General features: G+C 67.0%; 153 protein-coding genes (2 of these 153 only partly in view). 54 read left to right on the top strand and 99 right to left on the bottom strand.

Features of this window, described 5'->3' with window-relative positions:
* A protein-coding gene (locus BJ987_RS01090; RefSeq protein ID WP_209883829.1) for a hypothetical protein crosses the window boundary here: on the bottom strand, window positions 1-212 show its start. It extends 604 nt beyond the left edge of the window; only the first 212 of its 816 coding nucleotides appear in the window; it begins with the start codon at window positions 210-212; its stop codon lies beyond the left edge, outside the window.
* Between the two features lie 619 nt (window positions 213-831).
* On the opposite strand from BJ987_RS01090, the gene BJ987_RS01095 reads away from it, so the two are divergent.
* The 3 genes from BJ987_RS01095 (at window position 832) to BJ987_RS01105 (ending at window position 2,396) form a co-directional block, all read left to right on the top strand.
* Entirely contained in the window at window positions 832-1,125 is a 294-nt protein-coding gene (locus BJ987_RS01095; RefSeq protein ID WP_194817445.1) for a WhiB family transcriptional regulator, read from the top strand.
* A 451-nt stretch (window positions 1,126-1,576) separates the two neighbouring features.
* Window positions 1,577-2,152 carry a sigma-70 family RNA polymerase sigma factor gene (locus BJ987_RS01100; protein WP_209897690.1) on the top strand — a complete coding sequence of 192 codons (576 nt, stop codon included), beginning with the start codon at window positions 1,577-1,579 and terminating at the stop codon, window positions 2,150-2,152.
* A gap of 1 nt (window position 2,153) precedes the next feature.
* Window positions 2,154-2,396 carry an RskA family anti-sigma factor gene (locus tag BJ987_RS01105; protein WP_209883831.1) on the top strand — a complete coding sequence of 81 codons (243 nt, stop codon included), beginning with the start codon at window positions 2,154-2,156 and terminating at the stop codon, window positions 2,394-2,396.
* Between the two features lie 189 nt (window positions 2,397-2,585).
* Here BJ987_RS01105 and groL read toward each other — a convergent pair whose 3' ends face one another.
* Window positions 2,586-4,196 carry a chaperonin GroEL gene (groL, locus tag BJ987_RS01110; RefSeq protein ID WP_209883833.1) on the bottom strand — a complete coding sequence of 537 codons (1,611 nt, stop codon included), beginning with the start codon at window positions 4,194-4,196 and terminating at the stop codon, window positions 2,586-2,588.
* 92 nt (window positions 4,197-4,288) lie between these two features.
* Window positions 4,289-4,588, bottom strand: a complete 300-nt coding sequence (gene groES / locus BJ987_RS01115; protein WP_014981824.1) for a co-chaperone GroES — start codon at window positions 4,586-4,588, stop codon at window positions 4,289-4,291.
* A 584-nt stretch (window positions 4,589-5,172) separates the two neighbouring features.
* Between groES and BJ987_RS01120 the strand changes: the two genes are divergently transcribed.
* Entirely contained in the window at window positions 5,173-6,660 is a 1,488-nt protein-coding gene (locus BJ987_RS01120; protein WP_209883835.1) for a DUF7159 family protein, read from the top strand.
* Here BJ987_RS01120 and BJ987_RS01125 read toward each other — a convergent pair.
* The 9 genes from BJ987_RS01125 to alr all read right to left on the bottom strand — a co-directional run bounded on the left by BJ987_RS01125 (window position 6,657) and on the right by alr (window position 13,554).
* On the bottom strand, window positions 6,657-7,076 hold the full coding sequence (locus BJ987_RS01125; RefSeq protein WP_209883837.1) for a pyridoxamine 5'-phosphate oxidase family protein: 420 nt from the start codon (window positions 7,074-7,076) through the stop codon (window positions 6,657-6,659). The genes BJ987_RS01120 and BJ987_RS01125 overlap by 4 nt on opposite strands.
* 66 nt (window positions 7,077-7,142) lie before the next feature.
* Complete coding sequence (locus tag BJ987_RS01130) at window positions 7,143-8,018, bottom strand: alpha/beta fold hydrolase (RefSeq protein ID WP_307869400.1); 876 nt, start codon at window positions 8,016-8,018, stop codon at window positions 7,143-7,145.
* 72 nt (window positions 8,019-8,090) lie between these two features.
* The gene (gene tsaD / locus BJ987_RS01135) at window positions 8,091-9,134 is read right to left on the bottom strand and encodes a tRNA (adenosine(37)-N6)-threonylcarbamoyltransferase complex transferase subunit TsaD (protein WP_209883841.1); all 1,044 of its coding nucleotides are present in this window, start codon (window positions 9,132-9,134) and stop codon (window positions 8,091-8,093) included.
* Entirely contained in the window at window positions 9,131-9,604 is a 474-nt protein-coding gene (gene rimI, locus BJ987_RS01140; protein ID WP_209897692.1) for a ribosomal protein S18-alanine N-acetyltransferase, read from the bottom strand. Before rimI ends, tsaD begins: the two co-directional genes overlap by 4 nt.
* 46 nt (window positions 9,605-9,650) lie before the next feature.
* Complete coding sequence (gene tsaB / locus BJ987_RS01145; protein WP_209883843.1) at window positions 9,651-10,334, bottom strand: tRNA (adenosine(37)-N6)-threonylcarbamoyltransferase complex dimerization subunit type 1 TsaB; 684 nt, start codon at window positions 10,332-10,334, stop codon at window positions 9,651-9,653.
* 145 nt (window positions 10,335-10,479) lie between these two features.
* Complete coding sequence (gene tsaE / locus BJ987_RS01150; protein WP_209883845.1) at window positions 10,480-10,932, bottom strand: tRNA (adenosine(37)-N6)-threonylcarbamoyltransferase complex ATPase subunit type 1 TsaE; 453 nt, start codon at window positions 10,930-10,932, stop codon at window positions 10,480-10,482.
* 61 nt (window positions 10,933-10,993) lie between these two features.
* On the bottom strand, window positions 10,994-11,188 hold the full coding sequence (locus BJ987_RS01155) for a DUF4236 domain-containing protein (protein WP_209883846.1): 195 nt from the start codon (window positions 11,186-11,188) through the stop codon (window positions 10,994-10,996).
* Between the two features lie 51 nt (window positions 11,189-11,239).
* Window positions 11,240-12,337 (bottom strand): alpha/beta fold hydrolase, encoded by a 1,098-nt coding sequence (locus BJ987_RS01160; RefSeq protein ID WP_209883848.1) that lies wholly within the window; start codon window positions 12,335-12,337, stop codon window positions 11,240-11,242.
* Window positions 12,338-12,411: 74 nt separating this feature from the next.
* Window positions 12,412-13,554: an alanine racemase gene (alr, locus tag BJ987_RS01165; RefSeq protein ID WP_209883850.1), complete on the bottom strand. Its 1,143-nt coding sequence runs from the start codon at window positions 13,552-13,554 to the stop codon at window positions 12,412-12,414.
* A gap of 114 nt (window positions 13,555-13,668) precedes the next feature.
* Here alr and BJ987_RS01170 point away from each other — a divergent pair, with 114 nt between their 5' ends.
* Window positions 13,669-14,088 (top strand): hypothetical protein, encoded by a 420-nt coding sequence (locus BJ987_RS01170; RefSeq protein ID WP_209883852.1) that lies wholly within the window; start codon window positions 13,669-13,671, stop codon window positions 14,086-14,088.
* 4 nt (window positions 14,089-14,092) lie between these two features.
* On the opposite strand, the gene BJ987_RS01175 is transcribed toward BJ987_RS01170, so the two are convergent.
* The gene (locus BJ987_RS01175; RefSeq protein ID WP_209883854.1) at window positions 14,093-15,559 is read right to left on the bottom strand and encodes an NAD(P)H-hydrate dehydratase; all 1,467 of its coding nucleotides are present in this window, start codon (window positions 15,557-15,559) and stop codon (window positions 14,093-14,095) included.
* Window positions 15,560-15,679: 120 nt separating this feature from the next.
* On the opposite strand from BJ987_RS01175, the gene BJ987_RS01180 reads away from it, so the two are divergent.
* The gene (locus BJ987_RS01180) at window positions 15,680-16,093 is read left to right on the top strand and encodes a cupredoxin domain-containing protein (protein WP_209883856.1); all 414 of its coding nucleotides are present in this window, start codon (window positions 15,680-15,682) and stop codon (window positions 16,091-16,093) included.
* 12 nt (window positions 16,094-16,105) lie between these two features.
* Here the strand turns inward: BJ987_RS01180 and glmS are convergent, their stop codons facing one another.
* A complete protein-coding gene (glmS, locus tag BJ987_RS01185) occupies window positions 16,106-17,983 on the bottom strand; it encodes a glutamine--fructose-6-phosphate transaminase (isomerizing) (RefSeq protein WP_209883858.1) in 1,878 nt (625 codons plus the stop codon).
* 36 nt (window positions 17,984-18,019) lie between these two features.
* Here glmS and BJ987_RS01190 point away from each other — a divergent pair, with 36 nt between their 5' ends.
* Window positions 18,020-18,877, top strand: coding sequence for a poly(ethylene terephthalate) hydrolase family protein (locus BJ987_RS01190; protein WP_209883860.1), 858 nt, complete (start codon window positions 18,020-18,022; stop codon window positions 18,875-18,877).
* Between the two features lie 10 nt (window positions 18,878-18,887).
* Here BJ987_RS01190 and BJ987_RS01195 read toward each other — a convergent pair whose 3' ends face one another.
* The 4 genes from BJ987_RS01195 to BJ987_RS01210 form a co-directional block, all read right to left on the bottom strand.
* On the bottom strand, window positions 18,888-19,643 hold the full coding sequence (locus BJ987_RS01195) for a prolyl hydroxylase family protein (protein ID WP_209883862.1): 756 nt from the start codon (window positions 19,641-19,643) through the stop codon (window positions 18,888-18,890).
* 108 nt (window positions 19,644-19,751) lie between these two features.
* The gene (locus BJ987_RS01200) at window positions 19,752-20,141 is read right to left on the bottom strand and encodes a hypothetical protein (protein ID WP_209883864.1); all 390 of its coding nucleotides are present in this window, start codon (window positions 20,139-20,141) and stop codon (window positions 19,752-19,754) included.
* 49 nt (window positions 20,142-20,190) lie between these two features.
* Window positions 20,191-21,852, bottom strand: coding sequence for a hypothetical protein (locus BJ987_RS01205; protein ID WP_209883866.1), 1,662 nt, complete (start codon window positions 21,850-21,852; stop codon window positions 20,191-20,193).
* 55 nt (window positions 21,853-21,907) lie between these two features.
* Window positions 21,908-22,243 (bottom strand): hypothetical protein, encoded by a 336-nt coding sequence (locus BJ987_RS01210; RefSeq protein WP_209883867.1) that lies wholly within the window; start codon window positions 22,241-22,243, stop codon window positions 21,908-21,910.
* A gap of 234 nt (window positions 22,244-22,477) precedes the next feature.
* Between BJ987_RS01210 and BJ987_RS01215 the strand changes: the two genes are divergently transcribed.
* Window positions 22,478-23,404 carry a hypothetical protein gene (locus tag BJ987_RS01215; protein ID WP_209883869.1) on the top strand — a complete coding sequence of 309 codons (927 nt, stop codon included), beginning with the start codon at window positions 22,478-22,480 and terminating at the stop codon, window positions 23,402-23,404.
* 99 nt (window positions 23,405-23,503) lie between these two features.
* Window positions 23,504-24,319: an SDR family NAD(P)-dependent oxidoreductase gene (locus BJ987_RS01220; RefSeq protein WP_245365759.1), complete on the top strand. Its 816-nt coding sequence runs from the start codon at window positions 23,504-23,506 to the stop codon at window positions 24,317-24,319.
* Window positions 24,320-24,368: 49 nt separating this feature from the next.
* Here BJ987_RS01220 and BJ987_RS01225 read toward each other — a convergent pair whose 3' ends face one another.
* Both BJ987_RS01225 and BJ987_RS01230 read right to left on the bottom strand, forming a co-directional pair.
* Window positions 24,369-24,677 (bottom strand): DUF6802 family protein, encoded by a 309-nt coding sequence (locus tag BJ987_RS01225; RefSeq protein WP_209883871.1) that lies wholly within the window; start codon window positions 24,675-24,677, stop codon window positions 24,369-24,371.
* 102 nt (window positions 24,678-24,779) lie between these two features.
* Window positions 24,780-24,971, bottom strand: coding sequence for a PspC domain-containing protein (locus tag BJ987_RS01230; protein ID WP_209883873.1), 192 nt, complete (start codon window positions 24,969-24,971; stop codon window positions 24,780-24,782).
* Between the two features lie 249 nt (window positions 24,972-25,220).
* Here BJ987_RS01230 and BJ987_RS01235 point away from each other — a divergent pair, with 249 nt between their 5' ends.
* Window positions 25,221-26,864 (top strand): ABC-F family ATP-binding cassette domain-containing protein, encoded by a 1,644-nt coding sequence (locus BJ987_RS01235; RefSeq protein ID WP_209883875.1) that lies wholly within the window; start codon window positions 25,221-25,223, stop codon window positions 26,862-26,864.
* 13 nt (window positions 26,865-26,877) lie between these two features.
* Here BJ987_RS01235 and BJ987_RS01240 read toward each other — a convergent pair whose 3' ends face one another.
* From BJ987_RS01240 to BJ987_RS01265, 6 genes are all read right to left on the bottom strand, one after another.
* Complete coding sequence (locus tag BJ987_RS01240) at window positions 26,878-27,564, bottom strand: type IV toxin-antitoxin system AbiEi family antitoxin (RefSeq protein WP_209883877.1); 687 nt, start codon at window positions 27,562-27,564, stop codon at window positions 26,878-26,880.
* A 95-nt stretch (window positions 27,565-27,659) separates the two neighbouring features.
* Complete coding sequence (gene glmM / locus BJ987_RS01245; RefSeq protein WP_209883879.1) at window positions 27,660-29,036, bottom strand: phosphoglucosamine mutase; 1,377 nt, start codon at window positions 29,034-29,036, stop codon at window positions 27,660-27,662.
* Window positions 29,037-29,193: 157 nt separating this feature from the next.
* Entirely contained in the window at window positions 29,194-29,709 is a 516-nt protein-coding gene (rpsI, locus tag BJ987_RS01250) for a 30S ribosomal protein S9 (protein ID WP_372446831.1), read from the bottom strand.
* Complete coding sequence (gene rplM / locus BJ987_RS01255) at window positions 29,706-30,149, bottom strand: 50S ribosomal protein L13 (protein ID WP_209883881.1); 444 nt, start codon at window positions 30,147-30,149, stop codon at window positions 29,706-29,708. Before rplM ends, rpsI begins: the two co-directional genes overlap by 4 nt.
* 181 nt (window positions 30,150-30,330) lie before the next feature.
* Window positions 30,331-31,812, bottom strand: a complete 1,482-nt coding sequence (locus BJ987_RS01260; protein WP_245365760.1) for a hypothetical protein — start codon at window positions 31,810-31,812, stop codon at window positions 30,331-30,333.
* A gap of 64 nt (window positions 31,813-31,876) precedes the next feature.
* The gene (locus tag BJ987_RS01265) at window positions 31,877-34,537 is read right to left on the bottom strand and encodes an FHA domain-containing protein (RefSeq protein ID WP_209883883.1); all 2,661 of its coding nucleotides are present in this window, start codon (window positions 34,535-34,537) and stop codon (window positions 31,877-31,879) included.
* Window positions 34,538-34,705: 168 nt separating this feature from the next.
* Between BJ987_RS01265 and BJ987_RS01270 the strand changes: the two genes are divergently transcribed.
* Window positions 34,706-36,100, top strand: coding sequence for a neutral zinc metallopeptidase (locus BJ987_RS01270; protein ID WP_307869402.1), 1,395 nt, complete (start codon window positions 34,706-34,708; stop codon window positions 36,098-36,100).
* A 19-nt stretch (window positions 36,101-36,119) separates the two neighbouring features.
* On the opposite strand, the gene BJ987_RS01275 is transcribed toward BJ987_RS01270, so the two are convergent.
* Entirely contained in the window at window positions 36,120-37,382 is a 1,263-nt protein-coding gene (locus BJ987_RS01275) for an FHA domain-containing protein (protein WP_209883887.1), read from the bottom strand.
* A gap of 206 nt (window positions 37,383-37,588) precedes the next feature.
* Between BJ987_RS01275 and BJ987_RS01280 the strand changes: the two genes are divergently transcribed.
* From BJ987_RS01280 to BJ987_RS01320, 9 genes are all read left to right on the top strand, one after another.
* Complete coding sequence (locus BJ987_RS01280; protein WP_209883889.1) at window positions 37,589-38,794, top strand: DUF7373 family lipoprotein; 1,206 nt, start codon at window positions 37,589-37,591, stop codon at window positions 38,792-38,794.
* Between the two features lie 95 nt (window positions 38,795-38,889).
* Window positions 38,890-40,116 carry a DUF7373 family lipoprotein gene (locus tag BJ987_RS01285; RefSeq protein ID WP_209883891.1) on the top strand — a complete coding sequence of 409 codons (1,227 nt, stop codon included), beginning with the start codon at window positions 38,890-38,892 and terminating at the stop codon, window positions 40,114-40,116.
* Window positions 40,113-41,282, top strand: coding sequence for a DUF7373 family lipoprotein (locus BJ987_RS01290; protein ID WP_209883893.1), 1,170 nt, complete (start codon window positions 40,113-40,115; stop codon window positions 41,280-41,282). Before BJ987_RS01285 ends, BJ987_RS01290 begins: the two co-directional genes overlap by 4 nt.
* 46 nt (window positions 41,283-41,328) lie before the next feature.
* Window positions 41,329-42,555 carry a DUF7373 family lipoprotein gene (locus BJ987_RS01295; RefSeq protein WP_209883895.1) on the top strand — a complete coding sequence of 409 codons (1,227 nt, stop codon included), beginning with the start codon at window positions 41,329-41,331 and terminating at the stop codon, window positions 42,553-42,555.
* 8 nt (window positions 42,556-42,563) lie between these two features.
* Window positions 42,564-43,754 (top strand): DUF7373 family lipoprotein, encoded by a 1,191-nt coding sequence (locus BJ987_RS01300; RefSeq protein WP_209883898.1) that lies wholly within the window; start codon window positions 42,564-42,566, stop codon window positions 43,752-43,754.
* 9 nt (window positions 43,755-43,763) lie between these two features.
* Window positions 43,764-44,993 (top strand): DUF7373 family lipoprotein, encoded by a 1,230-nt coding sequence (locus BJ987_RS01305; RefSeq protein WP_209883900.1) that lies wholly within the window; start codon window positions 43,764-43,766, stop codon window positions 44,991-44,993.
* Between the two features lie 111 nt (window positions 44,994-45,104).
* On the top strand, window positions 45,105-46,730 hold the full coding sequence (locus BJ987_RS01310) for a serine/threonine-protein kinase (RefSeq protein ID WP_209883902.1): 1,626 nt from the start codon (window positions 45,105-45,107) through the stop codon (window positions 46,728-46,730).
* 419 nt (window positions 46,731-47,149) lie between these two features.
* Window positions 47,150-47,482, top strand: coding sequence for a WXG100 family type VII secretion target (locus tag BJ987_RS01315; protein ID WP_209883904.1), 333 nt, complete (start codon window positions 47,150-47,152; stop codon window positions 47,480-47,482).
* 34 nt (window positions 47,483-47,516) lie between these two features.
* Window positions 47,517-47,804, top strand: coding sequence for a WXG100 family type VII secretion target (locus tag BJ987_RS01320; RefSeq protein ID WP_209883906.1), 288 nt, complete (start codon window positions 47,517-47,519; stop codon window positions 47,802-47,804).
* Window positions 47,805-47,878: 74 nt separating this feature from the next.
* Here BJ987_RS01320 and BJ987_RS01325 read toward each other — a convergent pair whose 3' ends face one another.
* Window positions 47,879-49,369: a type VII secretion-associated protein gene (locus tag BJ987_RS01325; protein ID WP_209883908.1), complete on the bottom strand. Its 1,491-nt coding sequence runs from the start codon at window positions 49,367-49,369 to the stop codon at window positions 47,879-47,881.
* Window positions 49,369-53,421, bottom strand: a complete 4,053-nt coding sequence (gene eccCa / locus BJ987_RS01330) for a type VII secretion protein EccCa (protein ID WP_209883910.1) — start codon at window positions 53,419-53,421, stop codon at window positions 49,369-49,371. The genes BJ987_RS01325 and eccCa (BJ987_RS01330) overlap by 1 nt, the downstream gene beginning before the upstream one ends.
* Window positions 53,422-53,748: 327 nt before the next feature.
* On the opposite strand from eccCa (BJ987_RS01330), the gene eccD (BJ987_RS01335) reads away from it, so the two are divergent.
* From eccD (BJ987_RS01335) to BJ987_RS01345, 3 genes are all read left to right on the top strand, one after another.
* Entirely contained in the window at window positions 53,749-55,215 is a 1,467-nt protein-coding gene (gene eccD, locus BJ987_RS01335; protein ID WP_209883912.1) for a type VII secretion integral membrane protein EccD, read from the top strand.
* A 77-nt stretch (window positions 55,216-55,292) separates the two neighbouring features.
* On the top strand, window positions 55,293-56,639 hold the full coding sequence (mycP, locus tag BJ987_RS01340; protein ID WP_307869874.1) for a type VII secretion-associated serine protease mycosin: 1,347 nt from the start codon (window positions 55,293-55,295) through the stop codon (window positions 56,637-56,639).
* A 198-nt stretch (window positions 56,640-56,837) separates the two neighbouring features.
* Window positions 56,838-57,350 (top strand): hypothetical protein, encoded by a 513-nt coding sequence (locus BJ987_RS01345; protein ID WP_209883914.1) that lies wholly within the window; start codon window positions 56,838-56,840, stop codon window positions 57,348-57,350.
* 19 nt (window positions 57,351-57,369) lie between these two features.
* Here BJ987_RS01345 and BJ987_RS01350 read toward each other — a convergent pair whose 3' ends face one another.
* Window positions 57,370-58,305, bottom strand: a complete 936-nt coding sequence (locus BJ987_RS01350; RefSeq protein WP_209883916.1) for a helix-turn-helix transcriptional regulator — start codon at window positions 58,303-58,305, stop codon at window positions 57,370-57,372.
* 92 nt (window positions 58,306-58,397) lie between these two features.
* Here BJ987_RS01350 and BJ987_RS01355 point away from each other — a divergent pair, with 92 nt between their 5' ends.
* Complete coding sequence (locus tag BJ987_RS01355; protein ID WP_209883918.1) at window positions 58,398-58,763, top strand: VOC family protein; 366 nt, start codon at window positions 58,398-58,400, stop codon at window positions 58,761-58,763.
* A gap of 76 nt (window positions 58,764-58,839) precedes the next feature.
* On the opposite strand, the gene eccB (BJ987_RS01360) is transcribed toward BJ987_RS01355, so the two are convergent.
* Window positions 58,840-60,327 carry a type VII secretion protein EccB gene (eccB, locus tag BJ987_RS01360; RefSeq protein ID WP_209883920.1) on the bottom strand — a complete coding sequence of 496 codons (1,488 nt, stop codon included), beginning with the start codon at window positions 60,325-60,327 and terminating at the stop codon, window positions 58,840-58,842.
* A 112-nt stretch (window positions 60,328-60,439) separates the two neighbouring features.
* Between eccB (BJ987_RS01360) and eccE (BJ987_RS01365) the strand changes: the two genes are divergently transcribed.
* A complete protein-coding gene (gene eccE / locus BJ987_RS01365) occupies window positions 60,440-62,116 on the top strand; it encodes a type VII secretion protein EccE (protein WP_209883922.1) in 1,677 nt (558 codons plus the stop codon).
* A gap of 128 nt (window positions 62,117-62,244) precedes the next feature.
* On the top strand, window positions 62,245-62,535 hold the full coding sequence (locus tag BJ987_RS01370) for a putative quinol monooxygenase (protein ID WP_209883923.1): 291 nt from the start codon (window positions 62,245-62,247) through the stop codon (window positions 62,533-62,535).
* Between the two features lie 5 nt (window positions 62,536-62,540).
* Here BJ987_RS01370 and BJ987_RS01375 read toward each other — a convergent pair whose 3' ends face one another.
* The 3 genes from BJ987_RS01375 to BJ987_RS01385 all read right to left on the bottom strand — a co-directional run bounded on the left by BJ987_RS01375 (window position 62,541) and on the right by BJ987_RS01385 (window position 65,174).
* Window positions 62,541-63,101 (bottom strand): NADPH-dependent FMN reductase, encoded by a 561-nt coding sequence (locus tag BJ987_RS01375; protein ID WP_209883925.1) that lies wholly within the window; start codon window positions 63,099-63,101, stop codon window positions 62,541-62,543.
* An 85-nt stretch (window positions 63,102-63,186) separates the two neighbouring features.
* Window positions 63,187-64,230: an NAD-dependent epimerase/dehydratase family protein gene (locus BJ987_RS01380; RefSeq protein WP_209883927.1), complete on the bottom strand. Its 1,044-nt coding sequence runs from the start codon at window positions 64,228-64,230 to the stop codon at window positions 63,187-63,189.
* A gap of 134 nt (window positions 64,231-64,364) precedes the next feature.
* On the bottom strand, window positions 64,365-65,174 hold the full coding sequence (locus tag BJ987_RS01385) for an S-methyl-5'-thioadenosine phosphorylase (protein ID WP_209883929.1): 810 nt from the start codon (window positions 65,172-65,174) through the stop codon (window positions 64,365-64,367).
* 118 nt (window positions 65,175-65,292) lie between these two features.
* Between BJ987_RS01385 and BJ987_RS01390 the strand changes: the two genes are divergently transcribed.
* Entirely contained in the window at window positions 65,293-66,246 is a 954-nt protein-coding gene (locus BJ987_RS01390; protein WP_209883931.1) for an EamA family transporter, read from the top strand.
* Window positions 66,247-66,352: 106 nt separating this feature from the next.
* A complete protein-coding gene (locus BJ987_RS01395; protein WP_209883933.1) occupies window positions 66,353-66,673 on the top strand; it encodes a metal-sensitive transcriptional regulator in 321 nt (106 codons plus the stop codon).
* 10 nt (window positions 66,674-66,683) lie between these two features.
* Here the strand turns inward: BJ987_RS01395 and BJ987_RS01400 are convergent, their stop codons facing one another.
* From BJ987_RS01400 to infA, 14 genes are all read right to left on the bottom strand, one after another.
* On the bottom strand, window positions 66,684-67,589 hold the full coding sequence (locus tag BJ987_RS01400) for a TAXI family TRAP transporter solute-binding subunit (protein WP_245365762.1): 906 nt from the start codon (window positions 67,587-67,589) through the stop codon (window positions 66,684-66,686).
* 61 nt (window positions 67,590-67,650) lie between these two features.
* The gene (locus BJ987_RS01405) at window positions 67,651-69,288 is read right to left on the bottom strand and encodes a sensor histidine kinase (protein ID WP_209883938.1); all 1,638 of its coding nucleotides are present in this window, start codon (window positions 69,286-69,288) and stop codon (window positions 67,651-67,653) included.
* A 28-nt stretch (window positions 69,289-69,316) separates the two neighbouring features.
* Window positions 69,317-69,976, bottom strand: coding sequence for a response regulator transcription factor (locus tag BJ987_RS01410; RefSeq protein ID WP_209883939.1), 660 nt, complete (start codon window positions 69,974-69,976; stop codon window positions 69,317-69,319).
* Between the two features lie 235 nt (window positions 69,977-70,211).
* Window positions 70,212-71,582, bottom strand: coding sequence for an MFS transporter (locus tag BJ987_RS01415; protein ID WP_209897703.1), 1,371 nt, complete (start codon window positions 71,580-71,582; stop codon window positions 70,212-70,214).
* A 230-nt stretch (window positions 71,583-71,812) separates the two neighbouring features.
* Window positions 71,813-72,640 carry an LLM class F420-dependent oxidoreductase gene (locus tag BJ987_RS01420; protein WP_209883941.1) on the bottom strand — a complete coding sequence of 276 codons (828 nt, stop codon included), beginning with the start codon at window positions 72,638-72,640 and terminating at the stop codon, window positions 71,813-71,815.
* Window positions 72,641-72,720: 80 nt separating this feature from the next.
* Window positions 72,721-73,167, bottom strand: coding sequence for a PaaI family thioesterase (locus BJ987_RS01425; RefSeq protein WP_209883943.1), 447 nt, complete (start codon window positions 73,165-73,167; stop codon window positions 72,721-72,723).
* 25 nt (window positions 73,168-73,192) lie between these two features.
* Window positions 73,193-74,002, bottom strand: coding sequence for a tRNA pseudouridine(38-40) synthase TruA (truA, locus tag BJ987_RS01430; RefSeq protein WP_307869875.1), 810 nt, complete (start codon window positions 74,000-74,002; stop codon window positions 73,193-73,195).
* A gap of 241 nt (window positions 74,003-74,243) precedes the next feature.
* Window positions 74,244-74,759: a 50S ribosomal protein L17 gene (gene rplQ / locus BJ987_RS01435; protein WP_209883945.1), complete on the bottom strand. Its 516-nt coding sequence runs from the start codon at window positions 74,757-74,759 to the stop codon at window positions 74,244-74,246.
* Window positions 74,760-74,811: 52 nt separating this feature from the next.
* Window positions 74,812-75,870 carry a DNA-directed RNA polymerase subunit alpha gene (locus BJ987_RS01440; protein ID WP_067785162.1) on the bottom strand — a complete coding sequence of 353 codons (1,059 nt, stop codon included), beginning with the start codon at window positions 75,868-75,870 and terminating at the stop codon, window positions 74,812-74,814.
* Window positions 75,871-75,969: 99 nt separating this feature from the next.
* Window positions 75,970-76,575, bottom strand: coding sequence for a 30S ribosomal protein S4 (gene rpsD / locus BJ987_RS01445; RefSeq protein ID WP_209883947.1), 606 nt, complete (start codon window positions 76,573-76,575; stop codon window positions 75,970-75,972).
* Between the two features lie 21 nt (window positions 76,576-76,596).
* Window positions 76,597-77,010: a 30S ribosomal protein S11 gene (rpsK, locus tag BJ987_RS01450; RefSeq protein WP_209883949.1), complete on the bottom strand. Its 414-nt coding sequence runs from the start codon at window positions 77,008-77,010 to the stop codon at window positions 76,597-76,599.
* Between the two features lie 9 nt (window positions 77,011-77,019).
* On the bottom strand, window positions 77,020-77,391 hold the full coding sequence (gene rpsM / locus BJ987_RS01455; RefSeq protein WP_209883951.1) for a 30S ribosomal protein S13: 372 nt from the start codon (window positions 77,389-77,391) through the stop codon (window positions 77,020-77,022).
* A 236-nt stretch (window positions 77,392-77,627) separates the two neighbouring features.
* A complete protein-coding gene (rpmJ, locus tag BJ987_RS01460) occupies window positions 77,628-77,741 on the bottom strand; it encodes a 50S ribosomal protein L36 (protein ID WP_011207363.1) in 114 nt (37 codons plus the stop codon).
* 134 nt (window positions 77,742-77,875) lie between these two features.
* Window positions 77,876-78,097, bottom strand: a complete 222-nt coding sequence (gene infA / locus BJ987_RS01465) for a translation initiation factor IF-1 (RefSeq protein WP_003418601.1) — start codon at window positions 78,095-78,097, stop codon at window positions 77,876-77,878.
* A gap of 2,483 nt (window positions 78,098-80,580) precedes the next feature.
* On the opposite strand from infA, the gene BJ987_RS38330 reads away from it, so the two are divergent.
* Window positions 80,581-81,999 (top strand): MinD/ParA family ATP-binding protein, encoded by a 1,419-nt coding sequence (locus BJ987_RS38330; protein ID WP_443677972.1) that lies wholly within the window; start codon window positions 80,581-80,583, stop codon window positions 81,997-81,999.
* 9 nt (window positions 82,000-82,008) lie between these two features.
* Here BJ987_RS38330 and BJ987_RS01475 read toward each other — a convergent pair whose 3' ends face one another.
* Together BJ987_RS01475 and BJ987_RS01480 are read right to left on the bottom strand one after the other, a co-directional pair.
* Window positions 82,009-82,593, bottom strand: coding sequence for a GNAT family N-acetyltransferase (locus BJ987_RS01475; RefSeq protein WP_209883953.1), 585 nt, complete (start codon window positions 82,591-82,593; stop codon window positions 82,009-82,011).
* A 22-nt stretch (window positions 82,594-82,615) separates the two neighbouring features.
* Entirely contained in the window at window positions 82,616-83,425 is an 810-nt protein-coding gene (locus BJ987_RS01480; RefSeq protein WP_209883955.1) for a GntR family transcriptional regulator, read from the bottom strand.
* Between the two features lie 174 nt (window positions 83,426-83,599).
* Between BJ987_RS01480 and BJ987_RS01485 the strand changes: the two genes are divergently transcribed.
* Window positions 83,600-84,100 carry a DUF4254 domain-containing protein gene (locus BJ987_RS01485; protein WP_209883957.1) on the top strand — a complete coding sequence of 167 codons (501 nt, stop codon included), beginning with the start codon at window positions 83,600-83,602 and terminating at the stop codon, window positions 84,098-84,100.
* A gap of 69 nt (window positions 84,101-84,169) precedes the next feature.
* Here the strand turns inward: BJ987_RS01485 and eccCa (BJ987_RS01490) are convergent, their stop codons facing one another.
* Genes eccCa (BJ987_RS01490) through eccD (BJ987_RS01500) form a run of 3 tightly spaced genes read right to left on the bottom strand, consistent with a single transcriptional unit; the run spans window position 84,170 to window position 91,205 of the window.
* Window positions 84,170-88,285, bottom strand: coding sequence for a type VII secretion protein EccCa (gene eccCa, locus BJ987_RS01490; protein ID WP_209883960.1), 4,116 nt, complete (start codon window positions 88,283-88,285; stop codon window positions 84,170-84,172).
* 3 nt (window positions 88,286-88,288) lie between these two features.
* Window positions 88,289-89,719: a type VII secretion-associated serine protease mycosin gene (gene mycP, locus BJ987_RS01495; RefSeq protein ID WP_307869406.1), complete on the bottom strand. Its 1,431-nt coding sequence runs from the start codon at window positions 89,717-89,719 to the stop codon at window positions 88,289-88,291.
* Between the two features lie 7 nt (window positions 89,720-89,726).
* On the bottom strand, window positions 89,727-91,205 hold the full coding sequence (eccD, locus tag BJ987_RS01500) for a type VII secretion integral membrane protein EccD (protein ID WP_209883962.1): 1,479 nt from the start codon (window positions 91,203-91,205) through the stop codon (window positions 89,727-89,729).
* A 180-nt stretch (window positions 91,206-91,385) separates the two neighbouring features.
* On the opposite strand from eccD (BJ987_RS01500), the gene eccA reads away from it, so the two are divergent.
* Complete coding sequence (gene eccA / locus BJ987_RS01505; RefSeq protein ID WP_209883964.1) at window positions 91,386-93,203, top strand: type VII secretion AAA-ATPase EccA; 1,818 nt, start codon at window positions 91,386-91,388, stop codon at window positions 93,201-93,203.
* 55 nt (window positions 93,204-93,258) lie between these two features.
* Here the strand turns inward: eccA and eccB (BJ987_RS01510) are convergent, their stop codons facing one another.
* On the bottom strand, window positions 93,259-94,704 hold the full coding sequence (gene eccB, locus BJ987_RS01510; RefSeq protein WP_209883966.1) for a type VII secretion protein EccB: 1,446 nt from the start codon (window positions 94,702-94,704) through the stop codon (window positions 93,259-93,261).
* 147 nt (window positions 94,705-94,851) lie between these two features.
* Here eccB (BJ987_RS01510) and eccE (BJ987_RS01515) point away from each other — a divergent pair, with 147 nt between their 5' ends.
* Window positions 94,852-96,624, top strand: a complete 1,773-nt coding sequence (gene eccE, locus BJ987_RS01515) for a type VII secretion protein EccE (RefSeq protein WP_209883968.1) — start codon at window positions 94,852-94,854, stop codon at window positions 96,622-96,624.
* 51 nt (window positions 96,625-96,675) lie between these two features.
* Here eccE (BJ987_RS01515) and BJ987_RS01520 read toward each other — a convergent pair whose 3' ends face one another.
* The 16 genes from BJ987_RS01520 to BJ987_RS01595 form a co-directional block, all read right to left on the bottom strand.
* On the bottom strand, window positions 96,676-96,972 hold the full coding sequence (locus BJ987_RS01520; protein ID WP_209883970.1) for a hypothetical protein: 297 nt from the start codon (window positions 96,970-96,972) through the stop codon (window positions 96,676-96,678).
* Between the two features lie 27 nt (window positions 96,973-96,999).
* Entirely contained in the window at window positions 97,000-97,293 is a 294-nt protein-coding gene (locus tag BJ987_RS01525) for a WXG100 family type VII secretion target (protein WP_209883972.1), read from the bottom strand.
* 90 nt (window positions 97,294-97,383) lie between these two features.
* Window positions 97,384-98,172, bottom strand: a complete 789-nt coding sequence (locus BJ987_RS01530) for an ESX secretion-associated protein EspG (protein ID WP_209883974.1) — start codon at window positions 98,170-98,172, stop codon at window positions 97,384-97,386.
* Entirely contained in the window at window positions 98,169-99,155 is a 987-nt protein-coding gene (locus tag BJ987_RS01535) for a PPE domain-containing protein (RefSeq protein WP_209883976.1), read from the bottom strand. Before BJ987_RS01535 ends, BJ987_RS01530 begins: the two co-directional genes overlap by 4 nt.
* A gap of 16 nt (window positions 99,156-99,171) precedes the next feature.
* Window positions 99,172-99,468, bottom strand: coding sequence for a PE family protein (locus BJ987_RS01540; protein WP_209883978.1), 297 nt, complete (start codon window positions 99,466-99,468; stop codon window positions 99,172-99,174).
* Window positions 99,469-99,480: 12 nt separating this feature from the next.
* Window positions 99,481-100,833: a hypothetical protein gene (locus BJ987_RS01545; RefSeq protein ID WP_209883980.1), complete on the bottom strand. Its 1,353-nt coding sequence runs from the start codon at window positions 100,831-100,833 to the stop codon at window positions 99,481-99,483.
* Window positions 100,833-101,156 carry a type VII secretion target gene (locus tag BJ987_RS01550; protein WP_209883982.1) on the bottom strand — a complete coding sequence of 108 codons (324 nt, stop codon included), beginning with the start codon at window positions 101,154-101,156 and terminating at the stop codon, window positions 100,833-100,835. The genes BJ987_RS01545 and BJ987_RS01550 overlap by 1 nt, the downstream gene beginning before the upstream one ends.
* Window positions 101,157-101,298: 142 nt before the next feature.
* The gene (locus BJ987_RS01555; protein ID WP_245365764.1) at window positions 101,299-101,610 is read right to left on the bottom strand and encodes a YbaB/EbfC family nucleoid-associated protein; all 312 of its coding nucleotides are present in this window, start codon (window positions 101,608-101,610) and stop codon (window positions 101,299-101,301) included.
* Window position 101,611: 1 nt separating this feature from the next.
* On the bottom strand, window positions 101,612-101,926 hold the full coding sequence (locus BJ987_RS01560) for a hypothetical protein (protein ID WP_209883983.1): 315 nt from the start codon (window positions 101,924-101,926) through the stop codon (window positions 101,612-101,614).
* 94 nt (window positions 101,927-102,020) lie between these two features.
* Complete coding sequence (locus BJ987_RS01565) at window positions 102,021-102,806, bottom strand: ESX secretion-associated protein EspG (RefSeq protein ID WP_209883985.1); 786 nt, start codon at window positions 102,804-102,806, stop codon at window positions 102,021-102,023.
* A 14-nt stretch (window positions 102,807-102,820) separates the two neighbouring features.
* Entirely contained in the window at window positions 102,821-105,007 is a 2,187-nt protein-coding gene (locus BJ987_RS01570) for a cell envelope integrity protein TolA (protein ID WP_209883987.1), read from the bottom strand.
* Between the two features lie 205 nt (window positions 105,008-105,212).
* Window positions 105,213-105,869, bottom strand: a complete 657-nt coding sequence (locus BJ987_RS01575) for a hypothetical protein (protein WP_209883989.1) — start codon at window positions 105,867-105,869, stop codon at window positions 105,213-105,215.
* Window positions 105,869-157,486 (bottom strand): LuxR C-terminal-related transcriptional regulator, encoded by a 51,618-nt coding sequence (locus tag BJ987_RS01580; RefSeq protein WP_209883991.1) that lies wholly within the window; start codon window positions 157,484-157,486, stop codon window positions 105,869-105,871. The genes BJ987_RS01575 and BJ987_RS01580 overlap by 1 nt, the downstream gene beginning before the upstream one ends.
* A gap of 17 nt (window positions 157,487-157,503) precedes the next feature.
* Complete coding sequence (locus tag BJ987_RS01585; protein WP_209883993.1) at window positions 157,504-158,001, bottom strand: YbaB/EbfC family nucleoid-associated protein; 498 nt, start codon at window positions 157,999-158,001, stop codon at window positions 157,504-157,506.
* Window positions 158,002-158,065: 64 nt separating this feature from the next.
* Complete coding sequence (locus BJ987_RS01590) at window positions 158,066-158,383, bottom strand: hypothetical protein (protein ID WP_209883995.1); 318 nt, start codon at window positions 158,381-158,383, stop codon at window positions 158,066-158,068.
* Between the two features lie 234 nt (window positions 158,384-158,617).
* Complete coding sequence (locus BJ987_RS01595; RefSeq protein WP_307869408.1) at window positions 158,618-160,204, bottom strand: hypothetical protein; 1,587 nt, start codon at window positions 160,202-160,204, stop codon at window positions 158,618-158,620.
* Window positions 160,205-160,608: 404 nt separating this feature from the next.
* Between BJ987_RS01595 and BJ987_RS01600 the strand changes: the two genes are divergently transcribed.
* A complete protein-coding gene (locus BJ987_RS01600; RefSeq protein WP_209883997.1) occupies window positions 160,609-161,295 on the top strand; it encodes a response regulator transcription factor in 687 nt (228 codons plus the stop codon).
* A 1,445-nt stretch (window positions 161,296-162,740) separates the two neighbouring features.
* Window positions 162,741-163,604, top strand: a complete 864-nt coding sequence (locus BJ987_RS01605) for a type IV toxin-antitoxin system AbiEi family antitoxin (RefSeq protein ID WP_209883999.1) — start codon at window positions 162,741-162,743, stop codon at window positions 163,602-163,604.
* Window positions 163,605-163,653: 49 nt separating this feature from the next.
* Here the strand turns inward: BJ987_RS01605 and BJ987_RS01610 are convergent, their stop codons facing one another.
* From BJ987_RS01610 to BJ987_RS01625, 4 genes are read right to left on the bottom strand one after another with little or no spacing between them, the layout of a single operon-like run.
* Complete coding sequence (locus BJ987_RS01610) at window positions 163,654-163,929, bottom strand: hypothetical protein (protein WP_209884001.1); 276 nt, start codon at window positions 163,927-163,929, stop codon at window positions 163,654-163,656.
* 38 nt (window positions 163,930-163,967) lie between these two features.
* Window positions 163,968-187,664 carry a WXG100-like domain-containing protein gene (locus tag BJ987_RS01615; RefSeq protein ID WP_209884003.1) on the bottom strand — a complete coding sequence of 7,899 codons (23,697 nt, stop codon included), beginning with the start codon at window positions 187,662-187,664 and terminating at the stop codon, window positions 163,968-163,970.
* A gap of 14 nt (window positions 187,665-187,678) precedes the next feature.
* Entirely contained in the window at window positions 187,679-188,176 is a 498-nt protein-coding gene (locus BJ987_RS01620) for a YbaB/EbfC family nucleoid-associated protein (protein ID WP_209884005.1), read from the bottom strand.
* The gene (locus tag BJ987_RS01625) at window positions 188,173-188,481 is read right to left on the bottom strand and encodes a hypothetical protein (RefSeq protein WP_209884007.1); all 309 of its coding nucleotides are present in this window, start codon (window positions 188,479-188,481) and stop codon (window positions 188,173-188,175) included. Before BJ987_RS01625 ends, BJ987_RS01620 begins: the two co-directional genes overlap by 4 nt.
* Before the next feature lie 100 nt (window positions 188,482-188,581).
* Between BJ987_RS01625 and BJ987_RS01630 the strand changes: the two genes are divergently transcribed.
* The 4 genes from BJ987_RS01630 to BJ987_RS01645 all read left to right on the top strand — a co-directional run bounded on the left by BJ987_RS01630 (window position 188,582) and on the right by BJ987_RS01645 (window position 191,886).
* Window positions 188,582-189,358 carry a class I SAM-dependent methyltransferase gene (locus BJ987_RS01630; RefSeq protein WP_209884009.1) on the top strand — a complete coding sequence of 259 codons (777 nt, stop codon included), beginning with the start codon at window positions 188,582-188,584 and terminating at the stop codon, window positions 189,356-189,358.
* Window positions 189,359-189,422: 64 nt separating this feature from the next.
* Window positions 189,423-189,854, top strand: a complete 432-nt coding sequence (gene dtd, locus BJ987_RS01635) for a D-aminoacyl-tRNA deacylase (protein WP_209884011.1) — start codon at window positions 189,423-189,425, stop codon at window positions 189,852-189,854.
* A 217-nt stretch (window positions 189,855-190,071) separates the two neighbouring features.
* Window positions 190,072-191,619 carry a hypothetical protein gene (locus BJ987_RS01640; protein WP_209884013.1) on the top strand — a complete coding sequence of 516 codons (1,548 nt, stop codon included), beginning with the start codon at window positions 190,072-190,074 and terminating at the stop codon, window positions 191,617-191,619.
* A 75-nt stretch (window positions 191,620-191,694) separates the two neighbouring features.
* Window positions 191,695-191,886 (top strand): hypothetical protein, encoded by a 192-nt coding sequence (locus BJ987_RS01645; RefSeq protein ID WP_209884015.1) that lies wholly within the window; start codon window positions 191,695-191,697, stop codon window positions 191,884-191,886.
* Between the two features lie 151 nt (window positions 191,887-192,037).
* On the opposite strand, the gene BJ987_RS01650 is transcribed toward BJ987_RS01645, so the two are convergent.
* The 10 genes from BJ987_RS01650 to rpsH all read right to left on the bottom strand — a co-directional run bounded on the left by BJ987_RS01650 (window position 192,038) and on the right by rpsH (window position 198,137).
* Complete coding sequence (locus tag BJ987_RS01650) at window positions 192,038-192,262, bottom strand: hypothetical protein (RefSeq protein ID WP_209884016.1); 225 nt, start codon at window positions 192,260-192,262, stop codon at window positions 192,038-192,040.
* A gap of 366 nt (window positions 192,263-192,628) precedes the next feature.
* Window positions 192,629-193,429 (bottom strand): type I methionyl aminopeptidase, encoded by an 801-nt coding sequence (gene map, locus BJ987_RS01655; protein WP_209884018.1) that lies wholly within the window; start codon window positions 193,427-193,429, stop codon window positions 192,629-192,631.
* A gap of 4 nt (window positions 193,430-193,433) precedes the next feature.
* Entirely contained in the window at window positions 193,434-193,979 is a 546-nt protein-coding gene (locus BJ987_RS01660; RefSeq protein ID WP_209884020.1) for an adenylate kinase, read from the bottom strand.
* The gene (gene secY, locus BJ987_RS01665; RefSeq protein ID WP_209884022.1) at window positions 193,976-195,298 is read right to left on the bottom strand and encodes a preprotein translocase subunit SecY; all 1,323 of its coding nucleotides are present in this window, start codon (window positions 195,296-195,298) and stop codon (window positions 193,976-193,978) included. Before secY ends, BJ987_RS01660 begins: the two co-directional genes overlap by 4 nt.
* Before the next feature lie 156 nt (window positions 195,299-195,454).
* Window positions 195,455-195,898 carry a 50S ribosomal protein L15 gene (gene rplO / locus BJ987_RS01670; protein ID WP_209884024.1) on the bottom strand — a complete coding sequence of 148 codons (444 nt, stop codon included), beginning with the start codon at window positions 195,896-195,898 and terminating at the stop codon, window positions 195,455-195,457.
* Window positions 195,899-195,900: 2 nt separating this feature from the next.
* Window positions 195,901-196,080: a 50S ribosomal protein L30 gene (gene rpmD, locus BJ987_RS01675; protein ID WP_194817334.1), complete on the bottom strand. Its 180-nt coding sequence runs from the start codon at window positions 196,078-196,080 to the stop codon at window positions 195,901-195,903.
* Window positions 196,081-196,743, bottom strand: coding sequence for a 30S ribosomal protein S5 (gene rpsE, locus BJ987_RS01680; RefSeq protein ID WP_209884026.1), 663 nt, complete (start codon window positions 196,741-196,743; stop codon window positions 196,081-196,083).
* Window positions 196,744-196,774: 31 nt separating this feature from the next.
* Complete coding sequence (gene rplR / locus BJ987_RS01685) at window positions 196,775-197,182, bottom strand: 50S ribosomal protein L18 (protein WP_245365765.1); 408 nt, start codon at window positions 197,180-197,182, stop codon at window positions 196,775-196,777.
* A gap of 2 nt (window positions 197,183-197,184) precedes the next feature.
* Complete coding sequence (gene rplF, locus BJ987_RS01690; protein ID WP_209884028.1) at window positions 197,185-197,724, bottom strand: 50S ribosomal protein L6; 540 nt, start codon at window positions 197,722-197,724, stop codon at window positions 197,185-197,187.
* Between the two features lie 14 nt (window positions 197,725-197,738).
* A complete protein-coding gene (gene rpsH, locus BJ987_RS01695; RefSeq protein WP_209884030.1) occupies window positions 197,739-198,137 on the bottom strand; it encodes a 30S ribosomal protein S8 in 399 nt (132 codons plus the stop codon).
* 474 nt (window positions 198,138-198,611) lie between these two features.
* Between rpsH and BJ987_RS01700 the strand changes: the two genes are divergently transcribed.
* Together BJ987_RS01700 and BJ987_RS01705 are read left to right on the top strand one after the other, a co-directional pair.
* Entirely contained in the window at window positions 198,612-199,127 is a 516-nt protein-coding gene (locus BJ987_RS01700; protein ID WP_209884032.1) for a GtrA family protein, read from the top strand.
* Window positions 199,128-199,169: 42 nt separating this feature from the next.
* Window positions 199,170-199,826: a Uma2 family endonuclease gene (locus BJ987_RS01705; protein WP_209884034.1), complete on the top strand. Its 657-nt coding sequence runs from the start codon at window positions 199,170-199,172 to the stop codon at window positions 199,824-199,826.
* 414 nt (window positions 199,827-200,240) lie between these two features.
* Here the strand turns inward: BJ987_RS01705 and BJ987_RS38175 are convergent, their stop codons facing one another.
* The 6 genes from BJ987_RS38175 to BJ987_RS01730 form a co-directional block, all read right to left on the bottom strand.
* Window positions 200,241-200,315 carry a hypothetical protein gene (locus tag BJ987_RS38175; RefSeq protein WP_372446923.1) on the bottom strand — a complete coding sequence of 25 codons (75 nt, stop codon included), beginning with the start codon at window positions 200,313-200,315 and terminating at the stop codon, window positions 200,241-200,243.
* Window positions 200,316-200,495: 180 nt separating this feature from the next.
* Window positions 200,496-200,681, bottom strand: a complete 186-nt coding sequence (locus BJ987_RS01710) for a type Z 30S ribosomal protein S14 (protein ID WP_194817328.1) — start codon at window positions 200,679-200,681, stop codon at window positions 200,496-200,498.
* A gap of 4 nt (window positions 200,682-200,685) precedes the next feature.
* Window positions 200,686-201,252 (bottom strand): 50S ribosomal protein L5, encoded by a 567-nt coding sequence (gene rplE / locus BJ987_RS01715; protein WP_209884036.1) that lies wholly within the window; start codon window positions 201,250-201,252, stop codon window positions 200,686-200,688.
* 1 nt (window position 201,253) lies between these two features.
* On the bottom strand, window positions 201,254-201,571 hold the full coding sequence (gene rplX, locus BJ987_RS01720) for a 50S ribosomal protein L24 (protein WP_209884038.1): 318 nt from the start codon (window positions 201,569-201,571) through the stop codon (window positions 201,254-201,256).
* A gap of 1 nt (window position 201,572) precedes the next feature.
* Window positions 201,573-201,941, bottom strand: a complete 369-nt coding sequence (rplN, locus tag BJ987_RS01725) for a 50S ribosomal protein L14 (RefSeq protein WP_209884040.1) — start codon at window positions 201,939-201,941, stop codon at window positions 201,573-201,575.
* Window positions 201,942-202,181: 240 nt separating this feature from the next.
* Window positions 202,182-204,035 carry an ABC transporter ATP-binding protein/permease gene (locus BJ987_RS01730; protein WP_209884041.1) on the bottom strand — a complete coding sequence of 618 codons (1,854 nt, stop codon included), beginning with the start codon at window positions 204,033-204,035 and terminating at the stop codon, window positions 202,182-202,184.
* Window positions 204,036-204,344: 309 nt separating this feature from the next.
* Between BJ987_RS01730 and BJ987_RS37945 the strand changes: the two genes are divergently transcribed.
* Together BJ987_RS37945 and BJ987_RS01740 are read left to right on the top strand one after the other, a co-directional pair.
* Window positions 204,345-206,114, top strand: a complete 1,770-nt coding sequence (locus BJ987_RS37945; RefSeq protein WP_209884043.1) for an ATP-binding cassette domain-containing protein — start codon at window positions 204,345-204,347, stop codon at window positions 206,112-206,114.
* Window positions 206,115-206,135: 21 nt separating this feature from the next.
* A complete protein-coding gene (locus BJ987_RS01740; RefSeq protein WP_209884045.1) occupies window positions 206,136-207,209 on the top strand; it encodes a DUF6545 domain-containing protein in 1,074 nt (357 codons plus the stop codon).
* On the opposite strand, the gene BJ987_RS01745 is transcribed toward BJ987_RS01740, so the two are convergent.
* Complete coding sequence (locus tag BJ987_RS01745) at window positions 207,097-208,263, bottom strand: MAB_1171c family putative transporter (RefSeq protein WP_209884047.1); 1,167 nt, start codon at window positions 208,261-208,263, stop codon at window positions 207,097-207,099. The two genes, BJ987_RS01740 and BJ987_RS01745, sit on opposite strands and share 113 nt — an antisense overlap.
* Before the next feature lie 58 nt (window positions 208,264-208,321).
* Between BJ987_RS01745 and BJ987_RS01750 the strand changes: the two genes are divergently transcribed.
* Window positions 208,322-209,302: an ABC transporter substrate-binding protein gene (locus BJ987_RS01750; protein ID WP_209884048.1), complete on the top strand. Its 981-nt coding sequence runs from the start codon at window positions 208,322-208,324 to the stop codon at window positions 209,300-209,302.
* A gap of 11 nt (window positions 209,303-209,313) precedes the next feature.
* Window positions 209,314-209,877, top strand: coding sequence for a hypothetical protein (locus BJ987_RS01755; RefSeq protein ID WP_209884050.1), 564 nt, complete (start codon window positions 209,314-209,316; stop codon window positions 209,875-209,877).
* Here BJ987_RS01755 and BJ987_RS01760 read toward each other — a convergent pair.
* Window positions 209,816-210,790, bottom strand: coding sequence for a DUF6545 domain-containing protein (locus BJ987_RS01760; protein ID WP_209884052.1), 975 nt, complete (start codon window positions 210,788-210,790; stop codon window positions 209,816-209,818). The genes BJ987_RS01755 and BJ987_RS01760 overlap by 62 nt on opposite strands.
* Before the next feature lie 97 nt (window positions 210,791-210,887).
* On the opposite strand from BJ987_RS01760, the gene BJ987_RS01765 reads away from it, so the two are divergent.
* A complete protein-coding gene (locus BJ987_RS01765; RefSeq protein ID WP_209884053.1) occupies window positions 210,888-211,601 on the top strand; it encodes a siderophore-interacting protein in 714 nt (237 codons plus the stop codon).
* 54 nt (window positions 211,602-211,655) lie between these two features.
* Here BJ987_RS01765 and BJ987_RS01770 read toward each other — a convergent pair whose 3' ends face one another.
* The gene (locus tag BJ987_RS01770; RefSeq protein WP_209884056.1) at window positions 211,656-213,392 is read right to left on the bottom strand and encodes an ABC transporter ATP-binding protein; all 1,737 of its coding nucleotides are present in this window, start codon (window positions 213,390-213,392) and stop codon (window positions 211,656-211,658) included.
* The gene (locus BJ987_RS01775) at window positions 213,389-215,230 is read right to left on the bottom strand and encodes an ABC transporter ATP-binding protein (RefSeq protein WP_209884057.1); all 1,842 of its coding nucleotides are present in this window, start codon (window positions 215,228-215,230) and stop codon (window positions 213,389-213,391) included. Before BJ987_RS01775 ends, BJ987_RS01770 begins: the two co-directional genes overlap by 4 nt.
* 149 nt (window positions 215,231-215,379) lie before the next feature.
* Between BJ987_RS01775 and BJ987_RS01780 the strand changes: the two genes are divergently transcribed.
* The 6 genes from BJ987_RS01780 (at window position 215,380) to BJ987_RS01805 (ending at window position 222,961) form a co-directional block, all read left to right on the top strand.
* Window positions 215,380-215,817 carry a TIGR03667 family PPOX class F420-dependent oxidoreductase gene (locus tag BJ987_RS01780; RefSeq protein ID WP_209884059.1) on the top strand — a complete coding sequence of 146 codons (438 nt, stop codon included), beginning with the start codon at window positions 215,380-215,382 and terminating at the stop codon, window positions 215,815-215,817.
* 67 nt (window positions 215,818-215,884) lie between these two features.
* Window positions 215,885-218,122 (top strand): putative glycosyltransferase family protein, encoded by a 2,238-nt coding sequence (locus tag BJ987_RS01785; RefSeq protein WP_307869413.1) that lies wholly within the window; start codon window positions 215,885-215,887, stop codon window positions 218,120-218,122.
* A gap of 35 nt (window positions 218,123-218,157) precedes the next feature.
* Entirely contained in the window at window positions 218,158-219,120 is a 963-nt protein-coding gene (locus tag BJ987_RS01790; protein ID WP_209884061.1) for an RluA family pseudouridine synthase, read from the top strand.
* Between the two features lie 86 nt (window positions 219,121-219,206).
* On the top strand, window positions 219,207-219,950 hold the full coding sequence (locus BJ987_RS01795; RefSeq protein ID WP_307869414.1) for a CPBP family intramembrane glutamic endopeptidase: 744 nt from the start codon (window positions 219,207-219,209) through the stop codon (window positions 219,948-219,950).
* A gap of 162 nt (window positions 219,951-220,112) precedes the next feature.
* Window positions 220,113-222,374, top strand: a complete 2,262-nt coding sequence (locus BJ987_RS01800; protein WP_209884063.1) for a hypothetical protein — start codon at window positions 220,113-220,115, stop codon at window positions 222,372-222,374.
* A gap of 89 nt (window positions 222,375-222,463) precedes the next feature.
* Complete coding sequence (locus tag BJ987_RS01805; protein ID WP_209884064.1) at window positions 222,464-222,961, top strand: hypothetical protein; 498 nt, start codon at window positions 222,464-222,466, stop codon at window positions 222,959-222,961.
* 49 nt (window positions 222,962-223,010) lie between these two features.
* Here BJ987_RS01805 and BJ987_RS01810 read toward each other — a convergent pair whose 3' ends face one another.
* Window positions 223,011-225,176, bottom strand: coding sequence for an MMPL family transporter (locus tag BJ987_RS01810; RefSeq protein WP_209884066.1), 2,166 nt, complete (start codon window positions 225,174-225,176; stop codon window positions 223,011-223,013).
* A gap of 26 nt (window positions 225,177-225,202) precedes the next feature.
* A complete protein-coding gene (locus tag BJ987_RS01815) occupies window positions 225,203-225,631 on the bottom strand; it encodes an EXLDI protein (protein ID WP_209884068.1) in 429 nt (142 codons plus the stop codon).
* Between the two features lie 331 nt (window positions 225,632-225,962).
* On the opposite strand from BJ987_RS01815, the gene BJ987_RS01820 reads away from it, so the two are divergent.
* On the top strand, window positions 225,963-226,772 hold the full coding sequence (locus tag BJ987_RS01820; RefSeq protein ID WP_209884070.1) for a phosphatase: 810 nt from the start codon (window positions 225,963-225,965) through the stop codon (window positions 226,770-226,772).
* 193 nt (window positions 226,773-226,965) lie between these two features.
* The gene (locus BJ987_RS01825) at window positions 226,966-228,465 is read left to right on the top strand and encodes an esterase-like activity of phytase family protein (protein WP_307869415.1); all 1,500 of its coding nucleotides are present in this window, start codon (window positions 226,966-226,968) and stop codon (window positions 228,463-228,465) included.
* A 42-nt stretch (window positions 228,466-228,507) separates the two neighbouring features.
* Here BJ987_RS01825 and BJ987_RS01830 read toward each other — a convergent pair whose 3' ends face one another.
* Window positions 228,508-229,068, bottom strand: a complete 561-nt coding sequence (locus tag BJ987_RS01830; protein WP_209884072.1) for a TetR/AcrR family transcriptional regulator — start codon at window positions 229,066-229,068, stop codon at window positions 228,508-228,510.
* A gap of 91 nt (window positions 229,069-229,159) precedes the next feature.
* Here BJ987_RS01830 and BJ987_RS01835 point away from each other — a divergent pair, with 91 nt between their 5' ends.
* Window positions 229,160-229,975 carry an SDR family NAD(P)-dependent oxidoreductase gene (locus BJ987_RS01835; RefSeq protein ID WP_209884074.1) on the top strand — a complete coding sequence of 272 codons (816 nt, stop codon included), beginning with the start codon at window positions 229,160-229,162 and terminating at the stop codon, window positions 229,973-229,975.
* Window positions 229,976-230,093: 118 nt separating this feature from the next.
* Here BJ987_RS01835 and BJ987_RS01840 read toward each other — a convergent pair whose 3' ends face one another.
* A complete protein-coding gene (locus BJ987_RS01840) occupies window positions 230,094-230,534 on the bottom strand; it encodes a type II toxin-antitoxin system VapC family toxin (RefSeq protein WP_209884076.1) in 441 nt (146 codons plus the stop codon).
* Window positions 230,531-230,686, bottom strand: partial view of a ribbon-helix-helix protein, CopG family gene (locus tag BJ987_RS01845; RefSeq protein WP_209884078.1) — the 3' portion only. It continues 69 nt past the right edge of the window; 156 of the gene's 225 nt are visible here — the last part of the coding sequence; the start codon falls outside the window, past its right edge — the gene reads right to left on this strand; the stop codon is at window positions 230,531-230,533. The genes BJ987_RS01840 and BJ987_RS01845 overlap by 4 nt, the downstream gene beginning before the upstream one ends.

Below are 230,686 nucleotides of genomic sequence, written 5' to 3' on the forward strand. Positions count from 1 at the left end.
ACCGGGTCTCCGGTCGCGGTGCGTAGCCGCCGCAATTCGGCGCGGGCCGCGGCGTAATACCCCTGGCCGCCCAGGGCGACCGCCCGGTGCCAGGAATCGCGGCCGCCCGAGGCGATCGGCAACTCGGCAGCGGCATGTCCCGGCGTGGCGCCGAAAGCCGCCGAAGCGAGGACTTCAGATCGAGTATCCAGGGACAAGTCCGGGACGAGCATCGGCAAACCCTATCCCGGCTCGCGCGCGTCGCCCAGAACGCGGCCTCGGGTACCACTCCGGCAACCGCACAGCGTTTCTGGTATTGCGCCGTGTTTCTATCAGGTAAATCTCCACCGACAATGCACGTGCGGCATCGACGCATATTCACATGCGTTTCTCGCAATTAACCTGGCCGCCCCGTTTCGGCCATCTCCACCGTCCCCGCTCGAGGCACCGCAGGTGGCTCGGATCACCGGCGCGGGGGCGCAGCTACCAGTCGAGACAGCATGCGCTAGCCTCGAAAAGCCTTGCCTACCAGGGAAAATAACGATGACCACAGGCCATGCCGGGGCCGAACGCGAACTAGCCAACCGAACAGTATTACCGGCAACGACGAGAGAAGTAAACAGCTGGAAGGTTAAATCTCACCATTGAAGATTTCTCGAACCAGTGCGTCGAACTATTGACGGAATTTCGCGGCTGGACCTAACGTAGCTCATCGCCATGGTCGGCGCCGCGCGAAATTGTGGCGACCGAGAAGGCGAGTCTCGGGACACCGCCGACCCGGCCGTGGTCCGACTACTTTGCAGAACCAACTGCTCGACATAGCTGACGAGCTCGCATCTTGAGGAGTTCACCGTGCCCATGCCGACCCACCTCCCGGGGCCGAATGCCGATGTCTGGGACTGGCAGATGCGAGGATCCTGCCGGGGTCAAGATTCCGCCGTCTTCTTTCACCCCGACGGTGAGCGTGGCCGCGCCCGTACCGCGCGCGAGATGCGCGCGAAGGAGATCTGCCGCGCCTGCCCCGTGCTCATGCAGTGCCGCAGCCATGCGCTGAAAGTCAGCGAGCCCTACGGCATCTGGGGTGGCATGTCGGAAACCGAACGCGAAATGCACGCCCGTCGCAATCGCCGGCGGCTCGCCGTCTAACACACCCCGGCACGGACCGCCAAGTTTGCTCCCATCCATACGGCGCGGCGCGCCGAATGCCTAGCAAACAACCGGCCAATGCAACACCATCGGCAAGATCACCGGCCCACCTCCGGCGGCGCACCCGTCGCGGGTTGGCACCGGTAGGCAGGCACCACGCGGTTACCACCGATACGCCTGCCCTCGAGAGGGTCGATGGTCGCGCACCTGTCGACCTGGCGTTTCGCAGTTGCTATCGGCGTGTCACGGCGTGTTCTTCAAGAAACGCCCGGCGTGTCGAAAGTTACCGCAAAGTCGCTGGGCCACAGCCGGTTTGCTGGCCACCCCACCGGAAGGGAGTCGATAGCAGCCCGCTACGGTGGTGACCGATGACACAGAATGGAGCGTTGTGACGACGCGGCCGCCGGCCGCAGAAGGCGACTCGTACCGGAGAGAAGCCGTTCCACCCAGCGTGGATTCTGCGGTATCGGCACGCGCAGCCGAAAGCATCGAGCTCGCCGCCCTTTTGCATCGTTGCGGCAAGTCCGACCAAGAGGCTTTCGCCGAACTGTACGACCGGACGTGTGCGCGCGTCTTCGGTCTGGTGCTCCGGGTGCTACACGACCCGGGGTACGCGGAGGAGACCACGCAAGAGGTCTATCTCCAGATCTGGCGTACCGCGGCCAGTTTCGACCCCGCCAAAGGATCGGCCGTGACCTGGTTGATGACGCTCGCCCATCGGCGCGCGGTCGACCGAGTCCGTGCCGAGCAGGCCCATACCCAACGCGAAGTCGCGTACGGGATAAGGGTTCTCGGTAACGAATTCGACGAGGTCACCGAAGAGGTAGAACGAAGGCTGGAACAGCAGGCTGTCCGTCAAGGGCTGACGACTCTCACCGAGACCCAACGGGAGGCCATCTCGCTCGCCTACTACGGCGGGCGCACCTATGCAGAGGTGGCGACCCATCTTGGCGTAGGGTTACCGACCGTTAAGTCCCGAATTCGGGATGGACTCACTCGACTGAAGAAAAGTTTGGGGGTGACGTGAGATGAACGAAGGCCAGGTCGATCTCGCGCACGCCGTCGCGCTCGGATCGATCGACGACGAAGACCACAGTTCGGTACAAGAATTGCTCGACAGCGAAGACCCTGCGCTACGCGCCGCGTTCCGCGCCGAAGTACAGCAGACCAGCGACGCTCTGGCAGCGCTCGCCGAGGTGACGGCAACGGCGCCGCCCCCCTCGCTGCGTGCACGGCTGCTCACGAGCATCAGCGCCAGACCCGGGCTGTAGTAGTTCACAGCCCGCCCGAAGCCCGGCCGCGTCGCGACCGAACCCGCCGACGTGCGAACCGGCCCCAGAGGCTCCGCCGAGCCCGCCCCAAGACTTCCGCGCGCATGTGCCGATCTCCGTGCCCGCGGACCACGGAACCACAAAGGCCCCCGGGACAACTCGTCCAAGGGGCCTTCGCTGTATTCAGCCTCAGTGCGCGTGACCGTGGTGACCGTGGTCGTGCGCCTCCTCGGCGGGCTTCTCCACGATGGCGGACTCGGTGGTGAGCACCATCCGCGCCACCGACGCCGCGTTCACGACGGCCGAGCGAGTCACCTTGACCGGGTCGACGACACCGTCGGTGAGCAGATCGCCGTAGGTCAGGGTGGCGGCGTTGAAGCCTTCCTTGCCCTCGGAGACCTTGCTGACCACGACGGCGCCGTCCAGGCCCGCGTTGGCCGCGATCCAGAACAGCGGCGCCTCCAGCGCCTTGCGCACGACCTCGACGCCGACGGCCTGATCACCGGACAGCGAGTCCCGCAGCTCGACCAGCTTCGCGGCCGCGTGCACCAGCGCGGTGCCGCCGCCGGGCACGATGCCCTCCTCGACCGCGGCCTTGGCCGCGCTGACCGCGTCCTCGACCCGGTACTTGCGCTCCTTGAGCGCGGTCTCGGTGGCCGCGCCGACCTTGATCACCGCGACGCCGCCGGACAGCTTGGCCAGGCGCTCCTCGAGCTTCTCCCGATCCCAGTCGGAGTCGGTGGCCTCGATCTCGCGCCGCAGCTGCGTGCTGCGGGCCGCGATGTCCTCGGCGGTACCCGCGCCGTCGACGATGGTGGTCTCGTCCTTGGTGACCACGACACGCCGGGCCTTGCCCAGCACCTCGAGGCCGGCCTCGCGCAGCTGGATGCCCAGATCCGGGTTCACCACGGTGCCCGCGGTGACCACGGCCAGGTCGTCCAGGAACGCCTTGCGCCGATCACCGAAGAACGGCGCCTTCACCGCGACGGCCTTGATGGTCTTGCGGATCGAGTTGACCACCAGGGTGGACAGCGCCTCGCCCTCGACGTCCTCGGCGATGATCAGCACGGCCTTGCCGGATTCGGCGATCTTCTCCAGCAACGGGAGCAGATCCGGCAGCGAACTGATCTTCTCGCGGTTCAACAGGATGAACGCGTCCTCGAGGACGGCCTGCTGAGTGTCGGTGTCGGTGACGAAGTAGGGCGAGAGGTAGCCCTTGTCGAACTGAACGCCCTCGGTGACAACGAGTTCGGTCTGCATCGTCGAGGACTCCTCGACGGTGACCACGCCGTCCTTGCCGACGGTGGCCAGCGCCTTGCCGACCATCGCGCCGATCTCCTCGTCCCGCGAGGAAACGGTGGCGACCTGGGCGATCGCCTCCTCGCCGGAGACCGGGGTGGCCAGCTCCAGCAGGGCGGCCGACACCGCGTCGGCGGCCAGGCCGATGCCCTTGCCGACCGTGATCGGGTTGGCGCCGGCGGCGATGTTCTTCAGGCCGCCGCGAATCAGCGCCTGCGCCAGCACGGTGGCGGTGGTGGTGCCGTCGCCCGCGACATCGTTGGTCTTGGTCGCGACGCTCTTGACCAGCTGCGCGCCCATGTTCTCGAACGGGTCCTCGAGCTCGATCTCACGCGCGATGGTGACACCGTCGTTGGTGACGGTCGGGCCGCCGAAGGCCTTGGCGAGCACGACGTGGCGGCCACGCGGGCCGAGGGTGACCTTGACGGCGTCGGCGAGCTTGTCGACGCCGCGCTCCAGAGCGCGACGAGCCTTCTCGTCGAACTCGATCTGCTTTGGCATAAGTCCTTTTCCTCTGGGTTCGGGAAGCGCCGAAAACGGCACTGCCCCGGCCCCGCTTCAGGCGGAAACCGGGGCAGCACACGCTTACTGGGTCACTTGGTGACGACAGCCAGCACGTCGCGCGCCGACAGGATGAGGTATTCCTCGCCCTGGTACTTGATCTCGGTGCCGCCGTACTTGCTGTAGATGACGGTGTCACCTTCCTTGACGTCGACCGGGATGCGGTCACCCTTGTCGGTGACGCGCCCCTCGCCGACGGCGATGACGGTGCCCTCCTGCGGCTTTTCCTTCGCCGTGTCGGGGATGACCAGGCCGGAGGCCGTCGTCGTCTCGGCCTCGTTGGCCTGGACGAGGATCTTGTCCTCGAGCGGCTTGATGTTCACGCTCGCCACGTTGAGCCCTCCACTTTCAGGGGATTTATGATCCGGGACTGTTGTCCCGGACCATCGGTTCGGTCATGGTTCTGACCCTGCGCATAGCCCCGTCGTCGCGGGTGCCGAGACCCTGCTCAGATGTCAAAAATGGCACACGGCAATCGTGCCGACTAGCACTCTATACAGTTGAGTGCCAGCGCTCAAGGGCGGGGGAGTGCCAACACTCGCCAGGGATAGCTCCCCACGCGATTAAGGGCTTTCTATTACTTCGGGAAAACTGTAACGTTCGGATAACGGATTGTGACAGTATGGACGACGGTCGCTTGTCCGGCCGCCGGTTCGATGTCGAACCGGCGTCGCCCCGAGCACTTTCGCTTTACCAAAGCATCCCAGCGCCACCGCATCACCACTCAGTTCCACAGCGTCACAGCTTCACCAGAGGGCAAGTCCACACGTGAGCCAAGGCCGTTACCCGCGCCCCCACCGGACCGAGGGCCGGCCGGTTCACGAGTCCGGAGCAGCGCGCCGACACGCGCCGGTTCGGCAGTCCATTCGAGATGGTCGGCGACACCGGGACCATCCGCTCGAAGGGAGGTGAACACATGCGAACGTCTCTTGGCATCTCGGCCGGGAACGAGGTCGTCTGCTCAGCGCTGGTCGCGACCGCGCCCAACGGCGCCCAAAGCTTCGACTACCGCGTCGTTTCGGCCGACGCGGCCCATTCCGACCTCGGTGATCTCGTCGCTTCCTCGATCGAGCTGATGACCAACCAGCTGCCGTCCGCCCAGCACGTGTCCTTCGACATCGCCTGGCCCGCAACGCCTGTCGCGGTCGGCTTCACCGGGCAACCCAACCCCGCGGTCGTGGGCCGGCCCACCAATGTCGCTGTGGCCTATCGCAGTAAAGAACAGGCGCAGGTGATCCGCTCGGCCACCGGCAAGCAGCGCGACCTACGGCTGGTCCCGGAAAGCACTGCGGCGCTGACTTTCCTGCGGCACACCGGCCTGCTGGACCGCTACGAGACGGTCGCCATCGTCGACCTCGGCGCGACCGGCCTCAGCGTCACCGTCGCCGATCAGGCCGACGGCACCGTGCTGCGCTCGCAACGGATCACCGCGGTCAGCGGCAATGCCATCGACGAGCTCATCTACCACCATCTGGTGGATCTGCACTACGCCCGGCGCGGCACCCGTCCCAATCGCGGCATGCTGACCAACCGCGGCCGCGCCGCCAAGGAACATCTGTCCGTCTCCCCCGCGGTCACCATCGATCATGTCGCCGGTCGGCCGCTGAAGCTGACCAGAGCCGATTTCGAGGCCCTGATCGCCACTCTGCTCGACGATCTGGCCGAGTTCACCGGCGCGGTGTTCGCGAGCTCGCCCCGGCGTCCCCAGGCCATCGCGGTCATCGGCGGCGGCGCGAACATCCCCGCGGTTCTGACCGCGCTGGCCGACGAGTTCGAGGTGCCGGTGCTCAGCGTCGACGACCCGGAGGCGGTCATCGCCAAAGGCGCGGCGCTGGTGGCCGACGCGGCCCAGCCGTCCATGTTCCCGGTGGCCGCCGCGCTCGGCAACGACGCGCCGGTCGGCACGTTCACCAAGGTGGTCGGCACCCTCGCCGGCGCGATCGTGGTGGTCGGCCTGGTCATCGGCTACGGCGTGAAGACTTTCGCACCCACCTCCGACGAAGAGGTCTCCCCCGCCGGCACCACCAACAGTTCGCAGCTGACCACCCAGCCCGCGCCACCGGTCGGCACCGGCGACGGCACACCGCGCACGAGCGGCGGCAACATCCCGCCGATCACCCAGGATCGGAGCACCGCGCCGACGCGCACCAGCACACCCACCACTCCGACACCGGCGCAGACCAGCCAGCAGCCCACCCTGCGCCCGGATCCGAATCTGCCGCCGATCCCGTTCCCGGAACTGCTCGGGCCGCTGCTCGGCAACCAGGCCGCACCGGGTTCGTCCGCGGATCCGTCGCCCCAGCGCACGGCGACGCCGGGGCCGACCACGGGTCCGGCCCAAACCAGGATTCCGATGCCCTCGCCGCGGAGCGATTCCGGCTCGTCCAGCGGCAGGAACGGCTAGACGCTCGCGACGGCCCAGGTCCGAGTGGGCGTGATGGTGATCAGGATGCGGTCGTCGTCGGTGGGGATCAGGTCCGCGTCGGCCCGGAGATACTTCTCCCGGATGCGCGCGGTCCACCGGCCCTGCCGATCGTCCGTGAGTTCGGCGTCACCGATGATTCGGATCTGACGGTTCGGTCGCTGACCGTCGGCGCGCAGACCGAGTTCGTGATCGACCACCACGCCGACGCGCGAGTTCAGGCGGATACGCCGCACGTGCGGACGATCGGCGAAGCTCGTCAGCCGGAAAGCGCTGCCGTCCCACAGGAACCAGATCGGGGTGACGTGCGGATATCCGGCCGCATCGATGGTGGCCAGATACGCGACAGTGTCGTCGGCGAGCAGCCCGGCGATTTCCGCCTGGCGGAGCTGACGCATGATTCGCACCTCCCCGAGCCCGCGCTATTCGAACCTATGTTCGATTCTAGCTCGAGTCCGGGACGGTCAGCGTTCGGCGGAGGCCTCCGCGATGAAGGCCGCCATCACGGCGGCGCATTCGGCGGCGTGGGTTTCCAGCAGGAAGTGGCCGCCGTCGTAGACATGCATCTCCAGCCGATCCAGCACCCGGGCATAGGCCATGATCTCGGGCAAGTCGTAGAATGGGTCGTGCCGGCCCCACAGCACCAGGCACGGCGGCTGGTGCGTGCGGTGATAGTCGGCCAGCTCGGGGAAGCGAGCAACGTGCGCGCCGTAGGAGGTATAGAGCTGGAATTGGGCCTCGATGCAACCCGGTCGCGACAGCCGTTCCCAGTCCAGCTGCCAGCCCTCGGGCGGCGGCAGGTCACGTACCCGATCGGGCAGACCGCCCAGGTACTGGTATCTAGTGCTCTCGAAGTTCATCCAGTCCGGCAGCGCGGCGCGGTTGGCTTCGGAGGGATCGGCCCAATAGGCGCGGGAACTGTCCCACTGGCTGCCCATGCCCTCGTCGTGGGCATTGCCGTTCTGCACGATGAGGCCGAGGATGCGCTCGGGGTGCCGCGTGGCGAGGTAGTAGCCCACCGGTGCGCCGAAGTCGTGCAGGTAGACGAAGAACTCGTCCACACCGATCAGCTCCAGGAAGCGCTCGATGGTGTCGGCCTGGTGGGCGAAGGTGTACTCGTACTTGTCGACCGGTGGCGCACCGGAGAATCCGGATCCCGGCAGGTCCGGGGCGATCACCCGGCTCACCTCGGCCAGCGGCGTGAGCACGTCCCGGAAGCTGTACGACGAGCTCGGGAACCCGTGCAGCAGCAGCACACACGGCTTGTCCGCGCTGCCGGCCGCTCGGTAGAAGATCTCCAGTCCGTCCACATCGATACTGTGATGGCGTGGCTTGTGCACGCCACTATCCAAACGCGACGCGCCCCGCCGCGCCGAGAAATCGCGCAGATCGATACGGGATCGAAAACCGCGTCAGCTGACGCGGCTCACCGAGACCGGCAGACCGGGGTCGGTGGCGACGGTGAGTGCGGACGGGCCTGCGCCGCCCGCGATGACGTGGGCGCCGAGCGCCGCGATCATCACCCCGTTGTCGGTGCAGAGCCGGGGCTTGGGCACGCGCAGGGTCAAACCGGCCGCGGCGCAGCGCTCTTCGGCCAGCGAGCGGATGCGCGAGTTGGCGGTGGCGCCGCCGCCGAGCACCAGGGTGTCCACGCCGATGTCCTGGGCCGCGCGAACGGCCTTCATGGTCAGGACGTCGGCCACCGACTCCTGGAAGGAGGCCGCGATGTCGGGGATCGGCAGCTGGTCCGGCGTAATGCCTTGGCGCTGGGCCGCTTCCACGTGGCGCGCGACGGCCGTCTTCAGGCCGGAGAAGGAGAAGTCGTAGCGGGGATCGCGCGGGCCGGTCATGCCGCGCGGAAACGCGATGGCTTTCGGATCACCGGTCTGGGCGGCCGCGTCCAGGGCGGGACCGCCGGGATAGCCGAGTCCGAGCAAGCGCGCGACCTTGTCGAAGGCCTCCCCGGCCGCGTCGTCGACGGTGCTGCCGAGTTCGATAATCGGCTCGGCCAGGTCGGCTACGTGCAGCAGATGCGTGTGGCCGCCGGAGACCAGCAACGCGACGCAGGGTGGCATCGGACCGTGTTCGAGGGTGTCCACCGCGACGTGACCACCCAGGTGGTTCAGGGCGTAGAACGGGATATCCCAGGCCGCCGCATAGGCTTTCGCGGCCGCGACGCCGACGAGCAGTGCTCCGGCCAGGCCGGGACCGATGGTGACGGCGAGCGCGTCCGGCTTGGCGATGCCCGCCACGGACAGCGCCCGCCGCATGGCGGGCACGATGGCTTCCAGGTGCGCGCGCGAGGCGATCTCGGGAACTACGCCGCCGAAGCGGGCGTGCTGGTCGACGCTGGAGGCCACCTCGTCGGCGAGCAGCTCACAGGTGCCGTCGTCGTGCCGGCGCACGATGCCGACTCCGGTCTCGTCACACGAGCTTTCGATGCCCATCACGATCACGACAGCACCTCATCCGGGAGCGGCAGCGCCGACAATTCGGGCCGCCGCATGGTGTACGCGTCGGCGCCGCTGGGGTGGTAGTAGTTCTTGCGCAATCCGATGATGTGGAAGCCGTGTTTGGCATACATCGCGATCGCGGGTTCGTTGTCGGTGCGCACCTCGAGGAACACCGGGCCACCGCGCTTGCCGGCCTCCGCCAGCAGCGCCTCCAGCAGCAGGGTGCCGACGCCACCGCGGTGACAGACCGGGTCGACGCCGATGGTGTGCACCTCGGCTTCGGGATGCTCGGCGTCACCGAGCAACGCCACGCCCGCGTAGCCGACCATGCGGTCCTGTTCGTCGCGGGCGGTGATGTAGAGATTGTGCTTGGCCGCGAGTTCGGAGCGGAACGCGACCGCCGGCCACGGATCGTCCTCCGGGAACAACAACTGTTCCAGTTCGACGCAGCGCTCGATGTCCCGGTCGGTCATCGGTTGGATATGGATGTGCCCGGGACGGGTGCCCTGGTTCACCGGTTCATGCTCCCGTCCGGTCGAGCGTACGAAAGCTGTTCTCGACGGCGTCGGGACGGCGCAGGTACAACGGCACCAGCGGCTCGGGCACGGCGCGGTCGAGCACCTCCCGGGCCGCGGCGCCGACCAGCCCGGCGGGTGACGGCGTCTCCACCGGCAGCACGGCCAGATCGAAAAAGTCCACGTGCGAAGCCGATCCGGCAATGGCCGTGGCCTCCCCGGAGTCGAGTTCGCCCGGCTTGATCACCCCCGGGCCGGCCACGCGGACGCCGTCGCGATAGCGCGCCCAATACACTTCCCGGCGGCGCGCGTCGGTGACGACGAGCAGTTCGCGGCCGGGGTTGAGATCCGGCGCGGCGTCGGCGGCGATCGCGTCGAGACTGCAGACGCCGTAGACCGGGATGCCGAGCGCGTCACCGAAGGCGGCGGCGGTGGCCATGCCGACGCGCAGCCCGGTGAACGGGCCCGGCCCGACACCGGCGACGACCGCGGCGATATCGGTTCTGGAACGGCCTGCCTCGGTGAGGCATTCGAGGATCTGCGGAGTCAGCACCTCCGCGTGCGCTCGGGGATCCACCCGAACACGCGAGGCGACCGTGCGCAGCTCCACCGCACCGGCGGTCTGCTCCAGTTCCACCAGTCCCGCCGTAACGGCGGGTGTCGCGGTGTCGACAGCTAGTACAAGCATGATTGGCCCAACGATACCGGGTGGTACCTCGCCGCGGTGCGGTGCTACCTGCTCGGCGGATACCGCGCGGCCCGGTCCCAGGCCGATCACATTGACGCAGGTCACTACTGGTGGTCAGGGTGTGCTGGCACACCCTGGCGCGGGCTCAGGCTTCCGCCGTGCCGGCGATCCATTCCCACACGGCGGTGCGGACATCGGACTCGGGCTCGCGCGAGAGCCGCACGCGCAGGTGCCGATCGGCCAGGTGCTCGACGACGCCGAGACCCCACTCGACCACGACCACCGCGTCCTGCAGATCGGTGTCGAGGTCCAGCGCGTCCAGTTCGTCGAGGTCGCCGCCGAGCCGGTAGGCGTCCACATGCACCAGCGGTACGCCGCGCTCCCCCGCCCGGTGCTGCCGGGCGATGATGAAGGTCGGCGAACTGACCCGCCCCTGCACGCCGAGCCCCGCCGCGATGCCGCGCGTGAGCGCGGTCTTGCCGGCACCGAGCGGCCCGTCGAGGACGACCAGATCACCGGCCTTCAGTTCCTCGGCCAACTCCCGTCCGAGCGCCTCGGTATCGGCGACCGCCGAAAGCATTCGCGTCCGCTGCACCATCGCCGACCTCCGATCTCCGGGTATTCCGTCGATCGGGAGCCTACCGGGGGCGGCGCGTACGTCAGCGCCGACGGCGTCGGGTGCGGCGCCAGCCGAAGGGGCCGGGCAGATCCATCGAGGTGGTCTCCCGGCCGGATGTGCTGGTGGTGTGCCGGGGGCCGCCCCGACCGCCGGTGGTGATCGACAGCGAGCGGCGATTGACGTTCAACCGCACACCCGGGAAGATCTTGAAGCTCTTACGGAAGGTGAAAGGCATTCGAGCCTCCTTTCATGAGTGGCGTATACCCACGAAAGGTCAAGTGAATCTTCAGCTTCCGATCGACTGCGCGGTGCCGGCGCGATCGGGCGTCAGGGCACCGGCGCGGATCAGCAACTGATGCAGGGCCTCGTTGATGACGTCCGGGAATTGCAGGTGCGGCATGTGGGCGGCCTCGCGGAGCAGGATGAGTTCGCTGCCGGGTAGATCACGGTGCAGGGCGCGCGAGTTGCGGAACGGGATGACCAGGTCGTGCAGGCCGGTGATGATCAGGACCGGCAGGTTGGCCAGGGCCGGGAGGGCGGCCGATTCGTCGTGCAGCGCGAAGACTTTCAAGAATTTGACGACGGTTTCGATCGGGGTGCGGTCGATCATCAGGGTGGTGAAGCGAGACAGCGTGGGGCTGACCGGGCCGTGGTAGGAACTCACGTGCAGGATCGGAGCGATCACGTGGCGGACGGTGCTGCGTCCGGCCTGCACCAGCGCCGGCGCGGTGTGCACGGCCAGGCGGAAACCGTCCACGGCGGGGTTGCGCAGCAGCTGGGTGATACCGGCGGCGGTGACCTCGGCGGCGGCCGTGGACAGCAGTCCGACGCCGATCACCCGGGTGGCGAACAGCTGCGGGAACTGCGCGGCCGCGGCGAGCACCGCCATGCCGCCGAGGGAATGACCAACCAGGACAACCGGTCCCGTCGGCGCGGTGGCCGCGACGACGGCGGCCACGTCCCGGCCGAGCTGGGCGACGGTGCAGCTCTCCGTGCTCGGCGCGCCGGAGTGACCGTGGCCACGCAGGTCGAAGAACACCATGCGAACTCCCGCGCCCCAGCGCTTTTCGAGATCGCGACGCTGGAAGTGCCAAGACTCCAGGCTGTTACAGAAGCCGTGCACGAAAATCACGGTGACGGGTGCGTCGTCGGGCCCGCAGGTGCGGGTGGCCAGCAGGATCCCGTCCTCGGTGCGCACGGTGCCCGCGCGGTCGCGCTCGAACAGCGCGAAATCCTCGTCCCGGTACTCGTCGCGCCGCGCGGGCCAGAGCACTCGCGCGCCGATTCGCCGCAGTGCGTGCGCGCCCGCGAGCGCGCCGACGACCCCCGCCGTGGCCATCCCACCCCGCATGACGGTGCTGCGCTTCGAACGTCGCGATCTCATCGGAAACCTCTCAGACCAAGCCTGACTACCGTTTCGAGTCGAACACACGCCGTGGGTGCGGACAATGCCGGGGGTCACAGCCCGATCGATCGACCTCCGACATGGCGCCGGCGGACCCGCGCCCTGGGGGCGCAGACGATCTCGTAGTGAATGGTGTCGAGCAGGTCAGCCCACTCCTGCGGGTGCGGCCCGTCGGGGCCGAAGAGGACCGCGGTGTCGCCCTCGGCCACGCCGGAGGGGTTGTCGCCGAGATCCACGACGAACTGGTCCATGCAGACGCGGCCGACGCTGCGGTGGCGAGCGCCACCGAGGACGACCTCGAAACGTCCGCTCAGCGGGCGGAACACACCGTCGGCGTAACCGGCGGGAATGAGCGCGACGGTGGTGTCGCGCGGGGCGGTCCACGCGTGACCGTAGGAGACGCCCTCGCCCGCGGCGACCGGTTTCACCAGCGCCACTCTGGCTTGCAGCGTCATCGCCGGGCGGAGCCCGAAATCGTGGGAAAACGGACTGAGCCCGTATACCGCGATGCCCGGTCGAACCAGGTCGAAGGCGAGGTCGGGCCGGGTGAGCGTGGCGGCCGAGTTGGCCAGGTGCACCAATTCCGGTTCGAGACCGTGCGATTTCGCCGCGGCGATGGCCTCCAGGAACCGGTCCCGCTGCACATCGATGAAGGGGTGCCCGGGTTCGTCGGCATGCGCGAGGTGGGAGAAGATCGCGCGCAGCCGCACCGTCCGGTCCGCCACCAGGGTGCGCAGGGCCGTGAGCACCTGGGGATATTCGACCGGGGCGATGCCATTGCGATGCAGGCCGGTGTCGACCTTCAGCGTGACGATCGCCTGCCGCCCCAGCGCGCGAGCAGCCTGCTCGACGGCCCGCAGATGCTGCAGCGAAGACACCCCGAGCTCGATGCCGGCGTCGATGGCGGCCGCGAAATCGGCATCGGAATTATTGAGCCAGCACAGGACCGGCGCGGTGATGCCCGCCGTCCGTAATGCCAGCGCCTCACCGACCGTCGCCACCCCCAACTCGGCCGCACCCGCCGCCAGCGCCGCCCGGCCGACCTCGACCGCACCGTGGTTGTAGCCGTCGGCCTTCACCACTGCCATCACCGCCGCGTCTCCCGCGTGCCGACGCAGGATCCGCACGTTGTGGGCAATGGCATCCAGATCGACGACCGTCTCCACTTGCGCATTCACAGGGACCGATCCTGCCATCCCGGCCTCGGCGCTCCCGCAACCCGTCAGCCGAACGGCGCAGGTCAGGTGGCAGCTGTCCGTTTTGTCAGTACTGTGGCTTTCGGGTCGGGTCGATGATTAGGAGTCACACACGTGAGTTTGCGTCTCACCTTCGCCCTGGGCCTCACCGCCCTCGGCCTCACCGCACTCGCACCCAGCGCGGCGGCCACGGAACTGGCCCCCGGTCTCTGGTGTGAGAACTACTCCTGCCGCAACGACACGGACGACATATACCGCGTCGAGGCCGAAGTAACTTGCTGGACTGGAACTTCCACGCAGACGAGGTATGTCGGGCGCCGCACCACCGAGCCACTGACCTACGTGTGCCCCATGAAGCACGAGCCGGACACCTGGGAGCACCAGCCGCCACAACTGCGGGACGGCAAATACGAATACGTGCCGCCGAAATTGGTTCCGGGACAGTTCATCCCGCAGTCACCCCTTCACATCGAGTACCGCAGCGCGGTCGTCGACAACGACACCGCCCCGGCGCCCTCGGGTTCCGGCGGCTGATCGCCTAGGCACTCGCCGTGCCGAGCGCGCGGAGGGTGCCGATCGCGGTCCGGAGCTGAGCTGAAAGGGGACTCGCGGAAATCGGGGCGGGTGCCGAGTTCCCTTCGTGCGCCGCGAGGTTGGCGGCGAGGGCGTGCGCGCGGGCGGCTGCGGCAGCGGCCCAGCGCGCGTCCGCGCCGGCGGCGAGCAGCGCGCCGATGACTCCGGACAGGACGTCGCCGGACCCCGCGGTGGCAGCCCACGAACCGCCCGCCTCGTTCACCAGCACCGGGCGGCCCGGGGTCGCGACGAGGGTGGCTCGCCCCTTGAGAAGCACTGTCAGCCCCCAGGATTCGGCGAGCTCCCGGACGGCCGCGACGCGGTCGGCACCCAATTTCCGTCCGGTCAGACGGGCGAATTCACCCGCGTGCGGGGTGAGGACCGTCGGGGCCGACCGGCCGCGAACCAGGTCGGGATTCGCGGCGAGCATCGTGAGGCCGTCGGCGTCGACCACGACGGGCAGGTCCGTGGCGAGAATTTCGGTGAGCCGTTGGTGCGCGTCGGAATCGGTGCCCGCGCCCGGACCGAACACCCAGGCCTGTACCCGGCCGGTGGATGAGATGGTTTGGCTGGCAATGACTTCCGGTAGGTGAGCGAGTACCTGCGACGCACCGGTCCCGACGTAGCGGACCAGCCCGGAAGTGGCCGCTACGGCCGCGCCGGTGCACAGCACGGCCGCACCGGGGTAGGTCGCGCTGCCCGCGCACACACCGACGACGCCCTGCGTGTACTTGTCATCGGTCGCGTGCGGCACGGGCCAGGCCGCACCGATCGCCGCCGGTGCCAGCGCCACCAGTCCCGGCTCGGGAAGACGTAAACCGATCGGCACCAACTCGATTCGGCCACACCACGCGGCGGCGAGCGCGTGCACCGGTTTGTACGCACCGAACGCGACCGTGACATCGGCGCGGACCGCGGGACCCTCGACCGCACCGGTATCCGGATCGACACCACTGGGCAGATCGGCGGCGATGATCGGAACATCGATCCCCGCAACGATTTTCGCCGCTCCGGTCCGCAACGGCCCCCGACCGGAGATGCCCACGATGCCGTCGATCACCAGGTGCGCGTCGCCGATGTCCGCTCGGACACGACCACCGGTCTGCCGAAACGCGGCCAGTCCGCGCGCATGCGCCCGTTCGGGATTCAACAACACCGCCGACACCGAGACACCTCGCCGACGCAACATCGATCCGGCCCACAGCGCGTCACCCCCGTTGTCCCCGGACCCGACCAGCAAGGTGACCGACCGCCCGGCCACGCCGCCGGTTCGTGCTCGCAGCTCTCCCGCCACCACGGTCGCCAGCCCATAGGCGGCTCGCCGCATCGGCACACCGTCGGGCACGCGCGTGAACAGCTCCGCCTCCGCCGCGCGGATCTCGTCGGCGGTGAAGTATCCCCGCCGGTCAGCCGCGCCGGAATCCTGCGCCATACCTGCTCGCCTCCCACGACTCGATCGGAACGTGACCGGGTTCATCGCCCGGACCGACCCTACCGGCCCCGGCGGAAGCCGAGACGGCATGCGACGACCCGGCGGCTAGGCTTCGGATTCATGCTGTTCGACAGTCGCGTGAAGTCCCTCCGGGTCGCAACCGGGTTCGCTGTGCTGGGAATGCTGCTGACCGGCTGCGGATCCGAGGATTCGGGATCCCCGACGACGACAACGGCGGCGCCCACGAGTTCCGCCGTGCGGCCCACGGACACGAAGCCCACCGCGGTCACCGTCGACGTGGATGACATGAAGTTCTCACCCGATACCGTGACCGTGCGAGTGGGCGACACCGTGACGTGGAAGTTCGCCGACAAGGTGCCGCATTCGGTGCAGGGCATCGGCGACAAGGCGATGGGCATCAACAGCCCCATCTTCGATCAGGGCGAGTGGAGCTACACCTTCACCATGCCGGGGACCTACCGCTACCTGTGCTCGCTGCACCCCGAGATGCGGGGAACAGTCACCGTCAACTGATCCGCGCGGCGCTCACTCGACGGTGACCGACTTGGCCAGGTTTCGCGGCTTGTCCACGTCGTAGCCACGCGCCTGGGCGACCTCGGCCGCGAAGATCTGCAACGGGATGGTCGACAGGAGCGGCTGGAACAGGGTCGGCGCGGACGGGATTTCGATCAGATCGTCGGCGAAGGGACGCACCGTGTCGTCGCCTTCCTCGGCGATGACGATGGTGCGGGCGCCGCGCGCCTGGATCTCACGAATATTGCTGAGCAACTTGGAGTGCAGGACCGCGCGGCCCTTCGGCGACGGCATCACGATGATCACCGGCAAACCGTCCTCGATCAGGGCGATCGGGCCGTGCTTGAGCTCGCCCGCCGCGAAACCCTCCGCGTGCATGTAGGCGAGTTCCTTCAGTTTCAGCGCGCCTTCCAGCGCCACCGGGTAGCCGACGTGACGGCCGAGGAACAGCACCGTCGGGACGTGCGCGAGTTCCCGGGCGATGGCGCGAACCTGCGGAGCGGTGTCCAGGACCCGCTCGACGAGCTTCGGCATCGCTTCCAGTTCGGCGAACTCACGAGCGACCTCGTCGGGGTACTTGGTGCCGCGGGCCTGCGCCAGCGCCAGCCCGACCAGATAATTGGCGGCGACCTGCGCCAGGAAGGCCTTGGTCGAGGCGACGCCGATCTCCGGACCGGTGCGGGTGTAGAACACCGCGTCCGACTCGCGCGGGATCTGCGCGCCGTTGGTGTTGCAGATGGCCAGGACGCGCGCCTTCTGCTCCTTGGCGTGCCGGACGGCCTCGAGCGTGTCCGCGGTCTCGCCGGACTGGGAGATCGCGACCACCAGGGTGGAGCGGTCCAGCACCGGATCGCGGTAACGGAATTCGCTGGCCAACTCCACCTCGACGGGCAGGCGCGTCCAGTGCTCGATCGCGTATTTGGCCAGCAACCCGGCGTGATAGGAACTGCCGCAGGCGACGACGAAGACCTTGTCGAATTCCCGGAGCTCCTGATCGGCGAGGCGCTGTTCGTCGAGAACGATGCGGCCGCCGTGCTCGTCCATGACGAAATGCCCGATCAAGGTGTCCGCGACGGCGGCGGGCTGCTCCTCGATCTCCTTGAGCATGAAGTAGTCGTGACCGCCCTTCTCGGCGGCGGCGAGATCCCAGTCGATGGTGAAGGGACGAGTCTCCACATCGGCGTTGCCGGCGAAATCGGTGACCTGGTAGCTGTCGGCGGTGATCACGACGGCCTGGTCCTGCCCGAGTTCGACCGCCTCGCGGGTGTGCTCGATGAACGCGACGACATCGGACCCGATGAACATCTCGCCCTCGCCGACACCGACGACCAGCGGCGTATTGCGGCGCGCGGCAATGATCTTGTCGGGATGATCGGCGTGCGTGAAGACCAGGGTGAACGCGCCCTCGAGCCGGCGCAGTACCGCCAGCGCGCTCGCTTCGAAGTCGCCCGCGGTCGGGCCCGCCGCGTAGGCGCGGGCCACCAGGTGCACGGCGACCTCGGTGTCGGTGTCGCTGCCGAGTTCGACCCCCGCCTCTTCCAGTTCCTTCCGCAACGGCACGAAGTTCTCGATGATGCCGTTGTGCACCACCGCCAGCTTGCCGGTGGCGTCGCGGTGCGGATGCGCGTTGCGATCGGTCGGCGCGCCATGCGTCGCCCATCGCGTGTGCCCCATACCGGTGCTGCCGGCGAACTTCGCTTCCCCGGCTTCGGCCAGCTCAGCCTCCAGATTCGCGAGCCGCCCCGCCTTCCGTTCCACCGCCAGCGCACCCGCGCCGTCCAGGATCGCCACACCCGCGGAGTCGTAGCCGCGATATTCCATGCGGCGCAACGCGTCAACGACAACACCGAGCGCGTCCCGGTACCCGACGTAGCCAACGATTCCGCACATGGCTCATCAGACTACTTATCGGATAACGTTCATGCCGTGTCGGCGTCTGTGAAATCGCTACTGACCACCCTGACCAGCCGGGGACCGCATCGCGTGCTGCGCGGAAACCTGGCCATCGCGGGTCAACCGGGGGTGGTGTTCACCCCTGAGTCCGGCAAGGACCTGCCCTGCGTCGCCTTCGGTCATGGCTGGTTGACCGGGGTTTCGCACTACCGCGGGACGCTCGAGCACCTGGCGTCCTGGGGTTTCGTGGTCGCCGCGCCCGACACCGAACGCGGGCCGATTCCGTCACATCTCGGTCTGGCGACCGATCTGCTCACCACGGTGGACATCTGCACCGGGGTACGGCTGGGCGACGGCATGGTGAGCGTCCATCCCGAGCGGCTCGCCCTCGCCGGCCACGGCATGGGCGCGGGCGCAGCCGTGATCGCCGCCACTCAACGCTCGGTCGCCGCGCTGTGCGCGATCGCCCCCGCGCCCACCGCGCCGCCCGCCGAATCGCTGGCCCCCGATGTGTCGATCCCCGCCCTGATCCTGTCCAGCGCCTCCGATATCGACACCGTCAGCTGCAACGCGATCCCGTTGACCGCCGCCTGGGGCGGCCCCGCGATCCTGCGCGCGCTCGACGGCGCCGCCAACAACGGAATCGTCGAAGGCCGGCGCGCGCTGGGCGCACTCGGCGTCGGCAAGTACGAGCACAAGACAGCCCGCGCCGTTCGCGGCCTGCTCACCGGCTACCTGCTGCACACACTGCTCGAGGACAAGAAGTACCAGCCGTTCGCCGACCCGGACGCGCAGATTCCGCACACCCAGGTCATCGATCCGAACGCGCCCCGGGACGAGGAGAAGCCGAAGGTCGGGATCGGGACGATCGCGTCCCTGCTGCGAAAATAGCCCCGCCGCGTCAGAACCGGCGTTGCCGCATCCACTTCGTCATGATCCACTTCTCCCCCGCCGTGACGAGTTCGCCGCAGTGCCGGGTGAGCGGATCGAGCTGCCCCGCGCCATTGCAGTAGCGGAAGTAGAGCGCCCCGCCCTTCTTCGGCGCCACCGACAGACCGGCCTCCGGAAACGCCGTCGCACCACCGGCTTCGACGTCATTGAGGTAAACGATCAAGGTCGCCACCCGCTGCCCCGGTATCTCCACGTGCCGCCAGCTACCGGGATCCTCCGGCGGAAAGTAGTCGAAGTGCGGCCGGTATTCCCCACCAGGGCCGTACCGCAGAATTTGCAGCCCTTCGCCCTTCTCCACCGGCCAGTTCATCAACGCCGACGTTCTCCGATCGAGCAGATCGATCAGCGCGTCCTCACCCCGCTGAAACACCGCCCCCTCGCTGGTCCGATTACTGATCACCTCATCGACCCCCGTCTCACCATTGACCGTGGTAGACCGCGCGAGCCTGGTCCGCGACCGCGCGATCATCTGATCGCACTCGTCTTCGGACAACACGTCAGCGAACAGAATCACCTGCGGTTGCCGCACCCGCATAACGACTTTGACGTCACGGTCATACGCGCGAATGACATTGCCGCCGTCAACCGGGCAATCGTCATAAACATAAGCAGTCGGCTCCCGCCCCACAGGCCGCGCACTCTCACCCCCCAGAAACCGCTTCACCGCCTTACCGGCGGCATCCTCGGTAAACCCCGCACCGACCATGGACGCGATAATCGTCTCCGCGGTGCACCCACGATCCACGTTCTCCGCCAGCCAGTTACGCCAGTCACTGTCTAACTTCATAACCATTTTCTTTTGTGTTCCAGGTGCTCAGACGAGCCAGCTCTCTCGGCGGTAGTACTCGGCCTCGGGGTCGTCGTCATCGTCGTCGATGGGGAGTACGACATCTTTCGATTTGCGGGCAGCGATGGAGCGAGCGATGGCCTCACGCTGTTCGCGCGCCTCGGCCATGAGGCGTTCTTTTTCGGCGCGAGCTTCCATCTCGGCTCGTTCCTTCTCCTCGGCCTCGGCCTGTGCCTTCGCGAACTCTTCGGCCTTTTCCTCCCAGAACTGCGCCATCTCGAGGGTCGCTTGTTCAGCGAGCTCCTCGCTCTTCCGCGCGGTGCGACTGCGCACGTCGCCGAGTTCTTCCAGCAGCATGGCCGAGCGCCGTCGGGTCTCCTCCGCGATGCGCTCGATCTCCGCCTCGTAGTTCACCATCTGGCTACTCCTCCATGCATGCCGCTCCGACCAACGTCCAAGCTGTCGATCACAGGGGCCCAGCTTCCGAGAGCTCGGCGCCGGTTTGGACGGGTTCCTGCTTCGGCTCACCGGTCACCGGAGCAGTTTTGGGCGTATGTTCGCCATCCTGCGCCCCCTTCTTCGGCGTACCGGTCGTCGGTAGGCCGGTAGTCGGTGTTCCCGCCGTCGGCTGCTGAGTTTTGTCTTCGGTCTTCTTCTCTTCCTTTTTCTCCTCGTCGGAGATAATGGGGTTGCCGTTCGAGTCCAGCTTCACGCTGTACTCGTGCGTCTTGCCCTCTTTGTCGGTCTCCACCAGCTTCGGCGTGCCATCCTCCCCGACCTCCAGTTTGTAATGTTTACCCGCGAGGTCGAATTCGGTGGATTTAGTCTTTTTCTCGTCGTCCTTTTTCTCGTCGTCCTTCTTACCGTCGTCGTCCTTGTCCTCGTCGGTCAGATCCTCGACAGCTTCGGAGATCGCCGTACCGAGCGCGGTCAGGCCGGTGGTCGCGACCGTGGCGAAGGTGCTGGCCGCCGTAGTCAGAGCCGTCGCCAGGGTGGAGGCCAATCCGCTGAGCGCGGTATTCGTGGATGCCGGGGTCGTGGAAGTCGGCGTCCCAGTGGTCGGCGTTCCAGTGGTCGGCGTCCCCGCCGGAGAAGGCGTCGTCGGGGACGGACTGGCGGGAGATGGAGTGCTGGGTGCGGGACTCGCCGGGGAGGGGGTACTCGGCGCGGGGGCACTCGGAGACGGGGCAGCCGCCTTTTCGGCAGCGGGTGCGGGGTACGGGTCGTCGTCCAGTTCTTTCAGCGCCGCGTTGAGGGTCGTGTATTGAGCTTCGAACAATCTATGCGTTTCGTCGCACTGGCTCACATACAGTTTTTGAAATGCGTCGTATTGAACTTTGAAGATGTCATCGAGCCAATCTTGACATCTGGTCTTGACTTTGTGGTTGTAGGCGGAATCTTCGCCCAGATAACCCGGGGCCGTGAGGTCGCCTTGGAGAAGGGAAACAACGAAATTACCGGCAAGGCCGGCCTGAACGGCGTTCACCGGACTGTTCGAAGGCGATAGATCCGGAAAGATCTCGGTCAACTTACCGAGCAGAGTACCGCCACCGAAAATCTGTGAAGCCAGCGCACCGGACTGCGCCCCAGAAATTATGTTATCGATGTCCTCCGGGGTCTTCCCGTCTACCAGAACCTCGGAATTTCCACCCAGCAAACCGAAAGTGAGGGACGCTTTCGCAATGACCGCATCCCGGAACGGTGTGATGGAAGCCTTTATAGCCTCCATCGCTTTTCGCACCTCTTGGCGATCCGAGGTGGCGCGTTCGAGTTGCTGATTGAGCATCGTAAGACCGGCGTTCGCAGCCGCGCCTTGCCAATAACTCGGCATCTTCTTCGCCAGCGTGTCCTGCTCGGTCCACTGTTCGTCGGCGGCCTTCAGCATCTTCTCCAGGCCGTTCGCCGTCGCCTCCAGCTTGGCGAGATTCATGCCTCGCTGCTCGTCGTACTTGGCGGCCAGCTCTTGGTAGCCGTACCCGTCGATACCTTTGAAAGCCCGGACGTAGCGCGACTCCAGCTGCGCCCAATACTGCAAGCCTGGTGAGCCTTCGTTCAGGATCTCATCGACAGACTTGCCGCTCATCTTGGCCGCGAAATCCGCCGGCTTGTCGATCGTCGTTTTCACCATCGCGCGTTATCCCCCGGAGCTCTCAGCCGGTGCCCGAACATGATCCGCCTGGTCATCAGCCCACCTTGTTGGTTGCCCGGGCGTTGTTCTCGTCGACGTTGGACATCGTCACAGCGGTCTTCCCGACTGCCGCAGCGGTGTCCTCGGTCGCCGTGGTCCAGATCTCGAGCCAGTTTCCCACCGTCTCCAGCGCGGCTTGGACCTGCTTGCCCTGATCGGCATACCGACGGCCGGCCTCACATTCGGCCCCGTTCCGGCCGGCGCCGAACAAATTGTTCGTGACCTCACCGATGTAGTTGCGCACGGTCGCCGCCGACCTCGCCAGATCGTTCGACGCGGTCGCCAGCGCCACCTGATCGACCACGACGCTGCCCGTAATCGTCTGAGCCATGCAACCCCTCCATGTTCACTTCACCCCTGGCCCGCCGCCGCCGAGAGACACCCGTCCGTGTGCTGTCCTACTTCCTTCGACGCACGCGACCCGGAATCGGTTCCATCGGATCCCTGGCCCGCCGCGGGACGTATGTCCGGAATCTACTGGGCGCGGGGAGAAGGTTCAATCGCGGAGGTCGAGGTCGACGCGCTGACGAGATGCCGGGCGTGCGGCGTGGCTACGATCGGCCGCGTGTCCGTGAAGCCCGCGCCCGCTGGGCGCAACCGCTTGCTTATTTGCTCGACCGTGCTTGATCCCGGTCCGTCCTATCGGTTCTGGCTCGATTTTCATCTGCGGCAAGCCGATCTGATCATGATCTTCATGGACGATCCGAGTAAGCGGCCGCTGTTCGAGGAGGCGGTGGCGGATCGGCCGGTGATGCTGGTGGCCGGGGCGGGCGATCGGCGGGACAACGCGCCCTCGGTGGTGATGCGGCGGATTATGGCCAACACCCAGACGGCGGTTTCGTACGCGGTCCAGAAGGGGTACGACTGGGTGGCGGCGGTGGATACCGATGAGCTGCTCTACGACGAGAGCGAGGGGGCCTGGCGGGCGCAGGAGCACGTGGGGCAGGTCACCTTCGCGAACCAGGAAGCGGTACCGGTGGATCACGAGCCGGAGAATTGCTTCGCCGAATGCACGCTGTTCCGGGTGAACGGACGTACCGACTTCATGGCGTACGGGAACGGGAAGAGCGCGGTGCGGGCGTCGCCCGGGGTGCGGGCCGGAATTCACGAGTTCCATGACTATGTGGGTGAGCATCATTACGCGGTGGGGCCGGTGATCTTGCATTATCCCAACCCGTCGTTCGACAGCTGGGTGGCGAAATTCAGTAACCACGGGGTGTTTTCGAATTACTGGTGGGACGACCCGAGTTTGCCGATCGAGTTGCAGTTCATGTTGCGATCACGGGATCTGGTGCATGCGGCGATCCGCAGCGGGGATTGGCGCGAAGCGCGCGCCTACTTCAGATCGTGGATTCCGGATGCGGCGGCGCGGGCGCGGATGTTGGCGGCGGATGAGCTCCGGGTGTACAGCCCGGTCACGGAGTTGCTGAGAGCCGATCCGGACCGGCTGCGCGCAGCGCTGCTCGCGACGTTGGCTCAGCGGGCGGAGTGACGGGGACCGGGCCGTCGCGCCGAGTCCACCTCTGCCCGAGTCGAATCCGCAGCTGCAACGCCCTAAGATCGACCTGCCGCGAATGGGGAGGAGACGGAATTGACGAATGGTGGACGACTACCGGGCGACCGCAGGGTCGCGCTGATCACCGGCGCTGGAGGGCTGCTCGGCAACGCGTTCTGCCAGGCGCTGTACCTCGAGTACGACATCGTCGCGGTGCATCGCGAACGGACGCCGGGGGTGCCGACGCAGTTCGAGTGGTTCGTCGATCCGTTCGATCCGCAAGCCGAGGTGCCCGAGAACAGTTCGCAGGTCTACTTGTTGCGCGCCGACCTGACCGAAAAGGGCGAGGTCGAGCGAGTCGTCGATCTGGCGCTGGCCAGGTTCGGAACTGTCGACCTGCTCGTCAACAATGCCGCGCACATGACATGGCATGCGCAAGGTGTGGTCGACGGGGATGCCGCGCTCGACGATTTCGATAATCACTTCCGTACGAATGTCGAAGTGCCGCTGCGATTGTCGACCCGATTGGCGCAGAAGAGCTGGCTGCATGACCGAGACCAGAACCGGGCACGCAACCGCAATATCGTCAACGTTTCCAGCCTGGCGGGCACGGGGGTCTATCCCGGCGGGCAGGCGCTGTACGGATCATCCAAGGCGGCGCTGAATCATCTGACCCGCCATATGGCCGTCGAATTCAAGGAGTTCGGCGTGCGGGCGAATGCGATCGCGCCCAACAGCTTCCCCACGCTGGTGCCGACCGAGAAGGTGCTGCTGTCGATTCTGGAGTTGGACCGTGGCGGGATGACCGGCGGCGTCTACGCGATCGAAGGGCCGCTCGAAACCGAGGCGACCGGACGGCATGCGGCGACCACTACGCCCGCGCCGCTGGCCACCACTCCCACGCCGAACTGACGCACCCGCGAACCCGGCCGGTCAGCTGGCCAGGTTGCGGGTGGTGGAGCTACTTTCCGAGGGTGCCTTCGTCGGTGCGGACCCATTCCTGAGTGCCGTCCGGATGCTGGTGGAATTCCCAGGCGGCGTAATCCCCGTCCTTTTCCACCACTTTCACGTGGTCGGCGATGCCGTCATGGTCGAAATCGGACCAGACCTGCATGGCTTCGTCACCGGTGGTGGTGATGGTGTCGAGGTAGCCGTCTCCGTTGAGATCCTGGGTGGGGGCGTTGAGTTCGACGGCGCCTAGGCCGTCGAGTGAGGTATGGGCGTCGATGGTGGGTAGATCCAGGCCGGAGAATTCTCCAGGGATGACCATGACTCCTCCTCAACCGGCTTCGGACGTGGCCCGCGGCGTGCGGGCCACCCCATCCTGTCATCCTCGCGCTCGCGGCGCAGCCCCCTTATCGGTTGGGGAGCGTCACTTTTTCGGGAGGACCAACCACAGCACCAGGTAGACCACGAACTGCGGGCCGGGAAGCAGGCAGGACAGAACGAACAGCAGCCGGACTACATTGGGGCTCCAACCGAAGTATTCGGCGAGGCCGCCGCAGACTCCGGCGATCCACTTGTCGTGGGTGGAGCGGGCGAGGCGGCGGGCAGGGGCGGTCATAGTGGTTCCTTTCGTCTTCGTTCAGCGACTTCGCGACATCGGCGCTGATGTCGTTCGGTGCGACATCTCCATTGATGTCGGTCGCTCTGTCATCCACTCTGCTCCGGAAATAGCCACCTGACATCGGTCCTCAGCCCGATCTCGACCCTGATTTCCGGGGACCGGATCCTCAGGGTCTGCCCTGAACCCGGCCCGGCCAGATGCCACGCGGTTGTCGGGCCGACGGCGGCGACCGGCACAATTGCGCTGGTGAGTACCACTTTGCATGCGCGTGGACTGTCCGCCGGCCACGGTGCGCGGACGTTGTTCGAGGATCTCGATCTGACGCTGGCGCCCGGAGACGTGATCGGCCTGGTCGGCGTGAACGGAGCGGGGAAGTCGACGCTGCTGCGGATGTTGGCCGAACGAAACCCGGCGACCGGGAGTATTACGTTGAGTCCGCCGGATGCCACGGTGGGCTATCTGGCGCAGGAGCCGGAGCGGATCGCCGGGGAGACGGTGCTGGAGTTCCTCGGCCGGCGAACCGGCGTGACCGAGGCACAGCGGCAGATGGACGCGGCGGCGGAGCGGCTGGCCGACGGGGGCGAAGACGATTACACCCCGGCGCTGGAGCGGTGGCTGGCGCTGGGTGGGGCCGATCTGGATCAGCGGGCGGCGGAGGTTGCCGCGGATCTCGGACTCACCGATTCGCTGGTGAGCGGGCTGGATTCGCCGATGACCGGGTTGTCCGGCGGGCAGGCGGCGCGGGCCGGGCTGGCGTCGGTGCTGCTGTCGCGCTTCGACATCCTGCTGCTGGACGAGCCGACGAACGATCTCGATCTGGATGGACTGGCGCGGCTGGAGCAGTTCGTCACCGGGGTGCGGGTGCCGTTGATGGTGATCAGCCATGATCGAGAGTTCTTGGCGCGCACGGTGAACCGGATCGTGGAGCTCGATCTGGCGCAGCAGCAGGTTGGTGTCTACGACGGAAGCTACGAGTCGTATCTGGCGGAGCGCGAGATCGCCCGCCAGCACGCGCGCGAGGCGTATGACGAATATGCCGACACCAAGGCGGGTTTGGAATCGCGGGCGCAGATGCAGCGCAACTGGCTCGAGCACGGTGTGCGCAACGCACGGCGCAAGGCGAAAGGCGGGGACTCGGACAAGATGGGCCGCAAGGCGCGCGCCGAATCCACCGAGAAGCAGGCGGCGAAAGCGCGGCAGACGCAGCGGCGGATCGAACGGCTGGACGCGGTCGAGGAGCCGCGCAAGGAATGGGAGCTGCGGATGGAAATCGCCGCGGCGCCGCGCAGCGGGGCGGTCGTGGCGACGCTGGCACAGGCGTCCGTCACCCGCGGGGACTTCACGCTCGGGCCCGTGACGACGCAGGTGGATTGGGCTGACCGAATTGTCTTGACCGGGGCGAACGGGTCGGGGAAGTCGACGCTGCTGGCATTGCTGCTCGGAAAGATCCAGCCGGACAGCGGAACCGCCACGCTGGGCTCCGGCGTCGAGATCGGCGAGGTCGACCAGGCGCGCGGAGTGTTCCGTGGAAGCACCTCCCTGGCAGACACTTTCGGAGCCGAGATGCCGGCGTGGCCAGACGCCGAGGTGCGCACTCTGCTGGCGAAGTTCGGGCTGCGCGGACAACACGCGATCCGCGCCTGCGAAACCCTCTCCCCCGGCGAACGGACCCGGGCGGCGCTGGCCCTCCTGCAAGCACGGGGTGTGAACCTGCTGGTACTCGACGAACCCACCAATCACCTGGACCTCCCGGCCATCGAACAACTCGAGCAAGCGGTCGAATCTTTTACGGGCACGATGATTTTGGTGACCCACGACCGGCGCATGCTGGATTCGGTCAGCGCCACCCGCCGCTGGCATATGAACGCCGGGCAGCTCTCCGAAGCGTGAGGACGGGCCGCCATCAGGCGCGGCCGGAAGATGCCCTCGTTTGTGACCGACTATTCGCTCTTTGGATCGGTGGATACAGCGGCCGCCCGGGGAAGGACCGCAAGTCGATCCGGCGCACACATTCCCGTGAGGGAGGGGTGTGCCCGGCCAGCTCGAGCAGCTCGACGGCTTGGCCCCAGCCGAGCCGGCGCTCGTGCCGCGCGACCTCGGTCCGCAACTCCGCACGGGAGACGCCCTGGCGTAGCGCGGTTTCCAGAGTCGCCAGCGCCGCCGGGCGGTCCACCGTGCGCGCCACATCGATCGCCGTGCGCACCGCACTGGTGGTCACCACCCCCTGAACCAGCTCGAGCTCCGCGGGTTCGATCCGATCGTGATGGACGACCAGACGTGTGGAGCGCGACGCCCGCGCCCCGAGCACATGCGTCGCCTCGTCCTCCCACACCGAAAACCCGTGCAGCTCAGCCGCGGTGCTGTAGGCCGCCGTCACCGACGGCAACCCCAGCAACAACCGCGCCGCCTCCACCCGCAACCGCGGACTCGACGGCGTGCCCGCCTCCCGATAGACCCCACGGAGAACCCGCACCCACTCCCCCCGATCGATCCGCGTCCGCATCTCCCCCCGCGTGTACTCGCACAACGCCTGCCACGAGGTGAACACCCCGAACTGCTTGTCCCGCACTTCATCGAGTCCTGGTCGCATGGGTCCACCATCCCCCACCCCCACCACCGACCGAATGCAACGACCTGGCGAAACACAAAACCTGGGGATAACCGAAATCCTGTGGATAACCGGCCCTAGACCGCGGCGACGCGCTTGGCGAGGTCGTCGGCGAGTTGCTGGGCGCGTTCGGGGTCGGTGGCTTCGACCATGACTCGGACGAGTTGTTCGGTGCCGCTGGGGCGCAGCAGGATTCGGCCGGTGTCGCCGAGGATGGCTTCGGCTTCGGCGACCGCGTCCTGGACTTCGGGGGCGGCGGCGACCAGGGCCTTGTCGGTGACCGGGACGTTGATGAGCACCTGAGGGACGGAGCGTAGGACCGAGGCGAGATCGGCGAGGGGGCGGCGGGTTTGGGCCATGCGGGCCATCAGTTTGAGGCCCGTCAGGATGCCGTCGCCGGTGGTGCCGAAGGCGGGCAGCACGGTGTGGCCGGACTGTTCGCCGCCGAGGGTGTAGTTGCCGCGACGCAGTTCCTCGAGGACGTAGCGGTCGCCGACCGCGGTGGTGCGCACGGTGATTCCCGCTTCGCGCATCGCGATATGCAGGCCGAGGTTGCTCATGACCGTCGCGATGAGGGTGTTGTCGCGGAGGGTGCCGGCTTCCTTCATGGCGATGGCGATGATGGCCATGATGGTGTCGCCGTCGACGACGGCCCCGGTGGTGTCGACGGCGAGGCAGCGATCGGCGTCACCGTCGAAGGCCAGGCCGAGGTCCGCGCCGTGTTCGACAACGGCCTGCTGCAGCTTGCCGAGATGTGTCGATCCGCAGCCGTCGTTGATGTTGAGGCCGTCGGGTTCGGCGTGGATCGCGATGACGGTCGCGCCCGCTTCCCGCAGCGCGGCGGGGCCCACTTCGGAGGCGGCGCCATGGGCACAGTCGACCACCACGGTCAACCCGGACAGGTCGGCGGCCGTCGCTTCGATGAGGTGTTCGACGTAGCGCTCGTGGGTGCCTTCGAGGCTGTACTGGTCCGGGATCGCCTGGCCGTGATCACGCGCGCCGGCGGCGTTGAGTACCCGGCCGATGCCGGCGCCGGTCGGGCGGATGGGGTTGTTCTCGGCGATGAGCGCTTCGATGCGATCCTCGATGGCGTCGTCGAGCTTGTGCCCGCCCGCGGCGAAGATCTTGATGCCGTTGTCCGGCATGGGATTGTGCGAGGCGGAGATCATCACGCCGAGGCACGCGTCGTAGAGACCGGTCAGGTAGGCGACGGCCGGCGTCGGAAGTACGCCCACCGGAAGCACATTGACGCCCGCGGCGGTCAGTCCGGCGACCACGGCCGCTTCGAGCATTTCCCCGGAGGCCCGCGGATCCCGGCCGACCACGGCCAGCGCACGCTTCTTGCCCCTGCCGAGAATTTGCGCTGCCGCGCCCGAAACCTTCAGCGCCAGTTCCGGACTCAGTGATTCATTGGCGAGCCCGCGTACACCGTCGGTGCCGAACAAACGTCCCATAACCTCGTCGCCCCTGTAAGTAGTGCCGTACCGGGAATAGCACGAGAGCAGGCGACCAGCGCGATGCTGGAAGCCTGCTCTCATACAGCTGCCACGCCGACCGGGCCACCCCCGACACCACCAGGGTGACGGAAGCGGGCCGGCAGCGAAGCCAAAATCAGCGCTTCGAGTACTGAGGCGCCTTGCGGGCCTTCTTGAGGCCGTACTTCTTGCGCTCGACGGCACGCGGGTCACGAGTCAGGAAGCCGGCGCGCTTGAGGGCGGGACGGTCGTCCGGGGTGACCTCGATCAGCGCGCGGGCGATGGCCAGACGCAGAGCGCCGGCCTGGCCCGAGGGGCCGCCACCGTGCAGGAGGGCGTGGATGTCGAAGGACTCCGAGCGCTCGACGAGCACCAGCGGGGACTTCACCAGCTGCTGGTGCACCTTGTTCGGGAAGTAATCCTCGATGGTGCGGCCGTTGAGCACGAAGTTGCCCGAGCCGGGAACCAGTCGCACGCGGACGACGGCTTCCTTACGACGGCCGACGGTCTGCACCGGGCGGTCGATCAGCACGGGGGCGTAGGTGGCGGGCTCGGCGTCGTAGCCGTATTCCTCATCCACGACCTCGACGGCGGTGTCGCCGTCGGCGGCCTCCGCGGTGAACTCTTCGGTGTATTCCTCAGGAGCGGTCACTGGGCCACCTGCTTGATCTCGAAGGGAATGGGCTGCTGAGCGGCATGCGGGTGGTTCGGGCCGGCGTAGACCTTGAGCTTGCCCGCGATGGCGTTGCCCAGCTTGTTCTTCGGGATCATGCCCTTGACGGCCTTCTCCACGAGACGGTCCGGACGCGTCTCCAACACCTGACCGACAGTGCGGCTCTTGAGACCGCCCGGGTGGCCACTGTGGTGGTGGATCAGCTTGTCCTGCTTCTTGTTGCCGGAGATCGCAACCTTGTCAGCATTGATGATGATGACGAAATCGCCACCATCGAAGTTCGGCGCGTAGGTCGGCTTGTTCTTGCCACGCAGCAGGCCAGCGGCCTGCACGGCAAGACGGCCGAGCACTACGTCAGTGGCGTCGATGACGTACCACTTGCGGGTAACGTCACCAGCCTTGGGGCTGTACGTAGGCACAGTGCTTCCCTGTCTGTAGTCGGTGTTGCCGGCCAGCGTGTGGTCGAGGTGTTCCCCGGCGGCCGGTGGAGACCCGGGACTCGGTGGTCGACCCACATCGTGCCCTTCGCAGAACACGGCCTGAGACGTCCACACGCCAACGAGCCACGATACCGGACCCGCATCAATTCACCGAATCGGCTCAGATCTGCACCGGAGCTCCCGGGTCGGCGCCGTCCTTCGGGCCCGGAATGAGATAGCGCAGGTGATCGATGTCGGGTTGCTCGCATTCCCGCTCGCCGACCGGTCGTTCGTTGGCGGTGGCGATGCCGGGCGGCTGCTCGTTCAGGATGTAAGGAGTGTGCGCGCAACCGGCGAGCGACGCGTCACCGTCGGCGGGCACTCCACTCACCGCGAGCATCAGCCCGCCGAGCGCGGCTCCGGCCCCGAACAGTTTGCCTTTGGTCTTGCCCCACAGTTTGCTCTTGCGCTGCGGGTGCTCGGTGTCGTCGTCCTCGTCGCTGTGCTGCGGGTCGCCCCAGGGTTCCCGGGCGCCATGACTCGGCGGCGGCGGATACGGTGAACGCGGACCGGCCGGGCTGGGGGTGGCGGGCGGGCGGGTGAATCGACTGCCCACCTCGCTCGCGTCCGGCGGCGCGATCTCCTCCCGGCCGACCCGGGTGGTCGGTCCGTCGGCGGGCGGCGTCGTCGGATAACCGGGGCCGTAGGTCACGACCGGGACACCCGACTGACCCGTGGGCTGAGCCGGGACGTCACGGCGCACCGGAGGCGGCGGCGCGGGTTCCGCGTGCCGGCCCGAGGACACCGGTTCGCCGGACTCGTTATCCGTGACCAACAGATGCGTGGCTCCGAGCACCAGTGCGTGCATCGGATGGTCCGCGACCTGCAGCCGATGGCCCAGATGATTCTGGAAGGCGAGTCGCAGCGCGTCGTTGAAGCAGACATTGCCGCACAGCAGCACCGTCGAGGTGTCCGCGCCGATCGAGCGGGCCGCGGCCATCACCTCGATCACCACGTTGTCGGCCGAGCGGGCATCCCGCATGGCTTCGGCGTCGACCGGGACGTCGACCGATTCGGTCGGCATCTCGTCGTCACCGTGCACCGCGACGACCAGCATGGTGCGGCCGTCGGAGTAGACACCGGTGGCGCCGATACCGCGCGGGTCCCGGTCGTCGGGGCGGCGGACGAGGCCGAGGGCGCGCACGTAACCGGACAGCGCGACGCTCTCCGGCAGCGGTTCCACCGTCACATCGAGCTGTTCGACCAGCGCGGCGTAGACGTCGACCTTCTCGTCGGGCCACGGGTCCGGGTACGGCAGCGCCACCACGTCGGGTTTACCGCGCAGGTGTTTGCCGATCGCCGCCAGCGGGTTGTAGAGCCGGGCCCGGAAGACCAGCTCGGCCGGCCAGGTGGCTCCGGCGACCACGATCTGCGGATGTCCGAGGATGTCGCGGACGTCGGCGATGGCGCGCCCCAGGTCCGGGCGCGCCTGTTCCACCCCCGCGGTGTGCAACCGGCCCTGAGCGTCGGCCAGCAGATACGCCGGTGGGGTATAGGTACCTTCGACCTGCACGGGACGAATGGGAACTCCGCCGCCGCCCGCAGCCACGGACACCACATCCCAGCCGAGATGTATTGCCCCTACACGCACTGTCACAGGCATAAGTGTGCCTGCTGTCCGAACCGAACGCTCGCGATGCCCGCCGAGCCCAGGTCAGCTACCGGATTCACGAGGCGGACTTCTTCAGGCGCAGCCGGCGCCAGGTGAACAACGCCAGGATCAACGCCAGACCCACCAGCGCGCCCATATCGATGGCCCACCACATCGTCTCGTGCTGCCAGAACTTGTCCGGTTTCGCCGAGATGACCAATTCCCGCAGGTCGACGGTCGCCGCGCTGGCGGAGTATCCCCAGCGGGACGGGAACAGCCAGGAGGCCTGCTCCAACCCGGGCCGGTCGGTCACCGGGATGAACGAGCCCATGGTCACCAACTGCACGACCAGCGCCAGGATGAGTCCCGCCATCATCTGCTCGTTGGACTTCACGAACGAGGAGATGAGCAGGCCGAGCACCACGCTGGTGATGGCGAGCAGCAGCAGGTCGGCGAACAACTCCACCGCACCCAGTGGAATCACCACGCCCTCGTCCGGGGCGTTCTTCAGCAGCAGCACGATGCCGATCATGACCGCGATCTGATAGGCCGCCGCGATGCTGAACACCAGGATCTTCGCCCACAGATACGCGAAGGCGGACAAGCCGACCGCGCGTTCACGATGGAAGATCGTCCGCTCACCCACCAGGTCACGCACGCTCAGCGACATACCCATGAAGAACGCGCCGATCACAAGGAACGACAACAGGGTCTGCGCCTCACCACTGTTGGGCACCACGAAATTGCCTGTGACGGGGTCCATTACGAGCCCGGGCTTCTTGAACCCGTTGGAGCCGGGCGCCGCCAGCGTGAGCAGACCGACGATCAACGGCATCAGCAACAGCGACAGCGAGTACACCCGGTCGGCGAACATCAGCCGGATCTGCCGACGCGCGAGCGTCGAGAACTGTTTGCGCGCATTGGTTTTCGGCGGCTTACCGGCCTGGCCGTTGCCCTGGACCGGCGGCGGGGGCGGCACCGGCGCGGACGCCTGACGCGACCGGTACGCCGCGAAGGCCTGATCCGGATTCGCCGCGACGTCACCGAAGATCTTCGCCCAGTCGCTGGTGCCCATCGCGCTGCCGACCCCGGACGGGTGCCCGCAGAACGCGGTCTTGCCGCCGGGCGCGAGCAACAGCACCTGATCGCACATGTCCAGGCAGGCCACCGAGTGCGTCACCACCATGACGACGCGCCCCGCGTCGGCCAGTTCGCGCAGCATGACCATGACCTGACGGTCCAGCGCCGGGTCCAGGCCCGAGGTGGGCTCGTCGAGAATGAGCAGCGACGGACCGGTGAGCAATTCCATCGCCACCGACGCGCGCTTGCGCTGCCCGCCGGAGAGCCGATCGACGCGGGTGTCGGCGTGCTCGGTGAGTGAAAGTTCTTTCAGCACACCGTCGATCACCTTCTGGCGGTCGGCCTTGGTGGTGTCGGGCGGGAGCCGCAGTTCAGCGGCGTAGCCGAGGGCCTGGCGCACAGTGAGTTTGAGATGCAGCACGTCGTCCTGCGGCACCATGCCGATACGGGACCGCAGGGCCTCGTATTCGCCGTGCAGACTGCGGCCTTCGAAGGTGACCACGCCGACCGTCGGGTTGGTGGCGCCGGCGACCAACCGGGCCAGCGTCGACTTGCCCGCGCCCGACGGTCCGATCAGCGCGGTCAGCGAACCCGGTCCGGCCTGCAAGTTCACGTCGACGAGCAGCTGCTTGTTGTTCTCGACGGTGAACCCGACGCCGTGCACGCCCAAGCCCTGTTCAGCGGCCGGTTTCTTGCGGTGGACGAGCGTGCCGTCCTGTACCTCGAAGTCGACGTTGCCGATGGTGACCACGTCGAGCTCGCGCAGCACCGTGCTCTGCTGCCGGTGACCGTTGACGAAGGTGCCATTCGCGGAGTTGAGATCCTCGATGACCAGCTCGCCTTTGCGCGCGACCAGGCGGGCGTGCTTACGGGAGGCCAGCGGATCGTTGACGACGATCTGGTTGTCGGTGGTACGACCGATCCCCAGGCCGCCGGGCGGAATCCGGTCGGCTTTCGCGATGGGTCCGGTGGATGCCTTGCCGGGCTTGGGCGGAACGATGGGGCGGCTCTTGAAGTCCGCCTTCATCGTCATGCTGAAGTTGGGCTGCTCCGGTTCGGCGGACGTGGGCGGCGGCACCGGTGCCTGCGGCGGCACCGGCTGATGGTGCGGCGGAATCGGTTGCTGCGGTGGCTGATACGCCGGACGCGGCGGTTGGTACTGCTGATAGGGCTGCGGCGTCGGCGGCCGTTGCGGCATTTGTGACGGCGGGTAGTTCGGCGGTTGCGCGGGCGGTGGCCGGTGTTGCGGCGCGGGCGGATAGTGCTGCGGCGGCTGCGGTCTGTGCTGCGGCGGCTGGTAGCTCTGCGGCTGCGCGGGCGGCTGCGGCGCCCTGACCTGCGGGCGCGGCCCCGGCGTCAGACTCAGCAGCGGACCTGTGATGGCGTCACCGAGGCGCACCTGGGTGGGACGATCGATCGTCACCGGCTGACTCAACCGGCGCGCGTCCACGAATACACCGTTGGTGCTGCCGTTGTCGGTGAGCACCCAGCCATGTCCCTGCCAGGCGAGCGTCGCGTGCACCCGCGAGACCAGCGGACTGTTGACGTACAAAGTCACCTCGGGCGCCCGGCCCATGGTGATGTGCTGCGCGGAATCGAAGACCCGTTCGGTTCCATCATGGCGCACGGTGATGGTCTGCGCCCCCGGTGAAGACATGCAGCGGATACTATGCCATCACCCGGACATCGGCGGTGCCCCCGACGCGCCTGCAACCGGTTGTTAAGCGAATGACAAGTGAGTGTTGTGGTAGTGAGACCGGCCGACTTAGGGGGAGCCTTGCCGAAACTTCCAGTAACCGCGGTCGTTACGGTTCTGCTCTGCGCGGTGGCCCTGTTGGCGGGCTGCACGCGCTCGGTGGACGGGCGTGCGGTGTCGGTGTACGACGATCCGTTCAAGGTGGCCGGCCTGCCTACTACGCAGGGCCCCAGCGGTCCGCGCCAAGGCGTCGAGGACAGCACGCTGAAAGCGACCAACGGTGACGGCGGCGAGATCGACCAGCTCGCCCTGAACGCCGTGGACGACATCCAGACCTACTGGGCCGCGGAGTACAAGAAGTTCTTCGACGGCGAGTTCTCCCCGGTCGACAAGCTGCTGTCCTGGAGTGCGAAAGCCCCACGCGCGCAGGCCCCGGAGTTTTGTAAGGACACCACCTTCCGGCTGGTGAACGCCGCCTACTGCCGCCTGGACAACTCCATCGGCTGGGACCGCTCGGTGCTGCTGCCCACCATGGTCGAGACCTTCGACAAGATGTCGGTGGTGATGGTGCTGGCGCACGAATACGGGCATGCCATCCAGACCATGTCCAAGATCGTGGGCACCAAGGACCCGGTGATCGTCAAGGAGCAGCAGGCCGACTGCTTCGCGGGCGCGTTCATCCGGCATGTGGCCGAGGGCAAGGCCAAGCACTTCACCATCAATACCTCCGATGGTCTGAACAAGGTGCTGGCCGCGACGGTAGCGATTCGTGATTCCAATCCGGACGATCCGGAGAGCGTGCACGGTTCGGCGTTCGAGCGGGTGACGGCCGTGCAGATCGGGTTCACCGACGGCCCGGCCGCCTGCAAGCGCATCGATGCCGACGAAATCACTTCGCGCCGTGGCAATCTGCCGCAGACGACCGGTGGTCTGTCGACCGAGTACGAGATCGACAAGGCGACCCTGACCGAGCTGAGCAAGGCGCTCGCCGCGATCCTGCCGCTGAAAAAGCCGCCCACCTACGACTATTCCACCTCGAAGGTCGACTGCCGGGACGGGTCGCCCACGCCCCCGGTCACCTACTGCCCGGCCAAGAATGTGATCGCGACGGATGTTCCGGCCCTGGCCAAGCGCGGTGCGGTCAGCAAGGAAGAGGAAGACAGTCCGCTGCCGGTCAAGGTAAGTGGCGACTACAACGGCTACGTCGTTTTCATCTCCCGGTACGCCCTGGCCGTACAGCAGGAGAAGAAGCAGCCACTGACCGGAGCGAAGACCGGTCTGCGGGCGGCGTGCTTGGCCGGGGTGGTCACCGGCAAACTCGCGGATCCGGCGCGCTCCGGTCAGCAGGGCGATATTGCCTTGGCCGCAGGGGATCTCGACGAGGCCGTCTCCGGTCTGCTGACCGACGGCTTGGCGGCGAGCGACGCGCGCGGTCAGACCGTACCGAGTGGTTTCTCCCGAGTCGACGCGTTCCGCGCGGGCGTGCTCTACGGCGAAAACGTCTGCACCGCGCGTTATTCGTAACCGCGCGGGCCGACCGCGCTCATCCGAACGGGGGCGGAGCCGCGGGTTCGTAGCGCAGCACGCGGTTCCCGATCATCACCTCGGTGCCCGGGATCAGGATCATCGGCTTGTTCGGGGTGAGCCGCACCCAATCGCGGTAGCCGGGCATGCGGGTGCGGGTGCCGTTGGTGGAGCCACGATCGACCAGTGTCACATCCCAATTCACCAGATGGATCTCGGCGTGCGCGCGCGACATACCGCCGGAGGAGTCCTCCACCTTCAGCGGGACCAGGCCGCGCCGCACCGCCTCGGAATGCTCCGGGTCACGACCGAGGACGGCGTCGGTGGCCAGCATGTAGGTCATGCCGTCGTCGAGGATCAGCATCCCCAGCGGCGGACGGACCACCTCGCTGACCGCCTGCGTCTGATCCACCGGCATTCCGCAGACCGTGCAGAAGGCCGAGCGCGGATCACTGGGATGCGCTCTGGCGCACTTGAATCCCAGCACCTTCACGACCAGCGAGTTGGCTTTCGCGGTGGCCTCCAGCCGGGCTTGCAGGTCGGGGTCCGGGCGCGGGGCCGGGTTGGTGCCACTGTCTTCGACATCACCCTGCTGGGTGAGCGCCTGGTGCAAATCCTGTTCGTGCACCGAGGTTTCCGCGCGCGCTCGCGGGTCCGGCTCTCGAGGTTCGGGGTCGATGCGAGCGGTGGGTAGCGGATAAGGCTGGGCGACAGGGGGTTCCGCGGAACCCTGATCGGCCGGTGTGCCGTCCGTCCAGACGACGGCTCCCGCACCTTGCGCGATGCCCTCGTCCAACCGGCTGATGCCCCGGTCGGCGGGTAGTTCCGGGGTCCGGCCCGCCGCGTCGTCGGCGAACAGCGCGATGGCGCGCCCCGGACGGGCGGCGACCCGATCGACGGTGAACGCCGCGTCGCTGCCGCGGTAGTGCTCGACGCCTTCGGGTCCCGCCAGCACCGCGGTGACATTGCCGTGCAGGAAGATCGCCACCCCGTCGTTCTCGGCCGCGGACAGAATGCCGAAATCGATGGGCACCCCGGGACTGATCCGCTCGGCGTGCTTCATCAGCCAGCGGGTCGACTGCCGGGCCACCAGCGCACCGGGCCCGGACGGGGACTGCCGGGCCGCCTCACGGACCAGCTCCGCCAACGATTCCAGAGCCCGGACGGCGGTGGATGCCGGATGCGGACGATCCGGTTCGCGGTGCGCGACGACCACCAGCGCACCCGCGATCCGGGCCACCACGTGCTGGCCCGCGACCACCTCGACCTGCTGATCCTGCACCCGAATCAGCCTCGGCCGAGTAGGTGGTTCTGGATCGCGGTCATGTCACACAGGGTAGTGGTCGCCGACAGGGCGAGCAGGGGTTGGTCGATTTCGGCGGCCGGGCGGGCGGCGAAGCGATTGCGTCCGCTGATTACCGCTCGCTCGCGGAGGCGGTCTTCCGGTAACTTCGAAAGGCACATACGGGAGGAACGAGGGGCCCTGTCATGGTTCGGATGTCGCGGATCGCGGTCGGTGCGGCCTGCGTGCTGCTGGCCGGAGTACTGACCGCATGCAGCGGGGTAGCCGGCACTCCCACCGCCGGCGAACTGGATGTTCGCCGGCTGGAAGTCGGGCCGTACCCGGTGGACCGGCACAAATACGACCAGAACTCGAGCGGCAAAGGCGCGCTGCTGGAAGGCATGCGCATGGCCGATGTCGTTCCTCCCGCGGTGAAGGTGGACTCCTCCCTCATCTACGGACGTGGCAACACCGTTTTCACCGATTCGGAAACCGCGATCGACTTCCTGGCGAATGTCTCGAAACCGATTGTGGAAAAGCGAAAGATGATCGCGGGCTATGCCGCGAGCGGCGCCGACCAGCCCGATCCCGAAGGTACGACCCGTCCCGCGGAGGGCACCACCGCCATCACGACGGTAGTGCTGCGTTTCCCCGACGAGTCCACCGCCAAGACCGCCGCCAGAGAACTCGAGGACGCCGATATCGGCGTCTCCCCCGACAATCGCAAACTGCTGTCGACGAAGTATCCGGACGCCTTTCTGCACTGGCGCCCCGGCGTTGCCAATGTCGGGGCATTCCACGCCTACAAGAGCTTCGTGATCTCGCTGTTCGTGGCACGTCCCCGAGCCGACAGCGCCGACCTGATCAGCTGGGTGGACAAGACGCTCGCCGTGCAACTCCCGGTGCTGGACGGTTTCCAACCCACCCCGGCCGACAAACTGGATTCGCTGAAGGTCGATCCCGAGGGGCTGCTGGCGCGCGTCGTCGTGCAGGACCGCAAGGAGCACACCCCCGACGCCCAGAAATTCGCGATCTACGGGCCGAACAACTTCATCCACGATTCCGATGACGAAGGCCGCGCCGCGAAACTCATGGAGGAGACGGGCGTCGACAAGACCGCGCACGTCTCGGCCGGCTCGGTGTTCCGGGCGCGGGACGAGGCCGCCGCCCAGCGGCTGGTCCCCGGCCTGATCGCCGACGCGGGCGACACCTTCGACCCGATCAGCGCACCCGACGATGTGCCGGGCGCGAAGTGCCTGAAGCTCAACAGCAAGGGCGACACCGAGCGGGATTACAAATACCGCTGCTACGTGCCGTACAAGCGATTTGTGGGTCTGGTGACCAGCGACAAGGAGTCCGATGTGCGGCAGAAGGTAGCCGCGCAGTACGCGCTGCTGGCCAACAGTCTGTAGCCGACCGCCGACTGGCAGCTGCCGCTCGGTCGCCTGTAGCATCCCTCGCGGGGTCAGCTCGGTGGAGGGGAAACATCGTATCGGGGAGGAGCGCCGTGCCCAGGGGATCGCGTGCGGCCGTGCGGGTTCGGTGCGCCGCGTTCGTCCTCCTGCTTTCCGGTTGCGCCACGGTGCAGGGGCAGGCACTGCCCGGCATGACACCGGTAGATCTGGCGCGGCTGAACATCGGCGTCTTCGAGGCGAAGCCGGTCGATCGGTTACCCGAAGTCGCGGACCGGAAGTCGGTCTTCCAGATCGAATCCCGGCGGATGCTCGGCTCGCTCGTCGCGCCGTACGAGGTCGATGGAGAGCTCGGCGAACTGATGGGCACCCACCTCCTCGCCGCCGGTGAACCCGGCATGTACCTCGAACTCGGGGCCAACCTGCCGCCGCAGTTCCAGCCGGTGTTCGAACGCAACTACTTCATGTCCGGCGCTATGACGACACGCTCCAACGGCAACCCCCGCACGCTGAAAGGCCTTGCGGTGGGCATACTCCGGTTCCCCTCGGACGCTATGGCGCAGACGGCCGCCACCGAATTGGACGCCGCCACCGGCGAATTCAAGCCCGATCGGCACGGCATAGCGGTCCCGAACCATCCGCAGGCCCGCGCGTCGGGTGCGGAAGCCGATCGAAAAGGCTACGTATACGCCGCCCGCGGCCCGTTCGTGGTGCTGGCCATGGTCACCAGTCCGGTCTCGGACGCCAATGCCCTTGCCGCCCAGTTCAAGCGCGTCCTCGATCTGCAGTTCCCGAAACTCGACAAGCTCGTGCCGACACCGGTCGACGACATCCTCGACCTGCCCACCAACCCCGACGCCATCATGCGGCGCGCCCTCCCCACCACGTCGGCCGCCACCGATCTGGACGTACCGCCGGAAACGATCGGCGTGTTCGACCCGGCCGCCCACCTGCACTACGAACGCGACGGCGCGCTGCTGAAGCAGGTCTTCGCCGACACCGGCGTCGATCTCGTCGCACGCAATGCCGGAATCGTCTACCGGACAACCGATCTCGCGGCCGCGTTCGAACTCCAGAACGCACTGACCGAACTGGGTCCGGGCGACGAGGCGATCGGCGCACCGCCCGGGATCGCCGACGCCGCATGCGTGCAACTGGATCAGACCGCTCCGCCCTCGGGCATCCGGCATCTGTGCGCGGTGGTCTACGGCCGGTACGTCGCCGTCGTCGGATCACGCGGCAAATCCGGCGGCGCGGTGGACCCCACGCTGTATCAGCGTGCCGCCGCCCAGTATTCGATCCTGGCGAAGAGCGAACAATGAATCTCCCTCGACGCGGAACCCGCGCCGCCCTCGCCGGCCTGACGGTTATCGCTCTGCTCGTCACCGCCTGTGGCAGCGGCGGCAATCCCGACAGCGCGCCCGACCTGGCGAAACTCGACGCCGGTAACTATCCGACCAGCCCCCGCGATCTGGAGCGGGAACGCACCGCCGAAACCGGAGCCATCCAGGAAGCCATCCGGCTGGGCGGCTTCGTGCCATTGATATCGGATCTCGACAGCCGCCTGGTCCACGGACGCAGGGGTGTCTCCGGGAAAATCACACCCCAGCACCCACCGTTCACCTGGGTGACCCCGGTCGAGAAGTTCACCGAATTCGTCCCCGGCCTGATCGCCGGCTGGCGGACCGCAGGCTCCCGCCGCGAGCAGAGCCAACTCGGCCTCAACGCCGAACTCGCCCTCCTACGCTTCGCGAACCCGGAACTGGCCGGCAACGCGGCCCGCGTCCTCGCCGAGGAAACCCACAAGAAGTACCCGCCGAAAGGGCCGCTGGACATCGCCGGATACCCCGGCCACACCTTCCTCTCCCAACACGACGCCGTCGAAACCTGGGTCGCACGAGGCGATTTCGTCGTCAAGCTCTACGTCGGCAATCCCCTCGCCACCCCACCCGACCCCACTCCCCTGCTGGATTTCGCAAAAAGGGCGCTAGACAAGCAATTCGAGCTGTTGCAGGGCTACACGCCCACCGCCGTCGACAAACTCGCGGAAATTCCGCTCGACCCCGACGGCGTCCTCGCCCGCACCCTCCCCTCGACCCGCCCCGGCACCTACGACGACCCGACCGGCGTATACCCGGTCGCCGCGGAACTGCATCTACGCAAGCGCCCCGACCTGATGAAGCGGGCCTACGACGACGCGAAAGTCGACCTGATCGCCACCGCGGGCTCCCAGATCTTCCGCACCGGCGACCCAGCCGCCGCCAAACGCCTGCTCGCGGCCCTCACCACCGACCTCACAGCCACCCACCACCCTTACGACAGCCCACCCGGCCTGCCGGAAGCCAAGTGCTACAAAGACAAACGCGGGACCGGCTTGCTGTGCTATCTGCTCTACGCCCACCTGCTGGCCGAAGTAGAAGCAGCCCAGCCGCAAGAGTTGAATCAGAAGATGGCCGCGCAGTACAAACTGCTGGCGCACGGGCGGTAAAGCGGTCACGTAGGATCGCGCCGAGGTCAGCGAAGGAGGGGGCGGAGTGAAGTTCGGGGGCAGGATGCGGGTCCGAAGACGCGTGCTGGCATTGTTCGCGATGGCGTCGGTCGCGGGAGTGGGGTGCTCGTCGGCGACCATCGCCGGTAATCCGCAGCCCGGAATGACGCCGGTTGATCTCGCGGTGCTGAAGACCGGGGCATATTCGCCCGAACCGAGTGCGTATGACGCCGACATCGACAGCCCTGGCGACTTGCGGTCCATCGAGGCCCGCCGGTTGCTCAATTACGTAGTGCATTCGCATGAAATAGATCCAGAGATCGACGAACTCGGCGACGTCGAACTGTTCTACGACGGTGAGTCGATGACCACGTCGGAAACCTTCCCGGAGAAGTACCGGCCCGCCGCTGTCGACAACAAGCTGATAGCGGGCGCCTACGTTTCACGGATCAATGGCAATCTGCGGAGCCGCAAGAAGCTGATCGTCGCCGTACTTCGATTCCCGACCGAAGCAGCGAGTCGGAAGGCGGTCATAGAGTTCGACCAGATCGCCAACGTGGATCCCGGTCGGCACCCGATTCCCGTCGAGGGCCACCCGGAGGCCAAGAGCTCCTCGGCCGACGACATCACCACAATCGCTTTCGCATCGCACGGCCCCTACGTGGTGGTCGTCAATGCCGGTGTCCCGCAGGCGAATCAAAGCGCTCTGTCCAGCCTGGTCGCCCGGACGCTGACCCTGCAAACCGCTCGATTGGATCAGCAGAAGGCCATACCGCTGGATGACATCCTGGACCTCCCGTTCGACCCGGACAGCATCATGCGGCGAGCACTTCCCAAGGCGCCGGACTATCGCGATCCATTCGTCAGCGATCGCGATTTCGGCCCGTACGAGCCCGCTGGGGCGTTGCACTTCGAACGTAACCCCGCCGAGGTCAAGAAGGCTTTCGACGAGGGCGGTGTGGATCTGGTCGGTCGTCGTGGTGGGATCGTCTACCGCGCAAGGGATCTGGCAGGGGCCTTTCGGGTCCAGACTGCGCTGGTCAAAACCTCGCGGGAGGACGAGGAGATCAGCGCGCCCCCAGGTCTGCCCGACGCTCGATGCGTGAAACTCGATGCGACCGACCCGGTCAGAAGTTTCAATGAACTATGCGCGGTGGTTTATGGACGGTATGTCGCGGTCGTCATTTCCGCATCGACCATGACCGGCTTGCGTAGTCCGAACCTGTCACCGCGGGCAGCGGCGCAATACGCGATCCTGGCCAAGAGCGAATGAGACCGGTGATGCGACCCCGATATGCGCTGTGCGCCGCGATCGCCGTCGTTCTCGCTGCGTCGACTTCGTGCGGCAGTGACGATCAGCCGGGCGCACCGGCAGTAGACACAGCGGCACTGGATTCCGGCAACTATCCAGTGGTCCCGCGGGACGTCGAGACAATCCGCACGTCCGAAACCGGAGCGCTGCTCGAGGCAGTGCGTATCGGAGCCGTCACTCCGCTGCCCTTGCAAATCGACGGCAAGTTCTCGTTCCAGACCCTCGTCAGTCCCGAACGACGGCTCAGCGCCGACTCGCCGCCGATCATCACTTCACTGACCGAAGCGGACTTCCGTGAAGTGGCGCAGGGTTTCATCGCCGGTTGGGACACGAATGGCAAACGGCGTAGTCAGCCGAATCTCGGTAGCGCGGTCGAACTGGATATCCTGCGCTTCCACGAGCCGGCACAGGCCTTGGCCGCGGCTCATGCGCTAGCGGAACGACAATCTACGAAATTGCCCGGCCAGCAGATTCAGATTCCCGACTTCCCACTGGCGAAGGCGAAATATTCAGAGAGCAAGAAGTATCTCGACACTTGGCTGACACACAACGCGCTGGTCTTGCACGTGCACATCGAAGATCCCGTCAGCGAGCCGGTGGACGTCACCTCGCTCATCGACTTCACCCGCAGAGCGCTCGCCAAGAAAATCGAGATGCTGAACAGCTACTCGCCGACGCCCGCGGACCAGCTCCAAGCATTGCCGATCGATACGGACGGTCTCCTGAGCCGAACACTTCCCGTCGAACCTGGTCAGCAGCGCAACGGCAAGGACTACTCCGTAGTCATGCCACAACAGGCGGCAATGCATTTCGAAACCGGCCCCGCACAGGTGTGGGCCGCCTTGGCGGATGCCGGCGTCGACCTCGTCGCCTTCTCCAATGCTCGGGTGTACCGGGCACGGGATGCCAAAAGTGCGACCCGTTTGGCGGCGGCCTTGATCGCCAAGGACGCCGACGGCTGGCAAGCGATCGACAGCCCACCGAATCTGCCTACCGCCAAGTGCTTCGACACCAAGGACAAGAAACTCAACTCCGGTCGGTATCCCCCGGCTTGCTTTCTCACCTACGACAGGTACGTGGCCAGAGTAACCGCGAAGAACACCCAGGAACTGCACCAGAAAGCTGCCGCCCAATACAAGCTGCTGGCCTACAGACCATAGGAGTGGCCGATGAAACTCGTCCCTCGATCGGCACCGACGCGCGCCGCGTCAGCGATGCTCGCGGCCGCGGCGCTGACGGCGGCAATCGCCGGCTGCGGCGCGGAAATTTCCGGAACCGCCACCCGCATCCAACCCGACCTCGCGAAGCTCGACGTAGGTAACTACCTGACCAAGCCCCGTCAACTCGGAAATGCCAAGAACGAAAGGCAGGCTCGTTCGCGCGAAGCGCAGCGCCTCGCCGATTTCGTGGCCCTGCCATATGAGGCCGACCCCACTTACGTCGAGGACGCGTGGCCACTCCGATCACATATCGTGCTGAACCGTAAGACCCTCGGAAATTTGGTCATCAACGACACATTCGACGATGTCGCGAAGGATTTGGTGGCCGGCTGGGTGAATGCGTGGTCGACAGGCGGGGCGGATACAGACAAGCGCAGGACCGCGAACATCTCCGTGCTGATGTTCCCGGACGCGAAGACCGCCCAGGAGGTCGGTCCCGTGCTGGAGCACGACGACTTCACCTACAACCCGGACAATCAACCGGTTGCGATCACCAAACATCCCGACACGTACGCACATTGGCGTCCTGGCATTTCGTCCATCGGCTCGTGGACCGTGCACGACAGGTATGTCGTTTTCATCAAGGTCGTCGACGACACCGCCGCGCCTGATCTTCCGGCACTCGTCGGACACGTCGAACGGCTGCTCGACGTGCAGATTCCGCTGCTCAAAGAATTTCAGCCGACACCGGCCGCGGACCTCCTCCGAATTCCACTTGATCCGCTCGGTGTGGTGGGTCGCACACTACCGAGCAACCCGGAGTCACCGAATCGACCCGAACCGGACAGCTATTACTCCGGCCGAGGAGCTATGACGCTGTTCTTGAACGCCGATTCCACGACCTTGCCGAAGTTGACCGGTGCCGAGTTCGAGGCCGTCTCCTTCGGCGACGCGGTGGTTTTCCGCAGCCGGACCGCCCGCGGCGCGGGCGTGCTGTGGGACGAATGGAAGTTGTCGAAAAATCTCGAAGTGGACGAAAAGCTGGTCGATCCGCCCACGGGCCTCGCCGACAATGCGGAGTGCAGGGCCGAGTATGTGGGCACCGGCGAAGACCAACGCCTGATCGGGCACCTGTGCATGCTGCGGGTCGATCGATATATCGTCCAGGCGCGCAGCAAACAGCTTCCGGACCTTCATCAGAAGATCTCCGCGCAATACGCCCTGCTCACCACCGACTGAGGGACAAGCCGGTTCGCCGACTTCCGCTGGGAGTCGTATCCAGAGCAGCGGCTTGCTAGATTTTTCCGGAACGGTCGGGTTCGGCGGTTCGACATCGTTTAGGAGGACCGAATGGCGTTGCGGCCCGGCGCGATCGTGGGTGGGTACCGGGTAATTCAGCAGCTCGGTAGTGGCGGCATGGGCACGGTGTACCTGGCGCAGAATCCGATCCTGCCACGCCGCGACGCGCTCAAAGTCCTCAGTTCCGAGTTGTCCGAGGACCCCGAATTTCGCGCTCGCTTCGAGCGCGAAGCCAATCTGGCCGCGGGGCTGGATCATCCGAATATCGTCGCGGTGTACAACCGTGGTGAGGAGGACGGCCAGCTCTGGATCGCGATGCAGTACATCGAAGGCACCGACGCCGCCGAAGAGGCGAAGAAGGGCCCCGCTGTCATGACGCCCCAGCGGGCGCTGCGCATTGTCTCCGAGGTGGGCAAGGGACTGGATTACGCCCATCGGCGCGGGCTGCTGCATCGCGACGTGAAGCCGGCCAACTTCCTGCTCTCAGCTCCGGAGGAGGGTGATGAGGAGCGTGTTCTGCTAACGGATTTCGGCGTCGCCAAATCCGCGGAAGACGGGCAGGATCTCACCCGGACCGGCAACTTCATGGCGACGGTGGCCTACGCGCCGCCAGAACAACTGATCGGTACCAGTCTCGATCCACGGGCCGATATCTATAGCCTGGGCTGCGCCTTCTACCGGCTTGTGACCGGGCAGAACCCGTACCCGTCGACGATGCCCGCGGTAGTCATGATGGGTCATCTGCACGAGCCGGCCCCGAAAATCAGCGCGGCGCGTCCCGATCTCCCTCACGCACTCGATGCCGTGATCGAGAAGGCCATGGCCAAGAATCCGGCAGACCGGTACAGCACCTGCCGCGAGTTCATCCACGACGCGCAGGCCGCGCTGTTCGGAACAGCCGCGCAGCTGCGGATGCCCGGCTTCGCGACGGACCCGCGGACCGCGCTGCCGACTCAGTCGAACGATCCGTACACCCCCGCCGGCGGGTACCGGGCCGAACCGCATACTCCGCTGCCCCCGCACAACTCGATTCCGCACACCGGCCATGCGTACCCCATGGCCGCGGCCCCACCGGCTCAGTCGGAGCAGACCGACCAGGCGTTGGTGACCACGGCCCGCAATGGACATTCCGGCCACCCCTCCCGTGCGCGAAAGTATCTGTGGCCGGCCATCATCGGGCTAGTGGCCGCTCTGGTCATCGCGACCGGCACCTTCTTCTTGACCAGATCCGATGACCCGGCCTCCGGAGGGGGAACAGCACAGGTGCGGGCGGAGCACCCGGCATTCGACGGCAAGACGGTCACCGCGCTCAACTTCGGCAACGCCACACTTTCCGCGGTATTGAATCCGAGCTCGCAATCGAAATTCCTGCAGGACATCGGCTTCAAGTACAGCACGAAATATAAAGCCGTCGGGGACGAGAAGTCGCCACGCCAGCTCTCGGTGAACGCGTCTTCGGCGGAGATCGATTCCGAGGTGGTCATCGTCTTCCGGACGGACAAAGACGCCGGTAACGGCGGCTTCCGCGGACTGCCGAGCGGGGTGGCCAACAGCTCGGCGAAGATCGTCATTGTCGACGACCTCTCGACCGTACAGGCATTTCAGGTCTGGACCGACCAGTCGACCGACGTGCTGATCGAAAAGTTGGTGCCGGTCATCGCCAAAGTTGTGAAGTAGGACTCCCGCACCGAACCCGATGCCCGCACCGCCGGGCGTGGCCGCTCCTTGCCTCGGTGACCTGGGGATTGCTGTCATTGCGACCGACAATCGCTGTAGCGCGAGGAGATCGCATTCGGTAGGGTGATGCCCAGCCAGCCCACTCGCGGACAAGTTGTAGCGAGCAGGGGGAAGGAGGGGATCACGCGCTGGCTGGCGACCGATGCGACGGCACCGCGGTCGAGATGTTTGGGGGGATGTCATCTAGACCCCCGTCCTCGGTGTAGCTGGTCGACTTCGCGCCGGGCCACGACCCGCGACAACTCCACCAAATTTCTTGGAACTGGATGGAACCGTTCGGGCCTAGGACGCGTCAAACAATATGAAACCGGTCAACTGACACCTCGGACGTTGACAGTGAGCAGGAGGAGGAAGCCCGCATGGGTAACCAGCAATTCGTTGCAACTACTGAAGAGATCAATGCGAAGGCGAAAGAGTTCCAGGAGCAGCACGATCGCTTGATGGCCTCGATCCGCACGCTCAAGAGCGACGAGGACAACGTCACCAACGGCGCCAACTGGCAGGGCGCTGCGCGCGACGCCTTCAACGCGTTCATGGAGCGGTACTACGTGCAGGCCGACAAGATGAACGACAAGCTCATGGAGACCGCGGACAAGCTCTTCAAGATGAGCAACTCGTTCGACGAAAACGTCAACGATCACGCCGCGAAGGTCCAGGCGCAGATGTCCAGCCTCGATCTGCCCGCGCTCTGATCTCAGACTTATTCTCACTCACTAGGAGCTAAACATGAGCAAGCCTATCTCCGCTAATTTCGAGGGTGTCGAAGCCGGCGCACAGCAGATCGTCAAGCGCGCCGAGACCATCGGACAGGAACTGCAGGATTTCCACGCGAAGGTCGATGCGTTCTTCCAGACCCAGGGTGGTGCGGCGAAGGAAGCCGCTCAGCAGTTCCAGGCCACCTGGAACCAGCACGTCCAGCAGCTGCAGGACACCCTGCGGGGTGCCGGTACCCTGGTCAGCAGCGGTAACTCGGAGCTGCAGAGCACCGACCAGGCCATGGCGAACCTTTTCTGACATCCGCTCAGAACTATTCAGGCCCCCAGCATTCGCTGGGGGCCTGAATTATTTGCCGACTCTGCGGACTCGGTCTACTGCTCCGGCATGACGTGCACCGACCCCGCGAACTTCTCGCACGTTTCCTTCAATTCATCCCACCCGTCGGCGGTGTACTGGCACCCGATATTGACCTGAATCCCATACTCCACCAACACATACCAGCGGACGGTGGATCCGTCGCTGGGCTTTTCGGTGTAGCCCAGACCCGAGCGCCCGCCGAACACGTAGTCGCGTTTCAGCTCGGAGAGGCTGGGTTTGGTTTTCATCTGGTTTTCCAGGTCGGCCGCGATCTGCTGGTAGCCGGCGCCGGGGGCGATCTTGCGCTGAGTGACGACGAGGCGCTGTTTGGTGCCGTCGAAGGGGGTCAGTTCGACACGGTTGCCGTCGGCGGAGGGTTTGATCGTCCACAGGTCGGGGCCGACGAAGGTGATGCTGCCGAATTTTTCCTGGCCTTCGGGGCCGGGGGGTGCGGGCTTGTCGGACGGGCCCGGCTTGCCCGAGGGGCCGGGTGGCGGGGCAGCGCTGGTGGCGGCTACGGCGGAGGTTGTCGCCGAGGCGGCGGTGGCGCCGGGTGGGTCGTCGGAGCCGCCCAGCAGCACGACGGCGGTAACGGCCGCGATGACGAGCACGAGAACCGCTGCGGCAGAGCCGAATATCAGGGCGGTCCGGCGGCGGGCCGGGGCCTGCTGGGCGGCGGCGCGTTCGCGCAGCGGCTGCATCCATTCGTTGGACGGCATGACCTGGCTGGCCGCGGGTTCCGGCCGGCGTTCCGGCTCGACCTGCTGCGGGCCGCGCACCAAATCCACTCCCGAGATCGGCCGCAGATCCACTTCGGGTCCGCAGGTCTGCCGCACCACGGATTCGATCAAATCCAGTTTGGCACGATCCGAAACACCGAGGACTTGGACGAGATCCGCGGGGCGACCGTCGAGTAGGCGACCCAGCAGGGCTCCCAGGCGGTCGACGGCGTTGGGTTCGACGCCGGTGCCGGCGAGAGTCAGTTCCGGTTCGAACTCGGTGGATTCGATGTGGACGCCCTCGTGGCTGCGCACCACGGTGGTCGCGGTGGTGGAGACCATGCCGAATTCGACGACCACGGTGCGGCGGCTGCGGACGGTGCCCTCATCGGCGGAGACGGCGCGAAACGCCATGTCCTCGAAGACGACATCGTGGGTGAAGCGGCGCACGGCGTCGTCGAGCATGCCGCGGCGGGCCGAGCCCCACTCGGTCGGGCAGACGACGGTCACCCGCGCGCAGGGCACCGCTACGCCGAGGTTGTCGAAAATCGTGCCCACGACGGCGGTCAGCGCTTCGCCGACCGACGGCACTCGCGGCAGCAGGGCGATGCGATCCGCCGGGACGAACTGCACCGCGGAGGAGACCTGGGTGGGCGGCGCCAGCGGCTCGCCGATCACCAGATTTCCGTTGCTGCCCAGCACAACCGAAGGCGGCACATTCCAGTGTGTGGTCGGACCGACCGCCCAGATGCGAGTGTCGGTCACGACCAGTTCGACATGCGACATCACTCGACCTGCGGCATCCAGGCCGTCTGGATGAGGCCCTGCGAGTTACGGGTGATGAAAGTGCCCCGGCCCGGCGGCAGCGGGCTCGGGCGAACGGTGCCCAGCAGCACGCCCTCATCCTTCGGGCAGCTCATCAGCAGACCCGCGGACCCGAGATCCTTCATCCGCGCGAGCGCGCCGCCGTACATGGCACGACCCGCGCCGCCGGCCCGGCGGGCGATGATCAGATGGAATCCGACATCCCGTGCGTGCGGAATGTATTCGACCAGCGGCGCGACCGGGTCGCCCATGGAGGTGGCGACCAAGTCGTAGTCGTCGATGATCACATACAGTTCCGGCCCGGTCAGCCAGGAACGCTCCCGCAGCTGCTGCGGCGTCACATCGGCGGGAGCCTGGCGCTTCTCCAGGTAAGCCGCCAGATCGGCCATGTTCTGAGTGAACTGCGGCGCGGTGGAGCCGTAGCCGGCCTGGTAGCCCTGCGGGATCATCCCCAGCAGGCCGCGGCGGTAGTCGCCGACGATGAACCGAGCCGTGTCCGGCGTATTCGACGCCGCGATGCCCTCGATGATCGAGCGCAGCAGCGTGGTCTTCCCGGATTCGGTATCGCCGAGGATGATGAAGTGCGGTGTCTCGTTGAAATCGAGATACACCGGCGCCAGCTCGGCTTCGTTGATACCGATCGGGATGCGCGCGTTGCGGCGGCTCCGATCGACCTGGGACGGGAAATTTCCGGCGGCCTGTAGCAGCTGGTCGCGGTGCAGCAGTTCGGGCAGCATGCGCGCGGCGGGCGCCGGGCGGCCCGGGGTGAGCCGGGCGATGGTCGAAACCGCTTCGGCGACAGCCTGACCCAGGGTGTTCAGGTCCGAGCTGCCGTCGATGCGCGGCAGGCCGGTCAGCATGTGCAAGGTCTCCGCGGTCATACCGCGACCCGGGCGGCCCTGCGGAACCAGGGCCGCGAACTTGCGGCCGAAATCGGAGTCCATCGGGTCACCCAGGCGCAGCTCGATCCGGGTTCCGATCTGGTCCTTCAGCGCCGGACGGGCTTCGGCCCAGCGAGCCAGCGCGATGACGACGTGCACGCCGTACGAAAGACCCTGCACCGCAAGGTTCATGATCGGTTGTTCGAGCGGGTCGAAATCCTGCCGGATCGAGCCGAAACCGTCGATCACCAGGAAGACGTCACCGAACGGGTCCTCGTGCGCGCCGGCGGCGGCCGGGCTGCTGCCCGGATCCAGCGACCGCAGCCGCCGGAACTCCTGCATCGACTCGATATTGAGGGCGCGGAACCGCTGCTCGCGCGCCCGCACGATCGACGTCATCTCGGCGACGGTGCGCCGGACCTTGTCCTCGTCCATGCGGCCCGCGACGGAACCGACGTGCGGCAGGCCCTGGAGGCTGGCCAGGGTGCCGCCACCGAAGTCGAGGCAGTAGAACTGCACCTGTTCGGCGGTGTGCGTCATGGACATCGACATGATCAGGGTGCGCAGCGCGGTCGACTTACCGGACTGCGGACCACCGACGATGGCCACGTTGCCGCGGGCGCCGGCCAGATCCACCACCAGGTTGTCCCGCCGCTGGTCGTAGGGACGGTCGACGATGCCGATGGGCGCGCGCAAGGTCGCGATCGCCGAGTACTCGCCGGTGAGGATGGAGCGCGGGTTGAGCGCGTCCAGAGTGGGCGCCTCGTCCAGCGGCGGCAGCCAGATCTCGTGCGCCGGGCGGCCGTGGCCGCGGATGCGCGAGACGAGCATGTTGAGGTTGGAGATCTGCTCGCCTTCCTCGTTGACGTGCTCGGTCTCCTCGCCGCCCGTGCCGGCGGGCAGCGGCACCCGGTCGATGGCCCGGAAGTCGACGTGATGCGCGGTGAAAGGCCTTGCCTTGACATCGATTTCACCACCCGCGACACCCGCCTGGGTCACGTCGCGCTGCGATCCGCCACCGACATACGGGCCGGAGACGTAGGAGGCCTGGAAGCGCTGGATCTCACCCGAATCGGACTTGAGGTAACCGCCACCGGGGATACCGGGCAGGTTGTACGCGTCAGGGACACCGAGGACCTGACGGGATTCGTTGGCGGAGAACGTCTTCAGACCGATGCGGTAGGACAGGTGCGACTCCAGGCCCTTGAGCTTGCCCTCTTCCAAGCGCTGCGAGGCCAGCAGCAGGTGCACATGCAGCGAGCGGCCCAGACGACCGATCATCACGAACAGCTCCGCGAAATCCGGGTGCTGGGTGAGCAATTCGGAGAACTCGTCCAGCACCACGAACAGCGCGGGCAACGGATCCAGGTCGGCGCCCGCGGCACGGGCCTTCTCGTACTCGGAGACGTTGGCGAAGTTACCGGCCTGCCGCAGCACTTCCTGGCGGCGGTTCATCTCACCGGCCAGCGCGTCGCGCATACGGTCGACGAGGTCGGCTTCCTCCTCGAGGTTGGTGATGACCGCGGCGACGTGCGGCACACCGTCCAGGCCGAGGAAGGTCGCACCACCCTTGAAGTCGACCAGGACCAGGTTGAGCTGGTCCGGGGAATGCGTCGCGAGCAGCGAAAGCACAAGGGTGCGAAGGAATTCCGACTTACCGGAACCGGTCGCGCCGATACACAGGCCGTGCGGGCCCATACCGCTTTCCGCGGCTTCCTTGATGTCGAGTTCCACCGGCAGCCCGTCGGCGCCGACGCCGAACGGAACACGCAGACGTTCGCGGCCGTAGCGTGGACGCCAGGCGTGTTCGGGGTTGAAGGTACCGATATCGCCCAGGTTCATCAGCTGCGCCCAGGTCGAAATAACCTCGGCTTCACTGGATTCCACATCGCTGGATTTCTGGGTGGCCGCCCGGTACGGGGCCAGGCGGCGGGCCACCTGCTGCGCCTGCTGGACGCTGATCCGGTCGATCGTGGCGAAACGTTCCTGGTTGCCGGTGGCGCCGCGGCCGATGCACTCACCGTTCTCGATGACCATCTTGATACCGCGCGAAACCGCCAGGCGCGGTGCGTAACCGCACAGGTCGATGATGGTGACGCCCTCGTAGCCGGATTCACGCAGCTGGTCGTCCTCGGCCTCGAGCAGGCCGCCGTCGACGACGATCACGATGTGCACCAGGTTGGCGTTCGCGGGCTGGTTACGGGAATAGCGCACCCGGGTGGCGAGCATCGGATGCAGGCCGGTCATCGCCTCCCGGATGGAGCCGTAGAACATGCGCTGGGTCCCGATGCCGTCCTGGGCGTCCGGATGCTGGGTGTGCGGAAGCCATTTGGTCCACTCCCACTCGCGCGCGGTGTCCGGGCCCGCCACGATGGCGACCAGCACCTGGTCGGGCGCTTGGAACATGCAGAGCTGCAACAGCATCGCGCGCGTCATGTCGCGGGCCTCGGCGCGCTCGCCGTCCAGGGCAATGGTCGCGAAGCCCTTCACCGCGATGGCGGTGGGCAGGTCCGGAACCGTGGAGTGCGCGCGCACGAAGCGCCGAAGCGACACTGCCGCAATGGGTTCCAGCTCTTCGACCGGTCCGGTCTCCGGCGCGACGAGGCGAGTTGCCAGGCGCTGACCGCCGATGCCGATGCGCGCGTGACAGAAATCCTTGTCGCCGGCCCGGCGCTCCCACATGCGGCTGGTGCCGGCGAGCATCCAGATCAGCGCGGGCTCGGGATGACTCCACTCGACGGAAGCGCGCTGCTGCTTGGCGGTTTCGTTGACATCGCGGCGGACCTGATCGAGGTAGCGCAGGTAATCCTTGCGATCCTCGTTGGCCTCGGCCGCCTTCTGGCCCTTGCCGCCGCCCTGACCGGCGAACATGCCGACCATGGAGAACATCATCATGAGCGGGAACATCATGGTCATCGGGTTGGAGCCGATCGAACCCAGACCGCCCTGATTGGTGATGAGCAGAGCCATCATGCCGACCATGCCGATGATCATCACGACGGGCATCAGCTTCATGAGCAGATTGCCCGGTGTCACCCGGGGGATTTCGGGCGGTGGTTGCAGCGTGACCTCGCCGCCGGGGGTTCGTGGCATCTCCCGGCGCGCACGACGCTGAAACCTGACCGTACTCAAGCCCGAGCCTCGCTAACGCTCGGCTCAGCCCCGAGTACGGGCGTAGCTGTGTTGATTCGTCGCTCGCTGCGCTCGCACATGCTGAAGCGAATCCCCCTCTTGAAAGCTTACAACTTCGGCCTCAGTGTAGAGGCCACCGCCGACATGTCGTAGAGTTCGACCAGCATTCTGCTGCCCGGATGATGGGTTCGCAAGCTCGCCCGCTGCGCGCGGGCCTGCGAAAAAGCAGAGGCTGCGGCGTGAACCGAGGGCCCGGAGACGGTAGCTTGCGAACCACGTAGGGCACAGTGAACGCCGCAAATAGGCACCGCACGATTTGGGGGAAGCTTGACGCACGCGCGACTTGACCACATCGAAGAAGATTCCTCGCGCGGCATCGTCCGTGCGCCGGACTTGGCTCGGGTCACCATCCTGGCGAAGCACACCCAGGTGGATATGGCTATCCCGGTTGACGTGCCGGTCGCCCTCGTGATCCCCAGCGTCGTCGATATGGTTGCCCAGCACAGCCGTTCCAACGACTTCGACAACGAGGGCGAGCGTTTCGAGCCCGCCGAATGGGTGCTGGCCCGCATCGGGCATCCCCCGTTCTCCAACTCGCTGTCCCTCGGCGAGCACGGTGTCCGCGACGGCGAGCTGCTCATGCTCGAGTCGGCCTCGCACACCGCGCCGGTGCCGCTGTTCGACGACATCATGTACAACGTCGCGATCGCCGACGCCGACCACTACCGCAGCTGGACGCCGAAGACCGCGCGGATCACCGGTTCGGTGCTGGCGGCGCTCACGATGATTGTGGGCTGCCTCGGTCTGCTCATGTCACCGGGCTCGATGCCGGAATGGGTCAGCGGATCCATCGCACTGGGTGTGGCGATTCTGTTCGTCGTAGCCGGCATGGTGCTCAGCCGGATGTACGGCGACACTTCCACCTCGCTGGTCCTGGGCGGTTGCGCGCTGCCCGCGGCGTTCACGGCGGGCATGCTCTATGTCCCCGATCACTACGGCTGGGCGCATCTGCTGCTCGGCTCCGTGCTGCTGGGCGCGACGGCGGTCCTCGCCTGGCGCGTCACCGGTGTCGGGCTGGCGCTGTTCATCGGCGCGGCGACGCTCGCGGTCTACGCCGTTCCGGCCGCACTCGTGGGTCTGCTCACCGATCAGTCGACGAAGGCCATCGGCGCGGTCGGCGCGGCCCTCGGCCTCATGGGATTGTCGCTGTCACCGCGCATTTCGATGCTGCTTTCGAAGTTGCCGCTGCCGCCCGTGCCCTCCCCCGGCACCCCGATCGACCCGACCGAGGACGACCCGGACGACCACCGCGCGCTGCCCACGATGGAGGCGCTGCGCCAGAAGTCCGAACGCGCCCGCATGTACCTCGGCGGCCTGGTCACCGCGACCACGCTGGTCACCGTCGTCGGCGCGCTCGCCGGCACCGACCCGGGCTCGAAAGGCGCCTACTGGCCCGGCATCTCGCTCGCGCTGGTGTGCGCGGCGGTGCTGATGTTCCGCAGCCGCACCTACGCGGGCGCGGAGCAGGCCGTGGTGCTCATCGTCGGCGGCGCGTCCATCGTGCTGATCATGCTGACCGGCGCCGGCCTGGAAATGGAGATGCCGCTGGCCATCTTCGGCGCGGCCATGCTGATCCTGGTGGTCGCGCTGATCCTCGGCATCATCATCCCCAACCAGGAAGCCACCCCGCCCATGCGCCGCGGCGTAGAGCTGCTCGAATACGCCTTCGTGGCCGCCGTGCTGCCCCTGGTTTTCTGGGTGGCGTCGCTCTACTCCCTCGTGCGCGGGCTGTGAAGCGTCCACTACGGGTCGCCGCGCTCGCGGCCACGCTGGGGTTGAGCGCGTCGTTCGGTATCGGGGCGAATGTTGGTGTGGCGCAGGCGGACCGGCCCATCGTCGATGCGACCCTGCTGCCACCCGGTGATCCAGCGGTACCGCCGCACAAAACTGAGCGACCGTCCTCCGGTACCTGCAACAGCACCGTGAAGGCCGGTGACGGCGCCTCGATCCCCACCGCGCAACGTGCACTGGACCTCGAGCGCGCTTGGAAGTTCTCCAAAGGCGCAGGGCAGATCGTGGCGGTCATCGACACCGGTGTCGTGCGGCATCCCAGGCTGCCTGGGCTCATGGCCGAGGGCGACTATGTCGCGAACCCCGGTGATGGAACCGAGGATTGCGATGCGCACGGAACTTTCGTGGCGGGCCTGATCGCCGCCTCCCAGGTCGAGGGCCAAGGCTTCGCGGGTGTGGCGCCGGAAGCGCGGATCATGACGATCCGTCAGACATCCACCAAGTACCAGAAGGAAGGCGCGTCGAGGGACAAGGGCCCCGATGAGATGCCCGAAGGTTACGGCAGTGTGGGCACCATGGCCTCCGCGATTGTTCGAGCGGTCGACAATGGCGCGACAGTCATCAACATTTCCGAGACTTGGTGTGGGACAAGCAGTTCCGCTGACGGCGTCGTCGGCGCGGCGGTGGAGTACGCCGTGAACCGTAACGTGGTCGTGGTAGCGGCCGCAGGTAATAGCGATGGCGCTTGCAAATCTCCGGTAAACAAGGTGATCAATCCGCTCGACCCCACCTCCGACCCATGGTCGGACAGCAATAGCCCGCTGAAGGTCGCACCTGCCCGATGGGACGACTATGTTCTCTCGGTCGGCTCCATCGATTCCAACGGCGCGGCTTCGTCGTTCACTGTGCCCGGTCCCTGGCTGAGCGTGGCCGCCCCGGGCGAGAACATGACCTCGCTCAATCCGATTCAGGATGACAAGGGGCAATGGGGGACCGCCACCGGCAAACTCAATGAGCGTGGTGAGCAGATGCCGATCACCGGGACCAGTTTCGCCGCACCGATCGTCTCCGGAGTGGTCGCGTTAGTGCGGGCCCGCTTCCCGGAGCTGACCGCACGTGAAGTGATGAAACGGATTCAAGCTACTGCGCACGCTCCCGCCGAAGGTTGGAACCCTTACGTCGGCTACGGCGCGGTTGATCCGATCGCGGCACTCACCGACGAGGTCACCGGCGAACTCCCGCCCAAGCGCCCCACCCCCGCCAAGAGTCAACAACTCGCGGTACCGAAGGCACCGACCCCACCGGACAACACTGCCCGGAATGTGGCGTTGATCGGAACAGGGGTCATCGGCGGGGCCTTGATTCTGGGCTACCTGGCGTCGTTCCCCATCAGGCGCAGGTTCGGCGTCCGCTCCGACGACGCCTGATCCGATACGCGAAACCTTCACCCGCGTAGCCGTTTTCCTGCCTGATCGAGCAATTCTCCATCGAGCAGCGGGCTACTTCGCAACTCGTTCGACCCGGACGCCTCGGCGACCGGCATGCCGACGTGAGCACATGTGTGAAGTCACAGACTCCTTTGCGGGGACGCGGTACCTCTGAGGTGCGACGATCTACGCGGGCCCATGTTCGAGGTGGGCGCAGAGCGAGCGGGGTTTGGCATGAGTGGTGTGCGAGCGGCTGACGGGGAGCGGGGGTATTTGCCGAGTCGGCAGGCGGCGGCTGTGGCGCTGGCGGTGCTCGGGGCGATCGTCTGGGCTTTCGAATCGCTGAGCGCCTGGGACCGATCCACGCAGCCGAAGTTTCGGGAGGGGACTTATATTCAGCTGGGCGGGGTCGAGCTCGGCTCGCAGCAGATGCTGTTTATCGCGATGGTCTCGTTCGGATTTGTGGCGGCGTTGTTGCTGCTCGGTGCGGTTCTGATGGCTCCGCACTATCCGAGCGGCCGTTTCCTGGTCGCTTCGGCCTGTGTGCTCGTCTTGCTCGGGCAGACGGTCGTGCTGGTTCTTACGCTGCTGCCGGATGATTGGCTGGTCTACAGCCCGCCGTCGAGCATCGCGACCAGCGAACTGCTCATGCTCTGCCCGCTCATCACGCTCTGGTGCGTCGCGAAACGCACCAGAGCGCTGGACAATTAGTTGTTGCGGGGCGGGACGTTCATGACGGCCGGTAATGGTCGGCGAGGTCGTTGGCGAGGTCGTGTAAGTGAGCCTTGGCCTCGGGCGGGCCGTGGACGGTGACCGACTTTCCGAACGGCAGCAGCGCTCGCACATCCTCCAGCTGCAGGAATTCGATTGTGACTTCGTGGCCGTCCTGTCGAAGTCGTTGACCGAAGATCCACTTCGCTCGTTCGAGCTGTGTCCGATCGAAAGTAACGGTGACTTCGATGACGTGGTCGTGCGCCCACTGCTCGGTGAGCGCCGCCGCGACGCCGGCCAGGGTCTGGTCCGGCCGGGTCTGTCGTGCACGATCGGTTTCCGACCATGCCGTGATGCGTTCGAGGCGATACATCCGCGGCACCCGCTCGCAGTCGGCGATCAGATACCAGATACCTGCCTTGGCCAGCAGCCCGTAGGGGTCCACGACCAGGTCGAGTCGCCTGCGTCGGCGAGAACTGTCGTACTCGATCCGGAGCCGTCGACCGCGCCGCAGCGGACCGATCAGCGCGGCCGGAGCCGTCCCGTCGGGTCGTTGCTGGAGCCAAGGGCGGCTGTCCACGTGTACGACCTCGGCGAGCGGGAGAAGATCCTCGGTGCGGGGCCGCCGAACGTTGGTGATCTTGGCGAGCGCGCGCCGGCTCTCGATCGAGGCATCGAGGTCTTCGCGCTGCTTCGCATCCAGTCCCGTGAGCGACAAGTGGTCGCGTTCGCCCGGGGTGAGGCGGGTGAGGTCGAGTCCCGTGCTGGGGAGAACGGTCACGCCTCCCAGTCGGCCACGTTGTGCGGACACCGGGAAGCCGGCCTCCCGCAGCCAGTTGAGGTCCCGAGTGATGGTCCGAAGCGATACCCCCAGTGCTGCGGCCAGGTCGGAGGTGGTCACGGCATCCCGAGTTCCCAGGAGCAGCATCAGAGAGAAGAACCGGTCCGGGGTCACCCTTGGAAGTTTCTCAGCAAATACGACAGGATGTGGCGCATATTCTGTCCAGGCTGGTGGATGCGTTGCCCACGACCTGAAAGGGAACAATCATGACCGCATCCGTCGTGACCATCGTCTATGTGAACGATGCTCCTGCCGCTGCCCGCTTCTATGGTGACCTGCTCGGTATGAGCCCGTCGTTCGAGACTCCGGGATACATCACCTTCGACCTCGGCCCCGGTGCTGACCTGGCCTTGTGGTCAGGGCAGTTCGAGAATCTCGCCCCCGACGTCCCACGAACCAGCGAGGTCTGTCTCGCCATCGACGGTGGCGCCGACCAACTCGACGCCATCTTCAACCAGTGGCAATCCAAGGGCATCACGATCCTGAAAAAACCCCACGACGCGGGCTTCGGCCGCACGTTCCTCGCAGCCGATCCCGACGGAAACCGGATCCGCGTCGCACCGCGGGACTGACGAAGCTTTTCTGGCGGCACGCGCCGATTCATCGACCCGGCGGAGGAGGAAACCCAAGCCGGGCACCCTCATACAATCAGCCGCTGGCTTTGCCGACGGTCTGCTGCGCCGGGTTGGGATCGGCCGCGACGCCGTCGTGGGCGACCATCGCTTCCTCGCGGCCCAAAGTCGGTCCGTTGGCGAGCAATCCGACGATCGGCCAGGGCGCCGGTTCGGGCTTCACGCCGGAATCGGTATCCATGCCGAGGGCTTTCTGCGCGTCGGCGTTCTTGATGCCGAAGCGGACGCCGGTGTCGGCGATGTAGAACATGCTGTCCTTGCGCCGGCTGTCTGGTTCGATGCCGGTGGTCTGGACGAAAGCGCCGGTGGCCGGCGGGATATAGACGGAGTCGGCGTTGGCGCCGGAGCCGTCGGCCTGCGCCAGCGGGACGGTCTTGGCGTTGTCCGGGATCGGCAACTTCACGCCGGTGAGGATATTGAGGTCGGCGCGCTTGCCGTCCTTGTTGTCGGCGGCTTCCGGGATGGGCTTCCAGGACATGCAGCTGACCAGCTGGTCGTCCTGCGGCACCAACTCCGGCGCGACGGCCGGATAGTCCTCGACCTGCAGCGCCCGCGAGACATCCGCGGCCGTGCGCTCGGCCTGGCTGATGCGGGTGTCCTCGGAGATCTGCGGATTGGAGTTCCGGATGATGTCGGCGGTCAGCTTCGATACCTGCTGCAGTCCGTCGGCCAGCACCACGTAGTACTTGTCGTTCTCCGTGGGCACCTGGACCACGTCACCGATGCGGTGATTGTTGATCGTGTAACTCACTGAGCCACCGCGGTTCTCGAACTTCGGCGCCTTCAGCGGCAGCACCTCGGGGATCGCGTTCAGCAGGCCTTCGCTGACCTTCTGCACCTTCTCGCCGGTGATGCCGAGCGCGTCGGTGACGGCGCGTTCGTTCATGTCGACCTCGGCGCGCTTGCTGTCGTAGACCAGGTAGGTCTTGTCCTTGGCCTTCACCAGCAGCGCCTTACCCGCGGGCAGCACCGAGGCCTTCGCGCCCAGTTCCGGATTTCCGGCGACGACGGTGGTGGTCAGGTCGGTGCTGCCGGCGCCGGTACGGACATCACAGACGGACCAGGTGCGGCCCTTCCCGTCCTTGTCGAAACGCAGTGTGGCGGGCGCGCCGGGAATCCCGATCAACTGGCCGCGCGGCTTCTTGCCGAGTTCGGATTCTTTTACGGTGGCGGCCTTGCCCGATTCACCGGAGGCCAGCCGGGCCGAAGCGAGGTTCAACGCCGGGTGCACGACATTGTCGATGACCACGTAGACACCGCCGGATTCCTTGCCGATCAGCAAGGTGTTGCTGCCGATTTTGTCCTGCGGGCGGAGCAGCGCCAGAATGCCGCAACCGGCCAGCACGACAATGCCCAGCACCAGGCCGACGCCGTAGGCGCGCGACTGGGAACGCATCGGATCGTGCAGCATGCGCACGTCCCGGCGCACCAAGGCGTGCTCCATCCGCCGCACCAGGAAGCGGTAACCGCTCACCTGCCAGCGCGTAGTGGGTTTTGAAGGCATCTTTCCTCCCCCGAACAGTGCTCACGTTCGGGCAACACAGTACAGTTTCCGGGGAGTCTTGTTCAGCTCGGCCAGTAGATGACGGCCGATACCGGGTACTTGGGGGACGATGATGGCTGCATCTATTGAATCGAATACAGCCACCGGGGCCGGGCCGCGCCCACTTTTCGGCCGGATCTCGTTACAGAACCTCCTCGTCGCCCAGGTCATCGCCCTGATAGTGGGTCTGGTCGCGCTGCTGTTCGGACTCGACAAGTGGATCGCACTGGGCATTGCCGTTGTGTCGGCACTGATTCCGCTGATCCCGATCGCCAAGCGCACCATGCTCGACTGGATCGCCACCTGGTGGCGCTACCTCACCAAGACCGATTACCAGATCGGCGACACCGTCGACTTCCGCGGGCCCGACGACCGTTCCCTCGGCCTGTATTGGGACGGCAGCCGCGTCGTCACCGTCGTCGAGGTGCTGCCGCCGCGTGGCGGGTTGACTCGGATCTCGTCCTCCACGGTGCACGCCTCGCACCTGCTGCCGCTGCCCGAACTGGCGAAGTGCCTGAACCAGCACGACATTCTGCTGAGCGGCATCGACATCATCAGCCACGGCCACCGCAGCCGGGCCGGCACCCCGGCCGGCAAGATCTACGAATCCCTGCTCGGCCCCCTGCCCGCCACCGCGCACCGCGCCGTGTGGCTGGCGATCAGCTTCGACGCGATCAACTGCCCCGAGGCCGCGGCCCGGCGCGGCGGTGGCACCGAGGGCGCCTCACGCGCGGTAACCATTGCGACGCAACGGATTATGCGCACACTGGAAGACGCCGACTGCAACGCCCGCATCCTCACCGCTCCGGAAATCCGCAAGGCCGTTCTGCAGATCACCGCGGGCTTCGATCCACGCAACCTGACCCACCGCTGGCGCTACGCCGAGATCGGGAACGCCGTGAACATCGGCGCGGCCGTCGACCCCAAGCGCCTCGGCTCGGATCTGCTGGCCCAGCTGTGGGTCGCGCCCTCGCGCGGCACGACCGTCGCGGTGCGGCTGCGCCCGGGTAGCTCCGCGGAGACCGTAAGCATCGGCGCCGCTTGGCGTTTGACCGCCCGGGAACTGCCGGAACGCTCGAAGCTCAAGGGCATGATCTCGATGGCCGGACGGCACCGCGACGGACTGCTCGCACACATGCCGCTGGCCGCGCCCGGCGTCGACGACACCGTCCCGATGACCGAGTACCCGATCGATGTGATCGGCGCGCTGCATCTGCCGTCCTCGGGCTGCGGCCAGCTGATCGGTTCCGACGAAGAGAACCAGGGCGTGGCGGTTCGCATTATCGGACAAGGCATTTCGACCGTCTACGTGGCGGGCGAACTGTACCTGGCGCAGCAGCTGGTGTTCCGTGCGCTGGCCGTCGGTGAGCGCATCCTGATCCGCACCGACCGCGCGCACGCCTGGGAACAGCTGGTGCAGACCGTCGGAAACCCGGAACGACTCACCATCGCCGTCGAAACCCACCAGTCCGACGCGGGATTCACCGCCACGGTGGTCGACGGCGTGCTCGCACCCGCCCCGCACGCCGGTGTCACGACGATCTATGTCACCGGCGACCCGATGGGCTGGCCCGCCACCCGCCCCGACCTGTCGATCCACCAGCCCGGCGCCATCGGCAACCACGTCATCCTGCGGACGGGCACCGCGCAGGTCGACCTGACACTGGTCTCGATTCCCCGCGAAGCCACCTACATCGGCCATCCGCGCGGCCGCCAGCGCCAGATGCAGGGCGCCGGTCCGGGGCACTGACCTCGTCCACTGTCCCGGTTTTCAGTTTCAACGAGCGAAGGCCGTGTGTCGGACGGGTTGCGGTGTGCTGATTTCGCTTCCTGGGGACCCGGGCGATGAATTCACCGGCTCAGTCGAGTCCTATCTTCATGCTGATAATTGCCGGATACGTGACAGTGCCAGCCGAACGCCGCGAGGAATACGTCACCGCCTTTGCCGATCTGGTCCGTCGCGCACGGGCCGCCGCCGGTTGTCTCGACGTCGCCATCACCGCCGATCCGGTGGATCCGGCGCGCGTGTACAACTTCGAGCGCTGGGAATCGCGGGCACATCTGGACGCATGGCGCGCCATCGCGCACGCACCGGACACCGGTATCCCCTTCGAGGGCAACCATGTGATGCTCTACGAGATCGCCGACGTGCAACCGCCGTTCAGCTGAGACGGTCAGCCGGGGTACGGAGATGCGCTGCGGGCTGACCGGAGAGTGGTTGCCCACCAGGCCAGTTGGGTGAGTAGACGTTCGGCGGCGTCGATCGCGGCGCCGTCGTGAGTCCGGCCTTCCTGGTCGAATTGTTTCTTCGCCTGGTGGAAGCTGACGGTTTCACGGGCCGAGACCATGTGGAGTTCGGCGACGACCTGACGGAGTTGTTCGACTGCCCGCAGGCCGCCGGAAAGGCCGCCGTAGGAGACGAATCCGATCGGCTTGGCGCGCCATTCGCGTTTCGCGCTGTCGAAGGCGGTTTTGAGGGAGGCCGGGTAGCCGTGGTTGTATTCGGAGGTCACCGCGACGAACGCGTCGGCGGCGGCCAGGCGAGCGCGGAAGGCGTCGACCTCGGGGGTGACGGTCAGGTTGCCGGGCAGGCCGGCGTCGATGAGATCGATTGTGCCGGTGTCGAATTCCGGCCGCGATCGCGCCGCACGCACGAACCAGTCGGCGACCACGGGAGCGAAACGCTCCGGTCGCGTACTGGCGACGATCACCTCGAGCCGCAACGGGTTGTCCACCCGGGGAGCCTAACCCGCAGCACGCCCGATGGCCGGGACATGCCCGCTGGGCGCTGCTACGGCCGAGGCGGACAGCACCGCCGAATCACGGCTCGCTGCCGACCGGACGAGTGGTCTCCACCACCGAAAGCGGCTGAGCGGCGGCATATTCGGCGAGTCCGACGCGAGGCGGGATGGTGGCGGTGAAGCCCAGCGCATGGTGCGCGCGGACGGGGGCGGCGACGAAGTGGCGTACGTCCGGGAGGCGGTACTGGCCGGTGACGATCGGCTCCGGGCCACCCTGCGCCTTGGCCATGATGGATGCCACTTCCCAGATCGTGACGGGGTTGCCGGAGGCGATGTTCAGGGGGACGAAGCCGGGGAGGGCGCGTTCCACGGCGGCCAGGGTGGCGGACACGGCGTCGGTGATGTGCACGAAATCGCGCACCTGGCCGCCGTCTTCGAAGACGTGCGGTACGGAGCCGGCGGCGAGAGCGGCGCGGAATCGCGCGGGTAGACCCGTGTGTGCGCCTTCCCCGTATACCGAATGGAATCGCAGGACGGTGACCGCGGCGCCCGTGGACAATCCCCAGGCGAACGCGTAGTTCTCCTGGGCCGCCTTGCTCGCCGGGTAGAAACCGCGGGGCCGCGGTGGCGCGTCCTCGCCGACCGGCTCCCACGTCAGGATCTCGCCGGTGCGCGGAGCACGGTGATCGAACAGGCCACGATCCAGGTCGGCGCGCAGGCGCAGGCCGGGGAAGAACGGGCCGCCGCGCACCGTCCGGTACCGGCCTTCACCGTAGACACCGGTCGAGGACGCCAGCACCAGCCGGCGAGTCTTCGACTCCGCCATCGCCGTCAGCAACGCCACCGTGCCCTGGTCATTGTGAATGGCGTAATCGCTTGGGTCGCAGTCGTTTACAGTCTGCGCGGCGAAATGGCAGACGACATCGACCCCGCGCAGCACCGGCACGAGCGCCGCCACGTCGCGCACGTCGACGCGCGCGACGCCCTCCGGCGGCACCGCACCGGCACCGTGCACGGCCTCGGTCAGCAGGTCGATGCCGGTGACCTCGTGACCCGCTTCGGACAACGCCTGGTACACATACGATCCGAGGAAACCGGCGGCCCCGGTTACCAGTACCTTCATCATGTCCACCCGCGTCCCGGCGCCGGAGGGCTTCCGGCTAGCTCACCGCATCATGGTAGATCGCACCGGGGCGACACTCCGGCGTAACGCCGGACAGGCGACCGGCCACCCCGATGTCCAGCCGCGCCAACGGTTTACGGGAGCTCGAACGGCAGTGAAACACCCGCGTGGACGCGGCAGCGGTCGCAGGTGTCGGTGCCGTCGACCCCGGCGACCGCACCGCGGATCAGTTCCTTGAACGGCTCGAGATTGCGCTTGAATTCGGCGAAGACGTCGACGGCGTGCACCCCGTCGCCCTCTTCCAGTCCCGCATCCAGATCGGTGACCAAAGCGACTGCGGCGTAGCACATTTCGAGTTCGCGGGCGAGGACCGCTTCGGGGTGGCCGGTCATATTGACCAGATCCCAGCCCTGACCGGCGAACCAACGGCTCTCCGCGCGCGTGGAGAAGCGCGGGCCCTGCACCACGACCATGGTGCCGGACGGCTGGACCGCAAGCGACGGGGATTCGGATTTGATTGCGGCGGTGCGCAGTTCGTCGCAGTACGGGTCGGCGAAGGAGACGTGCACGCCTCCACCGTCGAAGAAGGTCTGCGGGCGGCCCGAGGTCCGGTCGACCAGCTGATCCGGCACCGCCACCGTGCCCGGCCCCCAGTCGGCGCGCAGGCTGCCCACCGCGCACGGCGCGAAGATCCGCCGCACGCCGAGCGTGCGCAGCGCCCACATATTGGCCTGGTACGGCAGCGTGTGCGGCGCGAACTCGTGCTGCTTGCCGTGGCGCGGAATGAACGCCACCGCGCGGCCCTCGACCTCGCCGATGGCGACAGGCGCGCTCGGCTTGCCATACGGAGTGTCGATCTCGACATGGGTGGCGTCGTTGTCGAAGAAGTCATAGAAACCACTGCCGCCGATGACAGCGAGGGCAGGCCGGGGATGCGAACTCATGCATGGAATTCTCTCGTTCCACGGTGCGGGACGCACAGCGGGGGGCCGTCGACCCGGCCGACTCCTGCGTCCACCGCTGCGCAAAGATGGGATGACTTGGTTCGGGATGAGGTGGGTTGTGACGCGGGCGCGGGCTGGTGTGTGGCTGACGGTGGCGAGTGGGCTGGCGTTCGCCAGTTCGGGGTCGTTCGCGAAGTCGGTGCTGGGGGCGGACTGGTCGCCGGGCGCGGTGCTGGCGATTCGATTGACCGGGGCCGCGGCGGTGCTGCTGGTGCTGGCCGCGTGGTGGGATCCGGCCGGACTGCGCGCGAGTGTGCGGCACACCCGGGCGATCATCGCGTTCGGCGTGGTCGCGATCACCGGTGTGCAGGCGACGTTCTTCCTGTCGCTGGAGTATTTGCAGGTTGGCGTTTCGCTGATGATCCAATTCCTGGCGCCGATCGCGGTGATCGGATGGAACTGGTTGGTGCGCGGGCAGCGGCCGAGCGCCGCGACGATGGTGGGCGCGGTCCTCGCGATCGGCGGTGCGGCGCTGGTCATCAATGTGTTCGACGCGGGCGCGCTGAGTCTGCCCGGTCTGGGCTGGGCCGGGTTGTCGATGGTGTGCAACGCGGCGCTGTTCCTGTTGTCCGAGCGTGTGACGGCCGAGGTGCGGCCGGTGGTACTGCTCGCGACGGGGCTTACCGTGGCGGCCGCGACCAGCTGGATTCTCGCTGTCGCGCAGGTGCTTCCGGTGCACATCGGGGCCGGGACCGTCACGCTGGCCGAGCATCGGATTCCGGCGCCGCTGTCGCTGACCTTGCTGATTCTGATCAGCACGGTGATCGCCTACCTGTGTGGCGTGGCGGGTGCGGCGCGAATCGGGTCCACGCTCATGTCGTTGATCCTGCTCTGCGAGGTCATGTTCGCGGTGGTGCTGTCGTGGCTGCTGCTCGGCGAGGCGGTTGCGCCGATCCAACTGGCCGGCAGCGTGGTGGTGATCGGCGGGATCGCGCTGGCGCAGCGGGGTCGCGGCGCGGACCTGGACCCGCACGGCCTCACCGACGCACTGGACGCACCGGCGCGCACCTGACAAGTCCCAGCTTCCCCTGTACCCTAGGGGGGTATCACGACACGACCGGAGCGCCCCGCGTCTGCGAAGATTCAACCCGGCCACTGCTAGGACGAGGAGAACACCGGTGACAAGCACCCCGGAAACCGGCGGACACGACCACTCCGCCCACGGTTACATCACCGCCAAGGACGACTACCTCAAGCGGCTGCGCCGGATCGAGGGCCAGGCCCGCGGCCTGCAGCGCATGGTCGAAGAAGAGAAATACTGCATCGACATCCTCACCCAGGTCTCCGCGATGACGAAGGCGCTGCAAGCCGTCGCCATGGGCTTGCTCGAAGACCACATCAGCCACTGCGTGGTCGACGCCGCCGTCGCCGGCGGCCCCGAAGCCGAAGCGAAGATCAAGGAAGCCACCGACGCCATCGCCCGCCTCGTCCGCTCCTGACAGCTCGCGGTCAGCCGTGATGTCGGCGGTACACCTCGGCAGCGCCGGGGTGCAGGGCGATCGACCCGGTGCCGGTCAGGGAACGGGCGTCCAGGAACTGCGTGCCTGCGGCTTCGGCGGGCACCAGCGCGTCGGCGCGCGTGAGCAACAGGTCGACGATCGCGGCCGCGGCCGCGTCCGGCAGGGTCGGCGCGGCGAGTAGCAGGTTGGCGACACCGATCGTGTGCACCGCGGAGCCGCCCGGGTAGGCGTCGGCGGGAATCTGTACGCGGTCGTAGACATGCCCGAAGCGGGAACGCAGCGGTGCCGCCAGCTCATCGAGATCCAGCAGTCGCAGCCGCGGCACGGCCAGCGCGCCCGTCGGCACCCCGCCGGCCCACAACAGCGCGTCCACGCCGCCGGAATCCAAGGCCGCCACCGCATTCCGCAGCCCACGATGCTCGACAGTGACATCCACGCCCGGCTCGAACCCGGCCGCCCACAGCAGCCGCTCGCCGGTCAGCGCGGCGCCCGACCCCACCGCCCCCAGATTCACCCGGGTACCCCGCAGATCGGCCACCCGCCGAATCGGACTGTCCGCCCGCACCGCCAACTGCAAATAGTTCTCGTACACCCGCCCCAGCGCCAGCACCTGCTCGCCGCCCTCGATCGAATCCACCAGTGCGAGAGCGGCATCCACCTCCCCGCGCACCAGCATCGTCAAATTCGTCCGCGACCCATAGGTGTCGATCGGATCGATCCGAACCGTCCCCGCCTGGTCCGCCACCTCAGCCAGCAACCGCGCGAACGCGTTATAGAACCCACCGGGCTCCCCCGACCCGAGCCGCACGGTCCCCACCCCGGAATTCACTCCGCACCCGGCCACCCCGGCCACCAACCCGGCAGCGGCCAGTCCCAGAAATCCACGCCGATCCATCACATCAACACTCCCGAACGCGCGGCGAGTGACAGTTGATCGAAGCGAAAGCCGAGGTCGTTCATGCGGGCACCACCGAGGGCAGGCGGAGGATGATCGCGAGACCGCTGGGGCGGGCGGGTTCGACGGTGAGGGTGCCGCCGCGGGATTGGGCCAGGGCGGCGGCGATGGGGAGGCCGAGTCCGGAACCGCCGGCCGAGGCGGAGGAGCCGCGGAAGAAGCGGGTGGTGAGTTTGTCGATTTCCTCGCGCGGGACGCCGGTGCCGTTGTCGCGGACGGTGATGATGACCCAGCCGGGTTCGGTGGCGACGGTGACGGTGGTCTGCGCGCCGGAGCCCGCGTAGCGGCAGGAATTGCTGAGCGGGACATCGAGGATCTGGGCGAGGATGTCGGCGGGGAGGGCGACCTCGGCCAGCGGGGTGGTGCGGGCGGTGCCGGTCGAGGGTCCGTCCCGGTCGGGAGCAGTCTCGAGGTCGACGTTCCCCATTTGGGGTGCCTCGTCGTCGCGCGCTTCCGGGCTGCGGTCGCCGCGCACACTCAGTCCCCCGGCATGGCCGCGGGCCAGCACCGACTCCGAACCGACGCGGACGCTGTCGGCGTGGACGAAGCGGTCGGCGGGCTCCGCCGGAACCTCGTGGTGAATCGTCTCGGCACGCAGTTCCATGCCTGCCGCTTCGAAAGCGGTATGCCAGGCGTCGATCCGGTCGGCCACGACTTGTCTTGCGTCGCAGTGGTTTTCGGGGTCGTGCACGGAGAGGTCGAAAGCCGTGGGAGTTTCCGCGACAGCGAGGGTGAGCAGTCCGTCGAGCAGCGCGGTCAACCGGTCGACCTCGGCGCTGGCGCGACGGAAGATCGGCGCGGCGGTGTCGGGGATGTCGAGTTCCAGCGAGTCCAATCGAATAGCCAGAGCCGCCAACGGATTACGCATAGCGTGCGCGGTATCGGCAACCAATTGCCGTTGCGCGTCGACGGAGTCGGCGACCGCCAGGGCCATGGCGTCGAAAGATTCGGCGACAGCCCGCATTTCGGGCGGACCGCCGTAGTGGCGGGCGATCGAGACCGGGGCGGCGGCCCCGGTGCGTGGCTTCGGCAGCGTCGCGGTCAGGGTGGCCACCGCGTCGGAGAGCGCCGCCAGCGGTCGCAGCACCCAACGGCTGAGCGTCAGCGCGAGCATGGTGAACACCGCCATGGCGACGACCCCGCCCGCGCCGATCACCGCCCACGCCTTGGCGATATCGCTGCGCGCCCGGTCCGTCGACGCCTCGATCACCACGGCACCGTTGACCTGGACGCCCGTCCCGACCGGCCGCGCCACCAGCATCGTGGACTCGCCCCACGGGGTCAGCCGTTCCACCGGACGCGGACGTAGGTTCCGGCGGGCACCGGCGACCGCGGCGGCGATCACCGGATCGGTGATGTCCACGCCGGCGTTCACCGTCGTCGCACCGCGCGCGTCGACGACCAGCACATTCTCGCCATACAGCTCGTGGTACCGCACGATCTCCTCGATCAGCGCCCGCGGATCACCGTCGGCCACCGCGGCATCGGCGATCGTCGCGAAGCGGTCCGCGTCACCGTTGCGCCCGAGCACCAGCTCCTGCGTCCGGCTCGTCGCATAGGTCAGCGACAGCGGCACCGCGAAGGCGAGCACCGCGATCGCCGCGAAAACCGTCAGCGCGAAGAGAAGCCTGCGCCGCACCGCACTTCCCTTCCAGAACTTCCCGGGATCATTCGCCCCACCGGTAGCCGTAACCGCGGATGGTGGTGATCAGGCCGGGGCGGTCCAGCTTGGCGCGCAACGCGGTCATATGGACGTCGAGGGAGCGGGAGACGGCCACGAAGGCGTCACCCCAGATCCGGTCCATGAGCTGCTGCCGGCTGACCGCGGAGCCGGGACGCTCGACCAGGGCTTCCACGAGTTCGAATTCCTTGGGCGTCAAGGAGATCGGCTTTCCGGCCACCTCGACGACGCGAGTCGACAGGTCGACGCGCACGTCTCCGGTGACCACCACCGGCGGGGTGGGCTGGGTAGCCACAGCCGCACGCCGGAGAACGGTTTCCAGCCGGGCCATGAGTTCGGCGATGCGGGGTGGCTTCACCAGATAGTCGTCCGCGCCGCCGCGCAGGCCCCGGACGATGGAGCGCTCGTCGCTGCGCGCGGTCAGCACCAGGACCGGGACCGAGCTCACCGCGCGCAGTTGGCGCAGGATCTGCAAGCCATCCGCGTCGGGCAGGCCCAGATCCAGGATGACGGCGTCATAGCCGCGATGGTCGAGCAGCAGATCGCTGCCTCGGCGTTTGCGCTCGGCTCGGTAGCCGCGGGCGTTGAGCGCCTCAACCAAGGCATCGCCAACGCCATCATCATCTTCGACAACCGCAAGCCGCACGCGCCGATCCTCCCATAGCGGGCGGATCGGCGCGGCGGCCGGCTGATCAGCGTGCGAAAAAGAGGTCACGCTCCATACCATTCGATCAAGTTGCCGACGGACCCCCGCAACACATTCGCAACCACACGGCAGTCGCCGCCGGGCTGTTTCCGCGTCGCCGTCATCGAAATCTCCTCACCGGCTGGATCCTGGCCGGCATCGACTGCCGACCAGGATCCGACAACTATTCGGTTTACTAGACCCGAGCCGGCGTGGTCGCGGCTTCCTTCGGCTCGAAGGCGTGGCCGGCCTCGCGGTCGAGCTCGGTCGTGGACTTGTTCTTCAGGAAGAAGATGTAGACCAGGAGCGAACCCGCGATGAGCAAGGTGACGTAACCGATGAACTGGGGCACCATGTCGGACTTCTTCATGGCCTGGTAGATCACCGGCGCGGTCCCGCCGAAGGCGGAGTTGGCCAGCGCGTAACCCATGCCCACGCCCAGCGCCCGGATGGAAGCCGGGAACAGTTCGGCTTTCACCAGCGCGTTGATCGAGGTGTATCCGGTCAGGATGATGTAGCCGATGGCCAGCAGGCCGAAAGTGGCGAACGGGTTGGAGGTCTTCGGCAGGAAGGTGATCAGGAAGTAGGTGTAGATCACGCCGCTCGCACCGAAGAACACCAGCAGCGGCTTGCGGCCGACCCGGTCGCTGATCCAGCCGCCCACCGGTTGCAGGCACATCAGGAAGATCAGGCCGATCAGGTTGATCCAGGTCGCCACCATGGCATCGTTCTTGTACGCCGTCTTCACGATGGCCGGAGCGTTGACGCTGTAGGTGTAGAACGCGACCGTGCCGCCCATGGTGATCAGGAAGCACAGCAGCAGCGGGCGCCAGTACCGGGTCACCAATTCCTTGAGCGATCCCGAGGAGCGGTCGGCTCCCGAGCTGGCGGCGTCCAGGTGTTCCTTGGACAGCGACTCGTCCATGTCCCGCCGCAGCCAGAACACTACGATCGCGGCAAGTCCGCCGATGGCGAACGGAATTCGCCAAGCCCAGTCCTCGATCTGCCCCTTCTCCAGGAAGGTGGTCATGATCAGCAGGGTGAACTGCGCCAGCACGTGGCCGCCGACCAGCGTGACGTACTGGAACGAGGAGAAGAAACCACGCTGGCCCTTGGTAGCCACCTCGGACATGTAGGTCGCCGAGGTGCCGTATTCGCCGCCGGTGGCGAAGCCTTGGATCAGCCGGAAGACGATCAGGACCGCGGCCGCGGCTACGCCGATGCTCTCCCTGGTGGGCATGATCGCGATGCCGAAGGAACAGACCGCCATCAGGGTCACGCTGAACACCAGCGCGGAGCGCCGGCCGTGCCGGTCGGCGTAGCGCCCGAAGTACCAGGAGCCGATCGGGCGCATCAAGAATGTGACCGCGAAAATCGCGTAGACATAAACGGTGGAGTTTTCGTCCTCCGGCGCGAAGAACTGATCTTGGAAATAAGTCGCGAAGACGGTGTAGATATAGACGTCATACCATTCGACGAGATTTCCCGAAGAACCCTTGAGCGTATTCAGAATGGCGCGCCGAGTACTCGTGGGCGCCGATAGCGGAGCCGGATTCGACTCCGGCATCTTGCTCAATGTAGTGGACACAGACCTACCTCCTTCGACGCTTCTTCGCGCCATCGGATTCGAGTGTGTCCGTGACCACACTTGTTACGGAAGTGTGCCGACCGCTTCCTAACAGTTCTTTAGGACGATGCCGTAGCAGCCCGCCAGCAACCCGATGCTCCGGTTGGCCGGGGGTATCCGTCGGTGTGGTTGCCGCACCTTCGATCAGGTTCGGCAACCCCGCCGAACGACTATTTCAGCAGCGGCGCGAGCGCACGCAGCGCCGACAGTGGATCGTCGGCCAGCGGCTGGATCGCCACGTGATTCGCGCCCGCCCGCAGATGCGCGCCGAGCTGCTCCGCGACGGCTTCGGCGTTGCCGTGCGCCACCACCGCGTCGTAGAAGCGGTCGCCGCCGGGCTCGGCCAGATCCTCGTCGGTCAAGCCGAAGCGGCGCAGGTTCGACACGTAGTTCTGTAAACCCAGGTAGAACGACGTGCGCGGCTGAGCGGTGACGCGGGCGCGCACCGGATCCTCGTCGATGACAACCTTGTGCTCGGTCGCCAGCAGCGCGTCCTCGCCCAGGATCGCCCGAGCGCTCGCGGTGTGCTCCACCGGCACCAGGTACGGCAGGGCGCCCAGCGAGCGGTCGCGGGCCAGCTTCAGCACGCGCGGACCCAGAGCGGCCAGGGCGCGGCGCTCCTTGGGAACTCCGGCGGCATCGAGTGCGTCGAAGTACTCGACCAGCGCGTCATAGGGCGAGCGGTAGGTGGCGTCGGCCTCCGGATGACCCGCGCCGACACCGAGCAGGAACCGCCCCGGGTAGGCGGCGTCGATCCGATGGAAGACCTCGGCGACCTTCGCCGCGGGCGTCTTCCAGATGTTCACGATGCTGGTCGCCACCGTTAGCGATTGTGTTGCCGCCAACAGGTTTTCCGCGACGACCAGGTCATCCTCCCCGGGTGAGCCACCCAGCCACAACGCGCCGTACCCCAGCTCCTCCACCTCGCGCGCCTGCTCCGGGCTGATCGCGCTGAAAGGAAGCCAAACTCCGTACCGTCCAAGTTCGTCGAATGCCATGCCCTGCCCAACGCGGCACTCCCCCGCCTTGTTCCGCCGGGCGGGAACCGCCGCCCCCAGCCTCGCGAACCCGACTGCGGCTAGCGCGGCGGCATGACGCGGTAGACGTGCCAGCCCTCCGCGACCAGTTCCCCGTCGGCGGTCCGAACTTCGGCCTGGCAGAAGACAGTCGACTTGCCACGCTTGGTGATCCAGCCCTCGGCGATCAGGTCCTGTTCGCGGGCCGCGCCCAGGTAGCGGATTTGCATGTCCACGGTGAACATGGTGGGCACCGCGTCGAACGGGCTCGCTACGGCTGGGACGACGACGGTGTCGATGAGAGTGGCGATCGCGCCGCCGTGCACGACGCCCGCGGGTTGGTTCAGATGAGGGCGGTACGGCAATCGCATCCGCGCGTAATCGAGGCGAACCTCCTCGGCGACGAGCCCGATGAACTGCGGAAAGAAGGTCGCGGAGTCCTGGTCGAAGAACTCCTTCCACGAAGTTTCCTTGTCGCCCGGAAGGGTTTCATGGAGGTCAGCACGCATTCCGTAAAACTACTAGCCTCGCGGCTCAGTCGCCGCAGCAACCGGAGACCGGGATCGTCCGGACTTCCCGGGTCTGGCGGTTACGGGCGGCCAGGTCGGGGTCGGCGGGGTAGTCGACCGCGATCAGGGAGAGGCCGTGGGCGGGTGCGACAGTGACCGAGCTGGATCGTTCGGTTTCGCGCAGCAGGCCGGCGACCCAGTCCGGGGTACGGCGGCCCTCCCCGACGGCGAGGACCGCGCCGACCAGACTGCGCACCATGGACCAGCAGAAGGCGTCGGCGCTGACGTAGGCGATCAACAGCTCGCCCCGGCACTCCCAGTCGTAGCGCTGCAGTTCCCGGACCGTGGTGGCGCCTTCCCGGCGCCGGCAGAAGGCCGCGAAATCGTGCAGCCCCAACAGGTTCTGCGAGGCCTCGCGCATGGCCGCCAGGTCGACGTTGCTGCGGCAGCCGACCACGCTGCGAGCCTGGAGCGGTTCGGCCCCGTAGGGAGCGGTGGTGAGGCGGTAGGCGTAGTGCCGGCGGATGGCGGAGAAGCGGGCGTCGAATTCCGGGGGCGCGATGCGGGCGGCCTTGATGCGTACGTCCTTCGGGAGGAATCGCGCCATCCGGTGCACCAATTTCGCGCCGTCGAAATCCGTGGCGGTGGTGTCGAAGTGGGCGACCTGCCCCTCGGCGTGCACACCGGCGTCGGTCCGGCCCGCGACGGTCAGCTGGATCGGCTCGCGGAACACCTTGCTCAACGATTCCTCGAGTACACCCTGCACCGTGCGCAAGCCCGGCTGCCGGGCCCAGCCGATGAAATCCGTTCCGTCATAGGAGATGTCGAGCCGCACGCGACTGGTCGCGGATGCCTCGGGCGCTTCCGCGCGAAACCCGGCCACACCGGACCCGAGGGACGACCGCTCGGCCGGAATCATCGAATCCTCCACGCTGTCCACCTCACTGCTGACTCGAAGTTGCTTGCCGCCAAGCCGATTGCCCGCGCCGAGACGGCCGAGAAGTTCCGGGGTAACGCGAACGAGCCCGCCGACCCAAACAGGGTGGCGGGCTCGTTCGGGAAGTCCGACGCGAACGTCAGGCGTCCTTCTTGTCCTCGTCGGCCGGAGCCTCGACGACCTCGTCGGTCGCCTCGGCCGCGGGGGCCTCCTCGACCTCGGGGGCGTCGGCGACCTCGGCAGCCGGGGCCTTCGAAGCGGCCACGCGACGGGCGCGATCGGCTTCGTTGGTCACGGTCTTCTCGCGGACCAGCTCGATGATCGCCATCGGAGCGTTGTCACCCTTGCGGGGGACGGTCTTGGTGATGCGCGTGTAGCCACCCTCACGACCCTCGAACGACGGGCCGATCTCGGCGAAGAGGCTGTGCACGACATCCTTGTTGCGGATGACCTTCAGCACCTCGCGACGGTCGGCCAGCGTGCCGGCCTTCGCCTTGGTGATGAGCTTCTCGGCGTAGGGGCGCACGGCCTTGGCCTTGGACTCGGTGGTCGTGATCCGGCCGTGCTCGAAGAGCGCCGTCGCCAGATTGGCGAAAATCGCCTTCTGGTGCGACGACGACCCGCCGAACCGGCGACCCTTCTTGGGAGTGGGCATTTGGTTTGTTCTCCTTGAGTAAGGCGCAAAGGGGTATGCCTACCCCCAGGGCCTAAAGCTGTTCGGTCTCGGCGTAGTCCTGCTCGCCGCCATCGGTGTCACTGAACGTGCCGCTGTCGCTCCACGTTCCGGTGCTCGCGTCGTAACCCACCACGGAAGAAGGATCGAACGAGGCCGGGCTGTCCTTGAGCGAGAGGCCGAGCGCATGCAGCTTGACCTTGACCTCGTCGATGGACTTCTGGCCGAAGTTGCGGATATCCAGCAGATCCGACTCGGTGCGGGCAACGAGCTCGCCCACGGTGTGCACGCCTTCGCGCTTGAGGCAGTTGTAGGACCGGACGGTGAGGTCCAGGTCTTCGATCGGCAGACCGAATGAGGCGATGTGGTCCGCCTCGGCCGGCGAGGGGCCGATCTCGATGCCTTCGGCTTCGACGTTGAGCTCACGGGCCAGGCCGAAGAGCTCGACGAGGGTCTTGCCCGCCGAAGCGAGCGCGTCCCGGGCGCTGATGGAGTTCTTGGTCTCCACGTCCAGGATCAGACGGTCGAAGTCGGTGCGCTGCTCGACACGGGTGGCCTCGACCTTGTAGGTCACCTTGAGCACCGGCGAGTAGATCGAGTCCACTGGGATCCGGCCGATTTCCGCACCCGAGGCCTTGTTCTGAACGGCGGGGACGTAGCCGCGACCGCGCTCGACGACGAGCTCGATCTCCAGCTTGCCCTTGTCGTTCAGGGTGGCGATGTGCATGTCGGGGTTGTGCACGACAACACCGGCAGGCGGCACGATGTCACCGGCGGTGACGGTGCCCGGACCCTGCTTACGCACGTACATGGTCACCGGCTCGTCCTCTTCCGAGGACACGACCAGGCCCTTGAGGTTCAGGATGATGTCGGTGACATCTTCCTTCACACCGGGAACGGTGGTGAACTCGTGCAGGACGCCGTCGATGCGGATGCTCGTGACCGCGGCCCCCGGGATCGAGGACAGCAGGGTACGACGCAGCGAGTTGCCGAGGGTGTAACCGAAGCCCGGCTCGAGGGGTTCGATGGTGAACTTCGAGCGGTTCTCCGCCACGACCTCTTCGGTCAGGGTGGGGCGCTGGGAAATCAGCATTGTGGATCATCCTCCTGTACGGGCACCCACTATTTGATGCCCACGTTATGGGGGTTGTGCGTAATCCCTTGCTGAGCAAGGGATTACGCACGGCACTGATTACTTCGAGTAGTACTCGACGATCAGCTGTTCAGTCAGCGGCACATCGATCTGCGCGCGCTCGGGAAGCTGGTGCACCAGGATCCGCAGCCGGCCCGGGATCACCTGCAGCCAGCCCGGAACCGGGCGGTCGCCGACGGTCTCGCGCGCGACCTGGAACGGCAGCGTCGGGAGCGACTTCTCCTTGACATCGATGATGTCGTACTGGGTGACCTGGTAGCTCGGGACGTTGACCGCGACACCGTTGACGATGAAGTGGCCGTGCGAGACGAGCTGACGGGCCTGACGACGGGTACGAGCCAGACCGGCGCGGTACACGACGTTGTCCAGCCGGCACTCGAGCAGACGCAGGAGGTTGTCACCGGTCTTGCCCTTGAGGCGGTTGGCCTCTTCGTAGTACCGGCGGAACTGCTTCTCCATGACGCCGTAGGAGAAGCGAGCCTTCTGCTTCTCCTGCAGCTGCATCAGGTACTCGGATTCCTTGATCCGCGCGCGGCCGTGCTGGCCGGGCGGGTAAGGACGACGCTCGAACGCCTGGTCTCCGCCGACGAGGTCGACGCGAAGACGACGCGACTTGCGGGTGATGGGGCCTGTATAACGTGCCATTTGTTATCTGTTCCTTTCCCGCTAGACGCGACGACGCTTGGGCGGACGGCAACCGTTGTGCGGCTGGGGGGTGACATCGGAGATCGTGCCGACCTCCAGGCCCGCGGCCTGAAGCGAACGGATCGCGGTCTCACGGCCCGAGCCCGGACCCTTGACGAACACGTCGACCTTCTTGACGCCGTGCTCCTGCGCCTTGCGGGCGGCGTTCTCGGCAGCGAGCTGCGCGGCGAACGGGGTGCTCTTACGCGAACCCTTGAAGCCGACGTGACCCGAGGACGCCCAGGAGATGACGTTGCCCGACGGGTCGGTGATCGACACGATGGTGTTGTTGAACGTGGACTTGATGTGCGCGTGGCCCAGCGGGACGTTCTTCTTATCCCGGCGGCGCGACTTCTGGGTCTTCTTAGGACCCGAGGTACGACTCTTCGGAGGCATCGGTTATCCCTACTTCTTCTTGCCGGCGACGGTGCGCTTCGGGCCCTTGCGGGTACGCGCGTTGGTCTTGGTGCGCTGGCCACGCACGGGCAGGCCACGACGGTGGCGCAGGCCCTGGTAGCAGCCGATCTCGATCTTGCGACGGATATCGGCCTGCACCTCGCGGCGCAGGTCACCTTCGACCTTGAGGTCCGAACGCTCGATGTAGTCACGCAGCTGCGTGACCTGGTCGTCGCTGAGATCCTTCGAGCGCAGGTCCGGGCTGACGCCGGTGGCTTCCAGGATCTCCTTGGCGCGGGTACGCCCGATACCGAAAATGTAAGTCAGCGCGATCTCCATGCGCTTTTCACGCGGGAGATCAACGCCCATGAGACGTGCCATGTGGCAGGTTCCTTAATGTTGCGGAGGTCTGCTCCCTGTCCGTTCCCCTCGTCTTGGCGGGGCACCGGCCTCCGAACCGGTGGTTGGCACGCACGCCCCCGGGCTGCTGAGATATCTCAAAAGCGCCGGATTGTTCCGCAGCGTGCGGCTGGAGCTGGGAGTTCTTCTTTTTAGCCAATCCGAACTGCGTCGGTGCTTGGCTGGTGATCAGGGCCCGAGGGCCCCATCGGGCCGAATCAGCCCTGACGCTGCTTGTGACGCAGGTTGTCGCAGATCACCATGACCCGGCCGTGGCGGCGGATCACCTTGCACTTTTCGCAGATCTTCTTGACGCTCGGCTGAACCTTCACGTCCGTCCAATCTTTCTTTGGTTCACACGGGTGTGAACACAGTTTTTCCCCAGCCGGAAGACTGGGGAAGTCTGTAGGCCCGGTTCGCACCGGGATGACGGCGTCGGGACGCCGTCCGCGCGATCAACTAACGATCACTTGTAGCGGTAAACGATCCGACCTCGGGAGAGGTCGTAGGGGGAAAGCTCAACGACCACCCGGTCCTCGGGAAGGATACGAATGTAGTGCTGCCGCATCTTTCCGCTGATGTGCGCGAGAACCTTGTGACCGTTCTCGAGCTCGATCCGGAACATCGCATTGGGCAGCGGCTCGACAACTCGACCCTCGACCTCGATGGCCCCGTCTTTCTTCGCCATGTCCTCCGCGATCCCGGTTCATCGAGCAGCGCTTGTCGAAGACACTGCCGCTCGAACCTGGTTTGATTGCCTGGTGTCTGTTTGGATGGACCAGCCTCGGTGAGGCCAGGCATGCAAACAGTCGGCGCATAGGTGCACCGCCGCTCCAGCTTACCGGCAGGGGTCCGATCAGGCAAAAACGGGCCCGTGCACGGCGAGGTGACCAGGGCCACGACGTGCCCGGAGTGTCGCGTAAACTGGGCGCGATCCAGAAATCGATCGAACAGATCTAGGGGGATGTGTGAACGAGCGTACCGAGTCGATCACCGTCCTTCAGATCAGTGAGGCAACGTCGTGAGAGAGCGCACCAGCAACGCAGCGTCCACGACTACAGCAGGGCCGATCGTCAGCGAGGCGACGTCGTGAGTCGTAACAACGACAGCTTGCCCATGCTGCCGCCGTGGCTGGCCGAGTCGGAGGGTGGTGGCGCGGGGTACGAAGCGCCGGTCCAGAATCTGCCGCACGAAGACTTGATCGACGACTCCCCTAGACGTAAAGAAAAGAAGAAGCGGAAGGGGCTGTTCGGGCGCGACAAGGACACCGGCACCGAGCGCGGGTCCGAGTGGGGTCAGCCGCAGCAGCTACCCGACGCTCAACCGGCCCCTCGGCCCCAGTCGGCTCCTGACCCCGGTCCCAATTCTTGGTCGCAACCCGGGCCGGACACTTCGCGCGATTCTTGGTCGCAACCCGGGCCCGATACTTCGCGCGACACTTGGGGGCAGCAGCCGGGTGGACCGGTAGCGCCACCTACGCCCGGTTCGCGCCCTGAAGACGTTCGCCCGTCCGAGCCGCTGAGCCGCGAAACCGCGCCGCCGCCCGGTCTGCCCATCCGCCAGCCCGGCGAGTACCGCGGCTCCTTCCAGCCGTTGGGGCAGCCGTCCGCGGAGTCCCGCGGCGGTGCTCCGGACCCGATGCCCTCGAACGAGGCGACCACCCGCTACACCCGGCCGGAGCCGGATGCGCCGGTCGCTGAGCGTCCGCCGCTACCCGAGCCGCCGGCGCGCTTGCCGGAACCGCCCGCGCGACTCCCGGAACCGCCCGCACGCTTGCCCGAACCACCCAGCGACCGGTCGTATCCGCCGGGTCCGCCGACAGGTGAGCAGCCGAGCACCTTCGCACCGCTCCCGCATGCAATCGACGCACCGTCCGCCGGTACGCGGCCGGAGCTGCCCGGGCCGCCGCCCGGGCTGCACAACCCCGAATCCTCCACCGTCCCACCGGTATCCGGCGGGCGGCCGCCGCTGCCCGAGCCACCCTCGGCCACCGGCGATCAGAGACCGCGCGATCCCCGCGAGGTCGACGGGCCACCGCCCTGGCTGGCCGGTCCGTCCGACCCGGGGCACCTCGGCCTCGATCCGGAAGAGTCGCAGGCTGATTCAGCGCAGTCCGGCCCGATTCCCCGCGGCCGGCACTGGCTGCCCGCGGACCACGTGGACAACGCGCAACCCAGCGCCCCGATGTCCCGAGCCGAACAGCCTTGGAATCCCCCGCCTTTCAGCCCGCCGGCCACAGGCGAGCAGGGTCCCAGCGGCGAACATCCCGGCGCTCCTGGCGTTTCAGCGCCCGGCGATCAGCGCGGACCGGACGGCCGCCGCATCCCCGGCGCCTTCGCACCCCCCGCTGCCGCTGCCCGCGCACCCATCAGTGATCAGCTCGCGCCGGGCGAACGCCGCGACCCAGGCGTCTTCAACCAACCGCCCAGCCAGCCCTTCACCGGCCAGCCCGGCACCCCGAACCCCTTCGCCCCGTCGGCAACTGGTCAACCCGTCCCTGGCGAACGCCGCGACCCAGGCCTCTACGAACAGCCGCACAGCGGACATTCGGGCGACCCGAACGCCTTCGCCCCGAACCCAACTGGCCATCCCGTCCCTGGCGAACGCCGCGACCCAGGCCTCTATGAACAGCCGCACAGCGGAAACCTTGGCGACCCGAATGCCTTCGCACCGGGCGTAACTGGCCAGCCCATCCCAGACGAAGGCCGCGACCCCGGCCTCCAAGACCAACCCCTCGGCCGATCAAGCAGTGGAAGCCTCGGCGACCCGAATGCGCTCGCACCGAACGCAACTGGCCACACCTCCCCCGGCCAACGCCGCGACCCAGGCCTCTACGACCAGCCGCACAGCAGTGGACAGCCAGGCGAGCCGAACGCTTCCGCACCGGCCCCGATCCCTGCCGAACGCCGCGGCCCTGGTCTCCACGACCAACCGCCCAGCGGACGCCCCGGTGACCTGAATGCCTTCGCACCGGGCACAGCGGGTCAGCCCGATCCGGGCGAGCGGCGCGACGCGGGTCTCCACGACCAACCGTCCAGCAGCGGACAGCCCGGCTCCCCGGGCACCTTCGCACCGAGTGATCAGCGTGCGCCGGTCGGCGACCAGCATGCGCCCGGTGAACGCCGCGACCCGGGCCTTTTCAACCAGCCGTCCACCGGGCAGCCCGGTGACGTGAATAGTTTCGCGCCGCAGCGACTTCCGGCGGGTGAGCAGCCCGGACCGGGCGGTCATGTCGTCAACCAACCGCCCGGGCAACCCCTGAACGGGCAGCCTGGACCAGGGACTTACGCCGCACCCGCGACTGGGCTGCGTGCGCCGGTCGGTGATCAGCCCGGACCGGGCGAACGCCGCGACCCCGGCGTGTTCAACCAACCGCCGAACCAGTCGTTCACCGGCCAGCCGTACGCCGCACCGGCCACCGGTCAGCACGCCCCCGTCGGCGACCAGCCCGCCCCCGGCGAACACCGCGGCCCCGGCGTGTTCAACCAACCGCCGAACCAGCCGTTCATTGGCCAACCGGGCGGCCAGCCCCCCGGTGCGTACCCGCCCGGGCAGCCCGGGGCCTGGGAGCAGGGGCCGAACCAGCAGCAGTGGCAGCAGGGTCCCGGTGTGCAGCCGCAAAGTGGGCAGTGGGGTAACGGGCCGCGGCCGAATCATGGTGGCCCGCAGCCTTCGCTGGACGACGTGCCGCTGCGCCGGGCCAAGAAGGCTCCGGGTGGTGGCTGGCGTAAGGCCGTGCACCACATCTCCGGTGGCACGATCAATCCCGGCATGTCCGCGGAGGAGTTGCGGCTACAGGAATTGGTGGCGCGGATCCGGCAGCCCGTGCGCGGCGACTACCGGATCGCGGTGCTGTCGTTGAAGGGCGGCGTCGGAAAGACCACCACCACAATGGGTCTCGGCTCGATCTTCGCCTCGATCCGCGGTGACCGGGTGATCGCCGTCGACGCCAACCCCGACTTCGGCACGCTGTCCCAGCGTGTTCCGCTGCAGACCCGCTCCACCGTGCGCGATCTGCTGCTGGACCCGAACGTGGAGCGCTACTCCGATGTCCGCAAGCACACGTCGCAAGCCACGAGCCGACTGGAAGTACTTGCCTCCGAACGTGATCCGGCTGCCTCGGAGCAGTTCGACGAGCACGAGTACCGAGCCGTCGCGCGCATCCTGCAGCGGTACTACAACATCATCCTGACCGATTGCGGTACCGGGTTGACGCACTCGGCGATGAGCGGCGTCCTGGATCTCGCGCACTCGCTGGTGCTGATCTCCTCCGCCGCCATCGACGGCGCCCGCAGCGCCGCGGCCACGCTGGACTGGCTGTCCCTGCACGGCCACGACCATCTGGTCCGCAACGCGGTCGTCGTGATCAACCTGCCCCGTGAGGGTTCGGTGAACGTCGGTATCCAGCAGCTGCGCGAGTACTTCCTCTCCCGCTGCCGCGCGGTGCACATCATCCCGTTCGACGACCACCTGTCCGAGGGCGCCGAAATCGACCTGCACCGCCTGAGCAAGCAGGCCAAACGCGCCTACGTCGAACTCGCCGCCACCGTCGCCGACGAGTTCAACCTCGACCATCGCCGCTACCACTGACCGCCGCGGTCAGGTGGCGGCGCGGTAGGCGGTGAGGGCCGGCTCGGGCTGCCGGGTGCGCGGGGCGAAATTCCAGGACTCCGTGCGCCTTTCGAACAGGGCGCGGGAGGGGCCGGTGGCGATTGGGCCGGCGATGCGGGTGAGGTGGAATCCGGAGCGGCGGTAGTAGTCGTGCAACTCGGCGTTCGTGGTCCAGGCGTCGAGGCGGACCCAGTTCCGATCCTGCTGGAAGGCGAGCCAGCCGGCGTGCTCGAGCAGGTGGCGGCCGATACCGTGCCCGGCGAAGCGGAGGTCGACGATCATGTAGTGCACGATCACCGCGTCGTCCAATTCCCAGGGCGACCAGAGATTCGGGTCGGCATGATGGTCGACGGTGATGGTGCCGGCGGTTTCGCCGTCGACGTCGGCGATCCAGGTTTCACCGGCGGCCAGTGAGCGTTCGACGGCGTGGGCGAAGGTTTCGATGGGTTTGCCGCGCCCCGCCACGGACCACTGGTCGGACCCGCGGGCGGTGAGCCAGGCGGTGCGCTGCAGGCGTAGGCGGCAGATCGCGGCGAGGTCGCCGAAGTGCGCCGGCCGGATGACGATATTCATGGGATCACAGTTTTCTCTCTCGTCAAGGGAGGGAGATGCCACGCCGGTACGCACTGCCCAGCGTGTCGCGGATTACGCCGATCCCCTCGTCGTCCCCGATCTCGTAGGACAGCCGGTTGCGGGTGGCGATGGAGCGATGCCGGGTGGCGCGGGTGACGCGCTGGTGGTTCGCCCCGATCCGGAGATGATCCAGCAGGATGGTTCCGGTGGCCACGCCCAGCACGATGGCTTCCTCGGCGCCGGCGGGGCGGGCACACAGCGTGTCGCGGTGCGCGGTCTCGGCATGGCCGCGGTCGGCCAGTCGACGGGTGGTGCCCTCCGGAATGTCGTGCGGCGAGTCGATGCCGGTGGCTTCGGCCAGGTCGCGCGGGTAGAAGCTGACCTCCCAGGACCACGGCTCGTTGTCCAGATATTGGACGACCGTCCGGGCGAGCACCCAGGAGTCCGCCGGAACGCCGAGCCATAACGCGACTTCCGGTGCGGCAGGCTCCATCCGGGCACTGAATTCCTTGGTCGGCTCCCGATTCGCCGCCCGCGCGATCTCTTCGAAGATATCGTGGGTCGCACGCGGGCGATCCGGACGAATGTGATCGGTGACCACGGATTCCAGAACTTCCTGGTTTCGGACGATGGTCCCGCGGGAAGTAGCTGTGTAGACCAGATTTTCGGTAACCAGGACCTGAATGGCATTCCGGGCAGTGGTGATCGAGACCTGCATCTGATCGGCGAGCTCGGTGTGGCTGGGAAGCCGATCACCCGGGCTCCATTTGCCCCCGCGGATCTCCTCGCGGAGGAGGTTTGCGATCCGGTGGTATGTCGGACCCTCCGCCATCGTGCTCCTCGGTTGGTCGGGCAGGTAACGAAGTGTACTCGTCCTCGTTTTCTACGGCCCGGTAACGCTTGACAGGTCCCTTCAGAGGTTTATTGTAATCAACGTCCTGATCCGGTGTTGTGCGGCGATGAACGGCGAGGCAACGTGGCAGGTTCGGATTCATCAACAGTAGTCATGGCTCTTCCCGGCGCACAGCGTTGCGCCGAAACGGCAACGCAGCCCGCGATTTCGGGGCTATTGCCGACCTCGGATCTACTCGTGCGGGCGTGCCGCGGTCACCGCGTCGTCGGTGGTCCGTTGCTGTGGTTTGCCCGCGATCTCGCGGTGCTGCACGAGCGACGCCTGGTCGGCCGCGGCGGCTGCATCGACACCAACCCGGTCGTCGTCCTCGAAATCGAGCGCCGGCGAACCGAATTGGTCATGGCGGTAGACGACTGGGTGGCTCGCAGCGTGCCGCAACACCGGCTCGGCGCGACGCTACACACCGAAACCGTCGGGTCTGTCATCGATCGCCTGGCCGAATCCTCGGTGCGCGCGCATCACGCGTTGATGACCCTGGACGCGCACGACGAGATGCTGCACGGGGCATGGCATCACCTGGCCGAATTGGCCGACGCCTATGACGATTTGGTGCGCGATATCGTCGCGGGGCGGCGTCGGTTGCCGGAGTGGTGAGGCCGGTGGACGCTCGGAGATAAAAGCCCCGCGGTTCTGAAAAGAACTGCGGGGCTTCGTCTATGGGCCTTACGTCGTCGGTGGGAGGTAGGCCACCTGCATCATCTCGTTGCCGTTGCGCGCGATCAGCGTGCCACGGCCGGGCGGCAGTTTGGCGGCCCGGACCTCACCGATGATCCGGCCCTCGTCCTTGGGCGCGCTCATCAGCAGCGCGTCCACACCCATGTCCTTCAGGGTGCCGAGAACCTTGTCGTACAGTGCCCGGCTGGCGCCACCGGCGCGGCGGGTGATCACCAGGTGCAGACCGATATCACGAGCCTGGGGCAGGAACTCGATCAGCGGTTCCAGCGGGTTGCGGCCACTCGAGACGACCATCTCGTAATCGTCTACCACCACATAGATTTCGGGCCCGCTCCACCAGCTGCGTTCGCGCAGCTGCTGCGGTGTTATGTCGTTGCCGGGGATCCGCTTCTGCAGATAGTTCGCGACCTCCTTGATCATCCCGAAGGACGTCTGCGAAGAGGTCGAGTACCCGGCCAGCTGCGCGCCCTCCAGCACACCGAGCATGGTGCGCCGGTAGTCGATGAGGATGACGCGGGCTTCCTCGGAGGTGGAGTGCTCCGTGACGCCCGCGACGATATTGCGCAGCAGGGTGGTCTTGCCGCATTCCACATCGCAGAAGGCGTAGAAGTGCGGCTGCGCCTCGAAATCCAGCACCATCGGCTGAAGTTCGGATTCACCGATGCCGATGACGGCCCGGGTCTTGCTCTGGTGGATGCCCGCCCGACCAGCCTCCGCGAGCACGGCCTCGCGCGACAACTCGGCCGGCAGCATCCGCACCTCTGGCGCACGTCGGCCGCCGTAGAGCTCGTTGAGCTGTTCCTTGGCGGCGTTGACCCCCTCGGACAAAGTGCGCGGATCGGAATCGGAGTCCAGGCGCGGCAACGCGATCAACAGGTGCAGCTTGTCCGCGGTGAGACCGCGACCCGGCCGGCCGGTCGGCACGAGCACGGCGGTGCGCCGGTCCATTTCGGAGTCGGAGGGGTCGCCGAGGCGGAGCTCGATGCGGGTACCGATGAGGTCCTTGATCTGGGGCCGGATCTCCGGCCATCGAGTGCTGGAGATCATCAGATGGATACCGTAAGAAAGGCCCTGTGCGGCAATGGCATTGAGCTGGGGTTCCAGCATGTCGTAATCCGCGCGGATGGTGGGCCAGCCGTCGATGACCAGGAAGACGTCACCGAAAGGGTCCTGCGCGAGCGGGTCGGCCTGTCGCTCGGCCGGCGGTCGCTCGGCCAACAACGCTTTGCGCCGCCGGAACTCGATGATGGAGTCGATGCCCAGCTCGCGGAAGTGTTCCTCGCGCCGGCGCAGAATTCCGGTCACCTCCGCGATGGTGCGGCGGATCCGGTCCACCTCCATGCGGCCCGCCACGGAGCCGACATGCGGCAGCCCCGCCATACCCGACAGCGTGCCGCCACCGAAATCCAGACAGTAGAACTGCACCTGTTCGGGGGTGTGGGTGGCCGACGCGGCCATGATGATGGTGCGCAGAGTCGTCGATTTACCCGACTGCGGTCCGCCGACCACCGCGACGTTGCCCTGACCCGCGGAAAGATCCACGATCAGCACGTCGCGGCGCTGCTCATAGGGCTTGTCGATGACGCCCAGCGGCAGCCACAGCTGCCCATGCCGGTTCACCGGCGAACGCCAATCCGGATCGGGCAGCAGCATATCCACCGACGGCGATTCCTCCAGCGGCGGCAGCCACACCTCGTGGGCCGGCCGGCCGTGGCCGCGCAGGCGCTCGACGACGGTGGTCAGCAGCGTCGCGGGGACGGCTTCGTTGACCGATACCGGCGCCTCGTCCTCGTCCTCCGCCGGGGACTCCCCGGGCGGCGGCGGCAATTCCGGAAGACCCAGGCGGTTGGGCGGTGGCGGCAATTCCGGCCGTCCGTCGCGGGTGGCCTCGCGCACGGGCTCGATGACCTCGGGCATCGCCACCGGTGCCGCGGTGAACACGGCCGGCGCCTGTCCACCGACGGTCTTGCCGTCCACCTGCCTGGTGCCGCGCGGCGAAACATACGGCCCGGACACATAACTCGCGTTGAAGCGCAGTGGATCGTCGGCGTCGCTCTTGAGGTAGCCCGAACCCGGGACGCTGGGCAGGTGGTAGGCGTCGGTGATACCGAGCACCGCGCGAGATTCGTTGGCGGAAAAGGTACGCAGGCCGATCCGGTAGGACAGGTGGGAGTCCAGACCGCGCAACTTGTTCTCCTCCAGGCGCTGCGAAGCCAGCAGCAGGTGCACCCGCAGCGAGCGGCCGAGGCGGCCGATCATCACGAAGAGGTCCGCGAAATCGGGCTTCTGCGAAAGCAATTCGGAGAATTCGTCGACCACGACGAACAACGCGGGCAGCGGATCCAGATCGGCTCCGGCCGCGCGGGCCTTCTCGTACTCCGTGACGTTGGCGAAGTTGCCCGCTGAGCGCAGGAGTTCCTGCCGTCGCGTCATCTCACCGGAAAGGGCGTCCTTCATACGGTCGACGAGCGCCAGTTCCTCTTCGAGGTTGGTGATGACCGCGGAGACGTGCGGCAGCGAGTCCAAGCCGAGGAAGGTCGCACCGCCCTTGAAGTCGACCAGGACCAGGTTGAGCAGGTCCGGGGAGTGCGTGGTCACCATGGACAGCACCAGAGTGCGCAGGAACTCCGACTTACCGGAACCCGTTGCGCCGATGCACAATCCGTGCGGACCCATGCCGTTCTCGGCGGATTCCTTGATGTCGATCTCGACGGGGGTGCCATCGGGGGTGACACCGATCGGCACCCGCAGTCGCTCCCGGTCACTGCGCGGACGCCACACCACCGCGGGATCGATCTGCGCGGCGTCGGGAATCTTCAGCAGCGACATCAGGCCGGGATCGGAGCGCGTTTCATCGCCGAGGCTGACCATCTGCGCGGCGGTCGCGATGCGGTAGCGCGCCAGGTCGCGGGCCAGCGACGTGGCCTCGGCCCGGCCGACGGAATCGGATTTGGCGAATTTCTCCACGCCCGCGGCGGATTTCGCGGCCACCATGCCGTCATCGGTAACGACCAGCTGCAAGCCGCGACGCACCGCGAGACCGCTTTGCGGCGCGGTGAGGTCGAGCACCGTGACCGAGTCCAGTCCCGCGTCGCTGACCACGCGCTCGGAACCGCTGACGTAGCCGTCGTCGATGATCACCAGCAGATGGATCCGGCCCGCCGTGGGCTGCGCGTTGCGCATGAACCGGCCGCGTTCCACCAGTTCGGCGGACATCGAGGTTTCCAGTTCGGCCAGCGAGCGATACATCATCCGGGCCGAGCCCATGCCGTCGCGGTCCACCGGATGTTGCAGGTGCGGAAGCCATTTCGCCCATGCCCAGGCCGGGCCGTCGGGATCGGCGCAGATGATGGCGACGGCGGTGTGGTCGGGGCCGTGGAAGGTGGTGAACTCCATCAGCATCGAGCGCACCAGGGTCAGCGCGGCCTCGCGCTCCCCTTCGATGTTGATCGCGGGGAAGGCGCGCAGCGAGATGGCGGTGGGCAGTCCGTGCACCACCGAGTGCGTGCGCACGAAGCGCCGCAACGCGACCGTCGAGACCGGTTCCAGGTCTTCCAGCGGTCCGGTTTCCGGGCGGGCGAGTTTGGTCGCCAGGCGGTGGCTACCCACGCCGACCCGAACGTGCCCGAAGTCGGGATCGTTGGGGCGGCGTTCCCACATGCGGCGGGAGCCGATCACCGATTGCAGGTCACTGGGTTCCGGATGGCTCCACAGCAGCGCGGCCAGCTGCTGATTGCCGGTTTTACGCACATCCTTGCGGACCTGATCGAGGTAGCGGAAGTAGTCTTTGCGCTCCTCGTTCAGCTCGGCGGCCTTCTTCGGCCCGCCGCCGCCGCGCATACCCGCCATCATGCCGAACATCGACATCAGCATCATCATCGGGAACATCATCATGAACGGGTTGGCCAGCAGGTTGCGGCCCATCATGACCATCATCGCGATCATGCCGACCACGGCGACAACCATCACCAGCGGCATCAGCTTCATCAGCAGATTGCCCGCCACCGGACGTTCGAGCTCCGGCGGCGCGGACAGCGCGACCTCGCCGCCCGGCGGACGCGGCGGCGCGATCCGCGGCCGGCGCACGAAACCTTCGGTTGCCATGTGCTACAACCCTTCTCGAGTTTCAGGCTCGGCCCCGGGGTCGACATTCACCGCGCGGCCCCGCCGGAACGGGATCGAGGCGGCGTAGCCGAGCCCGAGCAGGGCGAGCAGCGTGATCGAGCCGATGGTGGCGACCAGACGCGGCGCCGGATCCACATACGGCGGTGGACTCGGACCGGCGATTTTGCGAGGCAGGTCGGAGCCGACCTGCACCGGCTTCGCCGGCAGTTGCGCGGTGAGTGCGGCCAGCGGGTCGACCAGGCCGTGCCCGATCTTGTCGTTGCGGCCGTTGTCCGGCGCCTGCGCGGTCAGCTTGATCCGGTCGATCACCTGGGCGGCGGTCAACTCCGGAAAGCGGGATCGGACCAGCGCGGCCAGTCCGGAGACATAGGCGCTGGAGAAACTGGTCCCGTCGATGGTGGAGTAACCCTCATTGGTCTGGGTGGCGTTGACCAACCCGGCCCCGCCCGGTTTGCTGTCCAGCGAGACGATCTCGCGGCCGGGTGCGGCGACGCCGACCCACGGGCCGTGCAGCGAGAATGGCGACACCGTGCCGTCGGGCTCCATCGATGCCACCGACAGCACATAGGGCGTGAACCAGGCCGGCGTCACGATGGTGCCCACGGCCGCCCACCCCGCGCGATCGTTCTGCTTCTCACAAGCGGTGCCCTGCATGGTGTTTCCAGCGGCGGCGACGACCACCACATTGCGATCGTAGGCGTATTTCACGGCGGCGCCCAGCGCCCCGTCGGCCGAATTGCCACCCGAGGGGATACAGGCCACCTCGGAGATGTTGATGACGGTCGCGCCCATGTCCACCGCGCGAACCACGCCCGCCGCCAGGGTGTTCACCGTGCCGTATCCCTCGCGCGTGATGACGCCCGGCTCCTCGCGGCGATTGCGGTCCTTGGCCTCGTAGGCCGAACTCAGTTGCCGGATCGCGAGAATCTCGGCTTCCGGTGCGACACCGGCGAACCCGTCTTCCAGACTGGGCCGGGCCGCGATGAGCCCGGCGACGAAGGTGCCGTGGCCGTCGCAGTCGACGGTGCCGTCGGTATCGGAGACGAAGTCGCCGCCCGCCTGCAGGGCGGGCAGACGCCAATGCCGGTTGACGCCGGTATCGATGACCGCCACCTTCTGTCCCGCGCCTCGGCTGAATTGCCAGGCCTCCTCCAGACCCAGCACCCGCTGGGCCAGTGGCGGTTCCTGCGGCGCACTGCCGCGCAGTGCGGGTTCGGCGCAGATCTTGTGCTGCTCGGTCTCATCCGGCGGCCGGCCGGCGGCCGCCAGGCCGAGCACCCCCGCCAGCGCGCCGTCGTCGACGCGCGGCGGTGCGATCGCCAGCGCGGGGGCCGGCGATCCGGCGCTCAGGGCGAGCACCGCGGCGACGGCCGCTGCCCGCCATATCCTCCGGGAGATCATCGCGAAAACCACCGCTGGATCAAATGTTCCGGGCGGCCGAGTAGATGTCCATGATCCACAGCACCAGCGGAATAATGGTGCAGATCAAGAGATATTCGAAGATCTCACCGGTCCGTCGCATGGGCGGCGACATCTCGGTGTGCGGGCCGATGACACCGAACGCGACCGCGGCCGTCGCCACGACCAACAGCATCCCGGCGATCGGCACCACCCAGCCGGGTTCGCCCAGGGCGAGTCCGACGCCGAGGGCCACCAAAGCCGTTGTGCCACCGGCGATCAGCGTGCAGGCCTGGACCAGGTCGGCGAACGCCCGGCCGCGCAGGCACAGGATGAGCGAGACCACGACGCCGAGGGTGATGCCCTGCCAGCGGGTGGTGCCGAGCGGGTTGGCCGCCAGCACGATGCCGATGGCCGCGGCCACGGTGCAGCCGATGATCATGCCGGACTGGTACTCGTTGGCCGCGCGGGCCCGATGCTCGAGCCCGGCCGCCGAGGGCAGCGCGGTCGCACCGATGGCGCCGATGTCCTCGATGGTGGGGCGGGGTTCGTGGTCGGCGGGATCGATGGCCGCACCGGCGGTCGGCACCGGCGGCACCGGTAGTCGAGCGGCGGCGACCGCGAGGCGCGGCACCAGGGTGATCACGATCAACGCGCCGACCAGGACACCGGCGGCGACCTTGGACACCGACGGATCCCAGATCATCCGCACCATCGCGGCCACCCCGCCGAATACCGCCAGTGTGATGAGGGTGGTGAACATGGTCGCCCCGACCCGGGCCATGCTGTAGAGGACCGCGGCGGCGACCAGCGTTGCCACACAGGCGAACATGGCGTGCGGGCTGCCGAAGTCGTTGGGTACCAACAGCGCCGTGCCCGCGAAGATCAGCAACAGCGCGTACAGCGACAACATGATCGCCGGCAACTTCGCCTCGTCCTGGTATTTGCGGGAGACGAGCACCGCCGCACCCCCGGCCACCAATCCGGCGCCGAGCGCGATGAATCCGATCGCGATACCGGCGCCGTCGTGCTTGGCCACGCCCAGCAGGTAGATCGCGGCGAGCACCGCGCCCAGACCGGCGAGCAGGCCGAGCCAGCGCGCCGAAACCGGCGACCAGTGCCGGAACGAGGTCGCGGTCAGTTTGGAGACCGCGTCGATGACATCGTCGAAGAGCGCCGGCGCCTCCTTGGCGGTCACCGAGCGCAATACCAGCAACTCGCCGTCGAAAACCTCGGCCTCGGTGAGCGATTGGTTTGCCGGAATGGGATCGCGGCCGATCCGCGCCAGTGTCCAATGCTGCGTCTGCAGCGGCGCGCCGTCCTCGTGCTCGGTGAGATCCGGGTTGCGGGATTCGATCAACTCGACCACATCGGTGATGAACGCGGCGATCGGAACTGTGGCAGGCAAACCCAGATCCAACTGAGTATTGCCGCCGATCACCGACACTCGGCACAACTCCGGATCAACGGCAGCCACTGTGCTGCTAGACGGATCGGTCACAGCTCGGATGACTCCCTACCTAGAACTCACTTCAACGCCATGCAACGTACTCAACTTATCGGAGAAGTCGCGCACCCGCAGGGCCTTACCCACCCCGCCGACTCCGTCGGCTTTCGCTTCCCCAGGTGGCTATGCTTGATGGGAAACAGCACATCCGTTTGTTTTTAGGGGCCAACCCGTATGACCGGCAACCGTCAAGCACAACGCGCATTCGACGCTGGTGTCTTGTCCTTGGGCATTGCGATCGAGGGGCAGGAATCTGCCCGCGATCTGGAATATGCCCAGCTCGCCTTCCAGCGCGCCACCGAATGGGACCCCGGGATGTGCGACGCCTGGCTCGGGCGCGCGGCCGCGGGTGAGCACACCCGGGAGGTGGTCTTCAACCTCTACAAGACCAGCACCAGCACGCTTTTCCGGGAGCAGCGCCGGCTCGGCCTGCAACCGCGGGCGCTGGCGGGCCGGTTCACCCTCGGGCAGTACATCGACTACCCGCTGGCCAGTTACGCCGAGATCTGGTTGGCGCAGGCCGCGCAGCTGATCACCGACGGCGACTACGACGAAGCCGAGAAGGTGCTCGACGAGCTGGCCAAACACCGGGCCGCGCAGGTGTCCTCGTCCGACCGCGAGATCGACGATCGGATCTGCGCGTATGCCCGCGGGGTACTGCATTTCACCACGCAGCGCTGGCCCGATGTGATGACCGTGCTGGCCGGTTCGGCGGAGTGGGCGGACCCCTATCTCGCCGCGGGCGCGCACGTCATGGTCGGGACCGCCTGTGCCCAACTGGGTCTGTTCGGCGAGGCGATCCGCCGCATGGAAGCCGCCGAGGCGGGCCCCATTCCGGCCGCGGCGACCACCGCGCGGTTCTGTCGCGGCCTGTGCCTGCGTGAGACCGGCGAGGAAGAGCAGGCCCAGGCGCTGTTCGAGAAGGTCTTTTCCGAGGCCCCGGGCTTCGAGGCCAACACGATGGCCATGCGCGACCGCAAGTTCCGGCTCACGGTGACCACCAAGGAGGTCATCGACGCCCGGACCAATAAGTGGGATCCGGCCTCGGCACCCTCGCTGGAGCAGATGGGCCAGGAGGAGCGCGACGACAAAGCCAAACTGACCTTGGAGAAGGCTCGCGCCGAACTCGATGAGCAGATCGGTCTGGCCGGTGTGAAAATGCAGGTTGCCAAGTTGCAGGCAACCGCTCAGCTAGCACGGATCCGGGCCGAAAAGGGAATGGCCAGCGGGTCCCGTGGACAACATCTGGCATTCACCGGACCGCCGGGAACCGGTAAGACAACCGTTGCCCGAGTGGTGGCAAAAATTTACTGTGGCTTAGGAATTCTCAAGACCGACAAGCTGATAGAGGCAAAGCGTTCTGATTTCGTCGGCCAACATTTGGGCAGTACCGCGATCAAAACGAACAAATTGATCGACTCCGCCATGGACGGCGTGTTGTTCATCGACGAGGCCTACACACTGATCCAGACCGGCTTGTCCGGTGGTGACGCATTCGGCCGTGAAGCCGTGGATACCCTGCTGGCCCGAATGGAGAACGACCGCGATCGGCTCGTGGTGATCATTGCCGGGTACGACGGCGAAATCGACCGCTTCCTGGCCTCCAACGACGGTCTGGCGTCCCGCTTCGCCAAGCGCGTGAAATTCGACTCGTACTCGCCGGAGGAACTCGGCGAGATCGGGCGATTCATTGCGCGCAAGCGGGATTCGGAGGTATCGGAGGAGGCGCAGGCGCTGCTGGTGGCCGCCTGTGCCGGACTCTACGAGAAGCAGGCGACCGACCAGAGCGGCGAGCTGCGGCGCGGCATCGACATGGCGGGCAACGGCCGTTTCATCCGCAACGTCATCGAGGCCGCCGAGGAGGAGCGGGAGTTCCGGCTGGCCAACGACATCAATCTGGATCTGTCGGCGGTGGACGAGTCGGTGCTGATGCGCATCGAGGCCGAGGATATGCAGAACGCACTGGACAGCGTGCTGTCTACTTTGCGCTGAGCCGAGAGACAGCACAGCGGCCCCGAATCTTTCGGGGCCGCTGTGCTGTGCGGAGTCAGTTGGTGGTGGGCAGGGTGTCGTAGCTGACGAGGGCTTCCTCGCGCGACAGGGTCGGCCCCGGCACCAACTGGCCGATGATGGGCCACGGTGCGGGCCGGGGCTTTTCGGCCAGGCCGAGGATGGCGGCCGTCTCGGCGTCCGGAATGCCGTAGCGAATCCCGTTGTCGGAGATGTAGAACAGGCTGCCCTTGCGCACGCTGTCCGGCGCCATACCGGTGACCTGGAGGTACTCCCCCGAATTCGGCGGGATGTAGGCGGTGTCGATACGGTCGCCGGTGCCGTCGCCGGTGGCCAGATCCACCACCTTCGCCGAACTCGGCAGCGGCAGCGCGCGTCCGGCGAAGACCGTGATCGTGGCGGCCGGGTCGGACGGCTTCTTCGCCCACTGCATGCAGCTGACCTGGTTGTCCTCCGGGGTGAGGATGCGCGGGATCGGGCCGGGGAATTTGTCCACCGGCAGCGGGCTCACCACCGGTACGCCGACGACGCGGTCCGGCGGGACCGAGATGATGTCGTTCATCTCCTGCGAGTTGGCATTGCGGATCACCTCCGCGGAGAACGGCGAAAGTCGTTGCACACCATCGGCCAGCACCACATACAGCTCCTCGGAGCCGACCCGCTGCACCCGGATCACGCCGCCGATCGGCACGCCGGACAGGCGGCCGGGGCCGGGCTCGCCGAGCCGGTCGATCTTCGGCGGGGTGAGGGCGGGGACCTGAGTGGCGGAGTTGAGCAAGCCGGCGCTGACCGGGCGCGGGTTGTATTCGGCGAGCCCGAGCGAACGCGCGAGCACCGAATCGTTCGGATCCACCTCGGCCCGTTTGCCGTCGAACATCAAAAAGGTCTTGCCGCCGCGGCTCACCAGCAGCGCTTCGTCGGCGTGCAGCGGACGGGCCGCGCCCGGCGCGCTGGTATCCAGCGCGCCGGCGATCACCGTGGACTTCGAGCCGGGCGAGTGGGCAGCGCTGCCCGCGGCGGACAGCTCCACGGTGTCGCACAGGCTCCAGATCGAGTCCGCCGAGGCCGCGCCGGGCAGCGAGGCCGGGACGCCGGGAATGCCCACCAGCGGCCCACGCGGCATGGTCAGCTTGGATTCCTTGACCGAGGTGGGTTTTTCGTTGCTGGCGGCGATGAGCCGGGCCGAAGCCAGGTTCAGCGCCGGGTGCAGGGTGCCGTCGACGATGACATAGAGCGCGCCGGTCTCCTTGCCCATCACGATGTTCGCGTCACCGATCGAACCGACCGGACGCAGGAAGGCCAGGATCGCCGCGCCGGCGACCACCAGGATGCCGAGCACGGCGCCGACGACCAGCGAGCGGAACTGCGAGCGCATCGGATCGTGCAGCATCCGGATATCGCGGCGGATCAGCGCGTGCTCATACCTTTTCAGCAGAAAACGGTAGCCGTTGACTTGCGCCTTGGTAGTCAACTGTGCGGGCACGAACGCCTCCGAACTGACGCGGGTATAGCGGAACGAGTGAATAACTCGGTGCGGTTTACAGTACCCACCTACCCCGCCGACTTCGCAAGCTCCATTGCCGCCGTCCCCCGGTAGCGAAGTGCGTCGAGTTCGGTCCATTATGTCCGCATGGGTCCCACCACAGCCGACGGCGAAAATCGCGAAACAGCGCCGCAGAGTTCACCCGCCCCGTCGGCTGCGCCACCTGCCACTCCCCTGCACTCCCCCTACTTCTGGTTGTTCCGAATCCTGCCGTTGCGCTGGGTAATCCCGGTCGCGCTGGTCGCTGTCCTCGCCTCGCTGGTCGCCGTGATATTCGATGCGTCGGTGTGGATCGCGGCCGGGGTATGTGCCGGTGTGCTCATCCTGGGTCTCGTACCGCTTCCCGGGCGCAAGTCGCTGGCAGGCTGGGTGGATGAGGAGTTGACCTTCCGTTGGCGAGCATTCCGCAATCGTTCGGCAACTGTTAATCAGGCCCCGTTCGACGTCCCGCTGCCCGAGGGCGGCACCTACGGCATGCGGTGGGACGGTGCGCGCCTGCTGATCATGCTGCGGGTCGAAGCGCATCCGCGCACCGTGACGCTGTTGAGCCCGCAGTCGCTGATCTCCGACGACATGATGCCCCTGCCCGAGATCGCGCACTGCCTCAACCAGTTCGACATCGAACTGGCCTCCATCGACGTGATCAGCACCGGTGCGCGCACGGCCGGTCCCGGGCGGGTATCGCATCTCTACGAGCAGATCCTGGGCCCGCTGCCCGCGGTGGCGCACCGGACGGTGTGGGTGGTGCTGCGGCTCGATCCGCTGGCCAATGCCGCCGCGGTGGCGCGGCGCGGGGGCGGGGCTACCGGGACCCTGCGCGCGGCCATCGTGGCCACCCGGCGAGTGGCGAACCGGCTTGCCGCCCAAGGCATTTCCACCGTCGTACTGTCGGCCGCCGAGATCACCGCGGCGGTCAACCAGCTCACCCGGCACACGCCGCTGGAGGAGTTCACCGAGACGGCGCACAGCGTGCAGCGCGAGGGTATCCACTACACCACCTACCGGATGGCGCCAGAAGCGCTGGAGCCGCGCGGATTCGCCGCGGTGTGGTCGACACCCACGCTGGCGACGACGGTGACCATGCGGCTGCAGCGGGCCGCGCACGCGCCGCGCGAGGACAACGCCCAGTCCCGCGCCGAGGACATCGAGGTGACCGCGGTGGTGCGCTTCGACACCCGGGACAAGCCCGCCGATGTCCGAGCCGAAGGCCTGGTGCCGTTGCCCGGCAAGCAGTTCCGGGCGCTGCTGTACACGCTGCCGATCGCCGAGCGGGGTCGGCAGTTCAACCCCGAAAGCTATCTGGGCAAGCCGGATTCGCTGGCGGCGCTGCCCATGCCGATCGCCGGGTGCGGACAGTTGATCGGGGCCGACCCCTCCGGTCAGGGTGTGGCGCTGCCGCTGGTCGGGCATCAGGTGCGGCGGGTCGAGGTGATCGGGTCGCTACTGGTCGCCCAGCAGATGATCCTGCGAGCCATCGCGCTCGGCGCATCGGTCGTGGTGCACACCAACCGGCACGATGCCTGGCGGCAGATGGTCACCGACGTCGGCGTCCCCCAGTCGCTCACGGTGGCGGCGTGGTCCGCCGCCGGACAGCAGGCCAGTGCGCACCGCTTCGCGAATGTCGTTGTCTACGATGGCATTCAGCCGTCGGGACACCACTCCGACGCGACCACCGTGCTGCTGCGCAGCGCCCCCGCGGTGGTGGATGACCATTTCGATCCGGATGTCACTCTGGCCGAGGACCCGGAGACGGCGAACCTCGTCACCGTGCGGACCGCCGGGGTGACCACGCGCGTGCACATGGTGGCCACACCCGATGAAATGCAGTATCTCCATACGGCTTTGGCCGCGGCCAGATGACGAAGACCCCGGCCGCCCGAGGGGCGGCCGGGGTCCTGCGACACAGCCGGGTCAGAAGGAGTTGTAGACCTTCTTGTCGGCGTCGAAGGCGTTGGTGAACGCGCCGTCGATCGCGGTGCGCAGCGCCTGCAGCTTGGTGTGGGTGTCACCCAGCTCATCGAGCAGGCTATCGGCCTGGGTCTTGAAGGTCTCCAGCGCCGAGTTCTCCTCCCACGCCTTCGCGATCAGCTTGTCGCGCGCCGCGACGAACTGATCCTTGTACATGTCCAGGTCCTTGTAGTACCCATCCATTTCGCTGATGAGCCGATCCTGGGTAGCCCTGTCATACTTCATCCGGTCGTCGACCATGGCGTGAACTCCTCTCGAGAAAAATCGTCAGATCAGGTTGGTCAGGGCGTCGACGTTGGCCGGATCGACCGCCTCGAGAGTCTTGTTGCCCTCTTGGATGGTCTGATTCATCACATCGATCTTGCCGTTGATGCGCTCGGTTTCTTCCTGCCAAGCGGTCGAGGCCTTCTGGCCCGCGACGTAGGCGGCACCTTCCCAGCCCGAACGGGCCGCGTCGAAGGTATCCTGAACTGCGCCGATGGTCTTCTTGATGCCGGCGACCGCCTCGTGGTACTCCTCGACGACGGCGGCGGCTTCGGCTGCGGTAAAGCTAGTGGTCATTGTTCACCTCTTCTTTTCGGTGGTTATTTCGATCATCCGCTGCGCTGTCGCCGCGGTGGTTCGGTCGGTTCGTGAGTTCCGATGCGTTAACTAGGGCATCCACCTTCCTCCGGGCAGAGTCTCGATCAACGCCGTAATCGCCTGTGCGATCCGGTGATCGGTACCCGGGGTGAAGGTCGACCAGACCCGCAGGTCCGGCGCAGCGCCGGGACTGGCGGCGATGCGACCCCGTGAGGTGTCGTACACCGCTACCGCTCCGGACGTTCTGGTGGTCACGCCGTCGTCGTAGGCGTAGGCGACGATCTCCGCGTGCGCGTGGCAGCTGGACATGGCCAGACCGAACTCGATGGCGTCGCGTTCGGCCACACCGCGGCCGTAGAAGACGTTGGCGTAGTCACTGGAATTGGTTGCCTCATCCAGCCTTTCGCGCAGCTCGTCGAGGGGTGCGCTGATGCTGGGGATGGTTGCGGCCGCGGACCGGCCGAGCAGCTCCAGCACCGGTCGCGCCAGGGCCTCACCGCGGCCGTCACACCATATGGTGCGCACTTCGAAAGTGTCACCGCATCTGGTGGCGACCGCGTGCTGAGCCCCCTTGCGCACTACGCAAACCTGGCGGACGCCGGACTCGGTGTAGATCCGCGCGGCGAGTTCGCGCTCGGGGTTGGACAAGATGAACAAGGCGTCGGCGAGGTCGGTGGCGACGTCGTCGTAGGGGGTGACCAACCCCGCGGCTCGCAGCTCCGCGATCGCCGCTTCCCGTGCGGCCTGCCAGGCTTCGACCGAATCCTGTTGCGGGCCGACGCCCAGAACGAGCGGAAGGGTCTGGACTCCGAGCAGGTCGGACACCGCGAGCAGCCCGTCGTTCGTCATCGTGGTCATGCCGCCCCCGGTGCCGTAGCTCTAGGTGCGGGCTCGGCCGGACCGCCGAGAACCGGTGGGGCGGCGGCGAAACCGGCTTCCACCTCGAACGGCTTGTCCGGCTGCGCCGAGGCGGCGCCGGCGCGCACGGTGCGCTCGTCGTCCTGCATGCCCGTCATCGGCGCCATGGTGGCGGGCGTACCCATCCGGTTCGCGGAAGACGAATCGCCGGCGACCGGGGCCGATTCCACAGGAAGGGGTTTCGGTTCGGCGGAGGCGGCGGCCGAAGCCACCGCCTGCGTCGTGAACGCGGATTTCGCTCGCGGTGGCGGCACGGCCCGGGCGAGCGCCGAGGCCAACGAGGCGGGCAGCGCCGTCGACGGCATCGGTTTCGTCGTCGGCCGGACCTCGTTCGCGGCTCGCTCCGCTTCCAGAGCGGCGTTGTTGGCGATCACCGGCGGCGTCGACTGCGTCCACGGCGTTTCCAGCGGCTTGGTCGCCTCCTCGTAAACGCGCATGACCCGGGCCGCATTGGCTTTGGCCATATCCTGTTCGGCGTTGATGTCGGCCGCCGCACCCACCAAGGGTGCGCCCAGGCCCACGCCGATCGCCTCTACCGTCTTCTTCGCCTGCTCCAGCGCGGCGACCTCGGTCACGTGCGGCATCGCCAGCTGGGCCACCTGATAGGCGAGCGCCTGCGCGCTGGTCTTGGTGGCGTTCTGGGCTGCCGAGCCGGCCGCTTCGAGCAACCATTCGCGCAGCTTGGTGATCCGGTCCAGGATCTCCGGACTCGTCTCCGAACGCCAGCTCTCGCCGATGGCCCTGATGATCTGGTCGTATTCGACCACGGCGCCACCGAAACTCGCGCCGAGCCGCGTCCACGCCGCAGCCGCTTCGGCCATCGGCACCGCGCCTCGGCCAGTGCTGAGATCCTGGGCCAGTTTCTCGGTGGGCCTGGCTTCCCAGACCACACCGGTGAAGCCGGGGACCGGCGGTTCGACCATATTCCCCCGCCTCGCGCTAGACCGAAGACCCGAGACCAGCGACGTTCTCGGTGTCCATCGCCAGCAGCTGCTGCGACTGCGAACGCAGCGCTGCCGCCAATTTGCGTAGCTCGAGAACGCCCGCGGTCGCGGCTTCGTCATAGGAGGCCGCCACACCGCGCAGAGTTTCCGCCGCTCGCTGCGAAACCTCGTCCAGCCCGGCCGCTTCCACGGCAAGAGCGGGTGTGTTGGCTTTCAGATCGGCTTCCAGCCGGTCGGCGAGGGCGTCCAATGCGGTGGCGGACTTGACTGCCCCGACGCGATCGAATTCCATGACGTCCTCCTATCAGAGGGTGAGTGCCTGGTCCGGCGGTTCGTTGTTCAGTCCATCGACGGCCGCGGCGCCGACCACCGGCAGCGAGGCGCCTTCGATGTCGCCCACCACCTCGTTGCCGTGCTGTGCCGACACCAACTCGTCGCGCAAACCGGCGGCGCCTTCCTCGGCGCCGCGCGCCATGCCGGCCGCCGCCATCGGCGACATCGGCATCATGCCCGGCGAGCTGGACGCCGCGGTAGTACTGGCGCGTGCCGCCGAACTGGCCCCGGCTTGCATCGCCGAGGAGGCCGGACTGGCGGGGTTCGTGCCCGCCGCACCGAGATTGCCCGCGGTACGACCATCCACCCACGGGCTGAGCTGGCGGGCCGCGGCGGCCAAACCGCCGCCACCACCACCGATGCCACCGCCACCGCCGCCCGCGCCGGACTTGAGCGCGCTCTTGTCCAACTCCGCCTTCGCGAGCTTCTCCGTGTCCTTTTCCTTGGTCAGGTCTGGGGACGTCACCGGATTCAGTGTCTTGTGCAGGGAGACGGCCGATTCCATGCCTGAGGAGACGGCGCTGGTCAGCGTGGGAATCATCTGCATCAGCATCGACAGCATCTGCGTTTGATCCATGCCCTTGGGGGCATTGGTGACCGGAACCTTCTGGCCGGTGGCCGTCATTTCCGCGCTGTGCGCAGTCAGCTCGGCGCGTGTCTTCGCGACCACCGCGGTGGCCTCGGCCATGGTCTCCACTGTGGCCGCGACCAGGAACGCCTGACCGCCCGGCGTCGCCAGCAGCGGCAGCGCCACGGTGAGCTGAGCCATGTACTTGGCGATGATGGCCGTCATCAGCGCGCCGCCGGTGAAGACCGAGCTCGCGGCGGCGGTGACACCGGCTGACTCCTGCGCGGCCTGGGTAGCGACGTTGCCGCCGTCCTTCTGCGCTTCCTTGCCCTTGTTCTCGGCTTCGGCCGCGGCCTGGCTCTGCCACATCTGCATCGCCATCGTGAGCGCCGTGCCACCCAGCTGCACCACGGTCGACACGACGCTGGAGACCTGTGACAGCACCTCGGTCGGATCGACGACGGGCGCGGCGGCGGGCTGCGCGGCCGGATCACCCGTGGCGGCGGGCGCGGCTGCCGGAGCCGGGAAGATACCGGTGCCGAAGGTGGCGGCGAGATCCGTCAGCGGCTTGGTCAGCAGGGACAGGTCGATCACCGGCAACGGCGGCAGCCCCGGAAGCGGCGGCAGCGGCGGGATTTCCGGCAGCTGAGGCAAACCCATGTCCTTGAGGACATCGTTCACCGGCCGGTCCAGCGTCGGGCCCAGCGCGCTCTCGCGCAGCATGCCCAGCACAGACTGATCGACCAGGTCCGACATCAGGCGTTACCGGCCGCTGCGATGTCGGCGCCCGAAAGCGCGTCCGTCCCTTGGTATTCCGTGGCGGCCTGCTGGCAGGTGACCGCCGTCATGCCGTGCACGTAGGCGAGCTCGGCGACCGAGGTGAGGTGATTGGCCTGCGCGACCGCGAAGGAAGCGAGGAAATCTTGACCGATCAAACCGAATACCGGGATGGCGGCGGCCATGGTGGCGGCCTGGTTCACCGAGCCGGCGGTCGCGACGCTGGCCGCCATCTGCGCGGAGGCGGCGGCGTAGGCCCGGATCGCATCAGGTTCTGCGGCCACATTAGGCCAGGGATTCATGTCATGACCGTGAGGCATCGGAAACACCCTCTGCGAGAAAATGATTGGTTTGTCTGGCCCGAATCTACCGGATCATGTGATGTGCTGCGCAGTGAATATTCGGGTCAAAACTCTTAAGGGAGAGTAAATCTTAGGTGTCACACTAGGTCTGAGCTGCGGATTCTTCATTGAACTCGGTAATGAGCTCGCCCATCCGGGCCATCGCCTGGGCCGCCGCGCGGTGCGCCGTGGAAACCACGGCCTGCTCGAATTCACCGGGCGACATCCGCGACACCGCACCGGTGAATCGCAAGTCCCGCAATGCACCGCTGCCATCCACTTCGACGGTGACCGCGCCGTCCTCGGACGTCTCCCGCTCGCGGATCTTGGCCATCTCGTCACCGAGATCGCGCAGCCGGTTCAGCACCCGATGCGCCCGCGCCTCGATCTCGTCCATCACCGGATTGGTACTCATATCAGGCGTCCCTCAACCAGCTCTGCGGCTCTTCCTCGTACTCTTCTTCCTCGACCCACTCCTGGGCCGCGACATCTTCCGGCTTCGGCAGCCCGGTCAGATTGAGCATCTCCGTACTCAAACCCGCCTCCTGCAACTGCTCCCGCCGCGCCAGACCGGCCCGGTTCCCCGCCTGCCTGCACAACCGCATGATCTGATTCGCGAGCTCCGTGGGATCGCGCCGCAACTCGCCCGGCTCGATCGAAATGGCCAGTGGCAGACCCTGTTCGGTGGTCTTCACCGAGATGGTGCCACTGAAGTTCGCCGCTGTGGACATCGCATCATCCCCTTATCGCTTGGTGATCAGTGTAGAGGGATTCGGCCGAGCAGCATGCCGGGAGAACGAGGGGCATCGTCGTATTCGTGCGCTCTCACGCGCTGTGTGTCAGTCGCTCGTCTTTGATCGCTCGGATAATTATCGCGATCTCGGCGTTGATCATGGCCGTGAACCGTGTCGCGTCGGCCGGCTGCGCGATCGGCGGCGCTGCCGGTGCGATTACATACCGGCCGTCATCCGACAGATCGCGCCACTCGATCAAACGCCTGGTTTCACCCCGGGGACCGAAGATCGATCGACCCTGAAATACCTCGATCGTGCCTTTCAGCGCCGGAACAGCGCTTTCGAACTTCTCGGCAGCCACCGACGCCGAGCTGGAGGCACCGTACGGGTCGTCCCATAGTCCGGAAGTCCCGACACTGTCGTCCATCTCGTCGTCTGCGGACATCGACAACTTGATCGGGCCGCTCTTCCCCGCCTGGACTACGGGCAGCTGCGCGACCACCGCGCGGGCCAGCGCCAACGGATCGCATTCGGTGACCGTGAAGCCACCGGCGTGCTCGAAAGTCCGGCCCGGCAACTGTTTCACCAGGTATCCACGGTCTTCGCGCCGCACCGCCAGCCAGCGGATCCGGCTCTCGATGCGGCGATGATCACTCGGGTCGAGCGCGCGCACGACCAAACCGAGATCCGGACTCAGCACATCCTCGGCCATCCGGTTCCGGCCGTGGTCCTCGGCCGCGCGCCAGCTTTCGCGAATACTGCGCAATTCACGGAGATATCCCTCATGGGTCGGCAGATCGCTGATGAAGGTGAACGGTTGTGGGAGGTTGGCGCCCTTGATACGGGACCACAGCGCCATGAACTCCAGGTCAGTCAATTTCCACGTGCGATTCACTTTTCGACCACCGGCCTGACCACCTTCGGCGCCTCACCCAGCAATTCGTCCAGGTGCTTGTCGGAATCGAGGTAGGCCGGGCGCTTGTAGCCCTGGTTGCCCGCGCCCGCACCCTGCCCTGCCGCACCGGCCGGGCCGGGGGAACCGGGCGTTGTCTGCATCGGCGAGGCGGCACCGGCACGACCGAGGGCACCGAGACCGGTACCGGCGGCCGTGGCCGCGCTCGCGCCCGCGCGTGGAAACAGTTTGGCGGCCTCGGTAAGTCCCAATCCCTTCGCCAAGGAACTGGGACCCGGCCCAGGGCCGCCGAGTTTGGATGCCAGGTCACCCAACTTGGGCATGCCGGAATTGTTCAGTGCGGACTGCGCGCCGGTCATCGCGTTCTGAGCAGCCTGCTGAGCCGCGGTCATCGCCTCGGTCAGGCCCTTCTGCCCACCCGAAAGAGCTTCCTGCACAGCCTGTTGCGCCGCCTGCAAGCCTTGCTGTGCTGCCTGCTGCGCGGACTGCGCCGCTTCCCTCGCGGCGGCGGAGGCCTCCTGCTGCTTCGCCCGCTCCTGCGCCTCCCGTTGCGCCGCATCCTGTTTCGCGGCCGCGTCCTTGGCCCGCTGCTCCGCCTCGGACTGGCGGCGGTCGTTCTCGGCGCGCTGCTGCTTCTCGTACGCCTCTTGCTCTTTGGCGCGCCGCTCCGCCTCCTTGCGCATCTTCTCGTCCCAAGCCGCGCGCTGCTTTTCCGCGTCTTTGGCCTTGTTTTCGGCGTCTTGCTGCGCCTTCTTCTGCTGCGGGGTCAGGCCGCCGCCCGGCTTACTGTTGGCCGGACTTCCGCCAGGCGAACCGCCCGGCATGCCGGGCATGCCCGGCGTCCCCTTCGCGGCCTTGAGTTCATTCCCGTCGACTTTGCCGTCGCGGTTGGTGTCCTTGGGGTCGAAGTCCTTTTCGTCGACCTTGCCGTCTTTATTCTTGTCGAGCGGATTGAAATCCTTGTCATCGACTTTGCCGTCTTTATTGATGTCCTTGGGGTCGAACTGGACGGGCTGCAGGCCCTCGAAGGCCGCGGTCGGATAACTGAGAGTGGGGATTTTATCGGCCGTGAAGTCGATGCCACGGATATAGGTCTGCTGGAAGAGGCTCTGACGGTCCGACAGCCAATAGTTTCTGTCGAGTTCTTCTTTGGGCATGTCCGGCGCCCAATATTCGGTGTCTTCCAGGAAGCCCCGGACATAATCGAGGATAGTCTGCGTCTGTTTCGCGGTCTGAGCCAACGGCTCGATGGATTGACCATACTTCGAGAGCGCATCCTGCATCGCCTGAGCGCCCAGGCCCTCCCACTTCGATTTGCCGTTTATCGCGCTTTCGACCTTGTTGCCGAATTCGACCTTGAGGGTATCCAGCTTGCCACCGATGACTCCCCAGTTCTTGGCGACGCCCTCGATCCACGACCAAGGCTTGGAGTGTTCCAGGTATTTACCGTTCTGATAAAGACCATCCCACCCCGGGGCGGTTTCAGCGCCGATCGAGGTTTTCTCGTATGCGGCCGCCTTGATATCCGGCTGCTCTCTATTATCCTTTACTTTATATGGATCATCTTTACCGACGTTGGAGTCATTGTTGTAGATGGTATTGCCGTCTTTATCTTCCTTGCCTGTATTGTATTTTCCGAAAGTACCGTCGCCCCACTGCTCGGTGTCCAACTGAGTGGTGGGCTTGATGGTGTCGTCTTTCGAGTGTTCCGCGGTGGGTGTCGACAAGGTTTTGCTGTTGATCAACTCCAACTGCCGACGAAGTTCTTCGGCGTTGCCGTCCTCGGCGTTGGTCATGTTCTTACCCGCGGCGACGACCGTGTCCAGCATGTCATCGAGGATCTTCGTATGCGCGTCGAGGATGCGATACATTTCGACGCCCTGCTGACCGAACTTGCTGGCCATCGCATGACCGGAGTGCAGTCCGGCCTTGACATCAGCGAAGTCCGGCACCCATTGGATCATTTCCGAGGTTCGGCGCAACGCACGCATATGTTCCCGGAGATCCGAGATGGCCTGGCCCAGCTGGAGCGCCGACTGTGGGTCGAACTTGAGCCAATCCCGATCGCCGCCGGCCCGATTCGCCAGATCACCCCAGTGGTTGGGTACCGGAAGATCCGGGGGCAACGGCTTCGACGGCGCTCCATCGTCTTCGCGTGGTGGCATGCCTCGTACTCCTGCCTATCTCCGAAACTCCGGGACTGTCACGCCCGCCCGGTGCGCGCTGCGTTCATCTTGGCACGTAATCGACCACAGAACATCTGCTCAGCGCAGATGACCGTGCCACGCGAATGTCCGAGCGTTCGGGCCATTATCGCCCCTCCGTTGATATCGGAACACGGTGGCGCACAATGAAAGTCCTAAGGAACGGTTAGGGTATACGGGGGTAATGGACCCGGTCGGCGTCGGACAGATCTTCCAGGGGAAGTTCCCCCGCGCCCTCGCATATCGGGCATCTGCGCGACCCCAGGCAGCCGCGGCAGCGGTGGCGACCAGAGGGGCCGCCCTTGGTCCAGCCGCGACCCTGGCAGGTGGGACAGGCGCCGAGACCGTCGCATTCGTAGCAGAGGACCGCACCGGGGTGCGCGGTGGCGGAGGTTACGGCGGGAGCCGGGGCCGGGGGCGTGACTTCTTCGTACAGGGCGATTCCGGGGGTCTCGCCGAGCAGGACGATGCCGTCGTAGCCCTCCTCGGTGCGGACTTGCAGCCGGTAGCCTTCGCGGGTGGCGGTGACGGTGACCACTGTCGGGTAGTGCGGATCTCGTTGCAGCGCAACGGCCCAGCCCGCGGTGGTCAATATGTGCGCGGCGCGATGGGCGGCGGTGGGGTCGTCCCGCCAGGATAGATTCGCGACCGCTTCGAAGCGGTAACGGCCGGGATCGGTGTTGTCGATGCGGGCGGGGCGGGCCGGGATGACGACATGCGGGACCGCGCCCGGCACGATCTGGCCGCCGAGCCAGCGCAGCTGAGCGCTGAGGAACTCGGCGGCGCGATCCAGCCACTGCCGCACACCCTCGATCTCGGCCATTACCGCACACCACCTCGGGGATTCGGTCGGTACACGATCACCATACGGTCGGTGGGCGCGGGCGGTGCGTACCTGCCCATCGCCTCCGGGTCGACGGTGTTGCTGACGCCCGCGTCGATGGTGAACAGGTATTCGTTACTGCCCGGGTCCGGGAAGACGGTGTGCTCGACTTCTTCGAAGGCGGCCGCGACCGAGGGCGGCAGGACGCGCTTGATCGCCAGCATCAGCCGGTCGCCCTGGATGTGGCCCCGGTCGCCGGGAGTGCCGCCCTCGACGCGTTCCGACGTGGTGTCCCATTGGATTTCGATCCGCGCGCCGGGCACCAGGGTGCCGGGCAGCTGCCGGGCCAGCGTGTCGTAGTCGGCGTCACCGTAGTGGGCGCTGACATTGTTGATGATGTAGCGCGCGACACCGCCGTTGCCGCCGAGGTTGAGCACCTCGCCGTGCTGCAGCAGATCCGCCCACACCATGAGGGCCCCGGGCCTGGTCAGCGGGCCGGCGTCGAGGATGCCGAGATTGCGTCGCCGCTGGCCGGCGTCGGCGTAATCCGAGGGCAGCTCGGTCTGCAGGATGAGCCTGCCTCCGGTGGTGTCCTGGGCGGGTATCACCTCGACGGCGTAACCGCCGCGCCCGACGCCGACCTCGACGGTGTGGCCGCTGTCGACCCCTTCCAGCGCGGGACGCGGGGTCAGGAGTACCGGGTGGTTCTGCTCGGCGGGCAGCCGGTATTGGGGTCGCGGCCGGGACAGCAGGTCGACCGCGGAGTAGCCGTTGGCGTGATCGTGCACCACGACCACGTATTCGATGTCGAGGCCGTGCTGTTGCGCGCCACGGTTGGCCCGGTCGGCCGCCTGGAAGAAGTCGAGCAGCGACATCGGCCGGTCCTGCATCGACGGGAAGTAGAGCTGGCCGGTCGCTCGGTTCAGATAGCCGCCGACCCGGTCGGACAGCTGACAGTAGGCGCGGGCCGCTCTGCGCATCTGGTCGAAGTCGATCGCCTCACAGATCGCGGCCATGTGACCGGTCGAGTTCTGCACTCCGGTGATCGCGTCCTCCAGTTCCCGCAGTCGCTGCTGCGGCGACATCGGATCGTTGAAGGCCCGCTTGATCGGTTCCAGGGCTGCGACGAGGTCGTCGGCGGAGAAGAGGTTCGCTTTCTGCAGTCGCTTACGGATGGCGGTGACGTCGTGCTCGGCGAAGATCGGGTCGAACAGGCGACGGCATTGTTCCTCGCGCATTCGGGCATGCAGCGAAAGGCTCTCGGCCATCAACACATCGGCCGCGTAGTCGCCGGTGAGGCGGGTGGCGAGTTGGGCCAAGTGCGCCTGGCTTGCCGCTTCGAAGGCAGGGTCGGTCAGTTCCTTGCCGAAGGCCGGACGCTCGATGAAGGCGCCACCGTATTCCAGGCTGATGCGCCGGGCGAGCGCCGGATCGTGCGCCTCCAGCATCGCGGCGGCCGGGCCGACCGGCGTCTCCAGCATGCCGAGATCTGCCAGCAGGTCCTCGAGGTCCTGCCGGATCTCCGGGACCTGATGTTGGCGAGACGGATCGAAGATCGCCTGATCGAGTTGCGCGGCAATAACCTTCAGTTCCGCGAACCGAGGGCCGGGATGCTGGAACTCCGGATCGGTGAGCTGCCGCAGCCGGGTCAGGATGTGCGCCGCCGCGCGCGGGAAGTCACGATTGCGCAGCCGACTCGACAGCGTCATCGTGAAACCCGTGCCGCCGTCGCGCGATTCGATACTGCCGACCGAGTTGCCAGGCAGCTCACCCACCGCGATCTGGACAGTTCGGCCATCAGGCAACACGAACATGTGGCTGGCGCGCTGCCACGCCGTCTGCGCGGGCATGACCAACCGCAGCGAGCGCTCCAGGAGCTGCCGTGCGCGCCGGGGGGTGACTTCGCCCGGTGCGGTGCGGGCCGTGCCGTGGAATTGACCGACGCCGTCGATGATTTCCGTGCTCGGCACGGCCTGCGTGAGCGGCACGGGCTCGATCAGTGGTTCCGGGCCCTCGGTAGCCGCTTGTGCCGGGCCGAGCGGCCGCGGACCCTCGGGAGCCGCCTGCTCCGGTCCCAGTGATTCCGGGCCTTCCGGAGCCGTTAGCTCCGGACCCAGCAACTCCGGGCCTTCCGAAGCTGCCTGCTCCGGACCCAGCAACTCCGGACCCTCCGAAGCCGCCTGCTCCGGACCTAGCAACTCCGGACCCTCCGAAGCAATCAGCTCCGGCCCCAGCAGCTCCGGACCCTCTTGTTCCGAGCCCTGCACAACGGCCTTGGGGAGCGTGTCGTCCTCATCGAAATAGGCGGGAACTTCCTCGGACAGGACGACCGTCGGATCGACCGGTGATCCCGGAGGAGTCCCGTTGGGCTGCAAAGGCTTGGCACCGCCCTGGCTGGACTCACTGGCTTGGGCCGATGGCGGGGACACCAATTGTGGTGCGCTCGAAGCTGATTCGGGGGCGTGCGGAAGTTCGACGCCGACCATTGTCTGGGCCTGTCCGACGATCTCCGGAGCGGCGGCGCTCGCGTCGATCAGGGTGGGCTCGTGCGGAGTCGGGGGTGCGGCAGGTGCGGGAATCGCGGTTTGGGTCTCGGCGTTGTGTACGTCCCCGCGAGCCGAGGCAGGCTGTGGCGCAACGGGTTCGGCCAGTGTCGCGGATGGGGGAATCGCGGTGACCGGCACGGCTCTCGCCGTCGCGTCATCGATCGTCGCGCTGCCGAGTTTGTGCCCGATGCGCGCCAAATACGTTGCGACAGTGTGCTCGGAAATCAACAGTTCCGTCGCTATGTCGGCATTCGACCGCCCGGCATCGCGCAGGCTGAGTACCTCGGCTTCCCGGGCGGTCAACGTGCCGTGACCGAGCCCGGACACCGGGCGCGTGGCCTCCTCGGCCGCGAAAGGCAAGATGCCTGCCCGCAACGCCGTCGTCACCATCCCGGCCCGGCTGCTGTTCCCCACGATCCGACCGATTCGAACCAGATGGTTCTTCACCGCGGACTCGCTCATGTCGAGCGCCAGCCCGATCTCCTTGTTCGACCAGCCGTCGGCCGCGAGCCCCAGCACCTCGCGCTGAGTGGGATCCAACGCGTTCTGGTGCAGGCCGCCTTCCATCTTGGCGGCTACAGCCGGATCGGCGAACGGCAGGACTCCCCTGCGCACCCCGATCGCCGCCATTGCGGCCCGGTCGCGGGTGCCGAGCTTGTTGCCGATATTGGTCAGATGGGCGTGCACGGTGGCGTCGGCCAGCGTCAGCTGTTGCGCGATGTCCTTGTTCGTCCAGCCTGCCGCCACCAGGTCCAGCACTTCCACCTCACGGGCGGTGAGATCGGTGTGGGTGATCAACTGGTCGGGATATGCGGCCAGATCCGCGTCGTGCTCGCTGCTCGCCGACAGAGCGTTTCCATCGACGCCGTAGCTGATGGCGGAGATCTTGCGTACCCCGGGTCTCTCGGTGCCGGGTACATGCTCACGCCAAGCGCCGTTGTCGATATCGGCATCACTGACCCTTACCTTGCCGCCGCGCAGTTGCCACATCGTCAGGTGCGCGACGTCCATGTCCCCGATCGAATATTCCTCCATGACCAGCATCGCGGCGACCGAATCATCCGAACGCAGGCGAGCGGCGATCTCGTCACGGGAACCGGCCAACCGCAGCCGGCCGTGCGCGTAGTTCTCTTCCACCTCGGCCGGTGTCCGGCCCGCGAGCTTCGCCTCGGTGGGCACCGTGACGTGCAGCCCGTTGTCGCGAGCCGTGCGCATGGTTTGCAGTACACAGTCTTCGGCCGGCACAACAAATCCGAACCGCTCCGCGGCCGCGCGGTACAGCGCGTTCGCGTCGAAGCTGTCACGGGCGAAGATCTCCGGATCGACCATCGGGATACCGGCCATTCGGATGCCCTGGACGACCTCGTACAGCGAGTGATGGTGCGGCATCATGAATGCCGTCACCGCGCCGACGAAGTCGTCGGTCGACACACCCGCCGGTTGCAGCCAGTCCAGGCGCGTCATCATTCGGGTGGCACTTCCGGAGATCCCGGCGGCCACCGGCATCCCCTCCCCCGCGGCCTGCTGGAACCAGGGCAGGTCCGGGGCGAAGTTGACCAGAACGACACCGGGCTGCCACGGCAACGGGACGGTATGGGTTTCCGGGTCCAGAGTCAGAGCTGTCGCGGCATCGACGTTCCGCTCGAAGCGGTAGACCAGAACTGCTTCGACCACCGCGTTGCCGTCGGCATCGCGGACGTGCCCGTTCGGGCCGTACTTGTACAGGGGCAGCACGTAACGGACGCTGGGGTCCTCGGCCCGGAGCTGTGCCTCCAATCGATCGGTGTCGACGCGGCCACGGTCGCGATCTTCCGCTGGGTCCATGCGGGGCAATTCGTAACCCGGATCCAAGCGATCCTTGCGCAACGCCTCCAGTCCGTCGGGGACGGCCTCCAATTCCCGTCGCGACAACGGCATCCCCAAGAGAGCCCAGTCGTGCAGGGTCAGATGGCGGCGGCGCATCTCCTCGTCGGATCGCAACGGGGTGTTCTCGCGGCTGCGTTCGTACTCGTCGAGCAGGTCCTGCACCTCGGGAGTGTCCGCCACCTGGTACTTGACGGTGCGCAATTGCTCGGCCTCGATGTCCTGGCCCGGATGCTCCGCCTTGATCCGGGCGCGCACCTGCGCCAAAGCATCCACGTTCAAGCCGATTTCGGCCGCCCGCGTCTCCCAGCCCGGCTGGTTGAGCAACTTGGCGATGCCTTCGTTCAGCGTGGTCCCCGCCTGGTCAGCTTCATCCAGTTCCGCGTTGCGGATCGTCGCGTTGAGAATGGCCGACATCAGCTCGCGCAGATTGCCGTCCCGGCGCAGTTCCTCGAGAGGTACCGAGGGCAGCACCATCCCACCCCAGCGCGGCCGGGTGTGAGCGTAGAAGGCGGCGTCGATCTGTGCCGGGGTGGCGTCGGGGTGCAGCGCCACCAGCACTTCGCGCAAGCGGTCGAATACTGCGAGGGCCGCTTCCCGGCTCTGTGGCAGGTTGTAGAGCTTGCGGGCGAGTTCCAACTCGTCCTGCATGCGGCGCTGCCGCCAGGTCGGTTGCGATTCCGAATCCTCTTGCGTTGCGGCATCTTCCGGGGGGATGAACCCGTGTCCGCCGTCGGTGCCGTCCGGGTCGCCGGTTCGCGGTGCCGGTTGGTTGCGTGGATCGTGCGAGGCAGCGTCCCAGCCGGCGAGACCGGTTGTCGGCGGGCCGGACGCGGAGACCGGTGAGGCGGGTTCGGGGGCAACGGGTTTCGACGGTTGGTCCGCGGACGGCGCTGCTGTGGCTCGGTCGGCGGACAAGTCCAGGTGCAGCGGTGGCAGGCTGCCCGTGCCCTTCGCCAGCTGCGGGTCGTACTGCAGGGCGTGTCCGGGCAGGCCGGCGAGGTCACTGGACACGGTGGGCGGGGTGGGCAGTTGCGCCAGCGTGTCGGCTACGGCGCGTAGCGTGCGCGCCGAATCGGCGTGCGGCATCAGGTCGGCCAATGCTCGCAGGCGGTTCGGGGCGACGATTCCCGCGACTCGCCCGGCCTCCCCGGCTCGGTCGAAGGGGGAACCGAAGGCTTCCCACAGGCGGTGCTCGTGCACGGTCAGTTCCAGCACGCCCGCGTGGTCGCCTTCGTTCCACACCCGGACCGGCAGCAGGATATCCGGGTTCTCGCCCTGCGGCAGCATCGCTCGGAAGGCCTGCCACAGCGCCCGCAATTCCGGGTCGGCCGCGAGCGCGTCCGGGTGCGTTCGCGACCAATCGGTCAGCATCGTGTACACAAGTTCGTTGCGGCCCTGCGGCGGCGTGAGCTCCGTGATGCCATGGGCTTCGAACCCGCGCGCCATCAGCAGCCACTTCAGCGCGTAGGCGGCTTCGGCGTAAGCGGCGCGCGCTCGACTGGGGTCGACGGGGGCCAGGGTCTCAGCGGAGGCGGGCTCGGCGGTGACCGGATCACTCGACGCGGCTTCCGCAGTGGCCGGATCGCCCGCGGGGTCGACAGCACCGGCTGCGGTAGGCGCGGCCGCGACGGGGTCAGCGGCACCCTGGGCGGTCGCCAGCGCTGGAGTGGTGGTTTCGTGGGTCTCGTTCGGAACGAGAACCGCGGTGACGATCATGTTGTCGCGCACCAGGAAACGGCCGTGCATCTCGGTGAGCGGACGGCCGTCTCTACCGACGGCGTCCGTCAGGATTCGGACGTGGAAGGTGCCCGCGTCGGCGTCGAAGGTGATCAGCGAGTTCCGGAAGATGTGGTGTATGCGCAGGGATTCGTCCCCGGTCAAGGTGTACCAGGCTTTGAAGATGCTCTCCTTTGCGGAGAACAGCACCTTGTCCCACGCCACGCCGGAATCCGGCAGGCAGTCCAACTGCTCCTGCAACCAGAGGAGTTCCTCGGTGCGGCCGGTGTCGAACATCATGTTCCGGACCGACGCGTTGTCCTCGGCGTCGATGCCGACCGAGCGGACCTGTCCGGCGTCGGCGACCACCGCGGCGTAGTAGTCGAACCCGGACGCCCGGCCGATCTTCTTGTTGGTGATGCTGCCGACGACGCCGTCCGGGAACAGCGGCTCCCCGAGCGGGCCGCGCAGAATCGCAACGTCCTGGTGGCCGAGCGCCGCCAGGGCACGCCGGGCAGCGGTGCGGGTATTGGCCTTCTCGCGCACCCACTGCGGCGGAGACGACTCCCGCACCAGGATTTCGGCTTCCGCCGGCAACAGCACGGCGGCGGGGTCGTCGCCGATGATCTCGGCCGTGTGCAGTTCGGGAAGGAGTTGACCGATCAGCGAGGAGACGGACTCGCCCGACTGGACCTGCGGGTCCGGTTGCACGGCGTGCGAATCATTACTGGATTCGGAGCCGCCGGAAGACGGTGGCTGCGACGGGTCACCTTGCGGTGCGAGCGGGTCGGTGGGCTGCGACGGCTGACCACCATCGTCCGGATCGCTTCCGGCCATCGAGCGGATGAGCCAGATGGACTTGCCGCGGCCGTTCGCCAGCGGTGCGTAATCCCAAGCGTCGGTGTCGATGTGGGTCAGCTTGACGCCGCGCCCGCGCTCGTCTTCAGTGTCGGTGGCTGCGTTGCGGGCAGGGTCGACATCGGGATTCGCATCAGCGTCGCGGGCGGCATCGACATCGGCTGTGGGCGCGTCACCGGCATCAGGGGCGGCTGCGGCGCCCTGCTCCGGCAGCGACTCCTGTTCGGACTCGTCTGTGTCCAGCGCCGACAGATCGAACTCGAAGTTCTCGTCGAGTTCGGCCAGTTGGGCATCCCGCGCTTCGATGGAAGGCAGTTCGGACTGCGTCGTGGCGGCCGCCGCCGCGTCGGCCTCGTCCGCGCGCCGTTTCATCCCGTTGGCGGCGGCGCGGATGGGACCGGTGGGCGGGTAAGTGGGTTCGTTGTCGAAGACCTGGAGCACCAGTTCACCCGAACCGGGCAGCATCCGGAGCACGATCCGCACCTGGCCGGTGCTGTGCTCCAAGGCATTGGCGACGACCTCGCTGGTCAGCAAGCGTGTGTCGTAGAGGTGATCACCGGCGGCACGGCTCCAGCCGATCGCTTCGAGTTGCTCCATCACCCAGGCACGGGCGGGCGGGACCGATCCACGGCGCTCGTCGGAGACCCGATCGGTCTCGTACAGGTTGTCGGGGCGCTCGGTGGTCGTCATGACCTCGCCGACCACAGTTTCGGCGTAGCCGCCCGGGTGGCCGACGAAGGCGGCTCCGGATTCGGTGAGCCAGGGCAGGATCACCGAATCATGCAGCTCGGCGAACGCCTCGGCGAGGCGCACGGGATCCGGGCCGGGCTGGAAGGACGGGTCCTTGGTGTCGATGCCCGCGTAACCGAGGTCGAGATTCCTGTACCGCATGGTGGTCCCGCTCGGGCCGCGGGTGAATTCCAGGGTGACCCGGCCGCTTGCGCCGCGAACGAGGTTCAGCGCCAACGTGACCGACAAGATGTCGGTGCGACCCTGGGGTGTCTCGACGTGGACGAGGTCGACGAATTTTGCCTTTGTCCAGAATCCGTCGCCGGCACCGGCGAATTGGTAGGCGTCGGCGCCGCGACCTTCGATGAGCTCGTCGACAGAGAGGGTTGTGGTGTCACGGTCGAACAAAGTGGCCGGGTCGAGGTCGTAGTGATCGAATACTACGTCCGTGAGATCTACGTTGCGGCGGGCCAGCTCGAAGCGGAGCTGCGTGACGTACTTCGGATCTTGGCTCGCAGTGAAGAAGGTGGCGCTGAACGGGTGAACCTCGACCAGTTTGCCTTCGACGATTCTCCAGTCACCCATCGCCGCCGGACCCTCATCGATACTGCTGTAGGTGCTGTACAGCGCCGGGTGGTTGGAACTCGGCGAGGTCCGGAACTCGCCATTCTTGTCCATGACGAAGTAGTCGCCATGGTGATGGACAGTGTTGTACAACTCCCCGCCGGGGCCTCGGAACAAACCATCGGCGCCCAGTCGAATGATCCGGAAGGGTGTTTCGCTCGAGGTCTTCGGTTTGTACTCGTCGTTGTCGTCCGGGCGCGCGACCTCGTATTCGTCCCGCGTCGGCACCGGCCCGGCCAGCGGTTCCGGCTCCCGCTCGGGCCGGGCTACCGGCTCGGGATCCGGTACCGCCGGCGGGTTTTCGTCGAACTCGAACCACACCGTTTTACCCGCGACGACATCACCGTCGTCGACCAAACCCCAACCGGAGCGCTGGGTCGAGGACTTCAACAGAGCGATACCCGTGATGTCATCGCCGGCGGGTTCGACCGGGAGTTGTGCGCTGCTGTCGGACATTTCGACGCTGAGCAACCGGTCTCCGGTTATCCCCGTCACCCGCACCTCGAACGAGCCGTCGCCGCCGGTGTGGGCACGGGCGTTGCGAGCCAGTTCCTCGGCCATTCTGCCCGAGGTGTGGGCCGCTTCCGGAACACGCCAGTCGGAGACCAGAGCACGCGTCAGCTGTCCAGCCAACTCCACATCGGTCTGATGTGACTGCCGCACCGGCATTTCCAGGCCGATGGTCCGCGTTACGCCCGCACCGGTCACGGTGAGCGCGACCGCGGTGTCACTGCCTTCGGGGGTCACCTCGAGACGCACCCGGCCGTCCGCCGGATCGCCGGACACTTGAATCCGGACCGTGCCGCCCGCGCGGCCCAGCACGACCCGGGTGACCGCGTCGATCGCCGCGTCGACCTCGGCGTCGTTGCGCCCAGCGGTCAGCTGGGACAGCCCGTTGAGCGCGTGGTCCAGGTCGGTGTCCGGGGCGATGGTCAACTCGAACTCGCGTGGCCGCGGCGGCGGTGCGGCGACGGCCTCGTCGGCGCCGATGTTATGGGCGGGTCGAGCGTCCGGATCGGCCGGATAGAACTGGTTCGGGCGATCCGGAATCCCGTTGCTGTCGAAGACGATGCCGGACAGTTTGGCTACGCCGGGCCGAGTGGAGCCCCACACGTAGGGCCGCCAGATCCGGGTGCGGGGGTTGAACTCGAAGACCTGGCCGCCGCGCCTGGCCATGGCATAGGCGTGCGCCCCGATGCCGTTGCCGTCTGGCCCTTCGTAGTGCTCGACGACGAGCACCTCTTCGGCGCGGTCCTTGCTGTCGAGCAGGCGTACGGCGATCTCGTCGCGCGAGGTCAGCGACTCCATGCGGCCACCCGCGTGGTCCTCGGCGGTGTCGGCGTCGCGACCCGCCAGACCGGGGCCAGCGCTGAAGGATCGGATCGTGGACTGCGGGCGGCCCCGGCCGATCGCGTCGAAAGACCGGTCCAGGCAATCGTTTTCGGTGATTTCGATACCGTCGGCCGGCGCCGGGGAATGCGTGGCGTCCTGGATCGGGGCGGTCGCGGATTCTGGTGTCATCGACGCGTAGCGCCCGGCCGCGATCTGCGCGAGGGTGGCCAAACCTCGGGCGGGCGTATGGGTTGCGGGGTCGGCGAAACCGAACCAGCGCAGGTGCGCCTGCTCGTCGACATCGCGGACGGCGGCCGAAGGTAGGGCCGGGGCGGGCAGACCGGCGGCCGAGAGCAGTTGGACGTCGGACCCGACGCCGAGCGATCGCATACCCCCGTGCAGGAACCGCGCGGTCCGGCTCGGACCGGACAGCATCCGAACATCGATCCCCGCGAGCAGCTTTCGCACGTTCATGACCGCCCACTGCGCGGGGGTCGCGGGCGCGAGGAACACCCGGCCCGGCGGTAGTCCGAGCCGTCCCGTCTCCGGCACCGCCTGATCCAGCGAGGCCGGATTCAGCGAGGTCACCGTGGCCACCTGACCGGCGAGTCCACCGCGCCACCCGGCGCGCGCGGCCACCGGCACATCCTCGCCCATCGCGATGAGATGGTTCTGCGGCATCACCCCCGACTGCCCAGCGAGCACATTGTTGAACGCGCGCACGGCGTTGTAGGAGGAGATGCGATCACGCAGGTCCAAGCCCGGATTCTGACCGGCGTCGGCGCCGAGGCGGCCGATCACCGCCACCGACCCGCCGGTTTCCGCGGCGACGGCCTCGTAGAGGTTCACCATCGAGTACAGGTACTTGTCGGCCTCGGCCAGGTCGACATCGCGGCCGAACTCCACCCACAGCACGTGCTCGGCGGAATCGACTGGGCCGACGCTGAATTCGGCCATGCCGCGGTTGCCGACGACATTGGATCGGTGCGACCGGACACGTACCTGCGGCGGTTCCACCGGCGGGCGGACCTGAGCGGCTACCTGTTCGGCGCGGTACAGCGCCTTCCAGATCGACTCCGCGTCAGCCAGCTCGGCCACAGCGGTCCTGGGCAGGTCGATCACCGCGTCGCCCAACCGGTTGATGGTGCTCAGCAGTGCGTGCTGCAAGGCGTCCTCGCGCGCGTCCGCGGGCAGCCCTTCGGTGTGGGCCAGCGAGACCGGATAGTCGTACTTCATCCGCAACTGCTGATCCGGGGTCAGCCCGTGCCACCAGCGGGCGTTGAGTAGCGCGTGCCGCGGGTCGTTGGCCCCGGTGAGCAACTGCGCGACGGGGGCGGTATCGAGCGACGTGCCGTGCAGGTCGAACAGCTGCCGAACCGCCTCGACACCTTCGTCCGCATGCGGGATCGGTCCGTCGAGTTCACGCAGGGTGTACCGCGGACCCCACGGGGCGCTGTCGGCCGCCGTCGGCGGGCGGATCGGATTGCCGGGCGGGCCGTCCGGGTAGCTCGGCGCGGTCGGCTCGGTGGAAACCGTGTCTGGTCGGGGGAATTCGGGGATCGGCTGCCAGTTCGGCGGGTTCTCGGTGACAGTGACACCTAGACCGGCCGCGATCAGAGCGAATTTGTGCTGCGTCGCGTTCGGAATGCGGGCTTGGACATCGGCGAAGCCGTGCGTCTGGGGGATCGGCTGCGGACCGGACGGGTTGCCCGCGACCCGAGACGCGCCGAACTCCTGCACCGACATCCCGACACCGCCGCGGCGGAAAGCATTGCGGCGCAAGCCCGGCGGACGGCCATCCTCCCATGCGACCAGCCGCCCATCATGGGACATGACATAGACGGGAGTTCCGAGACTTTCGGCCTGCGCGGTCGTGACGCGCAGCTCATGGGCGACCACCGGACCGAAGCCGAATTCCGCCGCGGACCGCATCGGACCGGTTCCGGCCGGATCCACCAGCACGACCGCTTCCGCCAACCGATGCGCGGCATCGATGTTCGCGAGTTCGCCGACCAGGAACCGGCCACGCGCACCAGCGGCCGTCGTGATCAGCGCCCCGGTGCCGTGCCCGAAGAGATAGTTCGCGGGCGGCGCGCCCGAGCCGTTCCGGGCAGCGGCGTCACCCCGGGTGACCTGATACCCGGCGAGATCATTGAGCAGCAGATCACCGGCACGCGCGGTCCGCCCGGCCACGGTCCCCGGGCGGCTGCCCAGATCCTGGTCGGTGCTGACCCAGGCGATCACCGCCGGGCGGTCCTCGTTGTCGCCCTCCCGGATCTGCATGGTTCGACTGGTCGCGTCGTAGTGGTTGCACGCCGCGAGCAGCACCGGATCCAGGTCACCGAGCGAGGTGCCCGCCTCGGCCACGATCCAGCTCACCGAGCTAGCGTGCGCGACATCACCGAAGGAGATCATGGCCCGGCCGTCGCCGTAGGCGAGCAGTTGCACCTCCGGCGGGGTCAAGCCGCGATGCACGGTGCGGGCCAAACCCTCGGCGCGCTGCAACGACTTCGCCGACGCCTCGATATCCCGCAGCCGCGACCGCTCCCCCGGGGTCAATGCGATCGCCGGAATCGCCTGCAGCGCACGCCATTCGCGCGCGAGCGCCATCCGGTTGGCGTAGTCGCGCAGACGTGTCCGCTGCGGAAAATACGGTATCGGCACCAGGTTGTGCAGGCCCTCGGCCCGGCCCACGACATCCGGGTACACCCGCAGGATCAGATCCCGATGCTCGTTGGACAAGCCGTCCCAGAACACGCGGTTTTCTCTGGCCCGCTGCCACGCGCCGTCCACCACATCCGAATTCGGCTCCGGCGAATGCAGCAGCACCGCTGGACCGACGCCGGGCGTCGCGGCCGGATGCTGGTCCAGCAGCGCGTCGGCGCGCAGCCGTTCGGCCTCGGTGAAGCCCGGATCCGGCGGGAGTACTCGGTAGTCGTCCGGCCCGAACGGAGGATCCCGCCCCGGGTTCGGTGACGGGTCGGTGGCGCCGATGTTGTGCTCCGGGTGCGCCGCCGGGTCGGCGGGGAATTCGTCGATGTGCCGCAACGGATTTCCGGCACTGTCGAAGCCGATCGCGGACATCAGCACGGCGTCCGGCGATACTTCACCCGGAACGAACGGCCGCCAGACGCCACCGTTGTCGTTCAGGTCTCGCACCATGATCACACCGCCGCGGTTGGCCATCGCGTAGGCGTGCGCACCGATGCCGTCCGCGTCCGCCGAGGCGTAGTGATCGACCACGATGGCGATGGATAGCGGATCGCTCGGGTCGGCGAGCCGCGCGGCCACCTCGTCCCTACTGCCGAACTGTTCCAGTCGTCCCTTCGCGTGGGCTTCCAGCGCCTCGGCGGTGCGTCCGCTCAAGCCGGGGTCATCGGTGAACGGCTGGGCGACAACGCTTCCGGTTTCCTCGATGACCGTGTCGACGGAGAAGTCCGCGCACCGCTGGGTGGTCGCCTCGGGGACCGCTGTGTCCGGTTCCTGAAAATCCGGCCTGTCCTCGATCGAGGTGGTGTCGCCCATGTCGGATGCGCCGATGACCGCGGCGAGGTCCGCGTCCGAGTCGAAGCCGAGACCAGCCAGAACGTCAGCGAGCACGCTGTCGTCTGATTGATCGGCGGCGTCGGCCATCACGTCCGAAGGGGTATGCGCCGGATCGGCGGCAGATCGGATGGCCGCCAGAATCGAATCATTCAAACCGGCCGGCATATCGTCGAAGTCGTCCCGACCCCCCGTAGTCACTTCGGCCGACTCCGGCAATTCCGGCGCGGGCAGGCCGGCCGCCTCGTGCACCCGCGACCACTCGCCGTCGAGGAGTTCCGCGCTTACGGCGGCGGTCAGATAGTCCAGATCCAGATCGTGACCCGCCCGCAAGATCGACACGAGATCATCGAAATCCTGTGGCCGATCGCTACTCAACGCCAGCAGCTTGAACAGGATCATGTCTTCGACGCTGATAACACCGTCCACCGCCCGGCTCATCGCCGTCTGCTCGATCACGCCCTCGTCCATCAGCAGATCGATCGCGATCCCCGGCCCGCGTAGGTAGATGGCGTACACGTCGCCGTTCACATCTGATTGCGGCAGCACGTCACGATTGGGGAAAGCCGCGACGAGTTGGGTGATCAAGACTTCCGGATCACCCGATACCACAAAGTCGACGTCGGGTGTCGAACGTGGCTCGCTGCGATACATGTTGGCGGCCTGACCACCGGCCAGCACGGCCTGGATCCCGGCATCTCGCAGACGCTGCCGGATTTCGCGGACTTCAGCGGGCACGCTGCTGGATGAGCCCGTCGGCGGCGGGTCTGTCTCGGTGGCACCGATATTGGTGTGCGGGCGGTCCACGCCGGCGTGTGCCGAGGGATCCTGATCGACATGGAGGGGACGGACGGCGGAACCGTCGTTGTTGAAGACAATGCCGTAGACGCCCGCGACATCGGCGGACTGCCGGCCCGACTGGTACTCGTACTCGAGAACGCGGCCGTCTACCTTCTCATGCACCATGACCCGGCCCAAGCTGTCGGCGTAGAGCACCATCACGTGCGCGCCCACCAACTCACCACTGTCGAGTTTGCTGCGGAATTCGAGGACCGCGTTCACCGTCGCGCCGGTGTCACGGACCAGCGCCGCCGCATCGTCGAGCGAGCGGAAGCCACCAGGTCGCCAGTCGGCACCCATATGGCGGGCGTAGCGGTCAGGATCCACGCCCGCCAAATCGGTTTCGGCGGAGTCCGGGATCGGTTGAATCGCGCTATTGCCGGTCAGCAGCCGGGTGAAACGTTGAGCTTCCGGGGCACAGTTGTTCGGGCTGTCCTGTGGCTGCCTGGTTTCGGGGGTATCCGGCAAGTGGAATTCGACGCCGCCATCGATGGCGGAGGTGTCGCCCGCCGTCCGGGAAGCTCCAACACCCTCGGATTCCGGCGACGGCGGACTGGAAACCGGCGCCTGCGGGGCGGAGGCGGCCACAGCGCCGTACCCGCCGCCGCCCGCCGCACGCAATTCGGCCACGATGCTGCGCACAGTCAGACGCTGTAGCTGCTCGACCTCCGGCTGCAGCATCTGCAACCTGGTTGCGACCAGCGCGAGCCGAAGCTGGTCCAAGTAGCGCAATTCGGCGAATCTGCCCGCGACACCGTGCAATCGGCTGATGGCCGTACGCAGGGCCCCGAGTTCTTCGCGCTGCGCCATTTTCACTTCGGCCAGTGCCGCACCGGTGGTCAAGAAGACTCGGGTCGAAAGAATGTCATGCAAGTGGCGCACCGATTCCATGCGCGCCCTGCCGTCTCCCATTCCCGGCTGGGTTCTCAGTTGCGCATGGGGTACGCCAGCGAAGTACCGCTGCTCGGCATATTGCCGTGGCTTCGGTGCGAGCAGCGGGATAGCTCGAGCCAGGGTCGCGGGCGCGTGCTTCGCGTAGGCCGCGAAGTAGGCATCCAACCGCGTCGCGTCCGGTTGTCCATCCAGCAGATGCTCGACAACTTGCTTGACGACTTTGGGCAGTAACTCCTGGACCGCAGCCAAGGGGATCCCGGTCTCGGCCGCGATGGCGATGGGTGAAAGCCCTGAGACCAGCGCCGAGTTCGCGATCCGCACGCCGGTGGCGTCCAGGTGGTTCAGGCCACGCATGGTTCGCTTCCCCACGGCCGGGTTGTCCCGGAAGACCTGCCGAGCGAATTCCAGGTCGACCGCCGCCCGCTCCCGATTCGAAGCACTGACGCGTTTCGCGAGCTCGCTCACGGCCTCGGAGTTTTCCCGCCACACCTCGCTGACGGTGCCACCGACTCGTTCGGCCACCTCCGAGTACCGCAGCCCGTCGACAACCCGCAACCGGATGATCGCTTGTTGACGTGGGTCCAGCTGTGACAGCAGATCCGCAACCAGGTTCGGGTCTGCACCGAGGGCTGCCTCGACTACTTCGAACGGGTCTCGCCCGTCATCGATGTCGTCGCTGATCGGTGCCGGCGAGAGGTCCGAACTCGGCACCGGCACAGTGCCGTCGGCGATTGCCGGGCGCGTGGACTCAGGTGGCTTCGTACGCTTCGACGGCTGCCGCGAGGCGCGGACCGGTTTCTGTTCCGCAGGGCGGCTGAGCCGTGGAGCGGGCTTTACGGCCGGAAGCGGTTGCCCTCCCGTCTCCGCGTATAGAGCTGCCACGAGGCTGCGCGTCGTAAACTGCAGCATCTGCTGGACATCCGGTTGCGCACGACCCATCCGGGCCGCGATCGCGGCAATTCCCAGCATGTCCACAAACCTCAGGGCCGCGAGAGTACGGTTCGCACCACGCAGACGCTCGACGGCGTGCCGCAATACATCAGCTTGCTCCGCCTGCGCTGCTCGCACCATCGCCAATGCATCGGAGGTCGACAGGAACACTCCGGTAGACAGGACATCGTGCAATGCGCGGATGGCCGCTAGACGGACGTTCCCGAACCCGGCCCCGAGGCCGAGCTCGGCTTGCACCTCGTCCATGGAAAGGCCGCGCAGATAACGGAGCTCGCCGAATTGCGCGCTCCGGCCGGACACCACCGCCAGGGCGCGAGCGAGCTGGGTCCGGTCCGCGTCCACCAGGATCCGGAGGTGTCGGTCCAGCACGGCCGCGGTCGCGGCCAAGGCGCGTGCGGCGCTCTCCAGCTCGCTCAGCACAGTAGCCATCGAGCCGCCGACCTCGACCGCGACCTCGGCGGGAGTGCGTCCCTCGACCAGATACAACCGCACCAGCCGCTGTCCATCCGCGGAGACCAGCCGGTTGGTGCGTGGATTGCTCAACATCGAAACCAGGAATTCCGGATCGGACCGCTGCACCTGGCGGAGCAATTCGAGTTCCGGCATCGCCGGACCTGTTTCGGTGTCGATGAGCCAGCTCGCCAGCAACTCCACCGCATCGTTGCCGACCCGGGCCACCGACCTGGCATCGTTGTGGATCTGGGCCGCGATCTCGGCGTCCGCCAGCCCTTCGAACAGCTGCAGTCGAATCACGGTCTGCTGCTCTGCGCTCAGCCAACCGATCATGTTGCGTACCCGTTCAGGGTCGGCGTCGAGCACCTGGCGCACCACCGCCAGCGGATCAATGGTGTCGTCCAACAACGGATTCAGCGCCATGGCGACCGAGCTCGGGGGCGAGATCGCGTTCGTGGGATCGCTGCCCGGTGCCGGGTGTGCGCGCCCCTGTCGCAGGTCCGTCGTCGAAGTCCGGTTGCCAGCCAGCACCTCGGATGATGGTGGAAGCACCGGCCCCGTCTCCTCCGACGGCACGGTCGTCGAGTCTTCCGGTACGTCAACGGTTTGCTCGTCCGATTCGTCCAGCATGGCTTCGAACGCCGAGGTATCGAACTCGTCCGGCAAGTCGGCCAGCGCTGCGTCCAGATCCGCACCCTTGAGCGTCGGCCCCTGATCGATCCCCCCGCTTACAGCGGCAGGATCACCACCGTTCTCGTCATATTCGAACCAAATCGTCTTGGCCCACGGCCCGGACTCCTCCACCCGAAGACCTGAACGATGAGACATCGCCTCCATGAAATTCAGGCCGCGACCGGACTCCGAGCCCAGGCTGGTACCCCGCCGCGCGGGCAGGGTCGGATTCAGATCAGACACCTCGACCCGCAACACCCGCTGCCCGCCACGTTCGAGAACGGTGACCGCGACCTGACCATCGGTCTGCGCATGCCTCGGTACGTTCCCCGCGATTTCCGAAGTGACCAGCAACGCAGTGTCGATCTGCCCCGGATCCGCCCAACCCCGAGTCAAATCCCGCACAGCTTGCCGCGGATCGGCGAACTCCTGGCCGATGATCGGGATCTCGGTGCGGCCGAGTACCACCTCATCGGCCGCCGGATCGGACACCGATGCCCGCTCGGGCTCGACACTCTCCTGTGGAGGCGCGGATGCATCCACCGCAGCGGCCGCGAGTACGGGGATGCCGGTTCGGTACGGCCAGTTCGTACCGGTGATCATCCCGTGCTCCTGGATTTCCAGAAGTCTGGCGACCGCACCCTCGATCGCCTCGGGCTCCAAGCCCGACAGTACGGCGCGCAGGTCGTCCGGCTCCACCGCGTTGACCAGGTCCAGAACCGCTGGTTTCAGCTGGCGACCCACGGCCTCCGCGACGAAAATCGACTTCGGTTCGACCGGGAAGGAGTCCGCGTCGATCGGGAAGGTGAATTCATCGTCGGTCGAGATCACCTGGCCGGCCGGGGTGATGACGGTGTCGCCCTCGTGCTTGTCGCGATTACCCGCGATGTAGTCCTCGACCGCGAGCATGTCACGTACGACTCCGCGCTCGTCGCCACCCATCTCGCCGGTGAATGCGAGCGTGGCGTGACCGGTGGTGCCGGTGACGAATGGCCGTAGAACACCAGGCCCCAGGCTGCCGTCCCACAGGTAGGTGGGCGCTTTGAGCCCGAATTTCAGCAATCGGTCGAGTTCATAACCCTTCACTTCGCGGATCGGGCGACCCGACGGCGGGATATTCCCACCCGAGGTGGTGTCACCGTGGAATGGCTTGTACACCCAGACGGTATCGCTGCCCTTGAACGTCACCTTCTTCAGACGATGCCCTTGGAATTCGATTTCGGTGAAGTCGGATTCCTGGGCCTTACCCAACGTTCGCGGGTCCGGGAGCGCGGCCAGATCGAGCAGTCTCGAGGTGGCATCCTGATCGGAGTCCGCATCGTCCAGGTCGCCCGCGTACTCACCCGTGATCCGCCCGTTGTTGTCACGAATCTCGGTGAGCCGGTTGCGAATCCCCTCGACTTCCGAGTCCGTAAGTCCTCGTTGTGTCAGCAGCTGCGCGAGTTGTTGCGGATCGATCGACTCCAGTTGCTCCAGGACGGCCGGATCGATGGGCCCGAACAGCGAGGCGACAAAATCCGAACTCTCGTAATAGCCGGCGAGGTAATCCACCACACCCTGAGTGCTGCGCTGAGTTCGCGAGGCGGCGTCGAAATCTAGGCCGGGTACGTAATCGGGGAAGAACTGAGCGAGCACCGTGCGGAGGAGGGGTCCCGGGGTGCGTTTGGCACCGGCGCCGGGTGGTCGGTGCGCGTGAACCTCGTGCGGGCCTTCCGGGTCGAAGGCGAACAATGTCCCGGGATCTCGGCGATGGCGCCCGTGCGACGCGGGATTTCGCAATTCGGTGTCGATCGGCTGAGTGGCAATCGTCGGTACGGAACCGGTGCCCTCGGCGGTTTGCGGCTGCGCCGCGGTCGCCGCTCGCGGGACAACGAGCGCGGTGAGGACTCGATTGCCTACGACGCTGAAGCGACCCTCGAGCGTTCCGCGACCGAGCGTGCCCTGGGCGTGGGCATCCAGCACGTCTACGCGGAAGCCGCCGGGCGGGTCCAGGGTGATCCGCAAGTCCGACGAGCCGAGTACACGACCCGCCACAGGCGCCAAAGCTTCTGCCGCGCTGAGTTGAGCGGACTGGAGCAGGAGAGCGACGGGCAACTCCTGGGTGGGATCTGGATCGAACAACCGGGCGTCGATGCCGATACCGGCGACCTGGCTACTCGGTGCGACGGCCGCGGCGGCGTAATTCCCAGCCTGTGTGACGCTTCCGACGAGGTCGGTGGCCCAGGTGAAGCCGCCGTCTGGGTGCTGTGTGGCTGCACTGACGGGCGAGCCGAGTTCGGTCAGCGCTCGATCCACTACCGCGCGCACGATTTCCGCCGGGCTCAGCGGCGAGGTCGGGGCGGTAGTCTCCGCGGTGCCGAACTGCGGGAGCAGTTGCCCGATGCTCGAAGGCTCGGGCTCGCTCGACGTCACGCTCTCGGCGTTCCCGAGCAGGCCGTTGTAGGCGTCCGCGGCTTCCAAGACCCCGGTGCTGGTCAACCAATTGGTGTAGAGATCCAGGGTATCGGGGTCGGTGTCCGCGTCGCCGAACAAATCCCGTTCTTCCAGAACGGATTCCAGATCAGCGACCGAGGTGTCCAAACTCTGCGCGAGTGCGTTCGCGAGGTGTTCGCATTCCGCGCGCAAATCGGCCAACCGCGGTGAATTCGCGGTGAGTTCGCCGGGATCCATCGACAGCAAAGCGGCCAGGTCGGCCAGATTCGCGCGCGCCGCCTCCAACTGAGTATCCGGGGCCCGTTCGGCCGGCAATCGCGGCGGGAGGGCTTCGGCACACAGTTCGACGAACGAGGCCAGATCCGGTGATCCGGTCGCGGCGGCGGCGCGACGCAACTCGGCGACCGGATCGTCGGAGGTTCGACGCGGTGGATCGACCAGATCATCCACCGCGAGCAACCGGGCAAGCTCCTGTTGCAATTCTGCGCTGGCCTCGCGCAACCGCCGCGCAGCCGCGTCGTCGTACACGGCGGTCGTGTACTCCTGAAGCTGCAGTTCATGAGCCTCGTAATCCAACAAAATGTGCTGGCGGACCCAGTTTCGCAACTCTGGCAACCTGCCAGCATCCACAGCGCGCTGCCAACCTTCGGCATCCAGGGCACGCAACTGATCCTGCACGGTATCCACGGCCCCTCGAAGCCGTCCGGGCGCCTGAAGCACCTTGATATCCAGACCCAGCGCTCGCGCCAGCTTTTGCTCCGCCTCGGTGCCGAGCGCGGCGGGTTCCGGTAGACGGGTGGACTGTGCGTCGGGTTCGGCGGCGGGGGGTTCGCTACCGCCGGTTTCCTGGTAGATCGCTGCGAGACGTTCGACAAAATCCGTGCCCGCGCGATCCGCGCTGCGACGTACCTTGTCCGCCCATTGGACGGCGTTGTTGGCGGCCGGGCTATCGATCGCTTTCCGCCCGGTGGGGCTCTCCAGGAAAGCGTCCACTTCCGGATCGGTTAGCCGTTCGGCGTCGGCGTGTGACATGCCGAGTTGTGTGAATTGTTCGATCTTCGCGGCCGATGTGGCGCGCCGGACACCGGCGGCCGGGGTCTCCCGATATTCCTGATAACGCTGCAGAACAATAGCTTTGGCTTGCTCGACGACACCTTGATCGGAGTGTTCGGCAATCTGCGTCAGCAATTTGCGCAGCGCCTTCGGCAACTCCTCGATGGTGTTTGTAGTCACCGGATCCGGCTGCGAGGTGGCGGAGTCGGCGAGGAACCGGGGGAGCTCACTTTCGACCCACTGTTTGGTCCGAGCTGCGGCATCACGACCGATTCTATCCAGCGCACGCTCACCGACGATCTGATCGTCGGCGTACTCCCGCGCCATCGATGCCACCTCGGCGTCGGGCGTGTCGTTGGCTTCGAGCTGTTGCGTCTTGTTCTTCAAGAACTCGCGATAGGCACGCTCCGCGCGTTCCTTCCGGAACTCTCGATAACGTTCGGTCACAGCAGCTTTGACGCTGTCAGCAAAATCCGGGTCAGCGGAGGCTCGGTCGATTCGATCCAGGATCGTGTACATCGCGTCGGGCAACTCGTCATCCGGCAACGCCGGCATCGAGAACGGCCGGTCGCCGTCCGGATTCAGACGGGCGCTCGAGGCCACCTCGGTGTTCGCATAGTCGATCACCTCGACTCGGTGATCCTCGAGCACCCCACCGTTCTCATCCTCGATTCGGAGGGCTTCGATCTGAGCCTTCTCGGTCGGGGCGATGCCATCCAGGAAATGCCACACCAACCTCGGCGGGCGCCCGTCGACCCACAAAGCTCGATTCAGATAGGCGATCTGCAGCTGACGACGCACCTGCGCCTCGGTTTCCGGCTGCAGGTTTCGGTCCTGTTGCACCTCCCGCGCACGGGTCTTCACCTCGTTCCACGTGGCGCCGCGATCTGTGAGAACGTCGACTTCGCCCTCGATCCGGCCCACTATGGGCAAATCTGCGTCGATCAGCTGGCATACACGCGCTACGCCGTCCAATTGCGAGGCCACGGTGAGTTCACCAAGCAGTCCGCGCATCACCACCTGATAGCCCTGAAGGAAGGCCACATTGGCCGCCTCGTTGATCGGCTTTCCGGTCGGAGTCTTGCCCTCGAAATGATCACCGGCGAGCTCGGCCAGTTGGGACCGAGTCGACGTGATGATCGTCTGCCATTGCTCGGCACCGTTGTCCCGCAGCTCGGGCTTGTCCGCCAGCAAGCTATCCAGCGCGTCCTGCGCTCGAGTCACTTGATCGAGCAGCCCGGTGATCCTTTCGATGACGAACCGTTGTGCGGCAGGCAATTGCGGATCGATGTCGGAAGCGATCCCGCGTTCGGCCAGATCGATCCGGATGAGCCGATGAACGAAGTTGCTGCGAGCCCGCTCGGCGCGTACCCGGATTTTGTCGACCCACCGGACGGTGTCCTCCGCAGCGGCACTGTCGATGGCACCCTGCGTACGTCCACTGGCGATATCGACCGTATTCCGTTGCCGATATTGTTCGAAGCGCCTGAGCACGAAATCTTTCGCTCGATCCGCTAAAACCGGGTCGGTTGCGGTGGCATCAATCTGTGCCAGCAAGTTTACGAGGGCCCGGGACCTGGCGGGCGTATCCAAGTGGCGGAGTACGTGGGTTACCGGCGTACTTTCGGTGGCATCCGTCGCAGTCGGCTGCGGCGCAGCTCGGAACAGTTGGGGAACTGCTCGCTGGGCCCACTGTTCGAGGCGATCACCGACCGTACGGATAAGGGCGCGCTCAGCCCTGGTACCGGTCATGTACTCGTTCGCCAGTCGCCGGGCGGTAGCTTCGGCTTCGGCCGCCAGCTTTCCCTCCGAGAGCAAATCGCGGCGCTTGTTGTTCGCGTATTCGCGCCACAGGCCCTCTACACGCTCGGCATAGAACGCTTGATACTGCTCGCGCACGGCGCTTTTGGCGCGCTCTGCCGTATCGGTATCCGGTGCAGTCCGGTCAACGTCGTCCAGCAGCCGCTGGACTCTTTCGTCCAGGGCAGCGGGTGGCTGGGCCGGTTCCGCGTTTCTCTCCGGACTGTCTGGCGCGCGCGGATCCCCTTCAGGTCCAGAATTATTGGAAATGTTCTGGCCGACATAGAGGTTATCGGCAGGGAGTGCGGCGTTCGGGGTGGCGGTGTGCAGGACGACAGGCTGGCCGTCCTTCCACACCGCCGCCCAGAGCGCGACGGTCCCTTCGCGGCTGCCGCCGGCGATATCGGCCAGCGGCACTTCCTTGGCCACGGTCTCCTGTTCACCGCTCGGCAACGTGCGAGTGGGCGTGCGGCGGCCCTGCGGGTCGGCGAAGAACTCCTGACCGTCCACGATCTTGTTCAGCGTGACCGGTTCGCCATTGAGCGTGAAAGCGTGTGTGCCGTCCTCGTTCTGGCCCACATAGGTGAGGGCGACGGCGTGACCCGTGGAGCCGTGCCGGTCCGCGGTGGCGCGCTGTTCGACGACGAAGGCGGTGGTGCCGGGGCCCGAGGCGATCAGGCCGCGGACCAGGCGGGCGTGGCCGGAGGCGGCGGCGTCGGTGACGAAACCCTGGACCTCCGCACCCTTGAAGGTGCGCTTGATGTCGCTCCAGAGCACCCCGGCCAGCCCCGGTTCCAGCAGGTCGGCGTCGGTGACGGGCTGCCCCTGTGCGGCGTTGACGTGCTGTCCGGCCAGCGGCACGCAGTTGTTGTCGTGCTGGTCGAGCAGGTAGCGGCGGCGTGGGAAGTTGCCGTCACCGTCGGCTTCGACTGTGACAACCAGGGTTTCGGTACCGGGGTCGCCGACGATGTGCGCCGAGACGTGCACGCCACCACGCATGATGCCGACATCGCCGCTGTAGGACTGGGTGGCCGCGGTGACCAGCTCGGTGACCTCGCGGCGCGCTTCGGCGACCTTCGCGGCGGGCCAGCCGGACAGCATCGCCTCGAGCTGGCTGCGGATCGGGCCCACGCCCTGCACGCCGAAGTACAGGGTGGTGCCGAGGCGGCGGGTGGCGGCCGGGTCGTTGACGTTCGGCGCGAACTCGGTGGTGTAGCCGATCGGGGTGGCGCGGGCACCGGTCAGCCGCTGCCACAGGGTCCGCTTGCCGGGCAGGTGCGGCGGGATCCAGTCGTAGCCCGCGGCCTTCGCGGTGGCCTCGGCGACCGCGGCGGTGGCGTTGGGATTGGTGGCGAAGACCTTGATTTCGGCCAGCGCCTTCTCGATGAGGATGATGTCGGCGCGCAGCGGTTTGCCGGCGATCAGCCGGTTCCACATCGCGGCGACGTTCGGGTTCTGCGGGATCTCGGTGTTGCGCAGCAGATAGTTCCGGACGCGGCGCAGCGTGTCGAGGACTTCCTCCGGCGAGCGCGGGTTGCCCTGATGATCCTTGAGCCAGGTGGAACCGTCGTCGTGCTTGCGGATCGTCGTGCCCTTGGGGTCACGAATCCACGCGCCGTCCTTGTCGCGCACCCACTCCTTCGGGTCGCCACCGGAGTAGCGGTCGACGCCGGCGAGCGCGTTGTCGCGAACCTGGGTGAGGAAGCTGTCGTTGTCGTACAGGCGGTTCTGCTCGAAGCTGTCGTAGTGCTCCGCCGTCTCCGCGCGAAGGGTTTCGCGTGCGGCCTCATTGGCGTTCCAGCGCTCGGCCAGCGCCTCCGGGATCTCGACGCTCTCCCCCGCGTACGGCAGAACCGTCCCGTCCAGACGCAGTTGCTCGGAATTGAGCGCGGGCCCGGCCAGCAGCTGGTTGTGCAGCGGCTGGGCGTCGGGCTGGGCGTCGTTGAACCAAGCGTAGGTCCGGGTGCCGCGGACCACCGGGACGAGCTGGATCCAGCGGCCCTCGCGCACCTCCGGCACCCACTGCGAAGCGTCGGCCAGCCCGAAGGCCAACTGCGGATGACGGCTCACGAAATCGGCCGACAGGGAGAACTGCACGGACTGTCCGTGCGCGGTGTTCGCGGGCAGCCAGCGGGTAGCCGACAACACGAAATGGCCGATCCACTTGCGATTCTGGACCAAACTCCGCATCCACGGGTGGGTCGAAATCCGGTCCATGATGCCCAGCCCGAGGATGCGCAGATGGAACAGGTTGAGGCCGACATCGGAGGTCCAGGCGTCGACGCCCTGGGGCACGTTGTAGATCGTCGGCGCGAACGGCGGGTTCTGCGGGAACAGGAACGCCGGAACCTCGTCGCCCTCGAACTCGTGCAGGGCCGCGAGCATCTTGTCGAAGGTCGGCACCATCGACACCTTGAACAGGAACGGCGGCTGCGGCTCGGTCCACTTGGTCTTCTCCCACGGCCGGGCGTGCTTGGCCGGGTTCCAGGAGCCGGAGCGCTCGGTCAGTTCCGCGTCGGTGGAGGGCAGTAGTTCGGTGCTCGCGTAGCGGCCGTCGGCGTCGAGTTCGACCCGGGCGAAACTCATCTGCAGCGGGAGCGTCGGCGAGTTCGCCAAACCCATGATCATGTTCAGGTCGGTGCGCGGCGGCATGGCCGAGTGGGCGGCGCGCCGGTAGTCGTTGACATCGGTGTCGGTGCCGACGACGGTCATCCGGGAGAACCCGGGCGACCGGGCGGTCGTGGGACGGATACCGACCCGGTCCGAAACCGGTAGCAGGCCCATGTCATTCAGTGCGTCCAGCGCGGCCTGCTGCTCGGACAGCCGCTGCAGCGCGTTCTCGGCTTGCTCGATCCGCGCCATGGCGGTGCGCAACTGCTGCACCTCTTCGGCGCCGGTTTCGCGGGACCCTCGATAGTGCGGGTTCAGCTGGTTGGAGTCGACGACGCCGAAGGCGTTGGCCACCGTGTACTGCGCCCGGGTGGACGCGGTGATCTCCAGGGTCAGCGCCGTGTGCAACTCGGCCAGTTCGGCTTGATCGAATTTCTCGCTGAACGCCGCGTGTGTGCGTTGCAGATCCTCCAGGGCTAGTTCGGTCTCGCGCACCTTCTGCCGCAGCACGCGCAGATCCGATTCTTTGAAGCGTGCGGCCTCCGGATTGTCTACCCCGTCGAATTCCAGCGCCAGAATCCCTTGGCGCAGTTGGCTCGCGGCCGCCCGGCCGCGTGCGATCTGCTGCTCCACAGCCTGGAATATCCCCAGGATGACCTGGAACCGGTCCCGCATGGCGAGCGCGCCATCGAGGTTGTCGATCAGCTCGAGGTCGGTGCGGAACTGGGCGAGTTCGTCTGGGCCCGCGAAGCTATCGGCCAGCTGCGCCCGCAGTTCGTCGATTTCCGTCTGAAGATCGTGCCGCGCCTGGCTGATCGCTTCCTGACGCGCTTCGACCGCCGCGGTGCGCGCCGATTCAGCCTGTACCGCAGCGTGTTCCGCGACCTCGGTGCGCAGCCGCGCCTGCTCGGTCAGAGCCAGCGCGGCATCCGCACGACCCTCCGCGCGGGCCTGCTCGGCCTCGGCGAGCGCCTGCGCGGCCTCGGTGCGGGCCGCGGCTTCCCGGGCGAGCGCCTCGGCCATTTCCGTGCGCAGCGCGGCCGGCGGCCCATGGGCGGGCGGCTGCCGGTGCGCGGGGGTGGGCACGTTCTGGTCCGGGGTCTGGCCGATGCGCAAGTCGCCGTCGGGCTGCGCGACGCGTTCACCGATGCCCTCGATCACCTTGTTGTTCTTGAAGGTCACCGCATAGGTCGCCGAATTGGCGTTCGTCGCGCTGCCGGTCAACGCCGCCAGCGTGGTCCGCTCCCCGCTGGGCAGCGTGAACTCCACCTCGCCCGCGCTGTTGACGCCCGCATAGGTGACCGGGACGCCGTCGATCAGGAAGTTATTGCCTTCCAGATACTTCAGCGTCCAGGCGTGCGCGCCGATCTCGTTGTGGTCCGGCGTCTGCCGCTGATCCAAGACCCAGGCCATCGCGCCGGGGCCGCCCCGCTCCATCAGGTTCTGGATCAGGGTGACGTGCGCGGATTCCGCGGGGCCGAATCCTTCCAGGCGCGCCTGGTTCAGGAACGGCTGCGTCTGCGCCCACGTCATGCCCGACAGGTTGCCCAGCCGTACCTTGGGCACGGAGACGACGTCCGGCTGGCCCGGCGTGTGCTGATCGGCGGCTACCCGGCCCAGGGAATCCGGGACGCAGGTGTTGATCGGCGGCGCGTCCGCGGGCTCTTGCGGCGGGGCCGTGGTGCCGTTGGCGTCGCCGGGCGTTTTCGTCGCGGTGCCGTCCTGCGGTACCACGGGTTGCGCGACACCGTGTGCGCGATCCCACGCGTCGCCGTAGATATCGGTGTACCTGCTACCCGTCTCGTTCGGACCGGCCCGGCCGCTCAGGAGTTCGACGAGGGCGTCGACGCCGGCCAGGAATCCGCGTTGCCGAGCGGTTTTCGGATCCGACGGGTCGGCGCTGAGCGCCGCGTCCCGCGCCTGGCTGAAAGCGTGATCGTAAGCCTGCTCCAAGGCGTCGACCGGCAGCACGTAGCCGAGGTCCTGGAGTGCCTGGAGGTCCCGGAGTTGCTGGCGCAGCTCGATCTCCACGGCGTGGGCCCGGCTCTCCTCCCGCACCATCGACTCGACGTAGTCATCGCGCGTCATCGAGAGGCGGCTGCGAGTGTTGCTGGCGGACTTGTTACGACTCGTCGCATCGGCGTGCATCGCCGCATGCGCCAGAGCGACGGCCTGCTCGAGATCGGAGGCGCCGATATCGAGGACGATGGCCCCGCGCTCGGGCAGGAAGAGGGCTTCCGCACCGGATTCGTGGATGATTTCCACCCCGGCGCGCTCCAGCATGTCGTTGATCCAGGTACCGATCTCGGTGCCGCTCAACAGGTTTCGAACATCGTCGGCGCGCCGCGCGGACTCCTGGCGGGCCAGGTGCCTGGAGGACGGCGCGTCCGCGGGCAGAGCGGGCGGCTTCGCGGTCACGCGAACCCCTGTCGCCTTCGCCTCGGGGACGACCTTGGCGGTCACCACCGCGTATCTGTCGACGGAGACCTCGAGGTAGGTCACCCGATGCGCGGGGTCGGCCACCGCCGCCGCGACCGCCGGATCGAGCGCGACCGCGGCGGCCAGCGGTGTCGCGTAGTCGCCGCGCAGGCCGACGACGACCAGGTGCGGCGGCTCGCCCTCGACGAGACCGACCCGGTCGGTCACTACCCGGGCGTCCTGGTCGAGGGTGACCGTGTCCGCTTCGGTGGCACCGAAGAACATGGATTCGCCGAGCACGTCGCGAGCGGCCAGCCCCGTCACCGCGTCCGCGGCGCGCAGCAGCTGTGCGAGCGCGTGCTGGTGGCGGTCCACCGCATCGGCCAGGCGCAGCAGATCGAACTCGCGGCGCAGCAGATCCGCGCGCTGTTCCGCGTCTGCTCCGGACAGCGGCACCCTGGCCAGTTCCGCCTCGTCGATGGACAGCGACTGCACCATATTCGCGCGCTCGAGGGCGTTCCACTGGCGCATAAGATCGGCCTGTGCCGCCGCGGTTTTTGGATCGCGCTGTCCGGCAGGCAGTCCCAGCGCCTCCGCCAGATCCGCGATCTCGGCGATGATCGCCTGCTGGCGGGCCTGGGCGGCCCGGCCCTGATTGAGGAGCTCATACAGCTGCTGCTCGACCTGCTGATTGGACGGTTCGTGAATCGACAGCAGATCGAGGTGGTTCTTGGCGCCTTTCTCCCAGGCCTTCGTGTAGTACTCCTGGTAGTTCCGGCCGTCGTTCCACTTCGACGTCGCGACGTCGTCGCGGATCGCCTCGATACCCGCGCGCCTGGCCAGGTCGCGGACCTGCGACGGATCCAGATTCGGGTCACTCTGGTTGCTCTGCGCGACCGCGGCGTCATAGGCGGCCAGATACGCGACATGTCGCGGGGCCAGCGTCAGGCCGTAGCCCGCTTGTATTGCCTGGCGCGCGAATTCGGCTTCCATGCCGAACGCCGCGGATTCCTCGCGCACCATGGCGTCGACATAGGCCTCCCGCGACCACACCTTCATGTGGAACGGGGTATTGACCCCCTCGCCGGTCAGCCGGGCGCGAGCGTGCACCGCTTCGTGGACCAATATCAGCGCCTGCACCAGATGTGTGCGACCCGTCTGGCGGATCATCGCGGTCAGGCGCTCTTGGATGTACTCACCGTCGGCATGAGCGGACAGACCATCGGAGTAATCGATGGTGATCGCGTAACGCTCCAGCATGGCCATTATTTCGCGGCCGACCTCGGTCTCGACCAGCAAGGCTCGCACCTGCTGCGGGTACCGGTCCAGCGAGGTACCGAAGTAGTCGCTGTCGGCGGGCGGTACGGCGTCCACATCGCCGGTGGTGAGGATGACGGGCTGCTTGCCCTTCCAGACCGCTGCCCAGAGGTCAACCTCGGCATCGGTGGTGCCACCGGTCAATTCGGCCAGCGAGACCGCGGCCGGCTCCCCCGAATCCGGACCTTCGAGCGCCTTGCGGGCGGCATCGGAGCGCGGGGCCTGGAACCACGGGTGACCGTTGGGGTCGAGGTGGCTCAGTGTGACGGGTTCACCGTTGAGCAGGAAATCATGTGTGCCGTCGGGGTTTTCGCGGACATAGTGCAGTGCCACCGCGTGCCCGACATCGCCATGACCCAGGGCGCGCCGTTCGAAGATGTAGGCGGTGGTGCCCGGACCCGAGTGGAGCATGCCCTGCACCAGGCGGGTGTGCGCACTTGTCTGGCCCTGGGCGGCAAAACCCTGCACCTCCGCGCCGTGGAGCGTGGGCACCACAGCACTCCACAGCACACCGCCCAGCGACGGTGTCAGCAGATCCGCGTCGGTGACGGCCAGATCCGGATCGATGTCGGGGTCGAGGGCGGTGGCCGCGTTCTGTGCGGCGTTGACGAAGCCCGCGGCCACCGGCACGCAGTCGTTGTCGTGCTGGTAGAGGGTGTAACTCCGTGGGCCCAGCCGTCCGTCACCGTGGGATACCACGCTGAGCTGCAGCCGCTGGAAACCCGGCTGACCGGTGACGCGGCCCGCGACCGATACGACATTGCGGGCGATCCCGTGGTCGCCGGAGTAGCTGCGGGCAGCCGCACGAACCAGCTTGGTCACCTCGGCCTGCGCCTGATCGATCTTGGCTTGCGGCCAGCCGCGCATGATCGTGGCCAGATGCGCGCGGATCTCGTGCAGACCCTGCACCCCGTAGTTCGGTTCGGAGTGGAAGTAGCGGGTGCGGGCCGGATCGTTGACGTTCGGATCCAGCTCCGAGGTGAACCCGAGCGGGTCGGCGCGGCGGCCGGTCCAGCGCTGCCACCGGGTGCGCTCGGCCTCCAGATGCGGACGGTTCGCATCCCAGTTCAAGCCCGCCTCGATCGCCGCCGCATGCGCCTGCTGACCGGTGGCGCCGGGGTGCCGGGACAGGAATTGGAGCTCGTAGCGCGCGGCTTCGAGCGCGATGATGTCCTCGCGCACCGGCTTTCCGGCGATCAGCCGCTTCCACATGGCGGCGACATCGTGGTTGGGCAGGATCTCGGAGTTGCGCATCAGGTAATCGCGGATGCGCTTCAGCGTCGCGACGACTTCCTGCTCGGAACGGACCGTGCCGGTGTCGCTCTTGAGCCAGGTGGACCCGTCCGGATTCTTCGGCACCGTCGAGCCCTTGGGGTCGACGTCCCAGGCGCCGTCCTTGCCGCGCACCAAACGCTTGGGGTCGCCGCCGGAGTACGCGTCCGGGTTCGCGAGCGCCTGCGCCGCGATCTGGGTGATGTAGCTGTCGCCTTCGACTCGATTGCGCTCGAAGTTCGCGTAGTCGACCTCGGTGCGCTCCCGAATCTCTTGTCGCGCAGCCTCATTGGCTTCCCACCGGGCGTCGAGACCCTCGGGGATCTCGATGCTCTGGCCGGTGTAGGGAATGACGGCGGAACCGTCCAGGTGTCGCTGTTCGGCATTGTAGGTGGGCCGGGCGACCTCGGGATTGTGCAGCGGCATCGGGTCTGGCTGGGCGTCGTCGAACCAGCCGTACTTGCGGCGGCCGCGCGCCAGCGGCACCAACTGCAACCATTGACCATTACGGATCGCCGGAATCCACTGCTCCGCTTCGAGAATCGCCGCGGTCAGCCTCTCGTGGTCGCGGACGAAGTCGGACGACAGCGGTACCTGCACCGACTTGAACTTGGTGGTGCTGGGCAGCCACTTCGTCGCGGTCAGCACGGTCCGGCCGATCCACGGCCGGTTGTGCACCAGGCTCTTGGTCCACCGGTGGCCCGGAATCCGCTCCAGAATGCCCGTGAACCAGATGCGCAGGTGGAAGAGGTTGAGCCCGACGTCGGAGGACCACGCGTCCAGCCCCTCGGTGTTGATGTAGACACCGTTGCCCAGCGGCAGGTTGGGCGGGAGCAAGAAGCCCGGGACCTCGTTCGGACCGAAATCGTGCAGCGGAGCCAGCATCTTGTCGAAGCTCGGCACGATCGAGACCTTGAGCAGGAACGGCGGCTGCGGCTCGGTCCAGCGTTCCTTCTCCCACTTGCGGGCGTGCTTCTTCGGGTCCCAGGTCGGCTTCTTGGGCGTCAGCTTGTTCGGATCCGGCAGGGCGCCTGCGCGGGCGGTCAACTCCGCTTTGGTGGAGGGCAGATCGACGGCGCCTTGGTACCGGCCGTCGGCATCGACCGAGATCTGGGCGAACCGCACAGTCAGCGGCTGCTTACTGTCCGCGGCGAAGCTCAGCAGCGTATCCAGCTCGGTGAACGGCGAGAGCTGCGCCTGCAACGCCTGCCGGTACCCCGCGGTGTCGGTGCCGGTGCCGACCACCATGATCTCGGCATCGCCGAACAGCGTCGAGGGCCGCGTCGAGGGCCGCACACCCACGCGGTCCGCGATCGGCAGCATTCCGTGAGCATCGAGTGCGTCGAGGGCCGCCTGGCGCTCCGCCAGCCTGCTCAGCTCCGCCTCGGCGCGCTCCAAGCGAGTCAGGTTGTCGCGCACCAGGTTCAACTCACGCGCACCCGGCTCCAGTTCCCGCCCGTAGCGCGGATTCACCTGCTGCACATCGGCGATTCCGAAAACCCGGGCGAGCGAATCACGTGCGCGCGTACCCGCCTCGAGGTCCGCCACCAGCGCGTCGTGCACCTCTTGCAGGTCCCCGGGCGGCAGCTGCTCGATCAGCTTGCTGTGCGCGATCTCCAGCTTGACCAGGGCCTGTTCGGCCTCGGCCAGTTTCACCTTGGCGGCGCCCATATCGTTCAGTGCCGAGGCGTGCGAGTCGACCGAGGTGTTCACGACATCACGCAGAGCCGCTGCGAGCTTGTCGACCGTCTGCTGGCCGCGCTCGATTTGCGCCTCGAGCGTGCGCAGCGTCTCTTGTGCGATCTCGACGCGATCGAGCAGCTGCGCCGCACCGTCGATGTTCTCGACCAGGTCCACATAGTCGTGGACCTGCGCGATCTCGGTGTCACCGCCGAGCCGGGCGGCCAGCCGCGCACGCAGGCTGTCGATCTCGGCCTTAATGTCCTGCTGGGCCCGGTCGATCGCGGCCTGTTGCGCTTGGACCGCGCCGCTGCGCGCCGATTCCGCCGCGGCGAGCGCGTTGTCGGCTTCCTCGATGCGTTGCAGCGCTTCGGTTTCCAGCCGCAGCGCCTGCTCGGGCAGGCCGTCGGTGCGAGCTTGCTGGGCCTGGGCCTGCAAGCCCGCCGCGGCGGCGCGCGCGTCGGATTCCCGGGTGAGCGCGTCGGCCATTTCCTGCCGCGCCCGTGCGATCTCGGCGGGCGGGGCGTGGGCGGGCGGTTGCCGATTCGCGGGAACCGGTGAGTTCTGGTCCGGGGTCTGACCGATGCGCAAGCCCGCGTCGGGCTGGGCGACAGCCTCGCCGACGTTCTCGACCACCTCGCCGTCGTGGAAGACCACGGCATAGGTGGCGGCGTTCGCGATCCGCGCGCTTCCGGTGAGCGCCGCCAACGTATCCCGCTTGCCGCTGGGCAGGGTGAACTCCGGCTCGCCGTAACTGTTGATGCCCTCGTAGGTGACCGGGATGCCGTCGATCATGAAGTTGTTGCCGTGCAACCACTTCAGCGCCCAGGCGTGCGCGCCGATGTTGTTGTGGTCCGGGGTCACCCGTTGGTCCACAACCCAGGCGATCGAGCCCTCGGGTGCCCGTTCCATCAGATTCAGCACCAATTCGGCGTGCGCCGTGCTCGGATCGCCGAAGCCTTCCAGTTGCGCGCCGTGCAGCAGCGGCTGGGTTTGCTCCCAGGTCAAACCCGCCAGGTTGTTCGGATAGATCTCGGGCACAGTGACCACGTCGGGCCGGTCCGCGGTGTGCTGATCGGCGGCGATCACGCCCAGCGAATCGGCGACGCAGGTGTTGATCGGGGTCCCCTGCTCGGAGAGCATGTCGCTGGTGAGATGCAGCGCCGGGAAGTCCCGGCCCAGCAGCGGCAGCAGGAAGCCGCCGACTCGCATCGCGATATTGGCCGCCGAGCTGTGGCCCTTGGTCCGGATCTCGCGCTCTTCGAAGGCCAGTTGCAACTGCTCGATGGGTGCCACCGCGTCGCCGGACGGCTTGATGCCGACGAAGCCGGGGCAGACACCGTTGCGGGTGTTCTTACGAATCTCCTTGGTGTCACCGGTGATTCCCACCTTGGTGATCTGCTGCGCCGCCGGATCGAATTCGATCGCGAATTCCGGCGGCTTGTTGGGCGCGGTGAACTGGCCCAGGGTGCTGAAGGTGACACCGGCCATCACGCTGAATTGGCTGGTGAACTCGAACAACGCCTGCTGGACGCTCGCCCAAGACCAGCCCGCGACCTGGTCGCCGCGCTGGGACAGGCTGGTGAGGAAACCGCGCAACACCAACGCGATGCTCTCCATGTTGGTGGCGGCGCTGAGCACCGTCTTATCGCCGCGCGCGTTGTAGACACCCTCCGAGGGGGCGGGGAGATCCAGCGCCAGCCGCATCGCGTCCGGCACACCCTCCAGCAACGGGTCGCGGGCCCGGGACCGCTCGTTCTTGATCTCAGCGAGCCGGTGCCACTTCGGGTCGTCCATCTGTGGCCAGGTCGCGGTCAGAAGCTCGACCGCCGCCTGCATGAAGGCGTGCATACCGGAATCGCGCGGATAGCCATCATGTCCCACCATCACGTATTCGGTGGCGCTCTTCATCGTCGTGGCGTAGTACCCCGGCTCGGTGCCGGAGTAGTCGGCCCGCACGGCCGCGGCGATCCGCTCCGGATGCGCCATCATCTCCTGCAGTGCGAGCTGAGTCAGCTTGTACTGCAGCACGCCCGAGGCGACCGACCGCTCCAACGACAGCCGCAGGTAGGTGAGCTCGGGCTCGGGGAACACGTCCTGCATCGTGCGGTCCGGACCGTGCACCTTGTCCGGGACGTTCGCGGCCAAGAACTTCTGACCGATCTCCTCGATCACGGCGTCGGCCTGGCTCGGATCCGCCAGCACCCGCGACTGGCCCTCGACCATCAGCTCGCGGGTCACCGATACCGCGGTACGCGGCACGTCCACCGACGGGATCCAGCCCTCCGGCGCCTCCAGCAGTCCTTCGAGCGTGCCCACTCCGTCTTCGAATTCGTCTTCGTCTGCCTGACGCACCTCCAGTTCGGTGGCGTTGCGTTCGTACATGCCGTACATCAAGCTGATCTGGCCGCGCACGCGCGCGATGTCATCGGCATAACCCGCGGGCTGGTCCCGCTGCAGCCGGGTGACTTCGGCGTGCGCGTTGGTGATCATGGCTTCGAGCACCCGCGCGCGTTCCTGGGCGATCTCGACCCGTTGGGCCGCGGTGACGTGCACCAGCGCCGGCGGTCGCCCCGGACGGAACAGCACCAGCGGCTCACCACCCGCGCTGTGCTGCTCCATCATCCCGACATAGGCGGTCCACTCCTCGTCCGCCATCGGATGCCAGTACGCCAGCGGCGGATGCTGCACGCCCATAGTCGCGACGATCATCTCGTCGTTGAAGTACAAGTTCTCCGACGGCGACAGGCGCGTGCCGTCGGCGTGCCGGACGTCGAACAGGTCGTGGTCGCCGGTCACCGGCGCGAAATCACCGGTCTTGTTGCGGCCCTGGACGACTCCGTCGACGACAGCGAACCGGCCCTGCTCGAGGTAGGTGTCCATCTTCCCGCGCAGCGCCTCGTACTCGCGAACACGCTGGCGGTACCTCGCTTCGAGGCCGGCCCAGGTCAGGTCGGATTCGTCGGTCCGCTGCGGCATTCGCAGGTCGTGGTGTCCGCCCTCCGGGAACCGGAAGAAGCCGACCAGGCCGATCGAGTCCGCGGGCGCGCCCAGCATCACGTCGTAGCGGTTGATGGTCTTGGCCTTCATCAGCTCCGGATCGTCGGCCGCGCCCTCGTAGATCCAGGACACCGAATCGGCGTCGGCCGGTCGCACCCAGAGGTGAAAGTCGTTGGCGTCGACGAAGTTCTGGAGCTGTTCCTGCCGGTCCAGCGGGATGCCGCGTTCGTGTTCGAGTTGCTGTGGCGTGACCGGCGTTTCGTCCGGGTTGCTGCCGACGTAGGCGTCGTCGTCGAGCAGCGCCGCGTCCACGTCACCGGTGTCCAGCGTGATCGCCTGACCGCCCTGCCAGGTAGCCGCCCACAGCGCGACCGCGTCGCCGCGGCGGCCACCGGTCAACTCCGACAGCGACATTCGGTTGGCCGGGACGACGGTAGCGCGAATTTCCCAGTGCCCGTTGTTGCCTCGGTCGATCACCCGATCGACGCGCACTTCCAGGCCGCGGGCCGCCAGCACCTCGGGCAGCATGCCCTTGGCGGCCCCGAGATCGCCCAGGTACAGCGCGGGTGTGCCCTCGGGGACAATCAGTTCGACGTGGTAGTACAGCCCGTCCAGTTGCAGCGCGGGACCGATGATGCCCGAGAAGAATCCGGCCAGCGGCTGCTGGGTGCCGACCATGGTTTCGGGAGCGACGCCGAAGGGGTTGGTGGCGGCACCGTAGGTCAACATCACCGATTCGGGCATCACGGTGCGCTGGGTCATCTCGTCGAGCATCTCGATGGCCGTCGAGATCTCCGGTGTCGCTTCCTGCTCTCCGCGCAGCACGGCATCGATGGCGACTTGCGTGGGCCAGCCCAGGGCCTGTGCCGCCGGGTCGCCGTTGAGCGCGAGCACCAGATTGCGCTCGTCCTCGCTGAGCGAGGCCAGGGTGTCCGACCAGTGCTGGGCGCCGAAGTCCTTGGCCTCGGTGAAGTTCATGACGAGTTCGTCGCCGTCGTGCTGGAAGCGCGCGGGTTCGGCCGGCGCGGCCGGCTGCTCGCTGCGGCTCGGCACGAACCATTCCTGGCCGTTCTCGTCGATCCCGCGCAGCGTGTACCGCTTGCCGTTGACCTTGAAATCGTGTGTGCCATCAGCGTTCTCACCGAGGTAGGTGACGGCGAAAGCGTGCGCGATACCGCCGTGGCGGTTCGGGTTGCCGCGCTGTTCGACGGCGTAGGCGGACGAACCGGGGCCCGCGTTGATCAAGCCCTGGAGCAGGCGGGCGTGGCCGGTGGCGTCGTCGTCGAAGGCGAAGCCCTGGATGCGGGCGCCCTGCATCGCCGAGCGCACCTCGACGAACTGCACGCCCGCCAGCGAATCCGGCTCGAGCAGATGCGCCCAGGTGACATCGCCCTGATCGGCGCGCAAATGTTCACCCGCCACCTGGACGCAGTTGGCCTCGTGCTCGTCGTAGGTGTAGACCACCTCGCGGGTGAGGATGCCGCCACCCGCGCGCCGTACGGTGACCTCCAGCACGCGGGAGCCGGGGTCGCCGCTCACCTTCGCCGAGACGTGCACCTTGTGCAGCGCCAGCGTGTGGTCGCCGCGGTAGGTCCGCGCCGAAAGGCTAACGGCCGCTGCCACTTCGGACTGGATCTGGCCGACCTTGGGGCTGGCCCAGCCCGACAGCAGAGCTGCGAGGTTGCGGTTGACCGTGTCCATACCCTGCCGGCCCGGATCCAGGCTGAAGCCGAAGCGGCCGGTTTTCGCCGGGTCCGCCGCGGCGATCGCGGGTTCGTAGGAGTACGGGATGGTGGTCGCCTGACGCCCGGTGAGCCGGGCCCACCGGCTGCGGTGCGCGCGCTCGCCGGTGAGATGCGGGCGGTTGGCGTCCCAGTTGTAGCCTGCCTTGATGGCCGCGGCGTGCGCGGCGGACCAGGCGGCGTCGGGGTTCACTGCCAGGAAGGTGTGCTCGAACAGGGCCGCTTCGAGCCCGATGATGTCCTCGCGCACCGGTTTACCGGCGATGAGACGGTTCCACATCTCGGCTACGTCGGGGATGCGGTTCAGCTCACCGCGCATCAGGTGATCACGCACCCGGCGCAGATTTTCCAGGATCTCCTCGCGCGGACGCACGTTGCCCTGTGCGTCGCGCAGCCAGGTCGACCCGTCGAGGTGCTCGGCCAGCGTCTTGCCGGTGGGGTCGACCGCCCAGGTGCCGTCTTTGCCGCGGACCGGGCGCTTGGGGTCGCCACCGGAGTAGGCGTCCGGGTTCGCGATCGCGTGATCGGCGATCTGGTGCAGCAGACTGTCGCCGTTGTCGGTGCGATCGAATTCGTAGCTCTCGTACTGGCTTTCGGTCCACTCCTGGTTGCGCCGGCCCTGCTCCGCCTGGGCGGTCTGGGGTGCGAGCTCTACCTCCGACAGCGGCAGGGTCTGGCTGGAGAAGACCGGAATTTCGGTGCCGTCCACCAGATGCGGCGCGAGCGGGCGAGCCGAGGGGCGCAGCGGGTCGTCCATCAGCGGCGCGGGCTTGCGCTGCCCGTTGCCGAACCACGCGTAGGTGCGCATGCCGCGCACCAAGGGGACCAGGTGAATCCACCGGCCTTTACGTACCGACGGAATCCATTCCGTCACATTGATGATCGCCTTGGCGAGCGCCGGGTGGCGCTGCATGAACTCGGACGACAGCTGGAATTGGATCGGCCGGCCGTGCGCGGTATTGGCGGGCAGGCGCAGGAATTCAGCGATCGCCAGCATCGCCTTGCCGAGCGCCGGCCGGTTCTGCACCGCCTGCACGGTCCATCGATGGGTCGGAACGCGCGCCCCGACACCGACGATCTCGGTGCGCACCTGGAAGACGCCCTCGCCGAGATCCGACTGGTAGACATCGACTCCCGGTGGCGTGGTGCGCAGTTCGGGCGAGAACGGCAGGTTCTGCGAGTCGATCAGCTCGGACCGCTGGCCCGGCGCGTAGTCGTGCAGCGGCGCGACCACGCCGTCGAAGAAGCCGTCGGAGGAGTACTTGAGCAGGAACGGCGGCTGCTCGTATTCGAACTTGGCCCGCTCGCTCTTACGCCGGTGCTTGCTCGGCGCGTCCGGACGCCCGGCCGAGGCGGGCTCGTCCCGGGTCGAGGGCTGTGCACCGGTCTCCGGCTGCACCAGCGCGAACTCAACTTCCAGTGGAAGCGTGCCCGACGCGGCGAGCTTCAGCGCCATCTCGGCATCGAGATTGCGGGGAAGCACGCGCTGCAGCGCCTGCCGGTAGCCCGCGGTATCGGTATCCGAGCCGACGACCACGATCTTGCGGTACGGGAAGACCGGGTTGGGTTCGTCGGCGAGGAGAACGCCCACCCGGTCCGAAACCGGAATCAGGCCAAGGGAATCCATGGCGATCAGCTGGTAACCGCGGTCCTCCAGCCGGGCCATCCGCTCATCGTCACGGCGTAGCTCGGTGACGGTCTCGCGCAGCGCCGCCACACGCCGGGCACCCTCGGACAGCGCGCCGCGGTAGCGCGGATTCAGTTCCTGGGTGTCGATGACGCCGAAGCGGTCGGCGACCCGATCGGTCGCCTGCTGGACCTGGGCGAACTCCTCGGACAGCCGGGCCTCCAGCTCGGCTATGGCGGCGTGGCGGGCGGTCAGGTCAGCGTGCGACTGTTCCAGGACGTTCAGCTCGAAGGTCGCCACGCTGACGGCTCGCTCGGCGGTCCGCCGCTGGGCGGCAGTGAGATCCTCGGACGACTCCAGTGCCCGCTGCAATTCGAGCCGGAGTCCGCGCAGTTTGTCCCGGCCGGTCTCCAGCTGCCGTTCCGCGGCGGCACGCAGATCCTGGGTGTGCTGGCGCGCGACGCGGGCGCGGTCCAGATCCTGGGCGATGGCGTCGCCGCGGTTGATCAGGTCGAGGTCGTCTTCGAACCGGTCGGCGGTCTCGGTGTCGCCGAATTCGCGAATCAGGCTGTCCCGCAAGGCCGCACTGTGGTCCGCCACTGCCTGCTGCGCCGCGTCCACGGTGGCCAGCTGCTGGCCGACGAACGCGCGTCGCAGCGCCTCCACGTGCTCGCGCAACGCCAAGTCTTGCACCGAGTACGCCACGGCCTGGTCCAGCAGCTGCTGGACCTGATCCGGTTCCATGGCCGCGGTCGGATCCGCGGCTCGGTGCCGCAATTCCGCGATCTCGGCGGCGAGAGCGCGCTGAGCTTCGTGGGCCTGGCGAATCTCGGCCAAGGCCGGCCGTGGGTCCACCGGCGGAGCGTTCGCCGGGGGCTGATTGTGGGCGCGCCGCGGGGAGTTCCGATCCGGAGTTTGGCCGAATCGCACATCGTCGGCGGGTGGTGCGGCGTTCTGGTCGCCGAAGTTCGGCACCACCGCGCCCTTGGCGTAGGCGACCGCCCAGGTCGAGCGGGTTTCGGAGCGAGTACCGCCGGTCAACTCCGCCAGCGACACCTGATGGCCGTCCGGAGTGATGAACCATTCGAGCCCGGTCCGCCTGGACTCCACCTCGTCGTAGGCGACCCGCCGGCCATTCACCTCGTACTGGTTGCCGCCCAAGAATTTCACGACTGAGAGGTGGCCGCCGACATTGTGCTGATCGGCGGTCCATCGCTGGTCGATCACCAATGCCTGGGATCCGGGCCCCTGCGCGCGCAGTGCCTCGACGAGTCTGGCATGACCACGGGCATCGCTGTTGTCGAAACCACCGATCGGAGCTCCGCGCAGGAGCACCCGCAAGTCGCGCCATGCCAGCCCGGAAAGATTGCCCGGAACCGGGACCGGGACGTCGACGACGTCACCTACTTCGGCGTAGATCCGGCTCAGCGAGTCCGAGACACAGGTGTTGATCGCGGCCGGACCATTCGAGTCGATCTCGTCGGTGTAGTGATTCACCAGCGCCGCAAGGGCTTCGATCTCGGAGGCGGTCTGCCGGACGTCGGCGCGCAGCTGTTCGTGCAGCGCGGTCAGCGCGGCGGGGTCGCGCACGAACAGGTCGGCGAACTTCTCCGCCTTGAACTTGCCGAAGGCCGCCTTGGCCTGCGCGTCGGTCATGCTGTAGATGTCGGCGCCGTGCAGGCGAACCCAATCCTGGTCCGGCACAGGCTGTCCCGGCACCGCGGCCGCACCGCGCAGTTCGAGGTACACCCGTAACAGATCGACGTCGGCGACCAGGGCGGCCACGTGTGCGGGTGCGTCGGCGTGGCGGATCGGGGCGATGTCGTCGGCGACACGCGGGTCCCTGGTGAACAGTTCGGGGTCGGCCGCCAGACGTGCGAGCAGCGCGTCGATCTCCTTTGCCTGCTTGGGCTTTGCCGTCTTCAGCGTTTCGAGGGTGGCTTTGGGATCGGCGCCGAGTTCCTCCCGAGTCACCTGCAACTTGTCCAGCGTGCTGTCGAGCTTGTGGTAGGCGTCCAGGTCGTGCAGGATCCGCGCGTACTCGGCCAGGGCCTCGATCTGGACGGCACGGACCTGGTTGTCGAAACGCAGCCGATCCAGCGTGGCGTTGACATGTCCGGGCGTCAGATCGACCCGTCCGACCGGCAGTCTGCCGACCAAATCCGTGATGGCCGACTCGATTTCGTCACGCGACATCCGGTTCAGTTCGATCGCCGGCCGGCTCGGCTGCGCCGGATCGGTGACGATCTGCCATGGCCCGCCGTCGGTGCGCACCATGGTGACGGTCAGATTCCGGCCGTCGAAGTCGCCCGAGAAATGCTTCACCTCTGGCGAACCCACGACGGCCGTGGCCACCTTCCAGGTCCCGTCCGGAGCCTCGCGCGGCCACACCAGCCGGTATTCGACCTCGAGCCGGCCATCGTTGATCAGATCCACCAACCGCGCGTTCGCCGGATCCGCGAGCACTTTCGCCAGCACCGCGTCACGGTCCGGTGAGTTGCCGATCAGCACCAGCCGCACCGGCGAACCGACCAGGCCGACGCCTGGATGGTTGACCGGGTCGACCAGCTGCCCGCCGTGGGTCTGAATCCATTCGGCGGCGGCGATGTCCGCCATCATCTCGGCGTGCGCGCCGAAATCATCCCCGGCGGCGAGGAACAGGTTTGCCTGCTCATCGAAAGCAGTGACCTTCTGTTCCAGGTCGGCAAGCCGAGTCTGCAACTCCGCCAACGCGTTCGGGTCGGTCGCTTCGACGCCGAGCAGGTGGGCTCGCTGATCGACCTCGGTACGGATGTGGTGACGGCGCAGCGCTTCCTCATTGAACCTGCGGGCTTGGGGAGTGTCGCGATGCGACAGGTCCCACCACATGCGCCCGCCCTGCATGTTGTTGTTGACCCCGGTCCAGCTGAGCGTGCCGATACGGCCGCCCAGCTTCGCCGCGACCTCGAGCGCGTACCGCTCCTGCGGACTCGGGCGGTTGATAACGGCCGCCGGGAGCAGATGGGAAAGATCGACATCCGTGCGGAATGGAATGTCGGCGTTCTCTGCTTCGTAACGGGCCAGCGCGGCGGTGAACTCCTCGGTCGAAACCGCCTGGCGGGCCAGCAGATACTTGGCTTGATCGACAGCGGCCTGCACCGCCTCCGGTGTCAGTTCCGTCGGCAATTGGATACCCAGCGGGCCCGCCAGCGCCGCCAGCGCTCGCGCCTGCGCATCCAGCTTCTGAGCGGCCTGCTGGACGTGCGTGCCCCATTCGACCAACTCATCGTGCGCCTGCACGGACGGGTCGTGCTCAGCGTCGGCCGCCAGATTCGGCTCCAGCGAGACATCGACGACCGGGGTGGGCGGGGCAGGCGGAAGCTGCGGGGTCGCGGGCTTTTTCGCGATGAATCGATCGAGGCCGAGTCGCTTGAGTTCAGCTTCGGTCTCGCGGCGGGCGTTCGGATCGGCGTCATCGCGGGTGTAGTCGTAGACCTCCCCGGTCCGTGTGACAGGTCCGTGCGATTCCGCCGAGGTGTGCCGGCTACGCAGGAAATTCCAGATCTTCGGCCAATTGCGCTTGAGGTTGACCAACTCGCGCAGGGTCAGAGCCGGGTTGGCCTCGAAGTTCGTCAAGAAGTCGCTGTCGACCACGTGTCCGACGCCCTGCACCGCGGCCGACTGGCCTTCCGGAACCAGTTCCGACGGCGGATGCACCGGGTTGGTCACATCTCGCTGCATCAGGCGATTCCACGTGCGCCGCAACCAGTTCGGCTTCTTCCCCGCAGCCTTGGCGACTTCCGCCGAGGGCACCTCCGGGGCGGCCAGACGTTCAGCCGGTTCGACGCGCCAGCCGCCGGATCCGTCCGGAGTCAGCCGGACCGGGACGCGGTCGCCGCCGACCTCCAGGTCGATCCGCACCGGGTCGCCCGGCATGCTGCCCGTCTGCATGACCTGGGTGACATCGGCGAAGTCCGCGACCGCTTGTGCACGCGCCAGCGTTTCGGCGCGTAGCGGGGCCAGGGTGGCATCGATGCCGGCCGGATCCAGTCGGTCCGTCGGTACGCCGAGCAGGTTCGCCCAATGGTCTCGGACTAGTTCGATCTCGGTGCGCTGGTCGCGGTCCACCGCCGCTTCCCGCCGGATGACGGCTGTTCGCAGTGCCTCGATGGCACCGGCACGCAGGAGAATTCGGTAGCGCTCTCCGGCGACTGTAGTCGCCAGGTTCGACGGATCACGTTGCGCCGCGGTGAGACCCAGCTGATCCGCCAGTGACTCCTGCACCTGCTGGGCGGTCAACGGCCGCGGAGCTCCGGCGGGCGTGGGTGGCGACTGCAGCGGTCCGGCGATGGCGCTGGGGTCCGCGTCCGGCAGCGGTGGCGCGAGTTGTTCATCGGGCAGCGTGCCGTCCGAACGCTGGAAAAGCACGGTGGCGTCGCGCTCGGCGAAGAACTCGTCGAGCAGCGCGACATAGTCGGTCGCCGACATGCCGGGAGGCCGCTTCGGCGGATACCGCCAGTAGCGTTCGCCGGGGTGGAGTTCATCGGCCGTCAACGGATCGAAGTTCGCCGGGTACAGCATGTGCTGGTTCCCCAGACCGTCCGCCGAGGTGTCGAGGAAGCGCCGCACCAAGGCCATCTGCGCCATCTCCTGCAGCGCGGACTGCGGATCCGGCAGCGCTCCAAGGCTTTCCGCGAGTTCCAGACGTTCGGCCAGAGCCCGCCCGTATTCCAGGCCCTGTGGGTGGGGCGGACTCTGCGGGTCGGGTTCTTCGCTCAGACTCGGGGTTTCGCTGAAGAACCGAGCCGCTTGATGCACAGGGTCCTCTGGCCGCCGCACCACGGGAGAGTCCTGGCCGATGCGCAGGTCGGGATCGAGCGTCAGGCCGGGTTCGCCAAGATTCGGGACATACGCGTCGTTCTGAATGACTGTTGCCCAGGTGGCGATCGTTTCGCCCGGTGTGCCACCGGTCAACTCGGCCAAGGTCACCGGCTGCTGTCCAGGATCCGGCACGTCCTGGTCGGAACGGAGTACGAAGAGTAGTTCGCGGCCCTGATCGTCGGTACCGGCGAAGAACACGCGCTGCTCGTCCACCTCGAAGATGTTGCGGTCGAGATAGGTAGCGACGAAGGCGTGACCGCCGACTCCGTAATCGTCGACAGTGGCACGCTGATCGATCACCAGGCCCGACGCACCCGGACCCTGATCACGAACGGTGGTCAACAGGCTGGCATGCGCGCTGAGCTCGGTAGTAGGCAGGATCCGCACAGGAGCCGCGTCGCCCAGGTGCGCCGATATCTCAGCTCCTCGAACACCGCCGATGCGGCCGGTGTCCACAGCGAACGGCCGGATCTCCCACGGCTTCCGCGCGAGCTTCGGATGCCGCGCCAGCAGTCGATCGAAAGCGTCTGTCACGCAATGGTTTATGGGCCGGCCGCCGCTGGGCAGGCGGTAGTAGGTCTCGGCCAGCGCGTTTAGAGCAGCGATATCCGCGGCGTCTTGCCGCACCTCGGCGCGCAACTCCTGCAAGATCTCGGCGATCTGCTCCGGTGTGCGCACCGCGGCGACGTCGAGAAAGCCCGCACGGAATTTCGTGTAGATCGCCGCCGCCTCGGCCGGGGTGGCGTTGTCGATATCGGTGCCCATCAGGCGCACCCAGTCGCTGTCCGGGTCGGGAATGCCTGGCGTCGGACCCGGCAGCGAGCCACCGGTGCGCGCGAGCGCCAGGAAGTCCGCCAAATCACCGACTACGGGGGAAATCTGATCTAGAGCGTCGGGGTGGTGCATGGGCACGCCGCCTGGGCGCGGCCGATCGTTCGCGTCGTGGAGATTCGGGTCGAAATCGAGCAGATCCGGATACTTCGCGAGCATTCCGGCCAGCTTGTCGAGTTGCGCGGCGCGCCCCGGGTTCTGCGCCTTCTGCTCCGCGATGACCTCGTCGAACGGACGGCCACGCAACTGGTCTCGGTGCAATTTGGTGTCGTGCAGCGCGTATTCGAAGGCGTTGAAGCGGGCGACATCGGCGTGCAGGCGGGCCAGATCGGCGAGCGCCTCGATGCGCACCGCCCGCAGGCCGTTCGCGGTGCGTGCCGCAGCCAAGACCGAGTCGACCCGGTCCGGGGCCAAGTCGTCGAGAGACAGGTCTTGACGGGCGGCCGCGTCCTCGACCTGGGCCACCAATTCGGCGGTCGACATCGTGCGGGGGTCGGGCACCGGAATCGCGTTGTCCGGCGGCGTCATCGACACCTCGGTCGGAATCACCCGCCAGGTGCCGTCATCGTCGCGAGCCATGGTGAGCTCGAGCTGACGGCCCGCCACCTCGCCCGAGTAGTGACTGATTCGCGGAGCATCCACCTGGCCCACATGCAATACGCCATGACGGTCGGCCCAGGCGACGCGGTATTCGAGTGCCAGTGCGCCGTTCGTGAGCTCTGTGGCGATATCGGCGAAACGCGGATCGGCGAGCACGGTTGCCAATTGCCGGTCGTGATCATTCCCGTCGTTGACCACCACCAGGCGCGGCGGAGTGCCGGGTAACCGACCGATGCCCGGAGCCAGCACCTCACCGTCGGAATCGATGATCCACTTGTGCCCGGCCCGCTCCGCCATCTCGGTGGCCTTGCTGGCGAAGTCACTGTCGGCATCGGTGTACGCATTCGCGAGATCCGCGAATTCTTCTGCACGCTCTGCCATTTGATCTGCGGCATCATGCAATTCCGTCACCGTGCGCGCGATGTCGGCCGGACTGTGTCCAGCCAATTCGATATCGAGCATGCTTGCCCAGGAACCGAATTCCGCCCGGACCTCATCGCGCTGCAACGCTTTTTGGAACGCCGCGCGTGCGCGCGGGATCGGATTACCGGCGGGGTCGTACCAGAACTTCAGTGCCGTCGGGTTGTTGTTGACACCACTGGCAGCGGCGTCGAAAGGCAGCGCTCCCTCGGCCCGAGCCTCCTCGGCCACACCGCGCTCGAGCGGGTCGGGCCGCAGGTAGTTGGTCGAGTTGTATCGCAGGCGATCGTTCTCGTGATGGAAGCGCGCGGCCGCCTCCGCGTACGCCGCGGCCGCGGCAGCCTGCCGCACGGCGCGGTATCGCGCTTCGTCGACTGCTTTGCGCACCGAGTCGGGGGTGAGATCGGGCAGCGGCAACGCCAGCTGGTCCGCTCCCTCGTACAGCGCGATACGCGCCGCTTCCCTGGCGTCGATCGCCTCGGTGAGCACCCAGCCGCGCAGCGCCAGGTCGGCATCGGTGGCCGGACCCTGCGGCGTCGCATCGGGGACCGGCGGCACCACATCGTCAGCGAAGCCAGGCCGTTGCTCAGGCGCGATCGGGTCCGGGGCCTGGGGCTCGCCGATCTTCGTGCTGGTGGCGAAGTTGCCGCGCAGCATGGCGACGAAGCGCTCGCGGCCGTCCCACAGCTTCTTCGCCTGCAGCGCGAAAAAGGCGGGGTCCCAGTTCATTCCGGCGACGTCGGTCACGGCGTCGCCCGCGGTCACCTCGATCGAGGCGACACCCGCGTTGTAGTAATCGCTGTTGTTCTCGGAGCCGAGGGCGTACTGGATGGGGCGGCCCTGGCCATGGGTGCCCAGCATGGACCGTAGCTGCTGCCACAGTTTCTTCCTCTTGCTGTCTCGCACGGCCGGGTCGGCCGAATCCGGGTTCGGCAAGGCGGGCGCGGGCAGCGGTGCGGCCGGTCGTACCTGCCAGCCACCCGCGCCGTCGGCCACCAGCAGCATCGGCACCTGCTGGCCGTCCACTACGGCGATGTAACGGCGGGTTTCGCCTTCGGCCGGTGTGGTTGTCGAAGGCTCCTCGGCGGGTAGCGCGTGCACCGCCTGGGCGACGTCGGCCAGATTGTTCAAGGCGATCGCGCGAGCCGCCACATCCTGACGCAACCGCTCGAGCGTCGAGTCGAGCTGCCCCACAACGATATCGGTCGCGGAGAGCCGCAGCAGTTTGGTCCATTCGGTGGCGATCCGCGCCAGATCGGCATGCTGGCTCGGATCCGCGGCTGGATTGACCGCGGGGTCGGTTGCGGAGTATCGCGCCATGGTCTGCGCCAGCGCCTCGATCGCAGCGGCCCGCAACATCGTCCGATAGCGCTGTTGGGCAATCGTTTCCGCGAGGTTCGCCACATCCACGTCGGCGGCCCGCAATCCCAGCTGAAGTAGCAGTCGCTCTTGCGCCACCCGCGGCGACACCACTTGCATGGCACGGGTGTGCGCGACGGCCGGCGCGGAAATCAAGGTCGGCGCAATGGCCGCCGGAGTGACTTTCGGCGTCGCAGGCGCCTCGTCGTCGGTGTCGATCGACGGATCGGCGCGCACCTCGTCACGTTGCCGGGTGAACCAGGGGTCCGGGTTGGCCGGATCCGGCGGATAGTTCCAATACCGCTCGCCCAGGTATTGCTCGTCCATGCTCAGCGGGCGCAGATCGTCCGGGCCCATCAGTTTGCCCGCGCGACCGGTCTCCGGAGTGGGGTCGAAGAATCCACGGGCCCAAGCCATTTGGGCCAGATCGGCCAGGGCGCGGTGCGGATCGGTCAGGTTGGGCAGCGCATCGCCCAGGCCGAGGGCCGCCGCCAGTTGGGTGAGGCGGTCGATCTCGGCATCCGACAGTGCGGGCGCGGGCTGGGTGGGTGTTGGTTGGGCAGGATCCGGTGTGGGCTGGGCGGGGTCCGGGGTCGGCTGGGCGGGATCCGGCGTCGGCTGCGCGGGATCCGGAGTGGGCTGTGCGGGGTCCGGCGTCGGCTGCGCGGGATCCGGCGTCGGCTGCGTGCGGTCCGGCGTCGGCTGGGCAGGATCCGGCATCGGCTGCGCGGGATCCGGCGTCGGCTGGACAGGATCCGGCATCGGCTGCGCGGGGTCGGGGGTGGGCTGGGCAGGATCCGGCATCGGCTGCGCGGGATCCGGAGTGGGCTGGGCAGGATCCGGCATCGGCTGCGCGGGATCCGGCGTCGGCTGGACAGGATCCGGCGTCGGCTGCGCAGGGTCCGGGTTGGCGGGGTCCAGGGACGAATCGGGCTGCGGCTGAGCAGGATCCGATTGCGCAGGGTCGGCTGCGCGCTGTTCCTCCTCCTGCCGCCGCAATTCGTCGAGGTGCCGTCGTACGTCACGCACCGGGTCGGAAGGGCCGTCGTCGGCGCCGATCCGACCGGGCATGAGCCGGTTGAGCTCGTCCTCGTCGCGGCCACCGGCACCCGCTGCCAGCGATCGCCGGATGACCTCGTCCGAGAGCGGCCGGGTTTGCACACCGTCCTTGTTGTAAAGCATTACCCAGGTCTTCGACGCGGGCGCGATGTCGTTGCGATCGAATTCGAAGACTTCTTCGGGATTCCGCAGCGGGTCGTACACCATGACCTTGCTGGTCTCGGCGTCGTAGTACATGACCAACGCGTGATGACCGAGGCCTTCGGGAGCCGGTCGGCGCCGTAGACGCCTGCGCGGCCGGAAATCAGGATCCTCTACGACGACGATGGCTGCCGCGTTGCCACCCATGAAGGCGAGCGCGTCGGCGATCGCCTCCTGTTGCGACTTCTTCCGCCTGGCCGGCACCGGCGTGAGCAGCGAACCGGCATGCGCTTCCAGCGTGTGGTAATCCAAACCGTCGGTGCCGAGGTCGGTCGGGAGGGTGATCGTCGGATTCCCGGTGCGCACCTGCGCCATCCACAGGGCCTGCTCGCCGCATCCGTTCTCGCGCAGCGGCGGCCGTCCGTCGGTGGGCTGCCGAGTGTTCGAATCATGTTCTGGCGCAGTGAAGTCCGCCGTGCCGTAGCGGTGCGAGGAAATGTCCTCCAACCGGTACATGGTGTCGATCGGTAGATCGTTCGGCGGCTTCGGTGCGTTGGTCTCGGGTCCGTTCCACCGTTCGAGCAACCCGCTGCTCGAATCGCGCACATGAACACGGACGTCGTCGCCGAAATGGCGCTTGGTCTTCAGCGAGGTTTCCGGGTCGGCGGCCATCCCCACCAGAGCAACGTCTTTGGCGAGACCGGAGAGGCGGCCCTTGTACCCGGCTTCCTTCGTCACGTCTACGCCGTAACCGTGCGCGATGATCGTGGTGACCGCGGGGCTTTCCCCGAGGAAGTTTCGCGTCGCATTGAGCGCGCCGAGGTCGCGCACCAGCTGATCCGCGCCTCGTTTGGCATGGCCGGTGGTGATGGCCGCGAGCTTGCCCGGCTGGTCGTAGCCGAGCCACGCGATCGAGGCCGCGGACTCGTTCGGCCGCAGCCGGCCGAGCGTGGCGCGGTGCTCGTTCGCCGCGAGCTGGACCACATCGCCCAGGTTCATATCGCGGCCGGGCACGTGCACGGCGACATTGGTCGCGGTGTTCGCATTGCCGAAAGCGATTGCGGCCCTGCCACTTCCACCAAAGGCGGCGGAATCGTAGGACAGCACGCGGGCCGGGACATCGGGCCCTAGACCGGCCGCCAGCGCGTCGGCCTGCGCGCGCCCCTGGACCGCGTTCTGCACCGTCCGCAGTTGCTTGTGCTCATCGGCAGTCAAGTTGCTGCGCTCGAGCACCGTGTCGATGTGCTTGGCCGGGTCGAGGAGCCGGCGCACCTCACTCACCTGACTCGGGTTCAGATCGGAGTCGTTGAGCAGCTTGCCGATTCGTCTGCCGGAGGAACGCCCCGGTTCGTTCAGCAGTTGCCTCAGTTGCGCGTGCTGATCAGAGGTCAGGTTGGATTGCGCGAGCAACTGCCCGATTCGGGGCGCCGGATCCGTCAGATTCGCCAAGTCCCGCCGCTGCGCGGGGGTCAGCTCCGCCCGATCCATCAGATCGTGCAGATCCCGGTCCATCTGCTTGCGGTTCGCCGCGTCCACCACCGCATCCGGGAGACCCGGAGCGTTGCCGATCGCATCGGGATGGACATCTATCAGCAGTTGCTGGGCCTTCTCGGGAGTAAGGCCCAGCGGTTCGGCCACGTCGTTGATCGCGTTCCAGCGCTCGTTGTTGGCTCGGGCCAGATCGTGGATCTCTGTGCGGGACGCGTTCGGATCGGGCCGGAAATCCGAGGCCGTCAGGTTCTCGTCGATAGCGCGCAGCAGGGCGTCGGCCTGGTTGATCTCCTCGTCGGTCGGACGGCGCGGGGCCGGCGGCTCCTGGCGATCGGGCTCGGAGTTGTCGGTGTCGTCGGTGCGGTTCGTGTCTGGGTCCGCCGTGGTGTCGGGTTCGGCGTCTGGGTCCGCGGTGTTGTCGGGTTCGGCGTCTGGGTCCGCGGTGTTGTCGGGCTCGGCATCGGGGTCCGCGGTGTTGTCGGGCTCCGGCGTGGCTGGATCCGAGGTGGTTTCGGCATCGGAATCCGGTGCTGAAGGGGCCCGATTGGCATTCGGTGTGGCGGCACTCGCGATCGGCGGTAGTGGCAGAACCACCCCGGGCGTCTGCTCGTCGTCGGGTTCCACCACGGCGTCGGGCTGGAGATCCTGGTCGCCGGGCAGTTGCACCTGGTTGTCACCGTCGGCCGCATCCGGCGTATTCGCCTGCGGCGCTTCGTTATCCGTGACTCGAGCATTGAGCGGGTCGGTACCGACAGTCGGCGAGCCGGCCTGGGCCGCCGCACCCGCACGGGCCGTATCCGGCGTCGCGGCCGTGCCGGTAAGCGACGTATCAGTGTCCGGCGTCTCGGCGGTAACCGGCGGCGCGCTGCTGCCGTCGTTGACGTTCGCGCCCACCCGCGCCTCGCCCGGCAGCGCGGGCCGCGCATTCGATGCGGTGCCGGGCTGGCCTGTAGCCGGCGTCCCTGAGCCCGGTGCGGGCGACGAAGCACCCGGTGCGACGTTCGACGCTCCGGACGTCGCACTCGGCGACCCGGACGCATTCGAAACACCCGGTGCGGCAGCGGATCCCGGCATCGCGGCACCACCTGGCGCGGCCGCGCCCGGCATCGCGGCACCGCCCGGCGCAGCAGCGGATCCGGGCATCGCGGCACCCGGTGCTCCCGCCGCCGGAGCGCTGGTCGTGGGGTTTCCGCTGGCGTCGGTAGACGTCGCGGACTGCGATGACGATGCTTGCGACGTACCGAGCGGGTCTTTGGTTGGGTCCGCAGTCTGCGCCGGATCATCCAGCGCGGCAGGATCATTCAATGCGTTGGGGGTTCCCGCGGGGTCGGTGCCAGGACCGCTCAGCGCGTTGCCGGAGTCTGCCACGTCGGCGCCGGTACTGCTCGGAGCAGTCGCGTCGTTGGCCGCCACGCCAGGTTCGTTGACCGCTGCGCCCGGAGTAGCGGACTGGTTCGCACCCGCGCCGGACTCCGCGGTATCGGCACCCGGCCGATCGCCCGACGAACTCGCATCGCCCGGCTGCACTGCCGAATTAGCGTTGCCTGTACCGGAATTCGCGGCCGCGTCGGCATCGCCGGTATTCGCGCCAGGTTCGCTGGTCTGTGCACTCGCCTGCGGTCCCGCGGGAGCCGAACTGCCGGCGCCGGTATCGGCGGCACCCGCCTGTGGGGTGTTCGTCGCCGGGGCCGCTCCGTTGCCCTGGCCGGGTGCGGTGGTATCGGTGGTACCCGCGGGGGTCGTGCCAGGTCCCCCGTTGGTATTTCCGCCACCGGTATTCGCGCCACCGGTATTCGCGCCGTTGGTGTTCGGCTGGCCCGAGTTCGGCGGCGGCGCGGTGCCATCCTGCTGCGGCGAGGTGCCTTCCGGCCCGGTCCCGGGGTCGGGCATGGTGCCGACTCGCGCTGGATCCAAACCATTGAAGTTCACCGGGCCGTTGTGCTGGGTTTGGCCACGCCAGCCGTACACCGCACTCGGCCCGGCGCCCGAGATGCCGCCACCGATAAGCCCGTGCCAGGAGAAATCGCCGGTCAGCCCGGCCGCGACGAGAGCACCCGCCATACCCGCGCCGATACCGACCAGCGCACCGCCGGTCGCACCCGCGATCCCTGGCGTCCGCAGTCCGCGCGGCAGCAGATGATTGAGTCCGAAACCGGCGCCACCACCGCCGGCACCCGCGAAGAAGGACACCCAGGCGTTCTGCCAGATCGCCTTCATGTCCCAGCCTTGGGAATTCAGCCCTTGGTCGATCACGATGCCCTGCACCGCGACTTCCTGGGCCGTGCCCTGGAAGATCTCGACCAAGCCTTCCTGCAGCATTTCGTACACGACCCGGCCGAGCACTTCCTGGGCGCGGTCGGAAATGAACCGCCGGCCGAGGGCGCGTTCGATAGCGCGAGCCAAGGTCCTGCCCAGGAACCGCGTTGTCGCCTGTGTCACGGCGATCAGGGGTCCTTGAGCCGCCCAACCGGCCGGGCCACTCGCGAGGGCGATCGCCAGCTCGGCCGCCAGCCAGCCGAGCGCGATGATCGTATTCAGATGATTGGCGAAGACCTGGCCGGCGAAATCGTCGACCGCCGTGGCTATATCCTCGTACGAATCGCCCATAAGTTGGATCGAGCCGTATTTCGGGTCGTCCCCGACGATAACTTGGTCCAGCGAGGCGAAGATTGCCTCGCCGCCGGCACCCGCTGGATAGGAAGCCTGCATAGAACGGGTGGCCGCCTTGGCATCCTCGACGATGACGTCGCGGATGTAATCAGCCTTTTCGCGCAGGATAGCGGAGATCTTGACGAGGTCGTCCGGGTCGACGTGCGAGACCTCGGAGCCCGCCACCCAGCCGAGCCAGGAAAGCTCGGGGGGAATATCCCAGTAACCCATCTATAACCGATCGCGCATCACCAGACGGAGTCGGTGACGCCCTTACCAGTCTCGTCGCGCTCCTGGTAGTCCACCACGTCGGTGAACACCATATCGTCGTCGGCCCGATCCGGGGAATTCGGTGGCGAAAGGAGAACCTCTGGCTCAGTCGGTATTTCGCTCTGGAAGTCGGGCAGGCCGGGAATTACCTCGTGCAGTTTGGGCAGCCGGTCGCGCTCGGCGCGCAATGGCTCTACGAGTTCCGCGGTTTTGGTGGTGACGTCATCGGCAGCCTGCTGTGCCAGCCGGGTGACGGCCTTCGCGATATCGTCGTAGCTGTATTCGTCTATGTGACTACCGAATTTGGTTTCGATGACGATGCCGTTGGCGTTCACGGTCACCGAAATCTGCTTGTCTTTGGTGGTTGCCGTGCCGGTGAGCTTCACACGTTGCTGCTGCATCTTGACGATGTCCTGCATCTGGCTGCGGAAATCTGCCAGCAACTCATTGATTTCGGCGTCTTCGCGTGCGCCCATCTTCTCACCACCTCACACAATTATCGGGCTAGGCCCACGGACCCTCCCTACCAACCTTCGGAACTCAAATGGCTTCGAGATGATCGACGCGATCGTCTTCCTCTCGCTGCTTGTTCACGGCGGTCTTCCGCTGCCCGTCGGCGAGTTCGGCCCAGGTCTTGGCCATCGTTTTGGTGCCGGTGAGGGCGCCGTGGAGCCGGGCCTTGATTCCGTTCGGGTCGTCGGTGAACTTGGCTCCGAAAACCGGGTCGGAACCGACCATGGCAATGAGAGCGTCCAGCTGATCTTGGATTTCCCTGGCGACGGCGTCCAGGTTTGCGTGAACTACCTCGGTGTCGACTGCCGCCTTCTGCTGCAGGTGGACGGTGTTCTCAACGGTCATCGCGAACCTCCATTCCGTGTGGCCCGCACCGATCTTCGCATGAATCCCGGCGGGCTAGCAGTCGAAATCTAGCTGAACTGTGCGGTTTCCGGCAGCTGGAGCAGCCGTCAACCGTAGAACCTCTGGTATACAGAGATTTCGTCCATTCTGACAGCAAGGCGGCGTCGGCACCCTGCCCTCGGCGGACGATTGGCCTAAGATCCCGTTAGGAATCGGGGCGGAGACCCGCAACCCCTAGACGTCGACCAGGCCGTTGCGCTCCTGGAACCGCTTCTCGAACTCCTCGATGTACCGCGACGGCGCGATGGACGACGAAGACTGTTCGAGTACACCGTCATCCGCGACGTAGAAGAGTGCGCGGCCGATGGCGATCTCGCCCGGCTGGGTGGGCACGTACACCATGAAGCCGCAGCTGATGCGGTCGGCGCGCAACTGATCCAGCGGATAGCCGGTGGTGTCCAGGTCGCGATCCTGAATGTAGCGGCGCACCTCGTCGATCGCGGTCTGCTCGGTGATCGGTTCCGGCACCGTCGAAGCGACGCCGGCCATGGTGAGCTGGTAGAAAGCGCTGTCCAGATCGAAACTGCCGTCATCACCGAACACGCTGATCAGGGTGTCCCTGGTGACGATACCGGCCTCGGCGGCCGCGACCAGCGTGGCCACCGCGGCCCGCTGGCCATCGGACGGTTCCGGATCTACCAGGCTCGCAATCACATTGGTGACCGTGTCCGCGGTCCACAGTCCGGGGACCGCCTCGGTGAGCCGATCCGCGGCGGGCGACTCGGCGCGATGCCAGCGCCCGCGCTCCCACCAATAGCAGAACGACAGCATGCCGCTGGCCGCGCGCGGATTCAACACCGGGTTGGCTACCCATTCCGGCGCCCCCGCGTACAGATTCGGCAGCGGATCGCCGCCGTTGTAAGCCGCATCCAGCGCGGGTGCGTTCCACACGCCGCCGGAGAACACGGCGCGGCCGCCGGGCAGCAGATACAGGGTCGAGCCGCCACGCTTGGCACCCTCGAACCAGCCGAGTGAAGGCAGAATCCGCGGGCCCCATTCGGACCCGACCGCGACGAACGCCGCGGCCATCACCGACCAGCGCGCCCACAGCGTCGGCAAAGCCGGGAAATCGCGTTCGGAAACCGTTGCCCGCACGCCGGATTCCCGGTCCGCGCGCGCCCAGGCGGCCGCCTCGGCGGGCGTGCGGGACTGGCGGTTGTTGTGGCCGACATAAGCGGCCAACCACACCGGCAGCCGATCACGCGGATATTCTTGCAGGTCAGCTTGATACACCTCGGCCGGGAACAGGTGATCGTCCGGGAACGGCTCGTCGCCGTAGTCGTAATCGATCTCCAGCTGGCCGGCCGGGGTCAGTTGGAGCAGCAGCCGCCACCACGGGCCGTCACCCATTTCCGCGGAGACCGCACGGTGTCGGCGCACCAACTCCAGCACCGGCTCCGAGGGCTGGATCCGGACGGAGCGTTCTTCGTCGTCGCTGAACACGATCTGCGCGACCTCGGCAACCGAGGTGAAGGCGAACACCGCGTCCAAACGGGACCAACCCTGGGGGCCTGCCGTAGCGAGTTCGCGAGCGAGATTGTGCCCGATCTCCCGCGCCTGCTCAGCGTGATCGACCGCCTCGGGTTCAGCTGCGGCGGGTTCGCCCAGCGAGAACTCCACATCGGGCTTGTCGCTGTTTTCGTCGAAAGCCTGCTGGAACTCCTGCAGGAACTCCTCGTCGGCGCGCTGTTCGGGCGTGAGATTCGGCTGCTGATCGCCGGGGACCTGGTTGTCGCGGGCCTCGTCGTCTGGACTGGTCACGGTGCAGCTATCTCCTCATCCACGCACCCGATCACCGATTCCTGAGGGGTTCGCGGCGACGGGTTAGAGCCGACTTGCTGTTCCTCATCCTGGCACAGGATGCCGAAAGCGACCCCGGCAAGCCGAAACCCTCACCCCTCAGGAGGATTTCCGGCGCCGCCGTGGCGGACCTCGACCCGCCTTCGTAGGGCTGGACGAGGCCGCGATGCTGCTGGCGGACCAGGGTGCTGGTCAACGGCTCCTTCGAAGGAAGCAGCTGGGAAGGAATTCTCGCCTACCAGCCGGTCGTTCGTCACGCTCATGAGCGGTGACTTCCCTAAGGAAATGTCAAGGTCTCGAGTGCGTCGCTCCCCCGGCACGCCATACGCCTGCGGGCATAAGCTCCGGTTTGCGAGGATCGCTCCGTGAGACTTGCGATAGTCGAAGACGACCTGGGAGTCGGCGACGCCCTAGTCGCGGCGCTGCGTGCCAAGGACTATCAGGCGGTCCATATCCGGCGCGGAGCCGACCTGCTCCTCACCCACGACCGCTACGACGCCGTCATCCTGGACCTCGGCCTCCCCGATATGGACGGACTGGAAGTTCTGCGCAAACTCCGCGAGGTCAGCTCGGTCCCCGTGCTGATCCTCACCGCCCGCAGCGGCGAACGCGCCGTCATCCGCGGTCTGCGCGCGGGCGCCGACGACTACCTGACCAAACCCCCACGCGTCGGCGAACTGGTCGCCCGCCTGGAAACCGTCACCCGCCGCGCGGGCACCCCCACCGCCCCGGCTCAGCAGGTAGTAGTCACCGGCGACGTCCGCGTCGACCTGCAAGCCCGCACCGTAGAGGTAGCCGGCACCCCCATCACCCTCACCCACAAAGAATTCGAACTCGTCCGCGTCCTGGTGGAACGCCCCGGCTCCGCCGTCAGCCGCCAACAACTCATGGACCGCATCTGGGGCGACGCCTTCGCCGCCATCTCCCGCGCCCTCGACGTCCACATGGCAGCGCTCAGATCCAAACTGCAACGGCCAGAGCTTATTACCACCATCCGCGGTTACGGCTACCGCTGGGAAACCCATCCCCCTCAACCCACCTCGTCGACCTGACCGAGCGTGTGCCGGGGGCATCGGCGTCGGCACCAGGTTTGGTCCTGCCGATGATCGAGGACTGGGCGTAGCGAAACGGCGGCGCCGATTTCGGCAGCACTCGGGATACTGCCGCTCGAGACCGAGCACCTTCCGCTGTAAATCGCGACACATCCTCCAGCACCAGGCCATTCCTGCCGATAACCGAGCGCCGCCGCAGCGACACCGACTCCGGCACCAAGCTGACCCGACGGTGGACTGGGCCTCCGCCCTTCAGCAGCTGTGAAAAGCAGCCACCGGTAACCCCGCCGCCACCGCGGCGGTGGAGCGGCTCATCGCCTCGAAGCAGCAGCCTGATACCAAGAAGGCGGCCCTCCCGGCTCAGCCGTTCCTGCCGAAAACCGAGCGCCCGCCGCTGTATCGACGGCACCGACTCCGCAGCACTCGCACTATTCCGGCCTAAACCGAGTGCGCCACCGCAGCAAACAGCACCACTCACTTCGGCACCACCCGTGACTATTCCTGCCGCAGACCGAGCACCCATCGCAGCAAACTGGCGACTCCCACTCCAACACCAGGCTGGCCCTGCCGAAAACCCGAGCTCCGCCGCTGTATCGACGGCACCGACTCGGCAGCACTCGCACTATCCTGCCGAAACCGAGGGCACCCGCCCCAGCGACACTCACTTCGGCACCACCCAAACTATTCCTGCCGCAGACCGAGCACCCATCGCAGCAAACCGGCGACACCCACTCCAGCACCAGGCTGTCCCTACCGATAACCGAGCGCCCGCCGCACTAATCAGCGGCACCGACTCTGCAACACTCGGACTATTCCGGCCGAAACCGAGCGCGCCACCGCAGCGAACAGCATCACTCACTTCGGCACCACCCCGACTATTCCTGCCGCAGACCGAGCACCCACCGCAGCAAACCCGCGCCACCCACTCCTGCACCAGGATATTCCTGAACGACAGCCGTATGGACGACCGCGCTGTCGTCGCCAAGGTGATGCCCGCTTCCCGTACTACATGCGAGCGCAGTTGCAACTGGCCCTCCTAAATTGTTCGACATGGCCGATCCTCGGCTCCGAAGGAACAGTCGAGAAGGCTGAACCCATCTGACAGCGGCTCCACGCCGACCCCTCGACCGCAGAGCCGCCTTCCTGCCGAAGCACCCACCGCACCGCGGTGCCGCCGAACGGGAGATTCTGCATGCCACCGGAGTTGCCGACATCCAGGAGCAAACTAGCGACACCAATTCCGGCAGCACCTGGGATATTGCTGGTCGATGACGGCGTGTCGACAGCAATTCGACTACTGGGTACACCTTCCTGCCTCGGTGGGATGTTGGGGAGTTATGCACAGGGGCTGAGTTGTGCACAGGGTGCCCGTTTCCGCTGGTGGCGGGAAGGGGAGGTGACGGCGGGTCGGGGATGGTGTTGGGATGCGGCGAGGGTTGGGAGTGATGCGGGACAGTCAGTTCGGGGTGTTTACCCGGCGGCAGGCGCTGGGTGAGTACACCCCGGCGGAAGTGCGGGGCTGCATCGCCAAGGGTGCGTGGGTGCAGGTGTTCCACGGGGTGTATCGCGAGGTGGACACACCGCTGTGCCCACAGTTGCGCGTAGAGGCGGCGCGGTTGTCGATGGGGGCGTTGTCCGTAGCGGCGTGCTACAACACCGCTGCGGAGTTGCACGGGTTTTCGGTGCTCGACGATCCGGCCACCCATGTGCTGGGCGTGCAGAAATCGCGAGCGGGACGGCTGATCGTGCACGGTGACCGGGTAGAACCAGCGCAGCTGGAACTGGTGCGGGGTGTGCTCACCACCCGCTCCGCCCGAACCGCGATCGACATCGCGCGCAGCGTTGCCCGAATGGACGCACTGGCAACCTTGGATGCAGCCCTCCGGCAGGGTATTTCACGAGCTGCGCTGGTTGACGAATTGACCTCACATCGGCACAGATGTGGCGTACGCCAAGCCGCGGAGTTGATCGAGCTCGCGGACGGCCGCGCAGAATCCCCCATGGAGTCCCGCACCCGGCTACGGTGCATCGACGCGGGCCTGCCGAAACCACAACCCCAACTCGAAGTACAGACCCCGACCGGCGTACGCCGCCTCGACCTCGGCTGGCCCACCTGGCAGCTCGGCCTCGAATACGACAGCGCCACCTGGCATTCCGGCCCCCACGCCGCCCACCGCGACTTCCCCCGCCACAACACCCTCGCCACCGCCGGCTGGACCATCTACTACGCCACCGCCACCGACGTATACCACCACCCCCACCACTTCACCGCCCCCATCCTGGGCGCGATAGCCGCCCGAACCGCGTAGTCGAATTGCTCTCGACACGCCGCCGCCGGCAGCACTTTCACTACGGCAGTTAGGAGGTGAGCCCATGGGATTGGAAGAGGCGGAGGCGGGCGGATTTGCGGGCGGCGGCGTTGGTGCCGTCGAGTTGGCCGGTGAAGGTGGTTCGGGCGGTGGTTAGGAGGGAGGGGGGGATGTCGGGGTAGGCGTGGGTGATGGACCAGAGGGCGTTTTCGGTTTCGGTGTCGAGGGGGTTGTCGGAGGGGACGGCGGCGCCGGTGCAGACGGCGGCGAGCAAGGTTTCGAAGGTGGCTCGGAGTTCGTCGGGGGTTGGGTCGTTGTCACGCATGGGGTGCTCCTCACTGTCAGGTGATTGTGCGGGACGGGTCAGGCGGTGAAAATGCGGGTGCGGCGGGCAGGGTCGGTGAGGACGTCGCGGACCAGGAGGCCGAAATCGAGATCGGGGAGGACGGCCCGGTAGTAGACGTCGCAGATGACGCTGCTCGAGGCCGTGAGGGTGAAGCGAGTGGTCCCGTCGCCGATGTGCTGCCAGTAGACGCCGACCTGCTCGGCGTCGAGATCGATCAGGCGCTCCGCCACCCGAATGAGCAGGCGGCCGCCGTCACGATAGAAGACCACCGGCACATCACCGATGTTGCCGTAGAGACCGGCCACCGCGCCGACGCCGGGGGTGTCAACGCGTAAAGCGCCGGTGCGTGGATCGAATTCCGCGAACTCGCCGACGCCGGCATGCGAGCGTACGACAAGGCCGGTGGTGCGGCTTCCGTCGTCGGCGGGTGGGCGGCCGTTGCCGTAGGCGGACATGCGCGGGAACGCGTGCGACGCGCGGGGTGGAGCCGCAGGTGCTGGGGGGATCGGCGGGATCGCATTGACCGGGGGCGGTGGCGGGGCAGCCTGACCCGCCGGCGCGTCGCCAATGCCGTTGCGGCCATTGCCATTCAGCGGGTGGCTTGGATCCCCGTGAATCGGCAATTGGTTGCCTGACCCGTCAGCCACCCCATTGTCGCCGGCCATCGGACGCCATGGATGCGGCGGTTCCGGTGTCGAGGTGTCGGGGGCCACCGGGTCTCCGGGTGGCAGTGGCCAACCGGATGGAGGCATGGGTGATGGCGAACCGCCGGGTGGTACAGGCCAATTCGGCGGACGCGTGGGTACCGACGGGTCGCTGGGTGGGACCGGCCATGGCGGTGGTGCCGTGGGCGCTGGAGGTGTCGGAGGACACGGCCATTCCGGGAGTTGTGGTGGGGTCGGGGGTCCCGGGTTGGGTGGCTCCGGTTTCGGTGGCTCCGGTTTAGGCGGAACCGGCTTCGGCGGCTCCGGACTTGGTGGCTCCGGATTCGGCGGCTGCGGTTTAGGCGGCTGCGGTTTAGGCGGCTCCGGACTTGGTGGCTCCGGTTTCGGCGGTTCCGGTTTAGGCGGAACCGGCTTCGGCGGCTCCGGACTTGGTGGCTCCGGTTTCGGCGGTTCCGGTTTAGGCGGAACCGGCTTCGGCGGCTCGGGTGCGGGCGGAACCGGCTTCGGTGGCTCGGGTGCGGGCGGAACCGGTTTCGGCGGTTCCGGATTCGGCGGTTCCGGATTCGGCGGCTCGGGTTTGGGCGGCTCAGGCTTAGGCAGTTCCGGTTTCGGTGGAACGGGCGGCTCTGGTGTCGGTGAGACCGGGGGCTGCGGCACCGGGGGCCTGGGTGGGACCGGCGGCTTGGGTGGTTCCGGTTTCGGCGGCCCGGGCTTGGGCAGTTCCGGTGTCGGTGGGACCGGGGGCTGCGGCACCGGGGGCTTGGGTGGGACCGGGGGCTTGGGTGGGACCGGGGGCTTGGGTGGGACCGGCGGCTTCGGCGGAACCGGGGGTTTTACGGGCGGTACGGGGTACGGCTGAGCGGGGACAGCCTCATGAACCTCGATATCAGGGGCGTCGAGGTCATATTCCTTGGGCGGGTGCGGGATGTGCGAACGCGTATTCCCACCGGAAGCAGGCGTACGCCTAGGCTCACCCGGGGAATCTCCGCCGGACCTTGGCGGCTGCTCACCGGCTCCGTCGCGGTCACCGGCAGATGCACCTTCATCGCGACCGCTGGGGGTTCCGGCGGGGTCTCCGACTCCGGAACTGGTGTCATCCCGACCGGGGACACCCTCCGCGCCATCTCCGTCGGCATCCAGGCCAGGCTGGGCCGTATCAGGTTGCGGCGCTTGCGCACCCTCCTGCGAACGTCCAGGCTGCTCCGATTCCTCACCGCCCCGGTCCAGCTGCGGCGAAGCTGCGGAACTGGGCGGGGTCGCCTGCGAACGTGGGGCATTCTCGTCCGAGGCAGAAGCCACGGGGCCGTGCTGCGGCTGCTCAGTGACCGAGGTTTCACTCAACCCCTCGGCAATGGATCCGTCTGTGCCAGAGTCGCTTTCAGCATGCGGATCGGCAGCGGTTGCAGGGGGCTGTGGTGATGCGGGACGTATAGGTACCGCCCCCGTGGGCTCCCCGGAGTGACCGGCAGAACAAGGCGGAGCAGCCACATCGGAGGAGGGGGCGCGCGGTGAAGAATTGGGCGACGCAGGACCCGGCTGCGCGGACTCCTCGAACTGGCCGGTCGGATGAGGAGACTCCCCCGTTTCGGATGGCACTGTGCGTGGCGGCGTCACAGGTGGCACAGGGGGCGGCGATGCGGAAAGTTCCGGGACCGGCCGTGTGGGACGCCCTGCTGCAGAAGCATTTTCGTCTGCCTGTGGAACATTTCCGTGCGAGGGCGCGCTGGGCAGCGGCGAGTCGGGCAGCGCAGGGACCGATGTCGGTGGCCCGGGAAGTGGTGTCGACTCCTGATGTTCGGGCGCTCGCGGCGAGACCGCTTCGGAAGACGCGGTGCGCGGTGAAGACGCGGGCGGCACAGGCGGCTCCGAATGACCGCTCGCCGGATGGGGTTGGGCGGCTTGCGAACGTGACGCGCCCTCGTTCGGCGAAGGCTCCGTGGCGCCTTGCTCCGGCGGCTGCGCGATCGACGGATCATTCCGGCTGTCAGCGCGTGGTTCCGCTGCAGCAGCGGCATTCTCGGCTGGAGTCACTGCAGCAACAGCATTCTCGGCTATCACTGCAGCAACAGCATTCTCGGCTATCGCTGCAGCAGCGGCATCCTCGGCTATCGCTGCAGCAGCGGGATTCTCCACTGGAAGCGCTGCAGCAATGCGGTTTTCGGCTGGAGTCGCTGCAGCAGCGGCATCCTCGACCGGAATCGCTGCAGCAGCGGGGCTTTCGGCTGGAGTCGCTGCAGCAGCGGGGCTTTCGGCTGGAGTCGCTGCAACAGCGGGGCTTTCGGCTGGTCCGGTGGCCCGGGAGGGCGCGGTTGGCTGTTGTGAGGCGGGCGACGCAGGGACCGATGTAGGCGCTACAGGGTCCGGTTGTGTCGGTTCCTGATGGCCGGTTGGGCGGGGGGAGACCGCCTCTCCAGCGTGCGCGGGGGCAGGTGGCACAGGGGCGAACGGAATCGACTCCGTAGGGCCGTGGGGCGGGGTGGCTTGCGGACGCGATGCACCCTCGTTATGGGCACCGCTTTCGGTGCCCACCTTCGGCGACTGCGTGTCCGACGGATCACTCGGGACGCCGGTGCCCGGTGCTGTTGCAGCAGCGTCACTTTCGACTGCACGAGGTCCAGAAGTAGTGGAGGTGGCGTGCTGCGGCGAAGTGGGGGGCGCGGGCATCGGTGAAACGGGGGCCACGGAAACGGGCGGCGTGGGTTCCTGATGACCGGTCTGGCGCGGCAACACCGACGCTTCGGAAGGCGCGGTGTCCGGCGGAGACACGGGTGGGACGGTGACGGCGGACGGGGCGGGCGCCTGTCGGCCAGTCGGACGGGGCGACTCGGCTGCTCCGGTATGCGGGGTCTGCGGCGGAGAGGTAGGCGGCATCGGAGCCGATGGGGCGCGGTCCTGATCACCAGCCGGCCGAGGCGAATCCGCACCTTCAGCAGATGCCGTGCGCGGAGACACAGGCGAAACAGCAGCCGACAACGCGCGATCCTGATCACCAACTGGACGAGGCGAGACCCCCACTTCAGCAGGTGTCGTCCGCGGGGACGCAGGCGCAACGGGAGCCGAGGGCGGAAGTTCTTGATGGCTGGTGGGTTCGTCCGGCCGGACCGGACCTCGACTGAAGCGCTCCGCGATGCGTTGGCGTAGCGGCTTTTTCGTGGGTTCGGGGGTAGGTTCTGGGGCTTCCGGGGTGGGGTTGCGGGCGGCGGCGATGAAGTCGGGGTCGAAGGTGATGGTGTCGAGGTCGATGTTGGGGGGTGGGTCCAGGTAGGGGCGTTTGGTGGTGTTGCGGGCTTCTTCGAGGAGGACGCGGTGTAGGACCTGGGCGGGCTCGGAGGCGTTGGGGCCGTTGCGTTCTACGTCGAGGAAGGCGTCGCCGAGGGCTTCGGCGATGTCGAAATGGCCGTTCCTGTCGAAGCTGTAGCCGCTGAGTTGGCGGAGCCAAGTGCGGAATTCGGCCGGGTCGACGTGGGGTCGGGTGGCGGCGTAGTGCTCGCGTAGGGCGTCCATGGCGCGATGCTCGGCGTAGCGCTGGCCGGCCAGGTCGAGGGCGTGGCCGAGTTCGTGGACAATGGCGGAGTAGATGATCCGGTCTGCGCCGTTGGACCAATAGTCGTCGCGTAGTGAATCTTCCGCGAAATCGGCGCGGGCAACTGGGTCGGTGGCGTAGCGCTGGTTGATGGTGATCCAGCGGGTGTTGAGGTAGAAGCCGCGGCCACGAGCGCGCGGGCCGCCCGGGAAACCGACGCCGGGGGTGGTTTCGCCGAGGATTTGAGCATCGGCGCGCGGGCCTCGTAGCGGTCCGAAAGCGAAGTTCTGCAACTCGATTTCAGGGAACTTCGAGAGCTTTTCGTCCAGAGCGCGGGCGGCTTCGCGGGCGGTATCGATGTCGATGCCGTCGAGGTCGAAGCCGTCGAAGTCGAAGCCGTACCGCTCCTGGAGTGTGCGTGCGATCTCGGCGCGGTCGTCGATGCGAGACCATTCGTCGTCGAAACGCGGAGTCGGCTGCTCCCGGTCCGGCTGGGGGCGAGAGTCTTCCGGCGCTGCCTGCTCCGAGCGCGCACGATCCGACTCTGGAGTCTGCGACACCGAACGATTCGGCTGTGCGGAGATCTGTTCGTCGACCACGGCTGGGCGGACGTCGTCGCCCGGAACACGTGGGCCAGCAGACTCTGCCGTCCGCGCGGGCTGCGCCGAGTTCGACTGCGCGCCTGCATCACTCGCTTGAGCGGGGTTCGACTGCTGGCCCCCATTGTTCACTCGCGCCGGGTTCGACTGCTGGCCCCCATCGTCCACTCGCGCCGGGTTCGACTGCAGGCCCCCATCGTCCACTCGCGCCGAGTTCGACTGCAGGCCCCCATCGTTCACTTGCGCCGGCTTCGGTGACAATGCCTCAGGATCGGTTTCCGGACGGTCGGCGTCCGATTCCGGCTTGGCCTTTGCCCGTGCCTGGTCGGGGGTGACGTTGTCGACTCGAGTTGTATTCGGCTCCGAATTGCGCACCACTGGCGCGGAAGTCCGCGCTTCGCTAGCCCCCCGGGTCTCCCCAGCCGACTGCTCGTCGGCGAAGCCGACGTGTCGAGGACCATCGGACCCCGGCAATTCACCTACCATGTGAGCAGCCGAATCACGTACCGCAGCAGTCGGACTATCGCCGCGTCGTGCGGTCGTGTCACCGATCGGCCGCTGCTCAGACTGCCGTGCGTCAGGACGTGAGCCTGGGCGCGGCTGGCTGACTGAGTCTTCCGGAGAAGACGGTGCCAGCTCTCCTATTGGTTCCTCCGCACCGACGTGACGTGGAAGAGCTCGGGCCGGGCGACCGGAGGACGCCGGCTGGGGCAACTCGACGGTCGGGGCTTCGGAGCCAGCCGGGCGGGCGACGGCATTGTCCGCGGACTGCGCAGGCAACGGCTCGACAGCGGCGCGTTCCGGGTTGACCGGATGCGGCAACGAGCGGGTGGCATCGTGGGAGGAAGGCGGAGTCGGTAGCTCGACAGTCGAGCCTTCCGAACCGAGTGGACGCGAGGGAGCGTCGGTGAAGGCGCTGTCAGCGGATGGCGGAGTCGGCAACTGGATAGTCTGATCGTGAGATGCCACCGGGCGCGGCTCGGCAGCAGAACCCTGCTGGGACGGCGGAGGCGGCGATTCGACAGCCGGAACTCCCGATCCATCCGGGCTTCGATGAGGCTGGACACCAGCACCTTCGGTGGACGGCGCGGGCGGCAGCTCAATCGTCGGACTTTCGGACTCTGCGGAATGCGCCGGAGTCCGGGTGACACCGTCTTCCGGCGAATCCGGACTGACCAGCTCGACAGCTGGGTCTTCCGACGTAGCTGGACGTGGATAAGGCTGCGGTGCAACGAGATCTGGAGACGACGAAGCCGGCAACTCGACAGCCGACTCCGCCGAACCAACCGGACGTGGCTGCTGCACACCAGCACCTTCGGTGGACGGCACGGGCGGCAGCTCAACAGTCGGACTTTCGGACTCTGCCGAATGCGCGGGAGCCGGGGTGACACCGCCTTCCGGAGACTCCGGACGCGGCAGCTCTACGGTCTGGTCCTCCGATCCAGGGCGTGGAACACGCGGAACACCAGCGCTTTCCGTGAACGGCGCAGACGGCAATTCAACAGTCGGATCTACGGACTCGCCGGAATCCGAAACAACCCGGGCAGCACCACCTTCCGGAGACTCCCGACGCGGCAGCTCGACGGTCGGCTCTTCCGAACCGATCGGCGGGAGAGGTTGGGTCGTGGTGTTGTCCGGGGACAGCGATGGGAGGGCGTGGTTGCCTGGGCCCTGGGGGTTGGGTGGGAGTTGGGGGCGGGGGCCGGGTGGGAGGGCGTCGGGGTCGTCGGGGTCGGTGTGCGGGCGTGGGGGTAGGGGGCTGTCGGGGCCGAAGGGGGCGGGGGCGTATTTGATGCCCTTGCGCCATTCGGTGAGGGGTGGGCGGACGGCGTCCCAGTCGAAGCCGATGCGGATGGCGTATTGGTTGGCGTCGCGCCAGGCGGTGGCGAAGGGGTGGGCGTGGAGGAAGTTGGTTTCGGCGAGGGCGTCTTGGAGCAGGAGGATGTCGGCGGGCAGGATGTTGTCGCCGCCGGCGATGAGGCGGTTCCAGGCTTCGGCGATGTCGGCGACAGGGTCCAGGGTCATGTAGCGGGGGGCGCTGTCGCGGGGGTCGACGCGCAGGTGCTGGTCGCGCATCAGGTGGTTCTTGATGCGTTCGATCTCTTCGCGACTGAATGCCGGGATCGTGTTGTCGAGGCGTTCGGCGACGGCGCGGGCGATGTCGCCGCGGTTGGGGCGCAGGGTGGTCAGGGCATCGGCGATGTCGTTGACCAAGCGGGCGGCGTCGCCGGGGCGTTCGTGGTGCAGGTGGCCGGTGATGGCGTCGATGGCACCGCTGAGGTCGGGGCCTGGGTCGTCGGGGCTGCGGTGCGTTTTCTCGGCGAGGCCGGCGATGTGGTCGTCCAGAATGTTCGCGATGACGTCGACGAGGACGGCGGCCCGCACCGCGCGCGCGGCGCCCTGCGCCAGCGGGTGGTCGTCGAGATTTCGGTGAATGGTGTCGATATCGCTGTCGTCAGCGAGGAACCGCTGGTATTTGCCGTTGGTCCACTCCTGAACTTCCCGCCACGCCGCTTGCTCTTCGCGCTGGCGCTGTTGGTACAACTCCCCCAGTTCCCCGTTGTCGGGGACACGGGTGGGCAGGTTGTATTCCTGCGCCATCGGCTGCACATCGCGAATCGGCGGCCGGAACCACGGATGCTTCTTGAACCCGGGTGAGATCCGGCCCGGATGGTCCTTGTCGTTGAACCAGGTGAAGCCGGACAGTTTCGCGGGCTCCAGCGTGAGCCGCAGTATGTGATAGAGCAGGTCGTTGAACGGCAAGGCGTAGGTGTCCATGCCGTTGCTGATCGGATCGCCGCCGGGGATGGCGGGGAGGAACGCCTCGTTGACGCCGGGCCCGTTGTCGATGAACGGGTCGGTGATGGCACCTACGACGGGTGCCATGCCCCAGCCACTGACGCCTTCCGGAAGGTCGCGTGGCTCAAATGTTTTCGGCACAGTCGGGCCACCGCGGTCGGCGTGTCCGACGCGCGGATCGATGGTGTGCACTTCGCCCGCGCCGTCGTGCCAGTGCACCAGATCCATCGGCGGCCGTCCGGCGATCGCAGGGAAGTGCGTGAATCGGCGACGCGGCCCTTCCATCGCCTCGGCTCGCACCGGAATGTCCCGTTCGGCCACGATCCAGCGGTATTCGACGCGCGTCTCGCGGCGCGTCATCGCGTGTGCCACAGCGGAATCCGTGCGGATCGCGGCGGCCAGGGCGGCATCGTGGTCGATCCGCGGGTGGCCGGGCGGGCCGATCGGGGCGACCACGAGGATGCGTGGATTCGGACCGTCGACAAGTCCGACGCGTGGAGGTACCGAATCATCGGTGACGATCGGTCGCGCCCCGGCCTCATGCAGCAGGTCGCGGCCCGCACCCGTCAATTCGGCCATCCGGCCCTGGATTCGGTGCACGAGCTGTTCGGCCTCGTGCACCCGAGTCGCGGCTTCGTGCAGGAGTTCGATGGTCCGGATGCGTTCTTCGACCTCGTCGGCACGGACTGTCCGGTTCGCCACCTCGCGCAGTGCGTCGTCCAGATCGGCTGGCCCCAGCAAGTTTTCGTCGACCTGCAAACGGTTGGCGAGATCGGTGCGCATGAGTCGCCAGGGCTTGGCTTCGAGGACGGCGCGGGCACGTTCCTGTGCCAGCTGGTCGATCTCCGCCTGAACCTGTTGCGACAGTATCGGTTCGGCGACACCTACCCGGCCGAGGGCGGCGATACGGCGGTCGATATCGATGAGCGCGGAATCGGCGTCGATGAACCGCTGTGCGGCATCCTGCAAGTTGAAGATCTGTTCGCGCCGACGCGCGATTTCCTCCGGACCCACCAGTTCCGGTGCCCGCGTGGCGCTTTCCTCACCGATACCGCCGATGTCGCGGGTGCGCACGATGCCGTTGTCCAGCGCCTGCAACGTGGTCGCGAGGTTCGCGTCGTTGAGCGCCTGGTCCGGGCTGCGCACTGGCAGCGGGATATCACTGAACCGGGAGAACCGGTCATCCCGCTTCGCACGCCAGAATTCCCGCTCGGCGGCCAGACGGGCACGCTGGCGCATCAGCTCCTGGTAGACAGCTTCCGGGGTGCCGGCGAGTTCCTGCTCAGCGATCTCCGCGTCGAGGCGGGTGACTTCGGCTTCGGCGGCATCGAAGCGTTCGGTGGCGCGGGCGAGCGCGTCGGCTTCGGGGCCGCCGGGCGGTGCTTCGGCGAGCAGTTCTGCCGCGACACGGCGGATGTCACGCAGTTCCTCGCGTTGAGACACTGCCTCGGCGCGCTCGGCGCGCAGACGTTCCAGTTCCGCGCGCGCTTCGGGTGTGAGGTCTTCCGGACGGACGTGAGGCGTTGCGGAAGGCGGGCTTGCGGGGTCAGCCGGGAGCGGAAGCCCTTCGCTCGCAACAGCTCCTGGAGGGAGTGATGCTCCCTTCGATTCGGGAACGACGCCTCCCTCGGCTGCCGGTTCCGGGCGAAGCGGACTGCTCTTGGCATCCGACTGAGCACCATCCTCGGCTGCTGGCTCGGGACGTGGACCGCTCTTCGGGTCCGGCCGAACACCATCGCCAGCGCCCGAACGGCCCGGACCACTCTTCGCACCCGACTGAACACCATCGCCAGCGCCCGGCTCCGAACGCGGACCACTCTTCACATCCGACTGAACACCATCCCTAGCGCCCGGCTCCGAACGCGGACCACTCTTCACATCCGGCCGAACACCATCCCCAGCGCCCGAACGGTCCGGCCCACTGTTCACATCCGACTGAACACCAGCCCCGGCTCCCGGCTCGGGACGGCCAGCCGCACTTTTCGCATCTGGCCGAACACCATCCTCAGTTCCCGGTTCTGGACGCGCTGCCGCGCCCATACCACCCGGATCGGAGCCCGACGGCTTCGGCCTCGGGGCAGGAGGTGTCGCATCTCCGTCGTCTTCCGGCGGCCATACCCGCACGTCACCTTCGTGCGGCGGTTCGGTGGGCTGCGGCCGTGCTTCCGGCTCGCCCAGCGAGCGCTGCAATTCCGCGAACACACGTTGGTGCTCAGCCATCGCCTGATCGAATCGGCGCATCCGAGCATCGAGATCGCCGTCCGATTGCAGACCGGCCATCGACTGTTGCAACTCTTGGAAGCGTCGTTGGTGCTCAGCCATCTCGGCATCGAACTGGCGCAACCGCGTCTGGAAGTCGCTGGAATCGCGCGCAGCCCGTGCCAGTTCCGCGAGTCGACGCTCATGTTCGACCATCGCCTGATCGAATTGCTGCGTCTGCTCGTCGAATTGACGCCGCCGTTCCGAATCGGGAGCCCCGTCAGAACGGGCCTGTACCTCGTCGAGCGCCCGCCGCGCGTCCTCCACATGCTGGCGGACCGCATCCATTGCCGCGTTGAAACCCTGTTCCGTCTGCCGACGCAAGGCATCAAAATCCGCCGCAGCCTGCGGATCTCGCAGTTCCGGTTGTCCTGGGAGTGCCGCATTCAGGTCCGCCCCCGGTTGCCCTGGCAATACAGCATTCAGGTCCGCCCCCGGCTGGCCCAAGAGTGCCGCATCCAGGTCCGCCATCCGACGCTCTTGCTCGACCAGCGACTCCTCGAGCTGCCGCATCCGCCGATCGAAATCGCTCTCCCGAGACCCTTGCACCTCATCGAGCGCCCGCCGCGCGTCCTCCACATGATGGCGAACCGCATCCATCGCCGCGTTGAAACCCTGCTCCGTCTGCCGACGCAAAGCCTCAAAGTCCGCTGCGGCCTGCGGATCTCGGACGCTCGGCTCGCCCGGAAGTGCCGCGTCCAAGTCCGCCATACGGCGCTCTTGCTCGGCCAGCGACTCCTCCAGCTGCCGCATCCGCTGATCGAAATCAGTGTCCTGGGACTGCCGTGCCTCGTCGGCTCGATGCTGAACCGCGTCCAGCGCCTCCTGTGCCCGCGTTTCCGCGCGCTGGCGCATTGCTTCGAACGCCGCCTCGGCTTCGTCGGGGCCAGGGCGTTTGCCTTCTGGGCCGAAGTCGGTGTGCAGGTTGGTTATTCGGCCGTCGGCTGTGTAGGCGATTTCGATGTGCCGGACGAGGACCTCGGGCCGGGACAGGAGAGGCCGTAGTTGGGGGTAGTCGGCAGCGAGCTGGGCGCGGACGTCGCCTGGCGGGTTCCAGCCGACGACCACGATGCGCGGCGGGTCACCGGACACGACGCCGACGGTGTCGTCGATGCGGACGGCACCTTCTTCGGCCAAGGCTTCGCGTTCCATCGCCTTGGCAACTGCCCCGTCGAGCACCTCGAGCTCGGCTTCGGCCCGGTTGAACCGAACTGCGGCGTCGCGCAGGGCCGCGATACGCGATGCCTGGTCCGGCATTTCGGTCGCCAGACGCCGGATCGTCGCAGGCAGCGCATCCTCGGTCAGGTCGCTCTCGCGGACCGGGAGACCGGCCATCGCCTCGTCGCGGACCGTCCGCGCCGCATCCAATTCCCGGACTGCTGCGACGTTCTCGGCAGCCAGACGGTTTGTCACGCGGCGCGCGAGATCCGCGTCCGGCCGGTCGCCGGAGTCACCGGGTTCCGGTGCGAGCGGTGGGTCGGCGGGCGGCTTCCGCCCACCGTCGCCGCCACCCGCGAGTTCGGGCCGGTCAGCGTTGGGCTGGACCGCGCCCGCCTGCGAGTTATCCTGGCGCGCCGACTTGGTCGCCGTACTGGGGTCAGCGGCCTGTTTCTCAGCAGGTTCGCGCCGACTCGTCCCGCCGGGACCACGCTCCTCGGGCTGGGGCCGCACCACCCCACCGGACCCGGGCTCATGCCGACCCATCTCAGCGGCACCAGGCTCCGTTGGATCAGACCGGACAACACCGCCTTTACCGGACTCGCCCGGCTCGGACCGGCCGATCTCACCGATACCACGCTCACCGGGCTCAGACCGGCCCGTCCCGGCGGACCCGGGCTCACGCCGACCCACCCCACCGGGCCCGGGCTGATTTGGCTCGGGCCGCACCGCACCACCAGAGCCCTGCTCAGTGGGTTCCGGCCGCACCACCCCACCAGTGCCAGGCTCCTCGGGCGCGGACCGGACAACCCCGCTGGACTCGGATTCACCCGGCTCACGCCGACCCGCGCCACTGACACTTGGCTCGGACCGGGCCCTCTCACCGGTACCACGCTCACCAGGCTCAGACCGGCCCGTCCCACCGGGCCTGGACCCACCCGGCTCACGCCGACCCGACCCACCGGACCCCGGCTCACCCGGCCCCGGCCGCACCCCACCGACCGGCGGCGCCTCCGGCGGCTCATCCGGCCGGGTCGCGGCCAACTCCGCCTCCACACGCGCCACTTCCGCCTCAGCATCGGTGTACCGCCTGGCTGCCGCCCCGAGGTCCGCCGCTTCCCGCTCCCCCGGGTTCTGCCGGAACTGCGAGGTCGCCACGTCCATTGCAGTGCGGGCCGCCTCCCGCTCCGCTACGGCGGCAGCCTGCTCCGCCAGTAGTTGCGCGATTCGGGCCGGACGCTGTGCCTCCGCTTCGAGTTCGTCGGCACGGCGGTTCAGTTCTTGGAGTAGGTCGAGATCGCTTGCGCGCTGCTGGGTTTCGTCTCGGAGTTCGGCTTGGACCTCGGCCAGTTGGTCCGGTGTGAGGCGTTCCTTCTGGTCGATCTTGCCGTCGCGGTAGACCTCATAGACCTTCGCCCACCGTTCGGCCTTCGCAACGGCCTCCTCGGGGGTGTCGCCGGGTCGTACCGGATCGGGGAGTTCGACGCCGACGGTGCGGGTGAAGTCGGGGTTGGCGCGGGGTTCCGGGGCGGGGCCGGTGTGCTGACCGAGAATGCCGAAGCGGTCCAGGATGTCGGCGTTGTCGATGGCGTCGGTGAGGATGTCGAGATTGCCGACGACGTCGAGTAGGTGCGCGATCGCCTTGTCGTGCACCGGGAATTCGATATCGGTGACGCGTGGGTCGACGGCTTGCTGTCCCCGGCCGACCGGGTCGAAACGGTCCAGCCGATTGATGGTTCGGTAGTACTCGGCGAGCGCGTTGATCAGATTTGTGCGCTCGCTCTCCTTGGCGGCGAGCTTGGAGATGGCCTTGTGCAGCCGTTTCGGGTCCAAGCCGGAAGTGTCGGGTAGATACTTCTTTTCGGCGTTCTTGTAGTTCCGGGGGTACAAGTCTTTCGGGAACCGGCCGCGGCGGGTGCCGACTCCGAGGCGTTCGGCGAGGCGGTCGCGGGCGGCGTCCACTACGGCGGAATCGGTGCCCCGCAGCAGGTTCGCGTATTCGACGAGGTCCTCGACCGCCTGATGCCTGCGCGCCTTGCCGAGTCCGTCGTCGACCAGGGCGCGCGCCACTCGCTCGGGGGTGAGCTGATCCGGATGCATCCCGAGGCGGTGTGCCAGTTGGGAGCGGGCGTCGTCGTGGGCGTGGAAATCGTCGATGTCCCAGGCGGTGCGGCCGTAATCGATGATGGCTTCGATCTGTGCCGCGCGGATCGCGTTCTCCGCGCGCAGCTGTTCCATCCGCTCGGCGAGCGCGTCGGGGTCGCCGAGTTCGGTTTCCGGAATGCCGAGCCGCTGCGCGAGACCCCGCCGTGCGGTCTCTACTTCACTGCGGGACAGCCCATCCGGCAGATTTACGGGGCGCTGCGTAGCGTCGGTGGACGGGGTGTCGAAGACCGGCCGCCAGGTGCCATCACCTTCCCGCACCAGCGTCACGTCCAGCGTGCGCCCGTCTACCTGCTGCCGAACATGCTGCACCGCAACGGGTTCGCTGTCGATGAGGCGAATGGTTCCGTCCGGCTCGACGTGCGCGACCCGGTGCACCACATCCACCAGGCCGTCGTTCACCGCCTGCGCGAGGTCGGGATGGTCACGCAGCGCGTCCGCCAGAACTCGCTCGTGGTCCAGGTTTCCGTCGTAGACCAGCAGTCTGGGCTTCTGCCCGGCCTCTCCCGGCAGAATTCCGATGCCATCGACACCCGGGAGCAGGAATCCGCCGTCGGATTCGACGGAGGCGCGCAGCCCCAGATCCGCCAGGTCGCCGGTGATTTCGGCGACTTCGGCATCCGCGCGCAGGAAGGTCCGCACCTGCTGCTGGACGTCCTCCAGACCTCGTGCGTGCGCACGAATGTGGTCGATCACCTCCGCCAACGCGTGCCGCGGATGCGCGTCGAGCGCCCCGAGATCGATCCCGAGCAGCTGCGCCCACACGGCTCGCTCGTCGCGAATCTGATCGCGCCGCAACGCATTCTCGAAGTAGGACGGGTTGCCTTCGTCACGGCCCGGCTGATCGGTGTAGCTGAGATCGCCCCAGTCCCGGCCGGGTTCGCCACCGTTGTTGACGCCCTCCCAATCCAGCAGGGTGGTGGGGCGATCGTTGGCGCGGATGACCTCGGTCAGGAATCGGGTCATCGGGTCCGCGTCGAAGAAGCTGACCTGATCGCTGTAGGGGATGCGGCGGTTCTCGGCGTCGTAGCGGGCGGCGGCCTCGGCGAGTCCGGCGAGCGCGCCGATGCGGCGGGCCTGCTGGTACCGCAGAGCCTCGAAAGCCTGCCGCACGGTGTCCGGCGTCACCTCGGGGCCGAGGTCGCCGCCGAGGGCACGGACGGCGGCGATCAGGTCCGCGGCAACATCCGCCCGGTGGTTCGCCGCGTCGGCGAGGTTGTGGGCCAGCTCACCGAACCGGCCCGTGGCGTTCGGATTCGGTTGATACCGGACCGGTTCCGGTGTCGAAGCTTCGGGTGCCTTCGGCTGCTCGGTCTCGGCCTGCCGGCGCAGATCGTCGAGATCGACACCGAGTTCGCGGCGCACCAGTTCCGGATCGGCCTCATCCAGCCAGGGCCGGTACTCCTCGCCGTTGCGGGTGCGCGCGGGCCGCGCATCGCCGGCCTGGTCCGGAATGCGACTGGTCAGCTTCTTCAGGAACGGAATGAGCTCCCGGCTCTGCCACATCGTCACGCCCTCTTTGAGGATGCGTGCCGGATTGAACTTCGTCTGCAGCACATCGCCTTCCGGCGTGTGCTTGACCACGGGCAGGTTCGCCTCGTGGGCGACCACCGACTGCCCGGCGCTGTCGAAACCGGAGCCGGACGGGTATTTCGGTGTGTGCGCGACGAATCCGTCGCGCAGTTGAGTCCACAAGCGGCGCAGCGCATTCGGGCGACGCTCCGGCGTGGCAGGCGCCTCCGGGGTCGGCAGTGCGCGGCTGCCGTCAGGTGCGGGAGCTTCGGGTCGCGTCTCGGGCGCCTCGACTCGCCAACCGCCCGCGCCGTCGTCGACCAGACGAACCGGGATCTGCTCGCCCTCGACTTCCACGGTGTGCGGACGTGCTCGGCCGGCCGGCGGCGGAGGTGAACCCTTCGCGGCGGGGTCGCTCGGATCCGGCGGTTCAGCAGCCGTCGGCGGCGGCTGATTCGGCGGCTTCTTCGCTCCCCCACCGGCATTGGGATCCGGGGCCGGTTCCTCGGCATCCCCGAGCCGATCCGGGCGATCGAGTCCGGCCTGCTCGCCCCGGGTGGCCTGCTCGGCCGCCTCGGTCAACAGCTTGTGGATGACCTCCGCGGGCTCGCTGGCGCGCGCGCCATTGTGCTCCACGTCGAAGAACGCTTCGGCCAGCGCTTCTTTCACGTTCAGCATGTCGCCGTCGAAGCTGTAACCGCTGAGCTGACGCAGCCAGGTTTCGTATCCGGCGATGGTCGCGGACGGTCTGCTGTTCAGGTAATACCGCAGCAGCGCGTCCTCGACCGCCTCGTGCACGGACCGGCCGCCCGCGTAGTCCACGGCATGACCGAATTCGTGCAGGAAGGCACCGTATCCGGGCCGGGCCAGGATGCTCGGATGGAAGCGCCCCTGATCCACCCGCAACTGCAACCGTTCCCGGAAGTAGGCCGGATCCGAGGCGAAACGATAGTTGAGCGTGATCGATTCGGTGTGGATCTTCCCGGCGGCACGGTCGGTGCGCGGCTGCGCCTGCGCGAACGGATCGCCGTCCAACGGCCCGATGCCGACGCTGCGCAGATCCACATGCCGGTAGGTTTCGCGCATCGCGACCACACCGCGCGCGAAGTCCCGCACGGTGTCCGGGTCGAGATTCGGCAGGTCGAACCCGAAGACCGGCAGGCCGGTCACCTCGGATAGTCGCGCGCCGACCTGCTCCGGGGTCAGATTCGACCATTGGTCATCGATCGGGTCCGGTGCCGCGGGCCGACGCGACTCCGTCGGCGGATCCGCGGAATCTTCTCGGCCGCCCATGAATTCGGGATAGTCGAGCGGGCCGTCGGTAGCGCGCGACCGGTCGATCGGCCGGACCTCGGCGGCACCTTCCCGGCTCGAACCGAACGGCAGCCGGTCAGCCAGCCGTCGCAATCGGCCTTTCGGTCCGCTGCGGTCAGTCAGGTCCGCGGCACCATCCAGCAGCATGCGGCGGATTCGCTCGATCAGCCGCTTCTCGTTGCTGTCCGCCAGACCTTCGAACTGCCGCGCCAGCTCATCGGACACCTTGCCCTCGCCGGTCGGCGGTGGCACTCGCCATCCCCCGGCACCGTCGGACTGCAACCAGATATTGAAAGTCTGCCCAGGCAATTCCACCGGCGACAACACGTAGTGCTGGCGGAACCGCGACTGTGCCGATTCGGCGGCCTCGACGGCATCGGCCGCCGCCGGGTCCCGGTAGCGCAGGACATGCAGCTCGCTCGGATGGTTCGGCAGCGGCACCTGTCTGGTCCGCAACCGGTGCGCGACCGCCGCCGGATGTGTCTCCGGCAGCGTCGGATCGCTTCGGAACTGCTCGAAACCGAGGCGAACGACATCCCGGCGCAACCGCCCACGCATGGTTGGTCGCTCGTCGGAACCGTAGAAGGCGTCGGGGCCGAGCTGGCGCAGCCACTTGTCGAAGCCGAGATCCGTACGGCCCTCGGCGCGGAAGCGTAGATAGTGTTTGAGCAGCTCACCGTGTGCTTCGTAGTAGTCGGCCGCACGGAACGGGCCCTCCGCGATGTTGCGCGGAATCCAGGTTCCCTCCGGTCGCCCGCCGGGGCCGGGCCGCACCTCCAGATAGTCGACGCGGTGGCTGCCGTCCCACAGCACGTCGGCGAACTCGGGCCGCCGCGCCGCCAGCGCGCGCAACGCGTCCATGTGGCCGCCCGGTTCGGCCGCCACCAGGAGGATCTTCTTGTCTCGGTGAACGGCCGTGTTGTCGCCGAGTTCCTCCGCACCCGGCTGTTCCCGCAGCGCGTCGGTGAGACCGCGCCGCACAAAGTCGGAATGGACTGCGGCAGGCCGCAATTCGGCGTCCGGACGCGGTGGTGCGCTCGGCGCCGGTTCCACGACCCATGGGCGATAGCTGTCCTGATTGTCACCGCCGTGACGCGCGACATCGAAAACCACTTCGGCTGCCGGCAAGCCCACCTTGTCGATGTACTTGCGGAGCGCCCGGACCCCCGCCTCGCGTCCCGCGTGTTCCGGACGCACGGCGGTCTCGGGGGCTGCGGCGAAAGCGCGTTCAGCTTTGCGGTAGGCGCGGTCGTAGGCGTCGGCGTACGCCTGCTCGGCCGGGCCGACCGGGACGAATCGGCCCGAATCACGCAGCAGCCGAAGCATTTCTATCTCAGCGGCGTAATGCCGGCTGCGCTGGTCGCGCAGCGCGGGAGTGTCGGTGGCGCGTACCCGCGGCTCCTCGCCGCCGACCGGCCGAATGCCGTGCGCCCGATCCCATTCCGCGCCGTAATGCGCCGCGTAGTCGAGACCGTCGATTTCCGGCCCCGATCGCAGCAGCTCAGCCCGAACCGCCCGCACCGCGGCGCGATAGGCGGCCGCGTCCCGCATATTCTCGTAGACATAGCGGTTCTCGCTGTACGCCTTCGTAGCGGTCTTCTTGGCCTGGTCGAAGGCGTCGACGAAGACCTCGGCCAGCCGATCGCGCCGGCTGAGCGCGCCCTCAGGCCCGACCTCGAATTTCGGTGGCTGTCCGGAGTATTGCGCCTCTCTTTCCAGTTCCGCCCGGCGCCGTCGCTCGAATTCGAACTCCCGCGCGTGCGCCTCGGCCTCCCGATCGAGCATCAGATCGACGAATTCCGCGCGCGGCAACGCCAACCGTTCCGGCGGACCCTCGGCAGCGCCGGACTGTTCGGCGAGGTAGGCGGCATGGATCAGCCTCGCCGCGTTGGCCTCGGGGGTGCCGTGCAATGGCAGGGCGACAGAATTCGAGGCGGGATCGTAGAGCGCGTCGGCACCGAGCAGTTGCCGACCCCCGTACACCGTGGTCGGTACATCCAGACGGTAGCGGACCTGCACGCCGCGCCGGTTCAGCACGTCGGCGGCCCAGCGCCCCAAGTCGTGCTGGTCCAGCACATCCGCCACCCGGTCTCGCGCGGCGGACGCCTGGTCGGCCAGGCTCTGGCGTGGCACGTCCGGGCCCGCCGGGGCATCCGGAGTTCGCGGCGCCACAACATGATTCGGTGCGTCCGCACTCGGGAGACGCAGCGGGACTCGGTTCCGGTCGAGGTGGACCACGCCCGAATCGTCGGCGCGGACGCGCACCAGCTCGGTCTGCGCGGCACCGGATCGCAGCGCCCGTGCTAGCTCGGGGTCCGCCGCCGCGGCGGTTCGCGGCACCGTATCCGTTGTACCGGAATCGATTACGAGCACTCGCGGTGGCTGGCCCGGGATCAGCGCGACCTGGTCGGTCACCCAGCGGCCTTCACCGGCTCGGACTTCGGCGTCGAGCATGTCCTGCCCGGCCCGTGTCGCGATCTCGGTGCGGATCCGGTCCCGTTGCGCGGTGAGCTCGGCCTGCCGATCCGTCAGTTCGGTCAACGCCTGAAGTCGGGACGCCAGCTCCGGACGGTTCGCGGTATCGCTGAAATGCCGGAAGACGTTGTCGCGCAACGTTTCCCGGCTTCGATCGAGGAGCGCATGATCGCTAGGGATGATCGCCGGATCGGAAGGCACGAGGCTGCGCACCGCACGTTCCCACTCGCTCGCGACCCGGCCGATCCGTCGATCCAGTGCCAGCTCCGCCCGCACCAGGCGCGACACCGCTGCGGCGACCTCGGAACTCGTTGGGACATAACTATTCTCGGGAACAGCATGGCTTCGTTGCGCGTCCCACTCCGCACCGTGCCGGTCACGCAGGCTCGGACCGCCGCTGGGATACGACGGCGAATCGAGCAACTCACCGGAGAGCAGCGCGTCGATACCCGCTTCGCGGCCGATCCGCTGGAGCTGGCGCGGGGTCGGAGCCGGGTCACCGGTCCGGGCGGCACCAACCGCGGCGTCATATGCGGCGAGATACTGCTCGTGCATGGCCTGGGTGTAGGGCGTATCGGCAATATCGTGCCCTGATCGCGGCGCCTCGGAATAGCCGAACGCGTCCAGCTCCCGGGCGAACTCGGCCTGCCTTCCCAGCGCCTCCGCAGCGATACGAAGTTGTGCCGCAACGTATTCCGATCGCTCGGTGGCACGAATCACGGCGGGGTTCAGTCCCGCCCGCCCGGCCAGCACCGCCTCCGCGATGACGGCGGCCCGCACGATCGCACTCGCCTGCGCCGGCTCGCTCCGGTCCCGCCCGTCGACGACAACGTCCATCCGGCGCGGATCGAACGCATCCCGTTCCCCAGGTGTTTCGCCGAACTCGACCCGCACCGCGGCCTGCGCCGCCCGAAGCGCCGCCAGCGCCTCGCGACCGGTTTCCGTGCGTTGCAGAATCTCCAGGGCGCGCGCGGTATCGCGATCGAGCGGTCCGGTGGGCAAGGCGTCGTCATCGGCCAGTAGAGCAGCGTCATCGGACCGCGATGAGTCGGGCGACGGGGTTTGCTCCGGCAGGAGCCCGTCCGACGCAAGTCCGTCCGGCACGGTCGACTCCGAGGCGAGCCCATCCGGCACGGTCGACTCCGACGCGAGCCCATCCGACCGGGTCGACTCCGAGGCGAGCCCACCCGGCACGGTCGACTCCGGCGCGGTCCTGTCCGATCGGGTCGCGGCGGGGTCCAACTCAGGTTCCTGAATCGGGTTGAGTCGCGGTTGCCGTCGGCGGTCCGTCTCGCCGATGCGCGCCTCGTCCTCGTCGTGGGTCCGGTCGCCGCCGAAATGTACGGGGGTGTCGGGGCCCGCGGGGTGCAGCGGATTGCCCGCGGCATCGAAGAGGATGGCGTAGGTGCCCCGCACGTCGCGTGGCAGCGTCGGCGGGAAACTCTCCACGCGCTCGGCGCCCGGATCACGCACAACGATGGCGCCGTTCTCGTGCACCAGCACGTACGCGTGCGCGCCGACACCGTGTTCGTCACGGGCGCCGGTGTATTCGTCGACGACCAGCGCTGAAGACCCTTCCGGCATAGCGAGCAGCTGTCGCGCGATCGCGTCGTGATCAGCGAACGAGCGCAGCTGTCCACCGGCGGCCGCCTGCACCTCGGCAGCGGACATGCCATCCAGGCCGACCGGCCCGTCCGGCGGACGGATCGCCGAACTGCCGGTCATGCTCTGGATCAGCCGCAACGCCAACTCGGCACAGCGACCGCGATTGCGCTGCGGACCAGCTTCCGGCCGGTTCGAGTTCCGCGCCTGGTCGCCATCACCCAGGTCCCGTGCCCGCTCAGGGGAGTTCGCCTCGGGTCGCGTCGTGCTGCGCGGATGTTGCTGTTCCCCAGCGCCATTGACAGGCGGCAGCCCGACCGGCGGCACCTCGCCATCCCGCCGCGCATCGGTGCCCGTCGGCCGCACCTCATCACCGACCGGCCGAGTACGCGACGCTTCCGCATCGCCCGAACGGGCCGGCGCGGAATCCGGCGCCCACGGGCGGTGCGGGGCCTGCGGATCCCGCGCCGCCGGGCTCTGCGTCCGGTCCGCGGGGCGCGTCGTCGCCGCATCACTTCGATCCTGTGCGGCACCTGGCTGAGCAGTATCCCGCTGCGGCACACTGCTATCCGGTCGTACCTGCGCCGACTCCGAATCCGCCGACCCGGGGCGCGTGAACACCTGTTCGCCGTGCGCGGGAGCCGAACGCGGCTCCACCGCCTCCGGATCGGGCCGAACGCCGGGCTCGACGCCATTCCGCTGAGGTACAGCACTATCCGGCTGAACACGACCCGAGCGGATGCCGTCCGTGTCGTCCGGCCGCACCGCAGGCGCTTGCTCACCACGCAGCGGCGCGGAGCGAGGAGCGCCGGAATCGCTATCCGGGCGCAGTGCCTCGGCGTCGGTACCACGTTGCGGTACAGCACTACCGGGTCGCTGACTCGGGCCGGTATCACTCCCGGGAGTTGCACCCATATCCGACCGTTCACCACGCAGTGGTGCGGGGCGGGACTCGGATGTATGGGTCTCGGGACGGGATGAAGAAACTTCGGACTCTCGCTGCGGAGCGACATCCGTTTGCCGCGAGGCCAAGTCATCCGCCGCGGTACCGAGCCGTTCCGGGCGGACCTGCTCGTCTGTGGTGCGTGCTGCCCGCAAGCCTGTTTCGCCGTCGGGTTGCCATGGCCTGCTACCGGATTCGGCCGCGCGGGAGCGCATTTCGGGATTCTGCGGTGGATTGGCGGCGGAGCGCTGGTCAGCGGCGCGGTCGGTTGCCGAAGGTGCCGTGCGCGGTTCGGATGTCTTCGACGACTCCGTCGCGGTGCGATGGGTTTCGGCTTCTGCTGCCTGCGGAGACGCATTCGTCGCGGGACGATGTGTTTCGGCAGTGGCCGGCGCATCGGTACGGGAACGGGTCTCACCGGCGATGGGCGCACCGTTGCGAGGTGTGCTCCGAACGTCGGGCCGGGACTCCGAACCAGTGCGGGGATCGGATCCTGGGTTAGCGGGGGTCACTGCCGCCGTGGGCGAATCCCCATATGCCGTGGTACTCGAGTCCGCTATCTGAGTCCCGTTGACCTGTACCGCGTCTGGTGTGCCGGTGGTGCTTTGTGGCACGGACTCCTGTGCCAACGATCGAGACGAGGACGTTTCGCCGACAACGGGTGCCCGGTGTTCCGCGCTGGTGCCCGGGTCGTTCTTCGAATCCTGCTGCGGCGAAGCATTTTCCGGCCGCTGGTTCGAAGCGCTTGCGGCCGGATCCGCCTGCGCAGCAGCGGGTTCGGCCTGCGGTTCGGGCGCGGCATCCGGCTCGACGCTATCGGCTGCGGGTGGCGCTTCCGCGGCGGCGGGAGCGAGCGACGCCTCGGAGTGGGCGGGCGGCACCTCCGCCGCAGCGGGACGGGTCGAATTGCCACCGTCCACGGGCTCAGTGGTCGCGTCGCCGACGCTCGGTGTCTGGCTCGCGGCTTCAGGATGCCCGGCCGACGCGCCGAAGTCAGCGTCGGCCGTCCCCTCTGGCTGCTTCTGAGCACCGGAATCAGCGCCCACCTCGCCCGCAGACTGGTTCAGAGCACCGGAATCAGCGCCCACGCCCTGCTTTTGAGCAGCGTCCGCAGATGACGTGGTATCCCCGAGCTGATTCGAGCCCGGATCGGACGCGGTCGGGCCCCCGGGCTGATTCGAGCCAGTATCCGAATTGGGCGAATCACCCGGTACCGCACCCTGTTCCGGAGTCACGGGAATATCCCCGCCAACCCCTGTCTCCCCAACCGCCGGTTGATTCACCGCCTCGTGTGCGGCCCCCGCCTGCGGCCCGGCTTCGGGCATTCCCGCCGGTGCTTGGCCCGGATCAGTTGGCGCGATCCCCGCCCGACTGTCGGGCGCATCGGCGCCAACCGCATCCGCGACATCAACACTCGACGGTTCGGTACCGGCGCCGGGAGTCGGATCACCATCCTGCAAGCCACCCGAGAGAATGCGGGACGACTCCTCCGCGCCCGCTTGCGGACGAACGCCCATGCGGTCACCGGCGGGGCTGCTGGATGACCGGTTGTTCGCCGAACTATCCCCTGCGGCAGGAGAATTCGTGGAACCAGCGGGCCCGGTGCCCCCATACCCGTCGGCCAGCGCGTTCGCCGGGGCGGTGTTCGGTCCCTGGTACCCGATCCGCGGTCCCGCGGGTTGGTACAGATCGGGGTGCCGGTTCTGCCAGCTGCGGTCCGCGAGGCTGCGGCTCACACCGGAGAGCGCTCCGTTGGACGCGCCCGCGCTGAGCATCCGCCAGTCGAACTGCTCGGAGGCGTTCTTCTTGGTGTCCTCCCACGCCTTGCCCCAGTTCCAGGATCCGTCGTCCTGGTGCGCCGCCTGCACCATCTGGTATCCGAGGCTGCCGCCGAAACCGGCGATGCCGCCGACCAAACCCGCTGTGCTGCCGGTGATCGCCGCGTTCACAGTGGGGTTGAACATCGGGGCGTCCCGGTCGCCGCGGGGAGTATTGAGGAACTTTCCGAGCTTGTCGCCGATCGGGCTGGCGACGCCCGCGCCGACCGCGGAGCTGACCGCGGTCATCTTGACCTGGTCCCAGTCGATGTTCTTCCGGCGGCCCGCGTCCACCTGATAGGCCTGGATGCCGAGGTCCTGCCCGGTGCCGATGACGGTGTCGATGGCGACGTGCCGGACCAGGAAGTTGGCGAGTTTCTTGGTGATCAGCTTGCCGGCCAGCTCGATGATCTTGTTCATCACGCGCTGCGCGAGCATCCGGATGGCGACCCGGGTGAAGCCCATGGCCACGGCGGTGGCGGCGGGCGCGGTGGGCGGGAACAGCCAGAACGCGGCGATCTCGGCGGCCAGCAGAGCCAGCGACGTGATCACCATCAGCTTGGCGTATTCGAGTTCCGTCCCGAGGTCGTCGGCGCTTTGCGCGATGGTCTCGAAGTCCTGGGCCAGCTTTTCCAGTGACTGTTCGCCGTCGCGATAGAGCTGCAGGTCCTCGACCATGCGCCGGCGGGCTTCGCCCTCGGGATACGCGGTGTTAACCGCGGCGATGGCGTCGTCGATGTCGCCGAGTACCTGGCGCAGGTCGGCCGCGGCGGTACGCCAATCGTCGGCTACCCCCCAGACGCCGTCCTCGTCGCCCTCGGGGTAGTCCGATCCGGCTACCGCTTCCAGCAGCCACATCAGGGCGCCGGGTACATCAACCGCCATCGATCGCTACCGGTTCACCAGCTGCTGTCGGTGAAGCTGGTACCGCGGTCCGGAACGTATGCCTCCACATCGCTGAATTCCATTGGCGCATCGCCCTCTTCGGGCTCCGCCGCGCCCGGCGGCACCATCGTGACCGGGGGCGCGACCGGCGCCTGCGGTTTGATCTCGGCGAAACCATCCAGCAGATCGGTCAGTTTCGGCAGCCGCGCCTGCCGCTCCTGCACCGGCGCCATCAATTCCATACCGAGCTTGTTCACCTCGGTCACCGCCTGCTGCGCGGCTTCGGTCATCGCCTTGGCGAGTTCGCTGAGGCCGGCGCCCTCGGCATGCGGTCCGAACTTGGTGTCGATGACGACGCCGTTGGCGTTCACTGTTACCGTCACCAGCTTCCGCACGGTCGCACTCGCGGTGAGCGTCGCACGCGCCTGCTGTATCCGGGCGATATCCTTGAACTGCTCCTGGACTTCTTCCAGGACGTGTGCGAGTTCGGCCTTCGCGTACTCGTTGGTCATTTCCAGCGCAGATTGTCGCGGTTCGCCTGATCCTGGAGCTTCATGGTGTCGGCGGTCTTGACCTGGCCGACCACGAAGTTGTTGAAGCTGGTCGAGGCGTTGGTGATGTTGGTGGTCGCGTTGGCGCGTGAGGTCTGGTAGTTGCCGTAGAACTGAGTGCCGAATTTGTCCTCGCCCCAGGGCTTGCCGCGGCTGGCCAGCATGGTGTCGAGGTTCTTCAGCACACCGTCGAGTTGCTCCCGCACGTTGGACGTTTTCGTCTGTGCGGCTTTGCGCAGTAGGTCTGGATCATTCTCGACCGTCATAGCTGCCGACGATGACAGCTCATAGCAACTCGCCAGTAGCGTTAAGTTGAACTAAAGATGTTGTGGCAGTGACGTCGAGCGGTACCGCTACGGTGGGAGCATGGCTGGTTTCGATGATCTTCCCGCCGACGATCAGGCGCTTAGAGCCTTGCGCGCCAGCTCTTTCGGCGCCCACGCCGCCGCTTATGCCGAGCACCGGCCGGACTACCCGCTGGACGGAATCCGCTGGGCGCTCGGCGATGTGGCGCAGCCGACGGTCCTGGACCTCGGTGCGGGCACCGGGAAACTGACCATGGGATTGCTGGCGGCCGGTGCGTCGGTGATCGCCGTCGAGCCCGACGCGGAGATGCGCGCCGAGTTCGTCCGCAGATATCCCCGGTTACCGGTCTATCCCGGTGCGGCGGAGTCGATTCCGCTCACCGACGGCGCGGTGGACGCGGTCGTCGCCGGTCAGGCTTTCCACTGGTTCGATCAGGACAGCGCCTTCCCCGAGATCGCCCGTGTGCTACGCCCCGGCGGCGTCTTCGCCGCCTTCTGGAATACCGACGACACCAGCGTCGAGTGGGTCGACGGCCTGCACCGCGTCGCTCGTTCGGCCGCCACGCTGCCGGGCATCCGCAACCTCTCGACTATACCCAGCCCTCCCCAGTTCGCCGCGTTCGAGCGCGCCGATTTCCCGCACACCCACCGCCGCACCGCCGAATCTCTCACCGCCACCATCGGCACCCACTCGCACACCCTGGTCGTCTCCCCCGAGCAACGAGCGCACGTCCTGGGCGCGATCGCCGACTACCTGCGCGGCATCCCCGAGACCTCCGACGGAGAGTTCGACTTCCCCCTGGTCACCACGATCATCCGCGCGACCCGCCTGCCCTGATCCCGCAGTCGCATAAGAGCTGGTTGGACGCAGTACCCAGCTCGACGGATGCGAGGATGGGCGGATGCGAGTGGTGGTTCAGCGCGTGACCGCGGCACGGGTGAGCGTGGACGGTGCGATCGTCGGGGAGATCGAGCCGAATCCACAGGGCTTGGTCGCGCTGGTCGGTGTTACGCACAGCGATACCGAGATGACGGCGAAAGCGCTGGCGGACAAGCTGTGGCGGCTGCGCATCCTCGACGGCGAACGTTCCGCCGCCGACGTCGACGCACCCATCCTGGTGGTCAGCCAGTTCACGCTCTACGCCAACACCGCCAAGGGACGCCGCCCCTCCTGGAACGCCGCGGCACCCGGGCCGGTCGCCGAACCCCTCGTCGACGCCTTCACCCAGGCGCTTCGCGATCTCGGCGCCACCACGGCCACCGGAAAATTCGGCGCCCACATGCACATCGACCTCAGTAACGACGGCCCGGTCACCCTCCTGCTGGAAGCCTGACCTGCCGACCCTCGGACCGCCCCGTGGCCGCCGCCGACGAATGTTAACTCCGAACTTGCTGGAGCACCGGAAGTTCGAGGCCGCACACCGGACGGATTACCCGATCACCTTCGCATTGTCCTGGTCGTAGCCGCCCGGTTTATGGCAGACTCAGGCGCACACGAATGCGGCCGATCGACGACCGTATGTGGAAGGTGATGCGGGAGTTGGGTTCGCGATGACGTTGAGTTCCACCGAACCGGGCACAGCCAACGATGTGGGGACGCTCGAACGCCGGGTAGCCGCCGATCGCAGTGCCGCGCGCGACCGGACAGCGGAATCCGAACTGCGATTGTCCGCCTCCCTCGTCGAGCTAGCCAAAGCGATGCTCGCCACCAAGACCGATAAGAACGCCCGCCGCGACCGCACCATCGAGGCGCTGTCCCCGTCCCAGGAAGCGGTCGGTCTGCGGCTGCACTGGTTCGCCAACGGGAACGTCTCCGCCCGCTCCGCCGGAGAATTACAGGAGGCGCTGCGGGTCTTCGAACAGGTCACCCGCGCCACCAACCGGCGCGAACTGGCCACCAGCACCATCAAGAGCGCGTGCGCGGTCTATCTCAAAGCCGCGCAGACGGATTCGTACGTCGCCGGTATGTGCGCCGACTGTCTCGGCAAGTGCGGCGTCTGGCTGGGCCGCCTCGACCAAGAAGCCGCCGTCGCCGCCACCGAAGAGGCCGCGCGCATCAGAAGTGAACTGGCGACCTCGAATCCGGACCTGGCGGGCAAGTACCTGCAAAGCCTGAGCACACTGCTGCGCACCCTCATGGTCGGCCGCTCGCGCAAGCAGGCGCTGTCGATGTACCGCGAGCGGTACGCCGCCTTCACCTCCACCGGCATGGCAATCCGGCTGCGGGCCTGCGGAATCCGCGACCTCGATCTCACGCCGAAGTCCTACAACGCGTTGCTGGAACTGGAGTGCCGCACGCTGGAGCAGGCGGGTCGGCTCACCCAGCAGCAGATCCTGCGCAAGACCTCCGGCGATCTGTCCACCGTCGAGGAGATCAACTGGCGGCTCGCCCTCGTCGGCTTGCGGCCGATGGCTCCCGGCGAAGATCCGGACCCGCCGTCGGCCCCCGTGGAGATCGGCCCGACCTTCGGCGCGCTCGGCGTCCGCTGCCCCGACCGCGACGCCGTCGCGCAGATCCGTGCCGCCATCGTCGCGGCCTACGCGGCCGACGGCGCCGAGCTGGTCGACAGCGCCACCTACCTCAACGCCGACGAAAAAGACTGGCGGATGGGCGATCCCGAGTTCAACACCGCCGGTTCCCTGGCTGACGACGTGGTGCTGATCGAGATGTCCTACGGCGGCTGGGTCACCGTCATGAGCATGAACTGGGAACTCGCCCCCGTCGGCAAAAACGTGCTGGCTCTGCGCCTTTCGGCCGAATGGCCGGTACTCAGCGTGACGGCGGTCGCCAACTCCTCCTACGAGCTGGTCCGCTACGAGCACGGCAAGCCCACCCAGTACGCCGCCCTCGGCCTGCCCGCCGGCCCGGCCTCCGCACTCGATGAGCCCTTGGGCCCCTTGGATTTCGGCGTCCTCGCCGCATACGGCGCGAACGGGGCCACCGAGACCAAGCTGCGCTCCGCGTTCGGCAACACCCACTCCTTCGCCAACCTGACCTATCTGCCCTCCGGCGGCATCCGCCAGGTTCGTAAAACCATGCCGCTGATCGATCACGATCACGTGCTGTTCTTCCGCAAGGCCGCGACGCCCGAACAGTGACTGTCCGGTCGGTCAATTCGTGCGATTGGGACCGACTGCGGCGGGTATTAGCCCGGTAACCACAGGAGGTTCCACATGTTGGCAATTGCCGCCGCCGTCGCTTTCGGTCTCGCACTGCTGCTCGATCTCGTTGACGAAACCATCGGTTCCATCAACGATCACACGCTGATCACCCTCGGGCTGCTGCTCGCCGCTCTGCATCTAGCGGGCATCGGCACCGCCGCGCGAACCGGCGGCGGCCGGTCCTGGCGTCGTCGCCGGGTCTAGCAAACCCGTAACTGCGCAGCGCTCCAACTGAATTCGAGTAGTTCCCTACTCACGCGGCCACCCCCGCCCCGGACATACGGTCGGTGCATCGTCAAGGTTCACCGACCGAGTCCAGGAGGTTTTCAACCCACTGCACGACCGAGAAATCAGGTCAGGCGCAGAGGGCGCGGGTGTAAGGAACGACGTCACCGATCCAGCGTCGTAGCTGGCTATCGTCGGCTGTTTCCGGCCAGTACACGAATGTGTCGAAGCCGGTCTCGACGGCGAGATCGGCCACAATGCGGGCCCAGCCCGCGGCGTCGGTGCGAATCGGTTCCTCGCCGCGCAGCGTCACCGGACCGGGCGACTCGGTGCTGTGCCCCACCAGCTGCGCCATACGGGCAACGGCGCCCGGATCCCGCCCCGCGTCAATCGCTGCCGCGGAGATAACGTGTTGCGCCCCTTCCCATTTCTCATCCGGAAGGTAATGCGGGATCGGCGCGGCCCAACCGTCCGCGCTGCGCCCGGTCAGAGCACAGCGTGAAAGTCGCCAGGAACCTCAGCCTTGGCACCGGGTTTCCACATCGCACGGATCACGGCGGTCGCCTCCGCCAGCGCTTGCAGCGCTTCGGGATTCGACCGCCGGCTTGCTTCCCGAGCATCGCCCCCGCGGATCGGCAGGCTCCCCAACCGGCCCACCTTGAAACACCACGCACCCCCGACCCGAGGGTGCGGAGGTGCGAGGCAAAGCAAGTGGGAGTAGCTACTCCGGGCGCAGCGTCAGGATGCGCGGGCCGTCTTCGGTGACCGCGACGGTGTGCTCCCAGTGCGCGGAACGTGAACCGTCCAGCGTCACCACGGTCCAGTCGTCGTCGAGCACCTTCGACTGGGTGGTGCCCAGGGTCAGCATCGGCTCGATGGCGAGGACGGAGCCCACCACGAGCTTCGGGCCCTTTCCGGGGGCGCCTTCGTTCGCCAGGAACGGGTCCATGTGCATCTCGCGGCCGATGGCGTGGCCACCGTAGCCGTCGACGATGCCGTAGGAGCGGCCGTGCAGTTCCTCGGCGGCGCGGGTGCCGAGTTCGATGGCGTGCGAGATGTCGGTCAACCGGTTGCCCGGGACCATGGCCTCGATGCCCGCCTCCATCGACAACTTGGTGGCCTCGCTCAGCAGCCGATCGGCTTCAATGATGGTGCCGACGCCGAAGGTCCAGGCCGAATCACCATGCCAGCCATCGAGAATCGCGCCGCAATCGATCGACACCAGATCGCCCTCGACGAGCACATCGTCCGCGTTCGGAATCCCGTGCACGATCCGGTCGTTCACCGACGAGCAGATCGAACCCGGAAACCCGTGGTAGCCCTTGAAGGACGGCACCGCGCCCGCATCGCGGATGACCTGCTCGGCCACCTCGTCCAACTCCAGGGTCGACACCCCGGGCTTGGCGGCCTCGCGCACGGCGACCAGGGCGCGACCGACAATCGCGCCCGCCGCCGCCATGGCGTCGAGTTCACCGGCGGTGCGGAACGGCACCACCTTCTTGGACTTGCGGCCGAAGACCATCAGGTCAGTGCCCCAGCGCCCGCAGCGCGCGAGCGTTCACGTCATCGACCTCGCCGACACCGTCGACGGAGACGACCAGGCCGTCGTAATGAGTCAGCAGCGGCTCGGTCTCCTCGCGGTACACGCGCAACCGGTTGCGGATGACACCTTCGTTGTCGTCGCCGCGGCCGCGGGCCAGCATGCGCTCGACCACGGTGTCCTCCGGCACGACGAAGCACAGCACCGCGTCCAGCTTGCTGTCCATGTCGCCGAGGATCTTCTCCAGCGCGTCGGCCTGATCGACCGTGCGCGGGTAGCCGTCGAGGATGAAGCCGTTGGCGGCGTCGGGCTCGTTCACGCGAGCTTCGACCATGCGGTTGGTGACATCGCTGGGCACCAGATCGCCGGCGTCCATGTACTTCTGCGCTTCGCGGCCCAGCGGGGTCTGCTGGGAGATGTTGGCGCGGAACAGGTCCCCGGTGGAGATGTGCGGGACGCCAAGCTTGTCCGACAGGAGATCGGCCTGAGTACCCTTGCCGGCACCCGGCGGACCGAGCAGTACAACTCTCACTTGAGGAACCCTTCGTAATTTCGATTCATCAGCTGGGACTCGATCTGCTTCACGGTGTCCAGGCCGACACTCACCATGATCAGCACCGCGGTGCCGCCGAACGGGAGATTCTGCATGCCACCGGAGTTGCCGATATCCAGGAACAGGTTGGGGAGCACGGCCACCAGGCCGAGGTAGAGCGAGCCGGGCAGGGTGATGCGGCTCAAGACGAAATTCAGATAGTCGGCGGTCGGCCGACCGGGACGGTACCCGGGGATGAAGCCACCGAACTTCTTCATTTCATCGGCGCGTTCCTCCGGGTTGAAGGTGATCGCCACATAGAAGTAGGTGAAGAAGACGATCAGGCCGAAATAGATGCCGATGTAGACCGGGTTGCCCGGGTTCACCAGGTATTTGTTGATGGCTTCCTGCCACCAGCTCGGATCCGGGTTGTTCGTCGACGACGTCAGCTGCGCGATCAGGTTCGGCAGATACAGCAGTGACGACGCGAAGATGACCGGGATGACGCCGGCCTGGTTCACCTTCAACGGCAGGTAGGTGGAGGAGCCGCCGTACATCTTGCGGCCCACCACGCGCTTGGCGTACTGGACCGGGATCCGGCGCTGACCCTGCTCGACGAAGATCACCGCGGCGATGATGGCCAGCGCGGCCACACACACCAGGCCGAAGACCAGGCCGCCACGGCTGTCCAGAATGTTCTTGCCCTCACTGGGGATTCGCGCGGCGATACCGGCGAAGATCAGCAGCGACATGCCGTTGCCGACACCGCGCTCGGTGATCTGCTCGCCGAACCACATGACCAGCGCCGCACCGGCGGTCATGACCAGCACGATGATGATCATGCCGAAAATGGAGGTGTCGGCGAGGATGTCCTGCTGGCAGCCCTGCAGCAGCTGGCCGCGCGCGGCCAGCGCCACCAGACCGGTGGCCTGCAGAATCGCCAGGGCGATAGACAGATAGCGCGTGTACTGCGTCATCTTGGTCTGGCCGGATTGGCCTTCTTTTCGCAGTTCCTCGAACCGCGGGATAACGACAGTCAGCAGCTGAATAATGATGCTGGCGGTGATGTAGGGCATGATGCCGATCGCGAAGACCGACAACTGCAGCAGCGCCCCACCGGAGAACAGGTTGATCAGCTGGTAGATACCAGCGTTGTCACCACCGGAAACGAGGTCGATACATTCCTGCACCGCCTGGTAATCCACACCGGGGGACGGCAGCGCGGCACCCAGACGGTACAGCGCGATCAACCCCAGCGTGAAGAGAATCTTCCGCCGTAAGTCCGGAGTCCGGAAGGCCGATACGAAGGCGGAAAGCACAGATCCTCCTGGCGAACGACATGGTCATGCCATGGGCGTCTGTGTGTGAACACAGCACACCATGACGGGGCTTGGCAGGCAATGAATGAAACTCTAACAGTGGCACCGGACGAGTACTTCACTCGTCCGGTGCCACATGCTAATTGCAGAGTACCGTCAGCCCAGTTCGGTGACAGTGCCACCGGCCGCGGTGATCTTCTCCTTGGCGGAGCCGGTCACCTTGTCGGCGGTCACCTGGACCGCGACGCCGATTTCACCGTCGCCGAGGACCTTGACCAGCTGGTTCTTGCGAACCGCGCCGGCAGCCACCAGCTCGGCCTTGCCGACCTCGCCGCCCTGCGGGAACAGCTTGGCGATGGCCGAGACATTGACGACCTGGTATTCGACACGGTTCCGGTTGGTGAAGCCCTTGAGCTTGGGCAGCCGCATGTGCAGCGGCATCTGCCCACCCTCGAAGGCGGCCGGAACGTTCTTGCGCGCCTTGGTGCCCTTGGTACCACGGCCCGCGGTCTTGCCCTTGGAGCCTTCACCGCGACCCACACGGGTCTTCTCGGTCTTGGCGCCGGGGGCCGGACGCAGGTGATGAATCTTGATGGTCATGCTTAGACCTCCTCAACTGTTACGAGGTGGCGCACGACGTTGATCAGGCCACGGTTCTGCGGGGTGTCCTCGCGAACCACGGTCTGCCGGATCTTACGCAGGCCGAGCGTGCGCATGCTGTCACGCTGGTTCGCCTTGGCGCCGATCGTGGACTTGATCTGGGTCACCTTGAGCTGTGCCATTTACTTGCCACCTCCAGCGGCCAGAGCGCGCGCACGCAGCATGCCCGCAGGGGCAACATCCTCGAGCGACAGACCACGGCGAGCCGCGACCTCTTCCGGGCGCTGCAGCATCTTCAGTGCGGCGACCGTCGCGTGCACGACGTTGATGGCGTTGTCGCTACCCAGCGACTTCGCCAGAATGTCATGAATGCCAGCGCATTCCAGCACGGCACGGCAGGCGCCACCGGCGATCACACCGGTACCCGGCGAGGCCGGACGCAGCATGACGACACCGGCCGCCGCCTCACCCTGAACCGGGTGGACGATGGTCGAGCCGATCATCGGGACGCGGAAGAAGTTCTTGCGAGCCTCTTCGACACCCTTCTGAATCGCCGCGGGAACTTCCTTGGCCTTGCCGTAGCCGACGCCGACCAGACCGTTGCCGTCACCGACGATCACGAGGGCGGTGAAGCTGAAGCGACGACCACCCTTCACGACCTTGGAGACGCGGTTGATCGCTACGACGCGCTCGAGCTGGTTCTTGTCGGCCTGCTGATCGCGACGGTCGTTGCCGCCACGGCGGTCACGGCCACCGCCGCGACCCTGGTTGTCGCCGCCACCGGCGGCACCATTCTGCTGTCCGGCGGGTCCGCTGCCGCCGTCACGCCGTTGACGTCCCGGCATCAGACGTTCCCTTCATTCTTGTTTGCAGTCATCAGAACTTCAACCCCGCTTCACGAGCGGCATCCGCGAGAGCGGCGATACGGCCGTGGTAATCGTGACCACCACGGTCGAACACGACGGCCTCGACACCGGCGGCCTTGGCGCGAGCGGCGATCAGCTCGCCGACCTTCTTGCTCTTGGCCGACTTGTCGCCGTCCACCGCGCGCACATCGGCTTCGATGGTCGAAGCGTAGGCAAGGGTCTTGCCGGCGCTGTCGTCCACGAGCTGAGCGTGCAGGTGCCGCGAGGAGCGGTTGACCACCAGGCGCGGACGCTCGGTGGTGCCTGCGACCTTCTTGCGCAGACGGAAGTGACGGCGGGTCTTCGACAGACGACGCGCAGTCGAGGCGTCCTTGCCGCGCGGCTTGCGCTTGGCAATCTGATTTTCGGTTTGCGCCATGATCACTTACCCGTCTTTCCGACCTTGCGGCGAACGACCTCGCCGGCGTAGCGGATGCCCTTGCCCTTGTACGGGTCGGGCTTACGCAGTCCGTGAATCACAGCGGAGATCTGACCGACCGCCTGCTTGTCGATACCGGACACGGAGAACTTGGTGGGCGATTCCACCGCGAAGGTGATACCAGCCGGGGCCTCGATCGGCACCGGGTGGCTGTAGCCGAGAGCGAACTCGAGGTTCGAGCCCTTGGCGGCCACACGGTAACCGACACCGAAGATTTCCATCTTCTTCTCGTAGCCCTTGGTGACGCCTTCGATCATGTTGGCGACGAGGGTACGGGTCAGGCCGTGCAGCGAACGGTTCTGCCGCTGGTCGTCCGGGCGGATGACCTCGAGCTGGCCGTCCTCACCCTTGGAGATGGTGATCGGTTCGGCGACAACGTGAGTCAGGGTGCCCTTGGGCCCCTTGACCGAGACGTTCTGGCCGTCGATGGTCACCTCGACGCCGGCAGGGATTGCGATGGGCTTCTTACCAATACGCGACATTTGTCCTACCTCCCTTACCAGACGTAGGCGAGGACTTCTCCGCCCACGCCTTGCTGCTTGGCCTGACGGTCGGTGAGCAGGCCGGTCGACGTGGAGATGATCGCCACGCCGAGGCCGCCCAGGACCTTGGGCAGGTTGGTGGACTTCGCGTACACACGCAGACCCGGCTTCGAGACGCGGCGCAGGCCCTGCAGGGAGCGCTCACGGCTGGGGCCGTACTTGAGGTCGACGATCAGGGTCTTGCCGACCTGAGCGTCTTCGGTCCGGTAATCAGCGATGTAGCCTTCGCGCTTCAAGATCTCGGCGATGTTCACCTTGAGCTTAGAGTGCGGCGCCTTCACCTGATCGTGGTACGCCGAGTTGGCGTTGCGCAGACGCGTCAAGAAGTCTGCGATCGGATCAGTCATGGTCATGGGTTAGACCTTGACACCTTTCTCGCCGCGGTTCCCATGCAGCACCGGCACCGTTGCGCCAGGACAGATGTCCCAGCCGGAGCCGGTAGTGGGCCTACAGCAATTCGGATGTTCCAGCCGGCAATTGCCGACCGGATGAGTTCTCTTACGAGTTCTCGGTACCTGGGCCGCCCGCGGGGCACGAGGTAAGCACTACCTGCGCCAACTGCGGACACAGATGTGCCCAGACAACCGCTCTAGTGTATGCAAACCCCAGCTAGCCGCCAAATCCGACCCCCACCGGAGGCTCCGATGCCGAGTGGCGGCACGTTTCCTCGAACTGCGCGACCCCGGAAGTAGCTGCCGCTTCCTACCGTCCTTCGCCCGCCGGGCCCGCCCATAGGCCCTCCCACCTGCGACGTTTGTATACGTATACATCTACGTATAAGCTGATCGGCATGCCGCCGAGCGGCCTGAACCGATGAGGAGAACCCGATGGACCGCCCACTACGTAGCCTGCTGACCGGCTCTGGTCCCATCGCCGCATTCCTGCGCTACGTCGTCGTCGGCGGCAGCAACGGCCTGCTCTCCAGCGTGGGCGTCACCCTGCTCGGGCTGGCCATCCCCTTCGCCGTCGCCAACGCCCTGATCACGATCGCCTCCACGATCCTGGGCACCCACCTGCATGCCCGATTCACCTTCACCGCGCGCGGAGCCGCCGGCCCGCGCCAGCACCTCCAAGCGGCCGCGACGGCCGCGGCGGCCTACGCACTGACCAGCGCCGCGATGCTGGCACTCCCCCTGGTCTGCGCCGACCCGAGCATCTGGATCGAACAGATCGCCTACCTCACCGCATCCGCCGTGGCGGGCGTACTGCGCTTCGTCGTCCTGCGCGTGCTGGTCTTTAACGGCACCACTTCAACAACCTGGCTTCAGGTCACAAAGCCGACGGCACGCTCACGCCCCCTAGGGTTCCCCGGCGCGACCGCCTTCGCGGCGAACCCGGCATGACGAAACAGCACCGCAACGTCGTCTCGGGCCTAAGATTGCGTCATGTCGGCCCCCCGCATCGAACGGCCTGACCTCCCCGAATACATGACGTGGGAGGAGTTGGAACGGCTTCCGGACGAAATCGCCGGACAGATCGAGCTATGGGAGGGCCGGGTTGTCTGGTTGCGACGCGGGCCCGCTGAACATCAAGCCTTCACTTTCGGCTTGACAGCTGGCCTGAAGCGATGCGCGCGCACCTCTAGCACCGGCCAACCAGAGCAATGCTGGCGGGCCGATTTCGAAACCAATGTCTTCTTCGGACTCACGGGGAAATCGGATTACGTGACGCCCGATTTCGTGGTCTACCGCTGCCTCGATTCTCCCTATCAAGATCTCCGCGCCGTCGACGTCCTGCTGGTCGGAGAGGTTTTGTCGCCGTCGAACAAGCAAACCGACATCGATGCCAAGAAAGCGAAATACGGCAAGGCGGGTATCCCGTGGTATTGGGAGGTGGACTTGCAGCCACAACAGAGTGCAATAGCAACGATCCGCGCCTTCGCACTGGAAAAATCTTCCCCCGATCTACTCCCTGCTGGGGTACGCACCCTCTACCCAGCGAACTACGCCCTAGTAGACAAATGGACTCCCACGTCATCGGATGCAATCGAGATCAACTCTCCGTTTCCTATCCACATTCCTTGGACGGACCTGGAGTTCTAGTCGCCCGCAGCCGAAGGGCCCCGCTCTTTCGATATCGGGCAAAGCTCGCAATGCCTCTGCTAGCAGTTGGCGGGCTGTCACCGCGGTGGGATGATCGAAGCCACGTAGCGCTACCGCGTCGGCGAAGTTTCGCTCGGCGCATGCATGCGCGGCGGTGAATCGGCGGGCTGCCAGTCCGCCGCTGCCCCGCCGCCCAATCGCCGCTGTGCCGCGATCACTCGCTCGAACAACGCAATTGCCTCGCCGAGCCGCCCGGTATGCCGGTAGACATCGGCGAGACAGCCCTGAGACCAGAGCGCCTCGTTGTCGTCGGCTCGATGAGAAATTCGGTGGCGAGACGACCGTGCTGATCGACAACCACCAGCTGCAATGTTCAATTTCACGGTTTGTGTGGCAACCGACTGACGTGAGAGTTCACCCGCCCGCATCGACCACCCAGCACTTCACTCCAGCGTGGCCCTTCCCACTGCTGGTCACCGCGACCTGCATCGTCAAAAGGCACTGCGCCGTTCAATTTTTCGCCGTCATCCGCCATGTCCCCGCTCGTCACAGCCAACTTGCATCTCAAGTTAGCGGAACCAGGCATACAGGGAACGCACAACAGGGACCCGAGCCAGGCGGCTCGGGTCCCTGTTCGTATGTAACTACGCGCTCACAAGGAGCGCGGGCTCACCAGGAGCTCTTGTGCACGCCCGGGAGCTCGCCCTTGTGGGCCATCTCGCGCAGGCAGACACGGCACAGGCCGAACTTGCGGTACACCGCGTGCGGGCGACCGCACTTCTGGCAGCGCGTGTAGGCGCGGACCGCGAACTTCGGCTTGGCGTTGGCCTTGTTGACCAGTGCTTTCTTAGCCATGTGCTCAGTTCTCCTTGAACGGGAAGCCGAGGTGCTTGAGCAGCGCGCGGCCTTCTTCGTTGTTGGTCGCGGTGGTGACCACGGTGATGTCCATACCGCGCGGGCGGTCGATGGAGTCCACGTCGATCTCGTGGAACATCGACTGCTCGCTCAGGCCGAACGTGTAGTTGCCGTTGCCGTCGAACTGCTTCGGCGACAGGCCGCGGAAGTCGCGGATACGGGGCAGCGCGATGGACACCAGGCGATCCAGGAACTCCCACATGCGATCGCCACGCAGCGTGACCTTCGCGCCGATGGGCATACCCTCACGCAGCTTGAACTGCGCGATCGACTTGGTGGCCTTACGGATCTCCGGCTTCTGGCCGGTGATCAGCTCCAGGTCCTTGACGGCGCCGTTGATCAGCTTCGCGTCACGGGCGGCGTCACCGACACCCATGTTCACGACGACCTTGACCACGCCCGGGATCTGCATCACGTTGGCGTAATCGAATTCGCTGTTCAGCGCGTCCTTGATCTCGGCGCGGTAGCGCTCCTTCAGGCGAGGCTGAACCTTGTTCTCAGTGGAGGTCATGTCAGATGTCCTTCCCGTTCTTACGGGAGATCCGGACCCGCTTGCCGCTCTCCTCGTCGGTGCGGTACCCGACGCGAGTGGGGTTGCCATCCGAATCCACGACCATCACGTTGGAGACCTGGATCGGGGCTTCCTGGGTCACGATGCCGCCCGAAGAGGCGCCGCGCTGATTGGCGGAGTTGGCAACGTGCTTCTTGATACGGTTCACGCCTTCGACCAGGACCTTGCCGGTCGCGGGGTAGGCCTGAATGACCTTGCCCTTCGCGCCCTTGTCCTTGCCCGAAATGACGAGAACGGTGTCACCCTTGTGCACCTTCATGTCAGAGCACCTCCGGAGCCAGCGAGACGATCTTCATGAACTTCTTCTCGCGCAGCTCACGGCCGACCGGGCCGAAGATACGAGTGCCGCGCGGATCATTGTCCGGCTTGATGAGAACGGCGGCGTTCTCATCGAACTTGATGTACGAGCCATCCGGACGGCGGCGCTCCTTGACGGTGCGCACGACGACGGCCTTGACGACCTCGCCCTTCTTGACGTTGCCACCGGGGACAGCGTCTTTGACAGTGGCGACAATGATGTCGCCGATACCGGCATAGCGGCGCGACGAGCCACCGAGCACGCGGATGCAAAGGATTTCCTTCGCGCCCGTGTTGTCGGCGACGCGCAAGCGCGACTCCTGCTGAATCACTTCAGCCTCCTTGACCTGGACGTATAAGCACGCCGGATTGCCGACCCGACGGGCATGGTCACGTGCCACCCGAACGCGCGCCTGCCAGCGGTTTCAGTGGTCTGAGCAAGCAAACTCGGACCCAACTGCTGGGGGTTCGCGGCCGAATCGCGGGCATAGCTCCCGCAGGCAACCGGTCTAGTGTAGGGGAAAGCCCAGGTCGACCCAAATCGAGGGTCGGCCTGGGCTGAGTTGATGCCTTTACGCGTCGGCGGTCACGGGCTCGAGAGTCCATGGGCCGCCACCCTGAAGTTCCAGCTTCTGCGTGTGGTGCTGGTCGACCGTACTGCGGTGCGCCACCGAGACCACCATGGTTTCCGGCAGTTCGGTGCGGATCAGCTTGTAGAGGGAGTATTCCAGGCCCTCGTCCACCGCCGAGGTGGCCTCGTCCATGAAGACGACCTTCGGCTTGATCAGCAGGATGCGGCCGAAGGCGAGTCGCTGCTGCTCGCCCGGAGACAGGATCTTGGCCCAGTCGGCTTCTTCGTCGAGGCGATCCGTCAGATGGGCGAGGTGCACCTTCTCCAGCACGGCGCGCAATTGGTCGTCGCTGATCTCTTCCGGCTTGCCCGGGTATTCCGCGGCGACGCGCAGGTCACCGAGCGGAAGGTAGGGGATCTGCGACAGGAACAGCGTGTCGTTGCCGGCCGGTCGATCGATCCGGCCATCTGAGTACGGCCACATCTGGGCGAGCGCCCGCAGCAAAGTGGTCTTGCCACTACCGGACGGCCCCTTCACGACCAGAGCGTCGCCCGGGTTCAAACGGAGTGTCAAGTCGTCGATGAGCAATTCACCGTCCGGTTTACGGACGTCGACCTTGTCCAGCTGCACTCCGTCGGCGAGGTCGGCAGCCGCCATCTTGGGCAGGTCGCGAGACTCGTCGCTAGCCACAAGCAGGCCGTCGAGACGGATGAGCGAAGCGCGGTAGGCCGCGAAGTCGTCATAGGCGTTACGGAAGAACGACAGGGAATCGTGAATGTTGCCGAAGGCGGAGACTGTCTGGTTCACCCCGCCGAGCGTCACCGCACCGCTGAAGAAACGCGGCGCCTGGATCAAGTAGGGAAAGATCACCGCGGCCTGGCTGACGGTGAAGTTCCAGCCCTGGAACTTCAGGTAGCGGAAGACATACTTCCACTGCACCCGAATCACTTCCGCGAAGCGGGCGAGCAGGCCACGCCGTTCTACGTCCTCACCGTGGTAGAACGCCACGCTCTCAGCGGAATCGCGTACTCGCACCAGCGCATAGCGGAAGTTGGCGGTCATCCGCTCGAGCAGGAAGTTGATCCGAATCAGCGGACGACCGATCCAGAACGCGATCACGGTCGTCAGCAGCACGTAGATGAGGACGACGAATACCGCGTCACGCGGAATCGTCACACCGGCGATCGTCATCGGGCCGGACAGATCCCACAGGATCTTGGTGAAGGAGACGATGGAGACCACTGCCTCGACCGCGCCGAGTGAGAGGACGCGCGACTGGGTCACGTACGTCGTGATGTCTTGCTGCACACGCTGATCGGGATTGTCGATGGTGTTATCGATGAACCGGGACCGGTAGAAGGCACGGTCACGCAACCAGTCGGTGGTGACATGCTCGGTCAGCCATACCCGCCAGCGAATATCGAAGGCCAGCGAAGCGTAGAGGTTCACCAGCTGGTTGACGATCCAGATGGCGATCAGCACGCCGAACAGGATCATCGAGTTCCAGAAAGCTTCCTTCGCTTCGGAGACTCCCTCCGCATCCTGCGACGCGAGAGCCGAACCACCGGCCTGCAACGAGCTGAACATGTCGTTGCCCCAGTAGCTGAGCAATACGTTCAACCGGACAACGACCAAGGTCATGAACAGCAGCGCGCCGAAAAATAGCAGCGTGCGCCAGGCACCAGGCCCCTTGAAATATCCACCGCTGACTGCCCAGAACTGGCGACCCCACCTCGTCAAGGTGAGCAGCAGCCCGACAATGATCACGAAAACCACCGTGGTAATCGAGAACGCGATCCCGAGCCACTTCAGTGACTCCAACCACTCGATGCCCCAGTCCCTTGACGTCTTCACACAGGCTTCCCATCCCTGAACAGCTGAAAGTCGGCGCAGTCTAACCCGATTCAGTGACCCGCGCCGCACCTAACCACCGCGATTCCCGCGCACCAGCACACTTCCGGCCTACCGATAACCTCGACGCTGAAGACGGCTTCCTCCGGTTCAGGTCTCCGTGCTCCTGGTGACGCCGACCGCCGCCATCGTGATCTGCCGGTGGCTGCTGCAGGATCAGCTCGTCGATCGCCTTGCCCACCTAGGCACTGAGTTGTCCCGAGTCCGACACGCTGCAGGCGCGTGGGTCGAGTCTGTGTGCTCTACGGCCTTGTGCCCGAGCACGCCAGATGTTCGCATTGTCCCGCGCCTCTGTCACCAACGATTGGATCCGCTTTGCCACTGCCCGCGGCACGTCTTGACATGATCATCGACCGGACACAGAGCTCGATGTTGCTGCGTGGGGTGCGGGCATCGGCATGGCATGTCGGGTTGTTTGTCGTGGTGGCGGTGGCCGCTTCGCTGTGCGTGGTGGCCGGGCCGCTGATTTTTGTTCATGCCGTCACGGGCGCAGGGCGGTCGACCGCTGAACTGTTCGGTTACTTCGCGCTGTTCGCGGCGACGCTGGCGGGGGCCCGACTGCTGCAGGACGCCAAGACCGTGTTGACGAACCGGGTACAGCAGGACGTGGGTTACATAGCCAGCGACGAACTGCTCGGGCGAGTGATGCGGGCCGGTGGAGCGCTGTTCGTCGACACGAATGCCGCCAAGATCGCGGCCTTGGTCCAGAGCTTCAACCAGTCGAACAAAATCTATGTCCAGATGTTCATGATGGTCATCGTCGGCGGCATCTGTGACGTGGTTGTATCCATGATCGTTATCGTTCGCAACATCAACATCCTGGTCGCGGCGTTCGTGGTCGTGTACGGCGGGTTGACCGTATGGATCACCTTGCGCGGCAACAAGGTAACCGAGAAGTATCTGCGTACCGCGCAGCGGAAAACCAATGACAACGCGAACCTGCTCGGCAATGTTGTAGCCAATATCATTTCGATCCGCGTCTACCGCGGGCAGCGCTGGATCGCTGATATCAACCGGCGCAACTACAGCGAGTCACGGACGAACTGGAATGCCTTCTACAGCCGGCGTATCGGCTACGGAGGCCTGCAGGCGCTGCTGGTTTTCACGCAGTACTGTGGCGCTTTCGGTGTCTTGCTCTGGATCTACGACAGCGGAGCCGACCTGGCGCAACTGTTGCTGCTCACGCTCGTGCTCGCGCAGCTGAATCGTCCCTTCGAACTCATCGGAACCTCGCTCCGTGATTTCGCCGTAGCCAAGAGCATGGCCGAACCCGCGATCGAGTTGTTCGACGCGCATGCGCCGGCGAACCCCCGATACGAGCAGGTCGCCGAGCCCGAAACCTCGGTCTTGAAGCGAGCACCAATCATCGAGATCGAGGAACTGACGTACCGCTATCAAGCATCGGGACCCGCTGTATTGAACCGGGTGAACGCCCAATTTTCGCCGGGCCGACTCAATTTCATCATCGGACCATCCGGGGTGGGCAAGTCGACCTTGATGGGTATCCTGCTCCGGCTCAATTCCGGTTATGCGGGAGCCGTCCGCGTCGACGACCGGTCGCTGGACGCGTTCGACGACGACACATATTGGGCGGCAGTCGGGTACGTACCGCAGGAGCCGATGCTCATGAACCTGTCGATACGCGAGAATGTGCTGCTCGGACGGGATTTCAGCGATGACGAGGTGCGGGCCACGCTGGCCCGGGTGGGTCTCGAGCACAAGGTGTCGCAGTTGCCCGATGGTCTGGATTACCGGATCGGCGAAGGCGGTCGCATGCTCAGCGGCGGTGAAAGGCAGCGGTTGTCGATCGCTCGGGCGCTGATCGCCCGGCCTCGCATCCTGCTGCTCGACGAAGCCAGCTCCGCACTGGACTCGACCACCGAAGCCGCGATTCGCACTACCTTGCGCGCGCTCACCGCCGATACGACCGTCATCGCCATCACGCACCGGACCGACACCATCGGCGACAGTGACGAGGTCCTCGATCTCGGGAACCAGGTGCACGCCGTCGCGCCGGCCTGACCCGTTATAAGGTCGGCAGCGATGATCGACTGGCCCATCCCGCTCGCATTGCTGCTGATAGCCGTGGCCTCGGTCATTACTCTCGGCCGTTGGTTCCTCGTCGCGGATCAGCTCATCGATCGCCTGTTCAACTGGGCGCTGGGCTGGGAAGTTCTCGGGCTGACGGTTTTCGTGTGCGTGGGGCGGCTCGGTGGGCCCGAGTTGGCCGAGTATCTGTTTTTGGCGTTCGGTCCTTTGACTATCGCCAATGTTTACGGGATGGCCCGGTTGCTGGGTGGCGCCGATCCGGGGGTGGCGGCGGGGCGGCAGCGGCGCTATAACCGGTTCGGGGCGGTGGCGGCGGTGCTCATTCTGTTCGGGGCGGTGACGGGGTGGACCGACTTCGCCGAATGGGTCTGGGCGGCTTGTAATTTGGTGACGATCGCGGCGGGGCCGCTGGTGATGCGTGCGTGTGTGCGGGAACTGCGGGCCGGCCCGGGGTGGCGGGAGCGGTGGGCGTATGTCGCTCTGCTGGTGGTGAGTATTTATCTCGGCGTCGGTTCCGCGACGGTGGCGGTGCGGGCGGCGATGGGGCTGCCGACGGCGGTCAGCGGGGTGGGTTATGCGATTGTGTCTTATCTCGTTCTGGTGCTCTTGTGCCTGTTGATCGCGATCCCGCTCGTTCTGGCGCTGATAAGACGTGCGGGCTGGGACCGGGATTCGCGCCGCTGTCGCCGCCTGTATCCGCTCTGGTCGGATCTCACCGCGGTAGTCCCGGAAGTCGTTCTGGCGCAGGACGTTTCCTATACCGGCGATCCGGCGCTGCGGTTGTACCGGATCACGGTCGAAATTCGCGACGCGCTGCTGCGACTGAAGCTTTATGGCGCGGAGGACGCACCGCAACCTGGTACCGACATCGACGGGTATGCCCGGTGGATCGCGCTGGCCGCTCGGGCGAGGTCGTGCGGGTTGCCCCCGCATGGCGTCGCGGACACCGGTGCGCTCAACGCCCACGCTGATCGGTCCGCGGAACTGCGCACCCTGTTCGCCTTGGCCGCCGCGTGGCCCGCCGCCAAGGTCGCGATCGGCGCTGCGGAGCAGCCGCAGCGGTGCTGAGCGACGCGCGGGCCTCGGGCCATGCGCGGGCGAGGTCGAAGAGGTGGCGCAGCTCGGTGGCGTGGTCGGTCGGCGGATGGCCCGAGGTGTCGGGATGCGCAGCTGCCGGGGGCGCTCCACTGACCTTGGCGTGCAGAGCCTGCGCTACGTGCCAGGCGTCACCGGTGCCGTTGTGCTCGGACGCGTAGGGCTTCAATCGCATCAACGCGTCCCAAATCTCGACGGTCATCCGGTACAGGCGTAATTCCGGGTCGGGGTGCTGGGTGTCCGGCGCCAGGACGACTTCGGGGACCGCCGCGGTGAGATCTGACCACAGGGGGTGCAGCCGACGGCAGTCGCGTCCGGTCGAGTCCCAGCCGGTGCGCGCCGCCAGCGCTCGCACCAGCGGGATCGCGAGCACCGCGGTGAGCACGCCCAGTGTCAGGAAGGCTGTGTGGGCCCAGGTATTGGAAACATCCCCGGTCCGCGCGCCGCCGAGCACGCCGGATACCTCGATCAAGCCGAGCACTGCGAGCACTCCGACGGGAGCGGCGGCCGCGCTGTAGACGCAGACCGCGAACAGGATGGCGTAGGCGAGTCGCTCACGCGGCGTACGGGATCGGGTACGCATCTCCCGCCAGGACCCGCGCGCCACCAGGACCGCGGATCCGCCCAGCACGATATTGCTTGCTGCCCACAGCATTCCGAGCAGCAGGGCGGTTCGATCGCCGAGTAGACCGAGGATGCCGAGCACCGTGGCGCCGGAGGCCGCGGCCGCCACCGCGTCGTATTTCCGCTGCCTCGCCCAGACACGCGCCGGATCCGCGCCGTGCAGCAGTCTGGCCAGTCCGTAGATATTCGCCACCCCCAGGACGGCCACGGCCAGATACAGCTGTTCGCCCAGCCCGCCGCGGCCGAGCCAACCCGTCACGCCCCACACCAGCATTCCGACCAGATTCCAGCTGAAGGCCCGGTTCAACAGGCGGTCGCTGTTGAGTTCGTTGACCAGCCACCAGCGCCCCGCCAGCACGACGGCCAGGAAGGCGGCGATCGCCACCGAGCCCGGGGTAGGCATAGGAGCTCCCTGCAAAATAGGTTAGCCTTGGCTGACTTAGTGTGAAGAGGGGTCGGCGATGAGGTCTGTTCGAGCGTCTCACGGTCGGGCGCGGGCGGCGGTGGCGGCGGTCGCGTGCACTCTCGCCCTCGGCGTCACCGCGTGCGCGAGCTCAGGCGAGGACTCGGCCGGCGGCGAGGCCGTCACCATCACACACGCGCGCGGTGCGACCGAAGTCGAAGGGACGCCGAAGAAGATCGTCGCCCTCGGCAATCAATGGCTGGATTCCACCCTGGCGCTGGGGGTGACACCGGTCGGCTACATCGACAACGTGGCGGTGCTGTCCAAGACCGCGGCGCCATGGGTGCCCGCGTCCGCGCTGGCGTCGGCACAGGCCTTGAACACCAGCGGAAATATCGCCGAACAGGTCGCGGCGCTGGAACCGGATCTCATTCTGGCTGACCCGTTCCTCGCCGACCAGAAGACCTATGACGATCTGTCGAGGATCGCGCCCACCCTGCCGGGCCTCACCGCCGCGGCGGTCACGCCGTGGCAGGACCAGGTCGCGGCGCTGGGCAAGGCGCTGCGCAAGCCGGATGCGGCGAACGAGGTGATCACCGGTGTCGAAGAGAAGATCGCCGCGATCGCGGCGGCGAATCCCGGACTGCGGGGCAAGACTTTCGCCAGCACCTGGCTGGCCGCCGCCACCCAGATGATGGTGCTGACCGATCCGAACGACGGCTCGGCCAAGGTGTTCACGCAGCTCGGGCTGAGCATCCCGAAGAACCTCACCGACCTGCCCGCCAACCAGGGCCGGCTGGCGCTGTCGCCGGAGCGGGTCGACGAGGTCACCGCCGACCTGCTGCTGGCCGGTTACGCCCCCGGCATGGACGAGAAGTACCGCCAACTTCCGGGCTACGCCGATCTGACATCCGTCAAGAAGGGAGCCGTGGTGTTTCTGACCACCCAGGAGATCAGCGCCGTCAACCAGCCGACCGCCCTGTCGGTGCCCTACATCCTGGACAAGCTGGGCCCGGCTTTCACCGCGGCCGCGAAATAGCGAGGCCGGTCATGTCCGTCTATCCCGATGACACCCGTTTCGCACTCCGCGAGGGCGGCATGGTGCTGGTCACCGCGACCGAAGCCGTCTTGCGGCATCCGACCCGCCGGGAAAAGCTCACCGGCCTGACCGACGTGCAACTGCGCGCGCTACGGCGCCTGCCGCAGGGACCCGCGACCATTTCCGAATTGGCCCGCAGCACCGATGATCTCGAAGTCGCGGAGCTGATCGAGCGGCTGACCGACGGCGGCTGGCTCAGCGTGACCGTGCGGGTGGGCTATCGCGATCTCTACACCCTGCATCCGTCCGGCCGGCCGGCCACCCGGCCGAGCGGCGTCCCGTGGGCGGCCACCCTGTCCACTTACGCGACGCTGCGGCGGGATTCGGTGAGCTTCCTGCTCGAACATCCGAAGGCCTGGTGTGAGTTGCGGATTCACGACCCGCGTCTGCTCGCGCTGCTCGACGGTCCCGGCGCGGCCGACTCCAGCGTGCCGATCGCGATCAAGACTCAGTTCACCGAAGATCTGCTGTGGGGCGGGTTCTTCGTCGGAGATCCCGATACCGAGGATTACTAGTCCAGTCCCGGGCCAGGGCGAGCAAGATCTCCAGTTCGGATTCGATGTCCGCGCCGCACGGCACGTCCAGGCGCAGCAGTGTGAGGGCGTCGCGGATTTCCACGACGGTGCGGTAGAGCCGGTATCCGGGGTCGGCGTCCGGCGGGCCCGGTAGTACCACCCCGGGGACGGCCGCGGTGAGGTCCCGCCACAGTGGTCGCAGTCTGCGGATCTTCCGGCTCTCCCGGTCCCAGCCGCGCCGCGCCGCCGCGATTCCCGCCAGCGGCACGGCGGCCAGGGTGATCAGGGCCACGAACCCCACGCACGAGGCGGCCGTCCAATGCGGTGCGGGGTTGGTGAGCGGACCGCCGGACAGCAATCCGATCCCGCTCGCGACCGCCGCGTGTACCCAGCTGATCGCGCCCACGAGCAAGACGCCGAAGACGAGTTTCTGCCGGCGCGAGGCCGCCTTGGACAGCAGGTCGCGCAGGCAGGCCCGCACCGTGAGGCACCCGGCGACAGCTACCGGCACACTGAAAATCGCCCACACCAGCCAGGATTGCCACATCGGCGCGGATTCGTCCGGGCGGCCCAGCGCCAGCACCACCGCGGCTCCGCCGACCGCCCACCGGTTATACCGCCGGTGCCGTCGGCGTACGAGTTCGGGGCGCGCGCCCGCGAACAACCCGGCCATGCTGACAATCGCGACGTTGACGAATACCCCCATCGCGAGAAACAGCCGAAAGGTCACTTCCGCGAATTCGGTTCGGCTGCCGAACTCCTCGATCAGCGTCGCGATCACCATCAGGCTCAACGCCCGGTTGATCAGCTGCTCGGTGTCCGTGGAGTGGGCATAGCGCCATCGCAAGCCGAGGATGGCGGTGGCATAGGCGAGCGCGGGCAGCGATATCCACAGCGGAATCGGGCCTGGCACCGCACCTCCATCGGGTTCGCTTGTGGCTGCACCGTATAACAGGATCGGCGACACGAAGCACGTGACTCGCAAGTATCCTTAGGCTAACCTAATGCCCATGGGTAGAGGATTCAACGGCGTCATGGTCAAGGCGTGGGGCGGCCAGGACTACCGCCTCACCGTGCGATCGAGCGAGTTCATCACCGACAACTATGTCCGCCTCGGTTTCGACGCGGACGGCCTGCTGGCCGACCATCCGCAGTACCCGACCCAGTATGTGCGGGTTTGGATTCCGGATACCGGCAGCGACAAGTTGCACCATCGCGCCTTCACCCTGATCGACCAGGACCCCGACAACGATCGCCTCTTCATCGAGTTCGCGCTGCACCACGGCCCGGCCGCCGATTGGGCCCGCAATGCCGCCCCGGGCGATCAGCTCGACGTGTCGGTGCTGAACTACGACGCCAAATCTCGCCTGCCCGAAACGGTTCCGAGCGAGTACCTGATCTTCGGCGACACCGCGTCGCTGCCCGCGATCAACTCGCTGCTCGATGCCATCGGCGACACCCCGGCCCGAGTCTTCCTGGAATGGCAGCACGAATCGGACCGGACGCTGCCGTTGCGCAACAAGCCCCACCACGAGGTGACCTGGCTGCAGCGCGTCGACGACGGCCGCCTGATGCGCGAGAAGGCACAGGAAATTACCTGCCCCGACGGCGCTTTCGCCTGGGTCGCGTGCTGCGGGCAGACCACGCGGTCGATCGTGAAGACCTTCAAGAACGTGCACGCGCTGCCCAAGACGGCGCTCAAATACCAGGCCTACTGGAAGTAGCCCGGCCACGGAAGACGCCGCATCGATGAGGGATGCGGCGTCTTCCGTATCTCTTTATGCCGGTGCGGGTTCCAAGCGCCAGCCGCGTGCTCGGGAGCGCTCGTTCCAGAACGCCGCATAGCGCCCACCGAGTGCCAGAAGTTCGGCATGCGTACCGCGTTCGACGATGCGCCCGCCGTCCAGGAACAGGATCTGGTCGGCGTGGGCGATGGTGGACAGCCGATGCGCGACGACGAGAACCGTTCGGCCCCTGGTCAGTTCGTGCACGCCGCGCACCACCACGGCCTCGCTGTGCGGGTCCAGCGCACTGGTCACCTCGTCCAGCAGCACGATCGGTGCCTCCTTGAGCAGCGCCCGGGCGATCGAAACACGTTGACGCTCACCGCCGGACAGCGCCGCGCCGCCCTCTCCCACCCGCGTCTGATAGCCGTCGGGCAGGCGCTCGGCGATCTCGTCGACCCGCGCGGCCTCGGCCGCGCGCAGCAATTCGGCCTCGGTGGCGGAGGGCCGGCCGATCCGAATGTTGTCGGCCACCGACCGATCGAACAGGTAGACGTTCTGGAATACCAGCGACAGCTGATCGAGCAGCGTCGCCGACGGCTGTTCGCGCACATCGTGTCCGCCGACCTCGACCCTTCCGGCATCGACATCGTAGAAGCGTGCCACCAACCGCAGCAGCGTCGTCTTACCTCCGCCGCTGGGTCCGACGATGGCGGTGGTCGTGCCCGCTGGGACCGTGAACGACAGGTCCGACAGCACCGGTTCGCCAGGGCGGTAACCGAACTCGACCTGATCGAAGACCACGCTGGGCGCGCCCGGTGCTACCGGCCCGCTGAACTCCGGCAGGACCGGAACGGCGAGCAGGTCGGTGACCCGATCCGCGGCGGACGCGGCCGTGCGCAGCGCGTTGCCCACCTGCGCGGCCTGGTTCACCGGTTCGATGAAGCGCGAGCTCACCGCGACCAGCGCGATCGCGGCCGCCGCCGACAGCTCGCCGCCGGTTACCCGGCCCACCACCACGTACACCAGCACCAGGAATACCGCCTGCACGCACAGCGCGAACACGATGAGGCCCGGCACGCTCGCCACGATCATCCGCAGACTCGCCGCGCGCTGCCCGGCCAGCGCCGCGTCCAGCGCGCGATTGCCGCGTCCGACCGCACCGAAGGCGCGCAGGACAGGTTGCGCCTGAGCGAATTCGATGACCCGCGAATCGGATTCGGCCGCGGCGGCGTGCAGACGCCGATCCGCGTGCACATATCCGCGGTTGGCCAGGTTGTTGATCGAGTAGAGCACCGGCGCGGCCAGCAGCATGGTCAGTGCGACGCGCCAGTCGATGAACAGCATGCCGAGTGCGACACCGAGCGGGACGATCACGCCGGTGAGAATCTTGGCGAGCAGATAGGCGACCAGGCCTTGGAGTTCACGCACCTGCTCCACCAGCAACCGCGGCAGCGGACCCGCGGCGCGTTGCTCGAACCAGCCCAGCGGCAACGCGTTCAGGTGATCGCCGAGCCGGGTCTGCAAACCGTGCTGCATGCCCACGCCGATGCGCAAGCCGATGGCGGCCTGGAGGTAGCCGAACACCACGACACCGCCGACGGCGAGCAGCATCCCCGCCATCCAGAGCCAGGCGCGGCCCAGTTCGTCGTCGAACAGCGCCCGCAGCACCGGGATCAGCAGCAGATAGGCGGCGGCCTGACTGAGGGCCTGCGCGGTGATCGCGGCGAAGAGTTTCGGTGTGAGCGGGGCGAATTCGGCCGGAATCAGATCCAGTACCTTGCGAATCATCGTGCCTCGGCTTCGATCATGGCCAGCTCACCCAGCGCGGCCTCGTTGATTTCCCACAGCCGCTGATAGGTGCCGCCCGCGGCGCACAGCGTGGCCTGCTCACCCTGTTCGACCAGGATTCCGTTCTCCAGCACCAGGATTCGGTCCACGCCGGTGATGGTGTGCAGCCGATGCGCGATGACGAGCACGGTGCGCCCGGCGACCAGCACCGCCAGCGCGTCCTGCACGGCGGCTTCGGATTCCGGGTCGGCGAAAGCGGTCGCCTCGTCCAATACCAGGACCGGTGTGTCGGCGAGCAGCGTGCGAGCGATCGAAAGGCGTTGCGCCTCACCGCCGGACAGGCTCGCGTCCACTCCGATCTCGGAGTCGTAGCCACGTGGCAGCGCCATGATGCGGTCGTGGATGCGCGCGGCCCGGGCCACCTTCTCCAGCGCCGCGTCGTCAGCGTCGGGGCGGGCCAGCAGCAGGTTCTCGCGCACGCTGCCGCGCACCAACCGCACGTCTTGGAAGACGAATCCGACCGTTCGATAGAGCTCTTCGGTGGAGAAGTCGCGAATGTCGCGGCCGCCGATGGTGATTCGGCCGGAGCCGACGTCATAGAAGCGCGGCAGCAACTGGGCCAGCGTGGACTTCCCGGAACCGCTCGGGCCGACCAGCGCCGTGATCGTGCCCGGCGCCAGTTCCAAGTCGATATCGCGCAGCACCTCGTGCCCGGCGCGATAGGCGAATCCGACGCCCTCGTACCGCACCACACCCGGTGCCGCGGTCTCGGTTTCGAGATGTGCCGGCGCGCTGAGCTCCGGAGTCTGTTGCAGCTCGGACAATCTCAATGCCGCGGCGCCGCCGGAGCGCAGGGCCTGCGCGCTGTACCCGAGCCCGGTGAGCGAGCTGCCGACACCCAGACCGACCAACAGGAAAGGCAGCACATCCAGGGCGGGGAGCCAGCCCAGGCCCACCGCGGCCAGTCCCGCCGCCAGCACCACCAGCATGACGAACACCGGCATCACCACGATCTCGGACGCCGCCTGCACCTTGATGATCGGCGTCTTCATCCGGTCCACGCTGCGGGCCTGATGATCCACCGCCGCCTGGAATTCGCTGTGCGCCTTGCCCGCCTGACCGAACGCCCGAACCACCTGAATGCCGTCGACGAACTCGATCACGGCCTGCTGGGTGCGCTGCTCGGACCGGTTGTAGACCACCATCCGGTCCCGGCCGTCCACATCCAGGATCCGGCTGTAAAGCACCGCGAACGCGAGCACCGGCAGCAGCAGCGCCAGCGTCAGCCGCCAGTCGACGGTGCACAGGTAGCCGAGGGTGAGCAACGGGACGGTGAGCGCGCCGACGAACTCCAGCCGCGCGTGCGCCACCAGGTAGTGCAGCGCCTCCACGTCGTCGGAGAGGAAGCGTTTCACGCCGGCCGAGGAACGTTCGTCGAACCAGCCGAGCGGGACCCGGGCCAGTTTCGCGGCCAGCGATCGGCGCAGGCTCAGCTGGTAGCTGCCGTCCACCAGGTGTGACCAGGTCAGCGCCGCGGCTTGCAGCACGGCGCGGATGCCGAGCGCCACCCCGGCGATGGTCAGCAGTCGTCGCACGCGGTCGGCGTCCACCTGGTCGGCGAGCAGCTCCCGGCAGGCGTCGACGATCAGCACGAAGGGCAGCACCGTGTAGGCGGAGGCGAGCACCATGATGACGCTCGCCCCGAGTAGCGGCATGCGCACCGGCGCGAGAATCTCCTTGCGCGCCTGCGCTTCCTGTTGTTTGCGCGATTTCAGCTGCGCCCTGGGTTTACGGTTCCCCGTCTCCGCCGCGGCCAGCGGCTCGACCTCCACCGTCATCGAAACTCCCCTTCTCGACTTGCGGCCCCTGACATCGGAGCCACAAGGAAGGCTAACCTAAGTCGCTGGGCGCGTCCGGTGTTGGCGCAAATCGGACACAGCACGCCGAACCGGAATCAGCGCGGTGGCACGCCTTGTTATGCACAGGCATGACCTCCACGGCAGATCGTCCCGTCGTCGACCCCGCGACCCCGTTGGGCGCCAAGGTCGCCCCCCGCCTGGAACAGGAGGGGTTGATCTGGCTGACCACCGTGGGAGCGAGCGGCACCCCGCAACCCAATCCGGTGTGGTTCCAGTGGCGCGACGGTGAATTCCTCATTTTCAGCGAGCCTGGACAGGCGAAAGTGCGCAACATCCAGCGCAACCCGCGGGTATCGCTGAACCTGAACACCGACGGCGGCTACGACGTCGCCGTCCTCACCGGCGACGCCCGCATCGACGACACGGCGCCCGCGGCGGAGGAACTCGCCGCCTACGCGGCCAAGTACGCCGACGGCCTGCGATCGTTGGGCATGACCGCGGAAAAGTTCTTCACCGACTACTCGGTAGCGATCCGCGTCGTCCCCGATCGTTTGCGGGGATTCTGACGCCCTGAACCAACCGAGCAGTTCCGGCCTTTCCCAGTTCACCGTTTAGCTCTACGATCCGGCAGTTGTGAGCACCGGCGGGGATACCGAGACAAAGCGCGATAAACGAGTATGGGCGGCGGTGACGGTCGCGGGCGTCATCGCCGGATATCTGGCGGTACTCCTGGCCGACCCGCGGCACTACTACACAGACGACACCGAGGCGCAGTACGCGCCCATGTGGGTCGCGCTCGGTAACCGGTTGCGCGACGGCGAGTTTCCCTGGCTGATCCCGCACGAGTGGATGGCGGGCAACTACACCATCGAGGAAGCCGGGCTGTACAACCCGCCGCAGCTCCTCGTGCACTTCCTGGCGCCCTCGTTCGACAATCTGGCGCTCTACGCGACGCTGGCCAAACTGGTGTTCTCCATCATCGCGGCGCTCGGCGTCTACCGGATCTGCCTGGCCTACGGCGCTCGCGCGTACTGGGCCGCGGTGGCGGGCATCGCCTTTCCGCTCAGCGGCTGGTTCCTGTTCTTCGATCAGGCCAGCTGGATGACCTGCCTGACGGCCACCGCGTGGATGGTGCACGCGTGGGCGTCGGCGGTGCGGTACGTGCGCGGGCAGAGCGGGCCGATCTCCCTGTTCGTATTCTTGTATCTGGCGCTGACCGTCCAATATGCCTTTCCCGCGGTCGAATCCGGACTGCTGATGGCCACCATCGTGGCCGGGGAGTACCTGCACCAGCGACAGTGGCGACCGGTGCTGAACCTGATGCTGGTCTCGGCGCTGGCCGCGTCGGCGGCGCTCATCGCCAACCTGCCGGGCCTGCTGTCCTCGCAGTACACCTGGCGCGGAAACGCGCGCATCCACAACGATCCATTCCTCACCGTGCCGTGGTCGGAATCGCTGAACGCCAGCCTGCCCAGCACCACACCCGCGTTCACCGCCTGGTGGGGGCATGTCCAGCCGCTGCCGATGGTGTACATCGCGTGGTTCCTGATTCCGGCGCTGGCGTTCATCGACTGGCGGGCGGCGGCCCGCTCGGCGCGCGAGCTCAGCAGCGTCGCCCTGTTCGCGACCGCGGTCCTGATGTGGACGGCGGGGCCGGGCGCGATCGGGCCGCTGCGCTGGCCCGCCCGGGTGCTGCCGATGGTCGCCCTCGCGCTGCTGGTGCTGGTGTGCGTATTGCTCAGCCGCCACGGCACTTTCGCGGTGACCCGCAATCGATTATTCGCGGCGGGCTGCCTGATCGGCCTGCTGTTCATCCGGTCGTTCTCGGCCGCGCCCGAGATCGTGCTCCGGCACCTCGTCGCGGTCCTGGTCGTCGCGGGCCTCGGCGCCGCGGCGGTCTGGCTGGCCCGCCGTCGCGGTCCCGCCCTGGCCTGCGGCTTCATCGCGGTGGTGATGTTCCCCATCGCCTACACCCAGGTGGCGATCGCGCCGCAGACGCCGATGTCGTACAACTTCCCGGAGCGACGGTCCACGATGACCGCCGCCTTCCCCGACTTCGACGGCGTCACACTGCAATTGGCCGATCGCGCGATTCTCGGCCCGCAGGACCGCGACAGCACCGCCGCCTACGGCTCGCTGGCCATCGGCAACTACGCCAAGGCGCTGGGCCTCGATTACGTCAACGCCTACACCCCGATCGGGCACGCACCCTTCGCCGGACAGCTGTGCATGGCCTGGGACGGCAGCACCTGCCCGGACGCGTTCCGGCGCGCGTTCAGCGCCGAACCCGAGACAGGTGCGCGGATCGTCGATCTGATGAAGGTCGACCGCGTGGTGCTGCACCGCGCCCAGTACCCCGACGCCGGTCTGCACCCTGCCCCAACCGGCTGGAAATGGGTCGGCTACCCCGGCCACGAACGCTACATCTGGGTGCTCGAACGCGAATCCGGCCTGCTCTCCACGGTGAACGGACTGGTCGCGCACACCATCGACGCCACCGCCACCTCCCGGGCGAGTGACGAGGCCGCCGCCCACTTGCGCGTCAGTTCCCGCGACGGCGGGCGCGTGGTGTTCGCCCGGCTCTACTGGCCGGGCTACCGAATGACACTCGACGGTGCGGAGATCCCGGTCAGCGCGGTAGCCCGGACGTTCCTCGCCGTGGACATCCCCGCCGGCACCGACAACGGCGTCCTCGAACTCACCTGGCGACCGCCGGGCTGGAAGGCCGGGCTGGTCGGCGCGGTCGTGGGCGTGACGGGGACGGCGCTGCTGCACTGGGCCTACCTGCGCAACCGCCGCCGCGACGCCGAGGCGCCGCCGCTCGAGCCGCTCCCGGCCGAGCTGCGCGAACCGGAGCCGGTCCGGGTGTGACCAGCGCCTGACCGCAGGGCATAGGGTCGATGTCGATGAGAAGGAGACAGCAACCGCCACTGCCCAAGCGGTTCGGGCTCGATCCGGCCCGGCTGCGGCTGCCGGAGGACGGGCCGTGGGCGACGATCCGCGACCACCTGGTCGAGCGGTTGCCCCGGGTCGACCCCGCGCGCATCGACGAGTTGCTGCGCCAGGGCGGGATCGTGGATCTGGCGGGCCCGATCGCGCCGGACGCGCCCTATGTGCCCGGCGGGGCGGTGTGGTTCCACCGGGATCTGCCCGAGGAAACCGACGTGCCGTTCGACATCACCATCGTGCACCGGGACGACGACCTGCTCGTCGTCGACAAGCCGCATTTTCTGGCGACCATTCCCCGCGGACAGCACATCCGGCAGACCGCGCTGGTCCGGCTGCGCCACGAGCTGGGGCTACCCGAGTTGATCCCGGCGCATCGGCTGGACCGGGTGACGGCGGGACTGATCCTGTTCGTGATCAATCCGGCGCGCCGCGGCGCGTATCAGACGATGTTCCACAAGCGTTCCGTGCGTAAGGAATACGAGGCGATCGCACCATACGATCCGGCGTTGGACCTTCCCCGGACGGTGCGCAGCCGGATCATCAAGGAGAAGCAGGTGCTCGCCGCGCAGGAGGTACCGGGCGAACCGAACGCGGAAACCGTGGTGGAGTTGCTGGAACATCGCGACGGACTCGGGCGCTATCGCCTGAAGCCGCACACCGGCCGGACCCACCAGTTGCGGCTGCACATGAACGGGCTCGGGATACCGATCCTCGGCGACGACTTCTATCCCGTGCTCACGGACAAGCCGGTGAATGACTTCACCCGCCCGCTCCAACTGCTGGCCGCGGCCCTGGAATTCACCGATCCGATCACCGGCGAACCCCGGCGCTTCGAAACCACGCGCACGCTCCAGGCGTGGACCGATCCCCAGGGCTGGGCCGAGGGCTCACCGGCCACGTTTGCCAGTCGGTGGCCATAAGCGCGCACCGTCCGGGTATGGCGGAAACGATGACGGGTCTTTCGGGGGATACAGCGGGTGCGGGATCGATCCGTACACTGGGCCGGGTGCTTCAGACGGTCGTCGAGGAGCCGGGCCCGGTCCGGCGCAAAGTGCACGCCTACATCGATGTCGCCGTGGTCGTCGTCGTGCTGGCCGGCACCAACCTGATCGCTCACTTCACCACCGCGCTCGCGAGCATCCTCGCCGTCCCCATCGCGGCCGTCATCCTGCTCGCGCTGATGCGCAAACGCGGGCTGGGCTGGGCCGAACTCGGCCTGTCCCCGCGGCACTGGCGGCGCGGCACCGTCTACGCGCTGGCCGCCGTCGGCATCGTCCTCACCGTGGTGGCGATCGGCGCGCTACTCCCCCTGACCCGCCCGTTCTTCCTCGCCGACCGCTACGCCACCTTCTCCGGCGCCCTCATCGCCTCGATGATCGTCATCCCGCTGCAAACCGCCATCCCCGAGGAACTGGCCTTCCGCGGCGTCCTGCACGGCACCCTCGACCGCGTCTACGGCATTCGCGGCGTATTCGCTTCGGGATCCCTGCTTTTCGGTCTCTGGCACATCGCTTCCTCGCTGGGCCTGACCAGTACCAACCGCGGTTTGACCGCGCTGCTCGGCGGCGGCCTCCCCGCGCAACTGGCCGGTATCGGCTTGGCGGTGCTCGCGACCGCCGCCGCCGGCACCCTGTTCACCTGGCTCCGCCATCACACCGGCAGCCTGCTCGCCCCCATCGCCCTGCACTGGTCGGTCAACGGCGCCGGCGCATTGGCCGCCGCGCTCGTCTGGCACACCACCGTCGCCTGAAACGCGAAAGGCCTTCCGCACCTGCGAAAACGGGAGTCAGGAGGGCGTCGGCGTTGACGTCCGGAGACAGCCGGTTTACGCTCGCTGCGATCAAACGTATGTTCGAGCAAACTTGTCGCCACCGGTGCGGTGGGCACGTTACCTGGTTCAGGAAGGTTCGCGATGCTCGACGAACAGTCGAACGGCGGAGCCGGCAGTTCTGAGATTGCCGCATTGGCGGAGCGGGTTGCGACGGCGCGCGGGAAGCTGCCCTTGCAGCACGACGCAGCGCTCGTCGAAGTGCTTTCCGAGGACGAGATCGCCGCCGAACGCGAGCTGGCGGAGTGGATTCGCCAGCAACGGCGCGGTCAGCGGCGGCGAGCCGTGCAGGACGAGATCGCCGCGGAGAAGCGCGACCGGCGGACCTCCACCGCGATCAAACGCGTGGAGGAGGCGGACGCGCGGTGGCATCGGCGGGCGCTCGCGGCGCGGCGCCGAGTCGCCAATCAGGATGCGCGGCTGGCGCAGTTGTATCGCCGCGCGGAATGGTCTTCCCGGGCGCTGATCGGCGTTGTGGTGCTCGGCATGGTGTGGGCCGGGGTCAATGTGCAGCACAACCTCGTGCCCAGCGGAGACATGTCCGACCCGCTGTACTGGCTCAGCTACGGCATCGAGGCGATGATCTCGATCCCGATCATCACCATCATGGTGGTGGCGACGACCGCGGCCCGATGGGGCCGGGAACTGCCGCGAGGCAAGATCGTCTTCTTCGAAATAGCGTTGCTGGGCACGACAATCGGACTCAACGCGGGCCCGCACCTCGCCGCCGGACACTGGGGCAAGGCCGCCGAATACTCGATCGCACCCGTGATGGTCGGCGTCGTGATCTGGTTGCACGCCTGGGTTTCCGCGCGATACGCCCAGCTCATCGACAGTGTGGAGGTCGTGGACGACAGCGCGTACCGCGAGCCGCCGAACACCGGTTCGCCGCAGCCGAACGGGCACAGCCACGAACCACGGAACCACCTCGACGAGATTCCGCTGCATCGTCTCGATAGTGCAGTGACACAAGGTCTCTCGACGCACCAGCTGCCCGCTGTGCCCCAGTACAACGGGCGACCGGCGACCAATGGTCACCACCTGAACGGCACCAACGGGTACGCGTTGGCCGGTGTGCGCCCCAGCGACACCAACGGCTACCCGTCAACCGAGACCCACCTCAACGGCCACGGAGTCAAGGACACCTTTCGCTCCAACGGCACCAATGGTTATGCGGTCGACACGACCTTTCACACGCACGGTTCCAATGGGCATGCGGCAACCGAGGCGTTTCACAGCAACACCTTGAACGGGCACGCGGGCGACCACACCATTCACCCCAAGGGCATCAACGGGCATACGGGTGGCGAAATTCTTCACCCGGACGGCACTAATGGGCACGCGGGCGACCGAACCGTTCACTCGAACGGCACCAATGGGCACGCGGGTGACCGAACCGTTCGCTTGGACGCCGCCAACGGGCACGCAGGCGACCGAACCGTTGACCTCAACAGCTCCAACGGGCATGCGGTGAATGGCAATCGAATCCATCCCAACAACGGTTCCGCGAACCCGCCGACCAGCAGCGCGGCGCGGGCAACCGAAACCTCCGTCCGTCCCAGCGACCGCAACGGGTATGAGGTAGCCGACTCCCCTACCCACCCCCGCTCGGCGACCGATTCCCGTACCCACCCCAACAGCCACTCCGCGACCGATTCCCCTGCCCGCCATAGCAATACCAACGGCAAAGCGGCGACCAACCCCGCTATCAACTCCAGCGACACCGGCGTCCCGGCGGCAGCCAACTCCAGTACCCGCCTCAGCGCCACCGACGGCAACGCGCCGACTGAAACCCACACCCTTTCCGGCGACACCAGCGGCCACGCGCCGACCGAAACCCACACCCGTTCCGTTGACACCACCGGCAACGCGGATGCCGCAACTCGCCACAACGCCCACACCCAGAATCGTCCAGCCGATAGCGCTGCCGCTCAATCCACCGAAGCCCACGTCCCCGCCGAACCCGAGCCCACCTCGCGTCCCGCGCGCTCCGAACCGGTCGTCGAACAGCTCACCCTCGACGATGACCCGGGCCCCGAACCCCGCCATCCCCGCATCACTCTCGATGCCATCGCCGCTGCCCGTGCGGCCGTCGAGAATGCTCCCGAACCGCTTCCGATCGTCGAACCGGACGAGGAGGACGGGGTTTGGGCGGTCGCGCGGGCCATTATCGAGCGCCGCATGTCGAAGCTGCCCGTCGAGCAGGTCGCCGAAATCCTTACCCTCGCCGACCAGTCCTGGACACCGACCGGCATCGGCAGCGAGGTCGGCATCTCGTCGGTCGCGGTCTCCAGAATCCTGGAAGCCGCACGCAAACTGCGCAATCCGTACGCGCTGGCCACCTAGACCTCACAAACACGCCCGGAGGGACAACACGCACCGCCGGACACGCGACGGTTAGGTCGCTGCTTGCACGGTGTGCAACGATCCGACACGTGATGCGCAGCGTGGAGATCACCGCCGCCCTGACGGGACCGATCGACCGAGAGCATCGGTCCAGGCTGTACTGGGAGCGCCTGATCGAGTTCAGCCTGGATTGCTTCATCTGCGAAAGGGCCGGGCGCACAACGATCTTGAAGTACGGTGCCGAACGCGCCATCTGCAGCGGCGATACCGAGCACGGTCAGCATTTCAGCGCGGCGCGCATTTCCTCGTTCGACCACACGCACGGTAGCGATCGAATCGTGCTGCGCTCGATCGTGGATTTCTGGTGGGCCCCGTTCGACGACACCAAGCGCGACCTGCAAGCCGTGGCGCCGACCAAAACACCTTGGGTGCGTTTACATCTCGGCTATTCGTGCCCGCACAAGGACGAGGCGGGCAAGGAGTCGATCCAGACGAACCTGGTGCGCCCGTACGAATTGACCTGTGCCCACTGCGAAACCCTCATCGCCGTCAACGAGGAGTCACCCGCCATCCGGCTGCTGGCCTGATCAGCACGAAGGCCCGCCTCCAAATCGGGAGCGGGCCTTCGGCATTCGCCTATTTCGCCCGGCCCCCGCTGCTGGACCGAACCCGGGAGTCGTATACCCCGGCCGGAGCGAGCGGCGGCTGCCCGGCCCCGCGATCACCATGCCCGGGCCACCACGCGGCCCGGCCGATCAGCGCGGTCACAGCCGGCGTGAAGAACATGGCCATCACGAAGGCGGCGATTCCGATACCGATCGAGATGGCGAATCCCATCTGCGACAGCGTGTTGTTGCCCGCCAGCATCATCGAGGCGAAGGTGCCCGCCAAAATGATCCCGGCCGCGGCCACGGTGGGTCCGGTGTGCCGTAGGGCCGATGCCGCGGCTTCCCGCGGACTACGCCCCTCCCGCGCCTCCTCCCGCAAGCGGGCGACCATGAGGATGTTGTAGTCCGTGCCCAGCGCGACGACGAACAGGTACATGATCACCGGCAGCGTGAAGATCAGCCCGGAATTGCCCTGAATGTGTTGGAACACAAGCACTGTCGAGCCCAGCGTCGCCGCGAAGCCGAGGAACACCGACGCCATCAGATACCAGGGCGCGACCAGACTGCGCAGCAACAGCGCGAGCACGAGCATGATCAGCACCGCCGCCACCGGGAACACGATCGCGTAATCGTGGTTCATCGCCGCCTGGAAGTCGACGAACACCGAGGTGATGCCGCCGACCAGCGCGGTCGTGCCCGGCGGCGCGGCCTCGTGGGCGATCGCACGCAGCGGACCTCGCACCGTGTCGAGGGCCGCGTCGGATTCCGGTGCGTCGGCCAGCGTCACCTGGAAGTCGGCCACCATCTTGTCCGCCGACAACTGCGCGGCGCCGACCTGCCCGACTCCGGGCACCTGAGCCAACGTGGTCCGGTATCCCTCCAACTGCTCGGCGGTCAGCGGCCCATCCGATCGCAGCAGCACATCGGACGGCTGGGTCGCGCCCGCGGGCAAACCCTTCAGCAATTCCTTGTTGTAGACCACGGATTCGGAGGCATCCGAGGTCGACCCGGAACCGAGGTCGAAGGTCGGGTTGAACCCGATGGCCAGCACACCCAGGGCGACCAGCACACCGCCGGAAACGACGGCGAACAGTCCGGGGCGCCGGCCCATGGCGTTGCCGACCGCCGCGAAGCGCGCGCTCGCGGGCTCCGACCGCCACGACTTCGACGGCCAGAACACCTTCGTCCCGAGCAGCGAGACCACCGCGGGCACCAGCGTCAATCCGGCCACCAGTGCGACCGCGACCGCGATAGCCAGCGCCGGGCCCAGCGCCCGGAACATCCCGAGACTGGACAGCACCAGTGCCATGAACGCGATGATCACCGCGCCCGCCGCCGAGGTGATCGCTTCGCCGACGCGTGCGACGGCGCTGACCATCGCCGTCTTCGGATCCTCGCCGGCGCGCAGCCGCTCCCGGTAGCGGAACATCAGGAACAGGATGTAGTCGGTGCCGACACCGAACAGCACGACCAGCAGGATGGAGTTCACCGAGGTGTCCATCTCGAGGTCGAAAGCCTTGGCCGCCATTGCGATCAAGCCGCCCACGGTGCCGGAGATCGCGCCGATGACGACGATCGGCAACAGCGCGATCACCGGACTGCGGAAGATCACCAGCAGCAACACCAGGATCAGCACGATCGTGGCGATGCCGATGATGGCCATGCCCTTCTCGCTGGATTCGGTCTGGTCCAGGGTCGAGGCCGCCATACCGGTGATACCGGCTTTCAGCTCGGTGCCCGTCACCCGCTCGCGCAACTGTTCGCGCAGTGCCCGCACCGCGTCGCCCTGCGTCTTGTCCGCGGGATTGGTGACCTTGTCCATCTGTACCGCGATCACCTGGATCAGGCGGTTCTCCGACGGTGGTGTGGGATGCACGCCGGTGACGCCCTTGACGTGCTCCCCGGCGAGTTCGGTCGCCGTCGCCAGGACCGAGGCGGAGTCGGATTCGGTCAGTGGGGCGCCGTCCTCGCGCGCCACCACGATCAAAGCGGCCGGGGCCGAGGCCTGCGGGAAAGCCTTCTCCTGCAGTTGCATTGCCTGGATGGATTCGTAATGCGAAGGCAGGAACGAAGATTGGTCGGTGGTCGAGGTGAATTCCGGCGCCGTGGCCAAGACCGCGACGATGGCGACGGCCCACAGGCCGATCACCTTCCACGGGTGATGGACGACAACGCGCCCGAGTCGAGCGAACATGCGGAGATCCTTTCGAGGGCTCGACGTCAGACGTCCAGGTCCTGAGTGCTCGGGTTCTGCACGACGTCGGCGACCTCGCAATAGATGCGGGCGGGCACGCGCTCGCGGAGTTCCTCTAGCGTGTCGAGGATTTCGACGGTGTAGTCACCCGCCCCGTGCGCATCACCCAGGGGATTGACGGATTGCGAAAGCCAGCTCTTCCAGTCGTTGCCCCAATTGCACACCTCGGCCAGTTCCATCCAGTTCGACTGCCGCTGGTGCACCACGTATTTGCCCTTGCGGCTGCGGTAGACCCGGATCACGGCGACACCGGCCGCGCCCGCGGTGCAGGTCTCCGCGAGGCGCTTGCCGTAGAACCGCTGGGCGCGGTGGCCGCCGGGTCCGACCTTCAGGGTGATGTGCTCCAGGTCGTCCGGCGTTTTGGTGACGTCGACGGGCTGTGGGTCGGTGGTCATGATCCCCTCAATTTCATAAAAGGTTGCGCAATTTTGCATGCGTCAAGTAACGGCGGCGCCCCTTACCTTCGGCCCGTCGTACCTGTTCGAACTGCGGATTTCGTGTATCGCCACTATAAGTAGATGTATACGTATAACGCAAGACCGAACGGCGGCTTCATTCATGGGATTAATCGCTGGCATGCCGCCCAGGCCGTGCCAACCTGACGGTGCTAGTCGGCACGGGGCAGCCATGACCTCGGCAGCAGCGTCGCCGGAATCGCGATCGATCCGTCCGGCGGGTCACTCCGCCGGTCTAGCGCACATCCCGGCCGCCGGGCACAGTGGAGGTATGGCGGTCGCGAGCGGGTCCCGGATTGATCGAGAGACGTTGCGAGAGCATTTGGTCCGCACCAGGATCGCCGGTGAGGTGGCCACTTCGCGTGAGGCCAATCTGGCGAACTTCCGGCTCATGGTCGCTCGCGACCCTCGCTATCAGTTCGGGTTGCGCCTGCGCGAGTGGACCTTCGAGGAAACCCTCGCCACGATGGCCCGCCTCTGCGGCGTCAACCCCGACCCCGCGCACGTCCACGGTGTCGACACCATCGACCCCGATCGCACCATCGACGCACTCGACGCCATGGCCGAGCGGATCGCGCACGCCGCCCGCCACCGGTCCACCGTCCTATTCGCCACCGGTCATCCCGCCACCCTGATGGGCGTCTACCGCGCCGTCGCCGACAAACTCCTGGCCGCGGGCTGCACGATCCCCACCCCCGCCGAGAACTGGAGCTACGCCTCCTCCACCGACGGCCTCAAATACCGCGAAATCACCTACACCTCGGGGGTGGCCGCGCTGGTCAGCAAGGCCGGGGAATATCGCCACACCCACGACCCCCAGCCCATGCAGGCCATACTCACCGAACTGCGCGGCACCGGCACCTGGCCCGCCCTGGTGATGGCCGACCACGGGTGGGCGGGGGCCGCCGGTGAGGCCGGCATCGAAACCGTCGGCTTCGCCGACTGCAACGATCCGGCACTCTTCGTCGGCCAAGCCGAAGGGAAGATCGCGGTCACCGTCCCGCTCGACGACGGCATCTCCCCCACCCACTACCGCCCGCTCATCGCCTACCTCTTGGCCCGCGCCGGTTTAGCGGACTGAGTCCAGCGGGCGGCATGTCGCTCGGCACGCTGTCTCCCCGCCCGGCGCGGGCAGCGGTGTGTGGCAGGCTGGTGGCGGACAGTGTTCAGGTTGCGGCCAACTGGAAGTCGGACTGGGACGGTAGGCATCGCTGGTGAGAATCTGCCGTAGAACCCGTGGCGCACTCGTCGCCGTCGCCGTAAGTGCCCTGGCCGTGAGTTGTTCGTCCGAGCCGGCCGCCGACTTCACCGCCACCAAGGACCAGCCCTTGGTGATCAGCCTGGACGAGTTGCTGGCCGAGACCGGGGGAACCGCGGCGGTCGCCATCGCCAATCCGCGGCACGGGACCATTACCCGGCGGACCGACGGCGCGGTGGTGTACACACCGGCTGCCGGATACACCGGACCGGACAGCCTCGAGGTCACCACGACCGACGCGGTCCGGCTGTACACCACCGATATCCAGCCGCTCGGTGAGTTCGGCGGCGTGACCGTACAAGGCAGCGCTTACGGTTCCGCGCTGGTACCGGTACCAGGATCCACCGACGAGTTCTACGGGCTCACCGATCGCGGACCAAACGTGGACGGCAAAGCAAAGAACGAAAAGCTCGCCGTGCTACCGGATTTCACCCCGCAGATCGCCAAGTTCAAGCTGATCGGCAACAAGGCCGTGGTGCAGTCGACCGTCCTGCTGCGCGATCCGGCCGGGCGCCCCTTCAACGGGCTCGTGGACGTGTCCGCCGACACCGGCGAGACCATGAAGGACCTCGACGGGAACGTGCTCGCACCGAGCGATCACGGAATCGACAGCGAGGGGCTGGTGGCGCTCGCCGACGGAACCTTCTGGGTCTCCGATGAATACGGCCCGTTCCTGGTGCATTTCGATGCCGCGGGCACCGAGTTGGAGCGGCTCGCACCGGGACGAGGTTTGCCGGACGAACTGCGGTTACGGACGCCCAACCAGGGCATGGAGGGCCTCACCGTCACGCCCGACGGGAGCACGCTGGTGGGCATCGTCCAAAGTGGTTTGACGACAGCCGGTTCCACCGCGCCCCGGGAAGTTCCGATGACCCGCATCGTCACCGTGAACCTGAAAACCAAGGCAGTCAAGGAATTCGTGTACCCGCTGGAGAATCCGAAGGACAAACTCGGCGTCTCCGAGATCACCGCGCTGTCGGACTCCACTTTCCTCGTCGACGAGCGCGATGGCGGCAAAGCGCCCAACGCGAACAAGAAGCTGTGGACCATCGATATCGCCGATGCCACGGACATCGGCCCCCAATCCACTGTCGTGGGCGCACAATACGATCCGCGGCAAGGATTGCAGATTGACGGCAAGCCCCTGGAAACCTGGGTCGGCACAGTCCCCACCGCCGACGCCGTCGCCGCCTTACGGAAAGCCGGAATCACCCCGGTCACCAAGAAACTCACCCTCGACCTCGGTACCCTGGTCGACTCCCTGAGCCCGCACGGCGCCTTCTTCGCCCACGACAAGATCGAAGGCTTGGCCACCACCGACGCCGGAAAAACCCTCTACATCGCCAATGACAGCGACTTCGGCCTGGAAGGCTCCAAAGGCGACCACCCGCCCTACGCCCTGAAACCGAAGACCATGCCCAACGGAGCCCAGGACTCCGGCGAAATCCTCGCCGTCGACACCACCCGCCTCCCCGCCGGAACCGAAACCAAAACGATCCATCTCACCGTGAATTGAGCAGCGCCAGAAGGGCTTTGGTGACGGCCGGACGCGTCGGGATCAGTTCGAGGCAAGTGCGCGGAGGGCGAGTTCCACCTGGTGTGCGAGCGCGCTCCGCTCGCTGTCCGGCATCAACTGCGCGATGCGGATCAGGCCGAGTAGCTGATAGGCGACGTCGGTCGCAGTCACATCCGGCGCGAGGGTCCGGTCGATGTAGGCGCGGTCGACAGCTTGCTGCCCGACCGACGTGAGGTGGGCGAGGCAGCGCTCGAGGTCTGCGTCCGACGGGGCGCCGCCTGCCAATACCTCGGTCATCGCCTTGTTGGCGGCCAGACCGGTGAGCGTGGTAGTGAAGAATTCGCGGAGGCCGTCGAGCGCGGTTTTCCCGGCGGGCAGCGCGGCTTGCGCGAGCGCGGCGAGATCGGTACCGGTCACCGCCTGAACAAGGTGTTCGCGGGTGGGGAAATGCCGGTAGAGGGTGCCGATGCCGACGCCGGCAGCCGCGGCGACCGCCCGCATATCCACAGCCATACCGGACTGCCGGAAAGCCTCGCTCGCCGCGGCGAGAATGCGTTCTCTGTTGGCGACAGCGTCTCGCCGTTGCTTGTGGTCCGGTGCCATTCCGCCATCATAGCCGAATCGGAACACGCGTTCCGCTTGGTGCTACGCTGTAACGGAACACACGTTCCGCTGCAGGAAGGCACAGGCAACGATGCACACGATCGTGATCACAGGCGGCACCGACGGCATAGGGGCGGCGCTGGCCCGGCACTACCTCGCAGCCGGAAGCCACGTCACGGTGATCGGCAGGAACCGCGACAAGTTCGATGCGCTGGTTGCCGACGCGGATCCGTCGGCGGTGGCGCGGGCCGAGTTCCTCGCAGCCGACCTGTCCCTGGTCGCCGACAGCCGCCGCGTCGTCGATCACCTTCGGACCCAACATCAGCACATCGACGCGCTGGTGCTGGCCGCCTCCTTCATCCGGCAGCGCCGACACACCACAGCCGAGGGACACGAGGCGTCATGGGCGCTGTTCTTCCTCAGTAAATACCTATTCGTCACCGAGCTCGCCCCGCTGCTGCGCGCTGCCGAACGGCCGGTGATCGTGAACATCGCCGTCCCCGGCGCACGAGCCGACGCCATGCACTTCGAGGACCTGGAAATGATTCAGGGCTTCACCTTCAAGCGGTCCAACGCCCAGCAGCGTCGCGCCAACGAACTCCTCGGCATCCGCGCCACCGACGACAACCCCGATCTCGCCTACCTCACCTGGGGACCGGCCCGGCTCGTGCGCTCCAGCTTCGCGGGCGAGGTCGGCAAGGGTATGCGCCTCACCGCCACCGTGCTCGGCCGTCTGCTGGGCCAGCGCCCGGAAGCCGCCATCCAGCCGATCATCCGCTTCATCGACAACCCGAACCCCGGACGCGCCGCCTACCGCGGTGCAACAGAGTGCGCACTCACTGTCGGCGACCACGACGAGGAAGACGCCACGCGCCTGGCCGCGGCGGTCGCGGAAAGCCTGAGCTGACCCATCGGCACATTCGGCCATCCCGGAAACGACGGAGGCCCGCTTCCCAGACGCAAAAGGACTGCTCGGAGTGCCACACCAGCATCGACGATTCCAGCCGGTCGGCCGATAAGAGCATTCAGGACGGACTGTCGTCAGGCAGGAGCCTGAAGGCCGGATACCTGTTCAACGGGCGCAACACCCTGAAATCGCGACGATCCAAGGTGAGGACGGCGTCGGTGTCGTACTCGTCCGCGAGGGTGACACAGACAGCGTCCACCAAGTCCAGGTTCAACCCGTCATAGGTGGACCGGACAGCGAGCGCCGTCTTCAGCTGCATCGCATCCATATTCGCCAGCACGATTCGAGTCGCTGCGACCCGATCCGCGAGCAGCCCGAGAATTCCGTCGGCCGCCTTGCGGCCTGCACGGATGCTTGCGACGTGATGGACTTCCGTCAGCGCCAGCGGGCTGACAACCAAGGCGCTCGCCGCGTCCGCCGCTCGCCGTGCGGCGAAGTGCTCTGGTTCCGAACGGTTGAACAGTGCGAGCAGACCGGAGGTATCGGCGACCACGATCATGCGGAGCGATTCATCGCATCGTGAATCTCGTCCTTGCCGATCGGACCACCAAGGTCGAAGGTGTCTTCATCGGTCAACAACGGCTCGTCCCATTGACGATGCCGCATCAAGTACAGGCGGACTGCATCGCGGGTGATTTCGTGTTTCGAGCG

It is taken from the genome of Nocardia goodfellowii (assembly GCF_017875645.1).
GTDB lineage: Bacteria > Actinomycetota > Actinomycetes > Mycobacteriales > Mycobacteriaceae > Nocardia > Nocardia goodfellowii.

Coding starts and splice junctions, on each gene's coding strand:
- BJ987_RS01240 (WP_209883877.1), bottom strand. CDS start 27,564: ATGCGACCAGGACTCGATGAAGTGCGGGACAAGCAGTTCGGGGTGTTC.
- BJ987_RS01540 (WP_209883978.1), bottom strand. CDS start 99,468: ATGGAATTCGATCGCGTCGGGGCAGTCAAGTCCGCCACCGCATTGGAC.
- BJ987_RS01830 (WP_209884072.1), bottom strand. CDS start 229,068: ATGGCACCGGACCACAAGCAACGGCGAGACGCTGTCGCCAACAGAGAA.
- BJ987_RS01385 (WP_209883929.1), bottom strand. CDS start 65,174: ATGAGTTCGCATCCCCGGCCTGCCCTCGCTGTCATCGGCGGCAGTGGT.
- BJ987_RS01740 (WP_209884045.1), top strand. CDS start 206,136: ATGATCGACTGGCCCATCCCGCTCGCATTGCTGCTGATAGCCGTGGCC.
- BJ987_RS01580 (WP_209883991.1), bottom strand. CDS start 157,486: ATGGGTTACTGGGATATTCCCCCCGAGCTTTCCTGGCTCGGCTGGGTG.
- BJ987_RS01125 (WP_209883837.1), bottom strand. CDS start 7,076: ATGCGTCAGCTCCGCCAGGCGGAAATCGCCGGGCTGCTCGCCGACGAC.
- rplF (WP_209884028.1), bottom strand. CDS start 197,724: ATGTCGCGTATTGGTAAGAAGCCCATCGCAATCCCTGCCGGCGTCGAG.
- BJ987_RS01160 (WP_209883848.1), bottom strand. CDS start 12,337: ATGAGATCGCGACGTTCGAAGCGCAGCACCGTCATGCGGGGTGGGATG.
- dtd (WP_209884011.1), top strand. CDS start 189,423: ATGCGAGTGGTGGTTCAGCGCGTGACCGCGGCACGGGTGAGCGTGGAC.
- BJ987_RS01105 (WP_209883831.1), top strand. CDS start 2,154: ATGAACGAAGGCCAGGTCGATCTCGCGCACGCCGTCGCGCTCGGATCG.
- BJ987_RS01345 (WP_209883914.1), top strand. CDS start 56,838: ATGTTCGAGGTGGGCGCAGAGCGAGCGGGGTTTGGCATGAGTGGTGTG.
- BJ987_RS01765 (WP_209884053.1), top strand. CDS start 210,888: ATGGGTAGAGGATTCAACGGCGTCATGGTCAAGGCGTGGGGCGGCCAG.
- BJ987_RS01615 (WP_209884003.1), bottom strand. CDS start 187,664: ATGGCGGTTGATGTACCCGGCGCCCTGATGTGGCTGCTGGAAGCGGTA.
- BJ987_RS01325 (WP_209883908.1), bottom strand. CDS start 49,369: ATGTCGCATGTCGAACTGGTCGTGACCGACACTCGCATCTGGGCGGTC.
- eccE (WP_209883968.1), top strand. CDS start 94,852: ATGGGTCCCACCACAGCCGACGGCGAAAATCGCGAAACAGCGCCGCAG.
- rplO (WP_209884024.1), bottom strand. CDS start 195,898: ATGACCATCAAGATTCATCACCTGCGTCCGGCCCCCGGCGCCAAGACC.
- map (WP_209884018.1), bottom strand. CDS start 193,429: ATGGTCTTCGGCCGCAAGTCCAAGAAGGTGGTGCCGTTCCGCACCGCC.
- BJ987_RS01840 (WP_209884076.1), bottom strand. CDS start 230,534: ATGATCGTGGTCGCCGATACCTCCGGTCTGCTCGCACTGTTCAACCGT.
- BJ987_RS01625 (WP_209884007.1), bottom strand. CDS start 188,481: ATGACGGTCGAGAATGATCCAGACCTACTGCGCAAAGCCGCACAGACG.
- rpsK (WP_209883949.1), bottom strand. CDS start 77,010: ATGCCTCCGAAGAGTCGTACCTCGGGTCCTAAGAAGACCCAGAAGTCG.
- rplE (WP_209884036.1), bottom strand. CDS start 201,252: ATGACCTCCACTGAGAACAAGGTTCAGCCTCGCCTGAAGGAGCGCTAC.
- BJ987_RS01320 (WP_209883906.1), top strand. CDS start 47,517: ATGAGCAAGCCTATCTCCGCTAATTTCGAGGGTGTCGAAGCCGGCGCA.
- BJ987_RS01440 (WP_067785162.1), bottom strand. CDS start 75,870: ATGCTGATTTCCCAGCGCCCCACCCTGACCGAAGAGGTCGTGGCGGAG.
- BJ987_RS01400 (WP_245365762.1), bottom strand. CDS start 67,589: ATGGATCGGCGTGGATTTCTGGGACTGGCCGCTGCCGGGTTGGTGGCC.
- BJ987_RS01770 (WP_209884056.1), bottom strand. CDS start 213,392: ATGATTCGCAAGGTACTGGATCTGATTCCGGCCGAATTCGCCCCGCTC.
- rplQ (WP_209883945.1), bottom strand. CDS start 74,759: ATGCCCACTCCCAAGAAGGGTCGCCGGTTCGGCGGGTCGTCGTCGCAC.
- BJ987_RS01560 (WP_209883983.1), bottom strand. CDS start 101,926: ATGTCCACAGCGGCGAACTTCAGTGGCACCATCTCGGTGAAGACCACC.
- BJ987_RS01650 (WP_209884016.1), bottom strand. CDS start 192,262: ATGGCGCAGCTGGTGGGGCACAGCACCGAGTCGCCCGGTCCGGTGACG.
- BJ987_RS01605 (WP_209883999.1), top strand. CDS start 162,741: ATGCGGGACAGTCAGTTCGGGGTGTTTACCCGGCGGCAGGCGCTGGGT.
- BJ987_RS01575 (WP_209883989.1), bottom strand. CDS start 105,869: ATGGCCGAGATCGAGGGTGTGCGGCAGTGGCTGGATCGCGCCGCCGAG.
- groL (WP_209883833.1), bottom strand. CDS start 4,196: ATGCCAAAGCAGATCGAGTTCGACGAGAAGGCTCGTCGCGCTCTGGAG.
- BJ987_RS01205 (WP_209883866.1), bottom strand. CDS start 21,852: ATGGTGAAAACGACGATCGACAAGCCGGCGGATTTCGCGGCCAAGATG.
- BJ987_RS01700 (WP_209884032.1), top strand. CDS start 198,612: ATGGACCGCCCACTACGTAGCCTGCTGACCGGCTCTGGTCCCATCGCC.
- BJ987_RS01755 (WP_209884050.1), top strand. CDS start 209,314: ATGTCCGTCTATCCCGATGACACCCGTTTCGCACTCCGCGAGGGCGGC.
- BJ987_RS01280 (WP_209883889.1), top strand. CDS start 37,589: ATGGTTCGGATGTCGCGGATCGCGGTCGGTGCGGCCTGCGTGCTGCTG.
- BJ987_RS01645 (WP_209884015.1), top strand. CDS start 191,695: ATGTTGGCAATTGCCGCCGCCGTCGCTTTCGGTCTCGCACTGCTGCTC.
- rpmD (WP_194817334.1), bottom strand. CDS start 196,080: ATGGCACAGCTCAAGGTGACCCAGATCAAGTCCACGATCGGCGCCAAG.
- BJ987_RS01210 (WP_209883867.1), bottom strand. CDS start 22,243: ATGGCTCAGACGATTACGGGCAGCGTCGTGGTCGATCAGGTGGCGCTG.
- BJ987_RS01705 (WP_209884034.1), top strand. CDS start 199,170: ATGTCGGCCCCCCGCATCGAACGGCCTGACCTCCCCGAATACATGACG.
- BJ987_RS01550 (WP_209883982.1), bottom strand. CDS start 101,156: ATGAATCCCTGGCCTAATGTGGCCGCAGAACCTGATGCGATCCGGGCC.
- BJ987_RS01310 (WP_209883902.1), top strand. CDS start 45,105: ATGGCGTTGCGGCCCGGCGCGATCGTGGGTGGGTACCGGGTAATTCAG.
- tsaB (WP_209883843.1), bottom strand. CDS start 10,334: ATGCTTGTACTAGCTGTCGACACCGCGACACCCGCCGTTACGGCGGGA.
- alr (WP_209883850.1), bottom strand. CDS start 13,554: ATGGCAGGATCGGTCCCTGTGAATGCGCAAGTGGAGACGGTCGTCGAT.
- BJ987_RS01300 (WP_209883898.1), top strand. CDS start 42,564: ATGCGACCCCGATATGCGCTGTGCGCCGCGATCGCCGTCGTTCTCGCT.
- rplR (WP_245365765.1), bottom strand. CDS start 197,182: ATGGCGCAAACCGAAAATCAGATTGCCAAGCGCAAGCCGCGCGGCAAG.
- eccA (WP_209883964.1), top strand. CDS start 91,386: ATGACCGGCAACCGTCAAGCACAACGCGCATTCGACGCTGGTGTCTTG.
- BJ987_RS01225 (WP_209883871.1), bottom strand. CDS start 24,677: ATGGTCATCCCTGGAGAATTCTCCGGCCTGGATCTACCCACCATCGAC.
- BJ987_RS01370 (WP_209883923.1), top strand. CDS start 62,245: ATGCTGATAATTGCCGGATACGTGACAGTGCCAGCCGAACGCCGCGAG.
- BJ987_RS01750 (WP_209884048.1), top strand. CDS start 208,322: ATGAGGTCTGTTCGAGCGTCTCACGGTCGGGCGCGGGCGGCGGTGGCG.
- BJ987_RS01525 (WP_209883972.1), bottom strand. CDS start 97,293: ATGACCACTAGCTTTACCGCAGCCGAAGCCGCCGCCGTCGTCGAGGAG.
- BJ987_RS01610 (WP_209884001.1), bottom strand. CDS start 163,929: ATGCGTGACAACGACCCAACCCCCGACGAACTCCGAGCCACCTTCGAA.
- BJ987_RS01260 (WP_245365760.1), bottom strand. CDS start 31,812: ATGCCTGTGACAGTGCGTGTAGGGGCAATACATCTCGGCTGGGATGTG.
- BJ987_RS01120 (WP_209883835.1), top strand. CDS start 5,173: ATGCGAACGTCTCTTGGCATCTCGGCCGGGAACGAGGTCGTCTGCTCA.
- glmM (WP_209883879.1), bottom strand. CDS start 29,036: ATGGGACGTTTGTTCGGCACCGACGGTGTACGCGGGCTCGCCAATGAA.
- BJ987_RS01195 (WP_209883862.1), bottom strand. CDS start 19,643: ATGGTCGGTGCGGGGTTTACCGAGGATGCCGCCGGTAAGGCGGTGAAG.
- BJ987_RS01790 (WP_209884061.1), top strand. CDS start 218,158: ATGAGAAGGAGACAGCAACCGCCACTGCCCAAGCGGTTCGGGCTCGAT.
- BJ987_RS01835 (WP_209884074.1), top strand. CDS start 229,160: ATGCACACGATCGTGATCACAGGCGGCACCGACGGCATAGGGGCGGCG.
- BJ987_RS01535 (WP_209883976.1), bottom strand. CDS start 99,155: ATGGTCGAACCGCCGGTCCCCGGCTTCACCGGTGTGGTCTGGGAAGCC.
- BJ987_RS01780 (WP_209884059.1), top strand. CDS start 215,380: ATGACCTCCACGGCAGATCGTCCCGTCGTCGACCCCGCGACCCCGTTG.
- BJ987_RS01315 (WP_209883904.1), top strand. CDS start 47,150: ATGGGTAACCAGCAATTCGTTGCAACTACTGAAGAGATCAATGCGAAG.
- BJ987_RS01480 (WP_209883955.1), bottom strand. CDS start 83,425: ATGGCGGAGGGTCCGACATACCACCGGATCGCAAACCTCCTCCGCGAG.
- BJ987_RS01265 (WP_209883883.1), bottom strand. CDS start 34,537: ATGTCTTCACCGGGGGCGCAGACCATCACCGTGCGCCATGATGGAACC.
- BJ987_RS01230 (WP_209883873.1), bottom strand. CDS start 24,971: ATGACCGCCCCTGCCCGCCGCCTCGCCCGCTCCACCCACGACAAGTGG.
- BJ987_RS01815 (WP_209884068.1), bottom strand. CDS start 225,631: ATGACCACCGACCCACAGCCCGTCGACGTCACCAAAACGCCGGACGAC.
- BJ987_RS01200 (WP_209883864.1), bottom strand. CDS start 20,141: ATGGTGAACTACGAGGCGGAGATCGAGCGCATCGCGGAGGAGACCCGA.
- BJ987_RS01620 (WP_209884005.1), bottom strand. CDS start 188,176: ATGACCAACGAGTACGCGAAGGCCGAACTCGCACACGTCCTGGAAGAA.
- infA (WP_003418601.1), bottom strand. CDS start 78,097: ATGGCGAAGAAAGACGGGGCCATCGAGGTCGAGGGTCGAGTTGTCGAG.
- BJ987_RS01425 (WP_209883943.1), bottom strand. CDS start 73,167: ATGCGTGCTGACCTCCATGAAACCCTTCCGGGCGACAAGGAAACTTCG.
- BJ987_RS01175 (WP_209883854.1), bottom strand. CDS start 15,559: ATGGCGCAGGATTCCGGCGCGGCTGACCGGCGGGGATACTTCACCGCC.
- BJ987_RS01355 (WP_209883918.1), top strand. CDS start 58,398: ATGACCGCATCCGTCGTGACCATCGTCTATGTGAACGATGCTCCTGCC.
- eccE (WP_209883922.1), top strand. CDS start 60,440: ATGGCTGCATCTATTGAATCGAATACAGCCACCGGGGCCGGGCCGCGC.
- BJ987_RS01775 (WP_209884057.1), bottom strand. CDS start 215,230: ATGACGGTGGAGGTCGAGCCGCTGGCCGCGGCGGAGACGGGGAACCGT.
- BJ987_RS01820 (WP_209884070.1), top strand. CDS start 225,963: ATGGCGGTCGCGAGCGGGTCCCGGATTGATCGAGAGACGTTGCGAGAG.
- BJ987_RS01810 (WP_209884066.1), bottom strand. CDS start 225,176: ATGTTCGCTCGACTCGGGCGCGTTGTCGTCCATCACCCGTGGAAGGTG.
- BJ987_RS01520 (WP_209883970.1), bottom strand. CDS start 96,972: ATGGTCGACGACCGGATGAAGTATGACAGGGCTACCCAGGATCGGCTC.
- BJ987_RS01290 (WP_209883893.1), top strand. CDS start 40,113: ATGAATCTCCCTCGACGCGGAACCCGCGCCGCCCTCGCCGGCCTGACG.
- BJ987_RS01800 (WP_209884063.1), top strand. CDS start 220,113: ATGCTCGACGAACAGTCGAACGGCGGAGCCGGCAGTTCTGAGATTGCC.
- BJ987_RS01710 (WP_194817328.1), bottom strand. CDS start 200,681: ATGGCTAAGAAAGCACTGGTCAACAAGGCCAACGCCAAGCCGAAGTTC.
- BJ987_RS01475 (WP_209883953.1), bottom strand. CDS start 82,593: ATGAATATCGTCATCCGGCCGGCGCACTTCGGCGACCTCGCCGCGATC.
- BJ987_RS01485 (WP_209883957.1), top strand. CDS start 83,600: ATGGCTCTTCCCGGCGCACAGCGTTGCGCCGAAACGGCAACGCAGCCC.
- BJ987_RS01380 (WP_209883927.1), bottom strand. CDS start 64,230: ATGAAGGTACTGGTAACCGGGGCCGCCGGTTTCCTCGGATCGTATGTG.
- rpsH (WP_209884030.1), bottom strand. CDS start 198,137: ATGACCATGACTGATCCGATCGCAGACTTCTTGACGCGTCTGCGCAAC.
- BJ987_RS01420 (WP_209883941.1), bottom strand. CDS start 72,640: ATGGCATTCGACGAACTTGGACGGTACGGAGTTTGGCTTCCTTTCAGC.
- eccCa (WP_209883960.1), bottom strand. CDS start 88,285: ATGGCAACCGAAGGTTTCGTGCGCCGGCCGCGGATCGCGCCGCCGCGT.
- BJ987_RS01180 (WP_209883856.1), top strand. CDS start 15,680: ATGCTGTTCGACAGTCGCGTGAAGTCCCTCCGGGTCGCAACCGGGTTC.
- BJ987_RS01630 (WP_209884009.1), top strand. CDS start 188,582: ATGGCTGGTTTCGATGATCTTCCCGCCGACGATCAGGCGCTTAGAGCC.
- rplX (WP_209884038.1), bottom strand. CDS start 201,571: ATGAAGGTGCACAAGGGTGACACCGTTCTCGTCATTTCGGGCAAGGAC.
- tsaE (WP_209883845.1), bottom strand. CDS start 10,932: ATGGTGCAGCGGACGCGAATGCTTTCGGCGGTCGCCGATACCGAGGCG.
- BJ987_RS01570 (WP_209883987.1), bottom strand. CDS start 105,007: ATGCCACCACGCGAAGACGATGGAGCGCCGTCGAAGCCGTTGCCCCCG.
- eccB (WP_209883920.1), bottom strand. CDS start 60,327: ATGCCTTCAAAACCCACTACGCGCTGGCAGGTGAGCGGTTACCGCTTC.
- BJ987_RS01745 (WP_209884047.1), bottom strand. CDS start 208,263: ATGCCTACCCCGGGCTCGGTGGCGATCGCCGCCTTCCTGGCCGTCGTG.
- BJ987_RS01545 (WP_209883980.1), bottom strand. CDS start 100,833: ATGTCGGACCTGGTCGATCAGTCTGTGCTGGGCATGCTGCGCGAGAGC.
- BJ987_RS01305 (WP_209883900.1), top strand. CDS start 43,764: ATGAAACTCGTCCCTCGATCGGCACCGACGCGCGCCGCGTCAGCGATG.
- rpsE (WP_209884026.1), bottom strand. CDS start 196,743: ATGCCGGGACGTCAACGGCGTGACGGCGGCAGCGGACCCGCCGGACAG.
- BJ987_RS01585 (WP_209883993.1), bottom strand. CDS start 158,001: ATGGGCGCACGCGAAGACGCCGAAATCAATGAGTTGCTGGCAGATTTC.
- rpsD (WP_209883947.1), bottom strand. CDS start 76,575: ATGGCACGTTATACAGGCCCCATCACCCGCAAGTCGCGTCGTCTTCGC.
- rimI (WP_209897692.1), bottom strand. CDS start 9,604: ATGACCGACCGGGACATCGAGCGCTGCGTCGAACTGGAACAGTTGTTG.
- glmS (WP_209883858.1), bottom strand. CDS start 17,983: ATGTGCGGAATCGTTGGCTACGTCGGGTACCGGGACGCGCTCGGTGTT.
- BJ987_RS01640 (WP_209884013.1), top strand. CDS start 190,072: ATGACGTTGAGTTCCACCGAACCGGGCACAGCCAACGATGTGGGGACG.
- BJ987_RS01530 (WP_209883974.1), bottom strand. CDS start 98,172: ATGACCACGATGACGAACGACGGGCTGCTCGCGGTGTCCGACCTGCTC.
- BJ987_RS01415 (WP_209897703.1), bottom strand. CDS start 71,582: ATGCCGGAGTCGAATCCGGCTCCGCTATCGGCGCCCACGAGTACTCGG.
- rpsM (WP_209883951.1), bottom strand. CDS start 77,391: ATGGCACGTCTCATGGGCGTTGATCTCCCGCGTGAAAAGCGCATGGAG.
- BJ987_RS01590 (WP_209883995.1), bottom strand. CDS start 158,383: ATGACCGTTGAGAACACCGTCCACCTGCAGCAGAAGGCGGCAGTCGAC.
- BJ987_RS01555 (WP_245365764.1), bottom strand. CDS start 101,610: ATGAGTACCAATCCGGTGATGGACGAGATCGAGGCGCGGGCGCATCGG.
- BJ987_RS01155 (WP_209883846.1), bottom strand. CDS start 11,188: ATGCCTTTCACCTTCCGTAAGAGCTTCAAGATCTTCCCGGGTGTGCGG.